The sequence below is a fragment of the Streptomyces sp. NPDC048504 genome (assembly GCF_043200035.1).
Taxonomy (GTDB): domain Bacteria; phylum Actinomycetota; class Actinomycetes; order Streptomycetales; family Streptomycetaceae; genus Streptomyces.
Genome location: NZ_JBICXA010000019.1, coordinates 57,672 through 274,668 on the forward strand (window position 1 = coordinate 57,672; position 216,997 = coordinate 274,668).

At 68.6% G+C, this 216,997-nt stretch carries 205 protein-coding genes, 5 tRNA genes, 1 other RNA gene, 5 pseudogenes and 1 riboswitch (1 of these 217 running past the window's edge); of the genes and pseudogenes, 124 read left to right on the plus strand and 92 right to left on the minus strand.

Annotation, left to right across the window (positions count from 1 at the left end):
- The 3 genes from ACGFY9_RS37955 to ACGFY9_RS37965 form a co-directional block, all read left to right on the plus strand.
- Window positions 1–1,042 carry the 3' portion of a serine/threonine-protein kinase gene (locus ACGFY9_RS37955; RefSeq protein ID WP_393761991.1) on the plus strand. Its footprint begins 197 nt before the window's first position, so the window shows 1,042 of its 1,239 coding nt (coding positions 198–1,239); its start codon lies off the left edge, out of view; the stop codon is at window positions 1,040–1,042.
- 341 nt (window positions 1,043–1,383) lie between these two features.
- Window positions 1,384–2,490 (plus strand): peptide chain release factor 2, encoded by a 1,107-nt coding sequence (prfB, locus tag ACGFY9_RS37960; protein WP_393761993.1) that lies wholly within the window; start codon window positions 1,384–1,386, stop codon window positions 2,488–2,490.
- A gap of 301 nt (window positions 2,491–2,791) precedes the next feature.
- Window positions 2,792–3,412 (plus strand): hypothetical protein, encoded by a 621-nt coding sequence (locus tag ACGFY9_RS37965; RefSeq protein ID WP_393761995.1) that lies wholly within the window; start codon window positions 2,792–2,794, stop codon window positions 3,410–3,412.
- Window positions 3,413–3,528: 116 nt separating this feature from the next.
- On the opposite strand, the gene ACGFY9_RS37970 is transcribed toward ACGFY9_RS37965, so the two are convergent.
- Window positions 3,529–3,720, minus strand: a complete 192-nt coding sequence (locus ACGFY9_RS37970) for a hypothetical protein (protein ID WP_019056429.1) — start codon at window positions 3,718–3,720, stop codon at window positions 3,529–3,531.
- 260 nt (window positions 3,721–3,980) lie between these two features.
- Here ACGFY9_RS37970 and ftsE point away from each other — a divergent pair, with 260 nt between their 5' ends.
- From ftsE to ssrA, 5 genes are all read left to right on the plus strand, one after another.
- The gene (gene ftsE / locus ACGFY9_RS37975) at window positions 3,981–4,670 is read left to right on the plus strand and encodes a cell division ATP-binding protein FtsE (protein ID WP_033286714.1); all 690 of its coding nucleotides are present in this window, start codon (window positions 3,981–3,983) and stop codon (window positions 4,668–4,670) included.
- Between the two features lie 56 nt (window positions 4,671–4,726).
- Window positions 4,727–5,644 carry a permease-like cell division protein FtsX gene (gene ftsX / locus ACGFY9_RS37980; protein ID WP_033286713.1) on the plus strand — a complete coding sequence of 306 codons (918 nt, stop codon included), beginning with the start codon at window positions 4,727–4,729 and terminating at the stop codon, window positions 5,642–5,644.
- A 67-nt stretch (window positions 5,645–5,711) separates the two neighbouring features.
- Window positions 5,712–6,908: a S41 family peptidase gene (locus tag ACGFY9_RS37985; protein ID WP_393761998.1), complete on the plus strand. Its 1,197-nt coding sequence runs from the start codon at window positions 5,712–5,714 to the stop codon at window positions 6,906–6,908.
- An 81-nt stretch (window positions 6,909–6,989) separates the two neighbouring features.
- Window positions 6,990–7,538, plus strand: a complete 549-nt coding sequence (smpB, locus tag ACGFY9_RS37990; RefSeq protein WP_393762327.1) for an SsrA-binding protein SmpB — start codon at window positions 6,990–6,992, stop codon at window positions 7,536–7,538.
- 125 nt (window positions 7,539–7,663) lie between these two features.
- Window positions 7,664–8,051, plus strand: a transfer-messenger RNA (tmRNA) gene (ssrA, locus tag ACGFY9_RS37995).
- 74 nt (window positions 8,052–8,125) lie between these two features.
- Here ssrA and ACGFY9_RS38000 read toward each other — a convergent pair.
- Genes ACGFY9_RS38000 through ACGFY9_RS38025 form a run of 6 tightly spaced genes read right to left on the minus strand, consistent with a single transcriptional unit; the run spans window position 8,126 to window position 17,462 of the window.
- Window positions 8,126–11,056: a glycoside hydrolase family 3 C-terminal domain-containing protein gene (locus ACGFY9_RS38000; RefSeq protein ID WP_393762000.1), complete on the minus strand. Its 2,931-nt coding sequence runs from the start codon at window positions 11,054–11,056 to the stop codon at window positions 8,126–8,128.
- Window positions 11,057–11,114: 58 nt separating this feature from the next.
- A complete protein-coding gene (locus ACGFY9_RS38005) occupies window positions 11,115–12,125 on the minus strand; it encodes a LacI family DNA-binding transcriptional regulator (RefSeq protein WP_393762002.1) in 1,011 nt (336 codons plus the stop codon).
- Window positions 12,125–14,365, minus strand: a complete 2,241-nt coding sequence (gene yicI / locus ACGFY9_RS38010; protein WP_393762004.1) for an alpha-xylosidase — start codon at window positions 14,363–14,365, stop codon at window positions 12,125–12,127. Before yicI ends, ACGFY9_RS38005 begins: the two co-directional genes overlap by 1 nt.
- 15 nt (window positions 14,366–14,380) lie before the next feature.
- Entirely contained in the window at window positions 14,381–15,205 is an 825-nt protein-coding gene (locus tag ACGFY9_RS38015) for a carbohydrate ABC transporter permease (protein WP_393762006.1), read from the minus strand.
- Window positions 15,202–16,170 carry a carbohydrate ABC transporter permease gene (locus tag ACGFY9_RS38020; protein ID WP_393762008.1) on the minus strand — a complete coding sequence of 323 codons (969 nt, stop codon included), beginning with the start codon at window positions 16,168–16,170 and terminating at the stop codon, window positions 15,202–15,204. Before ACGFY9_RS38020 ends, ACGFY9_RS38015 begins: the two co-directional genes overlap by 4 nt.
- Window positions 16,167–17,462: an extracellular solute-binding protein gene (locus ACGFY9_RS38025; RefSeq protein WP_393762010.1), complete on the minus strand. Its 1,296-nt coding sequence runs from the start codon at window positions 17,460–17,462 to the stop codon at window positions 16,167–16,169. The genes ACGFY9_RS38020 and ACGFY9_RS38025 overlap by 4 nt, the downstream gene beginning before the upstream one ends.
- A gap of 1,064 nt (window positions 17,463–18,526) precedes the next feature.
- Between ACGFY9_RS38025 and ACGFY9_RS38030 the strand changes: the two genes are divergently transcribed.
- Window positions 18,527–19,465 (plus strand): ribosome-inactivating family protein, encoded by a 939-nt coding sequence (locus tag ACGFY9_RS38030; protein ID WP_393762012.1) that lies wholly within the window; start codon window positions 18,527–18,529, stop codon window positions 19,463–19,465.
- Between the two features lie 94 nt (window positions 19,466–19,559).
- Here ACGFY9_RS38030 and ACGFY9_RS38035 read toward each other — a convergent pair whose 3' ends face one another.
- Window positions 19,560–20,753, minus strand: a complete 1,194-nt coding sequence (locus ACGFY9_RS38035) for an MFS transporter (RefSeq protein ID WP_393762014.1) — start codon at window positions 20,751–20,753, stop codon at window positions 19,560–19,562.
- Window positions 20,754–20,836: 83 nt separating this feature from the next.
- On the opposite strand from ACGFY9_RS38035, the gene ACGFY9_RS38040 reads away from it, so the two are divergent.
- The 6 genes from ACGFY9_RS38040 (at window position 20,837) to ACGFY9_RS38065 (ending at window position 29,550) form a co-directional block, all read left to right on the plus strand.
- Window positions 20,837–21,832 (plus strand): LysR family transcriptional regulator, encoded by a 996-nt coding sequence (locus tag ACGFY9_RS38040; RefSeq protein ID WP_393762016.1) that lies wholly within the window; start codon window positions 20,837–20,839, stop codon window positions 21,830–21,832.
- Window positions 21,833–21,991: 159 nt separating this feature from the next.
- The gene (locus ACGFY9_RS38045) at window positions 21,992–23,110 is read left to right on the plus strand and encodes a hypothetical protein (protein WP_393762018.1); all 1,119 of its coding nucleotides are present in this window, start codon (window positions 21,992–21,994) and stop codon (window positions 23,108–23,110) included.
- On the plus strand, window positions 23,110–25,371 hold the full coding sequence (locus tag ACGFY9_RS38050; RefSeq protein ID WP_393762020.1) for a bifunctional polysaccharide deacetylase/glycosyltransferase family 2 protein: 2,262 nt from the start codon (window positions 23,110–23,112) through the stop codon (window positions 25,369–25,371). Before ACGFY9_RS38045 ends, ACGFY9_RS38050 begins: the two co-directional genes overlap by 1 nt.
- Window positions 25,368–26,645 carry an acyltransferase gene (locus ACGFY9_RS38055; protein WP_393762022.1) on the plus strand — a complete coding sequence of 426 codons (1,278 nt, stop codon included), beginning with the start codon at window positions 25,368–25,370 and terminating at the stop codon, window positions 26,643–26,645. The genes ACGFY9_RS38050 and ACGFY9_RS38055 overlap by 4 nt, the downstream gene beginning before the upstream one ends.
- A gap of 264 nt (window positions 26,646–26,909) precedes the next feature.
- On the plus strand, window positions 26,910–28,265 hold the full coding sequence (locus ACGFY9_RS38060) for a nitrate/nitrite transporter (RefSeq protein WP_393762024.1): 1,356 nt from the start codon (window positions 26,910–26,912) through the stop codon (window positions 28,263–28,265).
- Between the two features lie 112 nt (window positions 28,266–28,377).
- Entirely contained in the window at window positions 28,378–29,550 is a 1,173-nt protein-coding gene (locus tag ACGFY9_RS38065) for a uroporphyrinogen-III synthase (protein WP_393762026.1), read from the plus strand.
- 425 nt (window positions 29,551–29,975) lie between these two features.
- Here the strand turns inward: ACGFY9_RS38065 and ACGFY9_RS38070 are convergent, their stop codons facing one another.
- Entirely contained in the window at window positions 29,976–30,476 is a 501-nt protein-coding gene (locus tag ACGFY9_RS38070) for a DUF1772 domain-containing protein (RefSeq protein WP_393762028.1), read from the minus strand.
- A gap of 234 nt (window positions 30,477–30,710) precedes the next feature.
- On the opposite strand from ACGFY9_RS38070, the gene ACGFY9_RS38075 reads away from it, so the two are divergent.
- The 6 genes from ACGFY9_RS38075 (at window position 30,711) to ACGFY9_RS38100 (ending at window position 37,896) form a co-directional block, all read left to right on the plus strand.
- Complete coding sequence (locus ACGFY9_RS38075) at window positions 30,711–31,304, plus strand: CGNR zinc finger domain-containing protein (protein ID WP_393762030.1); 594 nt, start codon at window positions 30,711–30,713, stop codon at window positions 31,302–31,304.
- A 329-nt stretch (window positions 31,305–31,633) separates the two neighbouring features.
- Window positions 31,634–32,155 carry a sigma-70 family RNA polymerase sigma factor gene (locus tag ACGFY9_RS38080; RefSeq protein ID WP_019056398.1) on the plus strand — a complete coding sequence of 174 codons (522 nt, stop codon included), beginning with the start codon at window positions 31,634–31,636 and terminating at the stop codon, window positions 32,153–32,155.
- Between the two features lie 38 nt (window positions 32,156–32,193).
- A complete protein-coding gene (locus tag ACGFY9_RS38085) occupies window positions 32,194–32,955 on the plus strand; it encodes a zf-HC2 domain-containing protein (RefSeq protein ID WP_393762032.1) in 762 nt (253 codons plus the stop codon).
- Between the two features lie 161 nt (window positions 32,956–33,116).
- Window positions 33,117–35,429, plus strand: coding sequence for a HelD family protein (locus ACGFY9_RS38090; protein ID WP_393762033.1), 2,313 nt, complete (start codon window positions 33,117–33,119; stop codon window positions 35,427–35,429).
- A gap of 338 nt (window positions 35,430–35,767) precedes the next feature.
- The gene (locus tag ACGFY9_RS38095) at window positions 35,768–37,207 is read left to right on the plus strand and encodes an NAD-dependent malic enzyme (RefSeq protein WP_393762034.1); all 1,440 of its coding nucleotides are present in this window, start codon (window positions 35,768–35,770) and stop codon (window positions 37,205–37,207) included.
- 407 nt (window positions 37,208–37,614) lie between these two features.
- Complete coding sequence (locus tag ACGFY9_RS38100) at window positions 37,615–37,896, plus strand: HU family DNA-binding protein (RefSeq protein ID WP_019056394.1); 282 nt, start codon at window positions 37,615–37,617, stop codon at window positions 37,894–37,896.
- 262 nt (window positions 37,897–38,158) lie between these two features.
- Here ACGFY9_RS38100 and murA read toward each other — a convergent pair whose 3' ends face one another.
- A complete protein-coding gene (gene murA / locus ACGFY9_RS38105) occupies window positions 38,159–39,505 on the minus strand; it encodes a UDP-N-acetylglucosamine 1-carboxyvinyltransferase (RefSeq protein WP_043679363.1) in 1,347 nt (448 codons plus the stop codon).
- Window positions 39,506–39,757: 252 nt separating this feature from the next.
- On the opposite strand from murA, the gene ACGFY9_RS38110 reads away from it, so the two are divergent.
- The 12 genes from ACGFY9_RS38110 to ACGFY9_RS38165 all read left to right on the plus strand — a co-directional run bounded on the left by ACGFY9_RS38110 (window position 39,758) and on the right by ACGFY9_RS38165 (window position 53,442).
- Window positions 39,758–40,330: a YqgE/AlgH family protein gene (locus ACGFY9_RS38110; RefSeq protein ID WP_393762035.1), complete on the plus strand. Its 573-nt coding sequence runs from the start codon at window positions 39,758–39,760 to the stop codon at window positions 40,328–40,330.
- 61 nt (window positions 40,331–40,391) lie between these two features.
- On the plus strand, window positions 40,392–40,679 hold the full coding sequence (locus ACGFY9_RS38115; protein ID WP_026178118.1) for a DUF3039 domain-containing protein: 288 nt from the start codon (window positions 40,392–40,394) through the stop codon (window positions 40,677–40,679).
- Between the two features lie 195 nt (window positions 40,680–40,874).
- The gene (locus tag ACGFY9_RS38120) at window positions 40,875–42,170 is read left to right on the plus strand and encodes an extracellular solute-binding protein (protein WP_393762037.1); all 1,296 of its coding nucleotides are present in this window, start codon (window positions 40,875–40,877) and stop codon (window positions 42,168–42,170) included.
- Window positions 42,171–42,174: 4 nt separating this feature from the next.
- On the plus strand, window positions 42,175–43,131 hold the full coding sequence (locus ACGFY9_RS38125) for a carbohydrate ABC transporter permease (protein ID WP_393762039.1): 957 nt from the start codon (window positions 42,175–42,177) through the stop codon (window positions 43,129–43,131).
- A complete protein-coding gene (locus ACGFY9_RS38130; protein WP_393762041.1) occupies window positions 43,128–43,973 on the plus strand; it encodes a carbohydrate ABC transporter permease in 846 nt (281 codons plus the stop codon). Before ACGFY9_RS38125 ends, ACGFY9_RS38130 begins: the two co-directional genes overlap by 4 nt.
- Before the next feature lies 1 nt (window position 43,974).
- Entirely contained in the window at window positions 43,975–45,600 is a 1,626-nt protein-coding gene (locus ACGFY9_RS38135) for a beta-N-acetylhexosaminidase (protein WP_393762043.1), read from the plus strand.
- 234 nt (window positions 45,601–45,834) lie between these two features.
- The gene (locus ACGFY9_RS38140) at window positions 45,835–46,728 is read left to right on the plus strand and encodes a xanthine dehydrogenase family protein subunit M (protein WP_019056386.1); all 894 of its coding nucleotides are present in this window, start codon (window positions 45,835–45,837) and stop codon (window positions 46,726–46,728) included.
- Complete coding sequence (locus ACGFY9_RS38145; protein WP_393762045.1) at window positions 46,725–48,374, plus strand: 2Fe-2S iron-sulfur cluster-binding protein; 1,650 nt, start codon at window positions 46,725–46,727, stop codon at window positions 48,372–48,374. Before ACGFY9_RS38140 ends, ACGFY9_RS38145 begins: the two co-directional genes overlap by 4 nt.
- A complete protein-coding gene (locus ACGFY9_RS38150) occupies window positions 48,371–50,701 on the plus strand; it encodes a xanthine dehydrogenase family protein molybdopterin-binding subunit (RefSeq protein ID WP_393762047.1) in 2,331 nt (776 codons plus the stop codon). The genes ACGFY9_RS38145 and ACGFY9_RS38150 overlap by 4 nt, the downstream gene beginning before the upstream one ends.
- A 14-nt stretch (window positions 50,702–50,715) precedes the next feature.
- Window positions 50,716–51,249, plus strand: a complete 534-nt coding sequence (locus ACGFY9_RS38155) for an AAA family ATPase (protein ID WP_393762049.1) — start codon at window positions 50,716–50,718, stop codon at window positions 51,247–51,249.
- A gap of 167 nt (window positions 51,250–51,416) precedes the next feature.
- The gene (locus tag ACGFY9_RS38160) at window positions 51,417–52,592 is read left to right on the plus strand and encodes an SUKH-4 family immunity protein (protein ID WP_393762051.1); all 1,176 of its coding nucleotides are present in this window, start codon (window positions 51,417–51,419) and stop codon (window positions 52,590–52,592) included.
- Window positions 52,593–52,722: 130 nt separating this feature from the next.
- Window positions 52,723–53,442, plus strand: coding sequence for a DinB family protein (locus tag ACGFY9_RS38165; protein ID WP_393762053.1), 720 nt, complete (start codon window positions 52,723–52,725; stop codon window positions 53,440–53,442).
- A 65-nt stretch (window positions 53,443–53,507) separates the two neighbouring features.
- Here ACGFY9_RS38165 and ACGFY9_RS38170 read toward each other — a convergent pair whose 3' ends face one another.
- The 4 genes from ACGFY9_RS38170 to ACGFY9_RS38185 all read right to left on the minus strand — a co-directional run bounded on the left by ACGFY9_RS38170 (window position 53,508) and on the right by ACGFY9_RS38185 (window position 56,098).
- Window positions 53,508–54,104 (minus strand): DUF4328 domain-containing protein, encoded by a 597-nt coding sequence (locus tag ACGFY9_RS38170; protein WP_393762054.1) that lies wholly within the window; start codon window positions 54,102–54,104, stop codon window positions 53,508–53,510.
- 121 nt (window positions 54,105–54,225) lie between these two features.
- The gene (locus ACGFY9_RS38175) at window positions 54,226–54,615 is read right to left on the minus strand and encodes an antibiotic biosynthesis monooxygenase family protein (RefSeq protein ID WP_393762056.1); all 390 of its coding nucleotides are present in this window, start codon (window positions 54,613–54,615) and stop codon (window positions 54,226–54,228) included.
- Window positions 54,616–54,680: 65 nt separating this feature from the next.
- Entirely contained in the window at window positions 54,681–55,382 is a 702-nt protein-coding gene (locus tag ACGFY9_RS38180; RefSeq protein WP_393762058.1) for an NAD-dependent epimerase/dehydratase family protein, read from the minus strand.
- A 41-nt stretch (window positions 55,383–55,423) separates the two neighbouring features.
- Entirely contained in the window at window positions 55,424–56,098 is a 675-nt protein-coding gene (locus ACGFY9_RS38185) for a TetR family transcriptional regulator (protein WP_393762060.1), read from the minus strand.
- Window positions 56,099–56,289: 191 nt separating this feature from the next.
- On the opposite strand from ACGFY9_RS38185, the gene ACGFY9_RS38190 reads away from it, so the two are divergent.
- Complete coding sequence (locus ACGFY9_RS38190) at window positions 56,290–57,153, plus strand: SDR family NAD(P)-dependent oxidoreductase (RefSeq protein WP_393762062.1); 864 nt, start codon at window positions 56,290–56,292, stop codon at window positions 57,151–57,153.
- A 12-nt stretch (window positions 57,154–57,165) separates the two neighbouring features.
- On the opposite strand, the pseudogene ACGFY9_RS38195 reads toward ACGFY9_RS38190, so the two are convergent.
- Window positions 57,166–57,496 (minus strand): annotated as a pseudogene (locus ACGFY9_RS38195) (Tn3 family transposase); the annotation flags it as partial.
- A gap of 483 nt (window positions 57,497–57,979) precedes the next feature.
- Window positions 57,980–58,749 (minus strand): annotated as a pseudogene (locus ACGFY9_RS38200) (transposase).
- 276 nt (window positions 58,750–59,025) lie between these two features.
- On the opposite strand from ACGFY9_RS38200, the gene ACGFY9_RS38205 reads away from it, so the two are divergent.
- The 6 genes and pseudogenes from ACGFY9_RS38205 to ACGFY9_RS38230 all read left to right on the plus strand — a co-directional run.
- Window positions 59,026–59,772, plus strand: a complete 747-nt coding sequence (locus ACGFY9_RS38205; protein WP_393762064.1) for a hypothetical protein — start codon at window positions 59,026–59,028, stop codon at window positions 59,770–59,772.
- Window positions 59,769–61,709, plus strand: a complete 1,941-nt coding sequence (locus ACGFY9_RS38210) for an NACHT domain-containing protein (protein WP_393762065.1) — start codon at window positions 59,769–59,771, stop codon at window positions 61,707–61,709. Before ACGFY9_RS38205 ends, ACGFY9_RS38210 begins: the two co-directional genes overlap by 4 nt.
- A complete protein-coding gene (locus ACGFY9_RS38215) occupies window positions 61,709–62,104 on the plus strand; it encodes a cytidine deaminase family protein (RefSeq protein WP_393762067.1) in 396 nt (131 codons plus the stop codon). The genes ACGFY9_RS38210 and ACGFY9_RS38215 overlap by 1 nt, the downstream gene beginning before the upstream one ends.
- A 46-nt stretch (window positions 62,105–62,150) precedes the next feature.
- Complete coding sequence (locus tag ACGFY9_RS38220) at window positions 62,151–62,351, plus strand: hypothetical protein (RefSeq protein WP_393762069.1); 201 nt, start codon at window positions 62,151–62,153, stop codon at window positions 62,349–62,351.
- A gap of 504 nt (window positions 62,352–62,855) precedes the next feature.
- The gene (locus ACGFY9_RS38225) at window positions 62,856–63,155 is read left to right on the plus strand and encodes a hypothetical protein (RefSeq protein ID WP_393762071.1); all 300 of its coding nucleotides are present in this window, start codon (window positions 62,856–62,858) and stop codon (window positions 63,153–63,155) included.
- A pseudogene (locus ACGFY9_RS38230) lies at window positions 63,152–64,141 on the plus strand (tyrosine-type recombinase/integrase); the annotation flags it as partial. The gene ACGFY9_RS38225 and the pseudogene ACGFY9_RS38230, both read left to right, overlap by 4 nt.
- A 715-nt stretch (window positions 64,142–64,856) precedes the next feature.
- Here the strand turns inward: ACGFY9_RS38230 and ACGFY9_RS38235 are convergent.
- Window positions 64,857–64,931: transfer RNA gene (locus ACGFY9_RS38235), tRNA-Cys, on the minus strand.
- 188 nt (window positions 64,932–65,119) lie between these two features.
- Here ACGFY9_RS38235 and ACGFY9_RS38240 point away from each other — a divergent pair.
- From ACGFY9_RS38240 to ACGFY9_RS38265, 6 genes are all read left to right on the plus strand, one after another.
- Window positions 65,120–66,577, plus strand: coding sequence for an MFS transporter (locus ACGFY9_RS38240; protein WP_393762073.1), 1,458 nt, complete (start codon window positions 65,120–65,122; stop codon window positions 66,575–66,577).
- 32 nt (window positions 66,578–66,609) lie between these two features.
- Window positions 66,610–66,807, plus strand: coding sequence for a hypothetical protein (locus tag ACGFY9_RS38245; RefSeq protein ID WP_093627198.1), 198 nt, complete (start codon window positions 66,610–66,612; stop codon window positions 66,805–66,807).
- The gene (locus ACGFY9_RS38250; RefSeq protein WP_393762075.1) at window positions 66,807–67,175 is read left to right on the plus strand and encodes a type II toxin-antitoxin system death-on-curing family toxin; all 369 of its coding nucleotides are present in this window, start codon (window positions 66,807–66,809) and stop codon (window positions 67,173–67,175) included. The genes ACGFY9_RS38245 and ACGFY9_RS38250 overlap by 1 nt, the downstream gene beginning before the upstream one ends.
- A gap of 146 nt (window positions 67,176–67,321) precedes the next feature.
- Window positions 67,322–69,121: a DEAD/DEAH box helicase gene (locus ACGFY9_RS38255; protein ID WP_033286019.1), complete on the plus strand. Its 1,800-nt coding sequence runs from the start codon at window positions 67,322–67,324 to the stop codon at window positions 69,119–69,121.
- A 351-nt stretch (window positions 69,122–69,472) separates the two neighbouring features.
- Window positions 69,473–70,114, plus strand: coding sequence for an IclR family transcriptional regulator (locus tag ACGFY9_RS38260; RefSeq protein WP_033286087.1), 642 nt, complete (start codon window positions 69,473–69,475; stop codon window positions 70,112–70,114).
- Between the two features lie 78 nt (window positions 70,115–70,192).
- Window positions 70,193–70,987, plus strand: coding sequence for a S16 family serine protease (locus ACGFY9_RS38265; protein WP_393762077.1), 795 nt, complete (start codon window positions 70,193–70,195; stop codon window positions 70,985–70,987).
- Here the strand turns inward: ACGFY9_RS38265 and ACGFY9_RS38270 are convergent.
- The 7 genes from ACGFY9_RS38270 to ACGFY9_RS38300 form a co-directional block, all read right to left on the minus strand.
- On the minus strand, window positions 70,984–71,172 hold the full coding sequence (locus ACGFY9_RS38270; RefSeq protein ID WP_393762329.1) for a hypothetical protein: 189 nt from the start codon (window positions 71,170–71,172) through the stop codon (window positions 70,984–70,986). The genes ACGFY9_RS38265 and ACGFY9_RS38270 overlap by 4 nt on opposite strands.
- Window positions 71,172–71,768, minus strand: a complete 597-nt coding sequence (locus ACGFY9_RS38275; RefSeq protein ID WP_393762079.1) for an ArsR/SmtB family transcription factor — start codon at window positions 71,766–71,768, stop codon at window positions 71,172–71,174. Before ACGFY9_RS38275 ends, ACGFY9_RS38270 begins: the two co-directional genes overlap by 1 nt.
- Window positions 71,769–71,849: 81 nt before the next feature.
- The gene (locus tag ACGFY9_RS38280; protein ID WP_393762081.1) at window positions 71,850–72,806 is read right to left on the minus strand and encodes a glycine betaine ABC transporter substrate-binding protein; all 957 of its coding nucleotides are present in this window, start codon (window positions 72,804–72,806) and stop codon (window positions 71,850–71,852) included.
- Window positions 72,803–73,609, minus strand: a complete 807-nt coding sequence (locus ACGFY9_RS38285) for an ABC transporter permease (protein ID WP_393762083.1) — start codon at window positions 73,607–73,609, stop codon at window positions 72,803–72,805. The genes ACGFY9_RS38280 and ACGFY9_RS38285 overlap by 4 nt, the downstream gene beginning before the upstream one ends.
- The gene (locus ACGFY9_RS38290; protein WP_393762331.1) at window positions 73,606–74,880 is read right to left on the minus strand and encodes a betaine/proline/choline family ABC transporter ATP-binding protein; all 1,275 of its coding nucleotides are present in this window, start codon (window positions 74,878–74,880) and stop codon (window positions 73,606–73,608) included. Before ACGFY9_RS38290 ends, ACGFY9_RS38285 begins: the two co-directional genes overlap by 4 nt.
- Window positions 74,881–74,887: 7 nt before the next feature.
- Complete coding sequence (locus ACGFY9_RS38295; protein WP_393762084.1) at window positions 74,888–75,535, minus strand: ABC transporter permease; 648 nt, start codon at window positions 75,533–75,535, stop codon at window positions 74,888–74,890.
- 12 nt (window positions 75,536–75,547) lie between these two features.
- Complete coding sequence (locus tag ACGFY9_RS38300; protein WP_366091220.1) at window positions 75,548–76,039, minus strand: Lrp/AsnC family transcriptional regulator; 492 nt, start codon at window positions 76,037–76,039, stop codon at window positions 75,548–75,550.
- Window positions 76,040–76,164: 125 nt separating this feature from the next.
- Here ACGFY9_RS38300 and hppD point away from each other — a divergent pair, with 125 nt between their 5' ends.
- Both hppD and ACGFY9_RS38310 read left to right on the plus strand, forming a co-directional pair.
- Window positions 76,165–77,310: a 4-hydroxyphenylpyruvate dioxygenase gene (hppD, locus tag ACGFY9_RS38305; RefSeq protein ID WP_393762086.1), complete on the plus strand. Its 1,146-nt coding sequence runs from the start codon at window positions 76,165–76,167 to the stop codon at window positions 77,308–77,310.
- A 32-nt stretch (window positions 77,311–77,342) separates the two neighbouring features.
- Window positions 77,343–78,209 (plus strand): Teichoic acid biosynthesis protein C (Precursor), encoded by an 867-nt coding sequence (locus ACGFY9_RS38310; RefSeq protein ID WP_393762088.1) that lies wholly within the window; start codon window positions 77,343–77,345, stop codon window positions 78,207–78,209.
- 22 nt (window positions 78,210–78,231) lie between these two features.
- On the opposite strand, the gene ACGFY9_RS38315 is transcribed toward ACGFY9_RS38310, so the two are convergent.
- Window positions 78,232–79,698 (minus strand): tetratricopeptide repeat protein, encoded by a 1,467-nt coding sequence (locus ACGFY9_RS38315; protein ID WP_393762090.1) that lies wholly within the window; start codon window positions 79,696–79,698, stop codon window positions 78,232–78,234.
- A gap of 92 nt (window positions 79,699–79,790) precedes the next feature.
- Here ACGFY9_RS38315 and ACGFY9_RS38320 point away from each other — a divergent pair, with 92 nt between their 5' ends.
- Window positions 79,791–81,197 (plus strand): FAD-binding oxidoreductase, encoded by a 1,407-nt coding sequence (locus ACGFY9_RS38320; protein ID WP_393762092.1) that lies wholly within the window; start codon window positions 79,791–79,793, stop codon window positions 81,195–81,197.
- A 22-nt stretch (window positions 81,198–81,219) separates the two neighbouring features.
- On the opposite strand, the gene ACGFY9_RS38325 is transcribed toward ACGFY9_RS38320, so the two are convergent.
- Window positions 81,220–81,693: an SsgA family sporulation/cell division regulator gene (locus ACGFY9_RS38325; RefSeq protein ID WP_363098899.1), complete on the minus strand. Its 474-nt coding sequence runs from the start codon at window positions 81,691–81,693 to the stop codon at window positions 81,220–81,222.
- A gap of 265 nt (window positions 81,694–81,958) precedes the next feature.
- On the opposite strand from ACGFY9_RS38325, the gene ACGFY9_RS38330 reads away from it, so the two are divergent.
- Together ACGFY9_RS38330 and ACGFY9_RS38335 are read left to right on the plus strand one after the other, a co-directional pair.
- On the plus strand, window positions 81,959–83,572 hold the full coding sequence (locus ACGFY9_RS38330) for an RDD family protein (protein ID WP_393762094.1): 1,614 nt from the start codon (window positions 81,959–81,961) through the stop codon (window positions 83,570–83,572).
- Window positions 83,573–83,661: 89 nt separating this feature from the next.
- On the plus strand, window positions 83,662–84,309 hold the full coding sequence (locus ACGFY9_RS38335) for an RDD family protein (RefSeq protein ID WP_393762096.1): 648 nt from the start codon (window positions 83,662–83,664) through the stop codon (window positions 84,307–84,309).
- Between the two features lie 100 nt (window positions 84,310–84,409).
- Here the strand turns inward: ACGFY9_RS38335 and ACGFY9_RS38340 are convergent, their stop codons facing one another.
- Window positions 84,410–84,736, minus strand: a complete 327-nt coding sequence (locus tag ACGFY9_RS38340) for a hypothetical protein (protein ID WP_393762098.1) — start codon at window positions 84,734–84,736, stop codon at window positions 84,410–84,412.
- Window positions 84,737–85,358: 622 nt separating this feature from the next.
- Between ACGFY9_RS38340 and ACGFY9_RS38345 the strand changes: the two genes are divergently transcribed.
- Window positions 85,359–87,704: an immune inhibitor A domain-containing protein gene (locus ACGFY9_RS38345; RefSeq protein WP_393762100.1), complete on the plus strand. Its 2,346-nt coding sequence runs from the start codon at window positions 85,359–85,361 to the stop codon at window positions 87,702–87,704.
- A 135-nt stretch (window positions 87,705–87,839) separates the two neighbouring features.
- Complete coding sequence (locus ACGFY9_RS38350; RefSeq protein WP_393762102.1) at window positions 87,840–88,193, plus strand: hypothetical protein; 354 nt, start codon at window positions 87,840–87,842, stop codon at window positions 88,191–88,193.
- Window positions 88,194–88,444: 251 nt separating this feature from the next.
- Here ACGFY9_RS38350 and ACGFY9_RS38355 read toward each other — a convergent pair whose 3' ends face one another.
- Window positions 88,445–89,029 carry an isochorismatase family protein gene (locus tag ACGFY9_RS38355; protein WP_393762104.1) on the minus strand — a complete coding sequence of 195 codons (585 nt, stop codon included), beginning with the start codon at window positions 89,027–89,029 and terminating at the stop codon, window positions 88,445–88,447.
- An 88-nt stretch (window positions 89,030–89,117) separates the two neighbouring features.
- Complete coding sequence (locus ACGFY9_RS38360; RefSeq protein ID WP_393762106.1) at window positions 89,118–90,500, minus strand: nicotinate phosphoribosyltransferase; 1,383 nt, start codon at window positions 90,498–90,500, stop codon at window positions 89,118–89,120.
- Between the two features lie 80 nt (window positions 90,501–90,580).
- Here ACGFY9_RS38360 and clpS point away from each other — a divergent pair, with 80 nt between their 5' ends.
- The 7 genes from clpS (at window position 90,581) to ACGFY9_RS38395 (ending at window position 95,273) form a co-directional block, all read left to right on the plus strand.
- On the plus strand, window positions 90,581–90,898 hold the full coding sequence (gene clpS, locus ACGFY9_RS38365) for an ATP-dependent Clp protease adapter ClpS (protein WP_019056726.1): 318 nt from the start codon (window positions 90,581–90,583) through the stop codon (window positions 90,896–90,898).
- A 12-nt stretch (window positions 90,899–90,910) separates the two neighbouring features.
- Window positions 90,911–91,516 (plus strand): DUF2017 domain-containing protein, encoded by a 606-nt coding sequence (locus tag ACGFY9_RS38370; protein WP_393762108.1) that lies wholly within the window; start codon window positions 90,911–90,913, stop codon window positions 91,514–91,516.
- Between the two features lie 290 nt (window positions 91,517–91,806).
- A complete protein-coding gene (locus ACGFY9_RS38375) occupies window positions 91,807–93,231 on the plus strand; it encodes an amino acid permease (RefSeq protein ID WP_393762110.1) in 1,425 nt (474 codons plus the stop codon).
- 77 nt (window positions 93,232–93,308) lie between these two features.
- Window positions 93,309–93,737, plus strand: coding sequence for a Mov34/MPN/PAD-1 family protein (locus ACGFY9_RS38380; protein WP_393762112.1), 429 nt, complete (start codon window positions 93,309–93,311; stop codon window positions 93,735–93,737).
- A 90-nt stretch (window positions 93,738–93,827) separates the two neighbouring features.
- The gene (locus ACGFY9_RS38385) at window positions 93,828–93,923 is read left to right on the plus strand and encodes a putative leader peptide (RefSeq protein WP_019056721.1); all 96 of its coding nucleotides are present in this window, start codon (window positions 93,828–93,830) and stop codon (window positions 93,921–93,923) included.
- Between the two features lie 104 nt (window positions 93,924–94,027).
- Complete coding sequence (locus ACGFY9_RS38390; RefSeq protein WP_393762115.1) at window positions 94,028–94,306, plus strand: MoaD/ThiS family protein; 279 nt, start codon at window positions 94,028–94,030, stop codon at window positions 94,304–94,306.
- A 16-nt stretch (window positions 94,307–94,322) separates the two neighbouring features.
- Window positions 94,323–95,273, plus strand: a complete 951-nt coding sequence (locus tag ACGFY9_RS38395; RefSeq protein WP_318016595.1) for a cysteine synthase — start codon at window positions 94,323–94,325, stop codon at window positions 95,271–95,273.
- A 114-nt stretch (window positions 95,274–95,387) separates the two neighbouring features.
- Here the strand turns inward: ACGFY9_RS38395 and ACGFY9_RS38400 are convergent, their stop codons facing one another.
- Window positions 95,388–95,807, minus strand: coding sequence for a type II toxin-antitoxin system PemK/MazF family toxin (locus tag ACGFY9_RS38400; RefSeq protein ID WP_393762117.1), 420 nt, complete (start codon window positions 95,805–95,807; stop codon window positions 95,388–95,390).
- 214 nt (window positions 95,808–96,021) lie between these two features.
- Between ACGFY9_RS38400 and ACGFY9_RS38405 the strand changes: the two genes are divergently transcribed.
- Entirely contained in the window at window positions 96,022–96,774 is a 753-nt protein-coding gene (locus ACGFY9_RS38405) for an MBL fold metallo-hydrolase (RefSeq protein WP_366490528.1), read from the plus strand.
- Window positions 96,775–96,836: 62 nt separating this feature from the next.
- Here the strand turns inward: ACGFY9_RS38405 and ACGFY9_RS38410 are convergent, their stop codons facing one another.
- Window positions 96,837–97,535, minus strand: coding sequence for an SDR family NAD(P)-dependent oxidoreductase (locus ACGFY9_RS38410; protein WP_393762120.1), 699 nt, complete (start codon window positions 97,533–97,535; stop codon window positions 96,837–96,839).
- 161 nt (window positions 97,536–97,696) lie between these two features.
- On the opposite strand from ACGFY9_RS38410, the gene ACGFY9_RS38415 reads away from it, so the two are divergent.
- From ACGFY9_RS38415 to ACGFY9_RS38425, 3 genes are all read left to right on the plus strand, one after another.
- Window positions 97,697–98,143, plus strand: coding sequence for an Rrf2 family transcriptional regulator (locus ACGFY9_RS38415; RefSeq protein ID WP_393762122.1), 447 nt, complete (start codon window positions 97,697–97,699; stop codon window positions 98,141–98,143).
- 132 nt (window positions 98,144–98,275) lie between these two features.
- On the plus strand, window positions 98,276–98,692 hold the full coding sequence (locus ACGFY9_RS38420; RefSeq protein ID WP_393762124.1) for a nuclear transport factor 2 family protein: 417 nt from the start codon (window positions 98,276–98,278) through the stop codon (window positions 98,690–98,692).
- A gap of 119 nt (window positions 98,693–98,811) precedes the next feature.
- Complete coding sequence (locus ACGFY9_RS38425) at window positions 98,812–99,744, plus strand: NADP-dependent oxidoreductase (RefSeq protein WP_393762126.1); 933 nt, start codon at window positions 98,812–98,814, stop codon at window positions 99,742–99,744.
- A gap of 69 nt (window positions 99,745–99,813) precedes the next feature.
- Here the strand turns inward: ACGFY9_RS38425 and ACGFY9_RS38430 are convergent, their stop codons facing one another.
- Both ACGFY9_RS38430 and ACGFY9_RS38435 read right to left on the minus strand, forming a co-directional pair.
- A complete protein-coding gene (locus ACGFY9_RS38430; RefSeq protein ID WP_393762128.1) occupies window positions 99,814–101,064 on the minus strand; it encodes a PTS transporter subunit EIIC in 1,251 nt (416 codons plus the stop codon).
- Window positions 101,065–101,257: 193 nt separating this feature from the next.
- Window positions 101,258–102,550 carry a PTS transporter subunit EIIC gene (locus ACGFY9_RS38435; RefSeq protein WP_393762130.1) on the minus strand — a complete coding sequence of 431 codons (1,293 nt, stop codon included), beginning with the start codon at window positions 102,548–102,550 and terminating at the stop codon, window positions 101,258–101,260.
- A gap of 15 nt (window positions 102,551–102,565) precedes the next feature.
- On the opposite strand from ACGFY9_RS38435, the gene ACGFY9_RS38440 reads away from it, so the two are divergent.
- From ACGFY9_RS38440 to rdgB, 4 genes are all read left to right on the plus strand, one after another.
- Window positions 102,566–102,925 (plus strand): PTS glucose/sucrose transporter subunit IIB, encoded by a 360-nt coding sequence (locus ACGFY9_RS38440; protein WP_281169871.1) that lies wholly within the window; start codon window positions 102,566–102,568, stop codon window positions 102,923–102,925.
- A gap of 126 nt (window positions 102,926–103,051) precedes the next feature.
- Window positions 103,052–103,789: a ribonuclease PH gene (gene rph, locus ACGFY9_RS38445; protein ID WP_393762132.1), complete on the plus strand. Its 738-nt coding sequence runs from the start codon at window positions 103,052–103,054 to the stop codon at window positions 103,787–103,789.
- Between the two features lie 155 nt (window positions 103,790–103,944).
- A complete protein-coding gene (locus tag ACGFY9_RS38450) occupies window positions 103,945–104,355 on the plus strand; it encodes a hypothetical protein (RefSeq protein WP_393762134.1) in 411 nt (136 codons plus the stop codon).
- Window positions 104,356–104,386: 31 nt separating this feature from the next.
- Window positions 104,387–104,989 (plus strand): RdgB/HAM1 family non-canonical purine NTP pyrophosphatase, encoded by a 603-nt coding sequence (gene rdgB, locus ACGFY9_RS38455; protein ID WP_393762136.1) that lies wholly within the window; start codon window positions 104,387–104,389, stop codon window positions 104,987–104,989.
- 50 nt (window positions 104,990–105,039) lie between these two features.
- On the opposite strand, the gene ACGFY9_RS38460 is transcribed toward rdgB, so the two are convergent.
- From ACGFY9_RS38460 to ACGFY9_RS38470, 3 genes are all read right to left on the minus strand, one after another.
- A tRNA-Leu gene (locus ACGFY9_RS38460) sits at window positions 105,040–105,112 on the minus strand.
- Between the two features lie 17 nt (window positions 105,113–105,129).
- Window positions 105,130–105,807: an HNH endonuclease gene (locus ACGFY9_RS38465; RefSeq protein WP_393762138.1), complete on the minus strand. Its 678-nt coding sequence runs from the start codon at window positions 105,805–105,807 to the stop codon at window positions 105,130–105,132.
- Entirely contained in the window at window positions 105,804–106,457 is a 654-nt protein-coding gene (locus ACGFY9_RS38470) for an HNH endonuclease signature motif containing protein (protein WP_393762140.1), read from the minus strand. The genes ACGFY9_RS38465 and ACGFY9_RS38470 overlap by 4 nt, the downstream gene beginning before the upstream one ends.
- Before the next feature lie 156 nt (window positions 106,458–106,613).
- Between ACGFY9_RS38470 and ACGFY9_RS38475 the strand changes: the two genes are divergently transcribed.
- Entirely contained in the window at window positions 106,614–107,165 is a 552-nt protein-coding gene (locus ACGFY9_RS38475) for a GNAT family N-acetyltransferase (RefSeq protein ID WP_393762142.1), read from the plus strand.
- Between the two features lie 4 nt (window positions 107,166–107,169).
- On the opposite strand, the gene bcp is transcribed toward ACGFY9_RS38475, so the two are convergent.
- Window positions 107,170–107,637, minus strand: a complete 468-nt coding sequence (gene bcp, locus ACGFY9_RS38480; RefSeq protein WP_366490538.1) for a thioredoxin-dependent thiol peroxidase — start codon at window positions 107,635–107,637, stop codon at window positions 107,170–107,172.
- Between the two features lie 94 nt (window positions 107,638–107,731).
- Here bcp and ACGFY9_RS38485 point away from each other — a divergent pair, with 94 nt between their 5' ends.
- From ACGFY9_RS38485 to ACGFY9_RS38495, 3 genes are all read left to right on the plus strand, one after another.
- Window positions 107,732–108,079 (plus strand): DUF3618 domain-containing protein, encoded by a 348-nt coding sequence (locus tag ACGFY9_RS38485; RefSeq protein WP_393762144.1) that lies wholly within the window; start codon window positions 107,732–107,734, stop codon window positions 108,077–108,079.
- 56 nt (window positions 108,080–108,135) lie between these two features.
- Window positions 108,136–108,492: a GroES family chaperonin gene (locus ACGFY9_RS38490; protein ID WP_393762146.1), complete on the plus strand. Its 357-nt coding sequence runs from the start codon at window positions 108,136–108,138 to the stop codon at window positions 108,490–108,492.
- Between the two features lie 60 nt (window positions 108,493–108,552).
- Window positions 108,553–108,630: riboswitch (guanidine-III (ykkC-III) riboswitch) on the plus strand.
- 34 nt (window positions 108,631–108,664) lie between these two features.
- Complete coding sequence (locus ACGFY9_RS38495) at window positions 108,665–108,985, plus strand: multidrug efflux SMR transporter (protein ID WP_266769111.1); 321 nt, start codon at window positions 108,665–108,667, stop codon at window positions 108,983–108,985.
- Between the two features lie 16 nt (window positions 108,986–109,001).
- Here ACGFY9_RS38495 and ACGFY9_RS38500 read toward each other — a convergent pair whose 3' ends face one another.
- Window positions 109,002–111,443: a transglycosylase domain-containing protein gene (locus ACGFY9_RS38500; RefSeq protein ID WP_393762148.1), complete on the minus strand. Its 2,442-nt coding sequence runs from the start codon at window positions 111,441–111,443 to the stop codon at window positions 109,002–109,004.
- 221 nt (window positions 111,444–111,664) lie between these two features.
- On the opposite strand from ACGFY9_RS38500, the gene ACGFY9_RS38505 reads away from it, so the two are divergent.
- The 4 genes from ACGFY9_RS38505 (at window position 111,665) to ACGFY9_RS38520 (ending at window position 115,168) form a co-directional block, all read left to right on the plus strand.
- Window positions 111,665–112,465: an ABC transporter permease gene (locus ACGFY9_RS38505; protein WP_393762150.1), complete on the plus strand. Its 801-nt coding sequence runs from the start codon at window positions 111,665–111,667 to the stop codon at window positions 112,463–112,465.
- Between the two features lie 88 nt (window positions 112,466–112,553).
- Window positions 112,554–113,330, plus strand: coding sequence for an ABC transporter permease (locus ACGFY9_RS38510; RefSeq protein WP_393762333.1), 777 nt, complete (start codon window positions 112,554–112,556; stop codon window positions 113,328–113,330).
- A 2-nt stretch (window positions 113,331–113,332) separates the two neighbouring features.
- Complete coding sequence (locus ACGFY9_RS38515) at window positions 113,333–114,310, plus strand: ATP-binding cassette domain-containing protein (RefSeq protein WP_393762152.1); 978 nt, start codon at window positions 113,333–113,335, stop codon at window positions 114,308–114,310.
- A 33-nt stretch (window positions 114,311–114,343) separates the two neighbouring features.
- The gene (locus tag ACGFY9_RS38520) at window positions 114,344–115,168 is read left to right on the plus strand and encodes a DUF1707 domain-containing protein (RefSeq protein WP_393762154.1); all 825 of its coding nucleotides are present in this window, start codon (window positions 114,344–114,346) and stop codon (window positions 115,166–115,168) included.
- A 50-nt stretch (window positions 115,169–115,218) separates the two neighbouring features.
- Here ACGFY9_RS38520 and ACGFY9_RS38525 read toward each other — a convergent pair whose 3' ends face one another.
- Window positions 115,219–116,577: an SGNH/GDSL hydrolase family protein gene (locus tag ACGFY9_RS38525; protein WP_393762156.1), complete on the minus strand. Its 1,359-nt coding sequence runs from the start codon at window positions 116,575–116,577 to the stop codon at window positions 115,219–115,221.
- 136 nt (window positions 116,578–116,713) lie between these two features.
- Here ACGFY9_RS38525 and ACGFY9_RS38530 point away from each other — a divergent pair, with 136 nt between their 5' ends.
- The 5 genes from ACGFY9_RS38530 to ACGFY9_RS38550 all read left to right on the plus strand — a co-directional run bounded on the left by ACGFY9_RS38530 (window position 116,714) and on the right by ACGFY9_RS38550 (window position 123,320).
- The gene (locus ACGFY9_RS38530) at window positions 116,714–118,036 is read left to right on the plus strand and encodes a DUF445 domain-containing protein (protein ID WP_393762158.1); all 1,323 of its coding nucleotides are present in this window, start codon (window positions 116,714–116,716) and stop codon (window positions 118,034–118,036) included.
- Between the two features lie 65 nt (window positions 118,037–118,101).
- Window positions 118,102–119,607 carry an MFS transporter gene (locus ACGFY9_RS38535; protein WP_393762160.1) on the plus strand — a complete coding sequence of 502 codons (1,506 nt, stop codon included), beginning with the start codon at window positions 118,102–118,104 and terminating at the stop codon, window positions 119,605–119,607.
- A gap of 71 nt (window positions 119,608–119,678) precedes the next feature.
- Window positions 119,679–120,158 carry a hypothetical protein gene (locus ACGFY9_RS38540; RefSeq protein WP_393762162.1) on the plus strand — a complete coding sequence of 160 codons (480 nt, stop codon included), beginning with the start codon at window positions 119,679–119,681 and terminating at the stop codon, window positions 120,156–120,158.
- Window positions 120,159–120,687: 529 nt separating this feature from the next.
- Complete coding sequence (locus ACGFY9_RS38545) at window positions 120,688–121,962, plus strand: DUF3500 domain-containing protein (protein ID WP_393762164.1); 1,275 nt, start codon at window positions 120,688–120,690, stop codon at window positions 121,960–121,962.
- Window positions 121,959–123,320, plus strand: a complete 1,362-nt coding sequence (locus tag ACGFY9_RS38550; protein ID WP_393762166.1) for a HupE/UreJ family protein — start codon at window positions 121,959–121,961, stop codon at window positions 123,318–123,320. The genes ACGFY9_RS38545 and ACGFY9_RS38550 overlap by 4 nt, the downstream gene beginning before the upstream one ends.
- A gap of 88 nt (window positions 123,321–123,408) precedes the next feature.
- Here the strand turns inward: ACGFY9_RS38550 and ACGFY9_RS38555 are convergent.
- A pseudogene (locus tag ACGFY9_RS38555) lies at window positions 123,409–124,341 on the minus strand (hydrolase); the annotation flags it as partial.
- A 328-nt stretch (window positions 124,342–124,669) separates the two neighbouring features.
- On the opposite strand from ACGFY9_RS38555, the gene ACGFY9_RS38560 reads away from it, so the two are divergent.
- From ACGFY9_RS38560 to ACGFY9_RS38570, 3 genes are read left to right on the plus strand one after another with little or no spacing between them, the layout of a single operon-like run.
- Window positions 124,670–125,131, plus strand: coding sequence for a hypothetical protein (locus ACGFY9_RS38560; RefSeq protein WP_393762168.1), 462 nt, complete (start codon window positions 124,670–124,672; stop codon window positions 125,129–125,131).
- A 4-nt stretch (window positions 125,132–125,135) separates the two neighbouring features.
- Complete coding sequence (locus ACGFY9_RS38565; protein WP_393762170.1) at window positions 125,136–126,473, plus strand: hypothetical protein; 1,338 nt, start codon at window positions 125,136–125,138, stop codon at window positions 126,471–126,473.
- Complete coding sequence (locus tag ACGFY9_RS38570; RefSeq protein WP_393762172.1) at window positions 126,470–126,823, plus strand: hypothetical protein; 354 nt, start codon at window positions 126,470–126,472, stop codon at window positions 126,821–126,823. Before ACGFY9_RS38565 ends, ACGFY9_RS38570 begins: the two co-directional genes overlap by 4 nt.
- 272 nt (window positions 126,824–127,095) lie before the next feature.
- Here the strand turns inward: ACGFY9_RS38570 and ACGFY9_RS38575 are convergent, their stop codons facing one another.
- Window positions 127,096–127,947 carry a hypothetical protein gene (locus tag ACGFY9_RS38575; protein ID WP_393762174.1) on the minus strand — a complete coding sequence of 284 codons (852 nt, stop codon included), beginning with the start codon at window positions 127,945–127,947 and terminating at the stop codon, window positions 127,096–127,098.
- Between the two features lie 396 nt (window positions 127,948–128,343).
- Between ACGFY9_RS38575 and ACGFY9_RS38580 the strand changes: the two genes are divergently transcribed.
- Window positions 128,344–128,586, plus strand: a complete 243-nt coding sequence (locus ACGFY9_RS38580) for a hypothetical protein (RefSeq protein ID WP_393762176.1) — start codon at window positions 128,344–128,346, stop codon at window positions 128,584–128,586.
- A gap of 45 nt (window positions 128,587–128,631) precedes the next feature.
- Here ACGFY9_RS38580 and ACGFY9_RS38585 read toward each other — a convergent pair whose 3' ends face one another.
- The 9 genes from ACGFY9_RS38585 to ACGFY9_RS38625 form a co-directional block, all read right to left on the minus strand.
- Entirely contained in the window at window positions 128,632–129,015 is a 384-nt protein-coding gene (locus ACGFY9_RS38585) for a hypothetical protein (RefSeq protein ID WP_393762178.1), read from the minus strand.
- 92 nt (window positions 129,016–129,107) lie between these two features.
- The gene (locus ACGFY9_RS38590) at window positions 129,108–129,545 is read right to left on the minus strand and encodes a hypothetical protein (RefSeq protein ID WP_393762180.1); all 438 of its coding nucleotides are present in this window, start codon (window positions 129,543–129,545) and stop codon (window positions 129,108–129,110) included.
- Between the two features lie 270 nt (window positions 129,546–129,815).
- Entirely contained in the window at window positions 129,816–130,262 is a 447-nt protein-coding gene (locus tag ACGFY9_RS38595; protein ID WP_393762182.1) for a hypothetical protein, read from the minus strand.
- A gap of 87 nt (window positions 130,263–130,349) precedes the next feature.
- Entirely contained in the window at window positions 130,350–131,198 is an 849-nt protein-coding gene (locus ACGFY9_RS38600) for a helix-turn-helix domain-containing protein (RefSeq protein ID WP_393762184.1), read from the minus strand.
- Window positions 131,195–131,935 carry a DUF6879 family protein gene (locus tag ACGFY9_RS38605; RefSeq protein WP_393762335.1) on the minus strand — a complete coding sequence of 247 codons (741 nt, stop codon included), beginning with the start codon at window positions 131,933–131,935 and terminating at the stop codon, window positions 131,195–131,197. Before ACGFY9_RS38605 ends, ACGFY9_RS38600 begins: the two co-directional genes overlap by 4 nt.
- Window positions 131,936–132,370: 435 nt before the next feature.
- Window positions 132,371–132,895, minus strand: coding sequence for a HEPN domain-containing protein (locus ACGFY9_RS38610; RefSeq protein ID WP_393762186.1), 525 nt, complete (start codon window positions 132,893–132,895; stop codon window positions 132,371–132,373).
- A gap of 6 nt (window positions 132,896–132,901) precedes the next feature.
- Complete coding sequence (locus tag ACGFY9_RS38615) at window positions 132,902–134,068, minus strand: DUF262 domain-containing protein (protein WP_393762187.1); 1,167 nt, start codon at window positions 134,066–134,068, stop codon at window positions 132,902–132,904.
- Between the two features lie 473 nt (window positions 134,069–134,541).
- Window positions 134,542–134,742, minus strand: coding sequence for a DUF397 domain-containing protein (locus ACGFY9_RS38620; protein WP_393762189.1), 201 nt, complete (start codon window positions 134,740–134,742; stop codon window positions 134,542–134,544).
- A complete protein-coding gene (locus tag ACGFY9_RS38625) occupies window positions 134,743–135,588 on the minus strand; it encodes a helix-turn-helix domain-containing protein (RefSeq protein ID WP_393762191.1) in 846 nt (281 codons plus the stop codon).
- Window positions 135,589–135,806: 218 nt separating this feature from the next.
- Here ACGFY9_RS38625 and ACGFY9_RS38630 point away from each other — a divergent pair, with 218 nt between their 5' ends.
- The gene (locus tag ACGFY9_RS38630) at window positions 135,807–136,439 is read left to right on the plus strand and encodes an ATP-binding protein (protein ID WP_393762193.1); all 633 of its coding nucleotides are present in this window, start codon (window positions 135,807–135,809) and stop codon (window positions 136,437–136,439) included.
- Window positions 136,440–136,695: 256 nt separating this feature from the next.
- Window positions 136,696–137,754, plus strand: a complete 1,059-nt coding sequence (locus ACGFY9_RS38635) for a DNA cytosine methyltransferase (RefSeq protein WP_393762195.1) — start codon at window positions 136,696–136,698, stop codon at window positions 137,752–137,754.
- 12 nt (window positions 137,755–137,766) lie between these two features.
- Here ACGFY9_RS38635 and ACGFY9_RS38640 read toward each other — a convergent pair whose 3' ends face one another.
- The 7 genes from ACGFY9_RS38640 to ACGFY9_RS38670 all read right to left on the minus strand — a co-directional run bounded on the left by ACGFY9_RS38640 (window position 137,767) and on the right by ACGFY9_RS38670 (window position 145,467).
- Window positions 137,767–138,222 carry a very short patch repair endonuclease gene (locus ACGFY9_RS38640; RefSeq protein ID WP_393762197.1) on the minus strand — a complete coding sequence of 152 codons (456 nt, stop codon included), beginning with the start codon at window positions 138,220–138,222 and terminating at the stop codon, window positions 137,767–137,769.
- Window positions 138,215–138,814, minus strand: a complete 600-nt coding sequence (locus ACGFY9_RS38645) for a hypothetical protein (protein ID WP_393762199.1) — start codon at window positions 138,812–138,814, stop codon at window positions 138,215–138,217. The genes ACGFY9_RS38640 and ACGFY9_RS38645 overlap by 8 nt, the downstream gene beginning before the upstream one ends.
- A 38-nt stretch (window positions 138,815–138,852) precedes the next feature.
- Window positions 138,853–140,256 (minus strand): PIN-like domain-containing protein, encoded by a 1,404-nt coding sequence (locus tag ACGFY9_RS38650; protein ID WP_393762201.1) that lies wholly within the window; start codon window positions 140,254–140,256, stop codon window positions 138,853–138,855.
- A 47-nt stretch (window positions 140,257–140,303) separates the two neighbouring features.
- Entirely contained in the window at window positions 140,304–141,275 is a 972-nt protein-coding gene (locus ACGFY9_RS38655; RefSeq protein WP_393762203.1) for a NaeI family type II restriction endonuclease, read from the minus strand.
- A gap of 205 nt (window positions 141,276–141,480) precedes the next feature.
- Window positions 141,481–142,533 (minus strand): SEC-C domain-containing protein, encoded by a 1,053-nt coding sequence (locus tag ACGFY9_RS38660; protein ID WP_393762204.1) that lies wholly within the window; start codon window positions 142,531–142,533, stop codon window positions 141,481–141,483.
- Window positions 142,534–142,732: 199 nt separating this feature from the next.
- Window positions 142,733–143,902 carry an MFS transporter gene (locus tag ACGFY9_RS38665; RefSeq protein WP_393762205.1) on the minus strand — a complete coding sequence of 390 codons (1,170 nt, stop codon included), beginning with the start codon at window positions 143,900–143,902 and terminating at the stop codon, window positions 142,733–142,735.
- Between the two features lie 89 nt (window positions 143,903–143,991).
- Window positions 143,992–145,467 (minus strand): beta-1,6-galactanase, encoded by a 1,476-nt coding sequence (locus ACGFY9_RS38670; protein ID WP_393762206.1) that lies wholly within the window; start codon window positions 145,465–145,467, stop codon window positions 143,992–143,994.
- Window positions 145,468–145,709: 242 nt separating this feature from the next.
- On the opposite strand from ACGFY9_RS38670, the gene ACGFY9_RS38675 reads away from it, so the two are divergent.
- Window positions 145,710–146,486, plus strand: a complete 777-nt coding sequence (locus ACGFY9_RS38675) for a class E sortase (protein WP_393762208.1) — start codon at window positions 145,710–145,712, stop codon at window positions 146,484–146,486.
- 75 nt (window positions 146,487–146,561) lie between these two features.
- Here the strand turns inward: ACGFY9_RS38675 and ACGFY9_RS38680 are convergent, their stop codons facing one another.
- The gene (locus ACGFY9_RS38680; RefSeq protein WP_393762210.1) at window positions 146,562–147,977 is read right to left on the minus strand and encodes an MFS transporter; all 1,416 of its coding nucleotides are present in this window, start codon (window positions 147,975–147,977) and stop codon (window positions 146,562–146,564) included.
- Window positions 147,978–148,045: 68 nt separating this feature from the next.
- Between ACGFY9_RS38680 and ACGFY9_RS38685 the strand changes: the two genes are divergently transcribed.
- The 4 genes from ACGFY9_RS38685 to ACGFY9_RS38700 all read left to right on the plus strand — a co-directional run bounded on the left by ACGFY9_RS38685 (window position 148,046) and on the right by ACGFY9_RS38700 (window position 150,652).
- A complete protein-coding gene (locus ACGFY9_RS38685) occupies window positions 148,046–148,573 on the plus strand; it encodes a winged helix-turn-helix transcriptional regulator (protein ID WP_393762212.1) in 528 nt (175 codons plus the stop codon).
- A gap of 40 nt (window positions 148,574–148,613) precedes the next feature.
- The gene (locus tag ACGFY9_RS38690; RefSeq protein WP_318016554.1) at window positions 148,614–148,904 is read left to right on the plus strand and encodes a DUF6412 domain-containing protein; all 291 of its coding nucleotides are present in this window, start codon (window positions 148,614–148,616) and stop codon (window positions 148,902–148,904) included.
- 87 nt (window positions 148,905–148,991) lie between these two features.
- Entirely contained in the window at window positions 148,992–149,666 is a 675-nt protein-coding gene (locus tag ACGFY9_RS38695) for a YidC/Oxa1 family membrane protein insertase (protein WP_393762214.1), read from the plus strand.
- A gap of 128 nt (window positions 149,667–149,794) precedes the next feature.
- Window positions 149,795–150,652: a fumarylacetoacetate hydrolase family protein gene (locus ACGFY9_RS38700; RefSeq protein WP_393762216.1), complete on the plus strand. Its 858-nt coding sequence runs from the start codon at window positions 149,795–149,797 to the stop codon at window positions 150,650–150,652.
- 84 nt (window positions 150,653–150,736) lie between these two features.
- Here ACGFY9_RS38700 and ACGFY9_RS38705 read toward each other — a convergent pair whose 3' ends face one another.
- The 3 genes from ACGFY9_RS38705 to ACGFY9_RS38715 form a co-directional block, all read right to left on the minus strand.
- Window positions 150,737–151,615: an LLM class F420-dependent oxidoreductase gene (locus ACGFY9_RS38705; protein ID WP_393762218.1), complete on the minus strand. Its 879-nt coding sequence runs from the start codon at window positions 151,613–151,615 to the stop codon at window positions 150,737–150,739.
- A 68-nt stretch (window positions 151,616–151,683) separates the two neighbouring features.
- Window positions 151,684–152,202: a heme-degrading domain-containing protein gene (locus ACGFY9_RS38710; protein WP_393762220.1), complete on the minus strand. Its 519-nt coding sequence runs from the start codon at window positions 152,200–152,202 to the stop codon at window positions 151,684–151,686.
- On the minus strand, window positions 152,199–153,284 hold the full coding sequence (locus tag ACGFY9_RS38715) for a Gfo/Idh/MocA family oxidoreductase (RefSeq protein ID WP_393762222.1): 1,086 nt from the start codon (window positions 153,282–153,284) through the stop codon (window positions 152,199–152,201). The genes ACGFY9_RS38710 and ACGFY9_RS38715 overlap by 4 nt, the downstream gene beginning before the upstream one ends.
- A gap of 170 nt (window positions 153,285–153,454) precedes the next feature.
- On the opposite strand from ACGFY9_RS38715, the pseudogene ACGFY9_RS38720 reads away from it, so the two are divergent.
- The 10 genes and pseudogenes from ACGFY9_RS38720 to ACGFY9_RS38765 form a co-directional block, all read left to right on the plus strand.
- Window positions 153,455–153,592, plus strand: a pseudogene (locus tag ACGFY9_RS38720) (winged helix-turn-helix transcriptional regulator); the annotation flags it as partial.
- Between the two features lie 462 nt (window positions 153,593–154,054).
- Window positions 154,055–155,092, plus strand: a complete 1,038-nt coding sequence (locus ACGFY9_RS38725) for an ROK family protein (protein WP_393762337.1) — start codon at window positions 154,055–154,057, stop codon at window positions 155,090–155,092.
- A gap of 365 nt (window positions 155,093–155,457) precedes the next feature.
- A complete protein-coding gene (locus ACGFY9_RS38730) occupies window positions 155,458–156,318 on the plus strand; it encodes a hypothetical protein (protein WP_393762224.1) in 861 nt (286 codons plus the stop codon).
- 31 nt (window positions 156,319–156,349) lie between these two features.
- Window positions 156,350–157,105: a GntR family transcriptional regulator gene (locus ACGFY9_RS38735; RefSeq protein WP_393762226.1), complete on the plus strand. Its 756-nt coding sequence runs from the start codon at window positions 156,350–156,352 to the stop codon at window positions 157,103–157,105.
- A gap of 155 nt (window positions 157,106–157,260) precedes the next feature.
- Window positions 157,261–158,385, plus strand: a complete 1,125-nt coding sequence (locus ACGFY9_RS38740; protein WP_393762228.1) for a TIGR03364 family FAD-dependent oxidoreductase — start codon at window positions 157,261–157,263, stop codon at window positions 158,383–158,385.
- A gap of 17 nt (window positions 158,386–158,402) precedes the next feature.
- Window positions 158,403–159,077 (plus strand): phosphonatase-like hydrolase, encoded by a 675-nt coding sequence (locus ACGFY9_RS38745; protein ID WP_393762339.1) that lies wholly within the window; start codon window positions 158,403–158,405, stop codon window positions 159,075–159,077.
- The gene (locus tag ACGFY9_RS38750; protein WP_393762230.1) at window positions 159,074–160,120 is read left to right on the plus strand and encodes an ABC transporter ATP-binding protein; all 1,047 of its coding nucleotides are present in this window, start codon (window positions 159,074–159,076) and stop codon (window positions 160,118–160,120) included. The genes ACGFY9_RS38745 and ACGFY9_RS38750 overlap by 4 nt, the downstream gene beginning before the upstream one ends.
- On the plus strand, window positions 160,113–160,946 hold the full coding sequence (locus tag ACGFY9_RS38755; protein ID WP_393762232.1) for a 2-aminoethylphosphonate ABC transporter permease subunit: 834 nt from the start codon (window positions 160,113–160,115) through the stop codon (window positions 160,944–160,946). The genes ACGFY9_RS38750 and ACGFY9_RS38755 overlap by 8 nt, the downstream gene beginning before the upstream one ends.
- A complete protein-coding gene (locus ACGFY9_RS38760) occupies window positions 160,933–161,730 on the plus strand; it encodes an ABC transporter permease (protein WP_393762234.1) in 798 nt (265 codons plus the stop codon). Before ACGFY9_RS38755 ends, ACGFY9_RS38760 begins: the two co-directional genes overlap by 14 nt.
- A 57-nt stretch (window positions 161,731–161,787) precedes the next feature.
- Window positions 161,788–162,843, plus strand: a complete 1,056-nt coding sequence (locus tag ACGFY9_RS38765; RefSeq protein ID WP_393762236.1) for a 2-aminoethylphosphonate ABC transporter substrate-binding protein — start codon at window positions 161,788–161,790, stop codon at window positions 162,841–162,843.
- 30 nt (window positions 162,844–162,873) lie between these two features.
- Here ACGFY9_RS38765 and ACGFY9_RS38770 read toward each other — a convergent pair whose 3' ends face one another.
- Window positions 162,874–163,653 (minus strand): HAD-IIA family hydrolase, encoded by a 780-nt coding sequence (locus ACGFY9_RS38770; protein ID WP_366432490.1) that lies wholly within the window; start codon window positions 163,651–163,653, stop codon window positions 162,874–162,876.
- 146 nt (window positions 163,654–163,799) lie between these two features.
- Here ACGFY9_RS38770 and ACGFY9_RS38775 point away from each other — a divergent pair, with 146 nt between their 5' ends.
- Together ACGFY9_RS38775 and ACGFY9_RS38780 are read left to right on the plus strand one after the other, a co-directional pair.
- The gene (locus ACGFY9_RS38775; protein ID WP_393762238.1) at window positions 163,800–164,342 is read left to right on the plus strand and encodes a hypothetical protein; all 543 of its coding nucleotides are present in this window, start codon (window positions 163,800–163,802) and stop codon (window positions 164,340–164,342) included.
- Window positions 164,343–164,348: 6 nt separating this feature from the next.
- Window positions 164,349–165,032 (plus strand): class F sortase, encoded by a 684-nt coding sequence (locus tag ACGFY9_RS38780; RefSeq protein WP_393762240.1) that lies wholly within the window; start codon window positions 164,349–164,351, stop codon window positions 165,030–165,032.
- Between the two features lie 311 nt (window positions 165,033–165,343).
- Here ACGFY9_RS38780 and ACGFY9_RS38785 read toward each other — a convergent pair whose 3' ends face one another.
- Window positions 165,344–166,102, minus strand: a complete 759-nt coding sequence (locus ACGFY9_RS38785; RefSeq protein WP_393762242.1) for an ANTAR domain-containing protein — start codon at window positions 166,100–166,102, stop codon at window positions 165,344–165,346.
- A 177-nt stretch (window positions 166,103–166,279) separates the two neighbouring features.
- On the opposite strand from ACGFY9_RS38785, the gene ACGFY9_RS38790 reads away from it, so the two are divergent.
- Entirely contained in the window at window positions 166,280–167,311 is a 1,032-nt protein-coding gene (locus ACGFY9_RS38790) for a glycoside hydrolase family 6 protein (RefSeq protein WP_393762244.1), read from the plus strand.
- Window positions 167,312–167,446: 135 nt separating this feature from the next.
- Here ACGFY9_RS38790 and ACGFY9_RS38795 read toward each other — a convergent pair whose 3' ends face one another.
- The 4 genes from ACGFY9_RS38795 to ACGFY9_RS38810 all read right to left on the minus strand — a co-directional run bounded on the left by ACGFY9_RS38795 (window position 167,447) and on the right by ACGFY9_RS38810 (window position 172,565).
- Entirely contained in the window at window positions 167,447–169,381 is a 1,935-nt protein-coding gene (locus ACGFY9_RS38795) for a galactose oxidase-like domain-containing protein (RefSeq protein WP_393762246.1), read from the minus strand.
- A complete protein-coding gene (locus tag ACGFY9_RS38800) occupies window positions 169,378–171,375 on the minus strand; it encodes a glycosyltransferase family 2 protein (RefSeq protein WP_393762248.1) in 1,998 nt (665 codons plus the stop codon). Before ACGFY9_RS38800 ends, ACGFY9_RS38795 begins: the two co-directional genes overlap by 4 nt.
- Before the next feature lie 315 nt (window positions 171,376–171,690).
- Window positions 171,691–172,404: a FadR/GntR family transcriptional regulator gene (locus ACGFY9_RS38805; protein ID WP_393762250.1), complete on the minus strand. Its 714-nt coding sequence runs from the start codon at window positions 172,402–172,404 to the stop codon at window positions 171,691–171,693.
- Between the two features lie 87 nt (window positions 172,405–172,491).
- Window positions 172,492–172,565 (minus strand) — tRNA-Lys (locus ACGFY9_RS38810).
- A gap of 178 nt (window positions 172,566–172,743) precedes the next feature.
- Between ACGFY9_RS38810 and ACGFY9_RS38815 the strand changes: the two genes are divergently transcribed.
- The 5 genes from ACGFY9_RS38815 to ACGFY9_RS38835 all read left to right on the plus strand — a co-directional run bounded on the left by ACGFY9_RS38815 (window position 172,744) and on the right by ACGFY9_RS38835 (window position 178,197).
- Window positions 172,744–174,087, plus strand: a complete 1,344-nt coding sequence (locus ACGFY9_RS38815; protein ID WP_393762252.1) for a peptidoglycan-binding protein — start codon at window positions 172,744–172,746, stop codon at window positions 174,085–174,087.
- A gap of 65 nt (window positions 174,088–174,152) precedes the next feature.
- Window positions 174,153–175,280 (plus strand): SPFH domain-containing protein, encoded by a 1,128-nt coding sequence (locus ACGFY9_RS38820; RefSeq protein ID WP_393762254.1) that lies wholly within the window; start codon window positions 174,153–174,155, stop codon window positions 175,278–175,280.
- 98 nt (window positions 175,281–175,378) lie between these two features.
- Window positions 175,379–175,987, plus strand: a complete 609-nt coding sequence (locus tag ACGFY9_RS38825) for a lytic polysaccharide monooxygenase auxiliary activity family 9 protein (RefSeq protein ID WP_359607708.1) — start codon at window positions 175,379–175,381, stop codon at window positions 175,985–175,987.
- 92 nt (window positions 175,988–176,079) lie between these two features.
- On the plus strand, window positions 176,080–176,535 hold the full coding sequence (locus ACGFY9_RS38830; RefSeq protein ID WP_393762341.1) for a DUF3592 domain-containing protein: 456 nt from the start codon (window positions 176,080–176,082) through the stop codon (window positions 176,533–176,535).
- A gap of 39 nt (window positions 176,536–176,574) precedes the next feature.
- On the plus strand, window positions 176,575–178,197 hold the full coding sequence (locus ACGFY9_RS38835) for a long-chain-fatty-acid--CoA ligase (RefSeq protein ID WP_393762256.1): 1,623 nt from the start codon (window positions 176,575–176,577) through the stop codon (window positions 178,195–178,197).
- A gap of 106 nt (window positions 178,198–178,303) precedes the next feature.
- Here ACGFY9_RS38835 and ACGFY9_RS38840 read toward each other — a convergent pair.
- From ACGFY9_RS38840 to ehuB, 6 genes are all read right to left on the minus strand, one after another.
- Window positions 178,304–178,377, minus strand: a tRNA-Lys gene (locus tag ACGFY9_RS38840).
- Between the two features lie 99 nt (window positions 178,378–178,476).
- Window positions 178,477–179,235: an IclR family transcriptional regulator gene (locus tag ACGFY9_RS38845; protein ID WP_393762258.1), complete on the minus strand. Its 759-nt coding sequence runs from the start codon at window positions 179,233–179,235 to the stop codon at window positions 178,477–178,479.
- 221 nt (window positions 179,236–179,456) lie between these two features.
- Window positions 179,457–180,233 (minus strand): ectoine/hydroxyectoine ABC transporter ATP-binding protein EhuA, encoded by a 777-nt coding sequence (gene ehuA, locus ACGFY9_RS38850; RefSeq protein WP_393762260.1) that lies wholly within the window; start codon window positions 180,231–180,233, stop codon window positions 179,457–179,459.
- Window positions 180,234–180,243: 10 nt separating this feature from the next.
- Entirely contained in the window at window positions 180,244–180,894 is a 651-nt protein-coding gene (gene ehuD, locus ACGFY9_RS38855) for an ectoine/hydroxyectoine ABC transporter permease subunit EhuD (protein WP_393762262.1), read from the minus strand.
- Complete coding sequence (gene ehuC / locus ACGFY9_RS38860; RefSeq protein WP_393762264.1) at window positions 180,891–181,613, minus strand: ectoine/hydroxyectoine ABC transporter permease subunit EhuC; 723 nt, start codon at window positions 181,611–181,613, stop codon at window positions 180,891–180,893. Before ehuC ends, ehuD begins: the two co-directional genes overlap by 4 nt.
- Window positions 181,610–182,527, minus strand: coding sequence for an ectoine/hydroxyectoine ABC transporter substrate-binding protein EhuB (gene ehuB, locus ACGFY9_RS38865; protein ID WP_393762266.1), 918 nt, complete (start codon window positions 182,525–182,527; stop codon window positions 181,610–181,612). The genes ehuC and ehuB overlap by 4 nt, the downstream gene beginning before the upstream one ends.
- A 47-nt stretch (window positions 182,528–182,574) precedes the next feature.
- On the opposite strand from ehuB, the gene ACGFY9_RS38870 reads away from it, so the two are divergent.
- Entirely contained in the window at window positions 182,575–183,069 is a 495-nt protein-coding gene (locus tag ACGFY9_RS38870) for a DUF3830 family protein (protein WP_019056630.1), read from the plus strand.
- Here the strand turns inward: ACGFY9_RS38870 and ACGFY9_RS38875 are convergent.
- On the minus strand, window positions 183,050–184,453 hold the full coding sequence (locus ACGFY9_RS38875) for an amidase (RefSeq protein WP_393762268.1): 1,404 nt from the start codon (window positions 184,451–184,453) through the stop codon (window positions 183,050–183,052). The two genes, ACGFY9_RS38870 and ACGFY9_RS38875, sit on opposite strands and share 20 nt — an antisense overlap.
- 22 nt (window positions 184,454–184,475) lie before the next feature.
- Complete coding sequence (locus ACGFY9_RS38880) at window positions 184,476–185,438, minus strand: D-2-hydroxyacid dehydrogenase (RefSeq protein ID WP_393762270.1); 963 nt, start codon at window positions 185,436–185,438, stop codon at window positions 184,476–184,478.
- Window positions 185,439–185,608: 170 nt separating this feature from the next.
- Here ACGFY9_RS38880 and ACGFY9_RS38885 point away from each other — a divergent pair, with 170 nt between their 5' ends.
- The 3 genes from ACGFY9_RS38885 (at window position 185,609) to ACGFY9_RS38895 (ending at window position 188,360) form a co-directional block, all read left to right on the plus strand.
- Window positions 185,609–186,394 carry an aspartate/glutamate racemase family protein gene (locus ACGFY9_RS38885; protein ID WP_393762272.1) on the plus strand — a complete coding sequence of 262 codons (786 nt, stop codon included), beginning with the start codon at window positions 185,609–185,611 and terminating at the stop codon, window positions 186,392–186,394.
- Window positions 186,391–187,125 (plus strand): aspartate/glutamate racemase family protein, encoded by a 735-nt coding sequence (locus ACGFY9_RS38890; protein ID WP_393762274.1) that lies wholly within the window; start codon window positions 186,391–186,393, stop codon window positions 187,123–187,125. Before ACGFY9_RS38885 ends, ACGFY9_RS38890 begins: the two co-directional genes overlap by 4 nt.
- Window positions 187,126–187,226: 101 nt before the next feature.
- The gene (locus tag ACGFY9_RS38895) at window positions 187,227–188,360 is read left to right on the plus strand and encodes an LLM class flavin-dependent oxidoreductase (RefSeq protein ID WP_393762276.1); all 1,134 of its coding nucleotides are present in this window, start codon (window positions 187,227–187,229) and stop codon (window positions 188,358–188,360) included.
- A 7-nt stretch (window positions 188,361–188,367) separates the two neighbouring features.
- Here ACGFY9_RS38895 and ACGFY9_RS38900 read toward each other — a convergent pair whose 3' ends face one another.
- Window positions 188,368–190,257 carry a putative bifunctional diguanylate cyclase/phosphodiesterase gene (locus tag ACGFY9_RS38900; protein ID WP_393762278.1) on the minus strand — a complete coding sequence of 630 codons (1,890 nt, stop codon included), beginning with the start codon at window positions 190,255–190,257 and terminating at the stop codon, window positions 188,368–188,370.
- A 366-nt stretch (window positions 190,258–190,623) separates the two neighbouring features.
- Here ACGFY9_RS38900 and ACGFY9_RS38905 point away from each other — a divergent pair, with 366 nt between their 5' ends.
- The gene (locus tag ACGFY9_RS38905) at window positions 190,624–191,949 is read left to right on the plus strand and encodes a M6 family metalloprotease domain-containing protein (RefSeq protein ID WP_393762280.1); all 1,326 of its coding nucleotides are present in this window, start codon (window positions 190,624–190,626) and stop codon (window positions 191,947–191,949) included.
- 128 nt (window positions 191,950–192,077) lie between these two features.
- Here ACGFY9_RS38905 and ACGFY9_RS38910 read toward each other — a convergent pair.
- From ACGFY9_RS38910 to ACGFY9_RS38950, 9 genes are all read right to left on the minus strand, one after another.
- Window positions 192,078–192,151 (minus strand) — tRNA-Lys (locus ACGFY9_RS38910).
- On the minus strand, window positions 192,142–192,756 hold the full coding sequence (locus tag ACGFY9_RS38915; RefSeq protein WP_393762282.1) for a bifunctional DNA primase/polymerase: 615 nt from the start codon (window positions 192,754–192,756) through the stop codon (window positions 192,142–192,144). Before ACGFY9_RS38915 ends, ACGFY9_RS38910 begins: the two co-directional genes overlap by 10 nt.
- Before the next feature lie 141 nt (window positions 192,757–192,897).
- Window positions 192,898–193,269, minus strand: a complete 372-nt coding sequence (locus tag ACGFY9_RS38920; RefSeq protein WP_033283808.1) for a hypothetical protein — start codon at window positions 193,267–193,269, stop codon at window positions 192,898–192,900.
- 185 nt (window positions 193,270–193,454) lie between these two features.
- A complete protein-coding gene (locus ACGFY9_RS38925) occupies window positions 193,455–193,667 on the minus strand; it encodes a hypothetical protein (protein ID WP_393762284.1) in 213 nt (70 codons plus the stop codon).
- Entirely contained in the window at window positions 193,625–194,959 is a 1,335-nt protein-coding gene (locus ACGFY9_RS38930; RefSeq protein ID WP_393762286.1) for an AAA domain-containing protein, read from the minus strand. Before ACGFY9_RS38930 ends, ACGFY9_RS38925 begins: the two co-directional genes overlap by 43 nt.
- Window positions 194,956–196,554 carry a hypothetical protein gene (locus ACGFY9_RS38935; RefSeq protein WP_393762288.1) on the minus strand — a complete coding sequence of 533 codons (1,599 nt, stop codon included), beginning with the start codon at window positions 196,552–196,554 and terminating at the stop codon, window positions 194,956–194,958. Before ACGFY9_RS38935 ends, ACGFY9_RS38930 begins: the two co-directional genes overlap by 4 nt.
- Window positions 196,545–196,910 (minus strand): hypothetical protein, encoded by a 366-nt coding sequence (locus tag ACGFY9_RS38940; protein ID WP_393762290.1) that lies wholly within the window; start codon window positions 196,908–196,910, stop codon window positions 196,545–196,547. The genes ACGFY9_RS38935 and ACGFY9_RS38940 overlap by 10 nt, the downstream gene beginning before the upstream one ends.
- Complete coding sequence (locus tag ACGFY9_RS38945) at window positions 196,907–198,103, minus strand: hypothetical protein (protein ID WP_393762343.1); 1,197 nt, start codon at window positions 198,101–198,103, stop codon at window positions 196,907–196,909. Before ACGFY9_RS38945 ends, ACGFY9_RS38940 begins: the two co-directional genes overlap by 4 nt.
- A complete protein-coding gene (locus tag ACGFY9_RS38950) occupies window positions 198,054–199,055 on the minus strand; it encodes a phosphatase PAP2 family protein (protein WP_393762292.1) in 1,002 nt (333 codons plus the stop codon). Before ACGFY9_RS38950 ends, ACGFY9_RS38945 begins: the two co-directional genes overlap by 50 nt.
- A gap of 209 nt (window positions 199,056–199,264) precedes the next feature.
- Here ACGFY9_RS38950 and ACGFY9_RS38955 point away from each other — a divergent pair, with 209 nt between their 5' ends.
- Window positions 199,265–199,861, plus strand: a complete 597-nt coding sequence (locus ACGFY9_RS38955) for a histidine phosphatase family protein (RefSeq protein WP_393762294.1) — start codon at window positions 199,265–199,267, stop codon at window positions 199,859–199,861.
- Between the two features lie 68 nt (window positions 199,862–199,929).
- Here the strand turns inward: ACGFY9_RS38955 and ACGFY9_RS38960 are convergent, their stop codons facing one another.
- On the minus strand, window positions 199,930–201,393 hold the full coding sequence (locus ACGFY9_RS38960) for a hypothetical protein (RefSeq protein ID WP_393762296.1): 1,464 nt from the start codon (window positions 201,391–201,393) through the stop codon (window positions 199,930–199,932).
- Window positions 201,394–201,663: 270 nt separating this feature from the next.
- On the opposite strand from ACGFY9_RS38960, the gene ACGFY9_RS38965 reads away from it, so the two are divergent.
- Window positions 201,664–202,098: a hypothetical protein gene (locus ACGFY9_RS38965; RefSeq protein WP_393762298.1), complete on the plus strand. Its 435-nt coding sequence runs from the start codon at window positions 201,664–201,666 to the stop codon at window positions 202,096–202,098.
- 81 nt (window positions 202,099–202,179) lie between these two features.
- Window positions 202,180–203,049, plus strand: coding sequence for a spermidine synthase (locus tag ACGFY9_RS38970; protein ID WP_393762300.1), 870 nt, complete (start codon window positions 202,180–202,182; stop codon window positions 203,047–203,049).
- A gap of 24 nt (window positions 203,050–203,073) precedes the next feature.
- Here ACGFY9_RS38970 and ACGFY9_RS38975 read toward each other — a convergent pair whose 3' ends face one another.
- On the minus strand, window positions 203,074–203,610 hold the full coding sequence (locus ACGFY9_RS38975) for a hypothetical protein (RefSeq protein ID WP_393762302.1): 537 nt from the start codon (window positions 203,608–203,610) through the stop codon (window positions 203,074–203,076).
- A 111-nt stretch (window positions 203,611–203,721) separates the two neighbouring features.
- Here ACGFY9_RS38975 and ACGFY9_RS38980 point away from each other — a divergent pair, with 111 nt between their 5' ends.
- From ACGFY9_RS38980 to ACGFY9_RS39005, 6 genes are all read left to right on the plus strand, one after another.
- Window positions 203,722–204,426: a response regulator transcription factor gene (locus ACGFY9_RS38980; RefSeq protein WP_390159879.1), complete on the plus strand. Its 705-nt coding sequence runs from the start codon at window positions 203,722–203,724 to the stop codon at window positions 204,424–204,426.
- Window positions 204,423–205,826: an ATP-binding protein gene (locus ACGFY9_RS38985; RefSeq protein ID WP_393762304.1), complete on the plus strand. Its 1,404-nt coding sequence runs from the start codon at window positions 204,423–204,425 to the stop codon at window positions 205,824–205,826. The genes ACGFY9_RS38980 and ACGFY9_RS38985 overlap by 4 nt, the downstream gene beginning before the upstream one ends.
- Before the next feature lie 107 nt (window positions 205,827–205,933).
- Window positions 205,934–207,421: a cellulose binding domain-containing protein gene (locus tag ACGFY9_RS38990; RefSeq protein WP_393762306.1), complete on the plus strand. Its 1,488-nt coding sequence runs from the start codon at window positions 205,934–205,936 to the stop codon at window positions 207,419–207,421.
- A 264-nt stretch (window positions 207,422–207,685) separates the two neighbouring features.
- A complete protein-coding gene (locus tag ACGFY9_RS38995; protein ID WP_393762308.1) occupies window positions 207,686–208,984 on the plus strand; it encodes an ABC transporter substrate-binding protein in 1,299 nt (432 codons plus the stop codon).
- Window positions 208,981–209,961 (plus strand): carbohydrate ABC transporter permease, encoded by a 981-nt coding sequence (locus tag ACGFY9_RS39000; protein ID WP_393762310.1) that lies wholly within the window; start codon window positions 208,981–208,983, stop codon window positions 209,959–209,961. Before ACGFY9_RS38995 ends, ACGFY9_RS39000 begins: the two co-directional genes overlap by 4 nt.
- Window positions 209,958–210,851, plus strand: coding sequence for a carbohydrate ABC transporter permease (locus ACGFY9_RS39005; protein WP_393762312.1), 894 nt, complete (start codon window positions 209,958–209,960; stop codon window positions 210,849–210,851). The genes ACGFY9_RS39000 and ACGFY9_RS39005 overlap by 4 nt, the downstream gene beginning before the upstream one ends.
- Window positions 210,852–210,884: 33 nt before the next feature.
- Here the strand turns inward: ACGFY9_RS39005 and ACGFY9_RS39010 are convergent, their stop codons facing one another.
- From ACGFY9_RS39010 to ACGFY9_RS39030, 5 genes are all read right to left on the minus strand, one after another.
- Window positions 210,885–211,586, minus strand: a complete 702-nt coding sequence (locus tag ACGFY9_RS39010) for a hypothetical protein (RefSeq protein ID WP_393762314.1) — start codon at window positions 211,584–211,586, stop codon at window positions 210,885–210,887.
- Between the two features lie 124 nt (window positions 211,587–211,710).
- Window positions 211,711–213,243 carry a histidine ammonia-lyase gene (gene hutH / locus ACGFY9_RS39015; protein ID WP_393762345.1) on the minus strand — a complete coding sequence of 511 codons (1,533 nt, stop codon included), beginning with the start codon at window positions 213,241–213,243 and terminating at the stop codon, window positions 211,711–211,713.
- 218 nt (window positions 213,244–213,461) lie between these two features.
- Window positions 213,462–214,892: a GH1 family beta-glucosidase gene (locus ACGFY9_RS39020; protein WP_393762316.1), complete on the minus strand. Its 1,431-nt coding sequence runs from the start codon at window positions 214,890–214,892 to the stop codon at window positions 213,462–213,464.
- A 116-nt stretch (window positions 214,893–215,008) separates the two neighbouring features.
- On the minus strand, window positions 215,009–215,914 hold the full coding sequence (locus ACGFY9_RS39025; protein WP_393762318.1) for a carbohydrate ABC transporter permease: 906 nt from the start codon (window positions 215,912–215,914) through the stop codon (window positions 215,009–215,011).
- On the minus strand, window positions 215,911–216,804 hold the full coding sequence (locus ACGFY9_RS39030; protein ID WP_393762347.1) for a carbohydrate ABC transporter permease: 894 nt from the start codon (window positions 216,802–216,804) through the stop codon (window positions 215,911–215,913). Before ACGFY9_RS39030 ends, ACGFY9_RS39025 begins: the two co-directional genes overlap by 4 nt.
- Window positions 216,805–216,997: the final 193 nt, after the last annotated feature.

Consider the following 216,997-nt stretch of genomic DNA (forward strand, 5'->3'; position numbering starts at 1 on the left):
CATCGTGTCCGTACGGGACCTGGTCGTCGACGGCAACGACCTCGCCCTCGTCATGGACCTCGTCAGGGGCACGGATCTGCGCACCCGCCTCGACCGCGAGCGCCGGCTCTCCCCCGAGGCGGCGGTCGCGATCGTCGCCGACATCGCGGACGGACTCGCGGCGGCCCACGCGGCCGGCGTCGTCCACCGCGACGTCAAACCGGAGAACGTCCTCCTCGACATGCAGGGCCCGCTCGGCCCCGGCGGCGCGCACCCCGCCCTGCTGACCGACTTCGGGGTCGCCAAACTCATCGACTCCCCGCGCCGCACCCGCGCCACGAAGATCATCGGCACGCCGGACTACCTCGCCCCCGAGATCGTCGAGGGCCTGCCCCCGCGCGCGGCCGTCGACATCTACGCCCTGGCGACCGTCCTGTACGAACTCCTCGCCGGTTTCACCCCGTTCGGCGGCGGCCACCCCGGCGCGGTCCTGCGGCGGCACGTCACCGAGACCGTCGTACCGCTGCCCGGGATCCCCGACGAGCTGTGGCAGCTGATGGTCCAGTGCCTGGCGAAGGCCCCGGCCTCCCGCCTGCGCGCCTCCGAACTCGCCGCCCGACTCCGCGAACAACTGCCCCTGCTGGCCGGCATGCCCCCGCTGGACGTCGACGAGCCCGACACCGAGGAGGAGGCGGCGGAGCAGGAGGAGGCCCCGGAGGCCACGCCCGCGCGCAGCGAGCGGGTACGCCGCGGCGCCGTACCGCTGGTGCCCGGCGCCAAGCCCGCCGACTCCAACCGGGACACCCATACGTCGATGCGGGTCCCGGCGCCCGACGAACTGGCGGGCGGCCCCCGCGGCACGGCACGGGCCCCGCGCCCTGCGGGCGCCCCGCGTCCCGGCTCGGCCCGGCACCGGGCGGCCACGCGACGCCGGCGGCTGACGCTGGCGGCGGCGGGGGTGGTGCTGGTCGCGGCGGTCGGGGTCGGTACGTGGGCGGCGACGTCGGGCGACTCCGGCGGGGACTCCCCGGACACGAAGAACTCGGCACCGGCTTCGCCGTAGTTTTTCTCGCCCCCGCCGCCCCTACCCGTCCCATCCCAGGGGGCTCCGCCCCCTGGACCCCCGATCGGCCTGAACGGCCTCGTCCTCAAACGCCGGACGGGCTGGGGTGGGGCACCCTCGCGTCCTCACGCGCCGGGCGCGTTGGGGGGTACGCCCGCTTCTTGGCCGACCGAGACGGGTGGTGGGTGGGCATAGGCCCGGGGGTCTGGGGGCGGAGCCCCCAGGGACGCCAGCCCCGGTGCCGGGTGACCAGCGCCCCGTTCCAGCTCCCGTGCCGGGTGGCCTAGCGCCCCGTTCCAGCCACGGCGCACCCCGCTTGGCGGAGCCGTTACGCTGGAGGCGTGGCAGTCGTCGATGTATCCGAAGAGCTCAAGTCCCTCTCCTCGACCATGGAGTCGATCGAGGCCGTCCTGGACCTGGACACGCTGAGGGCAGATGTCGTCGTCCTTGAGGAGCAGGCGGCAGCGCCCTCCCTGTGGGACGACCCGGAGGCGGCGCAGAAGGTCACCAGCAAGCTGAGCCACCTCCAGGCCGAGATCCGCAAGACGGAGGCGCTCCGCGGCCGGATCGACGACCTCTCGGTCCTCTTCGAGATGGCGGAGGAGGAGGACGACCCGGACACCCGCGCCGAGGCGGAGAACGAGCTTGTCGCCGTCAAGAAGGCGCTGGACGAGATGGAGGTCCGTACCCTCCTCTCCGGCGAGTACGACTCCCGCGAGGCCGTCGTCACCATCCGCGCCGAGGCCGGCGGCGTCGACGCCTCCGACTTCGCGGAGAAGCTCCAGCGCATGTACCTGCGCTGGGCCGAGCGCCACGGCTACAAGACGGAGCTCTACGAGACGTCGTACGCCGAAGAGGCCGGCATCAAGTCGACCACCTTCGCCGTGCACGTGCCGTACGCCTACGGCACGCTCTCCGTCGAGCAGGGCACCCACCGACTCGTCCGGATCTCGCCCTTCGACAACCAGGGGCGCCGCCAGACCTCCTTCGCCGGTGTCGAGATCCTCCCGGTCGTCGAGCAGACCGACCACATCGAGATCGACGAGTCCGAGCTGCGCGTCGACGTGTACCGGTCCTCAGGCCCCGGCGGCCAGGGCGTCAACACCACCGACTCCGCGGTGCGCCTGACCCACCTCCCCACCGGCATCGTCGTCTCCTGCCAGAACGAGCGCTCGCAGATCCAGAACAAGGCCAGCGCGATGAACGTGCTCCAGGCCAAGCTGCTGGAGCGCCGCCGCCAGGAGGAGCAGGCCCGGATGGACGCCCTCAAGGGCGACGGCGGCAACTCCTGGGGCAACCAGATGCGTTCGTACGTCCTGCACCCGTACCAGATGGTCAAGGACCTTCGCACGGAGTACGAAGTCGGCAACCCCGAGGCCGTGTTCAACGGCGAGATCGACGGCTTCCTGGAGGCCGGAATTCGCTGGCGCAAGCAGCAGGAGAAGTAAGTTTGTCGACATGGCAACTGCCGCCCATCGGGCGGCAGTTGCCATGTGTGTATCTGGATGTCTGGGTTTTACATCACACTCACAGGTTCCATCCCCCAGCAAAGAACCCGTAGTTGGACATTGCGCTCGCAACGGCCTTGACGTTGCTGTGAAAACTGGGAAGGGTGAAGCTTGGCATGCGTGTCTCCGGGGCGCATGTGAACCGGGGGACGTGAGCTTTCGCCAGCTGCCACCCCCGTCGATCACGGCCCCGGACACCGACGCACCACCCTGACGACGAGCTACTGGGGGTAGCAACCTAATGACCAAGAAGACGCGGATCCGTGTCGCACGCATAGCGGCCACCGCTGTCATCGCCGGCGGCGCCTCGCTGACCGCCGCCGGTGCCGCTTCGGCGGTCGGTATCGGCGTGAGCCTCGGCGGCAACGACGGCCTCAACGTGTCGGTCACCACCGACGACGACCCGTCGATTCCGGCGACGCCGACCGAGACCGGTCTCCCGACGGCCCCGAACTCCCCGACGGAGGAGCCGCCGACCTCGGAGCCGCCCACGCAGGAGCCGCCCACCGCGACGCCTCCCACCGACGAGCCGACCGAGCCCACCGGCAACCCCACCGAGCCGACGGACGAGCCGACGGCCGAGCCCACGGCCACCGCCACCAGCGGTTCCGGCGGCTCCACCGGCGGCAACAGCAACACCGACCCCGACGGCGGCTCCTCCGCCCAGGAGGCGGGCACCTCCGCGCTCACCGACACCGGTTCCGACACGGCGGCCCAGGGCAACGGTGACCAGCTCGCCGAGACCGGTGCCGGCCAGACCGCGTTCCTGCTGATCGGCGCCGCGACGATGATCGCCGGCGGCATCGCCTTCCGCGTGCTCCCGCGCCTCGCGAGCGGCAACCGCAGCGGCACGATCGCCTGACGGTAGCCGTCCCCGTACGGTCCGTACGCACGTCGTACGACGAAGGGCCCGGAGCGTGTCGCTCCGGGCCCTTCTGCATGTCCTTGTGACAGGCCGCCTACGCGGTGACAGGCCGCTTACGCGGTCTGGTGCGCCACCAGCGCCAGCGCCGCGATCAGCACCGCGAGCAGGGCGATCAACGCCATGGGGTTCAGATTGCCCCAGGGGTTCTCCTGCTGCAGCCGCGCGCGGTTCGCACGGCAGACGGGACAGCGGCCCTCGTTCACGGGCGCCGCGCAGTTCGCGCACACCAACCGGTCGTACGTCATGCGCTCGCCCTCCTTGCACCGGCTTTCACAGACACAACGCCGCGGGACACGAGAACGTTCCCGAACGTTCCCCTCCACTGTGCCAGGTTCCGCGGGATTCGGCGCGGCTCGCCTTATCCTGCCCCGACCTTGTGCGTTCCAGCCCTTCAAATCCGCGACAAAACGTGCAAGCCTCGCGCAACCCCGGACGCCGACTGCGCGGGCAACCCCGGGTCGCGTATGGTCACGCACACCTACCCCCGGCTACCCGTGGTGCACCCGTGATCCGATTCGACAATGTCTCCAAGGTCTACCCCAAGCAGACCCGCCCCGCTCTCAGGGACGTCTCCCTGGAAGTGGAGAAGGGCGAGTTCGTGTTCCTCGTGGGGTCCTCCGGCTCCGGAAAGTCCACCTTCCTGAGGCTGGTCCTCCGCGAGGAGCGGTGCAGTCAGGGCCAGGTGCACGTGCTGGGCAAGGACCTCGCCCGCATCTCCAACTGGAAGGTGCCGCAGATGCGCCGCCAGCTGGGGACCGTCTTCCAGGACTTCCGCCTGCTGCCCAACAAGACGGTCGCCGAGAACGTGGCCTTCGCGCAGGAGGTCATCGGCAAGTCCAAGGGCGAGATCCGCAAGTCCGTGCCCCAGGTGCTCGACCTCGTCGGGCTCGGCGGCAAGGAGGACCGGATGCCGGGCGAGCTGTCCGGTGGTGAGCAGCAGCGCGTGGCCATCGCGAGAGCCTTCGTGAACCGCCCCAAGCTCCTCATCGCGGACGAGCCGACCGGCAACCTCGACCCGCAGACCTCCGTCGGCATCATGAAGCTCCTCGACCGGATCAACCGGACGGGCACCACCGTGGTGATGGCGACGCACGACCAGAACATCGTGGACCAGATGCGCAAGCGCGTCATCGAGCTGGAGAAGGGCCGCCTCGTCCGTGACCAGGCACGTGGCGTCTACGGCTACCAGCACTGACCGCCGACCGACCCGCCGTCTGATGTCCGTCCACGGAAAGGCCTGAAGAAGACGCCATGCGCGCCCAGTTCGTACTCTCCGAGATCGGTGTCGGTCTCCGCCGCAACCTGACGATGACCTTCGCGGTCGTCGTCTCCGTAGCCCTGTCCCTGGCCCTCTTCGGAGGCTCGCTCCTGATGAGCGACCAGGTGACCACGATGAAGGGCTACTGGTACGACAAGGTCAACGTCTCGATCTTCCTCTGCAACAAGAGCGACGCCGAGTCCGACCCCAACTGCGCCAAGGGCGCGGTGACCGACGACCAGAAGAAGTCGATCGTCTCCGACCTCGACAAGATGTCGGTCGTCCAGAAGGTCGTCTTCGAGTCGCAGGACGAGGCGTACAAGCACTACAAGGAGCAGTTCGGCGACTCCCCGCTGGCCAGTTCCCTCACGCCGGACCAGATGCAGGAGTCGTACCGCATCAAGCTCAAGGACCCGGAGAAGTACCAGGTCATCGCGACCGCCTTCGACGGCCGTGACGGCGTCCAGTCGGTGCAGGACCAGAAGGGCATCCTGGACAACCTCTTCGGCCTCCTCAACGGCATGAACTGGGCCGCCCGCGCGGTCATGGCGCTCATGCTGGTCGTCGCCCTGATGCTGATCGTCAACACCGTGCGCGTCTCGGCGTTCAGCCGACGCCGCGAGACCGGCATCATGCGCCTGGTCGGCGCCTCGGGCTTCTACATCCAGGCCCCGTTCATCATGGAGGCCGCGGTCGCCGGGCTGATCGGCGGCACGGTCGCCTGCGGATTCCTGGTGGTCGCCCGGTACTTCATCATCGACCACGGCCTCGACCTGTCCCACAAGCTCAACCTGATCAACTTCATCGGGTGGGATGCCGTGTTGACGAAGCTCCCGCTGATCCTCGCGACGAGCCTCCTGATGCCCGCGCTTGCGGCGTTCTTCGCGCTGCGCAAGTACCTGAAGGTGTGACACATGCCAAGAGGGCCGTACGGGCAACCGCCCGTGCGGCCCTTCTCGTTGTCCTAGACTCACCGCCATGTCAGGTCGTGACCTGTTCTGTCAGCCCCGCCGCATCCGCCGCGGGGCCGCCCTGACATTGGTGTTCGCGAGTGTGCTGGTCGCCGGTGCGGCGGCCGGGTCGTTCGACGAACCCGACCGGTCCGACCGGAAATCGGCTTCCGGTACGGCCCGTTCGGCGCCCGTCGCCCGTACCGAAGAGGTCGCGAAGGCCGCCGCCGAGGCCAAGGCCGACGGCAAGTCGCCCATGGAGGCCGCCGAGCGCGCCGTCAGCCGCAGCGGGGACCGGTGGGGTGCCGTGTACTCCCAAGGGGAGTACGAGGAGTTCGAGGAAGCCCTCGACGGCCAGTACACCGGCGTCGGACTCTGGGCCCGCCGGGAGCGGGACGGCCGGATCGAGGTGACCCGTGTCCAGTCCGGGTCGCCCGCCGCCACCGCCGGGGTCCGCAAGGGCGACCGCCTGCGCAGCGTCGACGGGGAGAACGTCGACGGACAGCCCGTCACCGAGGTCGTCTCCTTACTACGGGGCGACGCCCAGGACGCCGCCGCCGGCACCGCCGTCACCCTCGGCCTGGAGCGCGGCACGCACGCGTGGAGCGAGACCGTACGGCGCGCCCGCCTCTCCACCGACTCCGTGACCGTCCGCAAGCTGGCGGGCGGGGTCACCGGTGGGGTCACCGTCATCAAGATCGCCGCGTTCACCAAGGGCGTCGGCGACATAGTGCGTGCGGCGGTACGGCAGGCCCCCGCCGACTCCGCGTTCATCCTCGACCTGCGCGGCAACTCCGGCGGTCTGGTCACCGAGGCCGTCACCACCGCCTCCGCCTTCCTCGACGGCGGGCTCGTCGCGACGTACGACGTCGACGGCCAGGAGCGCGCCCTGCACGCGGCCACCGGCGGCGACACCACCAGACCCCTGGTCGCGCTGGTCGACGGCGGCACGATGAGCGCGGCCGAGATGCTCACCGGCGCCCTCCAGGACCGCGGCCGCGCGGTCGTCGTGGGCTCCAGGACCTTCGGCAAGGGCTCGGTCCAGATGCCGAGCAAGCTGCCCGACGGCGTCGTCGCCGAACTGACCGTCGGCCACTACCGCACCCCCTCCGGCCACACCGTCGACGGCCGGGGCATCACCCCCGACCTCGACGTCACCGCACAGGGACAGGCCGCCGTGGAGCGTGCCGAGACGGTGTTGAGCGGGCTCGGGGACGCGTCGTAGGCGTTTCTCACGCCCGTCTGTAATCGCCTTTCCCTCGGACCCCCCTGTAGTGCGAAAATGGGCAGCACTATGAGCAAGGGAATGTACGTACCCAAGGAGTCCCAGCCCAAGCAAGGCGGTGGGGCCGTCGGCGGCAAGGCCAGGGACGGCGAGAAGGGCGGCAAGCGCAAGATCGTCGCCCAGAACAAGAAGGCCCGGCACGACTACGCGATCATCGACACCTACGAGGCCGGGCTCGTCCTCTCCGGTACCGAGGTCAAGTCGCTGCGTGAGGGCCGGACCTCGCTGACCGACGGCTTCGTCCAGATCGACGGGGGCGAGGCGTGGCTGCACAACGCCCACATCCCCGAGTACCACCAGGGCACCTGGACCAACCACTCGGTGCGCCGCAAGCGCAAGCTGCTGCTGCACCGCGAGGAGATCGACAAGCTGGAGGCCAAGACCCAGGAGACGGGTCACACGATCGTGCCCCTCGCCCTGTACTTCAGCAACGGCCGGGCCAAGGCGGAGATCGCCCTCGCCCGAGGCAAGAAGGAGTACGACAAGCGGCAGACCCTGCGCGAGAAGCAGGACCGCCGTGAGTCGGACCGCGCGATCGCGGCGGCGAAGCGGAAGCAGCGCGGCGAGTAGCCTGCCGTTCCTGCGGCCGGTCACCGGGAATACGGTGGCATCGCCGCGCGTTGTTCACGTACGATGGCTACTGCACCCCACAGCGGGTGTGTATCCCTCTTCGGAGGGGTTTGAAAAAACAACATGGGGATGATCGGTTTCGACAGCGGCTGTCGAAGCAGGTGAAGCGTGTCGAGGAAGCGGCAATGATCTCGTTAACCATATGTCGCAACCAATAATCGCCAATTCCAAGAGCGATTCCCAGTCCTTCGCCCTCGCTGCCTAATAACAGCGACTGAAGGACCCTAAAAGGGTGTCAGCCCGGGGGTGTTCCCGACCCGGATCCTGGCATAATCTAGGGAACTAAACCATCGAGCCCGGTCACGGGGTTCGATGGGAAATCAAACAGTGACTGGGCCCGTCGGCGACTTGTTCGCGTGATCGCCGGGGCCGAGAAAATCACAGCGAACTGCACACGGAGAAGCCCTGATTCTGCACCGTTGGACGCGGGTTCGATTCCCGCCATCTCCACTCATCCCATGTTTGTAATTGAGCACAGTGGCACAGGCCCCGTCGCTTTCGAGCGACGGGGCCTGTGCCATGCGCTTTCAGTGAATGCTGAACGTCGACAGCCGCAGGCCGTCGCTCAGGACCAGATACACGTCCGTACGGCCCTTCGCCGCGCCACCCGACAGGTCGGCGGTCACCGTCTCATAGGCGTACGACGATGCCGTCCCGCCTGCGTGTGCCGTGCCGATGAGCCTGCCGGTCGGAGAGCCCAGCCGGACCTCGACCGTGCCGGCGCTCGTACCCGCCACCCGGGCCGTGAACTTCGTTGCCCCCGCGCCCAATTGCGCGTCCGTGAACTTCAGCCACGCCCCGTTCGCGGCCGCACCCACCGCCGTACCGCTCGTCTTCGACTCGTCCACGAGGTGAATGCCGGAGTAGTCGTCGAAGTTCTCGGCGCGGGTCGTACGGGACAGGTTCCGGGGCGGGATGGTCTCCCCGTGGACGCGCCAGGTCGTACGGGCGCGGATGTCCGCCGAGGACGCTCCGGCCATGACGTCGTACGTGCCGCTTTCCACCACCCATTTCGAGCGGGTGACGTCCCAGTGGGCGAGGTCTTTCTGCTGGATTTTCAGGCGGACTGTTTTGGTCTCGCCCGGTTTCAACGAGACCCGCTGGAATGCCTTCAATTGCTTCAGGGGTTCTTTGTCGCGGGATGTGCGCTGGTGTGTGTAGAGCTGGACGACCTCGTCGCCCGCCCGGGTGCCCGTGTTCGTCACCGGGACCTCGTAGCCGCCGGCGACGGGTTTCAGGGCGCCGTAGCGGAAGGTCGTGTACGAGAGGCCGTAGCCGAAGGGGTAGAGCGGGGTGCCCTGGAAGTACTCGTACGTGCGGTCGGACTTGATGATGTCGTAGTCGAGGATCGACGGGAGGTCCGACTCCGAGCGGTACCAGGTCTGGGTGAGGCGGCCGGACGGGTTGACGTCGCCGTAGAGGACGTCGGCGAGAGCGTTGCCCGTTTCCTGGCCCGCGTGGGAGGTCCAGAGGACGGCCGGGACCTCCTTCTGCAACGCACCCAGCGTGGTGGGGTAGCTGTTCTCGACCACGACCACTGTCTTCGGGTTGGCCGCGTGGACCGCCTTGACCAGGGCCTCCTGAGTCGGGGCCAGGGCCATGTCCGTGCGGTCGTGGGCCTCGCGGCCGTTGATCGACGGCATGGAGCCGATGACCACGACCGCCGTGTCCTTGCCCTTGACCGCCGCCACCGCGTCGGCGACTCCGCTGCGGACCACGTCCTTCGCGTAGTGCGCGGCCTGGTCCTTGGGGACCAGGCCGAGGGTGCCGTTCGCGTCGGTCGGGCCGAGGTAGAGGGGGTTCGACCACCAGGACTCCGACGTCTCGTAGCCCGCGTACTTCAGCAAGTACGTTCCGTCGTCCTGCTGGTCCAGCTTGAACTGCTGCTGGACGTACCAACCGTTGGGCTGCGTCTGGTCGTTGACGAAGTTCGACCAGTTGTAGCCGACGTACTTTCCGTTGGCGGCCGAGCGCAGGGTCACGATGCCCGAGCCCCAGTCGAAGGCGTCGAACTGGGCTGCTGCCGTGGGGGTGTTCGTGGTCTCCTGCAAGGGTGCGCCCGTGTCGCCGGTACCCGCCGTGACGTACTTGCCGGTCGCCGTGTCGCGCAGGGCGATGCGGTCCACGCCCTCACTGGTGGCCACTCCCGTGCCGAGTTTCGAGGCGATGCCCTTCGCGGGGGTGACGGCGTAGGGGAGCGTGCCCGAGTACCAGTCCGTGTAGAGGGTGTCGGCGAGGGGGCCGACCACGGCGACGTCCTTGCCCGAACTCCTCAGTGGCAGCGCCCCGTTGTTCTTCAGCAGCACTGTCCCCTCGGCCGCCGCCTTGCGTGCCAACTGCTGGTGCGCCGGGCTGTTGATGACCGACGCGTCGATCGAGCCGTACTTGCCGCCGCCCGGGTCGAACTCACCGAGGCGGACGCGGACGGACAGGATGTGGGAGACGGCCGTGTCGATGTCCGAAGGCTTCAACAGGCCTTGCTGGAGAGCAGAGTTGATGGCCGTGGTCGTCGGGCCGGGGTCGGCGCTGTTGTCCGTGAAACTGTCGACGCCGGCCTTCAGCGCGGCCGCGTCACCCTCCGTGATGCTGGGGTAGTACTGCTGCGGGGTGACGAGGTTGCCGGGGGCGAAGGCGTCGGTGACGTTCAGCAGGCTCTGGTCCGTCCACTTCCGCACGACGTCGTTCAGGTCCGGATTCACCGTGCTGGGGCGGCCGTTGACCAGGTTGTACGACGTCATCACACCCGTGGCCGCGTCCGCCTCGATCGCCGGTCTGAAGGCGGCCTCGTCGTACTCCTTCTCCACCCGGGGGCGGAGATCCGAGGACGTGGTCGCGCGGTCGACCTCGTTGTTGTAGGCGAGGTAGTGCTTCAGGGTGGGGGCCGTCTTGAGGTGGTCCGGGTCGCCGCCGGTCAGGCCTTCGCCGTATGCCGTCGAGAGGGCGCCGGTGAGTTCCGGGTCCTCGCTGTAGCCCTCCTCGTTGCGGCCCCAGCGCGGGTCGCGGAGGAGGTTCACCACCGGGGCCCAGAGGTTCAACCCCCAGCCGTCCGGGCGCTGTTGCTGGAAGCCGCGGGCCTCGTCGCCGACCGCAGAGCCGACCTGCTCCATCAGCGCCGGGTCCCAGGTCGAGGCGAGCCCGATGGCCTGCGGGAAGACGGTGGCCTTGCCGAGCCAGGCGACGCCGTGCAGGGCCTCGGTGCCGGTACGGAAGGACTGGATGCCGAGGCGAGGGATCGCGGGCTCATACTGGTGGAGGAGGGAGATCTTCTCGTCGAGGGTCAGCCGGCTCAGGAGGTCGTCAACACGCTTGCCCACCGGGAGAGTTGGGCCCCGGAAGGGGTACGGGGCGTCGGCGGTCGCCGGGACCGTCGCTGCCAGACCGGCGATCAGCGCGAACGCCACGACGAGCGTGGTTCTGTGTCTTCTTCTCGTGCTGTGTCTTCTTCTCTTGCCTTCCATGTCGCGGCTCCTTCAAGTAGGGCCTTGCATACGGGCGTTACCGAATCTCGCCAGCGCCTCAGGGCGCGTTACGCGGTGCCGTGCTCGCGCGTTCCGTCAGCCGGGGGGACAGGAGCGTCGCGTCGGGCACGGTCTTGCCGCCCAGCTTCCTCATCAGCAACTCGACTGCCCCGGACCCGAGTTCAGCGGTCGGCAGGGCGACCGACGTGACCGGAACCCGTACGGACTCGGCGAGTTCGTCGGGGCAGATCGCGGTGATCGACAGATCGCCGGGAACGCGCAGCCCGAGCTGCTCGAAGGCGTCGATGAGGGGTTCCAGAAGCGGTTCGTTGTGGACGACGACCCCCGTCAACGCGGGCTGCTCACGCAGCAGTTGTTCCGCTACGGCGGCTGCGGCGCCCGGTGCCGCCTCGCACGGGTGGACGGACGAGGCGAGCCGGTTGCGGTCGGCGGCGGCCGTGAAGCCCTGAACGACCCGCTGGGCGAAGGCGGTTCCGCGGACGTACACCTCGGGCGGTGACCCGACGAGGGAGACGACCCGGTGCCCGAGGCCCGCGAGCCGTTCCACGCACAGCTCGCCGGCCGCCTTGAAGTCGAGGTCGATGCAGGTCAGCCCGTCCGCCTCGGCCGGGAAGCCGATCATCACCGACGGTCGGTCCAGGGAACGGAGCAACGGCAGCCGGGGGTCGTCGAGTTGGACGTCCATCACGATCATCGCGTCGACGAGCGCCGTGTCCGCGACCCGCCGCAGTCCCTCCTCGCCCTCCTCCTGGGTGAGCAGCAGGACGTCGTGGTCGTGGCGGCGGGCGGTGGTCACCACGGAGACCGCGAACTGCATGACGACCGGGACATGGATGCCGGTCCGTAAGGGGATCACCAGCGCCAGGACATTCGACCGGCTGCTGGCCAGGGCGCGGGCGCCGGCGTGCGGGCGGTAGCCCAGCTCGCGGATGGACGCCTCGACGCGCTGCCGGGTCTCCTCGGAGATCGGGCGCTTGCCGCTCAGGGCGTAGGACACGGTGCTGGGGGAGACGCCGGCGTGCCGGGCCACGTCCGTGATCTTCACCATCAGCCCAGCTCCAGGGTCAGGAACCCGCTGCCCGACTTCGACCGCGAACCGGCGGCCAGCGCCCACGAGATGGACGGATCCGTGCAGGACGCCCGGAGCGTGTCCCCCTCCCGGACGACGGTGAAGGACACCTCGCCGACCGACACCGTCACCTGCGCGCCCCGCTCCAGGGCGTACGCCCGCAGAGTTACGCCGTCGGCGTGGTCGTAGTCGGGACGGTCGGCCACCGCGCCGACCGGGATCACCGCGCCCGGCCGGACCAGCAGGGGCACGCTGTCGAAGCCGTGCTTCTCGCGCACCCAGCGCGGTCCGGTGACCGTGCGGCCGGTGAGGTAGTGGGTCCAGGTGCCCTCGGGGACGTAGTACGAGACGTCGCCGTCGTCGCTGAACACCGGCGCGACCAGGAGGTCCGGGCCGAGCATGTACTGCCGTTCCAGGTGCGCGCACCCGGGGTCGTCCGGGAATTCGAGGACCATCGCCCGCATCATCGGCACGCCTTCGGCGCTTGCGGTGCGCGCCGTCTCGTAGAGGTACGGCATGAGGCTCAGCTTCAGGCGGGTGAACTGCCGTAGTACGTCGACGGATTCCTCGTCGAAGAGCCACGGGACGCGGTACGACGAGCTGCCGTGCAGGCGGCTGTGGGAGGACAACAGACCGAAGGCCAGCCAGCGTTTGAAGAGGGCGGGGGTCGGGGTGCCCTCGAAGCCGCCGATGTCGTGGCTCCAGTAGCCGAAGCCGGAGAGGCCCAGTGAGAGGCCGCCGCGCAGCGACTCGGCCATCGACTCGTACGTCGCCTCGCAGTCGCCGCCCCAGTGAACCGGGTACTTCTGGCTGCCAGTTGTGGCCGAGCGGGCGAAGACGACCGCCTCGCCCTCGCCCCGGTGTTTGCGCAGGACGTCGAAGACAGTGCGGTTGTAGAGGTAGGTGTAGTAGTTGTGCATCCTCTCGGGGTCCGCGCCGTCCGCGTAGGCGACGTCCACGGGGACCCGCTCGCCGAAGTCGGTCTTGAAGCAGTCGACGCCCTGCGCGAGCAGCGCCTCCAGCTTTCCGGCGTACCAGTCGCGGGCGGCCGGGCTGGTGAAGTCGACCAGGGCCATGCCGGGTTGCCACAGGTCCCACTGCCAGACGCTGCCGTCCGGCCGGCGGAGGAGATGTCCGAGTGCCTTGCCCTCGGCGAAGAGCGGGGAACGCTGGGCGATGTACGGGTTGATCCAGACGGAGATGTGCAGGCCTTTGGACTTGAGCCTGGTGAGCATGCCCTCCGGGTCGGGGAAGACCCTCGGGTCCCACTGGAAGTCGCACCAGTTGAACTCACGCATCCAGAAACAGTCGAAGTGGAAGACGGAGAGCGGGAGTTCGCGCTCCCGCATGCCCTCGATGAACGACGTCACCGTCTCCTCGTCGTAGGAGGTGGTGAAGGACGTCGACAGCCACAGCCCGAAGGACCAGGCGGGCGGGAGTGCCGGGCGGCCGGTGAGGGCGGAGTACTTGCGGAGGATGTCCTTGGGGGTCGGGCCGTAGATGACGTAGTACGTCAACTGCTGGCTCTCCACGCTGAACTGGACCCGGGAGACCGCCTCCGAGCCGACCTCGAAGGAGACCTTTCCGGGATGGTCGACGAAGACGCCGTAGCCCGCGTCGGTCAGGTAGAACGGGATGTTCTTGTAGGCCTGTTCGGTGGCGGTACCGCCGTCGGCGTTCCACATGTCGACGACCTGGCCGTTCTTGACAAGCGGGCCGAAGCGTTCGCCAAGTCCGTAGACGGATGTGCCCACTTGGAGCCCGAGCTGCTCGCGCAGATAGTGGGCGCCGGTCGCGTCGCGCATGATGCCCATGCCCTTGGGGCCGCTGCCGGTGAGGACGCGGCCGTGGGCGAGGAAGTCGACGTGCCAGGGGCCGGTGCGGGCCACCTTGACCGAGAGCGCGCCGGAGGTGAGGGTCGCGTGTTCGTCGTCGTACGACGTGTGGACCGCGAACTCCTCTGTGTGTACCTCGAATTGGGGGCCGCGCGGCTGTTCTCCCTCGAAGTGGGTGAAGGTGACGCCGATGACGTCGGGCATCGGTGCGTGGGCGCTGATGGTCACGACCGGTCCCTTCAGCAGGTCGCCGCGGTGGCGGATGGGCATGGTCGGGGCGTGGATCTCCAACGAGCCTTCCGGGGCCGTGACATCGAGGACCTCGACCGGGTGGGCGGCGGTGACGCCCTCGCGCAGCAGCCAGTAGCCGTCGGTGAACTTCATGTGGGGGTCCCCTTACTACTTGACGGCGCCCACGGCGATGCCGCGCGTGAGGGTCCGCTGGAAGACGAGGAAGAAGACGATGGCGGGCAACACACCTAGCAGGGCAGCCGCGTTGGTCATCGTGGCGTCCATCAGGCGCTGGCCCTGGAGGACGCCGAGGGCCACCGACACGGTCTGGTTGTCGTTGGAGATCAGCATGACCAGGGGGAGCAGGAACTCGTTCCAGGTCCAGATGAAGAAGAAGACCAGGAGGACTCCGATGGTGGGGCGGCTGACGGGGACCACGATCCGCCACAGCACCTGCCACTTGTTGGCGCCGTCGATCCGGGCCGCTTCGAGGATCTCGCGGGGGAACTGGCCGAGCACGGCGGAGAGGAGATATGTACCGAACGCCGCCTGGATCACCGTGAAGACGATGATGACGCTCAACCTCGTGTCGTAGAGGCCGACTTGCTTGCTCAGGTAGTAGATCGGGTAGACCAGCGCCTCCTGCGGCAGCATGTTGGCGAGGACGAAGAAGGCCAGGACCCACGTGCGGCCCTTGATACGGCCGATGCCGATCGCGTACGCGTTGAGGACGGAGAGGGCGGCGGCGAGGAGGGCCACCGAGCCGCTGATCAGGGCCGAGTTGAAGAGTTTCTGGCCGTAGTCGACGCGCTGCCAGAAGTCCTTGAGGCCGTCCAGGTAGAGGCCCTTGGGGAGGCTGAGGGGGCCGTGTGCGGAGTACTCGGCCGGTGACTTCACGGCGTTGACGACGACGATCAGGAACGGGACGACCATGAAGAGGGCCGCGATGCACAGGGCGATCAGTACGGGGTAGCGGCGCAGGGCGGTCGTCATGCGCGGTCACCTTCCTCCGCGCGGGTCTGGAGTTTCAGGAAGGCGAGGGAGAGCACCAGGATGATCACCGTCAACACCGTTGATATCGCGGCTCCGTAGCCGACCTGGGTCTTCTCGAAGAACGTGGTGAAGGAGAAGTAGGAGGGGACGTCCGTCGCCCCGCCGGGCCCGCCCTTCGTGAGCACGTACACCGCGCCGAACACCTTGAGCGCTGCGATCGTGCACCACGTGAGGACGACGTAGATCTCCGGGCGGATCTGCGGCAGCGTGATGTGCCAGAAGCGGCGCCACCAGCCGGCGCCGTCCAGCTCGGCCGCTTCGTAGAGCTGGGGGTCGACGCGTTGCAGGCCTGCCATGAACACCACCAGCGGGAAGCCGAGTTGGACCCAGACCATGACGCCCATGACGCTGTAGAGCGCGATGTCGGGGTCGCCGAGCCAGTCCTGCTGCCAGGAGCCCAACCCGACTGCTTTCAGCAGGGCGTTGAGCGAGCCGTTGTCGGGGGCGAGGATCCAGCTCCAGACGATGCCGGCGACCGCGATGGGGAGCACCTGGGGGAGGTAGAAGCAGGCGCGGAGGACCGCGGCGATGCGGGTGCCGAAGTGTTTGGCTATGTAGTCGAACAGGGCGGCGGCCAGGACGAGTCCGACGATCGTCGGTACGGCGGCCATCGCCACGACCATGAACAGGCTGTGGCGGAAGGACGCCCAGAACTCCGCATCGTCCAGCAGATCACGGTAGTTGGCGAGACCGGTCCACTTGGGGTTGCCGACGCCCTGCCAACTCGTGAAGCTCACAGCCGTGTTCATCAGGAAGGGGATGACGATCACGGCGAGGGCGGCGAGGGCGCCGGGGAGGAGGAAGAGGGCGTAGGAGTTGCGGGGGTGGGGGCTACGAAGGGTGCGCGGGCCGGGGTGTCGGCTCTTGCGGGTGGCCCGCGCGCCCTTCTCGGTGGTGACCGTCATGTCGACGGAACGCCCTTGTCGTACGCCTTCTGCAGGTTGCTGAGATAGGCGTCGGGTTTCTCGCTGTTCGTGATCAGCTTCTGGGTCTCGGAGACGAGGACGTCGTAGAAGCCGGGGACCGGCCAGTCCGGGTAGAAGGCCAGGCCGTCACGGGCGGAGACGGTGTTGAAGTTGGCGATGAGTTCCTTGGACTTGGGGTCGGTGATCGCGGAGGTGTCGGCCGCGACCGGGATGCCGCCCTTGTTGCCCATCAGGTTCTGGATCTTCTTCGACAGGGTGATGTCGATGAAGTCGTAGGCGAGTTGCTTGTTCTTGGCGCCCTTGGGGACGACCCAGATGTTGCCGCCGGAGCCGAGGGTGAGGTTCGAGCCGGGCCAGAGACTCGTGTCCCAGTCGAACTTGGCCTCCGTCTGGAAGCGGCCGTACCACCAGCTGCCGGAGAACAGGATCGGGGCCTTGCCCTGGATCCAGGAGACACCGGCGTCCTCGGCCTTCGTGCCGCTGGAGGTCTTGGCGATGTAGCCCTTCTTCACCCAGTCGGCGAAGGTCGTCGCCGCGTACGTCCAGGCCGCGTCGTGGAAGTCCGTCTTGCCCTTGTACAGCTCGTACTTGTCGACCCAGGCGCGGTCGGCCTTCGAGAGGGCGAGTTGGTAGAGGTACTGCTGGGCCATGTACTCGGCGCCGGCGTTGGCGAGCGGGGTGATGCCCTTCGCCTTGAACTCGCCCAGTGCGGTGGTCAGTTCGTCGAACGTCTTCGGTTCGGCGATCTTGTACTTCTTGAAGAGGGCCTTGTTGTAGTAGACCATCGTGTACTCGCCGTAGTCCGTGACGCCGTACCACTTGCCGGAGCCCATCACTCCGTTGGTGTCGTAGACGTCCGTCGTGCCCACGCTCGCGGGGATCTTCTTGTCCCAGCCGCGCTTCGTCGCCTCGGCGGTCAGGTCGGTGAGCAGGCCTTGTTTCGAGAGCAGGCCTGCCGTCGCGTTGCCCTTGTTGTACTCCATGATGTCCGGGGCGTCCGAGGAGTTGAGGACCATGGGGGCCGTCTTCTGGATCTGCTCGAAGCCCTTCTCCTCGAACTTCACCTTCACGCCCGGGTGTTGGGCCTCGAACTCCTTGATGGCCTCGTTCCAGGCCACGCCCATCGCGCTGTCCGGGCCCTCGTAGTGCCAGAGCTTGAGGGTTTTGCTGTCCGAGGAGCCGTTGTCCGAGCTGCCGCCGCAGGAGGAGAGGAGCAGCGATCCGGTGAGGATCAGTGCGGCTGTCGTTGCTCGCCGTTGTGCCGTCAGCATCCAGTGCCTCCAGGGGAGTCGGATGGGTGTCGAATCGATTCGACGGGAGGCGTCGAAGCGCTTCGATGGAGGAAGGTATGTAGGGGCTGTGAGGGCGTCAATGGGTGCGGCAGGGATTGGGGCGAAGCGCTTCGCTGTGAATGCCGCGATGGGTTGTGTAGCGGCTGCGGCGGCGTGGGGGCTGGTCGCGCCCACGCGGCGGAGCCGCAAATCGATACAGCCTCGCGCCCCTTAGGGGGCTGCTCTGAGCGGTGCTGTGAAGACCAGGGGTGGTGGCGGACCCGGCTACGAGTGACCGGGCCCTGTAAAGGACAGGCGGCGCAGCAGTGCGTCTCTGAGCTGCGGCCGGGTTCACTCGTCGGTGAGGCCGCTGTCGGAGGGGTGTCCGCCGCAGCCGTAGCCCGTCGTGGTCGCCGCCTCCTGGGGCGGTGGGGTGGTTGCGGGCGAGGGTGCGGGCCGCGTCCCGCGTGGCCGTGCGCAGGGCCTCGGGCCGTCCCCGGCGCTGGGGCTGCCCCGCGCAGGAAGCGGCCGCCGTCGGAGTGATCACGCCGCTCCGGCAAGCTGTGACGCTCCGGGCGTCCGAAGGCACCTCCGGCGGACCAGGAAACAGCTGTTGACCTGTGGCTCGCGCAGGCGCGCAGGGCGGCGGTGCTGAGCTCGGAGCCGTGGGGGGCTGCTGGTCGCATGTCCCGCCGCCGACCGCCGACCGCCGACCGCCGACCGCCGACCGCCGACCGCCGACCGCCGACCGCCGACCGCCGACCGGCGAACGCCATGACCCGTCCGGAGGGTGCGGTCGGTGGCCGCCGACCGGGGCACCTCGGACAGCCGCTCATTCGGCCTCACCCAGGGTGGGGCGGTGAGGCGCGGGCCGGAGCCCTGGTGCCGGGTGACTTTCGGTGTGGGTGAGGGCGAGGAGATGTGGCCCAGCTCTTGTGGGCGCGGGTTTGATTTCCCCTGGTGGGAGGGGGTGTGAATCAACTCCGCCGGTGTGAGTCTCGGTGGGGTCGAGCCGGATATATGGCTCTGTGTCCTCCCTGTCCTCCTATCGATCGGAGCAACCCATGCGTGCCAGCGTCGTCCGACGTGTCAGCCTCTCGGCGGTCCTTCCGTGCGTCCTCGCGGGAGCGGTCGCGGTATCCGGCATGTCCTCACCGGCCGCCACCGCCACCGCGCCCCACAGTGTGAAGATCGACGCGCAGGAGGTGGCGCAGACCAACTTCCCGCAGGTCCACTGGAACATCGACGACGGCGCCGCCGGCTACCGCACCATGCTCAGTGGCCTGGACGCGCTGGCCCGCAGCACGGCCAACGCGCGCCTGACCGGTCCGGTGGTCAACACGCGGGGCAACCGGGTCACCGTCACCGTCCTGGACAACACGAGGACGAACCACTTCGCCGACGTCGTCATCAGCTCCCCGGGACACTTCGCGCCCACCGTGCACGCCGTGGTGCGCCTCAGTGACCTGTACGTGGTGCGGGTCTACGCGGTGGGCACGTCCCACAACCGCGTCCTCAACCTCATCCGGAACGTCCCCAACGAGTCGAGCACCGACGACAACTTCTTCGTCGGCCGGGAGGGCTACGACGCCCTCTCCCGGGTCGCCAACCAGGCCCTGACCAGTGTCACCATCGGCCCCGGCGCCCTCTCGCAGGCCCTGTTCGACCTGGCCAGTACCGGCTCGTCCCGGCTCAACCAGGCCCGCGGTCTGCTCAGCATCATCTTCGGGATCTCGGAGGCGGGCCGCTTCCGTACCCTGGCCGACCGCGTCGCGCCGTCCTTCGACAGCGGGGACTCGGTCTCCTACAGCTCCCAGCAGATCTCCCTGATCCGGAACTGGGCCAACGTCAGCCACGTCTACGTCGGCCACGTCAACGGCACGGACGCCGGCGCCAGCACGAGCGTCGCCGGGGCCGGCATCTCCGACGCCCGCCAGGCAGCCGCCCTGCTGGCCATCGCCCTCAACGACGGCACCAACCCCAACCCCAGGGACGAACACTGACAGACCTCGCGCGCAGGGGGCGCCGACTCCGGAGTCGGCGCCCCCTCCTGCGTGCGCGCTGCCAGGACGGCACGGATCCGGCCCAAACGCCCAGTCAAGGCGTTTCCTTGCTCAGGGTGCCGATCAACAGCGCCGTTGCCGCCGCCGCTGTCGGCACTGCGAAGCCCGCCGCCGGTGATGCGTGATCCGCCACCCAGCCCCCCGTCGCCGAGCCGCACGCGATTCCCAGCAGCAGGCCCGTCACCGCCAGGCTCATGCCCTCGTTCAACCTGCCTTCTGGTGTGCGGTGTTGGAGCAAGGTCATCGCGGTGATCATCGTGGGGGCCGTTGCCATGCCCGCCACCAGCAAGGCAACTGCCAGTGCTGGAAGGGAGTTGAGCATGTGGGTTGCCAGGAGGGGCAAGGGCATCAGGGTCGTCATCGCCAACAGACACCACCGCAGGCGGCGTTCCGGTGCGCCCGTCGGGGTCGACGTGCCGTAGAGCAGGCCCGCCGCGCAGGAGCCCGCCGCCTGGAGGGCCAACACCGCGCCGCCCGCCGTGCGGTGACCCGCCGCGTCCGCGTAGGCGAGCGTCACGACCTCCATCGCGCCGAACACCGCACCGGTCGCGATGAAACCGGCGATCAGGGGCGGGACGCCGGGGGTACGGAGGGGTGAACCGCCCTTCGGGGCCGGGCTCGGGGGTGGTTCCGTCTCGCGCCGGGCCGTGAAGATCAGGATGCCTGTCACGAGCAGGACCGCCCCGACCAGCGTGCCCGCCTCCGGGAAGAACGTGCCGCAGAGGAAGGCCGCCAGTGCCGGGCCCAGCATGAAGCAGAGTTCGTCGGCCGCCTGCTCGAAGGAGTTCGCCGTGTGCAGGGCCTCGGGGTCGGCGGCGAGGAGGTGGGCCCAGCGGGCGCGGGACATGCCGCCGGTGTTGGGGGTGGTCGCGGTGGCCGCGTAGGCGGCGAACAGGGTCCAGTCGGGGGCGCCGTAGCGTACGCAGAGGAGGAGGGTCAGGGAGCCGAGTGCCGCGACTGCCGTTGCCGGTACGGCTGTTCGGGACTGGCCGTGTCTGCCGACGAGCCGGGCGATCCAGGGGGCGGTCACCGCGGTCGCCGCCAACCCCGTTGCCGTCACCGCGCCGGCCAGGGCGTACGAACCCCGTGCTCCGGCGATCATCACGACCGCGCTCACGCTGAACATGCCTGCGGGGAGGCGGGCGATGAGGTTCCCGGCGGTGAAGGCGCGGGTGCCGGGGATGGTGAACAGGCGGCGGTAGGTGGTCTGTTGGGGCGTACGTGGCATGGGGCAAGCGTCGTCCGGAGTGGATCACGGGGTCCAACACCTGGTCAGGGGCAATTCACGCACTCCCGTTGTAAGTTCGCCGGATGTCATGGACGCCCGGGGTGACGCCCCGGATATCGACTCACCTGGACCCCCGTCTCCTCCTCGCCTTCGTCACCGTCGCCGAAGAACTGCACTTCACCCGCGCCGCCGCCCGCCTGTACGTCGCCCAGCAGGCCCTCAGCCGTGATGTACGGCGCCTGGAGCGGGAGTTGGGGGCCGAGCTGTTCCTGCGCACCACTCGGCAGGTGACGCTGACGGCGGACGGTGAGCGGCTGGTGCCGTACGCGCGGCGGGTGCTCGGGGCGCAGGAGGAGCTGCTCGCCGCGTTTCGGCAGGGCCGACCGCTGCTCGTCGATCTGAACTCACCGGGGTTGGGCACGGGGCGCCGCGTGCTGCACCGAGCCCGTGAACTCGCCCCGGAGCAGGAGCTGATGGCCCGCTACGAGAGTGGACTGGCGGGCGCGGCAGGGGAGTTGCTGGCGGGACGGCTCGACGTGTCGTTCGGGCGGTTCGCCGGGCTGGACCCTGTGCTGCGGGCCGGGCTCGACCATCAGCTGGTGCGCTACGAGCCGATGGCGGTCCTGCTGCCCGAGGGGCATCGGCTGGCGTCGCTCGCGGAGGTGCCTGTCGACGCGCTCGCGGGGGAGGCCGTGTACGCCGGGGCCGGGAATCCGCGTACCTCTGAGTGGACGGATCTCGCGCGTCGACTGTTCGAGGGGCGTGACATCGAGGTTGCCGCGCCCGCACCCATGGCCGTAGGCGAAGAGGAGTTCGAACGGGTCATGGCGAAGACAGGGACCCCGATTCTCGCCGTGGTGGATTTTCCGGCCATGCCCCGCGCGGTGCTGCGGCCACTCGTGGACCCGGTGCCGTTGTCCGCCGTGTCGCTCGTGTGGCGAAAGGGGCTGGTGCACCCCGGATTCGATGCGCTTCGACGTGCTGCGGTGGAGATCGGCAACGCCGACGGATGGCTGCGTCGGCCGGTGAACGGATGGATTCCGGCCATCGACGTGGACATGCTAAAAAGGGGAAAATGACGCATCCCGTCACATGGAGTGCTCCCTGTGCGCTACCTTCAGGGCCTGAGCACGGTGTGGTAAGGGGGGCGCGAGGACCGGGTGGGGGCCCGGTTCGGCGGCGTGTGCTCAGGGTCGTTTGCGCACCCGGAACAGTCCCGTGGGGGGATGTGCGTGCGCATGGAAAAGTGGCGAGAAGACGCCCAACCAGAATGGCCCCAAGCTGCATCCGCGACCAGGGAAGTACCGGTCATAGGCGGAGAGGCCGAGGAGGCGTTCTCGGACACCGAAGCGACCGGAACGGCCGCGGATACCAGAGGACCAGAGATCCTGGAGGGCGGCCGGCATGCCGCCAAGGTCGGTCGAAAGATCGGCACGGATGGTCGGCATGGCGGCACGGACGGTCGGCATACGGGCAAGGACAGCCGTCGCACGGCCAAGGACGGTCGTCGTATACAGACCGGGTGGCCCGAGCCGCCCGCCGGCAAGGACGTCTCCGCCGTCGGCGCGGGAATCCTCGCCGATCCCTGGGGCGCGTCGCCGGAGACGGGGACGGGGACTGAAGGGGGAGCGGCCGACCCCGACGAGGTGACCGTCCAGCTCGACGGGCCCTCCCGGCATGCGGAGGCCGGGGGCAAGAGCGGCACCGGTAACGACGCTTCCGACCGGCCCGTCTTCGTCGACGAGTCCGGCCGTCGCAGCCGTAGGTACCGGCGGTTCGGCATGGCCGTCGGCATCGCGTGCGCGGTGTACGCCGTCGTCATCGTCATCACGCTGCTGTCCGGCAGTTCGGACGCGCCGTGGCTGCCGGTGCCGGGGCAGAAGGACGACGCGCCCGCGGGCAAGGTCGACACCTCGCCGCTGCCCGCCGAGTCGGGGCAGCCGTCCGGTGGCAGCGGCAGTGTGGCGCCGGGGAACATCCCGACGGCGAGCGACGGTACGACGCCGTCGCCGGGCGTCAGCGTGACCGGCACGGCCGGCGCGTCGGCGAAGCCCGGCAGCAAGGCGAGCGCGTCCGCGTCGCCCAAGCCGTCCACGAGCAAGAGCGCCACGGCGCCGACGGGCGGCGGCGCGAGCAATCCGGTCGTGCAGCCCTCGCTGCCGGCCTCGTCCCCGCCCGCCTCGACGCCGTCGACGGTCACGAGTGCGCCGTCCGACCCGACACCGACCCCGAGCGCCACGACGGGCACCGGCACGGTGGCCGACGCCCCGAGCACCCCGTCGCCCGTGGCGCAGGGGCCGGCCGCTCCGTCGGACCCGGCGCCGGCCCCGTCCACGACCCCGGAGCACATTCTCTGATGGCATCGCACAACCGCCGCCCCAAGGCCACGAACCAGGCCCCGGGCGGCCGACACGGAGCAACTCCCTTAACAGCAGGCGGAGTTGGGGCCCGCGCGGCGCGTGATCCCCGGCGCCGCCGGCTGTCCATGCGGTTCCTGCTGCCGATGCTGCTCCTCGTCGCACTGCTGGCGATGCTGATGCTGCGCGGCTACGTCCACAGCGAGATCCTCGCCGACCACCGCATCCGTCCCGAGGCGGCGACCGACAAGGTGCCGGACAAGATCCTCGACGGCGGCCCGGTCATCGACACCCGCAGCGGCCGTACGACCAGCCTGGACGTGCCGGACCACGACATCGTGCTGACCTTCGACGACGGCCCCGACCCGACCTGGACGCCCAAGGTCCTGGACGTGCTCAGGAAGCACCACGCGCACGCCGTCTTCTTCGTCACCGGCACGATGACCTCGCGCTACCCGGAACTGGTCAGACGCATCGTGGCGGAGGGCAACGAGGTCGGCGTGCACACGTTCAGCCACCCCGACCTCTCCTTCCAGTCGAAGAAGCGCATCGACTGGGAGCTGTCCCAGACCCAGCTGGCGATCACCGGCGCGGCCGGCATCCGTACATCGCTCTTCCGTCCGCCGTACTCGTCCTCCGCCGACGCGATGGACAACCTGTCCTGGCCGGTGACCCAGTACATCGGCACCCGCGGCTACATCACCGCCGTCAACAACACGGACAGCGAGGACTGGCAGAAGCCCGGTGTCGCGAAGATCATCAGCAACGCGACCCCGCGCGGCGGCAAGGGCGCGATCGTCCTGATGCACGACTCGGGCGGCGACCGCCACCAGACGGTCGAGGCGCTCGACAAGTTCCTGCCGGAGATGCAGGCCAAGGGCTACCGGTTCGACAACCTCACCGAGGCCCTCGGCGCGCCCAGCGCGCTCACCCCGGTGACCGGCGTCAACCTGTGGAAGGCCAAGGCGTGGATCTTCCTGGTCCAGGCCGCGGACGACATCACGGGCGTCCTGGTGGTGGGCCTGGCGATCACCGGCTCCCTCGTCATCGCCCGCTTCGCGCTGATGCTGCTGCTCTCCGTCATCCACGCCCGCCGGGTGCGCCGCAAGAACTTCGCCTGGGGACCGCCGGTCACCGAACCGGTATCGGTCCTCGTCCCGGCGTACAACGAGGCCAAGTGCATTGAGAACACGGTCCGTTCACTCATGGCGAGCGAGCATCCGGTCGAGGTGATCGTCATCGACGACGGCTCGGCCGACGGTACGGCGAGAATCGTGGAGGCGATGTTCCTGCCGAACGTCCGCGTCGTACGCCAGGTCAACGCGGGCAAGCCAGCCGCCCTCAACCGCGGTCTGGCGAACGCCAGTCACGACCTCATCGTCATGATGGACGGCGACACGGTCTTCGAACCGGCCACCGTACGGGAGCTGGTCCAGCCCTTCGGCGACCCGCGCGTGGGCGCGGTGGCGGGCAACGCGAAGGTCGGCAACCGGGATTCGATGATCGGCGCCTGGCAGCACATCGAGTACGTGATGGGCTTCAACCTCGACCGCCGTATGTACGACATGCTCCGCTGCATGCCGACGATCCCGGGCGCCGTCGGGGCGTTCAGGCGCAGCGCGTTGGAACGGGTCGGCGGCATGAGCGACGACACGCTCGCCGAGGACACCGACATCACGATGGCGATGCACCGCGACGGCTGGCGAGTCGTCTACGCCGAGAAGGCGCGGGCCTGGACGGAAGCGCCGGAGACGGTCCAGCAGCTCTGGTCGCAGCGCTACCGCTGGTCGTACGGCACGATGCAGGCGATCTGGAAGCACAGGGGTGCGCTCCTCGACCGTGGCCCGTCCGGCCGCTTCGGCAGGGTAGGCCTCCCCCTGGTCGCCCTCTTCATGGTGATCGCCCCGATCCTGGCCCCGCTGATCGACGTGTTCCTGCTCTACGGCCTGGTGTTCGGCCCGACGGAGAAGACATTCCTGGCCTGGCTGGGCGTGTTGGCGATCCAGGCGTTCTGCGCGGCCTACGCCTTCCGCCTCGACCGCGAACGCATGACCCACCTCGTCTCCCTGCCCCTGCAACAGATCCTCTACCGCCAACTCATGTACGTCGTGCTCCTCCAGTCCTGGATCACCGCGCTCACCGGAGGCCGCCTGCGCTGGCAGAAGCTGCGGCGGACGGGGGTTGTGGAGGCGCCGGGGGGTCCGGTGCCGAGTGCGCGCAGCGGTGGCGGCAGCAGTAGTGACCGGAGGACTGTGGCATGACGCACGGATACACGGCGGGTACGGGCACGAACCCGGATCCGGAATCGACGCCGGCGTACGGGATTCCGCAACAGCGGCAGCAGGAACCGGAGTTGGCACCGGAACCGACGAAGGCCAAGGGGGCCGGGGGTGGCGGCCGGGACCGCTACCTCGACCTCCTCCGCTCGATCGCCCTGGTCCGGGTCGTCATCTACCACCTCTTCGGCTGGGCGTGGCTGTCGGTCCTGTTCCCTTCCATGGGCGTGATGTTCGCGCTGGCGGGTTCGCTGATGGCCCGCTCGCTGAACCGTCCCGCGCTGGGCGTGATCAGGGGTCGGCTACGGCGACTGCTGCCCCCGCTCTGGGCGTTCAGCGCGGTGGTGCTGGCGATGACGTTCGGGATGGGCTGGAACCCCCTCAAGGACCCTGACCTGGGCGGCACTTGGTGGGGCGCGGCGAAGATCTTCGACTACATCGTGCCGTTCGGTGCCCCGCCGTATCCCGAGCATCTGGGTTCGGAGTCGGGCCTGTTGGAGAGCACGTGGGCGGACCAGGCGGCGGGCCCGTTGTGGTACTTGCGGGCGTACCTGTGGTTCGTGATCGCGTCGCCGCTGCTGCTGTGGGCGTTCAGGAGGGTCCCCTGGGCAACTCTGCTGGCACCCTTGGCGCTGACGGCGGTTGTAGGCACAGGCCTGGTCACCATCCCCGGCGAGACGGGCAACGCGGTCTCCGACTTCGCGGTGTACGGCGGCTGTTGGGTCCTGGGCTTCGCCCACCACGAGGGCGTACTGAAGAAGGTCCCGCGCTATCTGGCGGTATCGGGCGCGACCCTGATCATGGGCTTCGGGTTGTGGTGGGCGTCGGGTCATCTGGGCCCGGACGGCTGGGACTTGAACGACATCCCGCTCGCGCAGGCGGCCTGGTCCTTCGGCGTCGTGGTGATCCTGCTCCAGTACGCACCGTCCTGGCAGACGCTGCCGGGACGGTTGGCGAGGTGGGACAAGCTGGTCACGCTGTCCAACAACCGCGCCGTCACGATCTACTTGTGGCACAACCTCCTCATCATGGCCACGGTGCCGATCCTCGACCAGCTGTACAACCTGCCGTTCATGGAGAGCGACGGGGCGACCGCCTTCCTCGACAAGGCGGACACGTTCCTGATGTTCCTGCTGATCTGGCCGCTCATCGCGGTGGCGATCCTCGCGTTCGGGTGGATCGAGGACATTGCCGCCAAGCGGGGGCCCCGGTTGTGGCCGGATGGGGGGAGCCGGGGGAGGGCTCGGCGGAGGGGCTGAGGGTGTCGACAAGCTGTCCGCGAACTAACTCCCTAACCGCTCTTTGACTGGTTAGAAAAGAACACAGCTTCCCGGACCCCGGCGCCCAGCCCTGCACGGCCCGCGCTCACCAGTCGGCGTCAGCCACGACCTCACCGCGCCCACCCTCCGCCAGTGAGAGCAACGTTCCCTTCCGGTCACTCACAGCCACAGCGCGGAAACGCGCCCTCCCTACCTTCGGGATGCATCACCGCTCGTTACCCCGTAGTGCACCGTGGAGGCGTCATGACAGCCACTGGCAAGTGGATCGAGCACTGGGATCCGGAGGACGAGACCTTCTGGCAGGAGACCGGTGAGAAGGTCGCCCGCCGCAATCTCGTCTTCTCCGTGCTCTCCGAGCACATCGGCTTCTCGATCTGGACCCTGTGGTCCGTGCTGGTGCTCTTCATGGGCCCGGAGTACGGGCTGACCCCGGCCGACAAGTTCCTGCTGACGTCGATGGTCACGCTCGTCGGCGCGGTCGTCCGGGTGCCGTACACCTTCGCGGTCGCCGTCTTCGGCGGGCGGAACTGGACGATCATCTCGGCGAGCCTGCTGCTCATCCCCACCATCGCCGCGTTCGTGGTGATGAAGCCGGGGACGTCGTTCGACACCTTCCTCTGGATCGGCCTGCTGGCCGGCATAGGCGGCGGCAACTTCGCCTCCTCCATGACCAACATCAACGCCTTCTTCCCGTTGCGGAAGAAGGGGTGGGCGCTCGGACTGAACGCCGGGGGCGGCAACATCGGCGTCGCCGCGATCCAACTCGTCGCCCTCGCGGTCATCGGCGCGAACGGCGGCCCCCGGGTGCTGCTCGGGATCTACATCCCGCTGATCGTCGTCGCGGCCACCCTCGCCGCGCTGTTCATGGACAACATCGCGAACGTCAAGAACGACACCGGTGCCGCCAAGGACGCCGTGAAGGATGCCCACACCTGGATCATGTCCTTCCTCTACATCGGCACGTTCGGTTCGTTCATCGGCTACAGCTTCGCCTTCGGGCAGGTGCTCACCAACCAGTTCGGCCGTACCCCGCTGCAGGCCACCTACCTCACCTTCATCGGCCCGCTGCTGGGCTCCCTGATTCGCCCGCTGGGCGGCTGGCTCGCCGACAAGTACGGCGGCGCGAAGATCACCCTCTACAACTACGTCGGCATGGCCGTCGCCACCGCCGTACTGGTCGCGGCCAGCATGCAGAAGTCGCTGCCCCTCTTCGTGACCGCCTTCGTCGTCCTCTTCTCGCTGACCGGCCTCGGCAACGGGTCGACGTACAAGATGATCCCCGGCATCTTCCAGACCAAGGCCCTCGCCAAGGGACTCACCGGCGAGGAGGCGGCCGCCTACGGGCGACGGCTCTCCGGTGCCTCCATGGGACTCATCGGGGCGGTCGGCGCGCTCGGAGGCGTCGGCATCAACCTCGCCTTCCGGCAGTCCTTCCTCTCCTACGGCTCCGGGACCGGCGCGTTCGTCGCCTTCCTCGTCTTCTACGCCCTCTGCTTCGGGGTCACCTGGGCCGTATACCTTCGCCGCCCCACCGCCCAGGCTCAGGCCAAAGCTTCCGCATCGGAGGCGAAGCCGCAGCTCAGCTATGCCGAGGTGTGACGTAACACCGGCGACATAAAGCCGAACCGAGCCTGTCACGCGCCGTTGACAGGCTCGTTCGGCATGTAGGCCCTGCACCATTGCGTGTACGACGACATTCGGGACGAGACCCATGCACGAGGAACAGCAGCGACTGGATCGCACGGAGCACCGCGCGGAACACGGCCCCCTCTCGGGGTTCACCGTGGGCGTCACCGCCGCGCGCCGCGCCGACGAGCTGGGGGCACTGCTCCAGCGGCGCGGCGCGGTGGTCGTGCACGCGCCCGCGCTGCGGATCGTGCCGCTGGCCGACGACAGTGAACTGCTCGCCGCGACCAAGGAGTTGATCGACCAGGCGCCGGATGTGGTGGTGGCCACGACCGCCATCGGGTTCCGGGGGTGGATCGAGGCCGCCGACGGGTGGGGGCTCGGGGAGGCGCTCCTCGACCGGTTGCGCGGGGTGGAACTGCTCGCGCGCGGGCCCAAGGTCAAAGGGGCGGTGCGCGCCGCCGGGCTGACCGAGGAGTGGTCGCCGTCCTCCGAGTCCATGGCGGAGGTGCTCGACCGGCTGCTTGAGGAGGGCGTCGAGGGGCGCCGGGTCGCCATCCAGCTGCACGGCGAACCGTTGCCCGGGTTCGTGGAGTCGCTCCGGGCCGGGGGAGCGGACGTCGTCGTCGTTCCCGTGTACCGGTGGATGCCGCCCGAGGACATCGCCCCGCTGGACCGGCTCCTGGACGCCGCGGTCTCCCGCGGCCTGGACGCGCTGACGTTCACCAGCGCACCGGCCGCCGCGTCGCTGCTGTCCCGCGCCGAGACCCGCGGTCTGCTGCCCGAACTCCTCGCCGCCCTGCACCACGACGTCCTCCCGGCCTGCGTCGGCCCCGTCACCGCGCTCCCGCTCCAGAACCACGGCATCGCCACCGTCCAGCCCGAGCGCTTCCGCCTCGGCCCCCTCGTCCAGCTCCTCTGCCAGGAACTCCCCGGCCGCGCCCGCACCCTCCCCATCGCCGGCCACCGCGTGGAGATCCGCGGCCACGCGGTCCTGGTCGACGGCGCGCTACGGCCCGTCCCACCGGCCGGCATGTCCCTCCTCCGTACGTTGTCCCGCCGCCCGGGCTGGGTCGTCGCCCGCGCGGAACTCCTCCGCGCCCTCCCCGGCGCCGGCCGCGACGAACACGCCGTAGAGACAGCAATGGCCCGCCTCCGCACGGCACTTGGTTCTCCGAAGCTGATCCAGACGGTGGTGAAGCGGGGCTATCGGCTGGCGTTGGATCCGGCGGCCGACACGAAGTACTCCGTGGGGTGAGCGGGGGTTGGTGTGGGCGTTGCCAGGGGCTGCCGCCCCCGGACCCCCGCTTCGGCCCCGAAAGGGCCTCGTCCTCAAACGCCGGACGGGCTGAATACCGTCGACCCGTGCCAAGAAGCGAGCCCCGCCGGGCCGGATCGTGCCGGCCTGCACGAAGAGCCCACCCGGCACTGAAGCTACCGACCCGCGTCAAGCGACCGCCCTGCGCCAAGAAGCGAGCCTCCGCAGGCCGAGCCGGACGGCGTCGGCCGGCAATATCCAGCCCGTCCGGCGTTTGAGGACGAGGCCTCTTCAGGGCCAGAGGGGTCCGGGGGCGGCAGCCCCTGGCAACGCCCACACCAACGCCCCGCACCCAAAGCCCGCCCACGCCAAGGCCTCCGCCCCGCACAAGGCAGCTCCCCCACGGCCAAAGCCCCCACCCCGCCCTAAGAAGCACCCCCACGCCGAAACCCCCCGTACAACACCAGCCCCCGCACCAGACACCCCACCCCCACCGTCGACAACCCCGCCCGCACCACGTTCCACCCCGCCCAAGCCCCCTCGAACCGCTCCCGAGCCACCCCCGCATCCGCCGTGCTCGCCAGGCCGTCATTCAGCGGGATGTTGAAGGCGACCGTCACCAGGAACGCCAACGCGTACGCGATCAACCCCGCCCACACCCACCCCCGATACGGCCTCCCGCGTGCCTGCCACGCCGACACGCCCGCCAGCGCCAACGCCCCCATGAAGCTCAGGAAGAACACCGGGTTCTGGATGACGTCGTTGATGTTGCGCATCACCTCGACGAACACCCGGTCGTCGCTGCGCGCCAGCGCCGGCATGATCGCGCAGGCGAACACGTAGAAGACCCCGGCGATCAACCCCATCGCGACCGTGGCCGCACCCAGTACCCAACCCGTGCCGCTCGTGCCCTGTTTCTCCGTCATGCCCTCCAGTCAACGGACAGGGCACCCCACCGGACATCGCCGAGACGCGCGACCGCATACGCGACCGTCCACACCGATGTCCACGCGCGCCCCGCACAAGGGGTTACGGCCGCGCGAGCGGGCAGGCACTGTAGAGAGAACGGTTTCCCGCGCCCCCACCTCACTGGCAGCCCACCGACTCCCGACGACTGACATGACCGACGACCGGGGTAATCCCTAGGCGGTGACAGGCACATGGCACTGGGTTCGACCATGGCCCCGTACGAGCTGCGTTTCGACGCCGGGCGGATCTGTCTGGATCTCCTCGCGACCACGCATCCCGAGGAACGGCTCGACGCGCCGGAGCCGCTCCGCGCGTGGATCGTCCGCTCCGGGCTCGTCCCCGCGGCCACCCCGCTCGCGCACGTCGACTCCTCCTGGCTCGTCGGGTTTCGTGAACTGCGGGGGCAGATCGGGCAGTTGGTGCGCAGCAGGCCATCGAACGACACCCGGCCCTACGACCTCGCCCTCGCCCGCGTCAACGACCTCGCCAGCGCCGCACCCCCGGCACCTCGTGCCGTACGCGATGAAGAGGGCGTGCTGGTGCGGCAGTTGGACGGGACTCCGGGGTGCGGTGCGTTGCTCGCGGTGATCGCGCGGGACGCCGTGGAACTGCTCACCGATCCCGTCGCGCGGGCCTCGCTCAGGGAGTGCGAGGGGGACAACTGCCCGATCGTTTATCTGGATTCGTCCCGGGGGCGGAGGAGGCGCTGGTGCTCCAGTGAGGTCTGCGGGAACCGGGAAAGAGTGGCCCGGCATCGGCGGCGCGCCGCGCTCGCGAGAGCCTGAGAATCCCTTATGCGGCTTCTGTGGAGTGACGGGACGTCAATTGCCGAAGTGATTTCGACAACAGTGCGTTTCACTCCGGCGCCGCCTGGGCAGCTCGCGTGATCTTGCTCGTGTGGTGGAAATGTAAAGATCGTACGGTGGGAATGTGCACTCATGTCCCGCTCGTCACGTCACTCCGAAGAAAACTGTCGCCTCACGTTGAACACTCGCCCACCCGCTCGCGTACCTCTCCATGAGCGACCGACTGGGGGAACCCCCGGACACCGGAGGTGGGCGTGCGCAAGGATTCCGTCGTGGCCAATGAACACGCACCGAGGGCCCGACATCGCATGTCCCAGTCCTCGGAACCTGATGAGGAGCTGATGCGTGCCCTGTACCGAGAGCACGCCGGACCCTTGCTCGCCTATGTGTTGCGGCTCGTCGCCGGGGACCGGCAGCGTGCCGAGGACGTGGTGCAGGAGACGCTCATCCGGGCCTGGAAGAACGCCGGCCAGCTCAACCGGGCGACCGGATCGGTACGACCCTGGCTTGTGACGGTGGCACGGCGCATCGTCATCGACGGTCACCGCAGCCGGCAGGCCCGGCCGCAGGAGGTGGACCCGTCGCCGCTGGAGGTCATCCCCGCGGAGGACGAGATCGACAAGGCGTTGTGGCTGATGACACTGTCGGACGCGCTGGACGACCTGACCCCGGCCCACCGGGAGGTGCTCGTCGAGACGTACTTCAAGGGGCGTACCGTCAATGAGGCGGCCGAGACGCTTGGCATCCCCAGTGGCACGGTGCGCTCAAGGGTGTTCTACGCCCTTCGATCGATGAAGCTTGCTCTGGAGGAGCGGGGGGTGACGGCATGAGCATGTACGGGGGATACGGAACGGGTAGTCCTGGTTCCATGCAGGGATCTCAGGGCTCGAACGAACACGAGACCGTCGGCGCCTACGCCCTCGGGATTCTCGACGACGCCGAAGCAACCGCTTTCGAGGCCCATCTCGCCACCTGCGAATGGTGCGCCCAGCAGCTCGACGAGCTGGCCGGGATGGAACCGATGCTGGCGGCGCTCGCGGATCTGCCGGGCACCGGCACCCCCGCGATCGCCGAGTCCCTGGCCGCGAAACCCAGTCCACGACTGGTGGAGCGGCTGGTCGACGACGTCGGTGACCGTCGGGCCCAGAAGCGCCGGCGCAGTTTCTACATGATCGCCGCCGCGGCGGCCCTGATCATCGCCGGACCGCTGGCCGTCATCGCGGCCAACAACGGCGACAACTCGGGCCAGAACGGCTCGGTGGCCGTGGGCACCGCGAAGACCACCTTCGAAAAGCTGTCCGACAAGGTCACGGCGACGGACGCGAGCACCAAGGTCACCGCGACCGTGGCGATGTCCAAGAAGGACTGGGGCACCCTCGGGGTCGTGGAGCTCAAGAACGTCAAGGGACCCCTGAAGTGCTCCCTGATCGCCGTCGGCAAGAACGGCGAACGCGAGACGATGAGCTCCTGGTCGGTCCCGGCCTGGGGTTACGGCATCGCGAACGCCACCAAGGCGGAGGCCAAGAGCCCGCTCTACGCCCAGGGCGGAGCGGCCTTCACGCCGAACGAGATCGACCACTTCGAGGTCATGACCTTCGACGGCAAGAAGCTCGTGGCAGTGGACGCGTGAGCATGTAGCAACTGATCACTGTGGTGTGTGGGGTCCGGAACGCGGCAGGTGCGCGTGCCGGGCCCCGCGTCTTTGTCAAGATCCACTCGGCAGGCCCCTCGCTCCGGAGGCTTTCTTTCGCGTACGGTTGACGGCTGCCCAGCACGTAAGAAGGGGGCCCGGTGGCCGCACAGGCTCAACAGGAGACCGCGCTCGACACGGTGTCCGACAAATCCGCCCAGGATTCGCTACGGGACCGGGAGATCAGCGTCGAACAGGCACACCTGGACCGGGTGTACCGGCGGCTCGAAGAGAAGATCCACGAGGCCGAGTTCCTCATGAACGACGCGGCCAAGCGCGGCCAGGTCGGCACGCCCGGCGCGCTCGCCGAACGGGACGCACAGGTGTTCCGCGCCGGTATCCACCTCAACCGGCTCAACAACGAGTTCGAGGACTTTCTCTTCGGCAGGATCGACCTCCTGCTCGGCAAGGACGGCAAGAAGGGACCCGACGGCGCCTACACCGCCGTCGAGCCGGCCGAAGGCGCTGTCCGGGACGACAGCACCGCCGACATCGCCGAGACCCTGCACATCGGGCGGATCGGGGTCCTGGACTCCGAGTACGCGCCCCTCGTCATCGACTGGCGGGCGCCCGCCGCAGCGCCGTTCTACCGGTCGACGCCGGTCGATCCGGGGCGTGTCGTACGGCGCCGGGTCATCCGGTCCAAGGGGCGGCGGGTCCTCGGGGTCGAAGACGACCTGATGCGGCCGGAGTTGACCGCCATCCTGGACGGTGAGCAGCTGGCCGTCATCGGCGACGGCGCCCTGATGGCCGCGCTCGGCCAGGCCCGCAGCCACACCATGCGCGACATCGTGGCGTCGATCCAGGCCGAGCAGGACCTGGTGATCCGCGCCCCCGCCGCCTCGGTGACCTACGTCGAGGGCGGCCCGGGCACCGGAAAGACCGCCGTCGCCCTGCACCGCGCCGCCTATCTGCTCTACCAGGACCGGCGCCGGTACGCGGGCGGCATCCTCATCGTCTCGCCGACCCCGCTGCTGGTCGCGTACACCGAGGGCGTCCTGCCGTCCCTCGGCGAGGAGGGCCAGGTCGCCATCCGGGCGATCGGTTCGCTCGTCGACGGCGCCGAGGCCACCCTGTACGACTCCCCGGCGGTGGCCCGCGCGAAGGGCTCGTACCGCATGCTCCGTGTGCTGCGGAAGGCCGCGCGCGGCGCCCTGGAGCTGAACGATTCGCCGACCCGGCTCAGAGTGGTGGCGTTCGGCCGCCGCCTCGAACTGGAGGCCGCCGACCTGGACCGCGTACGGCAGAGCGCGCTCAGCGGTACGGCCCCGGTCAACATGCTGCGGCCGCGCGCCCGCAAGCTCCTCCTGGACGCCCTGTGGGAACGCTCCGGTTCGGCCGGCCGGCACACCGACCCCGAACTCGCCGCCGAACTGCGCTCGTCCTTCGACGAGGACATCGCGAGCGAGGACGACTTCATCGCGTTCCTCGACGCCTGGTGGCCCGAACTCACCCCGCGCGCCGTCCTGGAGTCGATGTCCGACGAGCGCAAGCTCGGCCGCTGGGCCCGGCGCATCCTCAACCCCGGCGAGGTCCGCAGGGTCGCCCGCGCCCTGAAGCGGGACGGCCTCTCGGTCCACGACGTGGCGATCCTCGACGAACTCCAGGCGATCCTCGGCACCCCGGCCCGCCCCCGCAAGCGGCGCGACCTGGACCCGCTGGACCAGCTCACCGGCCTCGAAGAGCTGATGCCGACGCGCGAGGAGTCGCAGCGCGAACGGGCCGAGCGGCTCGCCCAGGAGCGCGTCGAGTACGCGCACGTCATCGTCGACGAGGCCCAGGACCTCACCCCGATGCAGTGGCGCATGGTCGGCCGCCGCGGCCGGCACGCCACCTGGACGGTCGTAGGAGATCCGGCCCAGTCCTCCTGGTCCGACCCCGACGAGGCGGCCGAGGCCCGCGACGAGGCCCTCGGCTCCCGCCCCCGCCGCCGCTTCACCCTCACCGTCAACTACCGCAACCCGGCCGAGATCGCGGAGCTGGCGGCGAAGGTCCTGGCCCTGGCGATGCCCGGCTCCGAGTCTCCGTCCGCGGTTCGCTCGACGGGTGTGAAGCCCCACTTCGCCGTCGTACGGAACTCGTTGTCGGAGTCCGTCCGCGCGGAGGCCGCCCGGCTGCTCGACCAGGTCGACGGCACGGTCGGCGTGGTCGTCGCCATGAACCGCCGTGAGGAGGCCCGCCGTTGGCTCACCGGCCTCGGCGACCGCGTGGTGGCGCTCGGCAGCCTGGAGGCCAAGGGGCTCGAATACGACGCGACCGTCGTCGTATCGCCCGCGGAGATCGCCGACGAGTCGCCCGCCGGACTGCGGGTTCTCTACGTCGCCCTCACCCGCGCGACCCAGCAGCTGACGGTCGTCTCGGCCGAGCGGGACGAGCCGGACGCGAACGGGGTGCCGGATCTGCTCCGCGACTGAAGGGACCGATCGAGGGGTGATCGAGAGGTGCTTTCCATGAACTCTCGGGATGGGAATGGTCTTACGGGATCTGTTTGTTAGCCTGGACGTGACACCGGCCCGATCCAAGCCCCCGGGCCCAACCTTCGTCGCTTAGAGCGACCACTTGCCGCGAGGCGAGCATGGCGGGTCGGTGTCATTGCTTGTCAGAGAGGTCCCCGTCACGGGAAAAGTGACGGGGGCCTCTTTTTCTCGCGAACAAAACGTTCGCAATCGGGGGTGGCTAACGCCTACCCGGCAGTAGGTGCGACCATCGGAGCGCGTACTCAGCTCAACGGTGAAAGCAGAGGAAGTCGGCCATGGCTACGGCGCCCAGCGTCTCCTACTCGATCACGGTCCGTCTGGAGGTGCCCGCGAGCGGAACGGCGGTCTCCCAGATCACCACGGCCGTGGAGTCCCACGGAGGCTCGGTGACCGGCCTCGACGTGACCGCCTCCGGCCACGAGAAGCTCCGGATCGACGTCACCATCGCGGCGTCCTCGACGGCCCACGCCGACGAGATCGTCCAGCAGCTGCGCGGCATCGAGGGTGTCACCCTCGGCAAGGTCTCCGACCGTACGTTCCTCATGCACCTCGGCGGCAAGATCGAGATGCAGTCCAAGCACCCGATCCGCAACCGTGACGACCTCTCCATGATCTACACCCCGGGTGTCGCCCGCGTGTGCATGGCGATCGCGGAGAACCCCGAGGACGCGCGCCGCCTCACCATCAAGCGGAACTCCGTCGCGGTCGTCACCGACGGCTCGGCCGTCCTCGGCCTCGGCAACATCGGCCCCAAGGCCGCGCTGCCGGTCATGGAGGGCAAGGCGGCCCTGTTCAAGCGGTTCGCCGGCATCGACGCCTGGCCGCTGTGCCTGGACACCCAGGACACCGACGAGATCGTCGCGATCGTCAAGGCCATCGCCCCGGGCTTCGCCGGCATCAACCTGGAGGACATCTCCGCGCCGCGCTGCTTCGAGATCGAGGCCCGGCTGCGCGAGGCCCTCGACATCCCCGTCTTCCACGACGACCAGCACGGCACCGCGATCGTCGTCCTCGCCGCGCTGACGAACGCGCTGCGGGTCGCCGGCAAGGGCATCGGTGACATCCGGGTCGTCATGTCCGGTGCGGGCGCGGCCGGTACGGCCATCCTCAAGCTGCTGCTCGCCGCGGGCGTCAAGAACGCGGTCGTCGCCGACATCCACGGTGTCGTGCACGCCGGCCGCGAGGACCTGGTCGACGCCAAGCCCGACTCGCCGCTGCGCTGGATCGCCGACAACACCAACCCGGACGGCCTCACGGGCACGCTGAAGGAGGCCGTGCGCGGCGCCGACGTTTTCGTGGGCGTCTCCGCCCCGAACGTCCTCGACGGCGACGACGTGGCCGCGATGGCCGAGGGCGCGATCGTGTTCGCGCTCGCGAACCCCGACCCCGAGGTCGACCCCACGATCGCCCGCCAGACGGCGGCGGTTGTCGCCACGGGCCGCTCGGACTTCCCGAACCAGATCAACAACGTGCTGGTCTTCCCGGGTGTCTTCCGCGGTCTGCTGGACGCGCAGTCCCGCACCGTCAACACCGAGATGATGCTGGCCGCGGCGAGCGCACTCGCGAACGTCGTGACCGAGGACGAGCTGAACGCGAACTACATCATCCCCAGCGTCTTCAACGACAAGGTCGCCGGCGCGGTCGCGGGCGCGGTGCGTGAGGCGGCGAAGGCGGCGGGAGTGGCGGCGGCCTCGGCGGCGACCTCCGCGTCGTAGAACGCCTGGATCGGCGTGTGTGCGGTGGCTGTGAGGATCGCCACGGCCGCCGACACACCGGCGCGTCGCGGAACCCGGGGCCTTCGGCGGCCGTTTATCGTGGCGGCCAGGCTTCGGGCCTTCCAGGCCCGGCCCTCGCCGCCGGGAGCGGACGAAGCGTCACCACGCTGATGCAGTGGCGCTCTTCGTGTGACTCCCACGGGTGTTCTCGCGACTCCTACGGGTGCCGGATTGGCTTTCCCGCCGCAGGTAGGGGCAGGATGCGTCTTCGGGCGCGAGGGTCTGGACGACGGACCCGGGTCCGGGGACTCACCGAGGACCCTGGCAGCATCGGCTTCACCGTGCCCGATATGCGGCTCCGCCGCGTGGCACGCCTCAAACGGCAAGAAGAACACGGGAGTAACAACATGAACCGCAGTGAGCTGGTGGCCGCGCTGGCCGACCGTGCCGAGGTGACCCGCAAGGACGCCGACGCCGTTCTGGCCGCGTTCGCCGAGACCGTCGGCGAGATCGTCTCCAAGGGCGACGAGAAGGTCACCATCCCCGGCTTCCTGACCTTCGAGCGCACCCACCGTGCCGCTCGCACCGCGCGCAACCCGCAGACCGGCGACCCGATCAACATCCCCGCCGGTTACAGCGTCAAGGTTTCCGCGGGCAGCAAGCTCAAGGAAGCCGCCAAGGGCAAGTAGTCCCTCGCGTACGCGACGGGCTTGCGTACGAGGCTGAAGTAACGCGAATGGGGCGGCCACCCGGTCAGGGTGGCCGCCCCATCGTCGTACAACCGACCGCTAGCCGAGCGCCTTGCCCGGCAACTCCACCTTCGCGCCCAGCTCCACGAGCTTCTCCATGCTGTGCCTATCCGGGGGCTGTGACATCAGCGGCTCCGCCGCGGGCCCCCGGACCCTCAGCAGACAGACCGGGCGCGGCCCGGGCCGAGGGGCGGAGCGGCGATCAGCCGAGTGCCTTGCCCGGCAACTCGACCTTCGCGCCCAGCTCGACCAACTTCTCCATGAAGTTCTCGTAGCCGCGGTTGATGAGGTCGATGCCGTGGACGCGGGACGTGCCCTGGGCCGCCAGCGCCGCGATGAGGTACGAGAAGCCGCCGCGGAGGTCGGGGATGACCAGGTCGGCGCCCTGGAGGCGGGTCGGGCCCGAGACGACCGCCGAGTGGAGGAAGTTGCGCTGGCCGAAGCGGCAGTGGGAGCCGCCGAGGCACTCGCGGTAGAGCTGGATGTGCGCGCCCATCTGGTTGAGCGCGGAGGTGAAGCCGAGGCGGGACTCGTAGACCGTCTCATGCACGATGGAGAGGCCCGTCGCCTGCGTGAGGGCGACGACCAGCGGCTGCTGCCAGTCCGTCTGGAAGCCGGGGTGCACGTCCGTTTCGAGCGCGATGGACTTCAACTGGCCGCCGGGGTGCCAGAAGCGGATGCCCTCGTCGTCGATCGCGAAGGCACCGCCCACCTTCCGGTAGGTGTTGAGGAACGTCATCATCGAGCGCTGCTGCGCGCCGCGGACGTAGATGTTGCCCTCGGTCGCCAGTGCCGCCGACGCCCAGGACGCGGCCTCCAGACGGTCCGGGAGGGCCGCATGGGTGTAGCCGCCGAGCGAGTCCACACCGGTGATGCGGATCGTGCGGTCGGTGTCCATGGCGATGATCGCGCCCATCTTCTGCAGTACGCAGATGAGGTCCTCGATCTCCGGTTCCACGGCCGCGTTGGCGAGTTCGGTGACGCCCTCCGCCAGCACCGCGGTCAGCAGCACCTGCTCGGTGGCGCCCACGGACGGGTACGGCAGCTGGATCTTCGTGCCGCGCAGCCGCTGCGGGGCCTCCAGGTACTGGCCGTCCGCGCGCTTCTCGATCTTCGCGCCGAACTGCCGCAGCACCTCGAAGTGGAAGTCGATCGGCCGGCCGCCGATGTCGCAGCCGCCCAGACCAGGGATGAACGCGTGCCCGAGCCGGTGAAGGAGCGGACCGCAGAACAGGATCGGGATGCGCGACGAGCCCGCGTGGGCATCGATGTCGGCGACGTTGGCGCTCTCGACGTGCGACGGATCGAGCACCAGCTCGCCCGGCTCCTCCCCCGGACGGACCGTCACCCCGTGCAGTTGCAGGAGTCCGCGTACGACACGAACGTCACGGATGTCCGGAACGTTGCGCAGTCGACTTGGCTCACTGCCCAGCAGGGCGGCGACCATGGCCTTGGGTACGAGGTTCTTCGCACCGCGGACACGGATCTCGCCCTCCAGCGGGGTTCCGCCGTGGACAAGCAGTACGTCGTCTGAGCCGTTGACGGTCATGAATCTCGCGTTCCGTGGAGTTGGGCAGGGGCCGAAGTGACAGAGTAATCGCCGCCCACCCCCCTCCTGTAAGCCCAAGGAGTACCCAGCTACGTCATAGCTGTGTCACAACACGAACCGTTCCCTATCGGGCACATGGGGTCACGGGGTGCGTCCGTGCGCCGGGGGCGCCTCTTTCCGCCCTGAGCTGCATTCCCTCCCGAACCCGCATTGCCTCCCCCATCACGGGGAAGATGCGGGATCATGTCAGGCATGACCGAGGTGTCCTCGCTCACAGGGCGGTTGCTCGTGGCAACACCCGCCCTGGCGGACCCGAACTTCGACCGCGCGGTGGTGCTCCTTCTCGACCACGACGAGGAGGGCTCCCTCGGTGTCGTCCTCAACCGCCCGACGCCCGTGGACGTCGGCGACATCCTGGAGGGCTGGGCGGATCTCGCCGGCGAGCCGGGAGTCGTCTTCCAGGGCGGCCCGGTCCAGTTGGACTCGGCCCTCGGCGTCGCCGTCATCCCGGGCGGCGCGGCCGGCGAGCGCGCCCCGCTCGGCTGGCGGCGCGTGCACGGCGCGATCGGACTCGTCGACCTGGAGGCCCCGCCGGAGCTGCTCGCCTCGGCGCTGGGCTCGCTGCGGATCTTCGCCGGGTACGCGGGCTGGGGGCCCGGGCAGCTGGAGGACGAACTGGTGGAGGGCGCCTGGTACGTCGTCGAGTCGGAGCCCGGTGACGTGTCCTCGCCGTCCCCGGAGAGACTCTGGCGCGAGGTGCTGCGCCGCCAGCGCAGCGAGCTGGCGATGGTGGCGACGTATCCGGACGACGCTTCCCTGAACTGATCCCCGAACTGAACGACCCTTCGCGGAACTGATGCCGGTGGGCTTCAGTACCCTTGGCACTATGAGCACTCTTGAGCCCGAGCGCGGGACTGGTACGGGGACCCTCGTAGAGCCGACGCCCCAGGTGTCGCACGGCGACGGGGACCATGAGCGCTTCGCCCATTACGTCCAGAAGGACAAGATCATGGCGAGCGCCCTCGACGGCACTCCCGTGGTGGCGTTGTGCGGGAAGGTCTGGGTACCGGGCCGCGACCCGAAGAAGTATCCGGTGTGTCCCATGTGCAAGGAGATCTACGAGTCCATGGGCTCGGGCGGGGACGGCGACAAGGGCAAGGGCGGCGACAAGTAGCCGTTCGGCTGGTCTGACTTTCTGAGGCCCTCGGGGCGCGCTTTTGCGCGCCCCGAGGGCCTTTCGCGTGTCACGAAGTGGTTGAGACCTCTTGTGGCCGCGTTCATCTACTCCTTAATCTCCGTGGTGTTGTGCAGAGCGAAACGCCCATTGCATATGTTGCAACGCACGCCCGGATTCCCGGAGGAACGCTCCATGAAGCTCGCCCCCCGATTCGCCGTACTCCTGGCGGCCGCCGCTGTCGTCGCCGGCTGCGCGCCCCAGACCTCCGACAACTCGTCCTCCGACAAGGACGACCAGAGCGGCACCCTGCGGGTGTGGCTCTTCCAGGAGGTCGGCAACGATCCGAAGGCCAAGGTCGTCGACTCCGTGGTCACCGCCTTCGAGAAGGCCCACAAGGGCACCAAGGTCGACGTGGAGTACATCCCGATCGACACCCGCGCCCAGCGCGTGAAGGCCGCCTTCAACGACCCGAAGTCCGCGCCGGACGTCATGGAGTACGGCAACACCGACACGGCCGGCTACGTCCACGACGGCGGACTCCTCGACGTCACCGAGGACTTCGGCGCCTGGAGCGAGGCCAAGGACACCGACCCGACCGCGAAGCAGTCCGTCACGGTCGACGGCAAGATGTACGGCTCCCCGTTCTACGTCGGCGTCCGCGCCCTGTACTACCGCACCGACGTCTTCAAGGACCTGGGCCTGCAACCCCCCAAGACCATGGCCGAGTTGGCCGCCACCGCCCGGAAGATCCACAAGGCGAAGTCCGACCTCTACGGCCTTGTCGTCGGCGGCGCCTACACGTACGGCGCGATGCCGTTCGTGTGGGCCAACGGCGGCGAACTCGCCACGGCCAAGGGGGGTTCGTACACCTCCGCGATCGACAGCGCCGCCGCCCAGAAGGGCATCAAGGCGTACACCTCCCTCTTCACGAGGGACAACTGTCCCGCCGCCAAGTGCGCGGTGATGGGCGGCAACGACACGATCACCGCGTTCGCTGCGGGCAAGGCCGGGATGGCCATCGGGGGCGACTTCAGCCACACGGCTGTCGAGGCGGGCAAGGTCAAGGGCAAGTACGCGGTGGTTCCGCTGCCGGGTGTCGCGTCCGGGTCGGTCGCTCCCGCGTTCGCCGGGGGCAACAACATCGGTGTCCTGAAGAGCACGTCGCACCGCACGCTGGCGGTGGACCTGATGGAGCAGCTCACCTCGAAGAAGACGCAGGCGTCCATGTTCGACGCGATGGGGTTCCTGCCCACGTTCACCGACGTGCGGGATGCGGCTGCGGCGAAGGTGCCGTTCGAGAAGCCGTTCGTTCAGACGTTGGCGGCGGGGACGAAGTTCGTGCCTGCGTCGCCTGGTTGGTCGGAGATCGACTCTTCGCTGGTGCTGCCGACGATGCTGCAGGAGGTCATCAGCGGGAAGAAGGGTGTGGCCGCGGCTTCTAAGGATGCGGCTAAGAAGATGAACGACGCGTTCAGCTCCGCGGGTTGACCGGATGGCGCCTAATAGCTCGTTGACTGCGGACCGTTCGCGAGTGCGGGTTCGCCGTGGCCGATCGCGCAGTTCCCCGCGCCCCCAAGGGGGTTGGGGTGTGCCCTGGTTGTATCTTGCCCCGGCTCTCGTCGTCCTTGGTGGGCTGCTCGTCTACCCCATCTATCAGCTTGGGTTGATCTCCTTCTTCCAGTACACGCAAGCCCAGGTCAGTGGTGGGGAGCCGACGACCTTTGAGGGGTTCGGGAACTACTCCGCGCTCTTTTCGGACAGTCAGTTCTGGCAAGTGCTGGTGGCTACCGTGTTGTTCGCGGGGGCCTGTGTCGTCTCGACGCTTGCCGTTGGGTGTGCGCTTGCAGTGCTGCTCACGCGGGTGCGGGCCTTGCCCCGACTCGTCTTGATGTTGGCCGCGTTGGGGGCCTGGGCTACGCCCGCGGTCACCGGGTCGACGGTGTGGTTGCTGCTCTTCGACCCTGACTTCGGGCCGGTGAATCGCGTCCTCGGGCTCGGGGACCACTCCTGGACGTACGGGCGGCTGAGTGCGTTCTTTCTCGTGCTGCTCGAAGTGGTGTGGTGCTCCTTCCCGTTCGTGATGGTGACGGTCTACGCCGGGATTCGTGCCGTGCCCTCCGAGGTGCTGGAGGCCGCCGCTCTGGACGGGGCCTCGCAGTGGCGGATCTGGCGGTCCGTGCTGACGCCGATGCTGCGGCCGATCCTGACCGTCGTGACCATTCAGTCCGTCATCTGGGACTTCAAGGTCTTCACCCAGATCTACGTCATGACCAACGGCGGCGGCATCGCGGGCCAGAACCTCGTGCTGAACGTGTACGCCTACCAGCAGGCGTTCGCGTCCTCGAAGTACAGCCTCGGCTCGGCGATCGGTGTCGTCATGCTGTTGATGCTGCTCGCCGTCACGCTGGTCTATCTGCGCCTGCTGCGCAGGCAGGGGGAGGAGCTGTGAGTCTGCTTCGCGGTCTTGTACGGCGGCCCTGGCGGCTCGCTGCCGAGGCCTCGGCGCTGCTGATCGCGGTCGTCGTCGCCTTCCCCCTCTATTGGATGGTGCTCAGCGCCTTCAAACCGGCCGGTGAGATCGAGTCGAGCGAGCCCCGGCCGTGGACGCTCGCGCCCTCTCTGGACTCGTTCCGGCGCGTGTTCGGGCAGCAGGAATTCGGCCGTTACTTCGTCAACAGCCTTGTCGTGGCATGCTCGGTGGTCATCGTCTCGGCGCTGATCGCCTTTCTCGCCGCGACCGCGGTGACACGATTCCGGTTCCGCTTCCGGACCACCCTCCTGATCATGTTCCTGGTGGCCCAGATGGTGCCCGTGGAAGCGCTGACGATCCCCCTGTTCTTCATCATGCGGGGGCTCGGGCTGCTGAACACCCTGGGGTCGCTGATCCTGCCTCAGATCGCGTTCTCGCTGCCGTTCGCGATCTGGATGCTACGGGGGTTCGTGAAAGCCGTACCGGACGCGCTGGAGGAGGCCGCGTACATCGACGGGGCGAGCCGGACGCGATTCCTGTGGCAGATCCTTTTCCCGCTCGTCTTCCCGGGGCTGGTGGCCACGAGCGTGTTTTCCTTCATCTCGGCCTGGAACGACTTCCTCTTCGCCAAGTCCTTCATCATCAGCGACACTTCGCAGTCGACCCTGCCGATGGCCCTGTTGGTCTTCTACAAGCCCGACGATCCTGACTGGGGCGGGGTCATGGCGGCCTCCACGGTGATGACGATTCCGGTGCTGGTGTTCTTCGTACTCGTACAGCGACGTCTGGTCTCGGGGCTGGGCGGAGCGGTTAAGGACTGACGTGACCGAACTGATTCCTCAGCCCGGCAGTGTTGCCGCCGGTTCCGGCGAGGTGCGGCTGACGAAGCGCTCCAAGCTCTACGCCGGCGACGCGACGGAGGGCGTCGGCAATTGGCTGCGCACCGTGCTCCAGCAGGCCACCGGTCTGCCGCTTCGTGAGGGGCGGGAACTCGACGACGCCTGCGACGACGGCATCGGGCTCCAGCTCGACCCCGCGCTCGGCCCCGAGGAGTATCGCCTCGTCAGCGACTCGAACGGGGTCTTCATCGAGGGCGGCAGCGCGGCCGGTGTGTTCTGGGGCGCCCAGACGCTGCGTCAACTCCTCGGCCCCGACGCGTATCGCAAGGCTCCGCTCGACCGCGACCGCACCTGGTCCGTTCCGTACCTCACGGTCCAGGACACTCCCCGTTTCCACTGGCGCGGCCTCATGCTCGACGTCGCCCGGCACTTCATGCCCAAGGAAGGCGTCCTGCGCTACCTGGATCTCATGGCGGCGCACAAACTCAACGTCTTCCACTTCCACTTGACGGACGACCAGGGGTGGCGCGTACAGATCAAGCGGTACCCGAAGCTGACCGAGATCGGCTCCTGGCGGGCGCGCACGAAATTCGGCCACCGTGCCTCACCGCTGTGGGACGACAAGCCCCACGGCGGCTACTACACGCAGGACGACATCCGGGAGATCGTCGCCTACGCCGCCGAGCGGCATATCGCCGTCGTCCCCGAAATCGACGTGCCGGGACACTCGCAGGCCGCCGTCGCCGCGTATCCGGAACTCGGCAACACCGATGTCATCGACACCACATCCCTCTCCGTCTGGGACACCTGGGGGATCAACCCGAACGTACTCGCCCCCACTGACAACACCCTGCGCTTCTACGAGGGGGTGTTCGAGGAACTCCTGGAGCTGTTCCCCTCGGAGTTCATTCACGTCGGCGGTGACGAATGCCTCAAGGACCAGTGGAAGCAGTCGCCGGCCGCGCAGGCGCGCATCGCGGAACTCGGGCTCGCGGACGAGGACGAGTTGCAGTCGTGGTTCATCGGACACTTCGACAAGTGGCTCTCCGCGCGCGGGAGAAGGCTCGTCGGCTGGGACGAGATCCTGGAGGGCGGGCTCGCGGACGGGGCGGTCGTGTCGTCCTGGCGTGGGTACGAGGGCGGGATCACCGCCGCCCGCGCGGGGCACGACGTCGTCATGTGCCCCGAGCAGTATGTGTACTTGGACTGGCGGCAGGCCCCGGGCGAGGACGAGCCGGTGCCGATCGCCCATGTGCGCACCCTGGAGGACGTCTACCGTTTCGAGCCGGTTCCCGAGCAGCTCAGCGAGGCCGAGGCCCGTCATGTGCTGGGCACACAGGCCAACGTGTGGACCGAGGTGATGGAGGACCACGCACGCGTGGACTACCAGACGTTCCCCCGGCTCGCGGCCTTCGCCGAGGTCGCCTGGAGCGCTCTTCCGGCGCCCGCGGAACGGGACTTCGCCGACTTCGAGCGCCGGATGGCCGCCCACTACCCGCGCCTCGACGCCCTGGGTGTCGCCTACCGTCCGCCCACCGGACCACTGTCGTGGCAGCGACGCCCGGGAGTGCTCGGACGACCCAAGGACGGCCCGCCCCCGAACGCGTAGGACCCGTAAGGGAGAAAGCCCCCAGGAGTCACCGTTGAGTGGCAATCCGCGCGTACCGGTGATGCCGTACGAAAACGGACCATCTCCCGGATGAGACGGGCGAATGCCTCCTAGCGGACCCCCGCGCTCGGGTCTTGCGAAGATGTGCCAGAGTTGCCACGTCCGCCCTGTCAGCACGTACCGTACGGCAGCAACAGGTGGGACCAGGTGGGGCAGCGGGAAGGGGCAGCCGGTTTGACCACGCACGCACCGCAGGCGGGGCAGTCCGTCACGCTGCCCACAACGCTGGACGAGGCCGTGGCGGCGCTCACGGCCCTGCCCACGGCCGTTCCCGTGGCCGGCGGCACCGACCTCATGGCGGCCGTCAACTCGGGCCAGCTCAGGCCCAGCGCACTGGTCGGTCTGGGCCGGATCAGCGAGATCCGCGGCTGGCAGTACCAGGACGGGCACGCGCTGCTCGGCGCGGGCCTCACGCACGCCCGTATGGGCCGCCCCGACTTCGCCGCGCTCATCCCGGCGCTCGCCGCCTCCGCGCGTGCCGCGGGCCCGCCGCAGATCCGCAACGCGGGCACCCTGGGCGGCAACATCGCCTCGGCCGCGCCCACCGGGGACGCGCTGCCCGTACTGGCCGCCCTGGAGGCGACGCTGATCATCGCGGGCCAGGACGGAGCCCGCCGGGAGATCCCGGTGTCGCACCTCCTGGCCGGCGTGGAGATGCTGCGCGGCGGCGAACTCATCGGCTTCGTGCGCGTGCCGCTGCTGCACGCCCCGCAGGTCTTCCTGAAGGCCACCGGCAGGACCGGTCCCGGGCGCTCGGTCGCGTCCGTCGCGGTCGTCCTCGACCCCGCCCGGCGCGGAGTCAGGTGCGCCGTCGGAGCCATAGCGCCGATGCCGCTCAGACCGCTGGACGCCGAACAGTGGGTGGCCCGGCTGATCGACTGGGACAACAGCCGCACGATCGTCCCCGAGGCGCTGAGCGCCTTCGGGGAGTACGTCGCCGCGGCCTGCATCCCCGACCCGGTACCGGCCGAGGACGGCTCCGTGGAACAGCTTCCGCCCGCGGTACTGCACCTGCGGCGCACCGTCGCCGCACTGGCCCGACGAGCACTCGGGAGGGCGCTGTCGTGACCGACGACCAGCACGGAGAGGGCACCCCTCAGGGCGGCGGACGCTGGGACCCGCTGCCCCAGGGCGACTACGACGACGGCGCCACGGCCTTCGTGAAACTCCCCGAAGGGGGCATCGACGCCCTCCTGGCCGCCCCCGGGCACGGCTATGTGCCGCCGCCCATAACGGCCACCCCCGCCCCGGACGCCGACCCGTCCTCGACGGGGTCCTGGGCGGTGCCCGCCGAGGGCGTCCAGTGGCCCGACCCGAACGCCGTACCGCAGCAGGGGACGGCCGGAGGCGACCAGTTCTCGTACCGCCCCGGGTCCACCGGCCAGTGGACCTTCCAGGACACCAACGCGCCGGACGCGGGCGCCGCTCCCGGCCGCGACGTGACCGGGGAGTGGTCGATCCCCGTCGCTGGCGGTGATCTCCCGGACGAATCGGGCGAGTTCACCACGTCGGCCCTGGTCGAGCAGTGGGGCGGCACTCCACCGGCCACCCTGCCCGGCGGCGCCCCCGCGCCCTGGGCGACGGACGGCGCGGGCCAGAACTGGGCGCAGCAGGCGTCCGGCGCGGATGTCGTGGAGCGGCCCGGCGAGCACACCGACGGACGCGGCCTGGAGCATCCTGCCGACCGGTCCGGGGCGCACCCGACCGGCGAGGTGTCGGCGCGGGCAGCCACCCGGCCGCCCGACGAGGCGACCCGGCAGCCGTACGGCGAGCCCGGCGACCCGTACGCGCACACCCGTTCCGAGGCCCCCGGCGACCCCTACGGCGACGCGCGCGCCGACCGCCACGACGACACCCCCGCCGAACTCGCCGTGGACGACGCACAGTCGGCTCATGGGAGCGGTGGGGCCGGCGCTGGCGGCGAAGGGGCCGCAGAGGGCGCTGAGGGGCCCGCTGGGGCGTCCGCGGCGGTCGATGCGGCCGAGGGTGCCGACGACGCTCCGGAGGCCGCTGAGGCGCCCGTGACGGCCGTCGAGTCCGACGCGCCGGACGAGGCCGCCGAGCCGGACCCGAAGATCCCCGGCGAGGAACACCCGCTGGCCTCCTACGTGTTGCGCGTCAACGGCGCCGACCGGCCCGTCACCGACGCCTGGATCGGCGAGTCGCTGCTCTACGTGCTGCGCGAACGCCTCGGCCTCGCGGGCGCCAAGGACGGCTGCTCGCAGGGCGAGTGCGGCGCCTGCAACGTCCAGGTCGACGGACGGCTCGTCGCCTCCTGCCTGGTGCCCGCCGTCACCGCGGCCGGCTCCGAGGTCCGTACGGTCGAGGGTCTCGCCGTCGAGGGACAGCCCTCCGACGTGCAGCGGGCGCTCGCCAAGTGCGGTGCCGTGCAGTGCGGTTTCTGCGTGCCCGGCATGGCGATGACCGTGCACGACCTCCTGGAGGGCAACCCCGCGCCCACCGAACTGGAGGCACGCCAGGCCCTGTGCGGCAACCTGTGCCGCTGCTCCGGCTACCGGGGTGTCCTGGACGCCGTGCAGGAAGTCGTCGCCGAACGCGAGGCGCACGCCGCTGCCGCCGAACCTGAGTCGGACGGCGACGAGGCGCGTATTCCCCACCAGGCGGGTCCCGGGGGCGGTGGCGTCCACCAGTCGGCGTTCGAGTCCCCGCGCACGCAGGACCAGGTGTACGGCCAGGACGGAGGTCAGGCGTGAGCAACGAAGCCGCCACCGCGACCACGGAGGCCGCGCCCGCCCCGGAGCTGCCGGGCCACGGCCTGGGCGCCTCGCTCCCGGCCGCCGACGCCCGCGCGAAGACCGAGGGCACCTTCCCGTACGCGGCCGACCTGTGGGCCGAGGGCCTGCTCTGGGCGGCCGTCCTGCGCTCACCGCACCCGCACGCGCGCATCGTGTCCGTCGACACGTCCCACGCGCGGGACATGCCCGGCGTACGGGCCGTCATCACCCACGAGGACGTGCCGGGCCGGGACCGCTACGGCCGGGGCACCGCCGACCGCCCGGTGTTCGCCTCCGAGGTCGTGCGCCACCACGGGGAGCCCATCGCCGCGGTCGCCGCCGACCACCCCGACACGGCGCGGATGGCCGCCGCGGCCATCATGGTCGAGTACGAAGTACTCGACCCGGTGACCGACCCCGAGCAGGCCTTCGAGGCCGAACCGCTGCACCCCGACGGCAACCTGATCCGGCACATCCCGCTGCGCCACGGAGACCCGGACGCGACCGCCGACATCGTCGTCGAGGGCCTGTACCGCATCGGCCGCCAGGACCCCGCCCCGATCGGCGCCGAGGCCGGTCTCGCCGTGCCCCGCCCCGACGGCGGCGTCGAGCTGTACATCGCCTCCACGGACCCGCACAACGACCGCGACACGGCCGCCGCCTGCTTCGGCCTGGAGTCCGACCGCGTGAAGGTCGTCGTCACCGGCGTCCCCGGGGCCACCGCCGACCGCGAGGACCAGGGCTTCCAACTCCCGCTCGGACTACTGGCGTTGAAGACCGGCTGCCCGGTCAAACTCACCGCCACGCGCGAGGAGTCCTTCCTCGGCCACACCCACCGCCACCCCACGCTCCTGCGCTACCGGCACCACGCCGACGAGGACGGCCGCCTGGTCAAGGTCGAGGCCCAGGTGCTGCTCGACGCGGGCGCCTACGCCGACACATCCTCGGAGGCCCTGGCCGCCGCCGTCTCCTTCGCCTGCGGCCCGTACGTCGTCCCGAACGCCTTCATCGAGGGCTGGGCCGTGCGCACCAACAACCCGCCCTCAGGACACGTCCGGGGCGAGGGCGCCATGCAGGTCTGCGCCGCCTACGAGGCGCAGATGGACAAGCTCGCCAAGAAGCTCGCCATGGACCCGGCCGAACTGCGCCTGCGCAACGCCATGGCCACCGGTGACGTCCTCCCGACCGGCCAGACGGTGACCTGCCCGGCGCCGGTCGCCGAACTCCTGCAGGCCGTACGGGACTTCCCGCTGCCGCAGCTCCCCAAGGACACCCCCGAGGACGAGTGGCTGCTGCCCGGCGGCCCCGAGGGCGCGGGCGAACCGGGCGCGGTGCGCCGGGGCGTCGGCTACGGCCTCGGCATGGTCCACATGCTCGGCGCCGAGGGCGCCGACGAGGTCTCCACGGCCACCGTGAAGGTCCACGACGGCATCGCGACCGTGCTGTGCGCGGCCGTCGAGACCGGCCAGGGCTTCACCACGCTGGCCCGGCAGATCGTCCAGGAGACCCTCGGCATCGACGAGGTGCACGTCGCCCCCGTGGACACCGATCAGCCGCCCGCGGGTCCTGGTTGCCGAGGACGTCATACCTGGGTATCGGGCGGCGCGGTCGAACGCGCCGCGAAAATGGTCCGCACCCAGCTACTGCAGCCCCTGGCGCACAAGTTCGGGATGTCGACCGAGCTGCTCCAGATCATCGACGGCAAGATCACCTCGTACGACGGAGTCCTCTCGACGACCGTCACCGAGGCCCTGGACGGCAAGGAACTCTGGGCCACCGCCCAGTGCCGCCCGCACCCGACCGAGCCCCTGGACGAGGCGGGCCAGGGCGACGCCTTCGTAGGGCTCGCGTTCTGCGCGATCCGCGCGGTGGTCGACGTCGACATCGAACTCGGCTCCGTACGGGTCGTCGAGTTGGCCCTCGCCCAGGACGTCGGCCGCATCCTCAACCCGACCCAGCTGGTCGCCCGTATCGAGGGCGGTGTCACCCAGGGCGTCGGCATCGCGCTGACGGAGAACCTGCGCACCGCGCGCGGGTTGATCCGCCACCCCGACCTCACCGGCTACGCGCTGCCCACCGCCCTGGACACCCCCGACATCCGGATCGTGAAACTCGTCGAGGAACGCGACGTGGTCGCCCCCTTCGGGGCGAAGGCGGTCAGCGCGGTACCGGTGGTCACGTCCCCGGCGGCGATCGCGTCCGCGGTGCGTGCGGCGACGGGCCGTCCAGTGAACCGGCTGCCGATCCGCCCGCAGGCGGCGGTGGTGACGGCGACGACCGATCAGTACGGCCAGTACGGGCACTGAGCGGCGGGTGCGTGATGGTGTTCGACGGGGTCGTCCTCATCACCGGAGTGATGGCCTCCGGCAAGTCGACGGTCGCGCAGGCGCTGGCGGAGAGGCTGCCGAGGGCGGCGCACGTCCGGGGTGACGTCTTCCGGCGGATGGTCGTCTCGGGACGCGAGGAGTACGTCCCCGGTGCCAGCGGCGAGGGGGAGTCCCAACTCCGCTTGCGGTACCGGCTGTCGGCGGCGACGGCGGACGCGTACGCGGAGGCCGGGTTCACGGCGGTCGTCCAGGACGTGGTGCTGGGCGCGGAGTTGCCGGCGTATGTCGCCCTGATCCGCACCCGCCCGCTGCACGTGATCGTCCTCGCACCGAACCCGGCGACCGTGACGGCACGGGAGGCGGGGCGGGCGAAGACCGGATACGGCGCGTGGACGGTCGAGGAGCTGGACCGCGGGCTGCGGGCGGAGACCCCGCGCATCGGCCTGTGGCTGGACACCTCCGGGCTGACGGTGGGGGAGACGGTGGACGCGATCGTCGAGGGACGGGAACGTTCGCGGGTGGTTTGAGCGTCTGATGAGGTGAGGACGTCTCGGACGACTCGCGTCCTCCCGGCTCCGCCAGGCGTTTTCGCTGGTCAGGGCCGTTGTCAGTGGTGCCGCGTAGTGTTCTGGGCAGTGGGGACGACAGCGGAACAGCCGGTGCCACACGGGGAAGATTCATGCACGGGGGAACAATGAGCAGGACCGACGCCGGCTCTACGGCGACCATGATCACATTGACCGAGGACGACCTCGATCCGTACATCACGCACGAGTCGACGCGCCGCTGGCTGACGGGTCCCGGACTGCCGGGCGACAGCGGCCTGTTGACGTTCGAGGAGCTGCGCAGGGAGGGCCTGCGGACGGTGGCGGACTCCTTGGGCGACCCCGCGCCGCTGGCGGAGGAGCTCCGGGACCAGCTGGTGATAGGCGCGCTCTGGGGACCCGACGGCGGGGAGGCGGAGTCGATCCTGCTGGACGGCGAGACGGGCGAGATCGCGACGACGTACTTCTTCCACGACCGCCCGGATCTGATGGAGACCGGCCCGCTGGCCCCGTCGATCGAAACGCTGGCCCGCTTCACGACGACCACGGACGAACTGACGGACCTGCGCGGCCAGTTCGCGTCCTACGAGGGTCGGCACGGCACCAAGACGGCGGCGGAGGCATCACGCCAGCTGCTCGCGGTGTTCGAGTCGGAGACGGACGGCGAGGTGCCCCCGTTCTGGAAGGCGGCGGCCCTGATCCGCCCGCTCGCCCTGGTCGCGGGCCCGGGCACGACATCGGGGCTGACCCTCGACATCCCGGCCCGTCTGCTGGACCAGGAGTTCGGCCAGGGCACGGTCGCCCGCTTCGAGGAGGTCGACTTCCCCGCCACCCTCACCCACGGACCGACCCGCCGCTTCCTGCGCGAGACCGGCCTGCCCGAGGACGCGTTCCTCTTCCACCTCGACACGGACGTCCCGCTCCCCACCCTCACCGAGTTCTACGAGGACGAGCCCGCCGGGGAACTCCCGCCCCACGCCGACCAGTTGATCCGCCTCGGCTACCTCATGGAGGACAACAGCCTGGTGGTGGACGGCGCGACGGGCGAGATCCTGACGTGGAGCGAGCAGGAGGCGACACTGGCTCCCCTCAACACGGACGTCTCGACCCTGGCCTTCACCCTCTGGCTGCTCCACCGCGAGAAGGCGATCGACGCGGACCTGTCCGGTGAGCTGACGGCCGAGGCGTACGACCAGTTGGCGACGACGATGCTCCAGACCCTGTCCACGGTGGACCCGACGGTGGCGGGGCGCCGGGGGGCCGACCGCGATCACCCGCACTACTGGACGGAGGCGTTCCAGGACGAGGCGGGCGGGGTGCTGTGACGCGCGCGCAGGCGGCCGAGGAAGCCGAGGAATTCGTTCGCGCCGGGTGCGTCGAGCCGTTACGGTCCGCCTGACCGCACCGCGGTGGGTGGGGGCGGGGTACGAGACGGCACGGGCGAGGGGACCAAGCATGGAGACCGAGCGCACACGGACCGACCGACTGGGCTTGCTGCTGGACCAGTTCGACAAGGCCCGCGAGATGGCCCAGGTCCGGCTGAAGGGGCTCGGCGACGAGGAGTACCTGTGGGAGCCGGCGCCCGGCTGCTGGTCACTCCGACGCCGGAGCGAGGCGGTGACACCGAGGGCGTTCGGACCGGGGGAGTGGGTCCTCGACCTGGGCGCGGCGGACATCCCGGCGAGCGAGTACGCGGAGGTCGCCCGCCAGGCCGCCGACGGCATGACGGTCGCCAAGATCGCCGACGACTGGAGCGTGACCGTCGAACGCGTGGAGGAGGTCCTCGCCCACGAGGGCGAGCCGGAGCCCGACACGACACCGATCACGACGATCGCGTGGCGCCTGGGACACCTGCACTTCCAGTTCGCGGGGGCGTGGGAGTGGACGTTCGGTGAGCGGCGCCAGGACCCCAAGCGGATGGTCGACTTCAGCCCCTCCGCAGCCCTGACCCTGGACCGCTTCTGGCCGGTGATCGACCGCTGGCGAGCGGCCGTAGCCACGGTCACGGAGGACCAGCTGGACGTGGTCGGCTTCTCCCAGTATCCGTACGGCTCCGACCCGGACGACCCGTACGTCGCCGTGCTGGCGGGAGCGAACCTGGAGTTCATTCACCACATGGCGGAGATCGCGCTGCTGCGGGATCTGTGGCGGGCGCGGGTTGTGAGCGAGGGCTGAGCCCGAGTCGGCTACTGGGTGTTCAGAGGTGCCTTGGGGGTGTTCAACCGAGGGAAGGGGACACCTCAGGTCTGGGCGAGGGGCTCGGCGGGAACGGCGGCACCGAGTGCGGCGCTCTGCAACGCCGTGATGCGCTCGATCAGGAGCCCCGCCAGTACGGCCGCCGCGATCATGAGCGCCTCCTCCACCACCAGGAAGGCCATCGAGCCCGGGGCCACCCGGCTCGCGACCGTGAGCACCAGCGCGTGCCCGACCCAGGCGGCCCACCACGCGTTCACCAGGAGCGTGTCCCGCTTCTCCTCCCAGGACGCGGAGCTCGCGCGCCCGATGGCGAGGACGATCCCGCGAGGGACAACGAGGTTGGCCAACGGAACGAACCACATGCCGATCGTCCGGCCCCGGCTCGGAACCGGGGCCTCGGGCGCCAGCTCCTGGGCGTTGCCCCGGGATTGGGCGAGCCACACGAGGAACAGCACGATCGCGAGAGTCATCAGATAGACGAAGACCATGGAGACGAAGCCGGACTCGGATGCGCCCGTGCGGTGCAGGTGGTCATCCCGGACCGCCGCCGCGCGGAACACGTCCGCCACGGCGGCCACGCCTATCGCCGCCTGCGCGGAGCGGGCAAGGACCCGGGGAGCTTTACGGGCGGTACTCGTCATCGACCTCGGCCTGTCTCGGAGGCGTGCGCGGCCGCGGCGGACGCCGGGGCGGAGTGATCATAGGGTCTGATCGCCGCACGCGCGTACGATTTCCGGGTCCTCGGTCCAGGACTTCGGCCGGTCAGCCCGCCGCACGGCTCTGCGGGGCCTGCGGCACCTGCGCCCGCACGAACCCGTGGCTCCGCTCCACCTTCGCCACATGCAGCGTGTAGCTCTCGTACCACTGGTCCTGCCCGCGTTTCTGTGCCGTGCGGTGCTCGGCGTTGGTCCGCCACTCCGTGAGGGCGTCGGCGTCGCGGAAGTACCCGACGGTGATGCCCAGCCCACCCGGAGTCTGAGCGTGGTCCATCCCGAGGTACCCGGGGATGTCCTTCACCAGCTCTTCCATACGCGCGTTGGTCTCGGTGTAGCCGCTCTGCTCCTGGGTTCGCACGGTGGTGAACACGGCCACGTAGTACGGGGGTTCATAGGCCTCGACGGGCGTGACAGGCGCTTCGGAGTGATCGCTCATGGCGCCACGGTAGGGCAGCGAGCGTCCCCAGGTCTTCAGGGTGCCGGGAGCGGCCTCCAGGACGATCAGGAGTGCGGAGGCTTGGGCGCTTGCCCGGGTTCGACTGCGACAAGGCGGTTGATGTCGGGGTTGTGCAGCACCGTGGGGCCGGCGCCGTTCAGCCGGGTGACGGCGAGCATGGCCTGTCCGACGGCGTCGGTGGTGGTGACATGGCGGGGGAAGGCTCGCCGCAGGAGGGGGTACAGGCCCGCGGTGATGCGGTACACGACGCGGTAGACCGGGGTGCGGGAGGTGGCGCCGCCGACGGGCTGGATGTAGCCGGGGCGGAACATGTACGCGTGCATCGGCATGGCGAGCAGGGCGTTCTCGGTGCGGCCCTTGACGCGGGCCCACATCTGGCGGCTCCTGCCGGTGCTGTCCGTGCCCTCGCCGGAGACGTAGACGAAGGTCAGCGAGGGGTTCGCGGCGTGCAGGGCGCGGGCGGCGGTGAGGGTGTAGTCGTAGGTGACGCGGGTGTACTCTTCCTCACCGCGCCCGACGGCGGAGACGCCGAGGCAGAAGAAACAGGCTTCCAGGTCCTTCAACTGGTCCTGGACGGCGGTGTAGTCGGTGAAGTCGGTGTGGATGATCTGCCGCAGCTTTGGATGGTCCAGCGGAAGAGGGCTGCGGACGACGACGAGGACCTCGGTGACGGCCTCGTCGAGAAGACAGGCGCGCACTGCGCCGTGTCCGACCATTCCGGACGCTCCGAAGACGATGACGCGCACGGCTGCTCCTAGGCATGAGAGGGGTGGCTTTGGGGTGGGATTCAGGGAGAAGTGCGGGCGAGCGTGCCGACGGTGAGGGTGGCCAGCGCTTCTTGCAGGGCTACGGCGAAGTCCATCTTCAGAACAGCGAGCGAGGGGTCGGCCTCGTAGGCGGCGAGCATCGCCTGCGACGGGCGGGCGTGGGTCCACACCGCACCGATCACCATGATCATGGACGCGGTCAGCTGTTGAGCGCGATCGCCCAGCTCGGGCAGGTGAACGCGGGCGAGGGCCGCGAGCGCGTCGACGTTGGCGACGGCGGCTCTCTTGTAGCGGGCGGCGACCTCTGGGGAGACGTTGTGTTCCAGTACGCCGGCCTGTGCGCTGAGCAGGTCGCACAGCATGCGGCGCCCGACGAGGGAGTCGCCGACCACCGCGGCGAACTGCTCGCCGCGCTCTTCCACCGCGGCCTCCGCGTCGATGCCGGTGGTCAGCAGGTCGGGCAGGTCGGCCATCCACTGCTTCCAGGCGTGGTCCAGCAGCTCTAGGAGGACCGCCTCGCGGGACTCGAAATAGCGCAGCACGTTCGACTTGGCGAGCCCGACGCGTCGGCTCAGCTCGTTGAGGCTGACCGCGCTCACCGGCATCTCGTCGAGCATGGCGGTGGCGGTGTCGAGGATCGCCCGCCGCCTGATCTCTCGCTGCTCCTCGCTGCGCGCACGCTGGAAAGTATTCATGCCCACATATTACAGACTCCCGGTCTTTTGACATCAGACCGCCGGTGTCTTAAGTTGGGGCCTCACAACAGACCGACGGTCTGAAATTGCGGGATCTGTGATCGCGTAAGAGACCGCTACCGCCGACCGGGCAATCCGGTGGCGTGTTCCCCGGCTGATCGACGCCGCCAAGATCACAAAGGAGACCCCTCATGAACCGCACCGTTGTCATCACCGGCACCACCTCCGGCTTCGGCCGCGACAGCGTCCGCCTGTTCGCGTCCCAGGGCTGGAACGTCGTGGCGACCGTCCGCAAGGAGACGGACCTCGCCATCCACAGCGAGCTGCCGAACGTGAGGACCCTCTTGCTCGACGTCGACGACGAGGGCGCCGACACCGCCTTCGCCGAACAGGCTGCCGCCCAGTTCGGAGGCATCGACGCGCTGGTGAACAACGCCGGCTACTACCACATGGGCCCCGTCGAGGCCGCGTCGATGGAGCAGATCCACGACCAGTTCCAGACCAACGTCTTCGGCCTGATGGCCATGACCAAGGCCTTCCTGCCGCACTTCCGCGAGCAGCGTTCCGGCGTGATCGTCAACATTTCCTCGATCAGCGCCGACCAGGGCTACCCCTACACCGCCGTCTACGCCGCCTCCAAGGCCGCGGTCGCGGCCTTCTCCGAAGGTCTCAACGTCGAGATGGCGGACTTCGGCGTCTCGGTCAAGGCGGTCTTCCCGGGCGCCCACGCCACACGCATCTTCACCAAGATCGACCAGGCGGGCGACATCCCCGAGGACTACCAGTCCGGAATGCGGCGCTTCTTCGGCATGCAGGGCACCGGCTCCAGTCCGGCCGTGACCGCGAAGGCCATCTATGAGGCGGTCACGGACGGCAAGATCGAGAAGGTCCGCTACTACACCGGACCCGACGGAGTCGCCGTACCCCGCGTGAAGCAGCTCCTGGGTGCCGACTGGTACTGGGAGGAGTTCCGCAACGCCTCCACCGGCAACCCCAGCGACCTGTGGAAGAGCCTCGTCACGCAGGGCAAGGAACCGGTCGAGTTCGCTCTCTGACCCGCCGCCCCATCAGTCCTGCCCACCGTCCTGGTCGTCGTCGAGCCCGGCCGCTCGCGGATCGCAACGGCCGCAGGCTCCCGTCGGCAGGGCTGGAGGCATTGAAGCTGTAGCGGCCCAGGGCATTGAGGTTGCGGTGCTTGAGCGGGGGACAGACGGGCCACGTCCTCGCCGCGGATCTCGTGACCCTCGGCGCGGAGCCGGGCGACGGCGGCGTCGATGTACCGCGTCGTCCAGAGCGCCACGGCGTTCAGAACCGGGCCGAGTGATCCGAGCCGATCCTCCATTCCGTCCGGTACGCCTGGTGGACGGTGCCCTTCTTGCCGTGGCGGATGTCGCGGGCGGGAGCGCGCTCCGGAGAGCTGTACGTGCTGGCACAGTGGCTCCCTCTGAGCCGTATGGCGCTCTGGAGCTAGGCCGGTCGGTAGAGGACCAAGCGACTGACGTAGCCCTGTCCGGTGTGGGAGTCCCAGACGTCGGAAGCGCTCCGCAACGTGTAAACGTGCAGGTCATCCAAAGAGCTGGAGGCCGTGGCGGGAATCGAACCCGCGTAACTCGCTTTGCAGGTTTGTCTGTGCTGGTCAGGAGCTGGTCCTGAAGGGTTCGGAGGAGTCCAATACCGTACAAACGCTGTGATCACCACGACTGAATGAACGGGGTCGGATGGCTGCGTACCGAGATGAACGAGACGGGAACTGAGACGGCCACCTGCTGCGTAGCGACCAGGGCTGAGACTGAAGATCGCGTTGCACCGTGTGGTGTGACCGACGCTAAGCGTTGTCCCGTAAATGATCTTTGACGTGGTGGATGACCTGCTGTTTCTGCGTCACCCGGCGAGTGTGAGGTTGTGCAGGCGGGCGATGCTGAGCATGGCGTGATGGACACCGTCCCCTTTGAGGCGGCAGTCGCGGAGGATCTTCCAGGTCTTCATGCGGGCGAAGGCGTGCTCGACGCGGGCACGGACTTTGCGGTGGGAGGTGTTGTGTTCCTCTTTCCACGCCGGGAGTTCGGCCTGGGCGGGTTCGCGGCGGTGTGGGATGACCAGGCCGGTGCCGCGGTAGCCGCCGTCCGCGATGACCGTGGTCTTGCCGACGGCGTCCTTCGCGCCGGACAGTTCCCATGCCTTGCAGTCGTTGCGGTTGCCGGGCAGCGGGCGGCCGACGGCGACGACGAGGCGGGTGTCGGCGTCGATGACGACCTGGTGGTTGGTCGAGTAGCGGTAGTTCTTCGACTGCTCGGCGACCTGGTGATCGCGGGTGGGAACCAGGGTGCCGTCCACGATCAGCACGGCGTCCTTGCGGAACCGCCTGCGTTGCTGGAGGGCAAGCGCGGGTCCGAGGTGGCCGATGATGCGGTCGGCTGCGGACTTGGACACCCCGAAAAGCGGCGCCAGTTGGCGCAGCGTCAGGTTCGTCCGCCAGTACGCGGCGACCAGCAGCACCCGGTCCTCAAGCGGCAGGCTCCACGGCCGGCCCTTGCGCACCGGATCACCCCCTCGCGCCGCAACGCGGTGATCAGCTTCACGAACTGACGCGGGCTCAGCCCAGTGAACGGGGCTATCCAGGACGGCTCCGACGCCGTGATCACACCAGCCACGACAAGATCATCTCACCCGTGACCAGCAGTTACGGGACAAGTCTTAGCCAGCACAAGGGCTGGGAGAAACTGAATCAGGAGAGTTCGTGACCGCATCTCCCTGTCAGCACGTGGGTACCAGTACCATCTGGATCACCTCTCGTTGAGGGAATCGAATAAGTGACCGACGTGCAGGGGGGCTGAATGCCGGTTACAAGGGGGCGTCTTGGACACGCTCGTGTAGCAATTTTAACTGCCGTCCAAGGTGAGACAGAGGCGCTGCGTGAAATCGCAGGGTTGAGCAGCCGACTTCAAGGGTGGGACTACCATCTTGCGCCTGATGCAGATCCAGAGTTTCCCAATGTGATCCACCGCGAGATTTATCGAAGTAATCTTCAATCCGGCGAGAGTGTACGCGAGGTCATTGAGCACTGGCGGCCCGAGTTGCTAGTGCTCTGCGGGATAGCGGGCGGGATTAATAACCGTGAGAATATTTCAGTAGGTGACATTGTTATCCCACGTTATATTCATTACTGCTCGTTCGCGAAGCTGAGTGCTAGAGGCCAACAGCGGCGGTACATCCCGTTTGATTACCCATCGATCGGCCTTCACGCTCGATTTGCCGCACCTTTCCGATATGACTCTTCGTGGATAACTGATTCGCTGCGTAGTAGTTTACCGGAAGGCTGCGTTCCCAAGGTGCTGATCGAGAGCCTAGTGGCGGGCGACAAGATTTATGGAGATCCCGAGTCCGGAGAACAGAAACTCGTAATCGAGCAATACGATGAAGCTGTGGCAGTCGACATGGAATCGGTGGGACTGTGTCGGGGAGTCGCAGCCATGAGAGATGACCCCCTGTACAATCCTAGATTGCTCATCATTCGAAGTGTTTCAGACATGATCGGCGACGTTAAGAATGATGAGATGCGAGCAATTTGGCGCCCGCACGCCTGTGCAATTGCCAGCACCTTCACATGGCGGGTTGTGACAGATATCCTGAAGTCGGAGACCGATCCCCGACGTCAAGCCGAGGACGCCGCATGAGTGCCACGAGAGAGGTAGACGCATCCTGGAGTGAGATGCGGGAGGCTGCAGAGGCGTGGCTGGAAACGATCACCGCAAGTGAGCGGCCGTTCGATATCGGCATTGCCTGGGCAGCGTCTTATGATGATCTACTCAGTGGTCACTGGTCTTTCACTACTCCCCACACGGGACTCACCGACTATGCGTTGAAGCGCGGCCGTGTTCTGGTGTCGGCTGAAGCTGGAAGCGGTAAGACTCATCTTCTTGCACGTGCAGGTGCTTATGCCGCTCGTTCCGGAACGGCGCTACCTGTGTGGGTTCCACTCCGCGATATTCCCGCACTTGCCCCCAAGGCAAGTACTGAGTCTTATATCCGGGCGATCATCTCGCTCAGCAAGCCGGCCCTGAACACAGTGTTGTCGAGAACTCGCCGTGTCCCCTCGGTATTGATTCTGGCTGACGGCCTCAACGAGATCCCTAAGGACTTGTCCCAGCTAGCGATCGACGCACTGGACGAGTTGGCGCGACGGTATCCGTTTCTCAGCGTCATCGTGACAGAGAGACTGGCCCGTAGGGCCCTTCCTCTCAATAGGTGGAGTCTGGCAACTGTCCTCCCTCTTTCACCTGCTCAAATTCGGGCCGTTTGGGAGTCGACACATCGGGAGAATCCTTCTGAGGACGCACTGAAACTTCTGCAGAATCCGTTCTTCCTGGATAAGGCCACCCTCTTTAAGCCGAGCGATAGCAGCAACCGCGCTAGGATCATTGCGAGCTACTTCTCCGGGCTGGCTGGAGTTACTGCGGACGTAATTGACCAGCTGAGTGAGGTGAGTTTTAAATCATACGCCCATGATCGCGGCATGCTCGTACCGCAAAAGATGTTTAAAGCGGGCGTGGATTCGAGTGCCATCGAAGCATTAGCGGCAAGTGAAATGATCCGACAGAGTGAGAATTTTGTATGGTTCTCGCATCATCTATTCCATGACTACTTGGCTTCCCGATACCTAGTTCAACGCAAGGCTATTTGGAATCGAGACTCGTTCGACACTGTCACAACCGGGGCAGCCAGCTTTGACGCCCTCCGCCTGGCTGTGGAACAGATCGGCGATCCTGTACTTGCAGACGAGTTCGTTCGGGAAATTTACGACTGGAATTACTTCGGTGCTGCGTACGCTCTCGTTCCGAAACGTGTGACCAGCGAAATGCGTGTCGAGCTTCTCGCTATGCTCGCAGACAAACGCTGGGATTCTGTTTCTGCCACAGCTCAGCAAGTGACTGACGCATTGCGGTTGGATGGAACGGAAACCTCACAAAAGATGCTCGCTGCCGAATCGAGAGCAGATCTTTTCCGGATAGTAAACGAGGTTTCGTCAAATAATGAAAGTTTCTCCCGATGGAAGACAGTCTTTACCATTCCGGACGGAGAGTTGGTTGATGAAAATATAGTAGCTAATCTTCGCTCTGGTGATCCTATGGAGGCGTGGACACTCGCGAACGTTCTTCGCAGGTGTCGTCTGCATAAGAGTGGCCTAGCCGAACTTCTGAAGATTGCGCAGAGTGACTCTGCTGTCGAGCGATGGCGTGCTGTTCACGTTTTGGGTTTCCATCCAAAAATAGAAACAGAAGCTGTGGTGGAACGGCTTTTGGATGATGAAGACCGATGGGTTCGATATGGAGCTGTCCGCGCACTGGTAGAAATTGCAGCGAAGACCACAGATTTACGGATGAGGGAACGAATCGTCGCAAGACTCATCGATCGCCTTAATGAAGGGAGTCTGGATGATAAGACGCTGTCTGAACTCTACCGAGCTCTCGACGTCTCGCAGCAGCCGGCGGGTTGGCCTGACGCGGTCGCGCCTCTGATGCAGCAGCTTTCCAGTACCTCTGCCAACTCGATGGAATATGAGCGGTGGAGTGCGCTAATGGCGCGTATCGCGACTCGTGGTGAGGAAAGATAGTGTCCAATATTTCTGCCGAAATTCTCCAAGCCCTGTCGAGGGAAGCCTGGGCGGCTCGGAACAACGCCAGAGTTCATGGTCCCACACGGGTCGGTTGCGCTGCGCTGTCTGAAGATGGCCAGATCTTCTCAGGTTGTAACATTGAGCATAGATTTCGCTCGCACGATATCCACGCCGAAGTAAACGCAATTTCTACACTCGTGGCAACCGGTCGTCTCGGGTTGGTCGCAGTTCTAATTGCTGCCGAGAGGGATCGCTTCACGCCGTGTGGAAGTTGCATGGACTGGATTTTTGAGATTGGAGGAGATGACTGTTTGGTGCTGAGTGAACGTCGACCAGGGATCGTTGGCCACGAGTTGACAGCCAGAGAATTGATGCCCTTCTATCCTCGCTAGAATATAGAAACATCTGGCTCTTTTTAGAGTTCGACAGGAGCGGCCTGTGAGCAGTTTCTCTGACGATATCGTGCGCGTTGAGTACGAACGATTGAAGGAAGAGCAAATACGACGGATCGGCTTCCGGGATAACCTAATCTATGTTTCGCTTGCCGTGTCGGGCGCAATCTTCGCTTATTATTTCGGCGGACAGGGCCGTTCTTATTCATTACTGATGGTCCCTTTTGCGGTTTCGGTGCTCGGCTAGACATATTTAGTGAATGACGAGAAAATTTCATCACTTGGTAAATACTTTCGGGACTGCTTGCGTCCTGAACTGGTGGCACGAGGTTGCCCTGAGCCCGTAACGCTGGCTTGGGAGAATTATCATCGCAGTGATGTAGACCGTGTTTGGCGGAAGCGGACTCAGACTGGTGTCGACCTCCTTACTTTCTGTGCACCGTCCATTGCGGCAGTAGTCATTTTTCTCACACGTAACCATCGCGGTTTTCTTCCATGGGTGTGCAGTTCGGCCGTGATGCTGCTTACTTTCCTTCTGGTTATCGCTTTCCTTCGATTTGCCGATCATGGCCGTGAGTAGCGTTCTTTCGTCTGAGGAAGTGCCGCGCCTGATCGCACTGAAGACGGCGGCTCGGATCAAGCTCGTACTAGGTACTGAGGAAGGCGGATGCCAGCCCTCTGTTCAGTCGCGAGTTGAATAGTGCGACACTTACCCCGTTGTAATGCAATGCTCAGGGGTGGAGGAGAGCGAGTGTCGCAGGCAGCAAGCCCGCGTGGAACCTTCCAGCAGATCGCAGATGCGTTGAAGACGCGGATCGACGAGGAACGGGACATGGTCGAACTGCCGCCAGTCTCGGTACTCATGGACAGGTACGACGTCTCACGGGGGGTCGTGCTCCGCGCGTTTCGGGTGCTCCGCACGAGCGGTGACGCAGAGCCAGTACCCGGTGGGCGCTGGCGCGTCGTCAGGTCGGGGGACGTGGTAGATAGCCGACCGCTTGAGGAGCGGATCGCGGCCGTCATCGCGGATGATCGGCTGAAGGACGGCTGACGCACTGGGTTGAGAACGTTGCGCCCCTCGCCGTCAACGACAACACGATGGTTGGGTACCGCGTGGCCGTTCGGAAGCACCTCATTCCCGGTTTGGGGGCCCACCGTCTCGACAGGCTCAAGCCCGAGCACATTGAGGTGTTCTACGCCAAGATGCAGGCCAACGGCAGCAAGCCCGCGACCGCTCACCAGGTGCACCGCACCTTCCGGACCGCGCTCAACGAAGCCGTGCGGCGCGGTCATCTCGGTAAGAATCCGGTTCAGTTGGCCAAGGCGCCAAAGACAGGTGAGTACGAGGTGGAGCCCTACAGCGTCCACGAGGTACAGCGGTTGCTCAAGGCTGCTGAAGAACACCGCAACTCCGCGCGTTGGGCTGTTGCCCTGGCCCTGGGTCTGCGCCAAGGGGAAGCGCTCGGTCTGAGGTGGGAGGACGTAGACCTTGACGGTGGATTCCATGTGGTCCGCCGTAGTCGTCACCGGCCCCAGTACGCCCACGGGTGCGTGGACCCATGTGGACGCAAGGTCGCCGGGTACTGCCCGCAGAAGCGGCGCACGAACCCGGAGTTGTCCACTACCAAGTCGCGTGCAGGCCGCCGCGCGGTCGGCCTCCCTGAACAGCTCGTTGACCTACTCCGTGGCCACCTCAAGGCACAGAAAGGGGAGCAGGCGGCGGCCGGCAAGCGCTGGGAAGAGAACAGGTTGGTCTTTCCGGACGAACACGGTCGTAGCCCGTCCCACCGCCGAGACTGGGCTGAGCGGAAGGTTCTTCTGCAAGAGGCGAAGGTCCGTGACGGGCGTTTGCACGACGCGCGTCACACAGCCGCGAAGGTGCTCCTTATCCTCGGCGTGCCCGAGCGCGCCGTCATGGGGCTTATGGGGTGGTCAACCACTGCAATGGCCGCCCGCTATCAGCACATGGTTGATGCGGTACGAGCCGATATCGCGAGGCAGGTCGACGGACTCATCTGGCAGTCAGACGCTGAGTGACTGCGAGAGCGAAACCGGCTGACCCGTAAAACCGCAGGTGAGCTGATCGGGATTCCGATATCAGATTCACTCAAACGGCCTAAGGATTCTTACTTCTTTAGGGTGACGGATATAGGCGTACGTGCACGCGTGCACGTTAATCAGTCCAGCTGAGAGGCGCAACGCACCCTGTGGCGCCCCCTGACGTGCACGCGTGCACATTGGCAATTGGCGAAGGTGTTGTTAAATCGTCGCAGCTGAGCGGGGGGCTACGAAAACGCCCAGGCCTCGCAAACCAACGGGAGTGCACCCCCCGCTCAGCCATCCCCTTCACGGCGATGCGAGGAGGACATATCCGTTGTCACACATCAGGCAGCCAATCGCAAACCTTGTGCCACGCGTTCGAGCCGTCTGTGGTCGTGTGCTTCACGGCTACCGGAGGCTCAAGGTTTCAAGGGCGCGGCTGAAGCTACCTCTGGGCCGGCGTAGGCGGCTGCTCTCCGAGGAGCTACTGAGGGGCGCCGCCCGTCAGATGGGCTCAGTCTGCGTTGCCATCGTTTGGTGGTGGTGGACGCATAAGTGAGAACGTGTCGAAGCACATGCACGACTGAGTGACCGTCTGCCAGCTGGTCGCCCACGCGCCTGCAGAGCGACTGAGACGGAAACTGAGACGGACGGCCAAAAGGGCGGCACCCCTCCCGGGGTGCCGCCCTTTCCTTTTGCCTGGTCAAGGCACTGGAGGCCGTGGCGGGAATCGAACCCGCGTAACTCGCTTTGCAGGCGAGTCCCTGAACCACTCGGGCACACGGCCGTGTTTGGTGAGTTGACCGTAGGGCCGGGGGAGGGGCCCGGACAAGGGAGCCCGGGGTGGTGCAACGGGACTGCCATACGCCGTTCATGAAGGGGAGCGGGGCCGCTGTGGTCGTACGACAAAGGTCTCAGCCCCCGACCATCCTCCGACAGGGGTCAACCCGGTCTGTGGACCTTACGCTGGCGGGCATGACCGTCCTTGAACCTCGTGACGCCGGTGTCACGAACACCGCCTCCGACCTGGCCGACGAGTGTCGTGACTCCGTGTTGGGGCGGTCGCATCGGGCGCTCAGTGTCGGGATCGTGTCCGTTGTTCTGCTGATCGCCTTTGAGGCGACGGCGGTTGGGACGGCGATGCCGGTTGCCGCTCGGGAGCTGGGCGGGGTGTCGTTGTACGCGTTCGCGTTCTCCGGGTACTTCACGACCAGTCTCTTCGGGATGGTGTTCGCCGGGCAGTGGTCGGATCGGCGGGGGCCGCTCGGGGCGTTGACCGGCGGGATCGGGGCTTTCGCTGCCGGGCTGGTGGTGGCGGGGACCGCTCAGGTCATGTGGGTGTTCATTCTCGGGCGGGCCGTGCAGGGGCTGGGGGGCGGGCTGGTCATCGTCGCTCTGTACGTCGTCGTCGGGCGGGCCTATCCGGAGCGGTTGCGGCCCGCCATCATGGCCGCGTTCGCCGCGAGTTGGGTGGTGCCGTCCGTTGCCGGGCCGCTAGCCTCCGGGGCCGTGACCGAGCATCTCGGGTGGCGGTGGGTGTTCCTCGGGATTCCCGTGCTTGTGGTGTTTCCGCTTGCCCTCGCCCTTCCTCAGATACGGCGGCGGGCGGCCGGGCCCGTGAGCAATGCCGATGAGCCGTCCGCCTCCTTCGACCGGCGTCGCATTCGGCTTGCCCTCGGGATCTCGATCGGCGCCGGGCTCTTCCAGTACGCCGCTCAGGATGTGCGGTGGCTCTCCCTTCTCCCCGCTGTCGCCGGCGTCGCGCTGCTCGTGCCCGCCGTGCTCGGGTTGTTGCCGCGCGGGACGTATCGGGCGGCGCGTGGGCTGCCCTCGGTCGTGTTGTTGCGCGGGGTGGCCGCCGGGTCGTTCATCTCGGCGGAGTCCTTCGTGCCGTTGATGCTCGTCACGCAACGGGGGCTGTCGCCGACCCTGGCCGGGTTCTCGCTCGCGGCGGGCGGCGGGACGTGGGCGCTCGGGTCGTGGGTGCAGTCCCGGGCGCGGGTCGAGCCGTACCGGGAACGGCTGATGACGGCCGGGATGGTGCTGGTGGCCGCCGCCATCGCCGGGGCGCCGAGCGTCCTCATCCATGCCGTGCCCGTGTGGATCGTCGCCGTCGCGTGGGCGTTCGGGTGTTTCGGGATGGGGCTGGTGATCTCCTCCACCAGCGTGCTGCTGCTTCAGCTGTCCGCTCCGGCGGAGGCCGGCTCCAACTCCGCCGCGCTGCAGATCTCTGATGGGTTGTCGAATGTTGTGCTGCTCTCCGTCGGCGGGGCCGCGTTCGGGGCGTTGGGCGGTGGCACGGTGGGGCATGTCGTCGGGTCGGCGGGTGGCGCGGGTCATCCGGGGGCCTTCGCCGCGGTGTTCCTGCCGATGGCGGGGGTGGCGTTGGTGGGCGCGTGGGTGACCACGCGGGTGCGGACGGAAACGCGGTGACACCAAGCGGTACCGCGCGGTACCGTTGAGACATGGCTGGACTGAACCTGCGGTTTACGGACGAAGAGCTCGACGCCCTGCGCGATCGCGCGGCAGCGGAGGGACGCAGCATGCAGGCCTTCGCGCACGACGCGGTGATCGCGGCCATAAACGAGCACTCGCGTCTGTTCAACGAGGCGGCCGACCATGTGCTGAAGGCCAGCGCGGAGCTGAATCGGAGGCTCGCCTGATGCATTTCCTCACGCTTCCCGAGTTGCTGAACCTCGCGAAGCGGCTCGGGGCGGACGAGGTGCGTGACTACGGGCTTCTCGACTCGGCGCTCGCCCGCCCCCAGGCGAGTGTGTTCGGGCAGGACGCCTATCCGGACGTATGGCAGAAAGCCGCCGCGCTCATGGAGTCCCTCGCCCGAAACCACGCCCTCGTGGACGGGAACAAACGCATCGCCTGGTACGCGACCTGGGTCTTCCTGCACATGAACGGACACCCCCTGGACGCGGACTTCGACGTGGACGAGGCGGAGCAGTTCGTCCTGGACGTCTGCCAAGGCGCTCTGGACGTACCCAAGATCGCTGCCCAGCTGCCGCGCTTCGCGCGCTGACCGCTCGCGCGATCTGTGACCTCAGTCCCATCCCCACCCGCCCCGGCGTCGTCCGCACGTTGACACCACCACCCCGCCGGTAGGGTGGCTCGGTTGTCATACGTAGCCGACGTAACCGAGCCGCCCTACTTCCGAACCCGGAGACCGTGACTACCACCGCCGCCTCCTCCGCCAGCTCCCACCACCTCTCTCCCGCCTTTCCCGGCCGCGCCCCCTGGGGCACCGCCGGCAAGCTGCGTGCCTGGCAGCAGGGGGCGATGGAGAGGTACGTCCAGGAGCAGCCGCGGGACTTCCTCGCGGTCGCGACCCCCGGTGCCGGCAAGACGACCTTCGCGCTCACCCTCGCCTCCTGGCTGCTGCACCACCATGTCGTGCAGCAGGTGACCGTGGTCGCGCCGACCGAGCACCTGAAGAAGCAGTGGGCGGAAGCGGCCGCGCGGATAGGGATCAAGCTGGACCCCGAGTACAGCGCGGGGCCGCTCGGCAAGGACTACCAGGGCGTCGCCGTCACCTATGCCGGCGTCGGCGTACGGCCGATGCTGCACCGCAACCGTGTCGAGCAGCGCAAGACCCTCGTCATCCTCGACGAGATCCACCACGCCGGTGACTCGAAGTCCTGGGGCGAGGCGTGCCTGGAGGCCTTCGAGCCCGCCACCCGGCGGCTCGCTCTCACCGGTACGCCCTTCCGGTCCGACACCAATCCCATTCCCTTCGTCACGTATGAGGAAGGGAACGACGGGATTCGGCGGTCGTCCGCCGACTACACCTACGGGTACGGGTCCGCGCTCTCCGACGGAGTCGTCCGGCCCGTCATCTTCCTCTCCTACAGCGGCAACATGCGCTGGCGGACCAAGGCCGGTGACGAGATCGCCGCGCGGCTCGGCGAGCCGATGACGAAGGACGCGATCAGTCAGGCCTGGCGTACGGCGCTGGACGCGCGCGGTGAGTGGATGCCGAGTGTGCTGCGCGCCGCCGACCAGCGGCTGACCGAGGTCAGGAAGGGCATCCCGGACGCCGGCGCCCTCGTCATCGCCACCGACCAGGACTCCGCGCGCGCCTACGCCAAGCTGATCCGCGAGATCACCGGCAGCAAGGCGACCGTCGTGCTGTCGGACGACACCGGTGCCTCCAAGCGCATCGACGACTTCGCGGCGAGCAACGACCGGTGGATGGTCGCGGTGCGGATGGTGTCGGAGGGCGTCGACGTGCCGCGGCTCGCCGTCGGGGTGTACGCCACCACCATCTCCACCCCTCTCTTCTTCGCCCAGGCTGTCGGCCGCTTCGTGCGGTCCCGGCGGCGCGGCGAGACCGCCTCCGTCTTCCTGCCGACCGTCCCCGACCTCCTCACCTTCGCCAACGAGATGGAGGTCGAGCGCGACCACGCCCTCGACAAGCCGAAGAAGGAGGGCGAGGAGGACCCGTACGCCGAGTCCGAGAAGGAGATGGAGGAGGCGAACAAGGAGCAGGACGAGGACACCGGCGAGCAGGAGCAGTTCTCCTTCGAGGCCCTGGAGTCCGAGGCCGTCTTCGACCGCGTGCTCTACGACGGCGCCGAGTTCGGCATGCAGGCGCACCCGGGGAGCGAGGAGGAGCAGGACTACCTCGGCATCCCCGGACTCCTCGAACCCGACCAGGTGCAGATGCTGCTCCAGAAGCGGCAGGCCCGGCAGATCGCGCACAGCCGCAAGAAGCCGGACGAGGAAGCCGACCTGCTGGAGCTGCCTGCCGAACGGCGGCCCGTCGTCTCCCACAAGGAGATGATGGAGCTGCGGAAGTCGCTCAACACCATGGTCTCCGCGTACGTCCACCAGACCGGCAAACCGCACGGCGTCATCCACACCGAGCTGCGCCGCACCTGCGGCGGCCCGCCGAGCGCCGAGGCCACGGCCGGGCAGCTGCGGCAGCGCATCGCGAAGGTCCAGGAGTGGGCCACGCGCATGAAGTGATCGTCTCAGCAGATCCGTACCGACTCCGTCGGCTGATCCGCACATCTGTGCGGAATCTGCGCAGAGATGATCCGCAGGTCAGGACATATCGACATGAAGGGAACCGGTCCGTACCAGTCGGTGCCCGGATTCTGGACGGAGACTTCCGCTCAGCGAACCGCCTTCGCTAGTGTCCCGCTACGCACACGCCCCGTGGCAGCGCCGCCGCGGAGCGCAGCCGTGAAGCGACTGGGCCCGGACACGCCGGGCCGCCTCGCCGATCGGCGGCCTCTGAAGCGCGTCACTGACGGGACTCGGTGACGCATCCGTCGCCAGGGGGCCGCCGACCTCACCACTTAAGGAGTGGGCGTCGTGACCGCGGAGACCTCCCAGACGCTCGACCGGGGACTGCGCGTCCTCAAACTGCTGGCCGATACGGACCACGGGCTGACCGTCACCGAACTGTCCAACAAACTGGGCGTCAACCGGACCGTCGTGTACCGGTTGCTGGCCACCCTCGAACAGCACGCACTCGTACGCCGTGATCTCGGCGGCCGGGCCCGCGTCGGGCTCGGGGTGCTGCGGCTCGGCCGTCAGGTGCATCCCCTCGTACGGGAGGCAGCGCTCCCCGCGCTGCGCTCGCTGGCCGAGGACATCGGGGCGACCGCTCACCTCACCCTGGTCGACGGGGCGGACGCCCTCGCCGTCGCGGTGGTCGAGCCGACCTGGACCGACTACCACGTTGCCTACCGCGCCGGCTTCCGCCATCCCCTGGACCGGGGCGCCGCGGGCCGCGCGATCCTCGCCGCCCGGCACCAGGCCGCGGACGAACCCGGATACACCTTGACGCACGGCGAGTTGGAGGCCGGGGCGAGTGGTGCCGCGGCTCCGCTGCTGGGTGTCACGGGGGTCGAGGGCAGCGTCGGCGTCGTGATGCTGGCCGACGCGGTGCCCGAGCGGGTCGGACCGCGGGTCGTCGACGCGGCGCGCGAGGTCGCCGAAGCACTGCGCTGAGGCCTGAGGCCTGAGGCCGTTTACAGGCAGGGGTGACCGGCGCCTGGCCGGAAGTGGCCGTCGCGTTAGATTGATCCCGTGCTCCTCTCTCGCCTCACGCGCCCCCAGGCCGTAGCCGTCTGCGCTCTGCCCGTCGTGGCGCTGCTCGCCACGGCGGGCTTCGCGCCGTTGCCGTTCTCACTGGCGCAGCCCGGCCTGACCGCGAACGTCCTCGGCGAGAACAAGGGCACCCCGGTGATCACGATCTCCGGGGCGCCGGTGCGCACGACGAGCGGTCAGTTGCGCATGACGACGATCGAAGCGACCGGACCCGATCAGCATGTCTCGTTGAGCGATGTGATCGACAGCTGGTTCCGTACCGATCGGGCGGTCATGCCGCGTGACTCGGTCTACCCCAGCGGCAACAGCGTCAAGGAGATCGAGCAGCACAACACGGAACAGATGCAGGAGTCGCAGGACGACGCGGCCACCGCCGCGCTCGACTACCTGAAACTCAGCGACAAGAAGGTCAAGGTCACCCTCAGGCTGGCGGACGTCGGCGGCCCCAGCGCGGGCCTGCTGTTCACCCTGGGCATCATCGACAAACTGAACGGCGACGGCAGCGGCGGTGACCTCACGGGCGGCCGCACCATCGCCGGTACGGGGACGATCGGCACCGACGGCACGGTCGGCGCGGTCGGGGGAGTGGCCCTCAAGACCCAGGCCGCGCGCCGTGACGGCGCGACGGTCTTCCTGGTCCCGAAGGCCGAGTGCTCGGACGCCAAGTCGGAACTGCCCAAGGGGCTACGACTGGTCGCCGTGACCACGCTGAAGGGCGCGGTGAGCGCGCTGGAGGCGCTGGAGACGGGGAAGGGGTCCGTGCCGGGTTGTTAGGCGACGGCAGGCTTCGGGGCGGTTGCGGCGAGACGCAGGCCCAGTTCTACGAGGGTCCAGCCGAGGCGGGTGCGGAGTTCACGCCGGGGCGGCTTGGCCTCGGCGGCGAGGCGGTGAGTGTGGGCCTGGGCGCGGAGTTCGGCTGCGCGGGTGTGGTGCAGGGCGAGGTGGGTCTCGGGGTCGATCACTGGGGCCTCTCTCGGTCTGTGGCGATGGGGAAGACGTGCGAGTGGAGGCGGACCTGCTCCGCGTCCGTGTTGTCCTCGGCGGCCTCGACGGCCTTGTAGCTTCTGAGCAACTCGTGGATCTTGCCGATGAGTTCGCGGGAGAGTGCGGGTGTCAGGCGTAGTTCCCAGGTACTCAGGTCCATGGCGTGGTCCGACCACGAGGGGAACCACTGGTCGCGGGTGGCCAGCCATGTGGAGAGCTCGCGGCCGTGCTGGGTGGCTAGCTCCTGGAGGAACATCTCTGCCGCTCCGCGCACCGACGGATCCGAACTCTGGTACAGGTTCTCCTCCATGGAGATCCCCTCGTCCACCACCTGCCACCAGCGCTCCCGGCCCTTGCCGCGCTCCGGGGCGTCCTCGACGAACCCGTGTGTGGCCAGTTGGCGCAGGTGGTAGCTGGTGGCTCCGCTGGACTCGCCCAGCCGCTCGGCGAGCATGGACGCCGTGGCGGGGCCGTGTCGCTGCAGCGCGCTGAGCAGTTCCATCCGCAGGGGATGGGCGAGCCCGCGCAGCGAACGGGCGTCCAGCTTCCGCAAGTTGTGCTCTTCCGGCATGTGTACAAAGCTAGCGTTGCAAAGAAGTAGTTGCAAGGGTTTCTTTGCAACTGGTCCTTTGTAACTCGCCGCCCACCACCCCTACTTGACCAACCCCTCCGCCTTCATCCAGTCCAACGCCACCTGATGCGGGTCCTCCCCGTCGACATCCACCTTCGCGTTCAGCGTCCGCGCCACCGTGTTGTTCAGCTTCTTCGTGACCGGGTCCAGGACCTTCGCGATCGCCGGCCACTTCTTCAGGGCCTTCGTGTTGATCTCGGGCGCCGCGTTGTAGTTGGGGAAGAACTTCTTGTCGTCGGCCATCACCGCGAGGTTCATGGACTTGATGCGGCCGTCGGTGGTGAAGACCTCGCCGTACGTGCAACTCCCCTTCTTCACCTGGGTGTAGATGATCCCGGTGTCCATCTGCGTGGTGTTCTTCGCGGGGAGGTTCATGCCGTACGCCTTCTCCATGCCCGGCAGCCCGTCCGCGCGGTTGGCGAACTCGCTCTCCACGCACAGCGTCACCGCGCCCGGGTTCTTCTTGGCCAGCGCGGCCACGTCCGAGAGCGTCTTCGTGCCGTACTTCTTGAAGTTGGCCTGGTTCATCGCGAGCGCGTAGGTGTTGTTGAGGGCGGAGGGGGGCAGCCAGGTCAGGCCGTTCTTGAGGTCGGCGTCCCGTACCGCCTGCCACTGCTTCAGCGGGTCGGTGATCGGCTTGCTGTTGCCGAGGTAGGTGATCCACGCGGTGCCGGTGTACTCGTACATCCCGTCCGCGTCACCGGACTTGACGGCCTCCCGCGCTCCGATGGAGCCCTGGATGCCGGTCCGGTCGAGGACGTCCGCGCCGGCCGCCTCGAAGGCGATGCCCATCATCGCGCCGAGGATCAACTGCTCGGTGAACTCCTTCGACGTGACGGTGAGATGCGCGCCCTTGAGGGGCTCGCCCTTGCCGATGGTGCCGGGGCTGACGTCGTCGACCATCGGGGAGCCGCTGGTCAGTCCGCAGCCGGCGACGACGACCAGGGTCCCGGCCAGCAGGAGGCAGGTGCGTTTCATGAGCCCGCCTCCAATCCCCTTGGCCGCAACAGCAGTTCGACCAGGGAGGCCAGCCAGTCCACAAGGAGGGCGAGGCTGATCGTGAGGATCGAGCCGAGCACCAGGACGGGCATCCGCTGGGTGGTGATGCCGGTGGTGATCAGGACGCCCAGGCCGCCGCCTCCGCCGAAGGTCGCCAGGGTGGCCGTACCGACGTTGAGGACGAGGGCGGTTCGGACCCCGGCCAGGATCAGCGGGACGGCGAGGGGGAGCTCCACCTTTGACAGGACGCCGAGTTGGGACATGCCGATGCCCCGGGCCGCCTCCAACAAGGTCGGGTCGTTGGCCTTCAGGCCCGCGATCGTGTTGGACAGGACCGGCAGGACTGCGTAGATGATGATGCCGATCAGGGCCGCCTTCTCGCCGGTGCCGAGCCAGATCACCAGCAGGGCCAACAGGCCGATCGCCGGGGTCGCTTGGCCCATGTTGGCGAACGTCATCGCCACCGGGGCGGCCTTGCGGAACGCCCTGCGGGTCAGCAGGATGCCCAGCGGGATCGCGATGATCAGCACGAAGAACGTGGAGATCACGGTCAGTTGGATGTGCTGCCAAAGCGCCTTGGACACCTGGCCGTTGGAGAGGGCGTTCTCTGAAATGGCGTCCAGGTGGGCCTGGTTGAACCACAGCCAGGTCGCCAGCAGGATCGCCACCAGGGCGGCGGGCAGGAAGGTCAGCCTCTGCCAGGTGATCCGGCGTCTCGGGGGAGTCGCGGGCGGCGGGGCCTCGACCTCCGTCTCTTCTTCTTCCAGCTCGGGAGTGGTCACGCCTTCTCCTCCCCGCCGACGCCTTCCTGCTCGGCGTGCGTCTGGAGGGCCCGGGCCTCCTCCAACTCGTGCTGGGCCTCCATCGCCTCCAGCCGGTCGGCCTCCAGGAGTTCGTGCACGGAGTTCATCAGCGTCTCCATGTCGACGACCCCCGTGTACTCGCCGCGCCGCCCGGTGACCGCGACCCGCCCCGCGTTGTCCGTGAGCACCGCCTCCAGCGCGTCCCGGAGTGTCGCGTCCCGGGTCACCGTGTCGCTGACCAGCGTGCCCGCGCGGGCCAGTGACCCCTTGGCGCGCATCATGTCGCCGCGCCGCAGCCACTTGTACGGTCGGCCGCGCTTGTCGAGCAGCAGGATCTCGTTGGTGCCGCTGTCCCGGAGCCGGTTGAAGATGTCCTGCAGCGGATCGTCCACGGTCACCGTCGGATAGTCGGTGATCTCCACGTCCCGTACGCGGGTCAGGTTCAGCCGCTTCAGGGCCGCCCCGGCGCCCACGAACCCGGACACGAAGTCGTCCGCCGGGTTGGTGAGGATCGCCTCCGGGGTGTCGAACTGCGCGATGTGCGAGCGTTCGCGCAACACCGCGATCCGGTCGCCCAGTTTGATCGCCTCGTCGAAGTCGTGCGTGACGAAGACGATCGTCTTGTGCAGTTCGTGCTGGAGCCTGATCAACTCGTCCTGGAGGTGATCGCGGGTGATCGGGTCGACCGCGCCGAACGGCTCGTCCATCAGCAGCACCGGCGGATCCGCCGCCAACGCCCGTGCCACGCCCACGCGTTGCTGCTGTCCGCCGGAGAGCTGCCGCGGATAGCGGCCCTGGAACTCGCCGGCGTCAAGACCGACCAGGTCGAGCATCTCCTCCACCCGGTTCCTGATCCGGGACTTGGACCAGCCGATCATCTTCGGGACCAGCGCGATGTTCTGGGCGACGGTCATGTGCGGGAAGAGACCGCTCGACTGGATCGCGTAGCCGACCTTGCGGCGCAGCTTCACCGGGTCGATGTCGGTGACGTCCTCGCCGTCGATGCGGATCCGGCCGCCGGTCGGCTCGATCAGCCGGTTGATCATCTTGAGCGTGGTGGACTTTCCGCAGCCGGACGGCCCGACGAAGACGACGAGTTCGCCCGCCTTGATCTCCATGTTGACGCTCTCGACGGCCGGGTCGGCGCTGCCCGGATACCGCTTGGTCAGGTTCTCCAGCTCGATGGAGGCACCGGAGGTCGCGGTCGCCGGCTCGGAGACGGACTGCTCGGAGTCGGACCGCTCGGACACGGATCGCTCAGGCACGGATCCCCCTGGGAATGGTCAGCCGTCCGAGAAGGACGTACGCGGCGTCGAACAGCAGCGCCAGGACGATGATCCCGAGCGTGCCCGCGAGCACCTGGTTGAGGGCGTTCTTGCTGCCCAGCGACCCGATCCCGCGGAAGATCTCGTTGCCGAGGCCGGGCCCGGAGGCGTACGCCGCGATGGCCGCGATGCCCATCAGCATCTGCGTGGAGACCCGGATACCGGTGAGGATCGGCGGCCAGGCCAGCGGCAGTTCGACCCGCAGGAGCCGCGCCACGCGGGACATCCCGATGCCCTTCGCCGCGTCCACCAGCGACGGGTCGACCCCGCGCAGGCCCACGATCGCGTTACGGACGATCGGCAGCAGGCCGTACAGGGTCAGAGCGATCACCGTGGGCGGAACGCCAAGACCGACGATCGGAATGAGCAGACCGATCATGGCGAGCGACGGAATGGTCAAAATGGTCGACGTGGCCGTGGTGGCGAGGTTGCCCGCCCACTCGCTCCGATACGTGACGACCCCGATCACCACACCGATCAGCGTGGCCACGACCATGCACTGGAAGACCGCGCTGGCGTGCTGGTAGGCGTCGGTGAGCAGCTGCTGGTGCCGGTTGCCCAAGTACTCCCAGAAGCTCACATGCCCACACCCCTACGTCGGCCAGGTCGTCCTCTCCTCGTCCAGGGCCGCCTGCTCCACCAAGGGGATGATCCGCAGCGGAACGGGGTTCTCCATCACGATCGCGGTGGCGGCCCGGACAATGCCATCAAAACCGACAACCCGGTCGATGACCCGCTGGAGATCCGCGTTCGAGCGGGCCACGAGCCGGCACAGCATGTCGCCGCTGCCGGTGGTGGTGTGCAGTTCGAGGACCTCGGGGACGGTCGCCAAGTGCGCCCGTACGTCCGGGCCTTGGCCCTGTCGGATCTCCAGCGTCGCGAACGCCGTGACCGGGTAGCCGAGCGCCGCCGGATCGACCTGCGGGCCGAATCCCCGGATGACTCCATTCGACTGAAGCCGGTCCAGCCGCGCCTGCACGGTCCCGCGTGCCACCCCCAGCCGCCGGGACATCTCCAGCACCCCGATCCGCGGCTCCTCGGCCAGCAGCACGATGATCCGGCCGTCGAGCTGATCGATCCCCATGCCGCCGCCTCCAACGATGGTCATCCTGTACAGAAAGCCCGCCGAAACGGTCGTATCACTGAACAGACTGCCCAGCAGATACGCAAACTATTGCGCACCTTGCTGAGGAGGGGGAGCCTGCCGACATGACGCAGACCACTCACCACACTCCCGACACCGCCCGGCAGGCCGACCCCTTCCCGGTCAAGGGAATGGACGCGGTCGTCTTCGCCGTGGGCAACGCCAAGCAGGCGGCGCACTACTACTCCACGGCCTTCGGCATGACGCTGGTCGCCTACTCCGGACCGGAGAACGGCAGCCGCGAGACCGCCTCGTACGTGCTCACCAATGGCTCCGCCCGCTTCGTCTTCACCTCCGTCATCAAGCCCGCCACCCCCTGGGGCGAGTTCCTCACCCGGCACGTGGCCGAGCACGGCGACGGCGTCGTCGACCTCGCCATCGAGGTGCCGGACGCGCGCGCCGCGTACGCGTACGCCGTCGAGCACGGCGCCCGCTCGCTCGCCGAGCCGTACGAGCTGAAGGACGAGCACGGCTCGGTCGTCCTCGCCGCGATCGCGACCTACGGCGAGACCCGCCACACACTCGTCGAGCGCACGGGCTACGACGGCCCGTACCTCCCCGGCTTCGCCCCCGCCGAACCGCTCGTCGAGGCGCCCGCCCACCGCACCTTCCAGGCGATCGACCACTGCGTCGGCAACGTCGAACTCGGCCACATGAACGAGTGGGTCGGCTTCTACAACAAGGTCATGGGCTTCACGAACATGAAGGAGTTCGTGGGCGACGACATCGCGACCGAGTACAGCGCCCTGATGTCGAAGGTCGTCGCCGACGGCACACTCAAGGTCAAGTTCCCGATCAACGAGCCGGCCGTGGCCAAGAAGAAGTCGCAGATCGACGAGTACCTGGAGTTCTACGGCGGCGCGGGCGTCCAGCACATCGCGCTCAACACCAACGACATCGTGCAGACGGTACGGACGATGCGCGCGGCCGGGGTGAAGTTCCTGGACACCCCCGACTCCTACTACGACACCCTCGGCGAGTGGGTCGGCGACACCCGTGTCCCCGTCGACACCCTGCGTGAGCTGAAGATCCTCGCCGACCGCGACGAGGACGGATACCTTCTCCAGATCTTCACCAAGCCGGTCCAGGACCGTCCTACGGTGTTCTTCGAACTCATCGAGCGACACGGCTCGATGGGCTTCGGCAAGGGCAACTTCAAGGCGCTGTTCGAGGCGATCGAGCGGGAGCAGGAGAAGCGGGGCAACCTGTAACGCACGGGTCCCGCAAGGGACTTGGGAGGACCGTGGCCGTCGCGCCGATCGACCTGACCGCACCGGCGGCACGCTGGCTGTGGCAGAAGGGCACCCTGCACGAGTCCACGGTCCTCCAGTCGTTCGCCCTGGACGAGGTCCACCAGCGCCTGTACGTCCTCCAGTTGAGAACGGGTGGCGCCGACGCCGGCAACCTCTGCCTCAACCAGCTCGACTACACGGGCAAGTCGCTCGGCCACATGCACCTCCAGGGCTTCGGCCACGGCGTCAGCATGGGCGTGCAGAACACCTCCGACGGCGATGTGTGGATCTGGACCGAGGCGGCCGCGAAGGCAGGTTCCGGCGGTGCCTACGGCCAGGCCGTCACCCGCTTCCACTTCGCCGACGGCGCCACCCGCACGTCCGCCGACGTGGCCGTCCGCAAGCCGATCGCGAACTCCACCAACAACCAGCCCACGGTCTGCATGACCTCGAAGCGCATAGCGATCCGCTACCGCCTGGCCAACCAACCCCGTTACCGGATCTGGGACTTGGACGCCTTCGTCGCCCGCGACTACTCCACCCCCGTCGCCGACATCGCCCAGACCGGCGCCCACCCGGACCCGTCGATCCCGTTCCAGGGCTACGCCCTCGACGGCGACTACCTCTACCAACTCGCGGGCTCCGCCTACGACTCCACCACCAACCCGCCCGCGAAACACGGCAACACCTACGTCTCCTGCCTCGACATCCGCACCGGCGAACTCGTCCAGCGCTCCCGCACGGAGGCCGCCTACACCCTCACCTACCGCGAACCGGAGGGCCTCGCCGTCCGCACCAAGCCCAGCACCCGCCTGTGCGTCGGGTTCGCGTCCGGGGAGGCGGGCGCACGGAAGTTCTCCCTCTGCCACAAGCCGTAGCCGTAGTTGTCCGCGAGAGCACTCAACTCGTCTTCTCCTGCGGCTCCTTGTCCGTCGGCAGTGGATCGTTGGGCGGCTCGCCCAGCGCCGCCAGCGCCGCCTGCGCCAGCGGCACCCGCAGTGGTGAGAAGTACGGGTTGATCTGCAGCGCCTCCTGGAGATGGCGACGGGCGGACGCGTACTTCTCCAACTCCTTCTCGATCATGCCCCGGTGGAACGTGTACAGCGCGTCCCGCACCCCGCCCCCGTGCACCTTGTCCGTCGCCGCCGACGCGAACTTCAGCGCCTCCTCGTCCTGCCCGGCCCGGTGCAGCGCCCACCCGAGCGCGTCGGCCACCGGGATGCCCGGCTGCCGCGTCCACTCGGCCCGCAGCCGCCGTACGGCGTCCTGGGCGTCACCGTGGTCCGCCTCGAACACGCCGAGGACCAACTCGTCGTCGACCCCGGCCGCCGCGTCCTTGGCGGCGAGGGCGCGCAGCGTGTCGTACTGCACGCGGGCCGCCTGCGCGAGCCCCAGCGACTCGTACAACTCACCCAGTTCCAGGGCGTATTGCGGGGTCGGCTGCTTGGCGAGGGCGACCTGGTAGGCGTTCAGGGCCTCCGAGGTGCGGCCCAGCGCAGCGAGCGCGCGGCCCTCACCGGCGAGTGCCTCCCGCTGGTCGGGGTCGAGCCGTACGGCCGCCTCGAAGTGCCGTAGCGCGACCTCGCGGTCCCCGCGTTCCCAGGCCAGCTCACCGGCGCGCTGCAGCCAGGCGGCCTGCTCCGCCGGGGCGGTGGCCTTCGCGGCCGCGTCGGCGAGCTGGGCGGCGGCGTCCTCGCGCCAGCCGCGGTCGCGGTAGACGGCGGCGACCCGGGCCATCACGGCGGGTCCGGTGTGCAGCTCCAGCAGCTTTTCGAGGGTGCGCCGGGTCGCCTTGTAGTCGCCGAGCCCGGTGTACGCGTCGATCAGCAGCGGATACGTCGTCCACCGCCTCGGCGCCGCCTTCACCGCGGCCTCGCCCCAGGTGCGCGCCGCGCGGAAGTCCCGCCGTTCGTTCGCCAGGGCCGCCAGGCCGTCCATCGCGACGGCGTTCGCGTCGTTGCCCCTCGCGCGCACCTTCAGCGCGGTACGGAGGGCCTCCTCGGCCTTCGGGTAGTACAGGGTGTCCCCGGTCCGCCGCCCCTGCTCCACATAGGCCGAGCCGAGCACCGCCCAGGACCGCGCGTCCCGCGGATGGACCCGCACCCGCGTCTCACGGTCGCCGATCAGCGCGGCCAGGTCCGGCAGCGCGGCCGGCACCCCCGCGGTGACCGCGCTCAGCGCCTGCGCCTTGGGCCCCGGAGCGGGCGGCGGCGCGGGGCGCGGCTCCTCGGGCAGCAGCCACAGCAGCCCGCCGACCACGGCGCACCCGGCGACCGAGGCGATCAGCACCCGGCGCGGAACGGGGGAGCGCCGCCGGGGCGCCTCCGCCACCAGGGACGTACCGGGGCTCCGCTGTTCGTTCTCCATGGCGCTCACTGTGCGTCAGTACGACGACCACATCCCGGCACCCAAAGCCACGCGCGGACGGGGTTCACACCGATGGCCGCGAGTGCGACGCTGTGATCATGAGCCGTATCGAAGCGCCTCGCGACCAGGACACCGGGACCCTCGTCGACCGGCTGCTGGCCGGGCTGCCCGCCGAGGCCGTCCTCACCGACCCGGACGTCACGGACTCGTACGCCAACGACATGGCGAGCTTCTGCCCGTCCGGCACGCCCGCCGTCGTCGTGCTGCCGCGCACGGTCGAGCAGGTCCAGCACGTCATGCGGGTCGCCACCGAACTGCGTCTCCCGGTCGTCCCGCAGGGCGCCCGCACCGGCCTGTCCGGCGCGGCCAACGCCTCCGAGGGCTGCATCGTGCTGTCCCTCGTCAAGATGGACCGCATCCTGGAGATCAGCCCGGTGGACCGCATCGCGGTCGTCGAGCCGGGTGTCATCAACGCGACCCTCTCCCGCGCGGTCAACGAACACGGCCTCTACTACCCGCCGGATCCCTCCAGTTGGGAGATGTGCACGATCGGCGGCAACATCGGCACCGCGTCCGGCGGGCTCTGCTGTGTGAAGTACGGGGTGACGGCGGAGTACGTCCTCGGCCTGGACGTCGTCCTCGCCGACGGGCGGCTGATGAGCACCGGCCGGCGTACGGCCAAAGGGGTCGCCGGGTACGACCTGACCCGGCTGTTCGTCGGCTCGGAGGGCTCGCTCGGGATCGTCGTGAAGGCGATCCTGGCGCTGAAGCCGCGGCCGCCCCAACAGCTCGTCCTGGCCGCCGAGTTCGGGTCCGCGGCGGCCGCGTGCGACGCCGTGTGCCGGATCATGGCGGGCGGGCACGTGCCGTCCCTCCTCGAACTGATGGACCGTACGACCGTCAAGGCCGTCAACGACCTGGCGCACATGGGACTGCCCGAGAGCACCGAGGCGTTGCTGCTGGCGGCCTTCGACACGCTGGACCCGGCCGCCGACCTGGCCGCCGTAGGAGCCCTGTGCGAAGCGGCCGGAGCCACGCAGGTCGTCCCCGCCGAGGACGCGGCCGAGTCCGAACTGCTGCTCCAGGCGCGGCGGTTGTCGCTCACGGCGCTGGAGGCGGTCAAGGGCACGACGATGATCGACGACGTGTGCGTGCCCCGGTCCCGGCTCGGCGAGATGCTCGAAGGGGTGGAACGGATCGGCGAGAAGTACCGGCTGACGATCGGCGTCTGCGCGCACGCCGGCGACGGCAACACGCACCCCACCGTCTGCTTCGACGCCCAGGACGCCGACGAGTCCCGGCGCGCCCGCGAGTCCTTCGACGAGATCATGGCCCTCGGCCTGGAACTCGGCGGCACCATCACCGGCGAACACGGCGTCGGCGTCCTGAAGAAGGAGTGGCTGGCCCGCGAGATCGGCCCGGTGGGCGTCGAGATGCAGCGGGCGGTCAAGGCGACCTTCGACCCGCTGGGGATCCTCAACCCGGGCAAGCTGTTCTGACTCCCCTTCCTCTTCCTACGGCTCACTCCCCGTCCCGCGACTCGTCCGACGGCCACGGGTCGCGCAGCCACAGATCGTCGGCCGGGGTCGGTGCGAGCAGCTCGGCCAGGCCGTCGTCGATGCCGAGCTGCTCAGCCTCAGAGCCCGGAGGGACCACCCGCAGAGTGCGCTCCAGCCAAGCCGACACCTGCGCCGCCGGAGCCTCCAGCAGGGCGTCCCCATCGGGTGAACTCAGCGCCATCAGGACGACACTGCGCCGCTCCACCTTCGTCGGCCACACCCGCACGTCCCCGTGCCCGCACGGCCGGAACACCCCCTCGACGAGCAGTTCGCGGGCGAACGTCCAGTGCACGGGGTGCTCGGAGTTGATGTGGAAGGAGATGTGGACGGCGTACGGGTCGTCGGTGCGATAGCTCAACCGCGCCGGGACCGGAATGCTCCGCTCCGGCGACAGGATGAGTTTGAGCTCCAACTCCCGCTCCACGACTGTGTGCATGACGTGTGTCTCCTCTCGCTGACCGGGCCCTGCGGTGGGCCCGTACGAGTGGAGAGGGCGTGCGGGCTGAAGCATTACGCGAGTTCGGGAATCTTTTTTTCCGCGAGGCGTCATCAAGGCTTCGCGGGGCTTCGGGGCGTGTGGACTCCGTGCACGAGGTTGCCCGGAAAGGGGTGGGTCCGACGGGACGGGCAGTGGCGGTCGCACGGGTCTGATAGATGTGGACACCCCCATTTGACCTCCGAGCAGATACGGGACGACGGACATGAGCGCCCCAACCCCGGCACCCGGTGACGACAGGCCCCGCGAGGGGTACTACCCGGACCCGTCCATTCCTGGCTATGTCCGGTACTGGAACGGCGCGGCCTGGGTGCCCGGCACCAGCCGCCCGGCGCCCTCGGACGGCCTGCCGCCAGGCGCGCCGGGTGCGTCCGTCGAGGAGACCGGGCCGCACTTCTTCGACGAGGACCCGGCGCCGGACAACCAGGTGAGCCCGGCGCGGGCCCAGCACGGCAGCCGCCCCGAACCGGCGGCGGCATGGGGCGCGGACCGCGCCCACCAGAGCGGCTTCGGCGGCGACCAGGACCGCCGCGTCTCCTGGGGCTCCCCGGACCCGAGAACGGGCGCGGACCCGAGAGTGCCTGCGGACACCCCGGCGCCGGTCACCCCGGAGGAACCGCCCAACCCCGGCACCTTCGTCTTCCGCCGCCCGACCCCGGGCGCGGACATCCCGTCCCCGTCGGCCCCGGCCCCCGACGAGGGCACGACCACTTTCCGCCGCCCGACCCCGCGCACGCCCCAACAGGGCGGGGCGCCGGAGGCGCAGGGCGGGGGCACGGGGGGCTTCGGTCCGCAGGGCCCGGCCGGGGCAGGTGCGGTCGGGTCCGGCGCGGACGCCGGTGGCTACGGCCCGCAGGGCTCGGCCCGGTCCGACTCCGCGGCCGGGGCCAACCCCGGTGGTCCCGGGGTGCAGGGTCCCGTGGGAACCGGCTCCGCCGCCGGCGGCGGCTTCGGCCCCGACAGCCCCGCCGGGAACGCCCCCTCCAGCGACCCCTCCGGTCCCGGCTTCGGCGCCGGAAAGGCGGCCGCCGCCCGTGCCGCACAGGCTCAGGCGGGCCAGGCGGGCACCGGCACCGGGGCACCCTCCGCCGCGCCCGCCTCCGCCTCTACGGCTCTCTCCGGGCCCCAGCAGTCCGCCCCCGGCGTCCCCCAGCAGCCCGGCCCGGCGCAGCCCCAGGGGGCCGCCGTAGGCACGCCCATGGCTGCCGGGCCCGGTGGCGGGCAGCCGTCCTGGGCGCAGCAGGTGCACCGGCTGGCCGGGGACGAGGAAGCGCCCGTGGCGCCCTGGAAGCCGCCCGTCGAGGACGTGTTCCAGGCGGCGGCCAGGCGGCAGTCGGCGGCGCGGCCCGCCGGGCTCGGCAAGCGGCTGATCGCGCGGCTGATCGACACCGTCGTGCTCGGCGCGGTCACCGCAGCGGCCGCCGTACCGCTGGGCACCAAGGCCGTCGACCACCTCAACGAGAAGATCGACGCGGCCAAGCTCTCCGGCCGTACCGAGACGGTCTGGCTGCTGGACGGCACCACGTCCGCCTACCTGGGCATCGTCCTCGCCGTCCTCCTCCTCTTCGGAGTCCTCTACGAGGCGCTGCCCACCGGCAAGTGGGGCCGCACCCTCGGCAAGAAGCTCTGCGGGATCGAGGTCCGCGGCATCGAGAGCCACGAGCCGCCCGGTTTCGGCGGGGCGCTGCGCCGCTGGCTGGTCTACAGCGTCCCGGGGCTGCTGGGCATCGGGATCGTCGGCGTCGCCTGGTGTCTGTTCGACCGGCCCTGGCATCAGTGCTGGCACGACAAGGCAGCACATACGTTCGTAGCGGCATAGGCGCGTACGGCATCCGGGGTACCTGATTCCGTACCCCGGACGGCCGCTCGCCGGATGCGGAGGCGGGCGGTTCGCGGTCGACTCGGCCCATGAGCACCGAACCGCCTCCGGGCTCCGGCCAGCAGCCGCCGGAAGACGACCCGTTCAGGAAGCAGCCCCCTCCTGGCCAGGGATCGGGCTCACCGTACGACCAGTCCTACGGGAACCAGCCTCCGCAGCCTCCTCCGTACGGCGGCGGTGGCGGTGACCCCTACGGCGGCGGCTCCTACCCCAGCGACCCGCTCGCCGGCATGCCTCCGCTCGCCGACAGCGGCCGCCGCACGCTGGCCCGGATCATCGACCTGATCCTCGTCGGCATCATCGTCTGGCTGGTCACCTGGGCCTTCGGCGTCCACGAGTACGACGTCGGCTCCAACGGCGCGTCGTACGCCAAGTCGCTCGGCCAGTCGCTCATCGCGGGCGTGCTCTACATCGGCTACGACACCGTGATGATGGCCAAGTCGGGGCAGACGCTGGGCAAGAAGTGGCTGGGCCTGCGGGTGGCGAACCTCGACAACGGGTCGACGCCGTCCGTGCAGACCAACCTGATCCGCGCGGCGGTGCTGTGGATCCCGTTCGCGTTCTGCTGCGCCTGCATCTGGACGGCGATCTGCGGTGGCTGGAGCTTCTTCGACAAGCCGTACAAGCAGGGTCTGCACGACAAGGCCGCCAAGACCGTGGTGGTCAGCACGCGTTGACGTGACCGGGGGTCGACGCCCGGGGTGCACACAGCGATCGGCGGGTCCGTGGTCAACGGACCCGCCGATTCGCGTAGGTGAGCCGGGGCTTGTGCTTGGTCTAGGGAGTGCTCCGCTCCCGTACCGGCTCCGCGGACGCGGACGACGCGGCGGCGGACACGGTCTCCCGCCGTACCGGCACCGGCACCCGCTGCTGCTGCGGAACGGCCGGAGCGGCGGTCTGGGGGGCGGCCTGGGCAGCTGTGGCGGTGCGGGTCCTGGGCTGCGGCACCGTCAGGGAGACGAGCAGCCCGAGGGCGAGTGCGGCGCACGCGATGACCGCGATGCCCAGACCCGAGTTCGTCTGTGACAGCAGCAGCATGGCGAGCGTCGAGAAGATCACGGTGAACGAACCGTAGGCGAGCTGTGCGGCGGTCGGACGAGGCATGGCAATCGAGTCCTCGTTAGGCGATGGAGGGGAGCCCGTGAAACGGGGGTGCGACAAGGATGTCGGCCTGGCTTTCCGCCGGTTCCGGGCGTTCCGCCAATCGACTCTATTCGCCTGCATGCCCGAGTGGAACGTGCAGTAAGCATGACCTAACACACAGCTCCGGAGCATGGGGGGCGCACGGAGTCATACCGTCCGCCAAGTGGACGGATGTACGCGCCCGTTGGGGGAGGCGCGAGTCGGCCGCGCGTGTCCGTAAAGCGGACCCCCGCTTCGCCTAGGGCCTGCCCGGCGGATCATGCCGCAGACGCGGGGCGTGGCACGCACATCTGCCGCGTTGTCGTCACTCGCCGACGCTCCGCGTCGGACTCCCTCCTCCGCCTTGCAGCTGCACGCACCACGCCCCGCTCACCCGGGTTGGTCAGGCACCGCCGATTTCCTCCGACCTGATCCGCCGGGCAGGCCTTAATGCACTTGTCCTGTTCAAGTCAAGGTCTGTCTTTTCCCGTAAACCTCTAGTCAAATAACGTCACTTGACTATCACGCGGACACCGCGCGCGGACCTTCCATGACTTCCAGGACCCCCCTTCCGCGCGGTCGGGTGCGCAGGGGAGGACCTCAAGTGACCAGCAGACCCTGGACGTTCAGAGCGGCCGCGGTGGGCGTGGCCCTCGCGGCGGCCACCGCCACGTTCTCGACGTTCGCCGTGGCGCAGGCCGACACCTCGGCCAAGGCCGCCACTGTCGACCGGCACGACCCGGCACCGGTCGCACAGAAGGAGCACGACCTCGACGGCCCGCTGAGCAAGACGCGGGACGCGCAGCACCAAGAGGCCCTGAACCAGGTCATATCCGGCAAGGCGTCGGTCAAGGACCGCAACGGCTCGCAGGTCGTGCAGCTCAAGAGCAAGGGCGGCGGCAAGAGCAAGTACGTCGAGCTGGGCCGCGAGAAGACCGACAAGATCTTCACGATCCTGGTCGAGTTCGGCGACCAGGTCGACAGCCGCTACGGCGGCACCGTCGGCCCGCTGCACAACCAGATAGCCGCGCCCGACCGGGCGAAGGACAACTCGACGGCCTGGCAGGCGGATTACAACCAGGCGCACTTCCAGGACCTGTACTTCGGCACCGGCAAGAACACCGAGTCGCTCAAGAAGTACTACGAGAAGCAGTCCTCGGGCCGCTACTCGGTCGACGGCGAGGTCACCGACTGGGTCAAGGTCCCCTACAACGAGGCCCGTTACGGCTCCAACAAGGCCTCCACCGGCGCCTGGTACGCGGTGCAGGACGGCGTCAACGCCTGGGTCGCCCAGCGTGAGGCCGCGGGTGACACGGCCGCCGAGATCAAGACGGAGCTGGCCCAGTTCGACCAGTGGGACCGCTACGACTACGACGGCGACGGCAACTTCAACGAGCCCGACGGCTACATCGACCACTTCCAGATCGTGCACGCCGGTGAGGACGAGTCCGCCGGCGGCGGCGCGCAGGGCGAGGACGCGATCTGGGCCCACCGCTGGTACGCCTTCGGCACCGACGCCGGCTCCACCGGCCCCGGCACCAACAAGCTCGGCGGCACCCAGGTCGGCGACACCGGCATCTGGGTCGGCGACTACACCATCCAGCCGGAGAACGGCGGACTCGGCGTCTACGCCCACGAGTACGGCCACGACCTCGGCCTGCCCGACGAGTACGACACCGCGGGCGGCGAGAACTCCACCGGCTTCTGGACGCTGATGTCGTCCGGCTCCTGGCTCGGCACCGGCAAGGAGGCCATCGGCGACCTGCCCGGCGACATGAACGCCTGGGACAAGCTCCAACTGGGCTGGCTGGACTACGACGTCGCCAAGGCCGGCACCAAGTCGAAGCACACGCTGGGCGTCGCGGAGTACAACACCAAGAACCCCCAGGCTCTCGTGGTGCAGTTGCCCGAGAAGGAGGTCACCACCGACGTCGTCGCCCCGGCGCAGGGTGCCACCCAGTGGTGGAGCGGCAGCGGCAACGACCTGAGCAACACCCTTTCCCGCACAGTGGACTTGACGGGCAAGACGTCCGCAGCGCTCACGCTGGACGGCTGGTACGACGCCGAGCAGGACTACGACTACCTCTACACCGAGGTGTCGAAGGACGGCGGCGCGACCTGGACCCCGATCGACGGCACCCTGGCCGACGGCTCCGCCATCCCGCGTGACGGCAGCGGCAACCCGGCCCTCACCGGCACGGCGGCCGCGTACCAGAAGCTGACGTACCCGCTGGACGCCTACGCGGGCCAGAAGATCGACGTCCGTTTCCGCTACCAGACGGACAGCGGTGTGGCGCAGAAGGGCTTCACGGCCGACGAGATCGCCGTGACCGCCGACGGCACCGCCCTCTTCTCCGACAACGCCGAGACGGCCGACCCCGCGTGGACGGCCAAGGGCTTCACCCGCATCGGCTCGTCCTTCACGGATGACTACGCGCAGTACTACATCGCCGAGAACCGTCAATACGTGTCGTACGACAAGGTGTTGAAGGTCGGCCCGTACAACTTCGGCTTCTCGACGACGCGTCCGGACTGGGTGGAGCACTACGCCTACCAGAACGGCCTGTTGATCTGGAAGTGGGACACCTCGCAGGCGGACGACAACACCAGCGAGCACGCCGGTGAGGGTCTGATCCTGCCGGTCGACTCCCACCCGACGCAGCTGAAGTGGTCCGACGGCACGCTGATGCGCAACCGCATCCAGGCCTACGACTCACCGTTCGGCCTGGACCGGACGGACTCGATGACGCTGCACAGCGCGGACGTCGCGACCAAGATCAAGTCGCAGCCGGGCGTGCCGGTCTTCGACGACGGCACGTCGACCTACTACGACACGTCGAACCCGACAGCCGGTGTCAAGATCACTGACACCAACACCCGGATCAAGATCGTCAAGGGGTCGCACAATGGCTCGACGGTGAGCCTCCAGGTCGGCCCTTCGGCGAAGTAGTCGGTAAAAGCGCAGGTCAGAAACGTATCGGCGGTGACCCCCTGGCGGGTCGCCGCCGATCCGTGTTTAGGTGCGTCCTGTGCTTGGCTTATTGACACCGACCTCGACCTCGACCCGCCAGGGGGTGTGACCGCATTGTCCGCAGGAGGTTTCTGCAGGCTGCCGACAGGCAGCGTGGTGGTGGCGCTGAACCTGCCCAGACCCAGCGCCCAGGGTGACGGCTGCGTCCGCGTTCTCGTCCACGCACGCAACCGCGCCCGGGCCCTGACCCGGCTCCGCAACCTCGGAATGCGGGCCGTCTACCTGCGCGGCAACGCGGAGCCGCCGACCCCGGACGAGATCACGGCCGTCCTGCACCACCCCGACGGCCTGATATGGCGCACGGCACCTGCGCCTGACAACGCTGTCGTGATCCCCGGCCCGGAGCTGCCGCAGGAGCTGTGGCATCCGATCCGGGCGCTGCTGCGGAGGCCTCCGGCGGCTGCGTGAGGGGTTGTGCGTTGTCCGCGGCCCGGTGGGGGCTGGTCGCGCAGTTCCCCGCGCCCCTTAAAGGCAGCCCCTGCGAGGCGTGCCGCCGCGGGGGCGCCGCAGACCCGACCGACGGCGCTCAGTGCGGTAGCTACGCGCCGAAACAGCCGCGCCCCTGAAGGGGCGCGGGGCTGTATCGATCTGCGGCTCCGCCGCGTGGGCGCGACCAGCCCCCACCGGCCGGCAGACAAAAAACCACAGACAACGGCCCGCTAGACGACCGGCTTCCCGGTCAACTCCACCCCGGCTGAACGCAGTTCCTCCAGCGCACGGTCCGTGGACTCCTTGGCCACCCCAGCCGTGAGATCAAGCAACACCTGCGTACGGAACCCCTCCCGCACGGCATCCAGCGCGGTCGCCTTCACGCAGTGGTCGGTCGCGATCCCGACGACATCCACCTCGTCGATCTCCCGCGCCCGCAGCCAGTCCCCGAGCGACACCCCGTTCTCGTCGTGCCCCTCGAACCCGCTGTAGGCCGCCGCATACGCCCCCTTGTCGAACACCGCGTCGATCGCCCCGGAGGCGACCGCGGGGGCGAAGTTCGGGTGGAACCCGACCCCCTCCGTGCCCGCGACACAGTGCGCGGGCCAGGAGCGGACATAGTCCGGGTTGTCGGCGAAGTGCCCGCCGGGCGCGATGTGGTGGTCGCGGGTGGCCACGACATGCCGGTACCCGGCGGGAGCCTGCCCGATCAGCTCGGTGACGGCGGCGGCCACATCCGCACCCCCGGCCACCGCGAGACTGCCTCCCTCGCAGAAGTCGTTCTGCACGTCAACGACGATCAAGGCGCGGCGCATGGTGGTGTCCTTCGACGAAGAGTGAGATTCGAGCCTAGAGACTCCGGCGGTACAACGGGAGGGCGCACCCGGATTTTTCGGGCCTGTCTTACCTGTCGGTCCTGTCTCGGTCAGCGGACCTGTCTTGGCTACCCGACCGCAGATGCACGTACTCCGTGGGAATCACGGCCTCCCCGCGCGACAACTGGGTCGCCGACAACGGCAGGTTGCCCCGAGCGACCGCATGCCGGTCCCGTACGACGTCCAGCGGCTCGCGGGCGACGACCTCGCCGCCCTTGACCAGCTCGACGAGCAGCTGCCGGTCGGCCAGCTCGGCCGGGACCGCCCCGGTGCCGATGACCTCCGCCTCCGCGATCCCGTCGCCGTCCAGCCGCCGTGCCGCCCACTTGCGCCCGCCGATCGACGTCTTGCCGCCGCTGGACTTCTTCGCGACCGGCACCAGCGGCGCCTTCGGATCGGCGGACTCGGCCCGGGCGACCAGCTTGTAGACCATCGAGCAGGTCGGGTGCCCGGAGCCGGTCACCAGCTGGGTGCCGACGCCGTACGCGTCCACGGGCGCCGCCGCCAGCGAGGCGATGGCGTACTCGTCCAGGTCGGAGGTCACGATGATCTTCGTGTTGACGGCGCCCAGCTCGTCCAGCTGCTGCCGCACCCGGTGCGCGACGAGCAGCAGGTCGCCGGAGTCGATGCGGACGGCGCCGAGTTCGGGCCCGGCGACCTCGACCGCCGTACGGACCGCCTCGGTGACGTCGTACGTGTCGACGAGCAGGGTGGTGTTGCGGCCCAGCGAGTCCACCTGGGCCTGGAACGCGTCGCGTTCGTTGTCGTGGAGCAGGGTGAAGGCGTGCGCGGAGGTGCCGACGGTCGGGATGCCGTAGCGGAAACCGGCCGCGAGGTCGGAGGTGGTGGCGAAGCCGCCGACGTAGGCGGCGCGGGAGGCGGCGACGGCGGCCAGCTCGTGGGTGCGGCGGGCGCCCATCTCGATCAGCGGGCGGTCCCCGGCGGCGGAGGCCATGCGGGAGGCGGCGGCCGCGATCGCGGAGTCGTGGTTGAGGATGGAGAGGATCACGGTCTCCAGCAGCACGCACTCGGCGAACGAGCCCTCGACCCGCATGATCGGCGAACCCGGGAAGTACACCTCGCCCTCCGGGTAGCCCCAGACGTCACCGCTGAAGCGGTAGGCGGCGAGCCACTCCAGGGTCTCCTCGTTGACGACGTTCCGCTCGCGCAGGAAGTCGAGGACGCCCGCGTCGAACCGGAAGTTCTCCACCGCGTCCAGGACGCGTCCGGTGCCCGCGACGACGCCGTAGCGGCGGCCCTCGGGCAGCCGGCGGGTGAAGCACTCGAAGACCGAACGCCGGTCGGCCGTACCCGCTTTGAGGGCGGCCTGCAGCATCGTCAGCTCGTAGTGGTCGGTGAAGAGCGCCGTCGAGGGAACGTCCACCGGCAGCCCAAGGTCCGCTGTGTTCATGACGAGTGATGGTACTCCCATCTCGTCACTCTGACGATTTGTGGGGCCCATTTGTGCGGGGGCCCCCTTGTGGTGGCAGCATGGGCCGTGTGACGTCACCCGCACCCCTGGAGATCGAACGGACCGAGTCGGCGGAGGAGGTCTTCGCCGTACCCGAGCCGGACGTCCCCTGGGTCACGATCGTGCACAACGACCCGGTCAACCTCATGAGCTACGTCGCGTACGTCTTCCAGACGTACTTCGGCTACTCCAAGGACAAGGCCCACAAGCTCATGCTCGACGTCCACCACAAGGGCCGCGCGGTCGTCTCCAGCGGAAGCCGCGAGGAGATGGAACGCGACGTGCAGGCGATGCACGGCTACGGTCTGTGGGCCACCCTCCAGCAGGACCGGAAGTAGCGACCCATCCCGATGCCAGGACACTTCGAACCGCTCCCCGGCGGCGGCGCGGCCGTCGCGCTCGACGACGTCGAGATCTCCATCATCCGGTCGCTGGCCGTCCAGCTCCTTGAGCTGATCGGCCCCGGCCCGGGCGAGGAGGCCTCGGACGACCCGCTCGCCGAACTCTTCGCCGAGGGCCCGAGCGAACCGCCCGCCGACCCGGTGCTCCGGCGCCTGTTCCCGGACGCGTACACCGACCCGGAGCAGGCCCCCGACTCCCCGCAGGACGCGGAGGAACGGATGGCGCACTCCGCCGAGTTCCGCCGCTTCACCGAGAACGACCTCAGGGCGGGCAAGCGCGAGAACGCCCTCGCGGTGGTCCGCACCCTGGACTCGCTGACCCCCGGCGGCGACGGCGGCGCGATCCTCAAGCTCACCGCCGAGGAGTCCCGGCAGTGGCTCGGCTCGCTCAACGACCTGCGCCTGGCGATCGGTTCACGCCTCGACATCGCCGACGAGGACGACACCGACGACCTCTACCGGCTCCCGGACGAGGACCCGCGCAAGCCGATGGTGATGGCGTACCTCTGGCTGGGCGGCCTCCAGGAGACGCTGGTCAGCACCCTGATGCGCTGACCGCGACGGCCGCCGTCCCGGCCCCTCGGAGTTCGCTCAGAGGACGCTCAAATCCGAATAACGATCACGTCACCGCGACGGCCAGGAATGCTGGCCGTCGCTCCTTTTTGTCCGCTTCTTCCTGTGGTGTGCGCCACAGACGCCCCCTTCGATCAAGATTGCGACCGTGATAAATCTTCACGACCGCCCGGCGGACGCCACCCATGTCCCGCCGGGTTCGCCATGCGGCCGACGGACCTCGGCCGGGCAGCTCCAGTCCATGGGGGGATTCGGAGAAAGGCGCACCACACATGACCTCCGCTCAGGTCGAGACGGACAAGACCCCCGAGGAGGGGTACGAGCGCGGGCTCGGCAGCCGTCAGGTCCAGATGATCGCGATCGGCGGCGCCGTCGGCGTCGGCCTGTTCCTGGGGGCCGGGGCGAACATCGCCAAGGCCGGACCCAGCCTCATCTTCATGTACGCCCTCGCGGGCGTGATCATCTTCTTCATCATGCGGGCGCTGGGCGAACTGCTCCTGTACCGCCCGGTGTCGGGCTCCTTCGCGGAGTACTCACGCGAGTTCCTCGGCCCGTTCTTCGGCTACTTCACCGCCTGGACGTACTGGCTGATGTGGGTGGTGACCGGCATGGCCGAACTCACGGCCGCCGCCATCTACGTCAACTACTGGTTCCCCGCCGTCTCCCAGTGGGTGACCGCACTCGCCTTCCTGGTCGTCCTCTTCGTGGCCAACCTGATCTCGGTGAAGCTGTTCGGTGAGATCGAGTTCTGGTTCTCGATGGTCAAGGTCACCGCGCTCATCGGCATGATCGTGATCGGCCTGGGCGTCCTCACCTTCGGCTTCAGCAGCGCCGGTGACACCGCATCCGTCGCCAACCTCTGGCAGTTCGACGGCTTCTTCCCCAAGGGCATCGGCTCGTCCCTGATGACCCTCCAGGGCGTCATGTTCGCCTACCTGGCGGTCGAGCTGGTCGGCGTCACCGCGGGCGAGTCCGAGAACCCCGAGAAGACCCTCCCCAAGGCGATCAACACCCTCCCGTGGCGCATCGCCCTCTTCTACGTCGGCGCCCTCACGGTCATCCTCTGCGTCGTCAAGTGGACCGAATTCGCCCCGGGCGTCAGCCCGTTCGTCGAGGCGTTCGCGAAGATCGGCATCCCGGCAGGCGCCGGAATCGTCAACTTCGTGGTCCTCACGGCGGCCCTCTCCTCCTGCAACTCGGGCATGTACTCCACGGGCCGCATGCTCCGCACCCTCGCGGACAACGGCGAGGCCCCGAAGGTCTTCAGCAAGCTCTCCGCCTCCAAGACCCCGGCGACCGGCATCACGATCTCCGTCGCCTTCATGGGCATCGGCGTGGTCCTCAACTACGTCGTCCCGGAGAAGGCGTTCGGCTACGTCACCTCGGTCGCCACCGCCGCCGGCATCTGGACCTGGCTGATGATCCTGATCAGCCACGTCCTCTACCGCCGCGCGGTCGACGCGGGCCGCCTCCCGGCCTCGCCCTTCCCGGCCCCGGGCGGCGCGAAGTTCTCCTACGTGGCCATCGCGTTCCTGCTCTTCGTCACCGGCCTCATCGCCTACGACCCCGACTCCCGGGTCTGTCTCTACGTGATGGCGGGCTGGACCATCGCCCTGGCCGCCGGCTGGTTCGCCCTCAAGTCCCGCAACCCGCAGATCACCGAGCGCCGCGCCCCGCAGTTCGAAAAGGTCGGCTGACCCGTCGGATCCCGGCATATGGGCCCCGTCGTACCACCACTCGGTACGACGGGGCCCTTCTGCTTATCCTGACGACCATGCCGACCCTGACCATCACCCAGGCCCTCTTCGACCAGATCGTCGCCCACGCGCGCGCGGACCACCCCGACGAGGCGTGCGGAGTCGTCGCGGGCCCGGTGGGCGAGGGCCGCCCCGAGCGCTTCGTCCCGATGCTGAACGCGGCCCGGTCGCCCACGTTCTACGAGTTCGACTCGCAGGACCTGCTGAAGCTCTACCGCGACATGGACGACCGCGACGAGGAGCCGGTGATCATCTACCACTCCCACACGGCGACCGAGGCCTACCCCTCGCGCACCGACATCGCCTACGCCAACGAACCCGGCGCCCACTACGTCCTCGTCTCCACCGCCGACTCCGACGAGGCGGGCCCCTTCCAGTTCCGCTCGTACCAGATCCTGGAGGGCGAGGTCACGGAGGAGGACGTCAAGGTGGTGGAGTCGTACTGATCCGGTCCTGATCTCGTACTCCGGATGAAATCCGTCCGAAGTGTGAGATCCCCTACCGAGGACCGGACAGGGAATCGATACGATGAGCCCATGGTTCTTCTCGACGTGAGCGACAAGGCGCCGGGCACGCTGCTCGTGGCGCGGCTGCACGTCGACCTGTGCAGGCTCAGCAGCGCCATCTGTTGACCCGCGCGCAGTCGCCGTACGGCCGTGCGCCGAGGCGCGCCCCTGCTCGTGCCGCGCGCCCACCGAGACCAGACCCCTTCCGCTTCCGACAGGAGCCCCTTGCCATGGCCATCGAGGTCCGCATCCCCACCATCCTCCGCACCTACACCGGCGGCGAGAAGGCCGTCGAGGGTGCCGGTGAGAACCTCGCCGCGCTCTTCGCCGACCTCGAAACCCGGCACGCGGGCATCCAGGCCCGCATCGTGGACGGCGGCGAACTGCGCCGCTTCGTCAACGTGTACCTGAACGACGAGGACGTCCGCTTCCTCGACGGCATCAACACGAAGCTGTCGGACGGCGACAACGTCACGATCCTGCCGGCCGTCGCCGGCGGCATGCACTAAGGCCCGCTGACCGCTGATGCGTTACGACTCCCCGCTGGCCGCGGTGGGCAACACCCCTCTGGTGCGCCTGCCGCGGCTCTCGCCGTCCACCGACGTCCGCATCTGGGCCAAGCTGGAGGACCGCAATCCGACCGGCTCGGTCAAGGACCGCCCGGCCCTGCACATGATCGAACAGGCGGAGAAGGACGGCCGCCTCACCCCCGGCTGCACGATCCTGGAGCCGACCTCGGGCAACACCGGCATCTCATTGGCCATGGCGGCAAAGCTCAAGGGCTACCGCATGGTCTGCGTGATGCCCGAGAACACCTCCCAGGAACGCCGTGACCTGCTCAACATGTGGGGCGCCGAAATCATCCCCAGCCCCGCGGCGGGCGGCTCCAACACGGCAGTCCGCGTGGCCAAGGAACTCTCCGCCGAACACCCGGACTGGGTGATGCTCTACCAGTACGGCAACCCGGACAACGCGGGCGCCCACTACGCGACGACGGGCCCGGAGATCCTCACCGACCTCCCGTCGATCACCCACTTCGTGGCAGGCCTGGGCACCACGGGCACGCTCATGGGCGTAGGCCGCTACCTGCGCGAGCACAAGCCGGACGTAAAGATCGTCGCCGCCGAGCCGCGCTACGACGACCTGGTCTACGGCCTCCGCAACCTCGACGAGGGCTTCGTCCCCGAGCTCTACGACGCCTCCGTCCTCACCACCCGCTTCTCAGTCGGCTCAGCCGACGCGGTCACCCGAACCCGAGAACTCCTCCAACAGGAGGGCATCTTCGCCGGCGTCTCCACCGGCGCTGCCCTCCACGCGGCAATCGGCGTCGGCAAGAAGGCCGTAGCAGCGGGGGAGACCGCGGACATCGCCTTCGTGGTGGCAGACGGCGGCTGGAAATACCTGTCGACAGGCGTCTACACGGCGGCAACGACAGAAGAGGCGATCGCAACGCTTCAGGGCCAACTCTGGGCCTGATTCCAGGGGGCCGAGGGGCACGCCTTGTTTTTAGGGGCGCGGGGCTGTATCGATTTGCGGCTCCGCCGCGTGGGCGCGACCAGCCCCCACGCACCCGCACTCAAAGAACAACCTTCAGCCGGTGAGGTGACGGACCTGATCCCATAGGACCGGGTCCACCACCCCAACCCTCCGCCGGAAGTTGGACACAGCTACCTTCCGCAACTCGCCGGTCTCCAGATAGCTGGCCCGCCCCCGCGCATCCCCAACAGCCCCCGGTGGCAAGGGAATCACCCCACCCCGCCCATCGTGATACTTACTGGTGATCTTCGCGACGGTGACCTTCCGCCCCCGCACCGCGAGCACCAGACAAGGCCGATCCTTCGCACCCCCGGGCTGATCCTCGTAGGGCACATTCGCCCACCAGATCTCAGCGGGCCGAGGCCGGTCCCCCCGAACCCGTCGGGACGACCCCCGCCCCCACCCGTCGACCAGCGTGGCGACGAGCGCCAGCAACACCACGGCCGCAAGCGCGAGCCACCAGTACGTGTTCATACGAACGACCGTACCGGCGCGCAAACAACGCCGCGCGCCCTCTCGCAGACCCCACGCGCCCCGGTTCCAGCCGAACCGGTGACACCACAGGTGAGTTCCCCCACAACAGCCCTTGGCGGAGGAGCGACCGGCCCTTTTGCGCCTTACGCTCGACGGACCGCACGACCCCCGTCACCCAACTCCAGAAGTTCCCGCCAGCGGAGGTTTCTGCTTTATGAAGCTCACCGTCGTCGGCTGCTCGGGGTCGTTCCCGTCCGCGGAATCGGCCTGTTCGAGCTACCTCGTAGAGGCCGACGGCTTCCGGCTGCTCCTCGACATGGGCAACGGCGCCCTTGGCGAGCTGCAGCGCCACTGCGGTCTCTACGACCTCGATGCGATCTTCCTCAGCCATCTGCACGCCGACCACTGCATCGACATGTGCGCGTACTTCGTCGCGCGCTACTACCGCCACGACGGCGGCCGCTGCGACCCCATCCCGGTCTACGGCCCCGAAGGCACCGAACACCGGCTGACCACGGCCTACGCCGACACCCCCACCGCCTCCTCCATGAGCGAGGTCTTCGACTTCCACACGGTGAAGCCGTCCACGTTCGACGTCGGCCCCTTCACCGTGCACACCGAGCGGGTCCGCCACCCCGTCGAGGCGTACGGCATCCGCGTCGAGCACGGCGGGCGGTCCCTGACGTACTCCGGCGACACGGGCGTCAGCGAGTCCCTCGACGAACTCGCCCGGGACACCGACCTGTTCCTGTGCGAGGCCGCGTTCACGCACGGCAAGGAGAACATCCCGGACCTCCACCTCAACGGCCGCGAGGCGGGCGAGACGGCGACCAGGGCCGGGGTCAGGCGGCTGGTGCTGACCCACATCCCGCCGTGGACCGACCCCCAGGCCAACCTGGCCGACGCGCGCGAGGTCTTCGACGGCCCGGTGGAACTGGCGGCGCCGAGAGCGTCGTACGAGATCTAGTTCTGCGGACGCGAAGGCCCCCGGTACCGAAAAGTGCCGGGGGCCTCGCCGTGCCCGGGGGCTCACCGCAGCAGGCTGCCGCCGTCCACCGTCAGGACCTGGCCGGTCAGTGCCTCCGCGGCGTCGCCGGCCAGGAAGCCCACGGTCGCCGCGACGTCCTCGGGGACGAGGGGGCGGGGGAGTGCCTGGGTGGCCAGGGCCGCGTCGAACGCCTCGTCGGGCTGGTACGCGGTCGACGGGGTGCGGGTGAGCCCGGGTGCCACGGACGTCACGGCGATTCCGTCCCTGCCCAGCGCGGCGGCCAGCGTGCGGGCGAACGCGGTGAGCGCCCCCTTGCTGGTGATGTAGCCGAGCAGGTCGGGACTCGGCGGCTTCCAGACGGTGTCCGAGGTGATCAGTACGATCCGGCCGAACCCGCGCTCCCGCATCCCGGGCGTGAAGGCCTGGGCGAGCAGCAGGACCGACTCGACGTTGACGGACTGGATCCGCCGCCAGGTGGCGAGGTCGACGGTCTCCAGCTCCTGCGGGTCGACGGCGGCGGCCGAGTGGACGAGCACGTCGACCCGGCCGTACCGCTCCAGGATCTCGGCGGCGGCCCGCCGTACGTCCGCCTCCGAGGCGAGATCGCACGCGACGTCACCGGCCCGGTCCAGGACGACGACCTGGTGTCCGAGGCGGGCGAGTTCACGGGCGATCGCACCGCCGATCGCGCCGGCTCCGCCGGTCACCACCGCGACCCGTGCCATCGGGACATCAGTCATGGTTCTCATCTCCTGCGTCGCACCATCGAGGGCAGTCATCGCATCCTGAGCACTCATTGCTCAAGCAAGCAAATTGTGCGTCAATCCACGATCGCACGGCAAGCCCTCGCTGCGGCATAGTGGGGCGTGTAACCGTCACCCTTACACGCCCCGGGACCGCCATGCCCACCAGCAGCCGCTTCGTCGTCGCCGTCCACGCCCTGGTCGCCCTCGCGGTCAGCGGCGGCAAACCCCTGCGCTCCGAGGACCTCGCACACTCGGCCAGTACGAGCCCCGTGGTGATCCGCGGCCTGCTGTCCCGGCTGAGCGCCGCCGGGCTCACCAGGTCCCAACTCGGCGCGGGCGGCGGCGCGTTGCTGGCCAGGCCGGCCGAGGAGATCGGGCTGCTGGAGGTGTACCGGGCGGTGGAGGACACCCGGCTGTTCACCCTGCACCGCAGCCCGCCGCCGCCGGACTGCGCGGTCGGCAGCAACATCGTGGGCGGTCTCCAGCCCGCGCTGACCCGTGCGCGCGAGGCGTTCGAGGCGGAGCTTGACCACACCACGATCGCGGAGATCGCCGACGAGGTCGCCCGCCTCGGGAAGTTCACGATGCCGCTCGAATGGTGACCTGACCGCCCGACGGGGTGGTTCGCGGCACCATTCGAAGATAAGTGTCGCTGTGTCGCTTACACAGTGCTAGTGTCGGGCTGTCCGGCAATCGCCCTCCCGGGCGGACGCCACCCATGACAGGAGCACGAGATGAGCAGCACCCCCTCGGCCGTCGACCTGCTGCGGCGCACCCTCGACACCTTCCTCGCCAAGGACATGAAGGCCTGGACGGACCTGTGCGCCGAGGACGTCGTCGCCGAATTCCCGTTCGCCCCCGAAGGATCGCCGGCCCGGATCGAGGGGCGCGAGGCGCTCTACGACTACCTGCGCGGCTACCCCGACCTCATCGACATCCGCGAGATCCCCTCAGTGCGCGTCTACCCGACCGCCGACGAGAACGTGGCGATCGCGGAGTGGAGCGTGATCGGCAGCGTGGTGTCCAACGGCAATCCCTACAACATGAGTTACGCGACCTTCGTGACCTTCCGCGACGGACTCGTCGTCACCTACCGCGAGTACTGGAACCCGAAGGTCTTCCTTGAGGCGCTCAGTGGCGACAGCTTCTGAGTGAGCGCCCCTTTTCGTCGTACCGCTTGCGGGGGCAAGTTGACAGTCATAAGCTTGCTTCCGCAAGCAACTCTTAGTAGATCGTGCGAGGACCCTGATCTCGCAGGGAAGAGGCTGTGATGAAGGCGATTCAGCAGTACGACTTCGGCGGGCCCGAGGTGCTCACCGTCACCGAGATCCCCGAACCCGCGCCGCGCGCCGGACGGGTCCGGGTCCGGGTGGCGGCGACCTCCGTGAACCCGGCGGACCTCGCGGCCCGCGCGGGATGGCTGCGCCAGGTGCTGCCCGACCTGGCACCGCCGTTCATCCTCGGCGCGGACCTCGCGGGCACGGTCGTCGACGGCGACGGACCCTTCGCCCCCGGTACCCGGGTCGCCGGGCTCGCGCCCTGGTTCGTCGACCAGGAGGGCACGTACGCGGAGGTCGTCTCCATCGACTCCGCCCATCTGGCGGAGATCCCGGCCGGGGTCGACGACGTCACGGCGGCGTCCGTGCCGATCACCGCCGAGACCGCCTGGCAGGCCCTCGACCTGGGCGGACTCGAAGCCGGGCAGACCGTGCTGGTCACCGGGGCGAGCGGCGCCATCGGCGGATGGGCGGTCCAGCACGCGGCGGGCCGCGGCGCCAAGGTCGTCGCCGTGGCGTCGGACGGCGACGAGAAGTACGTCGAAGGTCTCGGCGCCGGCATCGTCCTCGGGCGCTCGCACGATGCCGGGGAACTCGCCGCCGCCGTACGGAAGTCGGTGCCCGGCGGGGTCGATGTCGTCGTGGACCCCGCCGGTATCGGCGGTGACCTGATCCACGCCGTGCGCGACGGCGGTGTCTTCGTCGTCATCGCGGTCGTGCCGGATCCCGTACCGGAGCGCGGTGTCGACGTACGCCGGGTCAGCGCGCAGTCCGACGGCGCGCTGCTGGGCCGGATCCTCGCCGATGTCGCCGACGGGAAGAAGAGGACCCGCGTCGGCCTGACCCTGCCGCTGGCCGAGGCGGCGGAGGCACATCGCAGGAGTGAGGACAGGTCGGTGCGCGGGAAGATCGTGCTCACGGTCTGAACGGGCGGAGCTACGACGATGCCCGGGCCGGAAGCGAACTCCGGGCCGGGCATCAGGCGTTGGACGGGCTCACGCCTTGGTGAGGTCCTCGATCTCCTCCTCGGGCTCGCGGCCCGGGGTGGGGAGGTTCCACTTGGTGATCGCGAAGCGGAAGACGAAGTAGTAGATCGCGCCGAAGACCAGACCGATCGGGATGATCAGCCAGGGCTTGGTGGCGAGGTTCCAGTTGAGGGCGTAGTCGATGAAGCCCGCGGAGAAGGTGAAGCCCGCGTGGACGCCGAGCGCCCAGGTGATCGCCATGGACAGGGCGGTCAGCACCGCGTGGATCGCGTAGAGCACCGGGGCGATGAACATGAACGAGAACTCGATCGGCTCGGTCACACCGGTCACGAAGGACGTCAGCGCGAGCGAGATCATCATGCCGGTCACGGCCTTGCGGCGCTCGGGGCGGGCGGTGTGCGCGATGGCGAGCGCGGCGGCCGGCAGGCCGAACATCATGATGGGGAAGAAGCCCGACATGAACTGTCCGGCGGTCGGGTCACCGGCGAAGAAGCGGGTGAGGTCACCGTGGACGACGGCGCCGGTGGAGTCCTTGTAGTCGCCGATCTGGAACCAGGCCACCGAGTTGACGAACTGGTGCATGCCGACCGGGATCAGCCCGCGGTTGATCAGACCGAACAGACCGGCACCGAACGCGCCGAGACCGGTGATCCACTCACCGAAGTTCGAGATGCCCTCGCCGATCGGCTTCCAGATCAGGCCGAAGAAGACACCCATGATCGTGCCGACGAACGCCATGATGATCGGGACGAGACGGCGGCCGTTGAAGAAGCCGAGCCAGTCGACCAGCTTGGTCCGGTGGAACTTCTGCCACAGCACCGCGGAGAGCAGACCCATGATGATGCCGCCGAGGACACCGGGGTTGTTGTAGGTCGCGGGTACGTCCGCGCCCTTGAGGATCTGCGCGTCGGTGACCGGGAAGGCCTTGAGCACATTGCTGTAGACGAGGAAGCCGACAAGCGCCGCCAGCGCGGTGGAGCCGTCGGACTTCTTGGCGAAGCCGATCGCGACACCTATACAGAACAGGAGCGGCAGGTTGTCGAAGATCGCGCCACCGGCGGTGGCGAAGACGGCCGTCACCTTGTCCGGCAGATGCAGCTTGTCGTGGATGTCGGCCTGACCGAACCGGAGCAGGATGCCCGCCGCCGGAAGCACAGCGATCGGGAGCTGTAGGCTGCGGCCGATCTTCTGCAGGCCCTGGAACAGGCCGGATCCCCACTTCTTCGTGGGGGCCGCCGTTGGCGCGGTGGCGGTGCTCATAGACTTCCTCCATCGGGTGGTGGTCTACACCACTCAGTGGTGTAGACCTGTTGTAGCAGATGAAGTCCGCATAAAGGAACCCGCTGATTCTGCGACCGAATCGCTACGCGACGTACACGACGGCGTACATGGAGAAGGGCCCCCGGACCGATGGTCCGGGGGCCCAACTCGCTTGCCCTGCCTGCCTGTTCCCTCAGGCTTTGGTGACGTCCTCGTGCTCGTCCTCCGGCTCGCGCCCCGGAGTCTTCAGGTCGAACTTCGTGATCGCGAAACGGAAGACGACGTAGTACACCGCCGCGAAGCACAGCCCGATCGGAATGATCGCCCACGGTTTCGTCGCCAGGTTCCAGTTGATCGCGTAGTCGATCAGCCCCGCCGAGAAGCTGAACCCGTCGTGCACCCCGAGCCCCCAGGTCACCGCCATCGACACACCGGTCAACACCGCGTGAACGGCGTAGAGGAGGGGCGCGATGAACAGGAACGAATACTCGATGGGCTCGGTGATGCCGGTGACGAAGGAGGTCAGCGCGACCGAGAGCATCAGGCCGCTCACCTCCTTGCGGCGGCTCGGCTTCGCGCAGTGTGCGATCGCGAGCGCCGCCGCCGGCAGCGCGAACATCATGATCGGGAAGAACCCCGAGGTGAACTGCCCCGCGTTCGGGTCACCCGCCAGGAACATGTTGATGTCACCGTGCACCACCGTCCCGTCCGGCTTCGTATAGCTGCCGAACTGGAACCAGATGGGCACGTTCAGGAACTGATGCAGCCCCACGACCAGCAGCGCCCGGTTGGCGAGACCGAACACCCCCGCGCCCACCGCACCCCGCGCGCTCAGCCAGTCGCTGAAGTGCTCAAGGCCGGTGCCGATCGGCGGCCAGATCCACAGCGCCACCGCCGCGACCGCGATCGCCACGAACGACATGATGATCGGGACCAGCCGCCGACCGTTGAAGAAGCCGAGCCAGTCCACCAGCTTCGTACGGTGGAACCGCACCCAGAAGAACGCGGTCAGCAGCCCCAGCACGATCCCGCCGAACACCCCGGGATTCTGGTACGTGAATGCCGAGACCGTGTGATCGGCGGCCTGGCACCCGATGCCGGGCACCACGTTCGTGCCGCCCGTGCAGTCCTTCGGGAACTGGCGCAGCACGTTGTAGTAGACGAGGAAGCCGACGAGTCCGGCCAGCGCCGTCGACCCGTCCGACTTCTTCGCCATGCCGATCGCGACGCCCACGCAGAACAGCAGCGGCAGCCCGAGCTGCCCGTCGAGCAGCGCCCCGCCCGCGCCCGCCATCACCTTCGAGACATTGGTCCACCCCAGCCCGTCGTCCCCGAACACGTCCGGCTGCCCGAGCCGGTTGAGGATGCCGGCCGCCGGCAGTACGGCGATGGGGAGTTGGAGACTGCGGCCCATCTTCTGCAGCCCCTGGAACAGGTTGCCCCAAAGGGTCCGCCCAGGACGGGCGGCGGCACTGTCGGCACTCATGGACGCCCCTCGGTAATGTGGTGTAGACCAGTTGGCGACGTGATCGTCACCATCATTCGGCACGCACGACATGACCGCTCGCGAAGCTGGGCCAACTGTGGGTTACTGCGACAAAGCGGTTCGGATCAGGGAGAGAACAACATGGCCACCAAGGCTGAGAAGATCGTCGCCGGGCTGGGCGGCATCGACAACATCGAAGAGGTCGAGGGCTGCATCACCCGCCTGCGCACCGAGGTGAAGGACCCCGCCCTGGTCGACGAGGCCGCCCTGAAGGCCGCCGGCGCCCACGGCGTCGTCAAGATGGGCACGGCGATCCAGGTCGTCATCGGCACCGACGCGGACCCGATCGCGGCGGACATCGAAGACCTGATGTGAAGCGCGGGGATCATTCCCGGCTTTGACCCGAGCGTCGACCCCGACTTCACCTACGGCGTCACGCGCTGAGGGGCTCTTCCCACCGCGGGAGGAGCCCCTTCCTCATGTACCACTAGGCTCTTCGCCATGTCTCGAATCGACGGCCGCACCCCCGAACAGCTCCGCCCCGTCACCATCGAACGCGGCTGGAGCAAGCACGCCGAGGGCTCCGTCCTCGTCTCCTTCGGCGACACGAAGGTCTTCTGCACCGCCTCCGTCACCGAAGGCGTCCCCCGCTGGCGCAAGGGCAGCGGCGAGGGCTGGGTCACCGCGGAGTACTCCATGCTGCCCCGCGCCACCAACACCCGCGGCGACCGCGAGTCCGTCCGCGGCAAGATCGGCGGCCGCACCCACGAGATCAGCCGCCTCATCGGCCGCTCGCTCCGCGCGGTCATCGACTACAAAGCCCTCGGCGAGAACACCATCGTCCTCGACTGCGACGTCCTCCAGGCCGACGGCGGCACCCGTACGGCCGCCATCACCGGCGCGTACGTCGCGCTCGCGGACGCGGTGACCTGGGCCCAGGGCAAGAAGCTCATCAAGGCCGGCCGCCAGCCCCTCACCGGCACGGTCTCCGCGGTCTCCGTCGGCATCGTCGGCGGAGTCCCGCTGTTGGACCTCTGCTACGAGGAGGACGTCCGCGCCGAGACCGACATGAACGTCGTCTGCACCGGCGACGGCCGCTTCGTCGAGGTCCAGGGCACCGCCGAGGCCGAGCCCTTCGCACGCGACGAACTCAACGCCCTCCTCGACCTCGCCGTCACCGGCTGCGAGGAGCTGACCGCCGTACAGCGAAAGGCACTTGAGGCCGCGCTGGAGAAGTAAGAGGCTGGGACGGTCAGGTAAAGGGCGCACCAAGGTCATACCAAGAGAGGCGGGCTGCGGGATCAACCCGGCGGCCCGCCCCCGCGTCCCTACGCATACGGAACGGAAACGGGGAGTGGCCGCCGAGGCACGCCCCACGGGGAGGAAACCGAACCATGGCCGCCAGCCGACGAAGCCGAAGCAGCCGACGCCGTATCGCCATTGCCGCCACCGTGGCGTCGATCGGCCTCACCGCCGGACTCGCCACCGGCTGCGACGCCGTCGACAAGGCCATCGACTGCGTCCAGACCGCCGACACCATCGCCGACAGCGTCACCGGCCTCCAACAGGCGGTGGAGAACGCGGCCAACGACCCCACCCAGACCGACGAGTCCCTCAACTCCATCGAGAAGGACCTCGACAAGATCGGCGACAAGACCGACAACGCGGACGTCAACAAGGCGGTGGACGACTTGCGGACGGCTGTCGACAACGTCCGCACGGCGGTCAAGAACGGCGACAACACGCCCGACATCAGCCCGGTCACGGACGCGGCGGGCGAACTGACGAAGGTCTGCACGTCGTAGTCGTACGGCGGAGGTTGGAATACTGAACGCCATGACACGCCTGATCCTCGCCACCCGCAACGCCGGCAAAATCACCGAACTGAGGTCGATCCTCACCGCCGCGGACCTGCCCCACGACCTCGTCGGCGCGGAGTCCTACCCCGACATCCCCGACGTCAAGGAAACGGGCGTGACGTTCGCGGAGAACGCCCTCCTGAAGGCCCACGCCCTGGCCCAGGCAACGGGCCTCCCGGCGGTGGCGGACGACTCAGGCCTCTGCGTGGACGTCCTGAACGGCGTCCCCGGCATCTTCTCGGCCCGCTGGTCCGGCCAACACGGCGACGACCAGGCCAACTTGAACCTCCTCCTGGCCCAGCTCTCGGACATCGCGGACGAACACAGGGGCGCCCACTTCGCCTGCGCGGCGGCCCTTGCCCTGCCGGACGGCACGGAACGGGTGGTCGAGGGTCAGCTGATGGGTGTGCTGAGGCATGTGCCGGTGGGCACGAACGGCTTCGGCTACGACCCGATCCTCCAGCCGGAGGGCGAGACACGGACCTGCGCGGAACTCACGGCCGAGGAGAAGAACGCGATCAGCCATCGGGGGAAGGCGTTCCGGGCGTTGGTGCCGGTGGTTCGGGAGTTGTTGGGCTGACTTCACGAAAATGCCCCGCACCTACGAAGCGAAGATGCGGGGCATCCTTGTGCGCCCGGTCGGATTCGAACCGACAAACACGACCACCTAAAGATCGCCGCTCAGCCCTTGGCGTACGGGCGCCAGTGCTGAGACCCACTTTACTGGGCGCCGCAACTGCGTTGTCGACCTCCTCTGCACCATGTGCTCGTGATCGCGTGACAGTTGGGGCACAGCAACCGCAGGTTCTCGCGCCGGTCGTCGCTCCAGTCCCCGTTGACGTGATCGACCTCCAGCGTCATCGGCTTGCCGAGCCACTCGGGGCCGATCCCGCATTCGGCGCATACCTCTGGTGCACCCACCTCCCGGAGCGCCCGACGCAGCAGGTGGGTTCTCGTTCGGCGACTGCCGTCGTGCCGGACGAGGATGTCCTCGGCACGCCGAAGAAGCACGCCACCCGACCGTCCTCGCTGGTGCGCCTGTCCCAGAAAGTGGGAGGTGTCGAGGCCGTCTTCCGTCAGCCATTGGCGGAGCAGGGTGCGCAGTCTGCTGTTGTACGGCTCCATACCCAGTACGCGGAGCGCGTCCGCGATGGATGTGGCTCCAGCGATGGTGCGACGCAGTTCATCGGTGGCCGGTTTGGATGGCGCCGTGTTCGATCGTCTCTGGCGTGGCATGTGGGAGACGTCGATTCCGAAGTGGTCGAAACGCCCAAAGAGGTGGCGGCGAAGCTTGCCGTAGGGCTGCGTACCGAAGAAGGCGATGACCTCGTCGATGTCGGAGCAGCGCGCGGCGGCTTCGGTCAGTCGCTCGCGGGTGTACTGCGCGCCGTTGCTCATGGGGCGCCACCTTTGCCCCGCCTCTTTCCACGTCCTCGATAACTGTCCGTCGTCGAGTGGCAGTTGGGGCAGAGGAACCGGAGGTTCTCGATGCGGTTGTCGCGCCAGTTGCCGTCGAGGTGATCGACCTCCAGCGGGAGCGGATGTCCTCGCCAGACCGCTTCCGCCCCACACAGAGCGCACCGCTCCTGCATTCCCAACGCCTTCATCGCCCCCTTGAGCCGATCGCTCGGGATGCGCCGAGCCTGACCGGTCGGCTGCTCGACGAGCAGTCCCTCAGGTGTCCGGGGGCGCCGGGTTTCACCCCGCCGGCTCGGCATCCGAAAATGCGAGGTGTCGATGTCGTACGCCTTGATACGACGGCTGATGTGCGTGTGGTGTCCGCCCACGACCTCCAGCCCGAGACACCGCAATACCTCGCACATGTTCGTCGACGCCGAAACGGCCGCCTGGAGGATCTCCTTCGTCCACTTCACCCCCTCCCGCTCGAAGTGGGAGACGTCCACCCCCAGCTTCTTCATCCGCGCAAGGACGTAGCGCCGAGTCGAGCTCCCCGGATCCACCCCCAACCTCTCCAACGCCTCGGACAACGTCCGAGCCCCCTGAGCCGCCTCCTCCAGCCGCTCCCGCGAATACGCGCTGACTCCCACCGTTTCCCCTCCGATCTCGACCACACGTTCGTGGCCTCGAACGGAGTAACGAGCCGCTTATCGGACAGTCACGCCCGTAACGTAAAGCGGTTGGTAGGCTGTGGGTCGCTGGAGCCTTTCGGGAGCGGACCCTTGTCCGGCCGGGAGGCTTTTTTCATGACCTCTTTTGTGGGAGCAGGAGAAGTAGACGTAGACGTACGACTGGCCACCCCCGCCGACCGCCCCATCGTCGAGCGGCTCTGGCTGATGTTTCGGCATGATCTGTCTGAGTTCGCGGTCGGAGGGCGACCTCAACTGCCCAACCCCGACGGCACGTTCCGCAGTGAGCGGGTGGACGCGGCGTTCGACGGCAGGGATGGGGACTGGGCGCCGTATCTCTTCTGGAGGGGGGAGCGGCCCGTCGGGTTCGCCTTCGTGCGGGCGGTCGGAGCGCCCACCCGGGTGCTCAACAGCTTCTTCGTCGTGCGCGGTGCCCGGCGGGCCGGGGTCGGGATGCGGGCCGTGCGGGATGTTGTCGCGCGGTATCCGGGGGAGTGGGAGGTCGCGTTTCAGGACGTCAATCCGGGGGCCGTGGCGTTCTGGCGGCGGGTCGGTGAGGAGCTCGCGCCGGGGGAGTGGGGCGGGGAGCGCAGGTCGGTGCCCGGGCGGCCCGACCTGGCTCCTGATGTGTGGGTGTCGTTCAGGTACGGAGAGGCGGTGGAGGCCTAGCGCCTCAGACGCCCAGGTCCTTGATGATCTTCGCCACGTGGCCCGTCGCCCGTACGTTGTACAGCGCGTGTTCGACCTTGCCGGACTCGTCCACGATGATCGTGGAGCGGATCACGCCCATGTAGGTCTTGCCGTAGTTCTTCTTCTCGCCGAAGGCCGCGTAGGCGTCGAGGACCTTCTTGTCGGGGTCCGCGAGGAGGGTGACCTTGAGGTTCTCCTTCTCGCGGAACTTGGCTAGCTTCTCCGGCTTGTCGGGGGAGATGCCGATGACGTCGTAGCCGGCGCCCGTCAGCAGGTCCAGGTTGTCCGTGAAGTCGCAGGCCTGCTTGGTGCAGCCCGGGGTCAGGGCCGCCGGGTAGAAGTAGACGATGACCTTGCGGCCCTTGTGGTCGGCGAGGGACACCTCGGTGCCGTCGGCGTCGGGGAGCGTGAAGGCGGGGGCAACGTCCCCGGGCTGGAGTCGTTCACTCATCGCGCTAGCGTAACCGGGGGTGCTGACAGTGCACTCCGCGCGAGAGCTGACAGACTGTCCGGCACAAGTACCAGCAGACTTCGGAGGCCGTACGGTGACGGACACGTCGAACACGCCGGACACCAGAACCCCGGCGCAGATCGAGGCGGACATCAGGCGTCGCCGCGATGTCCTCGCCGACACGCTCGACGAGATCGGGGTGCGGGTGCACCCGAAGACCATCGTGGGCGACGCGAAGGCCAAGGTCGCGTCGAGCATCGATCACACCCTCGGCAGGGCGTACGTCGGCGTCAACCGGGTCGTCGGTGACGTCAAGGGTCAGTTCGTGGACGAGGAGGGTGCGCCGCGCGTCGAGCGGATCGTTCCCGTCGCTCTCGTGGCCGTCGGGGTCGTGGGGCTGTTCGTCCTCGGGTCCCGGCGTCGTAGCGGTCGTAAGGGCTGAAACCGTGGGTGACCCGCCCGCGTACGGACGGGTCCTGGGCAGGTAGGTTCGTGGGCGTGAGCGCCAAGAGAGACGAGCAGAGCACCCAGCACGACAAGCTGCCCATCCGGATGCTGCACGACCGTGTGCTCGTGCGGCAGGACAAGAGCGAGGGCGAGCGGCGTTCGGGTGGCGGGATCCTGATCCCCGCGACGGCGGCCGTGGGGCGCCGACTTGCCTGGGCCGACGTCGTCGCCGTAGGACAGAACGTGCGGACCGTGGAGCCCGGCGACCGGGTCCTCTACGACCCCGAGGACCGTGCCGAGGTCGAGGTGCGCGGGGTCCCCTACGTCCTCATGCGCGAGCGGGACCTGCACGCCGTGGCCGCCGACCGGTTCGAGGGGTCCGAGGACTCGACCGGCCTGTATCTGTAGACGCGTACCTGTAGCAGCAAGCCTCGAAGGGGCTGGTGACCATCGTCACCAGCCCCTTTTGCCGTCCCTTTGCTACGTTGGAAGGGAACCCGACGAGACGCGCCGTACCGGGACAGCGACACGGAAAGACGACGCACCCCCGTTCAGTACGTACGTCTCGGAGGTGCCTGTCATGGCCTGGGTTCTGCTCGTCGTCGCCGGTCTGCTCGAAGTCGGCTGGTCGATCGGGATGAAGTACACCGACGGCTTCACCCGCCTCGTCCCCAGCGTGTTCACCGGCGCCGGCATCGTCGCCAGCATGCTGCTGCTCTCGTACGCCGCGAAGTCGCTGCCCATCGGTACCGCCTACGGCGTGTGGGTCGGGATCGGCGCGGCCGGGGCGGCGGTGCTCGGCATGGTGGTGCTGGGGGAGCCCGTCACCGCCGCCCGGATCTTCTTCGTGTGTCTGCTGCTGGTCGCGGTCGTGGGGCTGAAGGCGACCTCCGGGCACTAGCCGCCCGGAGAGCCGGTCACTCCTTCTTGCGACCCGTGCTCTGCGGTCCCGCCGTCGTTCCCCCGGTCGTCGTGCCGCCGGTGGTGCCGTCCGTCGTCGTCCCCGTCGTGCCGCCCGTCGTCGTGGTCCCGCCGTCCGTGGTCGTGCCCGTGGTGCCGCCGGTGGTCGTGGTTCCGCCGTCGGTCGTGGTGCCGCCCGTGGTCGTGGTGCCGTCCGTCGTGGTGCCCGTGGTGCCGCCGGTCGTCGTGGTGTCGCCGCCGGTGGTCGTCGTGCCGCCGTTCGTCTGGCCCTGCGTCTGGCCCTGGTCGCCCTGGCCGCCGGTGGTGGTCGTACCGCCGTTGTCCTGGTTGCCCGTCGTCGCCGGCTGGCTGGGCTGCAGGCTCGGGGGTGCGACCGTCTCGGCGCCGTCCTGGAGCTGGAGGTCGAAGTCGCTCGCCTCGGTGCCCTTGAGGGCGGACTTGGTGAACTGGGCCCAGATCTCGGCGGGCGCCCCGCCGCCGTTGACACGTTCGAGGCCCATCGCGCCGTAGAGCGACTTGTGGGCGGCGGTGGTCGGGTCCTGGCCCATGACCGAGACGACCGTCGCCAGGTCGGGGGTGTAGCCCGCGAACCAGGCCGCCGTGTCCTCCTCCGCCGTGCCGGTCTTGCCGGCCGCGGGGCGGTCGGCGCCCTGGGCCGCGGTGGCCGTGCCGTTGTCGACGACGCTCTGCAGGACCGAGGTCGTGGTGTCGGCGGACTCGCGGCTCACCGCGCGGGTCGTCTTGTTCTCCGGCAGCTTGATGTCGCTCGTGCCGTCCTTGGTGATCTTCGAGATCATCGTGTACGTGTGCCGCTCACCGTGGTTGGCGATCGTGGCGTACGCCTCCGCCATGTCGAGGACGCTCGCGGTGGACGGGCCGAGCGCGATGGACGGGGTCGCGGTCAGGTCGGGGGTGTCGGACGGGATGCCGAGGGCGATCGCCGTCTGCTTCACCTTGTCCGGGCCCACGTCGACTGCCATCTGCGCGTACACCGAGTTGACGGACTTGTCCGTCGCCGTGCGGACGGTGATGTCGCCGTAGGAGGCCTCGTCCTCGTTCTCGGGGGCGTACGAGCCGCCGTTCCAGCCTTCCACGGGGCGCTTGTTGGTGCCGTCGTAGTAGGTGTTGGGCGTGATGGTCTGGCCGTCCTGGGTCTGCGAGTCGTTCTGGATCGCCGAGGCGAGGACGAACGGCTTGAAGGTGGAGCCGACTTGGAAGTCGCCGCGGGTCGCGCCGTTCGTGTACTGCTTCACGTAGTCGATGCCGCCGTACATCGCGACGATGTGGCCGGTCTTGGGATCGACCGAAGCGCCGCCCGCGCGCACGTAGTTGTCGACCTTGCGGCTCTTCTTGTCGAGCTTGGACATGACTTGGTCGTTGACGGCCTTCACGAAGGCGTCCTGCTTGCTCTTCTGGAGGGTGGTGGTGATGCGGTAGCCGCCGGCTTCGAGGGTGTCCGCGTCGATGATCTTGTTGGTGGTGAGGTAGTCCTTGATCGCGCCGACGATGTAACCCCGCTGTCCCGACATGCTCGTCGATGCCGTCGCCTCCTTCGGCATGGGGAACTTCATGCCGGTGCGCGCGGCCTGGGTGAGCCAGCCCTTCTTGACCATGCCGTCGAGGACGTAGTTCCAACGGGCCACCGCGGCGGCCTTGTTCTCCGGATGCGCCACGACGTCGTACTCGCTCGGCGCGTTCAGCAGTGCGGCGAGGTAGGCGCCGCGGCCCGCGTCGAGGTCGGTGGCGTCCTTGCCGTAGTAGGCCTGGGCGGCCGCCTGGATGCCGTAGGCGTTGCGGCCGAAGTAGCTGGTGTTGAGGTAGCCCTCCAGGATCTCGTCCTTGGACTCCGTGCGGTCCAGCTTGATCGAGATGAAGAACTCCTTCACCTTGCGGGTGACGGTCTGTTCCTGGCCCAGGTAGTAGTTCTTGACGTACTGCTGGGTGATCGTGGAGCCCGACTGGGTTCCCTTGCCGGTCGCGGTGTTCCAGGCGGCGCGGACCATGGCCTTGGGGTCGACGGCGGACTCGGAGTAGAAGTCCCGGTCCTCGGCGGCCAGTACGGCGTGCTGGGCGTTCGCGGAGATCTGGGCGAGGCCCACGTTCTCCCGGTTGACCTCGCCGTCGCGGGCGAGTTGGGAGCCGTCCGCGTAGAGGTACACGTTCGACTGCTTCATCGCGAGGGCGTTGGCGGGCGGGATCTTGACCAGCGAGTAGCCGAGGAAGAACGCGCCGATCAGCAGCGCCACGAGCGCGATGAACCCCGCGAGCGTCATGCGCCAGGTCGGGATCGCCCGCCGCCATCCGGTGCGCTTGGGCCGCTTCGGCTTCTTGGGCTTCTCGCCGCCGGGCGCGCCGGGCGCCTCGGGTGCGGCGGCCGCTTCCGGCTCTCTCGGTGCCCAGCCCTGGTTCGGCTGCTGCGGCTGCGGCTGGTCGCTCATGTCGTGCACGGACTCCTGTTTCGCGTCGTACGGTCCCGCACTGCCTCGTACGTTCCTGTACGGCCTTGTGCGCTTCTGCGCCCCCAGACGAAGACTCTCGCACCATGCGTTCCGTTCCCGCCGATCGGCACGCACTTGCCCGGAAAATGCGTGGCGTGCGTCACCACCTGCGGACTAGGCTCCTGCGCTTCGGTGTCAAGACAGGGTGGAGGTTGGTTTCTGTGGGCGCTGGGCGGTTGTACGCGGCCGTCGCGGCGGGGGGTTTCAGGCGGTACGCGACGTACCGGGCGGCGACGCTCGCCGGGGTCTTCACCAACACCGTCTTCGGTGTCGTCCTCGTCTACACCTATCTGGCGCTGTGGGACCAGCGCCCGCATCTCGGGGGGTACGACCAGGCGCAGGCGGTGACGTACGTGTGGCTGGGGCAGTGTCTGTACGCGACGCTGGCGATCCAGGGCGGCGGGTTCGAGAAGGACCTGATGGAACGGATCCGCACGGGCGACATCGCCGTCGACCTGTACCGGCCCGCCGACCTCCAACTCTGGTGGCTGGCGAGCGACTTCGGACGGGCCCTGTTCCAACTGCTGGGCCGGGGCGTGGTCCCGTTCGTGTTCGGCGCGCTGTTCTTCCCGATGGCGCTGCCCACGGACGTCATGTCCTGGGCGGCTCTTCTGGTGGCGCTGCTGCTGGCGATCCTCGTCAGCTTCGGCATCCGCTACCTCGCGGCGCTGAGCGTGTTCTGGCTGATGGACGGCACGGGCATCAACCAGGCCATGATGATCCTGGGGATCTTCTGCTCGGGCATGGTGCTCCCGCTGAACGCGTTCCCGGGCGCGCTCGGCGATGTCGTCCGCGCGCTGCCGTGGGCGGCGCAGATCCAGATGCCCGCGGATGTGCTGATGGGGAAGACCGACCCGCTCCACGCGTACGCCTTCCAGGCGGCCTGGGCGGTGGCGCTGCTCGCGGCGGGGCGGCTGATGCAGTCGGCGGCTACGCGGAGAGTGGTGGTGCAGGGTGGCTGAGACGACCCGAACGAGTGAGGGGGTGCCCCTTCGGCACGCGGGTGACGGTGAACTCCCGCGCTGGCGCGAGGGGTTGCGTGCCTACGGGATGATCGCCGGGATGTGGATCCGGTCGAGCATGGCCTACCGGACGTCCTTCGTCATCACCGTGATCGGCAACCTCCTGGTGACCGGCCTCGACTTCGCCACGATCCTGCTGATGTTCTCCCAGGTCCACTCGCTGGGCGGCTGGTCACTGCCCGAAGTCGCCTTCCTCTACGGCCTGTCGGCGACCGCGTTCGGCATCTCCGACCTCGTCCTCGGCTCGATGGACGTGCTCGGCGCCCGCATCCGTGACGGCTCCTTCGACACCCTGCTCGTGCGCCCGGCACCGGTGCTGGCCCAGATCGGCGCCGACCGGTTCGCGCTGCGCCGCCTGGGCCGGATCACCCAGGGCGGCCTGGTGCTCGGGTACGCGCTGCTCCACATCGACGTCGACTGGACTGTCGGGAAGCTGCTGTTGGTGCCGATGATGCTGCTCTGCGGCGCGGCGATCTTCGGGGCGCTGTTCGTGGCGGGCGCGGCCTTCCAGATCCTGGCGCAGGACGCGGCCGAGGTGCAGAACGCGTTCACGTACGGCGGCACCACGCTGCTGCAGTATCCGCCGGCCGTGTTCGGCAAGGACTTCGTGCGGGGCGTCACCTTCATGCTGCCGCTCGCCTTCGTCAACTGGGTGCCCGCCTCCTATGTGTTGGGGCGGCCGTACCCGCTGGATCTGCCGCCGGGCGCGCAGTTCGCGTCGCCGCTGGTGGCACTCGCCTTCTGCGCGCTGGCCGGGCTGGCCTGGCGCGCCGGGCTCAAGTCGTACCGAAGTACTGGGAGTTGACGGTGACAGAGCAGGCGTTCATCGAACTGGACCGCGTCGAGAAGGTCTTCGACGTGCGCAAGAAGACCGGGTTCATGAAACGGGAACGGCGGCAGGTGCGGGCCGTCGACTCGATCTCCTTCACGGTGGCGCGCGGCGAGATGGTCGGCTACATCGGTCCGAACGGCGCCGGGAAGTCGACCACCATCAAGATGCTGACCGGCATCCTCACCCCGTCCGGGGGCCGGCTGCGGGTCGCCGGCATCGACCCGGCCCGCGAACGCACCCGGCTCGCGCACCGCATCGGCGTGGTCTTCGGCCAGCGGACCACACTCTGGTGGGACCTCCCGCTGATCGACTCGTACAAGCTGATGCACCGCATGTACCGCATCCCCGACGCCCGTTACGCCGCGAACCTCGACCGCTGTGTCGAACTCCTCGAACTGGGCGCCCTGTTGGACGTCCCCGTACGACAGCTCTCCCTCGGCCAGCGGATGCGCGGCGACATCGCGGCGGCCCTGCTGCACGACCCCGAGGTGCTCTACCTCGACGAACCGACCATCGGCCTGGACGTCATCTCCAAGGCCAAAGTCCGGGAGTTCCTGCGGGACTTGAACGCCGAACAGGGCACCACGGTCCTGCTCACCACCCATGACCTCCAGGACATCGAGCAGCTGTGCTCCCGCGTGATGGTCATCGACCACGGGCGCCTGATGTACGACGGCCCGCTCACCGGTCTGCACGAGGCGGGGGAGAGCGAACGGACCCTGGTGGTGGACCTGGAACGGGAGTTGCCCCCGATCGAGGTGCCCGACGCGCGGGTCGTGAAGGTGGAGGGCCCCCGGCAGTGGCTGGCCTTTCCTGCGTCGGAGTCGGCGGCCCCGCTGGTCGCGCGGATCGCGGCGGAGTACCCGATGGTGGACCTGTCGGTGCGCGAGCCGGACATCGAGGCGGTGATCGCGAAAATGTACGCCGAGCAGGCGGAGAAAGCGGTGTCGTAGCCCTTCGGGAAGCGAACTCGTAGGCTGCTCCGTATGACCGACGACGCAGTCCCGGAACTCCGCGCATCCGACGCCGACCGTGAGCGGGTCGCCGAGGTTCTGCGCGACGCCGTCGCGGAGGGCCGCCTCGACATGGAGGAGTTCGAGGAGCGTCTGGAGGCGACCTACAAGGCGCGGACGTACGGCGAACTGACGCCCATCACCCAGGACCTGCCGGTCGCCGGGGTCACCCCGCCGCGGGTGAACATGGTCAAGGAGCCGGTGGACAGCGGGAGTTGGGCCGGGCGGATCGTCGGCGGCGAGGGGTCCTCGACCGCCGCGGTGGCCATCATGTCCGGGTTCCAGCGCAAGGGACGCTGGACGGTCCCGAAGCGGTTCACCGCCTTCGCCTTCTGGGGCGGCGGCGAGATCGACCTGCGCGAGGCGAACTTCGCGGACCGCGAGGTCGAGATCAACTGCGTCGCGATCATGGGCGGCGCGCAGGTCATCGTGCCGCCGGGCGTCGAGGTCGTCGTCCGCGGCATCGGCATCATGGGCGGCTTCGACCACAGCCAGGAGGGCGTGCCGGGCGACCCGGGCGCCCCGCGCGTGATCATCACCGGCTTCGCCTTCTGGGGCGGCGTAGGCGTGGAACGCAAGGTGACCCGCGCGGAACGCCAGCGCCTCAAGGAGGAGCGCCGGCAGGAGAAGCTGGAGCGCGGCTCGTCCGCCAAGCAGCTCTACGGCTCCCACCGCGAGGCCATGGACGAGCACCGCGAGGCGATGCGACGCCGGCACGAGGAGCGCAGGGAACGGCACGAGGAGCGGCGCGAGCGGCACCGGGACCGGCGGGAGCGCAGGCACCGGGACTGGGACTGAGTTCCTGAGGTTTTTGGAAGGGCTCTGAGCCTCTGCCTCACCACCGGGGCCTACAACTGGGCGGGTACCGCGCCCTTGAGATCCGCCAGGTCGATCGTCGCGGCCATCTTCCGGTAGCCCCGGTCGCTGGGGTGGAGATGGTCGCCCGAGTCGTACTCGGAGGCGAACCGGCGCGGGTCGTACGGGTCGCGGAGCGCCTTGTCGAAGTCGACGACGGCGTCGTAGACCGTGCCGCTCCTGATCGCCGCGTTGACCTGTTGGCGCACCGCGTTCCGGCCCGCCGAGTAGCGGGGGTGGCCGCCGAAGGGCATCAGGGTCGCGCCGATGACCTTGATGCCGCGGGCGTGGGCCTGGCGGACCAGGGTGCGCAGGCCGGTGAGGACCCGGTCGGCGCCGGCGCCGTGCAGGACGTCGTTGACGCCGAGGTCGATGACGACGACCTTGACGTTCGGACGGCCCAGCACGTCACGGCCGAAGCGGACGAGGCCGCTCTGGTTCTCGGCGGGCCGGCCGGCGAGGCTCGCGAGTATCTGGTTGCCGCTGATGCCCTCGTTGACGACGCTGTAGCGCGGCACGTCCTGCCCGGCCGCGACGGCCGCGTGCAGCCGCTGCGAAAAGGCGTCCGGCCAGCGGCGGTTGGCGCTCTCCGTCGAGGTGGACCCGTCGGTGATCGAGTCGCCGAACGCGACGACCGTGCCGTTCGCCTGGTGGCTCAGCACGTCCACCGCGGTCAAGTAGCGCCAGATCGCGGTGCGTTCGCGGTACGGCGTGCCGGTCGCGTCCTCGGCGTGGTCGCCGTCGGCGAGATAGGAGATCTGCCGCGCGTACGGGTGGTAGGTGGCCGGTCCCGACGCGGTGGGGGAGTAGGTGGTGACCAACAGGTCGGCGCCCGCCGGGACTTGGAGACGAACGGCGTCGCTGAGGGTCTGCTGCCCGGCCGGGACGGTGACCGAGGTCGCGCCGCCGAAGGTCAGCCGGCGCATGGTGCCCGCGGCCGCGGCGGAGCTGTTGCTGGTGGCGGCGACGGCGATCGAGGCGTGGGTGACGCTGAGCGGGGCCTGGCCGTAGAGGTTCGAGAGGGTGATCCGGGCGCCCGCGCCGCCGGCGCTCGTGTGGACGATGTTGCGCACCGAGCGACCCGCCATGCCGGTCTCCTCCGTGCCGACTTCGGCGCGCACCGGGGCGGCGGCCCAGGTACCCACCCAGGTGCCTGCGGAGGCGGGGGCGGCGGAGTTGCCGCCGGAGCGGGAACCGGCGGAGTTCCTGCCGTCGTCGACGCCACCGTCACCGGCGGACGCCCCGACGTATATGCAGGCGGAAAGGACCAGGATCAAGGTGATGATCGCGGCCAACAGGGCACGCTGCTTGGTGGGGGGCACCCCCCCACCCCCAGCACGTCGCTTGGTCACGCGGTACGGATCTCCTCGGGTGAGCGGCAGGGTCCTGCCATTTTGCCCGATCGGGTGAGTGCGGGAACTCCTGTTCCGTTCCGGGAGTCGGTCAGGAAGGGACAATGTGCACGGTACCGGCGAACGGGTGGAGCGGATGGACCAGACAGAAGTGGGGTTGGGGGCGGCGACCGAGCGTGACGGGTCCCGCCGCACGATGACCAACTTCAGTGCGGCCGACCAGGAGCGGCAGCGCGGCGTCCGCCGGATGAAACTGACGGCGCTCGCCCTGTTGCTCTTCGTGGCCGTCGTCTACGTGCTCGCGAAGTGGGCGTCGCACGCGGGCGCCGGTCCCTGGGCGGGCTATGTCGCCGCGGCGGCCGAGGCGGGCATGGTCGGCGCGATGGCCGACTGGTTCGCGGTCACCGCCCTCTTCCGCCACCCGCTGGGCCTGCCCATCCCGCACACCGCGATCATCCCCACCAAGAAGGACCAACTGGGCGTCTCCCTGGGCGAGTTCGTCGGCGAGAACTTCCTCTCCGAGGAGGTCGTACGGCAACGCCTGCGCGCGGTCGGCATCGGCAGCCGCCTCGGCGCCTGGCTCGCCGTACCGGAACACGCGGACCGCGTGACGGCCGAGCTGTCGGCAGCGCTCCGGGGTGCCCTCACGGTGCTGCGGGACTCCGACGTCCAGGCGATCGTCGGCGAGGCGATCACCCGCCGTGCCGACGCCCAGGAGATCGCGCCCGGGATAGGGAAGACGCTGGAGAAGATCGTCGCCGACGGCGGTCACAAACGGGTCGTGGACCTGGTCGTCTCCCGTGCGCACGACTGGCTGGTCCTGCACGACGAGCAGGTCATGGACGCGGTCGAGGGCGGCGCGCCCGGCTGGACCCCGAGGTTCGTCGACAAGCGCATCGGCGAGCGCGTCTACAAGGAGCTGCTCCGCTTCGTCACCGAGATGCGGGACATGCCCTCCCACCCGGCCCGCGGTGCCCTGGACCGCTTCCTCGGCGACTTCGCCGCCGACCTCCAGTCCGACACGCAGACCCGCGCGCGCGTGGAGCGCCTCAAGGGCGAGGTCCTCGGCCGCGGCGAGGTCCAGGACCTGATCGCCAGCGCGTGGACGTCCGTCCGCTCGATGATCGTGTCGGCCGCCGAGGACGAGCGCAGTGAGCTACGGCTGCGGGTGCGGGCCTCGCTGCTGTCGCTGGGCGCGCGGATGGCCGTAGAACCGAAACTGCGGGAGAAGGCCGACGGCTGGGTCGAGGGCGCGGCGGTGTACGTCGTGACGACGTACCGCAAGGAGATCACCTCGCTGATCACGGACACGGTGGCCGGCTGGGACGCCGAGCACACGACCCGGAAGATCGAGGCGAACATCGGGCGTGACCTGCAGTTCATCCGGATCAATGGCACGGTGGTGGGGTCGTTGGTGGGCTTGTTGATCTATACGGTGACGCGGCTGGTCGGGGTGTAGGCGGGGTGTAGGGGCCGATTCCCGGGGGCACCCGGAGGGGGTTCGCTCGACGAGGAGGAACCCCGATGACCAGTGCGAGTGTGAGTGCCGACAGCCCTGCCGGGAGCGGTGGCCGGACGATCACGTCGTCCATCCCCGCCCGGCTCGACCGCCTCCCGTGGTCCCGCTGGCACTGGACGATCGTCGTCGGCCTCGGCACCGTGTGGATCCTCGACGGCCTGGAGGTCACGGTCGTCGGCAACATCGCGAGCCGCCTCTCCGAGCCCGGCAGCGGGCTGCCGATCAGCTCCGGCCAGGTCACCGGTATCGCGGCGGCGCTGTATGTGGCGGGCGCGTGCTCGGGCGCCCTGTTCTGGGGCCACCTCACCGACCTCTACGGCCGTAAGAAACTCTTCATGATCACGCTGGTGGTGTATTTGGCGGCGACGGCCCTCACCGCGGCCTCCTTCTCCACCTGGTGGTTCTTCGCGTTCCGCTTCCTCACCGGCTTCGGGATCGGCGGCGAGTACGCGGCGATCAACTCCGCGATCGACGAACTGATCCCGGCGTACTGCCGGGGCCGCGTGGATCTGGTCATCAACGGCAGCTTCTGGGTGGGTGCGGTGGGAGGTTCGTTGTTGTCGATCGTCGCGCTGAACACCAACATCTTCGCGGCGGACGTGGGCTGGCGGCTGACCTTCGCGCTGGGCGCCGTGCTCGCTCTGGTCATTCTTCTCGTACGACGGCACGTCCCGGAGAGCCCGCGCTGGCTGCTGATCCACGGGCGGGACCGGGAGGCGGACGAGGTGGTGACGTCGATCGAGCGCCGGATCGAGGCCGAGCAGGGCCGTGAACTGCCGTCCGCCGAGGGCGAGATCACCATCCATCAGCGCAGGAGCGTCTCGTTCGTGGAGATCGCCCGCACGATCTTCCGTGACTATCCGAAGCGCGCGACGCTCGGCTTCTCGCTTTTCATCGGCCAGGCGTTCCTCTACAACGCGATCACCTTCGGCTTCGGCGCGATCCTGACGAAGTTCTTCAACGTGCCGACGGGCAACACCGGTTACTACTTCGCGGTCATCGCGGTCGGCAACTTCCTGGGCCCGCTGCTGCTGGGCAAGCTGTTCGACACGGTCGGCCGCCGGGTGATGATCTCGTCGACGTATCTGCTCTCGGGGCTGCTGTTGTTCGGCACGGCCTGGCTGTTCGACCGGGGTTCGCTGAGCGCGACCACGATGACGGCGTGCTGGTGCGCGGTCCTGTTCTTCGCGTCGGCCGGCGCGTCCAGCGCGTATCTGACGGTCTCGGAGATCTTCCCGATGGAGACCCGGGCGATGTCGATCGCCTTCTTCTACGCCCTCGGTACGGCCGCGGGTGGCATCAGCGGGCCGCTGCTGTTCGCGGACCTCACGGGCACGGGCAAGGTCGGCGACACGGTGCTCGCGTTCCAGATCGGGGCGGCGCTGATGTGCGCGGCGGGGCTGGTGGCGGCGGTGCTGGCGGTACGGGCGGAGCGGCGGTCGCTGGAGGACGTGGCCACGCCGTTGACGGCGGTGGACGGGCCTGTCGCTACGGCGCCCTCGACACCGTGAGGGAATCCTCGGCCGGCATCTGAGTACGCGTACTCTGTCGCGGCCCCGGCGGCGGGGGAACCCTCGTACGTATGACCGAGAAGTTGCTGAGCCCCCTGCGGACGCGCCCCTGGCCGGAACGCTGGCTGACCCGCGTGCTCGGTGCCGGGGTCGCGACGGCGGCGTACGTCGTCTGCGTTCCGTCGGGGTCGGTACCGGTGCCTGTGCCGACGGCGGACGAGGCGTTCGGTGGCGGCGGGTTGGTGCTCGCGGTGATCCTGGTGTTGTTGGCGGGCTATTTCGGCCGTAGGGACGATCTGGCCTGGCCGTTGCTGTTGGTGGCGGTGCCGCCGGCGGTGCAGATGTACGTGTCGTTCGAGTCGGAACAGCCGCTGGCTTGGGCGTTCGCGACGCTGGTGATCGCGGCGGGGGCGCTGGTCGCGGCGACGGTGGGGCGCTGCTTCAGGCCGCGTGGCGTGGAGGATTCGATCGACGGTGTGCTGTGCGCTGCGGCGTCGTCGGGTGCGGGCTCGGTGGGGGCTGGTCGCGCAGTTCCCCGCGCCCCTGGGTGAGTCGGGGTGCGGCTCCGTGTGTGGGTGCGGGTCCGCTTCGGCGCGGGGTGCGTTGTGGGGCGGCGCCGCGCCGGGGGGTGTCCGTCCTCGGATCGGCGCGGGGGCCGTTGCTCACCGGCCTGCCCGTGCTTGACGCGCCGACCGCTGCGGGCGGACACCCCCCGACACGTCGCCTCGCCGCCGTACGCGGCCGACGGAGTCACGCGGGCCGGTGCTTTCCGCACCTCCTGGTAGCAGGTAAATCCATTCAGGCAATAAGAATAGCCTGGCAATTGCCTAAGTGAATTCTGTGAATTCACGCCGCGTTGCTGTGCAACCTGAAACTTATTTTACCTACGTGACCATCCATTGAGATTCAGGTGAGAACGTCGATAATCTTGTCAACGATCGCGCGAGCGGCCGGCCGGTGCCGCCCCCTGCGTGTCTGACCCCTGCCTGCGTGTCTGACCCCTGCCTGCGACCGCTGACGAGCGGCGATGGGTGCTGCCCATGCGGCTGGGACATCTTTCTGGAATTGAAGGAGTGGTCCGTGAGTAAAGAAAGAACCCGTCTCGTGCGTACGAGACGGACCTGGCGTGGAATAGCCGGAGCCGTCACGGCAGTTGTGCTGGTCGGTGGCGGTTTCGCCGTGGCTAATGCCTCGACGGACACCGGAACCGGTAAATCGGCGGCGGGCGTCAAGCGCCCGGTCGACAAGAAGGCCACCGGCGTCGGTGCCGTGGTCAGCGCGGCCAACGCGTTCCTGAACACGCTGGACGCCGACCAGCAGGCGGAGGTGCTGCTGGACTTCTCGCAGGCGAACGCGACCGCGTGGTCGAACCTCCCGTGTGGCTCGTCCTGCCGTCCCGGCATCCAGCTGGGCTCCCTGACGGACACTCAACTCGCCGCCGCCATGAAGGTGGTGAAGCTCGCCACGGGCACCGGCAAGGGCACCGGGTACGACCAGATCACGCAGATCATCAAAGCCGACGACGTGCTCAACGCCGCACAGAGCACCAGCTCCGCGGGTCCGGCGCCGTCGGACACCGCGTCGAGCACGGCCTCCGCGGACCCGTCGGCAACGGCTGACCCGTCCGCGAGCTCGACGGCCACCGACATCCCGACCGGCACCCCGCCGTCCGGCGGCGCCGGAGGCGGCGGCATGGGCGGTTACGGCAGCGGCGTCTACTTCCTGGCGTTCCTCGGCACCCCCTCGGTGGACGGCACCTGGCAGCTGCACTTCGGCGGTCACCACCTCGCCGTCAACGAGACCTACAAGAAGGGGAAGGTGGCAGGCGCCAGCCCGTTCTTCGTCGGCGTCGAGCCCAGCACCTGGACAGCCGACGACGGCACCACGTATTCGCCCCTGGCGACCATGCGCAACGGCCTGCTCGCGCTCACCGGCAGCCTGAGCACGGAGCAGCTGGCCACCGCCAAGCTCTCCGAGTCGTTCAGTGACGTGCTCCTCGGCCCGGGCCAGGACGGCCAGTTCCCGGCGACGAAGGAGGGCATCAAGGTCAGCACGCTCTCCCCGAAGCAGAAGCAGCTGGTTCTGAAGGCCATCCATCCCTGGATCGCCAGCGTGGACGACGCCACCGCGAAGAAGCTCATGAAGACGTACGAGCATGAGCTGAACCAGACCTACGTCGCGTACTCCGGAGGTACCGCCCTCGACACCCAGGGCGACTACGTGCGCATCGACGGCCCCGGCGTCTGGGTCGAGTTCGTCTGCCAGAACGGTGTCGTGTACCGGGACCAGATCCACTACCACACCGTGTACCGCGACCACACCCGCGACTACGGCAGCGAGTTCACCTTCTCATGACCCGACCGCGAACTTGGCTGACCACAGCGCTACTTCGCCTGGTGGCCGGGATCGCGATCGCGGTACCGGCGGCGCTCCTGCTCGGAGCGTCGCCGGCCGCCGCGCACCCGATGCCGCACTCGGTGGTCCAACTCGACGTGTACCAGGCCTCGGTGACCGCGCGGCTGGCGCTGCCGGTCGACGACTTCTCCCGGGCGAGCGGCATCGACCTCAACACGATCGCCTCAACCGCCCTCCCCGCCAAGGCCGTTGCGATCCGTACCTACCTCGCCCGGCACATCCACCCCACCACCCTCAAGGGCAAGACCTGGCAGGTCACCATCGGCGCGCTGAGCCTCAGCCGCACCGAACAGACCTCCACCGGCCCGTACCGCGAGCTGATCGCGAAGGCCGTCCTCACCCCGCCGGCGGGAGCGGACGTACGGCACTTCACTCTCGGCTACGACGTGATCGTGCACCAAGTGGTCACACACGTGACGCTGGTGTCGGTTCGTCAGGACTGGGCCGCGGGTCAGGTCGAGGGTGACGGCGCCACGCAGGTGGGCACCATCCGCCTGGACGTCCGGCACATGAAGGTGCCGCCGCTGACCGTCGACCTCGGCGAGGGCAGCGCCTGGCGCGGTTTCGTCGCCATGCTCGAACTGGGCGGCAACCACATCCTCACCGGCACCGACCACCTGCTGTTCCTGCTCATCCTGCTGCTCCCCGCACCGCTGTTGGCGGCCGGCGGACGCTGGAGGGGCCTGGCCGGCCCGCGCGCGGCGCTCAGGCGCATCGGCGGCATCACCCTCGCCTTCACGGTCGGCCACTCCGTCGCCCTTGCGGCAACTGCCCTCACCCGCTTCGAGATCCCCGGCCGACCGGTCGAGGCGTTCATCGCGGCCAGCATCCTTGTCGGCGCGGTCCACGCGATCCGCCCGCTGTTCCCCGGCAAGGAAGCGCTCGTGGCGGGCGTGTTCGGCCTGGGCCACGGCATGGCCTTCTCGTTCGTCCTCGCCGAAATGCACCTGTCCACAGGCCAGTTGGCGACCAGCCTCCTGGCCTTCAACCTGGGCATCGAGCTGGTCCAACTCCTGCTGGTCTGCCTCGCGTTGCCGTCACTGCTGGTCCTCGCGCGGGCGCGGGTGCAGCCCGCGCTGCGGGTGGGCGGCGCGCTGATCACGGCGACGGCGGCTGTCGGCTGGCTGGCGGATCGGTTGGGGCTGCCGAATCCGGTGGCCAGGGCGGCCGACAGCGCGGGGTCCCATACGACGGGAATGCTGACGGTGCTGGGGGTGGCGGCGGTCGCGGCGGGTGTGTGGACGCTGATCGTCCGCCAACGGGGTCGCGCGTTGGGGGAGTTGGGAACAGCGACGTAGAAGGCGCAGAAGACGTGCAAGGCAGGGAAACGGGTGCGGGTCGGGGTGTGTGATTCCGCGGCCCGCACCCGTGATCAGTGGCTCATGAGGAGAGCCACTCCGTGGCGTTGAGGGCGAGGGCGGCGTTGGTGGCGCCGGTGTCGTTCCAGCCGTCGTAGAGCGTGTTGCCGGACTGGCCGGTGCCGTCGTCGACCGGCGAACTGTCGCCCCAGAACGCGACCTTGCCGCTGCCGAAGGTGCTGGTGGCGAAGAAGGCGCCGGTGTTGCCGGAGTAACCGGAGCGGTACAGAAGACCCTTGGCGGCGGAGTTGTCGGCGGGCTTGATCGTGGCCGTGGTGCCGTTGGCGATGAGGCTCTTGGTGACGGTGCCGAAGGAGCCGTGCAGCACCGGGTTACTGCTGTCGCCGATGGCGGCCGGGTAGCCGGAGCTGATGTTCAGCGAGTCGATGGAGAGGCCGAACGGGTCGGTCGAGTCGACGCTGTTGTTGGTCATCAGGTCGTTGAGGATCTGGACCGCGTCGTAGCCGTCGTTGTTGCGGTCGGACCCGGTGTGGTCGGAGATCATGAACAGCCCGCCGCCGGCCTTCACGAAGTTCATGATGGCGGTCTTCTCGGCGGTCGTGAACTTGATGTTCGGCTCGGGCAGCACGAGCGTGTCGAAGTTCGACAGGTCGGTGGCCGAGGAGCCCCCGTAAGTCAGCGCGCTGGTCGCGGTCTTGAGGCTGTAGTCACCGGTCTTCTGCAGGGCGATGCCCCACGACGAGAGCGCCCCGGTCCAGTCCTTGTCGGAGGACGGCGAGGAGTCCTGGGACAGCGGGTCGGGCTTGCTCGTGGAGATGATCCAGTCGGCGTTGCCCGCCTCCTCGGCGTGCCCGTCGTCGAACAGCACGCGGTGCGTGGTGGCCGCGTGCGCGGGCGTGACGGTGGCCGCCTGCACGGCGGCGCCTGTGGCGAGCATGCCGAGGACGGTGAGGGCGGTGGTGAAACTGTGACGTGACGTGAACTTGCCAAGATTGAGCATCCGGTGAACCTCCGTGAGTGGGGGGATTCCATCGGTGGGGGGTGGAATGAACAGGGGTGCGGGTGCTGCGGATGTCACTGACTGCGGTGAATCTTCGCGCGTAGAACGGTAGTTGAGTGATCACCGATCGACACACGGGAGGACGGTACACAGAGGGGCGGGGGTGTCGGGAGGGGGCCTCGGCGGTTCACGTAGATCTCTTACTTCACGACCTGGCGCCGACCTCTTTTGGTCAACTCTTGATCGTCCTTGACCTGTTCGTGGCAGACTTGGCGGGGCGAGGTGTGTGTGCTCGCGCGATGTCACGGCTGAACGGGGGACGGGAAGCGTGTCGTGGGACGAGGAATGGGCCCAGCTCAAGGCGGACGCGCTGGCGCGGCAACAGCCGTCGGCGCGAATGCGGTTGAACCAGTTGCCGGCCGACCCGGGTGGCTCGTCCACTGGTCCGGTCGACGGTGGCGCGGACGGGTTCGCCGTCAACGCGGCCTCGGTCGACGGGAGTTCGCATCTGCTCATCGAGATCGCGGGAGTTCTGTACGAGGGACGCATGGACGGCGAGAACGCCACGATGGCCCGGGTGCCCCGGTCCCATCCGGACGTGGCCTCGAACGTAGAGGCGTTCGCGCGGTTCGCCCAGGACCAGTACACGGACGCGGTCGTCCTGTTGGCGGCGCTGGCGGGCAGGCTGAAGTCCGCGAACAACGCGTACACGCAGTACGACGGTGACGTAAGCGGGCAGCTGGACTCCGTTCTGGTGGCGGGCCGTTACACCGAACCAGGGAACCGGTGACCCCGTGGCCCACCGCGAGGACATCGAGTTCCTGGAGGACTCGAACCCGGCGCTCATCGGCCGCAGCGCCGCCGAGTTCACGCGTTTGCACAAGCTGATCGACACCACCGACGACGCCTTTCGCAAGGCGGTGAAGGTGGACTGGCAGAGCGACGCCCGTGAGCTGTACGCGAAGCGGCTGAGCGAGGCCAAGGATCTCACCGACGCCCTGTCGGAAGCCTTCCGCAGAGTGGGGAACGCCCTCACGACGTATGCGGACGCGGTTGCCACGGCCAAGAGCCACTACAAGAGCGGCAAAGCCAGCGAAGGCAAACTGTCCGAGGTGATGTCCCGGGAGGCCGCCGCCGTCACCCCGACCGCCCGCGCCGCGGAGCCCATGAGGCAGTGGGAGGACCTCCGGGCCACCACGGGCGTCATGGACTGGTTCGCGGAACTGACGGTCGACGTCGACGCGATCCGCGAGGACGCCGAGCGCTACTACGACCAGGCCGGCGGCCACTACGGCGACGCCCTGCGCGTGGAGTCCGAGGCGCGCGAGACGTGCGTCGCGGACATCAAGGCCGCCAACCGCTCCCTTCCCGACTTCCAGAGCCCCGTCGCGGACCCGGGCCAGTTCCTCAAGAACCTCGGTCCGTTGCAGGCCGAGGCCCGCCGGGCGAGCGACAACCCGTACGCCCAACTCCCGGGCGCCGGGCCGAAGGTGGACTCGATCCCCACCATGGGCGGGAACGTCGTGGTCAACGAGACGCTGTCCCGCATCCAGACCCGCATCGACGGACTGCCGGGCGCCGAGGGCAACAACTACTGGCTGCCGTCGAACTCCGACGAGAGCCGACGCCAGTACATCTCGGCCAACAGCGCCGTCATCAAGGCCGCCGCCCAGGACGCGGGCCTGCCGCCCGAGATGGTCGCCGGCATCGCCTGGCAGGAGGTCGAGGGCGATCCGGGCGTCCTCGACGACCTGGCCTACGAGGGCCGCAAGGTCCTCCCCTTCAGTGAGGACCCCGACCGCACCTCGATGGGCCCCATGTCCATCCAGGTCCGCCGCGCCGCCGAGGTCCTCGGGTACGACCCGAACCACCTCACCGACATGCAGCGGGACGTCGTGGTGGACTCGATCAAGGACCCGGCCAAGAACATCTTCATCTCCTCGGAGTACCTGGCCCAGCTCAAGGCGGAGAGCGGCTTCGCGGATGTCCCGCCGGACCAGATGACCCGAGCACAGCTACAGGAGCTGGCCGCTCGCTACAACGGCGGTCCCTACTATGAGGACCCCGCCGCCCAGGCTTACGGTCGCGGCTTCGACCGCAAACTGGACGACGCCAAGGAGGCCCTGAAGTGACCAGCCCTGTCCGCCCCCCGACCCCGCACGCGGACGTACGGACACCCCGCCCCCCGCGCACCCGCATCGCGTCCGCGCTCTGCGCCCTCGTCCTCACCCTGGGCCACTTGGTGACGGCCTACCTGACGCTCCTGGCCTACGCGGCCGACCCCGCGGGCCCCTGGGACAGCGAAACGGTCGCCCACTCGAACTTCGCGGCGGGCTTCGCCCTGGCACTCACGGCGGTGACAGCGGGGCTGAGTTGGGTGTTCGCCAAGGCGGGATGGGTGCGCGGGTGGTGGTACGCGGTCCCGGCGGTGCTGGCGGTCGCGGCGGTGCTTCGGCTGACGTTGCTGGCTCCGGAACTCTGACCGGTCGGTTCGCACCTTGCGGCGTTGTCGGTAAGCCGGCGGATGCGTGCCGTCCAGGTCATGCGCGGCGGGAATGTGATCAGGCGTCAGGGCCCTTCGCGTATTCCTTAATTGCCCTAATGGGCTCGTGGTGCAAGTCGGCCTGTTCGGAAGGTCGGAAGGTCGGAAGGTCGGTGGTGCCGGGCGCCGTGATGCATGGCGACCCGGCACCGAAGTGCTGACGTACTGATGTCGAGGTGCTGCCGACTGATGTCGAGGTGCTGCCGAACCGCTTACCGGACGTCGACGAAGTCGCCGGGCGCTGTCGCCGCGGCGGTGGTGGCGGTGCCGGCGAAGACGTAGCGGTAGTAACCGTCGACCGTGGCCTTGGTGGTGGTCTTCAGGACGCCGGTGCTGTTGGTCTTGACCGTCTTGAGGGTGGTGTAGGTGCTGCTGCTCTTCTTCCGGAACTGCAGCTTCACGGGCTGGGACACATAGCCCGCGTACTTGCCCGTCGACCAGTTCGCGCGGGCGAGCTTGCCCGTGACCGTGATGGTCTTGCCCTTCTTGACCGGCTCGGGCGTGGCGTTGGCGGTCAGCGTGGCGGACTTCTTGATCGAGGCGGTGGCGACGTCGTCGTTGTAACTGGCGTTCGCGTACAGGTCCCAGGCCCCCAGGAACAGCTTCCAGGTCCCGGCCACGCCGTTGTCCTTCATGTCGGTGGCGGGGTGGATGTTGAAGACGGCCTTGCAGGTGTACGTGCCCTGGGTCGCCGTCTCCGTGCAGTCGGGGTCGTCGTCCGTCCCCAGGCCACCGGTGATGCCGTCCGTGGTCGAACTGTCCGTGCCCTGCCACAGGAAGGCCTCGGTGAGGGCGACACCGCTCGCGTCCGTGGCGGTGTACGTGACGGTGACGGACTTCGTGCCGGTGGTGCCGAGGACGATGTCCTTGCCGCCGTTGATGACGGCGTGCGAGAACTTGGTGTTGCCCAGGGAGTCTCTGGGCTGAACGGCGGCCGAGGCGAAGGATCTCAGCTCCGCCGAGGCCCCCCTGCGCTCCGCCGCCTGAGCGGCAACCGGAAGAGCGAGCGCGGACAGAACGACGGCCCCGGAAACAACGGCGGCGGCCGCAACGCGTATACGCATGAATCCCCCACAGGAACCTGAGAGGCCCGCCCAAGTGTCCGCTTGGCCGGGCCTGTTGATCTCCGCATGATATGGACTCAGGTCGGAAATGGTGAAGATCTCTTGTGCAATAAGTGCGTAACGGACCAGTGGGGCTTGGGAGTTGGTATCGACCAGGGTTGGGCGATGCCTCGCCGGGCCACTCGCTACAACGGGGTTCCTACGATGAGGATCCCGCCGCCCGGGCATACGGTCGCGGCTTCGGCCGCAAACCGGACGACGCCAAGGAGACCCCGCGCAGTGACCAGCCCTGTCCGACGCCCGACTCCCCACGCAGGCAGGCAAGTTGCCCGGGCCCCGCGCATCTGTATCCGCATCGCATCAGCGCTCTGCGCCCTCGTCCTCACTCTGGGCCGCATGGTGACGGCATACCTGGCGCTCCTGGCCTACGCGGCCGACCCTTCGGGCCCGTGGGACAGCGAAACGGTCGCCCACTCGAACTTCGCGGCCGGCTTCGCCCTGGTGCTCACGGCCGTGACGGCGGGGCTGAGTTGGGTGTTCGTCAAGGCGGGATGGGTTCGCGGGTGGTGGTACGCGGTACCGGCGGGGTTGGCGGTCGTGGCGCTGCTGCGACTGACGCTGCTGACTCCCGAGCTTTGACTGTCGGTTCGGAACGGGCGACGTTGTCTGCGACTGGCTCGTAAGTCACGTACCACCGAAACACTTGGGCAACGAGATTCGCCCCGTGAGCAGGATGTCGTGGTTGGCGAAGAGCGCGTCGAGGTCGATACGTCGGCGGATGTATGCCGTCCAGGTTGTGCGCGACAGGTCTGTGTAGGCGGCGACCACGCGGGCGCGGATTGCCTGGGTGAGGATCCAACGGGCTTGGTCTGCCTCGCTGTTACGGCCGCCAAGACTGCGCGCGAGTCGCCACAGCTCCTCACCGTCGCTGGCTATGTCGACTACGGCGACGAGGCCGATGTCGCCCAGGCCGCGTTCGTCGCTGGACTGGGTGGTGTAGGCGAGGGTGAGGGTTTCGAGGGGGAAGACGGTGACGCGGCTGGTTGCGGTCAGCTCGGTCAGGGACACGAGATGGTGGTCCGTTTCTGGCGGCGAGGGGGTTGGGGCGGCCCCGGGAGAGACCGGACCAACCCCCTCTGAGGGGCGGCTGGTTGTGCCGGTCAGCAGCAGGGACCGTCGCCGCAGCAGGCGGGTGCGTTGCATTCGGCGGCTGTGCCCCACAGCTGGTCGTCGACCTCGAAGCCGGCCGCTCGGATCTTGCTGACGACCGAGGTCATCAAGCCCCCTGTCCGCGTCTTGCTGTTCGGCTGGTGATGCAGGAAGTAACCGAACTGCTCCTGACACCAGTTGGCGTACCAGTCGGTGTGAAGGACGAGCGTGTGCCAGCCGGGGTCGACCTGTTGGGACGGGGCCATGGAGGCGCCTTCGCCCGTGGAGCCCATGACGAAGACCAGGGCGAGTGCCTGGTCGACGACGCGGTCCGCAACAGCACGTTCGAGGCTGTACTCGTCGGCGCAGAACGCGGCGAGCATGGCGAAGTCAGCGACGGCTACGAGGGAGCGGCCGGTGCGGGTTGTGGTGGCTACGGCAGCGGTCATCGCATGCCTTCTTTCGCGCTCGTGCCCAGGCTGGGCGGGGTCGGCCCCGGCGGCCTTTCAGGCGCTGGTGGAGTTGTGTGGAGCACTGCTTCACCTCGTGGTTGAGGGGTTTTCGCGTAGCCCACTCCGGGAGCGACGCACGGGCGTCACGCATTCAGGAGAGGGATCTTCCAGCCCGCCGAATGAAGCGAAGACGCGTACACGGCGGAAGGCAGCGGGAGTTGCTTCAAGCTCGGGGCGCCTCGGTGGGCGCATGCCGGTTTTGTGTGTTCACATTCGTGCGCCGATGGCGATCCGGTCGTTGTCGGCGGCCAGCCGGATCATCGCCCGGAGCACGATTTCCAGGCGACGCTCATCGAGGTATTCCACCGCGGCGAGGTAGCTCTGCTGCACGCCCACGATCGACAGCACCAGCCCGAGGAACGCACGCTCGCCTTCGTCGAGTTCCAGCGTGTAGAGGCGTCCGGACATGCCTTCCCACCGGCAGGTCGTGACGCCGTCCTGCTGTGTCACGAGCGCTTTGCGGACGCGGTCCCGAGCGAGGAGCAACTCCTCTTCGACGAGGGCCTGTACCGCAGTGCGATCGCGCAGGCTGACCGCAGACCGTACGAGAAGCTCGCCGAGCGGCGGGATATCGAGCTCGTCGTTCGTTGTGTGTGGGGAGGGTGTGCTGGTCACCATCCAGGGGCCGTCGCAAGAGGCGGGCTTTGTGGTCATGACCAGGACGTTAGGCGGTGCAATTGCGCATGGAGGCAGCGATTGCGCGTGATTGCGCATGCAGCGGCGGGGCTTGCGGTGGATTGCCTACGAGGGGTTCAAGGACGCTCTCGCTCGCCCGATCAGACGGCGTGCGGACGCTCCGTACTCGGCGGATTCGGCGAGCCAGTCCCAAGCCCGCTCATACAGTTGGATGTCTTCTTCGCCGGTGAGCCACAGCTCTTCGCTGATCGTCTCGACGATGACCAACCGACGGTCGTAGATCCAGAAGGCATGCGGAGCTGTACGGCGCAACTGCGCTCCGAAGGGCAGGATGCCGAGCTCGATTCGGCGCTGGCCCACCAGGTTGTACAGCCGGTCCAACTGCTCGGCCATCACGTCCGCGGGACATGAGCGGTGGTAGAGGGCTGCCTCGCAGACGAGAAACCGGAAGGATTTCGCCGGGTCGTACAGCGACTCCTGGCGGCGCATGCGGGCTTCGACGGCAGCCTCGGTGGTTGGCGGGATCCCCCGGAACTCCGCGTTGGAGTCGAAGATGACGCGGGCGTACTCCGGAGTCTGGAACAACCCTGGCACGCGCGACACTTCAAGACCCCGGATCGCTTTCGTGGCATCGGTCTGGCGGACAGCGATCTCCTGGCGGCCGCGGTGTCCGCCGGCCAACTGGCGTCGCCAGGAGCGGTGCCGCTGCTTCATCTCCAGCCCGGCTCGCAGCCCTTGGAGCTCAGCTTCGACTTCCGGCCGACCGCACGCCTCCGCCCACGCGGTGAGATCGGCCGCGGTTGGGGTCTGCTTGCCGTTCTGGAGCCGAGAGACCTTCGAAGGCTGGCAACAGAGCTTGGCCGCAAGGTTTTTGCCCTCCAGACCAGCCTCAGTGCGCAGTTCGCGCAGCCGCGCACCAAGGGCCTCTCTGGCGGTCTGGTAATCCGTGCTCACACGGTGGAACGTACCCGCCTGGCGAAATCTTCGGTACGTACGGCGTGGTGCCAGGCGGCGTCGCGGGCCTGGCAGGCGGCGAGGACTTCGGCAGGGTCCTCGGTGACGTACACGCCCAGCGTGGTGTCCTCGTCGTCGAACGCGAAACGGGCCAGAACCTTGGAGTCGAAGAGCCAGAAGTCGTAGTCCGGCAGCCGCAGTTGCTGTTCCTGGGCGCGGGGCAGGTGGCGAATGTCCTCTCCTGCGGCGACGTTGCTGGGCGCGCTCGCGAGGAGGAACTCCTGTCCCTGGGTGAGTGGTTGGTCGACTACCCGGACGCGCTCGAACCGCTTGCCCAGTGCGGTCTGCGCGCGCACGTTCTCCCGCCAGGCGTTGTCCGGCTCGCTGGCGATGTCCTCGCCCGCGAGGAACCGCGCCCACTTGGGGCTGGTGCGGTCCGAGGCATAGCTGCGGCGAGTTTCCAGGCGCCAGGCGGTGTGCTTGAAGTCGTGAAAGAGACTGGAGATCGAGGCGAACGGCTGTAGTTCGGGCGCATCACTCCTCGGTGCGTACCGACTGAGCAGGCTGCGCGGTACGCGGACGAAGGTCTCGGACTCCTTGACGTCCCGCAGTTGGGCGAGGTGCTCCGGGTCGGTTTCCCGCTCGCCCTGCACGAGGATCTCGTCCGTGCCCTCGATCTCGTACAGGGTGGGGCAGTCGCCATCGTCGCTGGTCGTACCGAGGAACCTGAGCGTCATGTCACCCTCCGGATGCGGTTGTTGGAGATCCAGGATGGGTGTGCAGGCCTTGGACGTGCTGAAGGATTGCAGCAGATTGCGCATACCGCGCGCCAGGCTGAGATTGCGCGCAAGCACGCGAGACATGATTGGGGCAGGCGAACAGCTCGTGATCGAAGCCAAATTGGACGCCTGCATTCCACTCGCTTGAGACGGTGATACGCCAGGGCGACGAGTAAGGATGCCGCTCCTCCATCGTAATGACAGGAAAGCACAGTGTATTCAACTTGCGAGAGTCGCAGCAGGCGTATCCATTTGAGGAGACCGACCAGTTCGGTTGTTAGCGAGCGGGGTCACCCATAAAACTCCCTCTTCTCTGGAGAGGGGCATCGCACGGTGCGTAATCAAGATTGTCTTCCGAACGGCATGAGGTGTCATCTGCCGCGACATAATGGGTTAAATATCAGGAATTTTCGTGGCAAGTATGCCGGGCAGCTCTTCTATGAAAGCAACGGCCTTTTCATACAGTCTGTATATCTCTTTTGACGTCTTCAGTAGGACGTAGTTTGCGTAATCTTGGTGTACAAGTTCGTTTCTTAGGCGTCCAATTTCCAGGAAGGCGTCAAGGTGCTCTTTGAGCTCCAGATCTTCCTTCAGTTTGACTTTCATATGCCGCTTGAAATCTTCGCCCAGTGCGGACCAGAGAGGGCCAGCGCTCTTGTTATCCCAATCGAAGAGTTTGTGGTACTGGCGCGTGAGCACCCATCTGTCGATCATGGTGGCTAGCTTTTTGTCATTCGAGGAGGCTGATGCGTATTCTCGAATATGTCGGCAGACTTGCACCTCGAATTCGCTGGCCGCAGCCAGCAGGAGTACCTTGGGGAGAGTGCGCTCAAGGCTGGCTTGATAGGACGGATTGTCGTCACCGAAGAATGCTATGAGATCTTCATGCTCCTGGTACATGTTCGTCACGGCTGACATGCAGGGCTACTCCTCGTCTCCGCGCAGGATTTTGAGAGTTGCCTCATAGCGTCCTTGAACATGTCGAGTCTTGGTTACACCTTCCTGAGCGTGCGTTGAAATGCTTGCTGCGGCCTGCGATAGCTTATCCAGGGTAAGCTTAACTTGAATATCATGCTCGCTGTCCAGACGGACGGCTGCGGCAAACACGCTCTCGAAGAGAAGGGGGCTGAACCTGTCGGAGGTTGCTGAGTAGAACAAGGTATCTGGCTTACCTTCGGTCAGTCCCAGGAACCAATCCCAAGTCATCGCGGTAGATGCAATTTGCTCTTCGGTCATTCCCTGGGCCTTCTTGCAGAAACTATTCAGAAATCCAGTCATGGATCCTGAGTAAGAGTCGACACCGTGGGCAAGAGCGAAAGCGCGAAGGATCACCTCGATATCCTTCATCCGTGGGTCGGAACTGGTCGATCCTGTCAGTGCTCGCCAGCGGGGCCTGTCGTTCATCTCATAGAGGGATTCCATGAACGCAGAGTGATAGAGGCTCATTCGAATCTCTTGCGCCTGCAAGTTGCTGCCGCCAGTATTGAGGCGGTTGAACATTTCGAATACCGAATCATCACCGGCTGGCTTTATCTGTTTGACAATGATGTTACGCAAAGGGCGAAGCTCGAATCGTTCCTTGTGCTCGTCAAGATCCTCGTAGGTCAGTCCGCTGAACTTGTTCTTCCGGCCGTCTGGAAATTTAGCGAAGGAGAGTTTGAAGGGCTGGAAATATTCATCATTGTCCAGAAATTCGTCAACATCGGCCGGCGGGCCGGAGAAGATCTTGCGGAATTCGGCGCGTCCGTCCTTTCTGGGAAACCTGCCCTTGATGAAGAAGTACAACGTCAGGAGTCGCTGCTGTCCATCAATTACTAGAAACCTGTTCGTCCCTTCCTCGTATAGGAAGACTTGCGGAACTGGGAGTCCCAGGATTATCGACTCAATAAGCTTCGAGGCTCGTCGAATATCCCAAACGTAATTTCGCTGAAAGATGGGAATCTTGACTGAACCGCGATTAATAAAATTGAAGATCGTGGTTACGTTAAAGTCGTTGGGAGTGCTGATTAGATCATATTCTTCAATCTGATACTCTTCGTCTTCTTCTAGCTGGGTTTCATCAAGCCAGGCATTTTTTGTAGGAGAACTCATTGATACACCTTTGTGTTGGAGTGAGGCTGTCGTGGATGCCGCGCACTCTGAACTGTACGGGTGCTACTGCATCATGGCATGACCGGGATCTCCCGCGCAGGCATACCTGGTTCTCGCGCCATGCCCGGCTCATTATCCGTCAGCTTCGAACGGAGTCGGCTCCTGTGGAGCTCAGGGATCGCGTGGTTGCGCCCCTCGGAAGGTCCTGCTAGAGCACTGAGGGAAGACCGCAACCACTACGTCTCAACTGTTGTGGAGGCAGTGCAGGTCATACTCGGAGGGCGGCCTTCTGGCGCGCGACGTTTCCCGAAGCCTGGCGCGACGTGATTCTCCGGGCGTGGGCCGAAGGTGCAGGGTCTGGCTAGCGAGCCGCGCAGCTAGAATCATGTTTGGTCCCGCTCGCTCGATGCCCTTGCTCGTTGACCTTTCCGTGCACAACTCAATCGGATATGTATAGGTACTGGAACGGCCCTTCACTGGTACTGCATACCTGCCATAAAATTCACCCATGCTCTCTCCGAGACGGCGAGATGCGGGCCCTCTGGGTGCTTGGAATCCCGAACGAGCACACAGGTCGGGTCGAGTGCAGCTTCCACGCACTCGGTTGCATTACCTCCGCTGTACGACGACTTGAACCAGGTGTGGTCAGGTATGGCCTGAGTATCGGCGGACATTTACATCTCCTTGCGGGCGCGATGGATCATGGCAGAGGAAGCCTCCATGTCCAACGCTTGCGCGCGGAGGTACTCGAACGCAAGTCTGTATCGCTCCAACTCCTCATCCTTCTCCAGGAAGAGGGAGCCCGTGTGGAAGTCGACGTAGACCACGTCAAGGGCTGGCTCGGTGCCGCCGATGATGACGAAGCTTCCGAGGGCAGCCGCGTGGGCGCCCTGAGAGAAGGGGAGCACCTGAAGCGTGATGTGAGGAGATTCGTTCGCTTCGAGCAGCCGGTCGAGCTGCTCCTTCATGGTCTGCGGCGATCCAACAACTCGACGGATCACGGACTCGTCGAGGATCGCCCAGAGCCGCGGCGGTTTCGGGCGGGTGAGAATCTCCTGCCGCTTCATGCGGATGTCGACCAGCTGCTCGATCTCCGCTGACTCCAGGGGCACTTCGTTGGCCTTCTGAAGTGCTGTGCTGTAGGCGCGCGTCTGCAGGAGACCGGGAACGTACACGCAGGCGAAGTGGCTCTCGTGCACGGCTTCGTCTTCGAGCGTGAGCAGCAGGTTCATGCTCTCCGGGATGGAATCGGCGAACGAACTCCACCAGCCCTGCTGCTTGGCGTCCTTCGCCAGCCCGACAACGGCCTTGCGCTCGGCCTCAGTTGCTCCGTACTCGCGGCACAGCGCATCAACGACAAGCCACTTCACGGGCCCGGCTTGGGTCTCGTACCTGCTGACCGTTGCCTTGGATACGCCAACGAGTGCACCCGCCTCTTCCAGGGTCATCCCCTTGCGGGCGCGCAACTTGCGCATCATCGCGCCCAGTTGGCGGCGGCGGGTTGTGGTCCGTTCGGGCATTCGGCTCCTTCGCCATGTACCGGGCGGTGGGCCCGGAGATCTCCATCAGGCTAGGCATCTGGGGAGCGGACCCACCATCAGATTCACTCGATGGATTCTCGTGAGAAGTTACACAGCGAGAGTTCTCTGTGTCATGCTCGATCGCAGACCGCTACGCAGTGCAGCCGTACGGACACGGCAGGCGCAGCACGAGCGTGGCTTGGGAGGGAGGAGTGGCCATGTCCGGCTACGAAGTCACCGAATCTCGACTCCGGTGTGTGCTGCCTTTTGAGGCGGCGCCGGCGGAAGTGCGACTGCTGCGGAGAGCCGCTGTCACGCAGCTGGCCAGGTGGGGAACGCCGGTGGCGGAGGACGAAGCAGAGCTGCTGGTCACCGAATTGGCGACGAACGTCGTCAAGCATGTTGGCGAAGGTGCGGCAGCGACTCTGATTCTCGAATGGCGGGGTGAGCGGCTCCGGCTCGAAGTGCACGATACGAGCCGAGCATTGCCGACGCAGAACACACCAGACTGTGACTCCGAGTGCGGTCGCGGTCTACATCTCCTCGCGGCCCTTGCTGTGGACTGGGGTGCGGTGCTGACCGCCGTGGGCAAGGCGGTCTGGTGCGAGATTCCCATCACTGCGGGGCGCACCTGCCGACGCATTGAGCGAGCCGCCGAAGCGCTTGAGGGCTATCAGGGGACCAGCGCTGGTGCCGTGCTGCGGGCGAGCAGTCGAGCGGCGGGCCTTGAGGAGTCGGCGGTGGAGTTGATCGCCGACTTGCTTCACTGGACGGCAGCTCGTGGCCATGATCCGGATGACATCCTGGACCGGGCTCAGATGCACTACGAAGCCGAGGCGGACGCGGCCTAATGGGTGGCAACCTGAGCGGACCTCCGTATCTGCTTCCGAGGGGCGGTCTGCGTGCGTCAGGATTCTCCAGGGCGGCTTCTGAGACACATGCGGGTGCAGCTGGCGCGCAAGTGCGTGATGTCTCTAACGGAGGGCGCGTTCAGCGAACCTCCGGCGTGTTGCACACTTGGGGGTCTCGTTGTCAGTGGGGTCTGTCACCCTCAGTGATGGTGGATTGCACGATGTGTCTGCCGCTGCACGAATGTAAGGAGGGGGCATGACCCGCACGAACAAACTCAAGTACACCTCGGTGGAGATCTGCGCTGGGGCGGGAGGGCAAGCCGTTGGCCTACATAACGCCGGCTTCCGGCATGCTGCCCTGATCGAGATCGACAAGGACGCCTGCCAAACGCTCAGGGATAACACTGAGCAGAATCAGGAGTGGGCAGGCTGCAAAGTTGTCGAGGCTGACCTGCGAGGGTTCGATCCAGCAGAGCTGGGCTTGGACCCCGGAGAGCTCGATCTCCTCGCGGGCGGGGTTCCCTGCCCTCCGTTCTCAGCAGCGGGTAAGCAGCTTGGGCGCGATGACGAGCGTGACCTCTTCCCGACGATGCTTGACCTCATCGATCACCTTGAGCCCAAGGCCGTGATGATCGAGAACGTACGAGGTCTGCTCGACCCGAAGTTTACTGAGTACAGGCAGGAGATCATCAAACGCCTGGAGTCGATGGGCTACGAAGAGTGCTACTGGGACATCCTGGAGGCTAAGGACTACAGGGTGCCCCAACTGCGCCCGCGGGCCATCCTCGTGGCCATGAAGCCTGAATACGCCAGGTACTTCGAGCACTCGAAGCCGGAACCGGTTGAGCCAGTCAGCGTAGGCGTGGCACTTCATGACTCGATGCGTGCACGCTACGACCAGGTCTCGGATGATCCCAGGGCAGAGAGGGCTTTCAAGCGCTGGTATGGCAAGGCGCTTGAGGGAGTCGCGCCGACTGTTGTCGGGGGGTCCAAGAAGCATGGTGGGGCGGATCTCGGCCCGACGCGGGCGAAGCGGGCGTGGGCCGATCTCGGAGTGTGTGGTCTCGGCGTCGCAAACGAACCGGATGAGATGAAGGACGCGGAGCGTGACCTGTTCGCTTCCGCTGGCCCGAAGCTCACCGTAACGCAGGCCGCCTTGGTCCAGGGCTTCCCCGAACACTGGAAGTTCTCTGGCCGTAAGACGGCCGCCTACCGGCAGGTCGGCAATGCGTTCCCGCCGCCAGTGGCGAGGGCTGTTGGAGAGCAGATCTACGCTGCGTTCGAGGCTGCCGAAAAAGCTCGCCGGAAGAGCTGAAGGCGGCGCGCTTTAACCGCTAGGGGCCCGGAGACGGCTCACTGTGGCCGCGATCCTGGCCGCGCACTCCTCGGCTGGATCGTGCTCCCAGAACCGGAGTACGGTCCAGCCAGCAGCTCGGAGCTGTGCATCCGTGTCACGGTCGCGAGTTATGTTCCGGGCGACCTTGTCTGACCAGTAACCCGGATTCGTCTTCGGCGGTACGTAGTGCTCAGGACAGCCGTGCCAGTAGCAGCCGTCAATGAACACGGCTAGCTTTGCCGGACGGAAGACGATGTCAGCAGTCCGGCGAAGATCGGGTAGTGGCTTTGCGGCCACCCTGTACCGCAGACCCTGAGCGTGGAGCAGACTCCGTACCAGGCGCTCCGGTTTCGTGTCGCGACTGCGGATGGCTTGCATGTTCCGGCGTCGGGCGGCCGAGGAAGCCCAAGAACCTTGTGGCGGTTCCCAATCGGTCTTGTCAGTCATTCGTTGGAATGCCTGCTTCTTCGAGGAGCCGCCTCTGTTCTGCCTTGGATTTAACCTTCCGCCTCACGACGGTTCTTACGAGGGAGGGAAGCACATCGAAGGTCAGATCGAAGGACCGCAGTACGTAGACGTCAATGCCACCCTCTTTGTACCAGTCGACGTCCATTCCGAGTTCTCGTAGTTCTCGCGTACGTCGTTCCGTATGGACTCCGTCGGCTGTGACGATCCGCAGCTTTGCTGCTTCTATCGGCTCTGACAAGTTCTCTTGAAGCAGGGAGAAGAGATGCTCATGGAGTTGATCTCCATAGGGCGCCTTAAGGAATCCGTCCGGGAAGAACTGGCCGTATCGCGCGTCAAGTTCGTTTTGGACTCTTGAGTAAAGCTCCCGGAACTTTGGATTTTCGGCCGGCAGGTGCATTAGCATGCGAACTTTCAAGGCGTCAGCCGTTACGCGTTTAGCATATGTGTATGCTTCGAACAATTCTTGCGCATTTGCATTCTTGTCGATCTGATGGAACAGCGTCTGCAGGGCGTGTTCGGCATCTGTTTTGAGATTTTTCCACTCACCTTCAAGTGGATCTTGTTCCGGCATTGTGATCCTCCTTTTGTCAGGCGTGTATGGAACTTTGGTCAGCCCTCTTCGGGGGTAGTGCTATCCAATTGTTGCGCAGCGAGCCTCTGGATAACCCGTCTGTCGGTTGGTGACGTACTGTTGACGATCTGGGCGAACCATGGGGCAATCCAAGATGAGCTCTGGTATGGCCATTCGCCGAGGCGAAGGCAATTCCCTGGGAGCCATGCTGGGTCAGGTGGCATTGCGGAGCGTGTGGCGGCGGCTAGTGACACTATCGGCTCGTTGTCAAAAAGAGATCGACGACCCAACTGGGCTGTTACTCCGATCAGCCACCAGTTTAGAGTATTTAGCAGATCTGGGAGGTCGTTGGAGAGGATCGAAACATGCAATCCAGCAGCTTCGTATGCGGATAGTGTCAATTCGACTGGTGGTGTGGTGTGGCCGGCCTCCTGTTCGGTGATGGTGATCTCCTTGGAGGCTTCGGCGGCACGATCAATTTCCTCGTATGTCTCATCTGCGATCTCCGCGTTGAGAAAGCGATTCACGCCTCGATAGAACTGCCCCGGAGTTTCGATACGCAGTTCGGCGTTCGCGCGCGTTCTTAGTTCGCTTGCCAGTGAAGGCCACGGGCGTCGGCCTCTACCGAGTTCTTCCGGCTCGTACCAGTCTTCCTTCGTGTCGTGCGAAACAAAGAGCAGCCGATTACGTTCTGACGAGGCTGCGACAAACAGAACTACTTCTTCCCAAAGCAGAAAGTCCCCCGCAGCAGATAGCGGAGTTCCTTTTCCTGTGTCAGAGAACCCGGGTGGAATCTTATTTGGGAATCTGTAGGAAGAGGCCTCATTTACGCGGCGTCGCACCTCCGTGGGGTCCGGGGGGTCCGCGATGTTACTACCGAACAACTCTGCTACTTGTGGTAGAACGGGATCGTTTGCGTTCATTGAGGCTGGCGCGAGATCGTGAGCCTTGAGGCCTTTGACGAGCTCGATGAGTTCCTTTTTCCATTCGCTTAGCAGGGCGTCGATTGCTTGGCTTGAAATCTTGGACGCCAGGTTGTCGCTCGTTTGGGTATCACGTGCATACTTAATTAGAAGTCCTTGAACAAATTCCCTGGCTCCTATGATCGCCTTGTTTGCCTCTCCTAGCTGCCGGTTTAGGGAGTTGGGGGCATCCTTCAGGGCTTTTGCTCTTTCGGCGATCACGCGATGGCGCCCCCGCACGAACTCCAGCGCTACCTGGTGAGGTAGCCAGAGCTGCTTCTGGACGCTCTTCAGTGCATTGAGAACCTGTTCGCGAGCGGCAGGCGTGTACTCGTACAGGCTAAGTAGAATATTGGTGTCGAGCACGATGACCGCCTGTGTGAAAAAGTCCGAGCGGTCCGGGCTGTCTTCAGGCGGGCTGCCTTGCAGCCAGTCTCTGTATTGCTTGATCAGTGGCAGTTCGCCCCCTGGGTCTTGCACCGCTCACCTCCTTTGTTCGGACGGGAAGAGGGATAATGGCGTTTTAATCAGCGCGAGGCTGTGTGCTGAGGTAGGAGCGGCCCTAGCTCGTGTGGGTCGTCTGGCCCCGCAGTTTTCCACGTCTCGCCGTCGAGTTCGACTCGTGGTTGCGAGCCGTCATCGGGGTCGACCTTTACTACACGTACGCTGACGAACTCCCCTTCTGCGGGGACGGGGATACGCAGTTTCGCTGCGATCTCCTGATGGCTGGCATAATCGCCCATGATGAGGATGCCTTCCTTCCGCAGTGCAGACCGTGCGCCGCCGTTGCCCCGAACGCGTTTCATGTAGTCCTTCTGCTGGGCAACAGTGCGTACGACATTGCGGCCAATGCGGCGGCGCTGAACTAGTCGAAAAAGTTCATTGAGCCGTGCTTGGCCGGACTGATGAGAGAAGATCAGATCTCGGTCTCCTGGGTTCATGTGAAGGAGGACGTTCTCGGGTAGCTCCGCATCGCGCCAAAGCCAAAGGATCCTGTTGCGGTGCTCGGCTTTGACGGTGAGTTTCAAATCTCGGTTGTTGCCGCCGTTTAGCCACTCTCGCCGTATGCGGAGCAGACCGGCACTCCAGAGACTCTTCGAGTCATCCGCCCAGATGAGCAAACATAGGTGCCCAATAGCTTCCGGAGGAATCATCCAGCCGCCGAACTGCTGGGAGTACTTGCAATCAACATCGATATTTTCTATCCGGTAGTCCATATTGATGCCGTCGCCGAACTTGAACTCGCGTTGCAAATTGATCTCGACAAGAGTTCCGGCGTGAGTCTTCTCGGTCTTGAAAAGCGCCTTCCAGTCATATCGTCCTGTGTTTTCGCCGTTGAGCAACTGGTCGATAGTGTCGCGTAGTACTGTCGCGAAACGTCGGCCGCTTGGATCGAGGCGATGGATGTGAGCGTGGACGGCGGCCAGTTCGCGGTCGTCCTGGAGAGCTGACTTAGCGCCGATGCTGATTGCGGCTGAGATGTCTTCCAGGGGGAACACAGGCCTGTTCCTGTTCTATGTGTTGATGGCTTGGATCAGATAACGCTACGTAGAGGACCCGACAGTGACGGCCTGTTGGGGGCAGGCTTTTTGTGATCTTGGATCTAGCCTAGAAGTTCCCCAGTCAGGCCGACGGCTACGGTGTGCGCTCAGGATTTGCTGACGACCGGAGTATGCGAAGCCGCGTCGAGTGGTGGCCAAGTTGTTAGGGAGTCTGGCCATGACATTCCCCATAGGCCATCCCCGACCCGCACCAACAACTAGCCCCCCGCTGCGGCGGCCAAACCACAGCCCGCCCCCGCGCCGCCAGCGTCGTCGCATACTGCGGCAACAAATCGGCATCCCCAGGCGAAGCCCCCTCCGACGCAGCGAACGCCTCGTAAGAAGGCACCGTCCCCGTGACGATCCCAAGGTTCGGCGTCCCACTCGCCGCCAGCTCCCGCAGCGACCCCTCTATCGTCGCGAGGTGCTCCTCGTGCGAGGGGTACTCCTCCGCCAGCGAGGCATACGCCCCCACCAACTCGGCCAACTCGCCCTCGGGCCAGTGCAGTACGGCCACCGGGAAGGGCCGGGACAACGCCTCCCGGAACGCGCCCAGTTCCGCCCGCAGCCGGGAGATCTCGGCCTCCAGCTCCGCCGGGTTGTCCGACCCGAGCGACCACACCCTCTTCGGATCGTGCAGCTCGTCCAGGGACACCGGCGACGAGGCGGACGACGAGGGCGAGGGCGATGAGTGGGACGAATGCAGCGTGTCCGCCAGCGTGTCCCACTCGTCGTGGGACACGCCCAGCATCCGCCGTACCCGGTGCCGGCCGTACAGCAACGGGTGGGTGGAGTACGGCGGTTCGGGTACGTCGGTCAGGAGCAGGCTCACGCCCTCCGTGAACGTCTCCTGCGCCGCCTCCAACTCGTCGTGGGACTCCAGGGACTCCGCGACGATCACCCAGGGGGCGGCATCGCGGGGGGACGCGGTCCGTACCCCGTCGATGATGGCCCTGGCCTCGGCCTCGTGGCCGTACTCCCAGAGGTTCGAGGCCTTGAGGGCCCGTACCAGATGCGGGGTCTCCAGGGCGTCCGCCGATGACAGCAGGCGGTCGTAGAGCGCGGTGGCGGCGGGGCGGTCGCCGGCCAGTTCCAGGTGGGCCGCGGCCTGGAGGAGCAGGGCTTCGGCGTCCTCGGGGTAGCGGGCGGCGGTCCGTTCGAGGCGGGCCGCTTCGGCGGAGTGGTCGACGTTCTCGGCGGGCGTGTCGGGGCGCATGAACGACACGGTACTGCCGATGCCGACACAGATGGAGGCAAGGGCAGAGATATGCCCAGGTCGGCCGGTGAGAGCGGCGTGGGGGAGCGGTGAGGGGGAGCAGTGAGGGGGGCAGCGGTGAGGGCGCCGGCGGGGAGCCGCCCCCCGGGGAACACCGGGCGGCTTCCCGGTTTCCGCCGGTTTTACGGCCGCCTCGCCTCTACGGCCGCCTCGCCTCTACGGCCCCTTCCGATCGCTCCGCTCCGCTCTCGCCACCCACAGCCCCCCACACCGCGACCCCCCACACCGCGACCCCCATGACCCCCAACCCCGCCCCCACGATCCCCGCGCCCACATACAGCGGAGCCGCGTACCCCCACCCCGCACTGATCACCAGGCCACCCGCCCACGCCCCCACCGCGTTCCCCACATTCGAAGCCGACACATTCGCGCTCGCCGCCAACGGCACACCCCCCGCCGCATCGGTAACCCGCGTGATCATCCCCGGCACCGTCGCGAACCCGAACACACCCAGCAGGAACACCAGGATCACCGACGCCCCCCGGCTGCTCGCCAGCAACCCGAATACCGTCAATGTGGTCGCCAGGCCCGCCAGGGACAGGACCAGCGTGGCGTCGCGATTGTGGTCCGCACCCCGCCCGCCCGCGATGTTGCCGACGACCAGCCCCGTGCCGTAGACCACCAGCAGCCAGGCCACGTCCGTCGTCGAGAAGCCCGTGACGCGGGTGAAGGTGTACGCGAGGTAGCTGAACGCGCCGAACATGCCGCCGTAGCCGAGGGCCGTGGCCGTCAGGGTCAGCCATACCTGGGTGGAGCGGAAGGCGTGCAGTTGTGATCGGAGGTCGGCCCTTCCTCCCGCCCTTCCTGCCCCTCCTGCTCCTCCCGCCCACGCCGGTACCAGTACGGCGATGGCGGCCAGCGCCACCGCCCCGATCGCCGTGATCGCCCAGAACGTCGCCCGCCAGCCCCACCGTTCGCCGACGAGCGCGCCGAACGGGACCCCCAGCACGTTCGCCACCGTCAGGCCGGCGAACATCGTCGCGACCGCGCGCGAGGCGCGTTCGGGAGGGACCAGGCGGCGGGCGACGAGGGAGCCGATGCCGAAGAACGAGCCGTGGCAGAGGGCCGCGACGATTCGGCCCAGCAGCATCACCCCATACGTCGGGGCCAGCGCCGACAGCAGGTTGCCTACGACGAACAGCGCCACCAAGCCCACCAGGACCGGCTTTTGGGGCAGCCCCGCCGTCGCCGCCGTCAACGCGATCGCGCCCACCGCGACCGTCAGCGCGTAGCCGGAGATCAGCCAGCCCGCGGCAGCCGTGGACACGTTCAGGCTGCCGCTCACCTGCGGGAGCAGCCCGGCGATCACGAACTCGGTCAGGCCGATTCCGAAACCGCCGAGCGCCAGGGCGAGCAGGCCGAACCGCCCGCCGCCGTAACCGACTTCCGTCCCCGGGGTCAGATCACCACCCCGTCGATCTGCAGCGTCTGCACCGCCCCCGCCGCGAACGTCGCGCTCACCGTCTTGCCGCTCACGTACGTGTCCGAGTGGGAGGCGTACAAGTCGCCTCCACCACCCGTCACCGTGTTCCAGCGCGGGACCAGCCCGCCCGAACCGCCCGCCACCGTCGTGAACTTGGACAGGTCGAAGGTCAACTTCGTCGACGACGAGCCTGTGTTGGCGGCGACGATCACCAACCGCTTCGCCGACGCGTCGTAGCCCGCCGCCGCGTAGCTCACGCCCGTGTCCAGGATGGTCATGCCGGGGCGGATGTGGCGGCTGAACTGGGCCATCACGTAGTACTTCGTCTGCACCGCGCCGGCCGTGAGCGTGCTCTGGTCGTACGCGATCATCGCCCAGCCGGACGACGGGTCCATGACCTGCCAGTACGTCCATGCCGTGGGGTGCAGCCAGCGGAAGTCGTAGAGCAGGTTGCTGGCCATCGTCAGGCCGGTGGAGTCGCTGTCGCCCGTCTCCGAGTTCCAGAGCGCCTTGCCCGCCGTGGTGACAACGTCCGTGTACAGCAGGTCTCTACGGCCGCCCGAGCCCTGGTAGCCGTGGACGTTGACGCGGTTCACGTAGCCCTTCGTCGTGGACGAGAAGGCGCTCCAGGTCGTGCGCGCGAGGTCGTAACTCGTCTCGTCCGAGGCCGAGATCTTCGTGCTCGTCAGGCCGCGGCTGTCCAACTCGCTGCGGACGTACGGGAGTACGGCCGCCTGGACGGTCGAGTCCATGTGGCAGCCCTCCTGCGTACCCGTCGCCGTCCACCAGCTCGACGAGGGCTCGTTGAAGGCCTCGACCGTCGCGAAGTTCACTCCCCAGTTGTTCTTCGCGTAGAGGGCGACGGACGCGAGGTGGGAGGCGTGCTGGCGGTAGTTCCAGGTCTGGAGGTTGTTGCCGCCGCCCGAGGCGCCCGACGGGTTGTGGTTCGAACACATCCACCACATGGGGGAGTTGGCGAAGAGTTCGGTGGTGGCCCCGCGTGACGTCGCCTTCACCAGCATCGCCCGCTGGGTCGCGTCCGCGGTCCAGTCCCAGGCCGAGGACGTGGGGTCCTCGTTGTTCCAGTCCTGCCAGTAGCCCTCGATCTGCTTGAACGCGGGGATGTTGGCGGAGGCCACCATCGACTCGCCGTTCACCGAGTTCCAGCTGCACGCGCCGAGGTTGTAACGGGCGATGTTCAGACCCAGGCCCGGCAGCGAAGTGCCGTTGTACGTCGTCGACTTGGTGGTGAAGAAGATGTCGGCGAAGTCGTCCCGGGCGCCGAAGACGTTCGCCCACCAGGCGAGCGAGGTGCCCCAGCCCTCCCACGTGCCGTACTTCGTCGCCGGGTTGACCGCGATCGTCGCGTCGGCCCGTGCGGTGCCGGTCGCCAGGGCGGTGCCGAGGAGCCCACCGCCCGCTGCGGCCAGCAGGGTTCTGCGTCGGATCATCTCTACTCCCGATTCGCTCAACCGCCGGTCGTCCCACCGGCGTCGGCCATCCCCCCGGCTCGTGCCATCAGGAAGCATCGGGTGTGGTGTGTGGGGTTGTCGAGGGTTTTGACACCCCTTTCTAAAACCCGTGTACGAAGGATCGAACGGAAACCCTTTCCGGTAAATCGAACGGGCACCCTTTCCGGTAATCGGAGCCATGAGTCTGGTGAGTTCGCGAACCGGCCCTTATCGTGCGGCCCATGCGGGTTCCCGTCGTGCAGCACCGCAGCCGTCGACGCCGTGCGCTGGGCCGACGCGCCCTGTGGACCGGCGGGGAGTTCCTCGTCACCGCCGGGGTCGTCCTGCTCCTCCTCGTCGTCCACGAGCTGTGGTGGACCAACCGGGAGGCCCGTCAGGGCGCCGAACACCAAGTGCGGGCCCTGGAACGGCAATGGGCGACACCGGGTGCGGTGAGCGGCGGCACCCCGTCGGCCAACACCGGTCCGGCGGGCGGCAGTTCACCGCGCCGGAGCACCTCCGCCGACGGCTCGACCACGGTCACCGGTTCCGCCACCACCCCCCGCCGCTCCCAGGCCTACGCCATCCTCACCATCCCCCGCCTCCACCTCCGCGTCCCCGTCGCGGAAGGCGTCAGCAAGCAGAACGTGCTCAACAAGGGGTACGTCGGCCACTACCCCGGCACCCAACAGCCGGGCCAGGCGGGGAACTTCGCGCTCGCCGGGCACCGCAACACGCACGGCGAGCCGTTCCGGTATCTTCCGCGACTGCGCCTCAAGGACATCGTCCAGGTCGAGACGAGCGCGGCCACCTACACGTACACGGTCGACAAGATCCTGCCGCAGACCTCCGCCACCGACTCCGGCGTGATCCGGCCGATCCCGCGCTCGATCGTCAAGCCGGCCTACGGCTTCAGCCGGCCCGGGTACTACGTCACCCTCACCACCTGCACCCCGGAGTTCACGTCCAGGTACCGCATGGTGGTGTGGGGCACGCTCACCTCCACGCGACCCCGGTGAGGCGCGCGACCCCGGTGAGACGCGTGCCCGCGGCGGGGCACGGAACCCCATAAGTCCCGTGCCCCCAAAGGGAGTTCACGCCCGCTCCCGCAACACCGCCACACTCACCGCCGCCACCACGGCGAGCCCCGCCGACACCGCCATCGCGATGTCCGCACCGCGGGCTAGACCGCCGCCCGCCGACGTCGCGATCGCGATCGTCAGCGCGACGCCCGCGCAGGAACCGATGTACCGGAAGGTCTGCTGCGCGCCGGAGCCCATCGCGGCCCGGGCCGCCGGTACGGACTCGACGGACAGCAGCGGCAGCGCGGCGTTCAGCAGGCCGCTGCCGACGCCCGCGATCACCAGTCCCGGCAGCAGCCGTAGCCAGGAACCGGAGTCCAGCGCGCCCAGCATCGTCAGGACGCCGGCCGCGTGGAGCAGGAAACCCAGGGCGAGTTGGTGCCGGGGCGAGACGCGGCCGGCGAGGCGGCGGGCCTGGAGGGCGACCGTGAAGGACAGGCCCGACCAGAGGAGGAACAGCCAGGCCGTGTCCATCGCGGACAGGCCCAGCGTCTGCTGCAGCAGCGCCGGCAGGAAGCTGAACAGGCCGATCACCGCGAAGCCCGTGAACAGGCCGCCCGCCGAGGAGGCCAGGAAGAGGCGGTGGCGCAGCAGGCTCAGGTCGATCATCGGGGTCGCGACCCGGCGCTCCACCAGCGCGAAGACGCCGACGAGCACCACGGCCGCCAGCGCCAGCAGGCCCACCGGCGCCCGCAGCCAGCCGTCGCGGCCCAGTGTGAGGGCGGCGACGAGGGCGACCAGGGCCAGCCCGAAGGCGACCGCTCCGGCGAGGTCGGGGCGTCCGCCGCGCGGCGCGCGGGACTCGGACAGCGTACGGACACCGAGGGCCGCCACGACGATCGCCGCCGCGCCGAGCACGACGTAGATCATCCGCCAGTCCGGCATCGCGCCCGCGACCAGCGGGCCGACCGCTATGCCGCCGCTGACGAACGCGCCCCACACGCCGGTCGCGTGCAGGCGGCCGCGCGGGGTCGGGAAGGCGTGCACGATCAGGCCCAGGCTGCTGGCGAGCAGCGCCGCGCTGGACGCGCCCTGCGCGATACGGGTCAGCGTGAACAGCCAGGTCGAGGAGGTGAGCGCGGCCAGGGCCGTGGTGATGCCGAGCGCGAGGGTGCCGGCGAGGAAGATCCGGCGGCGGCCGTAGTCGTCGGCGAGGCTGCCGGCGACCAGGAGCAGCGCGGCCAGGCCGAGCGGGGTGCCGTTCAGGAGCCAGGCCTGGGCGGAGAGCGGGGTGTGCAGGGCGGCGGCGATGTCGGGGAGCGTGACCATCGGCGCGGTGTACGTCATCAGCGCCACGGCGGTGGCCGCGCTGGTCAGGGCGAGGGTGGCGCGGGGATGCGGCACGCTCGGCCCGGAGACCGGGGATGTCTCCGAGGCCTTGGACGTCTCGGGAGCCTTGGCGAGGGTTCGTTCACTGAACCTAGTCATGTGGAGCACCGTAGCACCCAAGGTTCGTTCATTGAACTCACTGTCGGAAAGTGGCTACAGTGGACGGCATGTCACTAGGCAAGGACTACGCGGGGCAGGACTGCTCGATGGCCGGGGCGCTGGAGGTGGTCGGGGAGCGCTGGACGCTGCTCATCGTCCGGGACGCCCTCTACGGCGTACGGCGCTACAACGACTTCCTCGCCCACCTCGGCATCCCGCGCGCGGTCCTCGCCGCCCGCCTCCAGGCGCTCACCGCCGATGGCATTCTCGAAAAGCGCCGGTACCAGGAGTCACCGCCGCGCGACGAGTACGTCATCACCGAGCGCGGGATCGCCCTGTGGCCGGTGCTGCGCTCGCTCGGCCTGTGGAAGCGCGTGCAGTACGGCGAGACGCAGCTGCGCTACTTCCGGCACGCGGACTGCGGCACCGAACTCGGCTCCTACGGCGAGTGCCCCACCTGCGCCGTCGTCGTCCCCGTCGGGGATGTCATCATGGACCCGGGTCCCGGTCTCGATCAGGACCCGGCGGATCCGGTCGGCCGGGCGCTCCTCAAACCGAGGCGACTGCTCCAGCCGATCGAGACGGATCCGGTATAACGAACGGTACGAGAACGGCAGTTGAGGGAGGGGGCGGACCATGAACCAGCGTCGGGCGAGCGCCCTGCTGCTCCTCTTCCTGCTCCCGATCGTGCTGGTGGACACGGCGAGCCTCCCGGCCGCCGTCGCGCTCGCCGCGACGGGTACCGCCCTCGCCGTCTGCGCCCTCCTCACCGCGCGCAGCGCGCCCGCCGTACCGCCCACCCGGGTCCGTACGGCCATCCGCGACCGCGCCCGCCGCACGGCGTTCCTGCCCCAGCGCGACCCCGACGCCTCGGGCCGCCCACGCCCCCGAGCCCCCGGACACCCCCTCCGGACGACCACCGCGTAAGGCACTTTTTCTGCTGCTCCCGCGCTGAGGGCCGTCCCGTCGCCATGCCCAACTCCCGGCACGACGAGACCCACGGAGGGCTCACCCATGTCCGTTTTCGCTGCCCTGGTCGACCAACTCGCCGACATGCTCCACCCGTTGTTCGGCACGGCCGCGGCCGCCGCCGCGATCGTCCTGTTCACCGCTCTCGTACGACTCCTCGTGCATCCCCTGTCGCGGGCCGCGGCGCGCGGGCAGAAAGCCCGGGCCCAACTCCAGCCGCGCGTGGCCGACTTGCGGAAGCGGTACGCGAAGCAGCCGGAGAAGCTGCAGAAGGCCGTACTCGAACTGCACGCCGAGGAAAAGGTGTCCCCGCTCTCCGGAATCCTGCCGAGCCTGCTCCAACTCCCGGCGTTCTTCCTCCTCTACCGCCTGTTCTCCGGCGGCGGCGACGGCCTGCTCTCCCACCAGCTGTTCGCCGCACCGCTCGGCGGCCGCTGGGCCGACGCGCTCGCCGGGGACGGGATGTTCGGACCGGCCGGACTCGTCTACGTCGGACTGTTCCTCGTCGTCGTCGCGATCGCGACCTTCACCTACGTCCGCACCCGGCGCGCGGCCGTCGCCACCCCCACTCCTGCCGGCACCGGCGCCCTCGGCAAGGTGCTGCCCCTCCTCTCCTACGGCACGCTGATCACCGTCGCCGTCGTGCCGCTCGCCGTTGCGCTGTACGTGGTGACCAGCGCGGCCTGGAGCGCCGTGGAGCGGGCCGTCCTGTACACCTGACCGCTCGCGGTTACGGTCCAGTCCGTGAACCAGGTATTGCGGACTGGACCGTGAGCTTGGAGGATCGACCAGTCCTCCGATGGCTGCACCCATCGGTCGACCGTCCGCGATCGATGGAGATGGTGAACATGAAGCTGCTGCGAGTCGGTACGGCGGGGGCGGAGCGGCCCGCGCTGCTCGACGCCGAGGGGACCCTGCGGGACCTGTCCGGCATCGTCCCGGACATCGACGGGCCGCTGCTCGCCGACACCGCCGCGCTCGGCCGGATCCGGGCCGCCGCCGAGGCCGGGGAGCTGCCGGCGCTGGACGCCGACGGGCTGCGGGTCGGGCCGCCGCTCGCGCGGATCGGCAAGGTCGTGTGCATCGGGCTGAACTACCACGACCACGCCCGCGAGACCGGCGCCGAGCCGCCCGCCGAGCCGGTCATCTTCTTCAAGGCGGCGGACACGGTCGTCGGGCCGTACGACACGGTGCTGGTCCCTCGCGGGTCGGTGAAGACGGACTGGGAGGTCGAACTCGCCGTCGTCATCGGGCGTACGGCCCGTTATCTGGAGTCCCACGCGGAGGCGCTCGCGCATGTCGCGGGGTATGCGGTCGCGCACGACGTGTCCGAGCGGGAGTTCCAGATCGAGCGGGGCGGGACGTGGGACAAGGGGAAGAACTGCGAGACGTTCAATCCGCTGGGGCCGTGGTTGGTGACGGCGGACGAGGTTCCGGATCCGCAGGCTTTGTCGCTACGGCTGTGGGTGAACGGGGAGTTGAAGCAGGACGGGACGACCGCCGAGCAGATCTTTTCGGTGGCTGAAGTGGTGCGGTATGTCAGCCAGTTCATGACGCTCTATCCCGGGGACGTCATTAACACCGGTACGCCTGCGGGGGTTGCTCTTGGGCAGCCTGAGCCCAAGCCGTTCTTGCGGGCTGGGGATGTTGTGGAGCTGGAGATCGCGGGGTTGGGCAAGCAGCGTCAGGAGTTCAAGGACGCCTAAGGGGTGGGGGACTGTGCATTGTTTGCGGGTGCGCGTGCGCTGTGGCTGGTCGCGCAGTTCCCCGCGCCCCTTAGGGCGTCACCCCTACGCCAGTAGAGAGGCCAGCTTGCGCCAGGCCTCTCGGGGGAGGTCTTCCCGCGCGTTGCCGTCCACGATCTGTAGGGCCACGTGGTCCGCACCCGCCGTCAGGAAGGCGTCGATCCTGGAGCGGATTGAGGAGTCGTCGCCCCAGGCGAAGACCGCGTCCACCAAGCGGTCGCTGCCGCCGTCCGCGAGGTCGGACTCGGTGAAGCCGTTGCGGAGGAAGTTGTTGGTGTAGTTGGGGAGGGTCAGGTACATGGCCAGGTAGTCGCGGGCCAGGGTGCGGGCTCGGGTCGGGTCCGTTTCCAGGACCACCTTCAACTCCGGGGCCAGCAGCGGGGTTTCGCCGAGGATGGCGCGGGCCTTGGCCGTGTGGTCGGGGGTGACCAGGTACGGGATCGAGCCGGCCGAGCGGTCGCGGGCCAGCTCCAGGGTCTTCGGGCCGAGGGCGGCCAGGAGGCGGCGGTCGGCGGGGACTCCGGCGGCGTCCAGAGCGTCCAGGTAGGTCACGAGTGCCGAGTACGGGCGGCGGTACTGGTCCGCCAGCTTGGCGTGGCTCACCCCCAGGCCGAGCAGGAAGCGGCCGGGGTGGGCCGCTTCCAACTCCGCGAAGCCCGCGGCGCTTTCGGCCGCGTCGTACTGCCAGATGCTCTGGATGCTGGTGCCCACGGTGAGCGTCGAGGTCGCCTCGACGAGCGGTACGGCGTGCCGGGCGGCGCTGCTGCCGCCCAACCAGACGGCGCCGTAACCGAGTTGCTCCAACTCGGCTGCCGCGTCGGCGAGTTCACCGCGCCGGGACGGATCCTCGGTGCGCAGGCCCACGCTCCAGATGCCGTACCGCCCGACCGTTTCCCTCAGCTTCTTCGGCGTATCGCTGCTCATCGCTGCTGTTCCCTCCGTGGTCCGGCCGTCTGTACCTGTGGACAGTGCCAACCGGAGTCGGGTCCCGCTTAATCCCGTCGTTCGTCGTCCAGGAACTGCTCCAGCGCCGCCACCACGAATCGGTGGTCCTGCAGCTGCGGCAGACCGCTCACCGTCACCGTTCCGATCACGCCGACGCCCTCGACCCTGATCGGGAAGGAGCCGCCGTGTGCCGCGTACTCGTCCGGGTCGAGGCGGGAGGAATCCTCGAAGGTGCTGCCCTTGGCGCGGAAGCGGGTGCCGACCAGGTAGGAGGCGGCGCCGAAGCGCTCGACCACCTTGCGCTTGCGGTCGATCCACGCGTCGTTGTCGGGGGAGGAGCCCGGCAGTGCCGCGTGGAAGAGCTGCTGGCCGCCGCGCCGGATGTCGATGGCGACCGGGGCCTGGCTCTCGCGGGCGAGTTCCACGAGGAGCGAGCCCAGCGCCCACGCGTCGTCGTAGGTGAAGCGCTGGAACACCAAGTGCCGTTCCTGCGCTTCGAGTTCCTCCACCGTCGGAGTGATCTCGGGGGCGATCCGCTGGGTGATCGCGGGCTTGTTCTGGGTCACAGGGTCACCGTCACTCCGTCGCGGGTGCTGCGGCGCGCGGCTTCCAGTACGTCGAGGGTGGCGGCCGCCTCCAGGGCGGTCACCGGATTGGGGGCTCCGTCACGGAGGGCGGCGGCGACGGCCGCGTAGTACGCGGGGTAGTCGCCGGGGACGGTCGGCTCGGGGCGGCCACCGCCGGTGAGGGGGGACTCGCCGGCGCCGACACGGCCGTAGAGGGACTCGGGTTCCTGGCCCCAGCTCTTCTCGGTGCCCGGGCGCCTGCCGTCGCGCAGGTCGGCCTCCTGGGGGTCGAGACCGTACTTGACGTAGCCTGCCTTGGAGCCCAACACGCGGAAACGCGGGCCGAGTTGGGCGGTGGTCGCGGAGACGTACAGGTGTGAGCGGACGCCGTTCGTGTGGGTCAGGGCGAAGAACGTGTCGTCGTCCGTCTCCGCGCCCGGGCGGCGGATGTCCGACTCGGCGTACACGGAGGCGACGGGGCCGAAGAGGGCCAGCGCCTGGTCCACGACGTGGCTGCCGAGGTCGTAGAGGAGACCTCCGATCTCTGCCGGGTCGCCGGACTCGCGCCAGCCGCCCTTGGGCTGCGGGCGCCAGCGCTCGAAACGCGACTCGAAGCGCCAGACGTCACCCAGCTCGCCCTCGGCCAGCAGCTTGCGGAGGGTCAGGAAGTCGTTGTCCCAGCGGCGGTTCTGGAAGACCGAGAGGAGCAGGCTGTGCTGCTCGGCGAGGGCCGCCAGCTCGCGGGCCTCGGCTGCCGTGCCGGCGATCGGCTTGTCCACGACGACCGGGAGGCCGGCCTTGAGGGCCGTGGTCGCGAGCGCCACGTGCGTCTTGTTCGGGGACGCGATGACGATCAGGTCCAGGTCGTCGGCGCGAGCGAACAGTTCCTCGGGGGTCGCGGCCGTGCGGACGTCCGGGAACTCCGCGCGGGCCTGTTCCTGCCGCTCCGGGTTCGAGGTGACGACCGTGTCGAGGGTCAGGCCCTCGGTGGCGGCGATCAGCGGGGCGTGGAAGACGGAGCCGGCGAGGCCGTAGCCGACGAGGCCGACGCGGAGGGGTGCGCGAGTCGTGCGTCCAGTCATGCCCTCCACTTTCGCAACGCTGTTGCCAAAGTGCAAGTGGTGGGGACAATGGGGGTGTGGACAACAGTGCGCGGGGCGGGGCGAGGGCAGGGACGGCCGAAGGAGCGGGGGGCCGTTCGGTGAGTACGGGGGGCCGCTCGGTGAGTGTGGTGGGCGCGAATCTGCTCGCCGTGCGCAGCCACAACGCCGCGCTGGTCCTGGACCTGCTCCGGACGGCCGGCACGGACGGGATCAGCCGGCTCGAACTCGCCGACCGCACCGGGCTCACCCCGCAGGCCGTCAGCAAGATCACCGCCCGGCTGCGGGAGTCCGGCCTGGTCGCGGAGGCGGGCCGGCGCGCGTCCACGGGCGGGAAGCCGCGCACGGTTCTGCGGTTGGTGCCGGAGGCCGGGCACGCGGTGGGGGTGCATCTGGACCGGGACGAGCTGCGGGTGGTGCTTGTGGATCTCACCGGGGCGGTGGTGGGGGAGCGGGGCGCTTCGCTGGATCTGGGGGCGGGGGCCGGGGTTGTCGTGGAGGCGGTGGCTCGGGAGGTTGAGGGGTTGGTGGGGGGAGGGGGTGGGTGGGGTGGTGTTGGCGTGGGTGCGGGTGCGGGTGCGGGTGTTGGCGCCGGTGCTGGTGCTGGTGCTGGTTCGGAGGCTGCCGGTACGGAGGTTGCTGATACGGACGATGTCGGTGCGGCGGGCGCGGGTGTCGAGCGTCGCCTCGCCGACTCCGGGCGCCTCGCCGACGCTGCGCGGCTCGCTGATGCCGGGCGTCCCGCTGACCCGGTGAGTGTCGCGGACTCGGCATCCGGGCGTCCTGCCGGTTCCGGGCGCTTCGCCGGTTCTGCGCGCCTTGCTGATGCCGGGCGTCCCGCTGACCCGGTGAGTGTCGCGGACCCGGCATCCGCGCGGCCGGCCGGTTCCGGGCGCTTCGCCGATCCTGCGCGCCTTGCTGATGCCGCGCGTCCCGCTGACCCGGTGAGTCTCGCGGACCCGGCATCCGCGCGGCCGGCCGGTTCCGGGCGCCTTGCCGACCCTGCGCGCCTCGCGGACGCCCCGCGTCCCGCTGACCCCGCGCATCCCGCTGACCCCACGCGTCCCGCTGACCCCACGCGTCCCGCGACCCCGGCATCCGCAGCGCAGCGCAGCCCCGGCGCCGCTCACCTCCTCGGCGTCGGCGTGGCCCTCCCCGGACCCCTCGATCACGCCCACGGCGTCCTGCATCGCGTCACCGGGTTCCCCGAGTGGGACGGGTTTCCGTTGCGGGACGCGCTTGCTCGGCGGCTCGGGGTGCCTGTGGTCGTGGACAAGGACACGAATGCCGCCGCGCTCGGGCTGGCCGTCGGCGGGGAGGGCGGGGCGTTCGCCTATCTGCACCTCGGGACCGGGCTAGGTGCCGGGCTGGTGATCGGCGGCGGTGTGCACCGGGGTGCGCGGACCGGGGCCGGGGAGTTCGGGCATCAGGTGATCCAGCTGGACGGGCCGCCCTGCGACTGCGGGAACCGGGGCTGTATCGAGGCCCTGTGCCTGGCCGCCGTAGCGCGTGGCGACCTGGATGAAGCGGCGCGGGTGCTCGGTGCGGGCGCCGCGAATCTCGTGGGCCTGCTCGACATCGACCTCGTGCTGCTGGGTGGCCGAACCGTCGCCGCAGACCCGGAACCCTTCGTGCGCGGAGTCGCCGCCGTCCTCGACGAACGCGCCCGGCGTGAGGGCGCACGCGAGGCCGCCGTACCCGTACGGGTCGCCCCCGGCGGGGCGCGGGGTGTCGCGGAGGGGGCGGCGCAGTTGCTGCTGGGGCCGCTGTTCGGACGGGCGGACGGGTAGGCGGGCGGTGGTGGGCCGGGGAAGCGTCGCGCTTCCGTCGGGCAGGGGTCCTGTCGTGGCCGGGTGAGGCATTCGCGCGGCGGACTGGCAGGCGCGGGGGCGGTGGGTGGCCCGGGGAAGTGTGACACTTTCGCAGGATCTGTAACACTCCGCGGAACAGGGGGCCTGTCGCGGCCCTGTGAGGCCTTCGCGCGGCGGACCGGCAGGCGGAGGCGGTGGGTGGCCCGGGGAAGTGTGACACCTTCGCCGGATCTGTAACACTTCCGCCGAACAGAGGTCCCGCCGCGCCCGTTCGAGGCATTCGCCGCCCGTGCTCGGCACGGCACCCCTGATCGGCAGCGCCCGTCCGGCACGCTCATGTGTTTATGCGACTGCCCCTGAGTCCGCGCACCCCACTGCGCACACCCCTGTCCCGGTTCCTGTCCCTCTGCCTAGCCGCAGCCGCCCCCCTCCTCCTCGTCACCGCCGCCCCACCGGCCCACGCGGCAGCCGCCGATACTGCCCACGCAACGGCGGTCACCACCCCCGCCCACGCAACGGCGGCCGCCGTCCCTGCCTGCGCCGCCCCCGACGCCCACGCCTTCCCTCTCACCACCCGCATCCATGACGGTCCCGACACCTACACGGCGGGCGGCGGCTACGGCACCTGGTATCTCGACCTCACCAACACCACCGCCCGCCGCTGCACCGCGATCCACCCGGTCGTCGTTCTCGTCGACCAACAGCGCGCCCTGAAACCGTCCCAGCCCAAGCTGGAGTTCTACGACGGCACCCGCCCGCGCCCCCACCCGGTCCGCTTCGAGAAGACCGACGAGGCCGAACTCGTCGGCGCCTTCGACGACGGCTTCCCGGGCTTCACCGTCGACCCCGGCAAGACCCTCACGGTGAAGGTGCGCCTCGCGCTGGCCCCGGACGCCGTCGCGAACGAGATCACCGCCGACGCGGCCGTCGTGCAACGCCATGCCGACGACGGGGACTGGATCGGTCAGTCGAACGACTACCGCTTCGACGTCGAGCCCGCCGACCCGGAAGCCGCTACCGCCGCGCCTCCCACCTCCCCGGGCACTCCCGCCCCCTCCGCCGCGACCTCGCCCCCCGCCGAGGACCTCTCGTTCACCGACGAACTCGCCAGCACCGGAATCGGCCCCGAACACCTCGTCCTCGTCGCCGCGTCCGTCCTCCTCGTCACCGGCGGTGCTCTGCTGCTGGCCCGGAGGCGCCGATAACGCGGGCCGCCGCCTCTGCGACGATCTACGCGTGGACTACCCGAACGACCAGGCCCCCGGCGCCCCCGTCCGCTCCGGCATCCCGGAGCACGGCCGCATCCCCAAGTACTACGCGGTCAAGGCTCAAATCGCCGTGCTCGTCGACGAGTTGGGGGAGGGCAGCCTGATCCCCACCGAGCGCGACCTCTCCGAGCGGTACGAGGTCGCCCGCGAGACCGTGCGGCAGGCGCTGCGCGAACTCGTACTGGAGGGCAGGCTGCGCCGGCAGGGCCGCGGCACGGTCGTCGCGGGTCCCAAGCTGGAGCAGCCGCTGTCCCTGGCCAGCTACACCGAGGGCGTACGGCGGCAGGGGCGCACCCCGGGCCGCAGCCTCGTCACGCTCGACCGCTTCCCCTGCACCGACGCGCTCGCCGCCGAGACCGGGCTGACCCGCGGCGAACCCGTCTGGCACCTGGAGCGCGTCCTGCTCGCCGACGACGAGCGCGTCGGGCTCGAAAGCACCTACGTCTCCGTCGCCCGGGTCCCGCACCTGGACACCGACTTCGAGCCCGACTCCTCCTTCTACGGCTACCTGGGCGCCCGCGGCATCCACTTCGGCGACGCCGACGAACGCATCGAGACCGTGCTCGCCACCCCGCGCGAGGCCCTCCTCATCGGCACCCCGCCCGCCCTCCCGATGCTGCTGATCCACCGCGTGTCACGGGACACGGAGGGCCGCCCGCTGGAACGGGTGCGGGGCCTGTACCGGGGCGACCGCTTCTCCTTCACGACGCACCACGGAGGCTGAGAAACCCGGGGGCCGAGAGCCCCGAGGAGCACCCGCCGTACGGCCTGTGATTGTCACGGATAGGTAACGGGTCTAGCCCAAATGTGATGGGTCGTTCACGCTCTCGTTGGGAGCCGGACCTTTCCGGTTCCCGGATCCCGAGGAGCGTGGCCGTCGTGAGAGTGACAGTCGTCGGAGGCGGCGTGGTGGGCACCATGCACGCCTGGCAAGCAGTGGAACGCGGCCATGAGGTCGTACAGATCGAGCGCGAGGCGGAGGCTCGCGGCGCTTCGTCGCGCAACTTCGGGCAGATCTGGGTGAGTGGCCGCGCGGGCGGCGAGGAACTCGAAACCGCCCTGCGGGCAAGGGAGTTGTGGGAGGAGATCGGCGCCCGCGTCCCCGGACTCGGCTTCCGGGCCAACGGTTCGCTGACCCCCGTCCGGGGCGACCGCGAACTCGCCGTCGCCGAGGCCGCGGTGGCCCGCGAGGACTCGGCCGCCCGCGGCTACAAGCTCCTCACCGCCGCCGAGGCCCGCGCCGTGAACCCCGCCCTGCGTGGCGACTTCACCGCCGCCCTGTACTGCGAACGCGACGCGGCCGTCGAACCCCGTACCGCCCAACTCGCCCTGCGTGCCGAGCTGTCGAAGTCCCCGAACTACACCTTCCTGCCGGGCCGTGAGGTCCGCGAGGTGGTCGGCGGGCACGCGGTGCGCGACGACCACGGGGACGTGCACGCCTCGGACGCGGTCGTGCTGTGCACGGGTGCCTGGCTCGGCGGACTCGTCCGCGAACTCGCCGGACCCGGACTCCCCGTCCGCCGCGTCCGGTTGCAGATGATGCAGACCGACCCGCTCGGCGAACCCCTCACCACGTCGATCGCCGACGCGGACAGTTTCCGCTACTACCCGGCCTACCGCGGCCAGGCCCTGGACCAACTCAACGCCGAGCAACCGCAGTTGCCGACGGCCGCCGCGCACGCCATGCAACTCCTCATGGTGCAGCGCGCCGACGGCGGGCTGACCATCGGCGACACCCACGAGTACGAGCACCCCTTCGCCTTCGACACGACCGAGGACCCCTACGACCACCTCACCGAGGTCGTCGAGTCGTTCCTCGGCCGTCCCCTCCCGAAGATCCGCCGCCGCTGGGCCGGCGTGTACGCGCAGTGCACCGACCCCACCCGCGTCGTCCACCGCCAACAGGTGCGCGACGGCGTGTGGTTGGTCACCGGACCGGGCGGTCGCGGCATGACCTGCTCCCCGGCGATCGCCGAAACCACCGCGAACGAACTGGACTGGTGACCCCCGTGACCTCCCTCATGAACCGCACGACACCCGACATCCGTCTCGTCGTCCTCGACATGGCCGGCACCACCGTCGCCGACGGCGGTCTCGTCGAGGAGGCGTTCGCCGCTGCCGCCCGGCACATGGGCGCGGAACCCGACTCGATGGTCGACTACGTCCGCGCCACCATGGGCGAGTCCAAGATCTCCGTCTTCCGCCACCTGTTCGGCGAGGAGTCGAAGGCCCAGGACGCCAACAAGGCATTCGAGGCGGCGTACGCCGAACTCGTCGACGGCGGCCGGGTCGCAGCCCTGCCCGGCGCCCGCGAGACCATCGAAACGCTCAAGTCCCAGGGCCGTACGGTCGTGTTGACGACCGGCTTCGCCCGCACCACGCAGGACGCGATCCTGGCCGCGCTCGGCTGGCAGGACCTCGCCGACCTCACGCTGTGCCCCGCCGACGCAGGCGGCCGGGGACGCCCGTACCCGGACATGGTGCTGACCGCCTTTCTGCGTACGGCGGTTGCCGACGACGTACGGCAGACGGCCGTCGTCGGCGACACCTCGTACGACATGCTCAGCGGGGTCCGCGCGGGCGCGGGTCTGGTCGCCGGTGTTCTGACCGGCGCCCACGACGCGGACGCGTTGCGGGGGGCCGGGGCGGGCCAAGTCCTGGACGGCGTAGGGCAGTTGCCCGGAGTCCTCGCATGACGAACGGCATCCGCTTCGACTCCGTCACCGTCGCCTACGACGGCACGGTCGTCCTGGACGCCCTCGACCTCACCGTCGAACCCGGCGAGGTCATGGCCCTGCTCGGCCCGTCCGGCTCCGGCAAGACCACCGCGCTGCGGGCGGTCGCCGGGTTCGTACGGCCGGTGTCCGGGCGGGTGTTCCTCGGCGGCCGCGACGTCACCGACCTGCCGCCGTACCGGCGGGGCGTCGGGATGGTCGTCCAGCAGTACGCGCTCTTCCCTCACTTGCGCGTCGAGGACAACGTGGCGTTCGGGCTCAAGGCGCGAAAGGTGGCGCGAGGGGAGATCCGAACCCGGGTTGCCGAGGCGCTGGAGATGGTGGGCATGGGGGAGTATGCCCGGCGCCATCCACGGGAGTTGTCCGGTGGGCAGCAGCAACGGGTCGCTATCGCGCGGGCGTTGGCGATACGGCCCGGGGTTCTGCTTCTGGACGAGCCACTCTCCGCGCTCGACGCGCAGCTGAGGTCCGGGATGTTGGGTGAACTTGCCCGGCTGCACCTGGAGTTGCCCGAGGTGTCGATCCTCTACGTCACCCATGACCAGGTCGAGGCGCTCACTCTGGCCGACCGGATTGCCGTCATGGACCGGGCTCGGCTCCAGGAATGCGGTACGCCGCGGGAGTTGTACCGGGCGCCCAAGAGTGAGTTCACGGCGGGGTTTGTCGGGAGCGCGAATTTGTTGCCGGTGACTGTGGGGGAGCGGGGGGTGTTCTTTGGGGAGCAGCGGGTTGAGGTGCGGGGGGTTGTTTCCGGCAGCGAGGCCACATTGTGCGTACGGCCGCATCTGGTTGGGCTTGGCGCTGGGCCCAATCAACTGTCAGGGACGGTGAGCGAGGTGCAGTGGCGGGGGGCTACTCATCGGCTGTACGTGGGGATTGGTGGGCATCGGGTTATGGCTGATGTGCCGGAGTTGAAGAAGCCGCCTGTGCATGGGGATGCGGTGACTCTTCATTTCGCTCCCGATGATGCGGTGTTGCTGGGTGCTGGAGTTGGCGATGAGTGAGGTTGTTCGTCGGGTGCGGCTGGGTGGGGGCTGGTCGCGCAGTTCCCCGCGCCCCTTGGGTATCGCCCTGCTGCCCGTTGCAATCCTCAGCCTGTTCTTTCTCTACCCTCTCGCCCTCGTCGTCCAGCAGTCCATCCACCCTGACTCCGGTGGAACCTCCCTCCAGCCCTACTCCGACGTCTTCGCCTCGGAGTTGTTTCGTACCGCCCTCTGGACCACCGTCTGGATCGCTGTCGTTTCGACCATCGGGTGTCTGGTCCTCGGGTTTGTGCTGGCGCTGATCATCGCGTTCGTGCCGTTTCCCGGGGCCCGGGCCGTCGCGCGGTTCATCGACGTCTACCTCTCCTTCCCCTCCTTCCTGATCACGCTCGCCCTGCTCTTCATCTACGGCACCACCGGGATCGTCGGGTCGTTCCAGTTCCTCGCGACGCCCTGGGGTGTGCTGCTTGCGGAGGTCACCTACTTCACGCCGTTCGTGATGCGGCCGTTGCTCGCCGCGTTCTCGCAGCTGGACACCGCGCAGTTGGAGGCGGCCAGTTCGCTCGGGGCGCGGGCTCCCCGGATCATCCGGCAGGTGATTCTGCCGGAGGCGCTGCCCGCGCTCGCCGCCGGCGGGAGTCTGGTGCTCGTCCTCTGTCTGAACGAGTTCGGGATCGTGTTGTTCACGGGCGCCAAAGGGGTCACGACGCTCCCCATGCTCGTCTACAGCAAGGCGATCCTGGAGTCGGACTACCCGGGCGCGTGTGTGGTCGCCGTCGTCAACGTCCTTATATCCGTGGGGCTTTACGGCCTCTACCGGGTGGTGAGCCGTCGTGTTGGTGCATAGCCGCAAGGCGAAGTGGGCTGTGTGGCTGGTCTTCGCCGTCCTCTTCCTGCCCCTCTTCGCGCTGCCCCTCCTCGTCGTCCTTGGGGCGTCCTTCGCCACCAACTGGTCCGGCGTGCTGCCCTCCGGATTCACCGCCTCCCACTACTTGGCCGCGACCCGGGGTGAGGCCCTCCAGGCGCTCACCACCAGCCTGGTCACCGCGCTGACCGCGAGCCTGTTCGCGCTCGGCATCGGGACCTGGGCCGCGCTCGCCGCCGCCGGGCTCAAGAAGCGTCAACGCAGGGTGCTGGACGCCCTGTTCGTGCTGCCGGTGGCCGTGCCGTCCGTCGTGGTCGGGCTGGCGATCCTGGTCGCGTTCTCCAAGCCGCCGATGCTGCTCAACGGCACCCGGTGGATCGTGATCCTCGCCCACACCGTGCTCGTGACCGCCTTCGCCCACCAGTCCGTGTCCGCGGCGATCGTCCGCCTCGACCCGGCCTACGAGCAGGCCGCCGCTTCCCTGGGTGCCCGGCCGCTGTACGTCCTGTGGCGCATCCGGCTGCCGTTGCTGCTGCCCTCGCTCACCGCCGCCGCAGGACTCTGCTTCGCCCTGTCCATGGGCGAGTTGAGCGCCACGATGATGCTCTATCCGCCCGACTGGACCACGCTTCCGGTCCTCATCTACTCGGCCACCGACCGCGGCGCCCTCTTCGCCGGGTCCGCGCTCGCGGTGGTCCTGATGACGGCGACCCTGCTCGTCCTGCTCGTCGTCTCCCGGGTCCGCAACCGAGCCTCGTACCGCTGATCCTCAAGCATCTCCTCCACCTCAAAAACCCTTGATACGCCAGGAGTTGGCCTCGCCATGCCCAGAAACACGCTCAAGATCGCCGTAGCCGTATCGCTCTGCGCCACCCCGCTCCTCACTGCCTGCGGCGGCACCTCCGCCGCCTCCGACGCCAAGGTCGTCACCGTCTACAGCGCCGACGGGCTCAAGGGCGAGAACGGCGACGGCTGGTACGACCGGATCTTCAAGGACTTCGAGAAGCAGACCGGCATCAAGGTCAAGTACGTCGAGGGCGGCTCCGGCGAGATGGTGCAGCGCGCCGTCCGCGAGAAGAGCAACCCGCAGGCCGATGTCCTGGTCACCCTGCCGCCGTTCATCCAACAGGCCGACAGCAAGGGGCTGTTGCAGAAGTACACCCCGGCCGGTGCCGACCAGGTGAGCGGCGCCGACAAGGCCACCGACGGCACCTGGACCTCCGTCGTCAACAACTACTTCGGGTTCGTCTACAACAAGAAGCAGCTCAGCCAAGCGCCCACGACCTGGGACGAGTTGCTCGACGGCAAGTACAAGAACAAGCTCCAGTACTCCACGCCCGGAGTCGCCGGCGACGGAACCGCCGTACTGATCAAGGCGATTCACGACTTCGGCGGGAAGGACGCGGCCCTCGCCTATCTGAAGAAGCTGCAGTCCAACAACGTCGGCCCTTCCGCCTCCACCGGCAAGCTCGCGCCCAAGGTCGACAAGGGTGAACTGCTCGTCGCCAACGGCGATGTGCAGATGAACTACGCCCAGTCCAAGACCATGCCGAACCTCGGCATCTGGTTCCCGGCGAAGCAGGGCGGCAAGCCCACCACCTTCGCTCTCCCGTACGCGGCCGGTCTCGTCACCAAGGCCCCGCACAGCGCCAACGGCAGGAAGCTCCTCGACTTCATGCTCGGCCTCAAGGCCCAGCAGCAGGTCAGTTCGGTCGGCGGTGGTTTCAGCGCCCGCCAGGACGTCAAGGGCACCGACGCCAACGCGACCGCCCTGACCAAGCTCATGACCGGCGTCGAGATCTTCGAGCCGGACTGGACCGACATCGACAAGAACCTGACGTCGTACGTCGAGGACTGGCAGTCGGCGACGAACAGTTGATCACCTCTGATCCAATCCAATCCGATCCGATCAGATCAGGTCGACCAGGTCCGCGATGGATTCCACCACCGTCGTGGGGCGGTAGGGGTAGCGCTCCACATCGCCCCTGGTCGTCAGCCCGGTGAGCACGAGGAAGGTCTCCATACCGGCCTCCAGCCCGGCGAGGACGTCTGTGTCCATGCGGTCGCCGATCATGGCGCTGGTCTCCGAGTGGGCGCCGATGGTGTTCAGCGCCGACCGCATCATCAGCGGGTTCGGCTTGCCGACGAAGTAGGGCTCCTTGCCGGTCGCCTTGGTGATCAGCGCGGCCACCGATCCGGTGGCCGGCAGGGCGCCCTCGGGCGAGGGCCCGGTGTTGTCGGGGTTGGTCGCGATGAACCGGGCGCCGTCGTTGATCAGCCGGATCGCCTTGGTCAGGGCCTCGAAGGAGTAGGTCCGGGTCTCACCGAGGATCACGAAGTCGGGGTCCGAGTCGGTCAGCACGTAACCGGCATCGTGCAGCGCCGTCGTCAGCCCGGCCTCGCCGATGACGTAGGCGGTGCCGCCGGGGTGCTGGTTGTCCAGGAAGGCGGCGGTGGCCAGCGCCGAGGTCCAGATGTTCTCCACCGGGACGTCGAGACCGATCCGGTTGAGGCGGGCGTGCAGGTCGCGTGCGGTGTAGATCGAGTTGTTGGTGAGGACCAGGAACGGACGCCCCTTCTCGCGCAGCGTCTTGATGAACGCCTCCGCGCCGGGCACCGGGACGCCCTCGTGCATCAGCACCCCGTCCATGTCGGTGAGCCACGATTCGATGGGCTTGCGCTCTGTCATGGGTGGGCACTCCTGCGGTACGCGGGCATGTGAGGTGACCATGCTATGCACCTTCCGGCGCCGTCCCCCATACGGAGCAGCGGGGCGTGGCTGAGGATGCGGCCGTCCGCTGTGAGGAGGAGTCTCCAGATATCTGGAGGTTCACGATGGGTTCACTGAAAGTCACACTCTGTGCGGGTGCCGCGGTGGTCCTCGCGGCGCTCACCCCGACGGCGTACGCGGCGGACGGAGGCGGTGTCACGGTGACCCCCGCCTCCCCGGCCCCCGGCGCCGATGTCGCGCTGAAGATCAGCGGCTGTGCCGGTACGACGGGCTCGGCGGCGTCCGCCGCGTTCGTCGCCGACGCCAAGCTGGTCGGCGCGGCCGGCACCCTCGCCGGCGAGACCCGGGTCCGCACCTCGCTGGAACCGGGCAGCTACGACGTGAAGATCACCTGCGGGAGCGTGACGGTGAAGGGCGCGATCAAGGTCGTGGCGGACGCGTCCCAGCCGCCCTCGGCGCCCACCACCCCCGCCTCGCCGGTCGCCCCCGTCCACGCGGGCGGCGGTGGTACGGCACACCTCGCGGCCGTGGACGCGCGGGCGGCCGGTCCCAGTACCGCGCACACGGTGGTGGGCCTGCTGCTGGCCGGTGTCGCCGCGACGGCCGTGGCGCTGCGCCGCGCCCGCCGGAGCCGCAGGACGGGCTGACCGGCCATGTTCGATCACGACAGGCCCGCCGAGCACCAGCGTTCCTCCGGCACCGGACGGCTGCTGACCGGGGTCGCCTGGGCCGTGCTGCTGCTCGGGCTCTGGCTGTGGGGGCAGGACCTGACCGACATCCGGCTGGGAATATCCGCGCCGACGACCGGTGACGTGGCGGCGGTCGGACGCCCCCCGGAGGCCGAACTCCCGCCCGCCGCAAAGCCGTTGGGGAACGCGCTGCCCCAGCGCATCGACATCCCCCAACTCGCCGTCCAGGCACCGGTGGTGGCCCGCGGCCTGGACACCCAGGGCGCGATCGACCCCCCGCCGTTCGACCAGGCGGGCGTGGTCGGCTGGTACGGGAACGGAGTGCGCCCCGGGGCCCCCGGGACCGCCCTGATGGTCGGGCACGTCGACACCGAGACCCGGCCCGCCGTCTTCTACAAGCTCAGCACCCTCCGCCCGGGCGGAACGATCCGGGTGATCCGCGACGACGGCAAGGTCGCCGAGTTCACCGTCGACGACGTCCGCGTCCTGACCCGCGCCCACTTCGACGCCCAACAGGCCTACGGCGCACGGCAGTCGGGCCGCGCCGAACTCCGCCTCATCACCTGCGGCGGCACCTTCGACCGAGCCAGCCGCAGCTACACGGCCAACGTCGTCGTGTCCGCCTACCTCACCGGCACCGGACTCTGACAACCGGGCCCGGCCGACGACCTGCTCCCCCCTGAAGCCGCCGACCGGGCTGGTCCTCAACCGCACGCGCACGGGCTGCGGGAGTAACCCGGCGAACGGCGCGGGAGGTCTGGAAAACCAGTGGTGGAAGGTGTGCGCTTGGCCGGGGGCCGGGGCCGTTGGGAATGACTCTAGAGCGAATGAGCGTCCGGGCCTAGAGGGCGAATAACGCCATGTCCCACAGCGGTCGCTCGCTGTCATATGCGCTGGTCACTATTGATCCGCCAAGTCCCGCACGGAACCACGGACAAGTCCCTTACAGGTCTACGGATCTACGGGCTCGGGCGCAGTTCGGTGTCGTCCACGGCCCCCTCGATCACCGCCCGCGCGACCCGGTCCAGCGGCGTCCGACGCCGCCGCGCATGCCCGCGCAGCGCGATGAACGCCTCGTCGGTACCGACCTGCCAGCGCTCGGCGAGCATCCCCTTGGCCTGCTCGATCCGCACCCGGCTCGACAACGCCTCCTGCAACTGCCCCGCCAGGCAACGGGATTGGGCGTACGCGCGGTGATTCGCCAGCCCCAGACCGGCGGCGTCGGCGAGCGCCTGCGCCATCACCAGCTCCGAACGCCAGCTGTCCGAGGCGCAGTCGGGCAGCGCCGGCGCGAACACGTTGAGCGCGCCGAACAGGGTGCCCCGCCACCGCACCGGCACCGCGAAGGTCGCCGCGACGCCGTGCCGCAGGGCCCGTTCGGTGAACTCCGGCCAGCGGGCGGCCGCGTGAGCCGCACTGATCGACACCGGTGGCACGGGCCGCCCGGAGCCGTAGCTCTCCAGACAGGGCCCGCCGTTGCGCTGGGCGGCCAGCAGTTCGAGGGCGACCTCCTCCCGGCCACCGCACGTGCTCCCGCCCAGCGCCACCGCCTCACCACCGTCGATCAACACAATCCCGGCAGCCCAGGGGGACAACAGCTCCACACAATGATCGGCCAGCCGCCGCAGATGGTCCTCGGTGTCGAAGGTCTCCGTCAGGGTGTCGGCGGCCTCCAGCAGCGCCGCGGCGAACCGGCCCTCCCGGGGCGTGTGGTGCATGACGGCCACCTTCTCCCTGCCCCGGAACCGAGCGCGCCGGGCAGACCCTAGGCCGCGCACCTACCCACAGGGGCGGAGGTGTAACAGCCCGCCGACAACACCCCTGGCGTTCTCGTGGGCGGCACGCCACGTATGTCACGATTGACCCTTGGATCGGTACAGCCAAGGGGGAGTTGGATGTACGGCAGCCAGGGGACCCCGGTCTCCTTCGGCACACGGACGTCGGCGCTGGTCCTGGGGGCGGCGCTGCTGATGGCGGGGTGCTCCTCCTCGGGGGACGGAGACAAGAAACCCGACGTGAACGCGAAGATCACCCAACAGCCCGAGGGAGCCGACCCGATCTGGGTCAACCCGGACACCAACGCGGCCCGCCAGCTGGCCACTTACGTCAAGGCGGGCAAGACGGCGGAAGCCGAGCAGATCAGAAAGATCGCCGGACAACCCACCGGCGAGTGGATCGGCGCGGAGAACCCGAAGGCGGAGGCCCAGGGCTTCACCGAGGCCGCCGACCAGGCCGGCCGCACCGCGCTCCTGGTCCTCTACAACATCCCGCACCGCGACTGCGGCCAGTACTCCCAGGGCGGAGCGGGCGACGGCGACTCCTACCGCGCCTGGATCGACGCGGTGGCCGAGGGCATCGCGACCCGCTCGGCGACGGTGATCCTGGAACCGGACGCGGTCCTCCACCTGGTGGACGGCTGCACCCCCGCCCAATTCCAGGCGGAACGCTACGACCTGCTCGCCTACGCGATCACCAAGCTCAAGTCCTTGAAGAACACGAAGGTCTACCTGGACGCCGGAAACGCGGGCTGGGGCCACCCCGACGAGATCTACCAGCCCCTCCAACGAGCAGGCATCACCAAAGCCGACGGCTTCGCTGTCAACGTCTCCAACTTCTACTCCACCCAGGACTCCATCGCCTACGGCAAACAACTCTCGGCAAAGACCGCCGACAAACACTTCGTCATCGACACCAGCCGCAACGGCAAGGGACCGTATACGGACGGCGACACAGACGAGAACTGGTGCAACCCCCCAGGCCGGGCCTTGGGTGAAACCCCGACAACGAAAACCGCAGATCCGCTGGTGGACGCCTACCTGTGGATCAAACGCCCCGGAGAGTCGGACGGCACCTGCAAGGGCGGCCCCAAGGCGGGCGATTGGTGGCCAACCTACGCTCTGAAGCTGGCCAAGGCCTCAACCCCCTAGGGGCGCGGGGCTGTATCGATTTGCGGCTCCGCCGCGTGGGCGCGACCAGCCACAGCGCCCCTGTTTTTAGGGGCGCGGGGAACTGCGCGACCAGCCACAGCGCTCCCGCACCCACAACACATACCTGCGGGAGCGCTACGGCACTTTCACCCACACCGCCTTACTCGGCGTCCCCTGATCGTCATCCACAAACAGCATGTACCACCCCGACTGCACCAAGTTCCGATCCTTCGGCACAGTCACCGTGACCTTGTCCCCCGCCGTCTTGAAGTCCAGCGCGACAGACCGCTGATCAACATCCGTGACATGCGTGGACGCACTGGGCCGAATCAACCGCACCTTCTTGATCGAAGAAGCATGCTCCGAGGTGAACGTCCCCGAAGCCCCCCGAGCAATGGACTCCGGCCCCCCGGAAAGATCCGGCCGAGAATCCCGGTAAAGATACGGCGGCGTGTACATCTCGATCCGCTGCTCAAAAACCCCCGGCTTCGTGTCCGCCTTGTCCGCATACAACGGATTGGACCCGAAGAACATCACCCGCCCGTCCGGCAACAGAATCGACCCGGAGTGATAGTTCCGCCCCACCAGCGGATCGGCGACCTCCTCGAAACTGTTCGTGTCCGGGTGGTAGAGCCGAGCCTGCAGAATGTCCGACTCGCCGCGCCCCCGGTAATCCTCGGACCCACCCGACACGAGCACCGTGTCATCGGGCAGGATCGAGGTCTGCGGATACCGGGTCCCCTTCTCCAGGGAGGGCCCGTCCACGAACTTGGGATCGGGGTCCTTCAGATCAACGAGCCGGGTCTTGTTGGTGGACAACTTCGACTCACCAACACCCCCACCCCCGATCACCATGTACTTCTCGTCCTGAGCCGGCGCCAACAACACAGTCGCCGAGGTCTCCAACATGTTCGGATCACTGAGCCCCGGCACCTTGGTGAACGTGTTGGTGTCGACGTCCCAAATACCCGGATCCCGCCCCACGTTGTCCGGCCCGTACCCCGCGTTGGACCCCGAGTAGAACAACTTCCCGTTCTCCATCAGGAACAGCGCCGGATACGTGGGGAACTGCCGCTTGGTCGACGTGTACGTCCACTTCTTCGTCGCCGGATCGAAGATCTCGTTCTTCCCCGGCACCAACTGCCCGATGTCATCGAGCCCGGAGACACTGAGCACCTTCCCATCGCTCAACGTCGTCAGCGTCGGATACCACCGAGCCTCGTTCATCGGATCGACCTTGATGTACTTCTCGGCGACCGGATCGAACTCGTACGCGTTCTTGATCCCCTCGAAGTCCCGCTTGTCCAGCCCGAACTTGTTCCCGATGCCATACGTGTTGCGCTCATCGGCACCGGTCAACCCCTGGATGCGGTAGTTGTCCTGGGTCCCGGTCTCGTACTGGGTGCCCTCCTTCGGCGCCTCGACGACGACCCGGGCGTAACCGGGGTTGTTCCGCAAGAACTTGCCGGTGCTCTTGTCGAACACCTTGGTCGCGCGCGGGATCAGCACCGAATCCGTCGACACGAACGACTTGCCGTTCGCCTTGCCCGTGAACTTCGTGCCCTGGGGCAGCGTCATCGGCTTGTCGGGATTCTCGTTGTAGAGAATCATGACCCCGCCGGCCTTCTTGACGTCACCCTTCAGCTTCTCGTACTTCTTGGTGCCGCCCGCGATGAGGATGTTCCCGTTGGCGAGCTGGGTGTGTCCGGTGCAGAACAGATCGGCGGGAGTCGGGATCTTCTTGACGGTCCCCTTCACCGGGTCCCAGATCCGCGACTCGAACTTCTTCGCGTTGAAGTTGTCCTGGTTGTTCCCCGAGCCCGCGACGAGCAGCACCTTCCCGGTGTGCAGCAGCACCGCGTGAATGGTGTCCTGCCGGTACTCCTTGGGGAACTGGATGATGTCCCAATGCCCGTTCTCCGCTTTGTACTCGGGCTTGTTGATGACGTACTGGTGGTATCTCTCGGTCCCGAATCTGTACAGCCAGGGCCCGTTCATCCCGGCCAGGGCGAGTACGACCACCGTGCTGATCGCGAGTCGACGGGCACGGCGCCGGCCGGCTTCCTTCATTCCTCACGACCCCCCAGCCCACCGAGCGCGATCTGCATGGTCTGCTCGCCACCACCGCTGTCCGTGCCCGTTCCCGTGCCCGACGCCACCCAACTGGGCTTCTGCCGCGGCCCATGCGACGCGTGAGGGGCATGCGCGGCCGGCACCGGCTGTGGCGGCGGCACGGCGTCCTGCGGCTCGACGGCCGGGAGGACAACCGGCCGCTTCTTCTCCTGCCGCAGCATGTACCGCCACGCCAGGATCGGCGACGCGGTGATCAGCAGGGCGACCGTGGCCCAGGTGATCATCGCCGGATGGGAGTGCCCGTTCTCGAACCCGGCCATCAGCGACCCGGCGAAGACCAGGATGAAGAACCAGTGCACCCGGAACGTCCCGAACAGCGTGTCGGGGCTGGCCGAATCGCCCTTGGGCGTGACCACGAACCTGCTCTTGCGGCGCAGTACGGCGTCCAGCAGCGAGCGGGCGTATATCGGCGCCGACAGTGCCGACATCACCATGCCCGCGACCCCGCCCGACCCCTCCGGCTCGTGCGGGGAGACGTTGTGCCGCCGGTTCCAGATGTACAGCCCGATCTGCAGTGCGGACGCGTTGCCGTACAGCATCAGCCACACCGTCGGGTCGATGTTGACACCCGAGGCGCCCATACCCAGGAACAGCGCACAACTCAGCGCCGCCAGTATCCAGTTGAGCGCCGACATCGGGTAGAAGATGATCATCATCGTGTAGTTGAAGAACTTCCCCGGAGGCATCGAGAAGAAGCCCTTCCAGTACTGCTTGAGAATCGTCTCGTACGTCCCCCGCGACCACCGGAGCTGCTGCGTGAAGAAGTCGGTCCAGGCGCTGGGCCCTTCGCCGACCGCGAGCACGTCCGGCGTGTAGACCGACTTCCACTTCTTCCCGGTGACCGGGTTCTTGGCCCGGTGCATCTCGAAGCCGGTGGCCATGTCCTCGGTGATCGAGTCGTACAGGCCGCCGATCTGCTGAAGTGCCTTGATCCGTACGGCGTTTGACGTGCCGACGAACATCGGCGAGCCGTAGCGGTTGCCGGCGCGCTGGATCAGGGCGTGGAAGAGGAACTGCTGCGACTCGGCGGCCTTGGTGACCGGGCCCTCGTAATTGCCGTACACCTGGGGGCCGATGACGAATCCGACGTCGGGGTCGCGGAAGAAGCCGAGCATCCGCTCCAGGTAGTTGGGCAGTGGCACGTGGTCGGTGTCGACGGAGGCGAAGTAGTCGTACTCGTCGCCGTGCGCCTCCAGCCAGGCGTTGTAGTTGCCGTGCTTGGTCTTCGCCCGGTGCGCGCCCTTGGGCTGGTTCCAGCGCTCAACTCCCTTGCGGGTGAAGTGGTGTACGCCGAGCCGCCCGCAGACGGCCTTGACCTCGGGGTCGTCGCCCTCGTCGAGGAGCCACACGTGAAGAAGCCCCCGGTGGCGCAGCCGTACGGCCGCCTCCAAGGTCTTGGTGACCATCTCCAGGGGTTCCTTGCCGGGCACGAACGTCGTGATGAACGCGACTCTCGTGCCGGTCTGCGGCACCACCGGGACCGGGTCGCGGGCGACCAGCGTGGCGTGCGCGTTGGACAGCACGTTCATGCAGCGGAAGAACTCGATCAGGCCGATCGCGACCAGCATCACGATGTCCAGCGCGGGCAGGAAGTCGTAGGCGGGATAGTCGCGTTGGGTCCAGTGCTCGGGCTGCATCAGCCAGCCGAGCAGGACCAGGGACAGCAGCGGCGCCGCGCTCAGCATGAGGGCGGCGCGCAGGCGGTGCGTCTCCTGGGACAGCAGCGACCGGTACTGGACCCTGTACGGCTTGCCCGGATCGGGCTGTGTGAGGGGTCCCGCCAGGCGGCTGTAGTGCTCGTAGTCGTATCTCGGAAGTGTGCTCTTGATCCGGCGGAAGCTGCCGGTCCGGTGTCCCGGGACTCTGAGTTCGGTGGTCTGTGTCTGTGACGGGTCGAGGTCGTGCCGGGCGCCCGTCGGCGTCGACGTCATGAGTCATCCCCCCACACGCGAAAACGCGCGTGTCTGTTTGTCTCGGCCGCCCGCCGGCGTCCCCCTCGACCCTCGACGGGCGTGTCAGTGATGGCCGCGGTGACCACACAGTCCACTGGCAGAGATGTGCGACTGCGACCGTCCGGTTGCGCGATGCCCCCTCCGACATCTGTTCCAGGGCGGGGCCCCTCCTCCCCGCGAAACCGCGCAACCGGTTCCTTACCCCCTCAACTGCCGTGTACCGACAGCATCTTCAAAACCAGGGTTCTACGGTGCTCATCTTGATCGCAAGACACGAAACGCGGTGTTTACCGGTCATACGCGTTCATTGGGGCGCGTGTGGGGATCATGTGGAGCCGTTGTGGACAGTCTTGTGCGCACATTGTCGAAGTGCTCTCTTATGGCGTTCTCGGCACGTTTCGCATCCCCGGACCGGACCGCGTCGAGGATCGCCCGGTGCTGGCGGCAGGTGACCCCGGGGTCCTGCGGGCCGGCCGCGAGATCGGTGTGGACGCGGTGGAAGGCGTCCCAGAACGCCTCCAGGACCTCGCTCAGCAGCGCGTTGTCCAGCCCCCGGTAGAGCGTGGCGTGAAAGGCGCGATCGGTGGCCGCGAGCCCCACGCCCTCGGCGGCCTCCCGCTCCATCTGCCGTACCAGCGCGTCGAGTTCGACGAGATCCCGCTCCGGCAGCCGCCCCGCGAGCCGGGCGACGAGCCCCGACTCCACCGCCTCCCGCAGTTCGAGCAGCTGCAGCAGGCTGTCCTCGCCGCGGTAGTGCCCGACGACGGTACGGAACGCGAGCCCCTCGACCATCGGCGCGAGCGACATCGGGCCGACGTACGTCCCGAACCCGTGCCGGATCTCGACGATCCCCATCGCCTGCAGCGCCTTGAGCGCCTCGCGCACCGAGTTCCGGCTCGCCCCCAGAAACACCATCAGCTCGGGCTCGGTCGGCAGCGGAGCCCCGGAGGACAGCCGACGGTCGAGGATGAGCTTCTTGATCCGCTCCTGCAGGTCACGGGCTGTCATGGCCAGAGGGTATCCGGCCAAACGGGGGGCGAGCTGTGTTCCGCCCATGCAAAAAGCCCCCCGCAGAGCGGAGGGCCTTGCTGTCTGTGCGCCGCCAGGGACTCGAACCCCGGACCCGCTGATTAAGAGTCAGCTGCTCTAACCAACTGAGCTAGCGGCGCGTGTTGACCTGCACAACTCTACCGGATGCTGCGGGGTGCTCCCGACCACCCCCGGGCGGGTCCCAGTGGGCCCGTGTACATCATTCGGACCGTCAACATGCGAGTCCGGAAGACAGTTGAGAAACTGGCTGATGTGCACGAGCGCGGATATTTCCACCTGGAGTGTGAGGGGCATCGCATGGAGACTCCGGTATTCGAGGAATTCGATCCCGCGAGCGATTGCGACTGCCCCGGATGTGCTGACCGGCGGCGCCGCCGGCCGAATTCCCCGACCGGCCGCACCGGCGGCCACCCCGCAGCCCAGCGGGTCCTCTTCGTGGCGGCCGCGGCGTCCACCGCCCTCGCCGCCGGGCACGCCGTACCGGCCGCGGCCGCTCCCCACACTTCGGCTCGCCCCGGCGTTCCCGCAGGTGACACGGGTGACGAGCCCGCGACCCCGCAGGGGAGCAAGGCCCCGCTGCACGGCCCGAGCGGGAAACCGGCGAAGCCGGCCGGTGCGGTCAAGGCGCCCACGACCACCCGCGCGGAGATCATCAACCGGGCCAAGACCTGGATCGCGGCCCAGGTGCCGTACAGCATGAACGCGTACTGGTCGGACGGTTACCGGCAGGACTGCTCGGGGTTCGTCTCGATGGCCTGGGGCCTGCCGGGGAACGAATGGACCGGCAGTCTCGACCAGTACGGGGTGCGGATTTCCAAGGACGAACTTGAGCCCGGCGACATTCTCCTGTTCCACAATCTCGCGAACCCCGAGAAAGGCTCGCACGTCGTCATTTTCGGCGGCTGGACCGACTACACGCACACCTACTACATCGCCCTGGAGGAGACCCCCTCGCACGCCCGCCGCCAGTCCACGCCGTACGCGTACTGGAGCCACTCGGACAGCTATGTCCCCTACCGCTACAAGGGCGTGACGGGCGGTACGGAAGGGGTGACACCCGTGGTTCCGGTGACCCCGGTGGACGCGGGCAAGGCGAACACGCCGTACCCGGGAGCGTCGTCTTTCGGCCCCGGCGCCAACAACAAGTACGTCACCCAGCTCGGCACGATGCTCGTCGCCCGGGGCGCCGGCTCGTACTACACCTCGGGTCCGGGCCCGCGCTGGTCGGACGCGGACCGGCGGGCCACCCAGGCGTTCCAGCTCGCTCAGGGCTGGACCGGCGCGGACGCGGACGGCCTGCCCGGCCCGCAGACCTGGCAGCTGCTCGTCACCGGCAAGGGCAAGAACGTGGGCGGCGCGGCGGTGGGAGCGGCGGGCCCGCCGGCACCCTCTTCCCACGGCGTCCCCGGCTATCCGGGCAAGGCCGTGTTCCGCCTCGGCGCGAACAACAAGTACGTCACCCAGCTCGGAAAGCAGCTGGTCAAGAAAGGTTTCGGCAAGTACTACACGACCGGCCCGGGACCGCGCTGGGGCGAGCCGGACCGGCGCAACGTCGAGGCCTTCCAGCGCGCCCAGGGCTGGCGCGGCGGCGCGGCCGACGGCTACCCGGGCCCGGAGACCTGGCGCCGCCTCTTCTCGTAACCGACGCACAACCACGCTCATCCCCACCCGTTGTGACGCATCTGGCGCGGAGGCTGGAGGCACCTATGAGTACGACGACCACTTCACAGACGCCCGAGAACGAGGGGCCGCCCGAGGGACAGACCCGTCCCGCGCGGCTCATCCAGAACGAGGCGACCACCGAGATCCCCGTCCACCTGCTGTTCCGCGACGACCCCGACCCGGTCTCGGTGCCGCTCAGGCCCGCCGTCGTGGCGCGCCGGCAGGGCACCGGCGAGCAGCCCCGCTTCCGCCGCCCGGTCCCGGCCAAGCCGCGCCCGGCACCGGAGGTCGACCCCGACCTGGTGGAGCGCCCCGCCCGGGTCCTGCCCGGCTCGGCGGGCGTGCTCGCCGGTTCCTGCGGCCTGGCCGGCTGCCTCGCCACCTCGTGGTGGGCGGGCGTCCTGCCCCCACTCGCGACGGAGGCGCTACGACTGCCGTTCTACGCCGGTGCCGGACTCGGTCCCGCGCAGTGGGCCGCGTACGCCGGGGCCGGTGCGCTGGGTCTGTTCGGCTTCGGAGGTCTGGCCCGGGGCCGTACCGGACGGGCCTGGGTGCTCGGCCTGTTCGGCCGCTACCGGGGGACCGTCCGGCGCACCGGGCTGATGTGGGTCAACCCGTTGCTGCTGCGCCGCCGCGTCGACGTACGGCTGCGGCACTGGCGCAGCGCGCCGATGCCGGGGGCCGACGCGAACGGGGTCGCGCTGCGGGTCGTGACGCTCGTGGTGTGGCGGGTGCGGGACACCGCGCGGGCCACACTCGGGGTGGAGGACCACGAGACGTATCTGCGCGAGTGCGTGGAGGCGGCGCTGGCCCGGGTGCCGGTGGAGCCGCCGGGCGGGGGCGCGAAGGGCGCGGCCGACCTCGCCGTCGACGCGCTGACCCGGCTGGTCGCGGCGGACTCGGCGCCGGTCGGCATCGAGGTGTTCTCGGTGCGGCCGGTCCGCGTGGAGTACGCCCCGGAGGTCGCCGCGGCGATGACCCGCCGCCGTATCGCCGCGCTGGACGCGCAGCAGCGGGCGACGATGCTCACGTCGGTGGTCGACTCCGTGGAGGACACGGTGACGCGGCTGACCATGCGGGGTCTGGTGGAGCTGGACGACTACGAACGCAGGGCGCTGGTGAAGGACTTGACGGTCGCGTTCTGCTCCGGGCGGGGGGAATCGGCGCCGTGAGCGGTATGGACACGGTCAAGTAAGGGCAATAATCTGGGACTTGGTCTAGACCTGCACGGCTCACGGAACTTCCCCACACGTTCTCCAGGAGCGGCAGCATGCGCAAAAAGACCAAGTGGTACGCGGGCGTGCTCGGGCTCACCACGGCCGGGGCCATCGTGCTCTCGTCCGGGGCCGCGAGCAGCCACGGCTACACCGACCTCCCCATCAGCAGGCAGAAGCTCTGTGCCAACGGCACGGTGACGAACTGCGGTGACATCCAGTACGAGCCGCAGAGCGTCGAGGGCCCCAAGGGCTTCCCGGCGGCCGGCCCCGCCGACGGCCAGATCTGCAACGGCGGAATCAGCCGCTTCGCCCAACTCAGCGCACCGAAGACCCCGTCGGGCGCCGCGTGGCCGACGACCAAGGTGACGGGTGGTCAGTCGTACACGTTCCGCTGGCAGTTCACGGCGATACACGCGACGACGGACTTCAAGTACTACGTCACCAAGGCGGGTTGGAACCAGAACCACAACCTGGCCCGCTCGGACCTCAACACCACCCCGTTCCTCACCGTCCCCTACAACGGTCAGCGCCCCTCGTCGTCCACCATCTCCCACACCGGCACGCTCCCGTCCGGTCTCTCCGGCCACCATGTGATCGTCGCGGTGTGGACGATCGCGGACACGACCAACGCGTTCTACTCCTGCGATGACGTCACGTTCTGAGGGCGTGAGGTTCTGAGCATTGCTTGAGACAGTCCGGCATCCCCCGGGGGTAGGTTCCCTCCACCAAGCGGTACTTGACCTCGGGGGACACCATGGAAGCGCTGTTCTACATCGCGCCACTGCTCATCATCGGCATCGTCGTCTTCGCCGCCACCGGCGTGATCCGCCGCTCGCGCCAGGTCAACAGCGCCTGGAGCAGCGGGCTCACGGCCGAGGCCCGCTGTCTGCGGACGTACACGACGACCAGCGGCGGCGCCGGGGACACCATGGTGTCGACGACGCTGCACCACGTCTACGAGTTCACGACCCGCGAGGGCCGCACGGTCAGGTTCGAGGAGCGGAACGGGCCGGGGACGACCCTGGAGGGCGACATCGTCACCGTGCACTACACGGCCGATCACCCCGAGCGGGCCACCGCCCACGCCCCGTCCCGCGGGAAGCTCGCGGCGGGTGCGGGTTGCGCGCTGGTGTTCTTCGGCGTGGTCGTCGCCTTCTGTGTCGTCTTCATCCTCGTGGCCCACAAGATGTTCGACTTCATGGGCTCGTAGTCTCCATATCTGACGGCACGTCAACTACCCTGCGCCCCCATGGAGTCCAGGAGGCGTACCGTCGCGGAACTCGTGCAGGCACGGTGGGGCGACCACCGCCCCGGGCTGTGGTGCGGGCAACAGGTGCTCACCCACCACGAGATGGCGGCCGGCGCGGCGGCCAGAGCGGCGCTGCTGGCCGACCTGTTGCCGCGGGCCGCCGCACCCCATGTCGGCGTGCTGCTCGACAACACCCCCGAATATCCCCTGTGGTTGAGCGCGGCGGCTCTCGCGGGCGCGGCCGTCGCCGGTATCAACCCCACCCGCCGCGGCCCCGAACTGGCCCGCGACATCCTGCACACCGAGTGCCGTTTCCTGGTAACCGAGCACGCCCACCTGCCGCTCCTCGACGGCCTCCAACTCCCCGGCGTACGGCTCTTGGTGACGGACACTCAGGCCTACGACGACCTTCTCGCCCCGTACGCGGACGCACGCCCTTCCGCCTTCTCCCGCGCCACCCCCGACGACCGCGTCCTGCTCTACTTCACCTCCGGTTCCACCGGTGCCCCGAAGGCCGCGATCTGCACCCAGGGCCGACTGGCCGCCGCCGGACAGTCACTGGTCGACAACTTCAAGGTCCTCCCGGACGACGTGCACTACATCTGCATGCCGATGTTCCACGGCAACGCGGTGATCGCCGACTGGGCACCGGCGTTGGCGGCCGGAGCGGGCGTGGCGCTGCGTCGGCGGTTCTCGGCGTCGCGGTTCCTGGACGACGTACGGGCGTACGGGGCGACGTACTTCACCTATGTCGGCCGTGCCGTTCAGTACATCCTGGCCACCGACGAACGGGCCGACGACCGGGACAACCCGCTGCGGATGGGCTTCGGCACGGAGGCGGGGGCGGTGGACGCGGCGGCGTTCGAGCGGCGGTTCGGGGTGCGGCTGGTGGAGGGGTACGGGTCATCGGAGGGCGGGGCGGCGGTGCAGTGGTCGCCGGGGACACCGGCCGGGGCGGTCGGGCGGGCGGCGCCCGGGCTCGCCGTACTCGATCCGCAGACGCGCGCCGAATGCCCGCCCGCGGCCTTCGACTCGGCCGGTCGGCTGCTCAACGGGGAAGATGCGATAGGGGAGTTGGTGAACCGCGCCCCCAACCCCTTCGAGGGCTACTGGCGCAACCCGGAGGCGGACGCGGAACGTCGCCGGGAGGGCTGGTACTGGACCGGCGACCTCTTCTACCGCGACACCGACGGCTACCTCTACTTCGCCGGCCGCACCGACGACCGCCTCCGCGTCGACAGCGAGAACCTCGCCGCCGCGATGATCGAGAACATCCTCGCCCGCTACGAGGGCGCCGACGCCGTGGCGGTCTACGCGGTACCGGACCCGGTGACCGGCGACCAGGTCATGGCGACGATCGCCGGGCACTTCGACCCGCTCGACTTCGCGGAGTTCCTGCTGGCCCAGCCCGATCTGGGGACGAAGATGGCACCCCGGTTCGTGCGGGTGGTGGAGCGGATGCCGGTGACCGCGACCAACAAGATCCATCGGGCGGGGCTCAGGAGGGAGGGGATCCGGTGCTCCGATCCGGTGTGGTGGCGGCCGCCGGGGGAGGCGGCCTACCGACGACTCACCCCCGAGGACGCCGAAGGGCCTCTCGTCGGAACGAGGGGCCCGGCTTGAGGGGGTGTGGGTGGCGAAGCCCCCACTGCGCGCGGCGAAGCCGTGCAAAACAGCGATGGCGAGGCTGGTTCGCGTTTTCTGCGAACATGCCTCGCCATCGCTAGCGTGCGCCGCCAGGGACTCGAACCCCGGACCCGCTGATTAAGAGTCAGCTGCTCTAACCAACTGAGCTAGCGGCGCATGACTCACGCCTTCCGCTGGATCGGTGTCTCGCGGAGGGCGACGAGAAAAATACTACCTGGTCCGGAGGGGTGCTTCGGACCAGGGTCGGAGCGGCCGCTAGATGGCCAGGGAGAGCAGCACCGGCCCCGCTTCACGGTTCAGCGTGTCCGCCGCCTGGCGCAGGCGGTGGGCGTGCTCGACCGGGAGGGAGAGGGCCAGGCAGCCGACCGAGGCGCCGGCCGTGATCGGGACGGCCGCGCAGACCGTGCCCACCGCGTACTCCTGGAGGTCGAGGTGGGGGACGGTCGGCGGCTGGGTCTCCAGGCGGGAGAGCAGCAGCCGGTCGCTGGTGATGGTGCGCGAGGTGAGGCGGGCCATCCTGTGCCGGGCGAGATGGTCGCGCCGGCCGTTGTGGTCGAGCTGGCCCAGCAGGCTCTTGCCGAGCGCGGTCGCGTGCGCGGAGACCCGGAAGTCGACCCACTCGTTGACCGCCGGGGTGGCGGGCCCGGCCGCGTACTGGGTGATCGTGACCTCGCCGTCGACGTACCGGCTGACGTAGACCGCCGCGCCCAGGGAGTCGCGCAGCCGGTCCAGGGTCCGCTGGATCTGTTCGCGCACCGCCTGCTCCCGGCCGGCCGCGGAGCCGAGCCGGCTCAGGGACTCGCCGGTGATGTAGGCGCCGTCGGTGAGCTGCTCGACGTAGCCCTCGCGGCGCAGGGTCCGCAGCAGTGTCGTCAGGCGCTCGGTGCCGAGGCCGGTGCGACGGGCGAGTTCGGTGTCCGTGACGCCGGTGGAGTGTCCGGCGACTGTCTCCAGGATGCGCAGTGCGTCCTGTACCGAGTGGTAGGGAGCGGTCGGCTCGTGCATCAGCGCCACGGTGTTTCTCCCTGCGCTCGCTTTTTTGGGCCGTGATACCGGACAGCGAATCCCCTCCACGATAGCTGTCAAACGGCCGATGTGGAGCGGCTGTTGGCGAGAATGTGGCTCTCCTTACGGCCTCCGAACTGCGGCGCGAATCCTTTGGCATATGCCTTTGTCATGCCACGTGACGTGGACCTTGGGTGTTCGATTGCTCACGTGTCGTAATTGAATAAATGTCAAAGAATGGCGCCGAGGAATTCCCGGGTCCGCTGTTGTTCCGGATCGCCGAAGATCCGCTCCGGCGGGCCCGATTCGATGACCTTGCCCGCGTCGAACATCAGGACTTGATCTGAAATATCCCGGGCGAAATTCATCTCGTGGGTCACACAGAGCATGGTGATCTCGGTGGTGCGGGCGATGTCCCGCAGGACGTCGAGCACGCCCGCGACGAGTTCCGGGTCGAGCGCGGAGGTCACCTCGTCGAGGAGCAGCACCTGCGGCCGCATCGCCAGCGCCCGTGCGATCGCGACGCGCTGCTGCTGGCCGCCGGAGAGCTGGGTCGGGCGGGCGCCGGCCTTGTCGGCCAGGCCGACCAGGTCGAGCAGCTCCAGGGCGCGTGCCTCCGCCTCCTCCTTGGGCAGGCCCAGGACGGTGACCGGCGCCTCGGTGACATTGCGCAGCACGGTCATGTTCGGGAACAGGTTGAACTGCTGGAACACCATCCCGATCTTCTTGCGGATCTCCCGGATCTGCTTCTCGGGCGCGGGGAAGAGCTGTTCCCCGTCGACGGTGATCGTGCCCTCGTCCGGCTTGGTCAGGGTCATCAACAGCCGCAGGATCGTGGTCTTGCCCGACCCGGACGGACCGATCAGGGTGACGTGCTTTCCGGACTCCACGGAGAAGTCGAGGCTGTCGAGCACGGTGTTGGACCCGAAGCGCTTGGTGACGTGGTCGAGCCGGATCAGCTCGCTGCCGTCCACCGGCGGGTTGGCGTTGGCGTCGGGATCTTTCATCAGGGGCGTGTCAGCGGACAAGGCGTCGCTCCAGGGCTCGGATCAGCAGGGAGGCGGGATAGGAGATGAGGACGAAGGCCACACCGATCACCGTGATGGGCTCGGTGAACTGGTAGTGATCCTGGGAGAACAGCCGGGCCTGGCCCATCAGTTCGAGCACGGTGATCACCATCAGGATCGGGGTGTCCTTGAGCATCGCGATCACGTAGTTGCCGAGCGCCGGGATCACCCGGCGGATCGCCTGCGGCAGGATCACGGCCGTCCAGGTCCGGCGCACCGGAAGGTTCAGCGCGGTCGCCGCCTCCCACTGGCCGACGGGCACCGCCTCGATGCCCGCGCGGTAGACCTGCATCGTGTACGTCGAGTAGTGCAGCCCGATCGCGAAGACACCGGTGGTCAGCGCGGAGAAGGTCAGACCCCACTCGGGCAGCACGTAGAACAGGAAGAACAGCTGCACCAGCAGCGGGGTGTCCCGCACGAACTCGGTGACGACCCCAACCGGCCAGCGCACCCAGCGAGTTGGCGTCCGCATCAGCAGCGCCCACACCAGTCCCAGCGCGAAGGACATCAGCGACCCCAGGAGCAGGATCTGCAGGGTGACCTTCAGGCCGTCCCAGAAGTACGGCATGAAGTCGCTCACGGCGTTCCAGTCCCACTTCACGCGACCCCACCTCCTCCGACGCCGGTGGTCTCGGGACGCCTCAACTCACGCGCGGCGAAACCGCCCCCGGTGTCCTTGCCGATCCCCGCCTTGAGCTTCTTCTCCAGCCCGCGCATCAGCCGGGTGAGCGTGAAGGCGATCACGAAGTAGATGAGCAGGATGTACGTGTAGATCTCCGCGCTCTGCTGCAGCGCGAGCCGCACCAGGTTGGCGCTGAAGGTGAGATCGCCCATGCCCATGACCGAGACCAGGGCGGTGCCCTTGAGCAGTTCGATCAGCAGGTTGCAGAAGGACGGGATCATCTCGGGTACGGCCTGCGGCAGCAGGATCAGCCGCATCCGCTGCCAGGGCGTGAAGCTGAGCGCGACCCCGCCCTCCTGCTGGGCCGGGTCGACCGCGTTGAGCGCGCCGCGCACGATCTCCGTGCCGTACGCGCCGTAGGTCAGGCCCAGCGCGAGGGTGCCCGCCCACAACGGGACCAGCTGCCAGCCGAAGGCGACCGGCAGGACGAAGAACACCCAGAAGATCATGACGAGGGCGGAGGTGCCGCGGAACACCTCGGTGTAGAAACCGGCGAGGAAGCGCACGATCCACAGCCGGTGGGTACGGGCGATGCCGACGGCGAAGGCCACGGCGGTCGCCAACAGCGCGCTGAGGACGAGGAGTTGGACGGTGGTCCAGACTCCTTTGAGGACGAGTTCCCAGAGGCCTGAGGTCATCCGCTGCAGAGCTCCTTCGCGGTGAGGTTCGTCATCTCGGCCTGGGTGAACCCGAAGGGCCGCAGGATGCGGAACAGCTCCCCGCTCTTCTTGAGCTTGTGCAGCTCGACGTTGAAGGCGTCGCGCAGCTTCGTCTCGGTCGGCCGGAACGCGAAGGCGCCGCCGTCGATGCGCGGTTTCCCGTCGACGAGCGGTGCGAAGGGCGTGGTCGACTCCGCCTTCGCGGAGTTCTTCACGACCGCGCGGGTGGTGAGCGCCGTACCGGCGAAGACGTCGACACGCCCTGCCTCTACGGCGTTCAGCCCCGCGACCTGGTCCGGGACGATCAGGATGTCGCTCTGCTTGTATCCGGAGTCGACTGCGTGCTGGATCTGCGCGTAGCCGGTGCCGGTGGCGAACTTCGCCTTCTTCGCGACGACGTCCTTGTAGGTGTGCAGCCCCTTCGGGTTGCCCTTGCGGACGACGAACGCGTCGAGCACCTGGTAGTCCGGGTCGGCGAAGATGACCTGCGCACAGCGTTCCGGGGTCACGTACATCCCGGCGGCCACGACGTCGAACTGCTGCGAGTTCAGGCCGGGTATGAGCGAGCCGAACTCCGTGGGCACGGGCTGCACCTTGTCGACGCCGAGCCGCTTGAAGATCGCTTCCGCCAACTTCGGTGCCTCACCGGTCAGTTGACCGTCCTTGTCGATGTACCCGAACGGGATCTCACCCGCGATCCCCAGCCGTACGACGCCCTGCGCCTTCAGCCGGTCGAGCAGCTCACCGCCGCTCGTGGTCGAAGCGGTGGCCACACGACTGCAGCCGGCCGCGCCCAGCGCACCTGCCGCCGCCACCCCGGCGAGCAGTGCCCGGCGGGTGTGACCCGGCGTGTGACCGGATGTGTGTCTGTCGTTCCCAATTGGTGGAGCCATGGGCGCGCAGCTACCCGACCGCTCCCGGGTTATGCACCCTGGAAGACATGACGGATCACTTCATCGAGGTCTCACTCGCAAAGCGGAACGTCCACTGCCGGGCAAAACTGCTGGTAGAACGCGCCCCGCTGACCTGCGCGGCCATCTGGGACGCACTCCCGCTAATCGGCGACGTCTACCACGCCAAGTACGCCCGCAACGAGATCTACGCCCTTTTCCCGCCATTCGCAGAGACGGAACCCCCGCTGGAAAACCCCACAGTCACCCCCATACCGGGCGATCTCTGCTATTTCGCCTTCGCGGGCACGGAACTCGGCACGAAGGCCTACGGCTACGACCGCGAGGTCCGCGCCGGCACGACGGTCGTCGACCTGGCCCTGTTCTACGAACGCAACAACCTCCTCCTCAACGGCGACGTGGGCTGGGTGCCCGGCATCGTCTGGGGCCAGGTGGTCGAGGGCCTGGAGGAGATGGCGGAGGCCTGCAACGACCTGTGGCGGTCGGGGGCGGCGGGGGAGAGCCTCAGCTTCCGGCGGGCCTGACCCCACAGACCCCGGCGCCGAACAGCGCGTGCGCCGCCCGCAGCACCAGATCGTCCCGGTGTCGGGCGCCCACGATCTGCAGCCCGACCGGCAACCCGTCGCCGTCGTTCCCCACGGGGACGGTGGCGGCGGGCTGCTGGGTCAGGTTGAAGGGGTAGGTGAACGGGGTCCAGCCGGTCCAGCGGCGGTGCCCCGAACCCTTCGGGACCTCGACTCCCGCCTCGAACGCGGTAATGGGCAGGGTCGGCGTGACGAGGAGGTCGTAGCGCTCGTGGAACAGGCCCATCCTGCGGCCGAGTTCCATGCGGGCGTCCACCGCCGCCAGATAGTCCAGCGCCGAGAAACCCGCTCCCGTCGCGCAGATCTCCCGCAGCCCCGGGTCGAGCAACTCCCGTTGCTGCGGCGCGAGTTTCTGCGTCACCCGGGCCGCGCCGCTGAACCACAGGGTGTGGAAGGCGTCCACCGGGTCGCTGAAGTCGGGGTCGGTCTCCTCGACGTACGCGCCGAGCGAGGCCAGCCGCTCCACGCCCCGCCGTACCGCCGCCGCGACCGCCGGACGCACCGCGACCTGGCCGCCGAGGGACGGGGAGTACGCGATCCGCAGGCCCTGTATGCCGTCCGCGAGCGCCTCCGTGAAGGAGCCCGGCGCGCGGTCGAGGCCCGACCAGTCGCGGGCGTCCGGTACGCCGATCACGTCCAGCAGCAGCGCCGCGTCCGCCGCGTCCCGCGTCATCGGGCCGACGTGCGACAGCGTGCCGAACGCGCTCGCCGGGTACAGCGGCACCCTGCCGTACGTGGGCTTCAGACCGAAGATCCCGCAGAAGGACGCGGGGATACGGACACTGCCGCCGCCGTCCGTGCCGAGCGACAGCGGGCCCGCGCCGAGGGCAACGGCCGCCGCGCTCCCGCCACTTGACCCACCCGCCGTGCGCGAGGGGTCGTGCGGGTTGCGGGTGATCCCGGACAGCGGGGAGTCGGTCACGCCCTTCCAGCCGAACTCCGGGGTCGTCGTCTTGCCGACGAACACTGCGCCGTGCTCCCGGAGCCGGGCCACCGAGGGCGCGTCCTCATCCCAACTGCCCTGCTCGGCAATGGTCTTGGAGCCACGCAGGGTCGGGGTGCCGCGCTGCAGCAGGATGTCCTTCACGGTGACCGGCACGCCGTCCAGGAGTCCGGTCGGCTCCCCGCGCCGCCAGCGTTCGGCCGATTCGGCCGCCGACGCCAGCGCGCCCTCCGCGTCGAGCCGTACGAACGCGTTCACGGCGGGCTGGATCTCCTCGGCCCGTTCCAGGGCCGCCCGGGTCGCCTCCACGGGACTGAACTCCCCTCTGCGGTAGCCGTCCAGGAGTTCCACGGCGGTCAGCTCGGTGAGTTCGGTCGTCATCCGGCCCTCCAGAGTGGGGAGTTCAGTGCCCCGGTACGTACCCACGCTTCTTGTCGACCACGTTCGGCAGCGGCTTGCCCGCCTCCCATCTCTCGTACGCCGCCACGAACTGCGTGCCGAGTTCGTCCCGCCAGCCGACCGTGTCGCCGCTCATGTGCGGGGAGACGATCAGCCCCGGGACCTGCCACAACGGGCTGTCCGGGGTGAGGGGTTCGGCCTCGAAGACATCGAGGGCGGCACCCGCGATCCAGTGCTTCGTCAGCGCCTCGGCAAGCGCGCTTTCCACGACGAGCTGGCCCCGGCCCACGTTGATGAAGCGCGCCGAGGGCTGCATGCAGCCGAAGCGGCGGGCGTCGAACATGCCCAGCGTGTCGTCGGTGAGCGGCGCGGCCGAGATCACCCAGTCGGCGCGCGCCATCAGCCGGTCGAGTTCGCCGGGGCCGTGGATACCGGTGCGCGGAGTGCGGCCGACGAGCGCCGTCGTCACTCCAAGTGCCTTGAGGGTGCGGACGATCGCCCGCCCGATCGGCCCGGAGCCGACCACACACGCACGCGTTCCGGCCACCCGCTGCGCCTCGCGGTGCCGCCAGGTCCGCTCCCGCTGGAGCTCCAGTGTCCTGGGCAGATCCTTGGCCATCGCGAGGACGAGGGCGGCGACGTACTCGGCGATCGGCTGGTCGAAGACGCCCCGCGCGTTCGTCACCACCGTGTCGGAGTCCGCGAGTTCGGGGCACATCAGGTGGTCCACACCCGCGCTGGCCGTGTGCACCCAGCGCGGCCGGGGGCCCTCGCCGGGCCAGGCGGCGCGTACCGCGTGCGAGGCGAAGTCCCACACCAACAGGACGTCGGCGGACGGCAGTCGATCAGCGAGCGTCGACGCGTCGGCGTGCTCGACGCGCACCCGGCCGGTGAGCTTGCCGAGGCGGGGCAGCGGTTCGGCGTCCAGGACGAGAAGGGTGGGCAGGGCAAGGGGAGTTGCGGTCATGCGAAGCCGTTTCTCGCGGGAGGTACAGCGTGAGGCACGGCGGGAGGCACCGGGCGCGGCCGTCTGACATGCACGGATTGACCACGCTCGCACTCGAACCTACCTTCGTCAACACGGACGCCCGCACGGACCGTTGTCACCCCGTTTCTCTTGGTGAGGCCGGTGTAGCCATGCATGTTTCCTTCCTGGGCGGACCCCGCCCGCAGCGCGGCGTCGGTGTGGTCGCCCCCTTCGACTTCGCGCTGGACCGCGAGTTGTGGCGCTGGGTCCCCGACGACATCTCACTGCATCTCACGCGGACGCCGTTCGTGCCCGTCGAGGTGAGCCTCGACCTGGCCCGGCTCGTCAGCGAGCACGAGACGCTCCACGACGCGGTCCGCACGCTGAACGCGGTCGCCCCCGAGGTCGTCGCGTACGCCTGCACCTCCGGGAGCTTCGTCGGCGGGGTCGCCGGGGAGCGCGCGATGTGCGAGGCGATGACCCGGGCCGGCGAGGTCCCGTCCCTGACCACCTCGGGCGCCCTGCTGGCCGCCCTCACCGAACTGGGCGCCCGCAGGATCGCCCTGGTCACCCCCTACACCGTGTCCGTCACCCAGTCCCTGGAGGAGTACCTCGCCGAGGCCGGCGTCGAGGTCACCGGCCGCGCCTTCATGGGCCTGACCCGGCACATCTGGAAGGTGCCGTACCGCGACGTCGTCGACATGGCCCGCCAGGCCGTCAAGGGCGCCGCCGACGCGCTCTTCATCAGCTGCACCAACCTCCCGACGTACGACGTGATCCCCCAGCTGGAGGCGGAACTGCGGATACCGGTCGTATCGGCCAACCAGGTCACGATGTGGGCAGCCCTCCGCCGACTGGGTACCCGTGCCGTGGGCCCCTATCAGGCGCTGCTGGACGAGTCCGCCCGCCGCCAGGGGCCGGTACTGCCGGAAGAACACCAGGAAGGCTTGTCATGACGGCACTCGGATTCCTCTACCCGGGCCACTCCGCCGAGGACGACTACCCGCGCATCGAACAGCTCCTCGGCAGCGATGTCCGCCTCGACGTGGTCCACACGGACATCGGCGAGGACGCCCACCGCGTGGACGCGCTCCTGCGGATGGGCTCCCCCGAGCGCCTCACGGCGGGCGTCGAACAACTCCGCATGTCCGGCGCCGAGGCCGTCGTCTGGGCCTGCACGAGCGGCAGCTTCGTCTACGGCTGGGAGGGCGCCCACGACCAGATCCGCGGCCTGGCCCGGGCGGCGGGCCTGCCGGCGTCGTCGACGTCCTTCGCCTTCGTGCACGCGGCGAAGGAGCTGGGGGTGCGCCGGGTGGCCGTAGGGGCGACCTACCCGGACGACGTGGCGAACCTGTTCGCGGACTTCCTGCGCGCCGGGGGAGTGGAACCGGCCGTGGTGCGCGCCTCCGGCATCATCACCGCCGCCGAGGTCGGCACCTGGGGCTACGACGAGGTGCTCACCCTGGCCCGGGCGGTGGACGGCCCGGACATCGAGGCGGTCCTCCTCCCGGACACGGCCCTGCACACGGCCGCCCACATCCCGGACCTGGAGAAGGAACTCGGCAAGCCGGTCCTCACGGCCAACCAGGTCACGGTCTGGGAGGCCCTGCGGCTGGCGGACCGCAAGGTCAACGCGCCGGACCTTGGGGCGCTCTTCACGAAGGAACCGCTGGTGCAGGCGGGCTGAGCCGCCAGCCGACTTCCGGGAATAAAGCGGAGACAGCCTCCTGTTACGCGGAGAAGGAGCGGGGAAGGACACCGCACAGCTCACAACAGGAGGCACCCACCGTGGCGGCAGACGACGAGGTCCGGGGCGCGACCGACGAGATCAGGGGTGACGAGATCCGGGGCACGGCACAGGGCACCGCCCCCGTCCCCCTCTCCGTACTGGACCTGGTGACCGTGGGCGCCGGCCGCACCGCCACCGACGCGCTGCGTACCAGCGTGAAGATCGCCGCTCTCGCCGAGTCGCGCGGCTTCCACCGCTACTGGGTCGCCGAGCACCACTCGATGCCGGGCGTCGCCTCCTCCTCGCCCGCCGTGATCCTGGCCCACCTCGCCGCCCACACGGACCGCATCCGCCTCGGTTCGGGCGGCGTCATGCTCCCGAACCACGCGCCGCTCGTCATCGCGGAGCAGTTCGGCACCCTGGAGGCGCTCGCCCCGGGCCGCGTCGACCTGGGCCTCGGCCGCGCCCCCGGCACCGACGGCGCCACCGCCGCAGCACTGCGCCGCACCGACCGGCTGAACGAGGGCGCCGACGACTTCCCCGAGCAACTCGCCGAACTCACCCGCTTCTTGGACGACGACTTCCCCTCCGGCCACCCCTACGCCCGCATCCACGCGGTCCCCGGCCCGATCCAGTCGACCTCGCCCGGCGGTGTCCAGTCCCCGCACCGCCCGCCGGTCTGGCTCCTCGGCTCCTCCGGCTTCAGCGCCCGCCTGGCCGGCATGCTCGGCCTGCCGTTCGCCTTCGCGCACCACTTCTCCGCGCAGAACACGATCCCGGCGCTCGACCTCTACCGCGAGTCCTTCCGCCCGAGCGCGGTGCTCGACGCGCCGTACGCCCTGATCGGTGTCTCCGCCCTCGCCACCGACGACGAGAAGGAGGCGCGCCGCCAGGTGCTGGCCGCCGCCCTCAACATGGTCCGGCTGCGCACCGGCCGCCCCGGACTCGTGCCCACCCCGGAAGAGGCCGAGGCGTACGAATTCAGCCCCATGGAGCGGGAGTTCATCACCTCCTGGAACGCCAACGTCATCCACGGCACCGCCGACGAGGTCCGCGCCGGACTCGACGACCTCCAGAAGCGCACGGGCGCCGACGAGTTGATGCTCACGTCCCACGCCCACAACGGCGACCTGCGCCTGCGCTCGTACGAACTGATCGCGGACGCCTACGGGTTGACGGTCTCTCAGAACTGAAGGTTTATCAGGTCTGCTGGCAGGCCTTTGTTCCCAATAGTTCGGAGATACGATCCGGCGCCACCGGACGGGAGTACAGCCACCCCTGTCCGGTGTCGCAGCCGATCCGGCGCAGCCGGGACGCCTGCGACGAGGTCTCCACGCACTCGGCGGTCACCGACAGGCCCAGCCGGTGGGCGAGTTGGATCATCGCCTCGACGATGACCTCGTCCGCCGGGTTCGGCGGGACGCCCTCGCCCTCGTACTGGAAGCCCCGCACGAAGGACCCGTCCAACTTCAGGACGGAGACCGGGAGCCGGCTCAGATACGCCAGGTTCGAGTAACCGGTGCCGAAGTCGTCGATGGCGATGTGCACACCCATGTCGCTCAGCGCCTGGAGCGTCTGCAGCGGCCGCCCCGCCGACCCCATCACCGCGGACTCGGTCAGCTCCAACTGCAGCAGCCGCGGGTCCAGTCCGGTCTCGGCGAGGGTCTCCGCCACATCCGCGACCAGGTCCGAGTCCCACACCTGGCGTACGGCCACGTTGACGCTCACGAAGATCGGCGGCTCGTCCGGGTGGTCCAGCTGCCAACGCCGGGCCTGGCGGCAGGCGGTGACCAGGACCCAGCGGCCGAGCTGCACGATCGAGCCGTCCTCCTCCGCCAGTCCGATGAACCGATTCGGCGTCAGCATGCCGAACTGCGGGTGATTCCAGCGCACCAACGCCTCGACCCCGCGCAGCCGTCCGTTCTCCATCCCCACCAACGGCTGGTACTCCAGGGTGAATTCACCCCGCTCGATGGCCGGACGGAGCGTGGAGGCCAGCGCCTGGCGGGTCATGCGGTGCGCGTTGCGCTCCGGATCGAACAGCGTCCAGCGGGACTTGCCGTCCGCCTTCGCCCAGTACAGCGTCGTGTCGGCGGCCTGCATCAGACCGGTGGCCGTCGTACCGGACGCGTGCCGCTCGACCACACCGATCGACGCCGACAGCGACAGCCGCTGCCCGGAGAGGTCGAACGGCGCCTGCAGGGCCTTGAGCACCGACTCGGCGAGTTCGGCCAGTTGGTCGGTCCCGGTCGAGTCCTCGACAAGCAGCGCGAACTCGTCTCCGCCCAGCCGCGCCACCAGCGGTGAACTCGCCCGCGCGTAACCGGCTTCGTCCGCACACCGCGTCAGCCTTTCGGCCACGGCGGCAAGGAGCCGGTCGCCGACCCGGTGGCCGAGCGTGTCGTTGACCGCCTTGAAGCCGTCCAGATCCAGATAGCACAGGCCGATCCGCCCGGTACCCCCTTGCTCGTACGACTCCGCCTCCAGCGCGGCCGAGAGCCGCTCGAAGAACAGGGTGCGGTTGGGCAGCCGGGTCACCGGGTCGTGCATCTCCAAGTGCCGCAGCCGCGCCTGGAGTTCACGGCGGGCGCTGATGTCGGTGAGGGACAGCAGCACACCGTGTTCCTCGGCGGGCAGCGGTGCCACGGTCACCTGCGCCCACAGCACGTGTCCGTCGGGGTGCTTGACCCGGCGGGTGCAGCTCAGCTTGGCCTGCCGGCCGCGCAGCACCTCGCGGTAGGCGTGCCAGGTCCGCGCGTCCGACTTCAGGTCCATCAGATCGGCCGCGACCCGCCCGGTCAGCGCGGTGCCCGCCTTGCCGAGCAGCGCGCCGAACGAGTCGTTCGCGCTGACGACCAGACCGTCGCGGTCCACGACGGCCATCGCGAGGGGAGCCGCGGAGAAGGCTGACCCGAGACGGCCGCCTTCGAGGGACTCAAGGGATGCGAGGGACCCGGGGGACTCGTGGGAGTCCGGGACCTCGGTGGAACAGGGGACATCGGTACGAGGCGATGCCTCGCCCTTACTCTCTGTGACGGCTGGCCGGATGAGGTCTGCCGCGGGCGCCGGCCCTTCGGACGTTCCGCTCACCGCTCGCTCCCGCAGTGCACTCGATCTTCGGATGGGTCTCGTCGGGATGGCCGACCGGGTGGGGGGCCGCCGTGCCGTGTCCGTGCAGGAAAGTGTGCCGATCATAGAGGTTGGCCCCCGGCCCTTCCAGCCACTGTCCAGTGTCCCGGAACAACGGCCGGTTCCGGCAGATCGTTTCCGCCCGCACCTGGGCGGGTTCTTCAAATGGCCGACCACATGTGACGTTCCGTGAGTGTTTCCGGATGTCGGCCCGGGCGTGTCCCGGCCGCCCCCTCACTCGTCTGGTGCAGATAAACAGGGCGTACCCCAACAAACCATCACAGGCTGGGTGTCGGTGTCCCGTGAACCCGCTCCCGGAGGTCCAACGTGCCGTGTCAGCTCCCCCTCAAGGGGCTCTCCCGTACGGCGCTCAAGGGGCTCGCCCAGTGGCGTACCCGACCCGGACTGCGCGGCACCGCCGCCGTGTTCACCACGATGTCCGCGCTCGCCGCGACCTCGATCATGTCCAGCCAGTCGGTCGCCGAGCCGTTCTCGACCACACCCTGTGCCCTCAAGCGCACCGACGCCCACCACTCCGAGGGTCTCGACACCTGGAACACCGCCTACCCGCGCCCCACCCGCCCGCTCGACGCGGTGATGATCTTCCTCTCCTTCCCCGACGCGACCCCGCGGACCACCCCCGCCGAACTCGCCGCCGACCACTTCCCGGCCACCACCCGCTTCTACGAACGCGCCTCCTACGGCAGATTCACGCTCCGCCCGCACCCGCTGCGGAACTGGATCCGCATGCCGCACGCCTCGACGTCGTACGCCATACAGCGCGACTGGAACCCGGTGAACCGCGCCGCGTACCTCCGCGACGCGCTCGCCGCCTCCGACCCGCAGGTCGACTTCTCGCGCTACGACATCGTGTACTTCGTGGCGGATCCGGACGCGCCCGGAGTGGACTCGGACGCGACGAAGGTCGTCAACCTGGACACCCCGCTGCGGGCCGACGGCACGGACGTCCGACGGGTCGTCACGGTCTTCGAGAAGCACCCGCCGGACCGGCTCGTCCTCGCCCACGAGACCGGCCACGTCTTCGACCTGCCCGACCTCTACCACCGGCCGGTGGACGGCAAGGGCGACTGGGACACCTACGTCGGCGACTGGGATCTGATGGGCAGTCAGTTCGGGCTCTCCCCGGACCTGTTCGCCTGGCACAAGTGGAAGCTGGGCTGGCTGGATCCGCGCCAGGTGGTGTGCGTACGGGGCACCGCGCCGAAACGGCTGACCCTGGAACCCGTGGCCGCCGGGCCCGGCACCTCCTCGGCCGGGGCCGCGGCGGGATCACCGGTGTTCGGCCTCGGCCTCGGCGCCAAGCTGGCCGTCGTGCGCACCGGGACCGACAGCGCGCTGGCCTTCGAGGCGCGCAGCCCCGTCGGCAACGACAGCACGGCCTGCAAACAGGGCATCCTCGTGTACCGGGTGCGCGACGGCGCGGCCTCCGGCAACGGCCCGATCGAGGTCGTCGACGCCCACCCGCGCACCGAGGCCTGCTGGGAGACCTCGGTCTACCCGCCCCTCGCCGACGCCCCGGTCTCCCTCGGCGAGAGCTTCACCGTGCCCGGCGACAACGTGAAGGTGGAGGTGGAGGGGCGGACGCCTTCGGGGGCGTGGACGGTGACCATCACGCCGGGGGAGCCGGGCTGAGAACCCCGGACCGGTGGCGGTGGGGGTGTGGGTGGCGAAGCCCCCGCAACGCGCGGCGAAGCCGCGCAAAAACAACGATGGCGAGGCTGGTTCGCGTTGTCCGCGAACATGCCTCGCCATCGCTAGCGTGCGCCGCCAGGGACTCGAACCCCGGACCCGCTGATTAAGAGTCAGCTGCTCTAACCAACTGAGCTAGCGGCGCCTGCTGACGTCGTAGACCTTAGCATCCTGATCCGGGGGAGGAAAAATCGATATCCGCACGGTCTCGCGGGCCGCCCGCACGGCCGCCCAGAGCAGGATTTCGGCGCCGGGAAGCCAAGGCCGACGGGTGTCCGGAGCGACCAGCCAGCGCGAGTCGAACGGGGCCGGCGATGCCCCGCGCACCAGCGCCGGGACGGTCACCGCGTCGCCCTTGCCGTGACACAGCAACGGCGGGACGGACCCCGTACGGCTGTGCTCCCCGGGGTGTGCGCCCCACTCCTCCCAGCCCATCAGCGACGGCAACCGCTGAGCGGTGCCGGGACTGGCGAACAGGAGCATCCGTCCCCGGTGCGTCGCGACGGGTCCGGAGCCCGCGCCCTCTTCCCATAAGCGGTCGACCATACGGCGCCCGAAGACCACCGGGGCGCTCACCACGTCGAAGGCGGAGCCGCAGGGCAGGACGACCGGGGCGTCCGGCCGTTCCTTCCAGAGGGCGAGGGTGCTGCGCGGATACGTTCCTGCCGAGGCGAGCCAGGCGGCACCGTCCCGGGTGACGCCCGAGATGTCGAAGCGGTCGGCGAAGGGCTCATCCTGTGTGCGGCTCATGTCCCATAGATCTACCGCCCGTGAGCACCCGCTCTCTGAGAGTTGTCAGAAATCGGGACAGGAGGGGGCGGGAAGGAGTATCTTGCCCGACCGGCATATGCCAGAAGTTCTTTCTCGTCCTCCGGGCCCCCGCTCCCGAGGTCACACGGGGTCGGCACCCCCGCTGTCCCGGCCTTCCGTGCCGCGCAGCAGGTCCCGGCCGAACTCGACCATCTTCTTGGCGTAGTCCTCGGTCCACTCGGCGCGCTCGGCGATGTCCGCCGGGGTCAGCCGGTCGAAGCGGCGTGGGTCGGCGAGCTGGGCCGCCGCGATCGCCTGGAACTCCACCGCGCGGTCGGTCGCGGCGCGGAACGCGTGGGTCAGCTCCGTCGCGCGGGCCAGCAGCGCGCGGGGGTCGTCCATCGACTCCAGGTCGAAGAAGTGCTCCGGGTCCTCGGCCGCCTGGGCGGGCTCGAAGAGCAGGGGCGCGGGGCGTAGCCGCGATTCGTTGCGACGCGGCGTGTGCTCCGCCATGTCTTCTCCTCCTCGTACGTCATGGATGACCCGCCTCACGAGCGGACCACCGTCCATTGTCCCCCGGGCGCGCAAGGGGCCCCCGGCATACTCCCGAGGCACCGATCCCGCACCGCATGATTGGCTGCCCAGCCGCCCGGCCCGGTATTCATCACCCCGCGGACCGGACCACGGGGAGCCGCAGGTCACGGTCTCCAGACCACCCGGTGTTCCGCGAGATGCGCCAGCACCGCGTGATTCGCCTCCCAGCCGTCCGGACTGTTTCCATTGGCCGCCTCCGGCGGCGTGCCGGACTCCGCCCGGCGGATCGGCGGCGCCATGCCGATCGCCTGACGGGCAGGTGCCGTAAGGACGGTCAGGGACGCCAGGCCACCCGGTGCTCGGACCAGTGGTCCCATGTGGACATCATCGCCTCCCACCCGTCGGGAAACTTCACCGTCACCCCCAGCTGCACCGGCTCCGTCGACGGATGGTCGTCCAGCAACTCACTGACCCCCGCCCGGCAGACCACGATGCACGCGTGCCGGTGCCGGGAGGCCAGGACGCACAGCCGGCCCGTCTCCAGGTGGAAGGCGGTGGCGTCGGGGCGGCCGGAGAGGGGGTGGAGGACCACCGTGACGTCGAACTCCCGCCCCTGGAGCCGGTTCGCCGTGTCCACCGTCACGTCCGTGACGCCCAACTCACCCAGCGCCGCGCGGACCGCCGCCGCCTGGTCCCGGTGCGCGGTACCGACCGCGATGCGGTCGGCGGTCAGGGGAGTGGGGTCGGGCGAGCGCTCCGACGTGGCCGCGCCGCCCCGGTCCAGCAGGCGTCGTACGACCGTCGCCACCGCCCGCACCGCCTCCGGGTCCGTGCGAGGGGTGTGGCGGGCGGGCAGTTCCAGCAGGCCCCAGCCCGCCTCGGCGGCCTCGTCGATCACCCGGTCCGGGCCCGAACCGTCCGACGGGACACCGAAGGTGAGCCGCCGGTCGCCGGGGCCCGTGCCGCTGCGGAAGCGCGTGTACGGGTAGAACGCGTCCGACACGAGGGGCGCCGCCGACGCCGGGAGTCGCCACGACACCGGCAGGCGGTGCTGCGGCAGTTCGGGGTTGTGGGCCAGAAGGGTCGTCACCGCGGAGGCCGAGGGGTCGTAGGAAAGGCCTGCCCACTGCTCCGCGCCGACGATCGCGAACGGGTCCAACTGGCCCGGATCGCCCACGAACAGCGCCCGCTCGAACAGCCCGGCCACGGCCAGCAGCGAGTCCGAGCGCATCTGGTACGCCTCGTCGACGATCGCGTGCCGCCACGGCTCGTCGACCTTGACGTGCGCCCACTTGGCCGCGGTTGAGATGACGACCGGGAGGCCTGCGAGTTCGCCCGCCTTCGCCGACTTCCGTACGTTCGGCAGGTCGTCCAGCGTCTTGTCGTACGGGTCGGCGTCACTGCTGTGGAGGCGGCCGACCGGCAGCTCGCCGTTCTTCTCGGCGAGCCGTACGACCAGGTCGTCGACCTGCGCGTTGGTCTGCGCGACCACCATCAACGGGCGCCCCGCGTCGGCCAGTTCGAGCGCCGCGCGGACGACGAGGGTGGACTTGCCGGCGCCCGGCGGGGAGTCGACGACGACTCCGCGAGCCGTGCCGTGCAGGGTGTCGCGGAGGATCGCGTCGGTGGCGCGGCCGGCCTCGGCGCCGGGGTCGAACACGGTGGTCACAGGACGTCCTCCTCGGTCAGCGGGTCGGCGGCCTCCTGTACGGCGCTCTCCTCGCCCGGCGGACCCCCGTGCGTCCACGGCGTCTCCTCCTGGTCGGGCAGTTTCGCGCCGCCCCGCTGCTCGTGCTCGAACAGCGTGAAGCAGATCCGGTCGCCCTTCTCCGGCAGCGAACCGGTCTCCGGCTCCTTGCCACGCCCCATCTTGTCGACGACCCGGAGCACGACGACGGCACCGTCCTCCTCGTGGCCCACGAACTCCGCCGACTGCGGCTTCCCGCCGAGCGACCGGAACACCTTCACCCGCTCCCCGAGATGCGGCCGGTCGTCCGTGCGCACGGTCACCAGCGGGCGCGGGCGGGGGCTCTTGCCCTCGCTGTACGCCATGACGACATCGATGACCTCGCCCGCGAACGCCTCCCCGGCGAGCCGCCGCCCGGCCATCACCAGCGGGTCGTCCAGGGCCTCCTGGGCGTCCAGCCGGGCCTGTTCGCGCTCGCGCGTGGCGAGTTTGTTGGCCGCGGTCACCGCGTCGTCGCGGCGCGGCTGCGGGGGCTCACCGGCGACGATCCGGTCCCGGTGACCGGTGAACGACCAGCGGTCCCGGGTCCACCGGTCGACGGCGTGCGCACCCTCCGGCAACGCCCGCAACAGGTCGAGCCCGTGCCACACCGCGTCCCAGGTGGGGCGGGTGACGCTCTCGACGAGGGACCTGATCTCCCGCTCGACGGCGGTGAGTTCACCGAGCCGGTCGTCCGCCTCCAGACCGTCCTCGGCGGCGGCGAGGGCGGTACGGGCGCGGTCGTAGCGCTCGATGGCGGGGGCGAGCAGCTTGTTGTCGAACGCCGGGTCCGTGGCCGGGCCGGCCGGCGGGCACACCAACTGGCCCCGCCCGTCCCGCCGCAGCTCCGCGTCGAGCGCGGCCTCGGCGCCGGAGACACCGTCCGGTGGGTCGATCCAGGCGAGCAGCGCGGCCAAGTGCTGGTCCTCCAGGCTGGATTGACCCGTGGACCAGTGCCGCCCGAGCACCTCGGTGAGCGCGAGCAGCAGCGCGGAACCGGGCACCCGGGCCCGCTCCCCGTAGTGCGTCAGCCACCGCCCGAGCAACGGCACGCGCGGGGGCGCCGGGTGCGGGGTCTCCGGGTCCTGCTCGGCCGTACGCCGAAAGCGCATCGAACGCCCCAGCAGCCGCACCAACTCGATGCCCGCGCGGCTCGGCACGATCAACTGCGGTGCGTCCGCGCACAGTTCGACCTCGACCTTGACCCGCTTCCCGGTCTCCGGATCGGTCTCGTTCCGCTCGGCGGCCTCGACGTCGTCCGCGAACGTGTCGATGTACGGCAGGACCACGTCGGCCAGTTCGGCGAGAAACGTGAACCTGAGGTCCCGGTCCCGCGGCTGTGGTACGACGAACAGCCGCGGCGCGTCCCGGTCCGTACCGACGAGCGCACCGAGCGGCGCCCCGGCCTCACCGGCGGTGGTCAGCGGCACGAGGACGAGGGGGCGCGCGGACAGGTGCCGGTGCAGGACGGTGGCGGCGCGCTGGGCACGGCCGGTCTGAACTGCCTCCAGCCGAGCGAGAGTTGAGATCAGCGACACGGGGTCCCCTCGGGGTGGGTGACCGGGGTTGGGGTGTGGTGGTGCGGGCTGTGCGGGGCGCGAGATGCCGGCTGGCGGTACGGCGCCGGTGCGTCGGGGGCATGCGGGATCGGGCTCGTCGCGGGTCGCGCCGGGTCGGCGATGGCGGCGTCCGGGTTCGCGGTCATCGGGTGTCGTGTCGCGGTGGCGACGGTGCGCGGGCTCGCGGCCGTCAAGCGTTGCGCCGTGGCGGCGAGGGTGCCGCGCGGGATTGTGGTCGTCGCATGTCGTGCCGGGGCAGCGGCTACGGCGCACGGGTCTGCCGTCATCGCGGGTCGCGCCGGGCCGGCGACCGTGCCGAACAGGATCACAGTCACCGCGCCCCACCGCCCGTCGCACTTCCCAGCGCCTCCATCGGCAACTCGGCCGCACTCCCCGGCGCTTGCCCTCGTAGCGCGGCCGCGTTCTCCAGCGCCTCGGCCCGCAGCTCCGCCGCCCTCCGTAGCGCCGCCACCGCCGGGTCGTCCGGGTCTCCGGACTCGCCGTGGGCCGCCGCCAGGACCTCGTCGACCGTGGTCAGGTCGCCGAGGTCGGCGCGGAGGGAGCGGCCGAGGGCGGTGACCGCGCCGGAGGTACGGGAGTGGTCGCGGCAGTGGAAGGCGAGTTCGCAGGCGGCCAGGCATTCGGGGGCGTAGGCCGCGGGGACCGACTCGACGGCGGCGGTCAGCTCGGCGGCCGGGCGGTCGGGGGCGAAGCAGGTGCCCTCGGGGAGGGTGTCGGCGATGTCCTCGATACGGGTGAGGCGGGCCAACTGGCGGCCGGTGACCGCACGTTGCTTGCGGACGTCGACGGCGGACGCGGTGGGCAGGTTCGAGAAGTCCTTCGGGCAGACCAGGAGGATGCGGTGGCGGACCCGGGGAACGGGATCCAGCTTGGCCGCGACCTCCTCCAACGCCAGCACGTACACCGCCGACTGGCGGGCCGCCGCGCCGACCTTCGCCGGGTCCGCCGAACCGTCCAGCATCGGGAAGGACTTGATCTCCACGACCGTCCAACTGCCGTCCGGGTGCACGACGACCGCGTCCGGCTCCAGGAACGCGGGCGACCCCGCCACATCGAGGGCGAGCATCGGGTGGTCGAGCAGGGTCCAGGCGGCGGCCTCGGTGGCCTCGCGCAGCGCGAGCGCCGTACGGGCCGCGCGCCCCTCGGGGCCGATCGCGTCCAGCTTGGGCACCCGCGCGCGGGTCGGCGGCTCGGCGCCCGGGTCCAGCTTCTCGTGCACCAGCCGCAGCAGCTCCGCGCCGCCGTCCGCCTTGACCCGCGCCTCGAAGGCGTTGCCCCGCATGAAGGCGAACTGGGACTGCCCGAAGGACGAGGGTGCGCCGAGCGCGTCGGCCAGCACCGCCTTGTTCACCCCCGCGCCGTCCAGGATCGCCCGCCGCTTGCAGCCCGGGTTCGCCGCCAGGGCCGCGAGGGCGCGCGCGTCCAGCGCCTTGGCCGGGACGTCCGGGCCGCGCAGCTCAGCGAGCCGTTGCCGGAGCGCCGTCCCCCGCGTCCGTGGGGGAGGCACCCGGCTCGGCTCCGGTACCGAGCTGTGACTCGCGCTGCCGTGGAATTCGCTCACCCGCCGAAGTCTGGCATCCGCCACTGACAATTGAGGTTTCTGAGCCACGGGAGGCGTCACGGGAGGCCTTGCGGGAGGTGCCGGCGGCGGCGTCACGCGAGCGCGCCGCAACCAGCGATCCGCGTCCCTCGAATTGCGTCCTGATCCGATCCGCCGCCTTCATCACCTGCGGCGCCAGCAGGAATCCGAGGCCCATCACGACCACGCCCGCGACCGCGTCGAGGAGGTAGTGGTTCGCGGTGCCCATGACCACGATCGCCGTCAGCAGCGGATAGGCGACCCCGACGACCTTGGTCAGCCGGGTCCCGCCGTAGCGCCAGAGCATCACACCGCACCACAGCGCCCAGCCGCAGTGCAGGCTCGGCATCGCCGCGTACTGGTTCGTCATGCCGCCGAGGCCGCGCGGCGCGCTCGCGTCGCCGCCCCACCAGCCGTACGAGCTGTACTTGGCCATCGTGTCGACGAAGCCGTAGTCCGGGGAGAGCAGCCGGGGCGGGCAGGTCGGGAGGAGGGTGAAGCCGATCAGGCCGATGAACGTGGAGGTCATCAGCCAGGTGCGGGCCGCGCGGTAGACCTGGGAGCGCGACCTGAACAGCCAGATCAGGATCGCGGGCGTGATCAGGTAGTGCAGCGACGCGTACCAGAAGTCCGCCGGGACGCCGAGCCAGGACTCGCGCGTGAAGAGGCGGTTGAGCGGGTGCTCGGCGTTGATGTGCAGGACCTTCTCGATGCGCAGGATCGCCAGTCCGTGGTCCACGGCGCTCGCCGTGTCACCCCGGGCCAGCAGCCGGCCCGCCGAGTACGAGGCGTACACCATGAGGATCAGCGGCAGCTCGGTCCACCAGCGCAGCCGGGTTCGGCGGTCCGCCTCGATGCCTGGTGTCTCGGTCTGCGGCATCCGATCGCCCTCCCCCTTCTGTTCTGGTGCGCTGCCCCGTGGTCCGGCTTCCCGATGGCCCGGTCGGAACACTTTACGGCGTATGTGCGCGCCCTGTTTCCGGCGCCCCCGGACCTCAAAGACGCAGAGATCGCCCCCCGGGTTGCCCTTCGCAAGGGTGCGCGATGATGGAGTGACCCGCCTCTCGTTTTCTCCCGGAAGGGTCCCTCATGGCACCGCGCATCCTGCTGGCCCGGCACGGACAGACCGAATGGTCGCTGTCCGGGAAGCACACCGGCAGGACCGACGTCCCGCTCCTCGAAGAGGGCCGACGCGGCGCCAAGGTGCTGGGCGAGCGACTGCATCGGGCCCCGTTCGACGGCCTCCCCGGGGTGGAGGTCCGCACCAGCCCGCTGGCACGCGCGCGTGAGACCTGCGAACTGGCCGGCTTCGGCGACCGCGCGACCCCGTGGGACACCCTCATGGAGTGGGACTACGGCGCCTACGAGGGCATGACCCCGGAGGAGATCCGTTCCGCACGCCCCGACTGGCTCATCTGGCGCGACGGCGTCCCCGAAGGGGAGACCCTCGCCGAGGTCACCGCCCGCGCGGACGAGGTCGTCACCTGGGCCCGCGCCGAGGACCGCGACGTCCTGGTCTTCGCCCACGGCCACATCCTGCGCTCGATCGGCGCCCGCTGGCTCGGCCTGCCGATCGACTTCGCGGCGCGGATACGGCTCAATCCGACGTCGTTGTCGGTGCTTGGGTGGGCCTACGGGGAGCCGGCGATCGAGAGCTGGAACGACGTGGGGCACCTGGTCTTGTAGTGCGACTGTCGGCCGGTGGGGGCTGGTCGCGCAGTTCCCCGCGCCCCTAAAAACCAAAGGCCCTGCAGCTAGGCCGCTGTTCTGGGCAGGCCTGAGTGCCTCTCCAGGAAGGTCGATACACCCGACGCCCTCTTGTGAGGCAACAGCACCCGAGCCGTCCCCGCCAACATCGTCTGAATCCGCGACGACTGCACCAGGTCCAAAAGATCAAGCACCCGCATCCCCGCAGTGGCCGCCTCATCCGGACGGCCACCCCGCGCGAGGTCATCCGCCAGCTCGGCCATGTACAGCGCGATGTTCCGAGTGAAATGCGGATCCTGAAGATGCGCCGCACGCCGTGCGTGACGTGCGGCCCGAGGCCAGTCGCCCAGGGTGGACCAGCACTGCGCCTCAAGCCCCTCCAACTCGGCCTCTCCGTAGAAGCTCATCCACTCGGGGTCGGCGTCCGAGTGGCCCCGCTCGAAGAGGGCCTGCGCACGGGCCAGCGCCTGCTCGCAGCCGGTGCGATCGGCGAGCCCCGCCCAGCCGCCCGCCTCGCGCAGCGCGAGCAGCGACATCAGGCGCGCGGAGCCCAGGGGCCCTCCGACGCGCTGCGCGGCCTGCGCGGCGCGCACCGCCTCGCGCGGGCGTCCGGCGTCCCGCGCGAGGAACGCCGTATTGCAGAAGGCGTGTGCCTCAAGGCCGGCGTCGCCGGTCATCCGGGCTGTGGCGAGCGCCTCCGCGTAGTGCGAGCGGGCGTCGTCGAAGCGGCCGGAGTCATGGGCCAACCAGCCCACCGAGATGGCGAGTTCACCCGCTCCGGAGTGCAGTCTCTCGGCGACCGACTGCCGGGTGGTGCCCGCGTCGAGCAGGGCGTAGGCGGCGCGCAGCGGGGCCGCCGCGCGCCGGTAGAGGCCGTCGGCGCCGTGCCGGTCGTCGAGCAGCCGGATTCTGCGGACGGCCTCTTCCAGGGCGCCCGCCTCGCTCGTACCGGGGCGGCGGACGGAACGTTCCGTTGCCACGGCGTCCAGGGTGAGCCCCAGGGGGCCCAGCGTGCCGGCGGCCACCGTGACGGTGCCGCCCCTCATGAATGCGCGACGCAGCACGTCGCTCTCCTCGTGGTTCTGGTGCGTGTCGTACGGGTCCTGCGTGTCATACGGCTCGTACACGTCCTGCGTCTCACCCGCCCTGGCCGACTCATCCGTGATGCAGGCCGGGCTTGTGAGGTGTGCGGGGGGCGTGTCCTCGGCGGTGCGCGCCCCGCGTCCGCGTACGGACGAGCGGGGCGCGAAGCCGAGGTCGGCGAGCGTGCGGCCGGGGAACATGTGCAGGAACACCCGTTCGTACGCGTAGTTGGGACAACGGATCTCACCGGCCTCGACGCGGCCTACGTAGCGCGCGTCGCAGCTGACCCGCTCGCCGATCTCCCGCGCGGACCGGCGTACGGCTGCGGCGAACTCCGCCGGTGAGCGCTGTCCGCGCAGCCGCCGGAAGGCGAGATTGGGTCTCGGTGGTCGGGGGAACGGGGACGGGGTCACCATTGACGACGCCATGGCCGGGTCCTCTCGTGCGAACCGTCGAACCATGCCGGATTCAGGGTGACTTGTTGAGTGACGCCCTGTTTCCAGCGGGCAAGAACGTACCTGCTGTGCACGACCCGCCACGCAGGGTTTGGCTACAAACCGGATATCTCATCCGCGATCTGCCATGAACTGCCATCCTTTGCGGCTGACTTGTGCCGTAGCCGTTGACGCTTCAACGCGTTGAACTCCGTGGACCGGGAGCCACCCGACTCCCGTCCCGCTCGTCCAAGGAGGGGTTCCGTGGTGGAGACCGGGATGGAGACCAGGCAGAGCGTCGATCCTCGAATGCCGAGCGCGGAGTGCAGTGCGCCACCGTTCGCGGACTCGGCCTGCGACCTGGTGACGGTGCCGACGCGGCAGGGTCTTGAGGCGGTCGACATTCTGCGGCGCGGCGCGTGCGACGGGGTCGGCCCCGTCCTGCACGACGACGGCGACGACACACTCGGCTTCCTGGTACCGCCGGGCACGGCGGCGGCGTGGGACATGCCGGGCAGCACGTGTACGGAGACCAACGGCAGGGGGTTGCGCCTCGCCCCGGACCCCGAGCCCCCCGTAGAGGGCTCCGACTGGCTGCTGCCTCCCGGTGACGCCGACCTCGCGACCGACCCGGAGGTCCTGCGTGCCGCGCTGGGAGAGGCGGCTCGGTTGATCGAGGCGGCGGACGGCTGTACCTGACCGCCCCTCGCCCCTGCCCGCCCGCACACCCCCGTCGATGCCGGGCGCGCCGTACCGCCCAGGGCCCCCGATAATGGGCCAATGGGAAAGTCCAGGACCCCCCGGCGCGGTGCCGGCGCCCCCGAAGCCGTCGTCGTACCCGTCGACGGTGGGCTCGCCGAGCTCATACCCGATCGGGAACGCGCGCGTGCCTGGACGCTGCTGATCGACGGGGCGCCGCAGTCGTACGTCGATCTCGACGACCCGGCGTATCTGTCCTTCGAGTACCAGCGCCGCCTCGGGCACGTCATCGACCTCGTCGCGCCGGCCGGGAAGCCCATCCACGTCGTGCACCTCGGCGGGGGCGCCCTCACGCTCGCCCGGTATGTCGCCGCCACCCGGCCCCGATCCACCCAGCAGGTCGTCGAGTTCGACGCGGCGCTGGTCCAACTGGTCCGCCGGGAACTGCCGTTGGACCCGAACGCGCGGATCCGGGTGCGGTCGACCGACGCCCGCGCGGGGCTCGCGAAGGTGCCCGAGGGGTGGGCCGATCTCGTCGTGGCGGATGTGTTCAGCGGGGCCCGTACGCCCGCCCACCTCACCTCCAGCGAGTTCCTCGACGAGGTGCGCCGGGCGCTCAAACCCGGTGGGTGCTATGCCGCGAACCTCGCCGACGGGCCCCCGCTCGCCCACCTCCGCGGCCAGATCGCCACCGTGGCCGCCCGGTTCGCGGAACGCGCGCTGATCGCCGACCCGACCGTCCTGCGCGGCAAGCGGTTCGGCAACGCGGTGCTCGTCGCCTCCGACCACCCGCTGCCGCTCGCCGAGTTGACCCGGCGCGCCGCCTCCGACCCGCACCCCGGCCGGCTCGAACACGGCAAGGAACTCACCGACTTCACCGGCGGAGCCGTACCCGTGACGGACGCCGCGGCGGTCGCCTCACCGGCACCGCCCCCGTCCGTGTTCCGCTAGCCGAAGCAACACACCATGAAAAACTCAGTAGTTGCCCACATCGACCCGCGGCGCCCCGTCGTGCCATGTGCAGATCACCGACACCTTGTCCGTGCCCTTGGTGAACTCCACCCGGAGCCACGAATCCGTCTTCCACACCTGCATCGACCAGCCCGTACCCGGCGTCGCCGACACGAGCGTCACATAGGCCGGCGAGGTGTCGAGTTCGAGTACCACCCGCCCTCCGTCCGTGGCGTAACTCTTGACCTGGCCGGAGGTGGAAGGCGAGGGGGGCGGGCTCGTGGTCGCCGTCTTCGTGGGGCTGGGGCTGCGGGTCGGTGTCGGGGTGCTCGACGGGCTCGGTGACGACTCGGCCCGGATCGTCGGATCGGCCGGCGGCTGAGCAGCCTGCGCGGTGGCACCGGCCACCGTGATGGGCAGGGCGCGCGGCGGGTCGTAGGCCGTGCCCGTCATGACCGTGTGGACGCCCCACCAGGACAGCGTGACGGCCGCGCCGGTGGCGAGCGACCAGGCCAGCACGTGCACGAATCCGTTGACGAGTCCTCTGGGCATCGCGGCCATACTGCCTCACGCGCCCCACAGGTGTCCCGTCGATGTCCCACCGGTTGTCCACAGGCGGGAGTTGTCCACAGGCCCGGATACGGGTCGCCCGCATGGCGTACGGTGCGGCGCATGGCAAGTGTGCTCGTGGTCGAGGACGACCAGTTCGTGCGCTCGGCCCTCATCCGGCATCTGACCGATGCCGCGCACACGGTGCGCAGTGTCGGTACGGCCCTTGAGGCCCTGCGCGAGGTCGCCCATTTCCGTTTCGACGTGGTCATCCTGGACCTCGGACTGCCCGACCTGGACGGGTCCGAGGCGCTGAAGATGCTGCGCGGGATCACGGATGTCCCCGTGATCATCGCCACCGCTCGGGACGACGAGAGCGAGATCGTCCGGTTGCTCAACGCGGGCGCGGACGACTACCTCACCAAGCCCTTCTCGGTCGACCATCTGTCCGCCCGCATGTCAGCGGTTCTACGACGCTCCCGTGCCACCACCGGCGAGGCACCCCCGTCGACCGTCATCCGCGTCGGCGGCCTCACCGTCGACCCGCTGCGCCGCCAGGCAGAGTTGGACGGCGTCCGACTGGACCTCACCCGCCGCGAGTTCGACCTCCTCGCCTTCCTCGCCGGGCGCCCCGGTGTGGTCGTACCGCGCAAGGAACTCCTCGCCGAGGTGTGGCAGCAGTCGTACGGCGACGACCAGACCATCGACGTCCATCTGTCCTGGCTGCGAAGGAAGTTGGGGGAGACGGCGGCTCAGCCGCGCTATCTGCACACCCTGCGGGGTGTCGGCGTGAAGCTGGAGCCACCGGGAGCGGAGTCGCCGCGATGAGGTGGGCGCTGGTCAGGGTCTGTCTGGCGATCGCGGCGATGGTCGTCGTCGCCTTCGCGGTGCCGCTGGGCCTGGTCATCAAGGAGATGGCCCGCGACCGCGCCTTCTCGAACGCCGAGCGGGAGGCCGCCGCCGTCGCCCCCGCGCTGTCCATCACCACGGACCGGGACCAGCTGGAGAAGGTCGTCGCCTCCGCGGGCGCGGACTCCGGGATGGCCGTCCACATACCGGCGGGGGAGGGGAAAGCCGCCCTCGACATCGGGCTGCAACGCGCCGCAGGCAAGGACATCGCGACCATACGGAAGCTGGGCCGCGCCTCCACCACCGAGGTGCCCGGCGGTTCCGTCCTGCTCCAGCCGGTCGCGCTCAGCTCCGGCGAGATATCCGTCGTCGAGGTGTTCGTCCCGGAGTCGGAGGTGAGCAACGGCGTCGGTACGGCCTGGGCGGTGCTCGCCGGGGTCGGCATCGCGCTGATCGTCGGTTCCGTCGCGGTCGCCGACCGGCTGGGCGTACGGATGGTGCAGCCCGCGCAGCGTCTGGTCGAGGGCGCGCACGAACTGGGGGAGGGGAAGCTGGGGGCGCGGGTGCCCGAGGAAGGGCCGACCGAACTGCGGCTCGCGGCGGTCGCGTTCAACTCCATGGCCGACCAGGTCGTACAACTGCTCGCGAATGAAAGGGAATTGGCGGCCGACTTGTCGCACCGCCTCCGCACACCGCTCACCGTGCTGCGGCTCAACGCGGCCTCGCTCGGGGACGGGCCCGCCGCCGAGCAGACGCGGACCGCCGTGGCGCAGTTGGAGCGGGAGGTCGACACGATCATCCGGACCGCGCGCGAGGCCAAGCCGCAGACCGTGGCGGCCGGGCCCGGTGCCGGGTGCGACGCGGCCGAGGTGGTGCGTGAGCGGATGCGGTTCTGGTCCGCGCTCGCCGAGGACGAGGGGCGGAAGGTGCGGGTCGCCGGGGTGGAGCGACCGGTGCGCATACCAGTGGCCCGCGCCGATCTGGTCGCCGCGCTGGACGCCCTGCTCGGCAACGTGTTCCGGCACACGCCCGAGGGCACGGCCTTCGCGGTCGACGTGCACAACAGCGAGGACGCGGTGATCGTGCTCGTCTCGGACGCGGGCTCGGGCATACGCGACCCCGAGGCGGCGATGGCCCGCGGGCGCGGTTCCGGCAGCGCGGGGTCGACCGGGCTCGGCCTGGACATCGTGCGCCGGCTCGCGGAGTCGACCGGCGGGGACGTACGGATCGGGTCCTCGATGCTCGGCGGCACCGAGGTGCGGATCTGGATCCAGCTGGACGGGCGCGAGCCGGAGCGCAAGGGGCACCGCGGAGCCGTACGACGGCGTCGGCGCGGGAAATTGGTCTCTACCTTTAACCGTTCCCGATCCCTCCCTTAAGCGCACCCTAAGATCGCCAACCCCCGCCCGGATCAGGCGTTTTGCCCGGTTCCGGATCGCTAGCGTGCTGCCGCACCCCACCCCCGTACGGCGAAAGCAGGCACGCGATGAGCACGCACCGGCGCAGGATCAGCAAGAGGAACAAGGTGATCGGCGGAGCGGTCGCCGCCGCGGTCGTCGGTGGCGGCGCGATCATGCTGACCGGCATCGCCCAGGCGGCGAGCGTCGGCGCGGCCTACACGAGAACCAGCGAGTGGTCGACGGGGTACACCGCGCAGTACGTCGTCACGAACACGACCGGTGCCACGAAGAAGGACTGGACGCTGCAGTTCGACCTGCCGTCCGGATCGAAGCTCAGCTCGCTGTGGAACGCCGAGTCGAGCGTGAGCGGGCAGCGCGTCACCGTGAAGCCGCCGAAGTGGGACACGGACGGTCTCGCGGCCGGCGAGTCGGTCACCGTCGGCTTCGTGGTCAACGGCACGGGCCAGCCGACCAGTTGTCTCATCGACAACGCCAAGTGCTCGGCGGACGGCACCGCGACCCCCGAGCCGACCGGCCGTCCGACGACCTCGTCGCCGACGCCCACGCCAACCGCCTCCCCGACCTCCACGCCGACGGCCACCGCCAAGCCCACGGCCACTCCCACTCCCACTCCCACCCCCACCGCCTCCCCGACCCAGAGCACCGGCACCGGCACGACGGCAGGCGCGGGCTTCGCCCCCTACGTCGACACCTCCCTCTACCCGGCCTTCGACCTGCTCGCCAACGTCACCGCGACCGGCGTGAAGAACTACAACCTCGCCTTCATCACCGACGGCGGCGGCTGCACCCCGAAGTGGGGCGGGGTCTCGGACCTCGGCAGCGACGGCGTGGCCTCGCAGATCGGCGCGCTGCGCGCCAAGGGCGGTGACGTCCGGGTCTCCTTCGGCGGCGCGTCCGGCTCCGAGCTGGCGACGACGTGCGGTTCGGCGAGCGCGCTGGCGACGGCGTACGGGAAGGTCGTGGACGCGTACAACCTCACCAAGGTCGACTTCGACGTCGAGGGCGGCGCGCTGCCCAACACGGCGGCGAACACGATCCGCGCCCAGGCGATAGCGAAGCTCCAGCAGCAGCACCCGAACCTGGACGTCTCCTACACGCTCCCCGTGATGCCCGAGGGGCTGACCCAGGACGGGGTGAACTTGTTGTCCAATGCCAAGTCCAACGGCGTCAAGATCAATACGGTCAACATCATGGCGATGGATTACGGACCGGCGTACTCCGGAAATATGGGAACGTACTCACAGCAAGCGGCTACTGCCACACAAGCCCAAGTCAAGAGTGTTCTCGGGCTCTCAGATGCCGCCGCATGGAAAGCGGTTGCAGTGACACCCATGATCGGTGTCAACGACGTGTCATCGGAGGTTTTCACGGTCGAGGACGCGAACGGGTTGGCGGCCTTCGCGAAGGCGAAGGGTCTGGGCGGGCTTTCGATGTGGTCCGCGACGCGTGACAAGCAGTGCCCCGGCGGCGCCAAGCCCAGCGCGGACGCGACCTGCAGCTCGGTCGTCCAGGCCCCGTCCGCCTTCACCAAGGCATTCTCGGCCTTCCAGTAGATGCCTCATGGGCCCCAGGGACCCCTCGCGGACCTCGTGACCCAGCCTCCCCGGAGCGGACGTGTGGCCACTCGGCTGCACGTTCGCTCCTTTTGCTGGCGAGTGTCGATTACGTTTCGACAAATGAAGGCGGCGGGTGTTGACGCATGACCAGACATAGGACTGTTATTACGCCACCGTGTTTGGTCGCGTTGGTTTCTGGTCGGTTACGACGACCTGGGGCGTGGCGCATTCCGGCCGAACCTCGTCCGTCAGGAGCCGTTCATGCCCGACTTCTCCCTCCCCGCCGCCAGTCGCCGCTCCGTCCTGCGCGGCATAGGCGGCGCTGCCGTGCTCGGCGCCGGCATACCCCTGCTGAGCGCGTGCGGCAGCAGCGGCAGCTCGTCCGACCCGAAGACCGTCACCGTCGGCTCCAACGCGTCCGACGCGGTGCCGAAGAAGGCGTTCGCGAGCGTCTACGCGGACTTCAAGAAGACGTCCGGCATCACCGTGAAGGTCAACACGAAGGACCACAACACCTTCCAGGAGCAGATCAACTCCTACCTCCAGGGCACGCCGGACGACGTGTTCAACTGGTTCGCCGGGTACCGCATGCAGTTCTTCGCGGCCAAGAAGCTCGCCACGTCCATCGACGACGTCTGGGCGAAGATCGGTGACAACTTCCCCGACGCGATGAAGCAGCTCAGCAAGGGCGAGGACGGCAAGTACTACTTCGTGCCGATGACCACGTACCCGTGGGCGATCTTCTACCGCAAGAGCGTCTTCACGGCGAAGGGCTACACCGTCCCCACCACGTGGGACGAGCTGGTCGCCCTCTGCAAGAAGATGAAGAGCGACGGCCTGGTCCCGATCGCCTTCGGCGACAAGGACGCCTGGCCGGCGATGGGCACCTTCGACCAGATCAACTTCCGCCTCAACGGCTACGACTTCCACAAGTCCCTGATGGCGGGCAAGGAGGCGTGGACCGACCCGAAGGTCAAGGCGGTCTTCGACCACTGGGCCGAGCTCCTCCCGTACCACCAGGACGGCTTCATGGGCCGCACCTGGCAGGACGCGGCGCAGGGCATCGTGTCGAAGAAGTCCGGCATGTACCTGCTGGGCTCCTTCGTGGCCCAGCAGTTCACCGTCAAGGCCGACCTCGACGACCTCGACTTCTTCGCCTTCCCGGAGATCAACTCCGCGTACGGCCAGGACACCGTCGAGGCGCCCACCGACGGCTACATGGTCAGCAAGGCCCCGAAGAACCACGCCGGTGTCGTCAAGCTCCTGGAGTACCTGGGCACCCCGGCGGCCGAGCAGCTGTACCTCAAGACCGACCCGAGCGTGGTGGCCGCCTCCAGCAAGGCCGACACCTCCGCGTACTCGCCGCTGCAGAAGAAGGCGTTCGACATGATCGGCGCCGCCAAGAGCCTCACCCAGTTCATGGACCGCGACTCACGGCCGGACTTCACCTCGACGGTGATGCAGCCCGGGCTGCAGAAGTTCCTGCAGAACCCCAAGGGCGTCGACAGTCTGCTGACCTCGATCGAGCGCCAGAAGAAGACGATCTTCGCCTCCTCATGATCTCCGAGACGACTACGACGAGCCCGGAGGCGGACGCCGTTCCGCCTCCGGGCCCCGCGCCTGAGAAGAAGCGGGTCCCGCAGGGCGCCAAGCGCCTGCTGACCCGCCGTGACCGCATCACGCTCGCCTTCATGGCGGGCGGCCCGACGGTCCTGCACGTGGCCCTTGTCTGGGTCACCGCCCTCGCCTCGATCGCCCTGGCCTTCACGTCCTGGGACGGCATCGGCTTCAGCTCCATCAAGTGGGTGGGGCTGGCCAACTTCAAGGAGCTGTTCAACGACAACCCGCAGTTCTGGCCCGCACTTGAGCACAACATCATCTGGTTCGTCGTGCTCATCCTGCTGCCGACGCCCTTCGGCCTGTTCCTGGCCGTCCAGCTGGACAAGAAGATCCGCTTCAGCCGCGTCTACCAGACCGCGTTCTTCCTGCCGGTCGTGATGTCGCTGGCGGTCACCGGCTTCGTCTGGCAGCTCATCTACAACCCCGACACCGGCCTGATCAACAGCCTCATCGGGGCCAACAAGCCCGGCCACTACATCGACTGGATCGGCGACCCCAAACTCAACCTGTGGGCCGTCCTGATCGCCGCGTCCTGGCGGCACGCGGGCTACATGATGATCCTGTACCTGGCCGGTCTGAAGGGCGTGGACCCGTCCCTGCGGGAGGCCTCCGCGCTGGACGGCGCGAACGAGTGGCAGACGTTCAAGAACGTCATCTTCCCGACGCTGCGGCCCACCAACACGGTCGTCCTGGTCGTCACGATCATCGAGTCGCTGCGCGCCTTCGACCTGGTCTTCGTCTTCAACAAGGGCGCCCAGGGCACCGAGCTGCTGTCGATCCTGATCACCAACAACATCATCGGCGAGTCCAGCCGGATCGGTTACGGCTCCGCGATCGCCGTCGTCCTGCTGGTCATCTCCCTCGCGGTCATCATCCCGTACCTGATCGCGACCTTCCGGAAGGAGCGGCGCGCATGACCACCCCCACCGCCGCACTCGGCGTGAAGCAGCGCACCCCGCTCCGCCCGGCCCGGGTCCTGCTGCACACGTTCCTCGTGGTCACCTCGCTGGCCTGGCTCGCCCCCCTGCTGTGGGCGGTCTACGCGGCCCTGCGCCCGTACTCCGAGACCAGCAACAAGGGGTACGTCTCCTGGCCGGACACGCTGAACCTCGACAACTTCAAGAACGCGTTCGAGCAGTCCGACATGACGCACTACTTCGCCAACACACTGATCATCGCGGTCCCGGCCGTGCTGCTCACGCTGCTGCTGTCGTCGATGGTCGCGTTCTACGTCAGCCGGTTCGACTTCCGGCTCAACATCTTCCTGCTGCTGGTCTTCACGGCCGGCAACCTGCTGCCGCAGCAGGTCATCATCACCCCGCTGTACCGCATGTACCTGCTCATCGACCTCCCCGGCATCACGATGAGCGGCAAGCTCTACGACTCCGCGCTCGGCCTGGTCCTCATCCACGTGGCGTTCCAGTCGGGCTTCTGCGCCTTCGTGCTGAGCAACTACATGCGGATGCTGCCGCACGAGCTGACCGAGGCGGCGCTGGTCGACGGGGCGTCGGTGTGGCGGATGTACTGGCAGATAGTGCTGCCGCTGTGCAAGCCGGCGATGGCAGCTCTGGCGACCCTGCTCTCCATCTGGATCTACAACGACTTCTTCTGGGCGATCGTGCTGATCTCGACCGGCGAGAACATGCCGATCACCTCCGCCCTGAACAACCTCTCCGGCCAGTACTTCACCGACCCCAACCTGGTCGCCGCGGGCGCCCTGCTCACCGCGATCCCCACGCTGATCGTGTACTTCGCACTCCAGCGCCAGTTCGTCAGCGGCCTCACCCTGGGCGCCAACAAGGGCTGACGCACCGCCTGGCAGGAGAACGGCCCGGGTGACTCAGAACGGCCCGGGCCCGCCGAAGCCCCCGAACCCACCCGGTCCGCCCGGCCCACCACCGAACAACCCACCGTGCGGCCCGTGATGGTGGAAGCCGTCGAACAGCGCGTCCGCGAGCAACATGCCCCCGACCCCGGCGGCACCCGCGACGAGCGCGGTCTTCCACCAGGGCGTGCTGTACCAACCCCCGGCCATGGAACGGCCGTTGACGACCCCGCCGGGGTAGTAGTACGGCGTGCCGGCACCGGGCTGCGCGGAGGCGGTGTACGTCTGCCCGCCCACGGTGACCTGTCCACCAGTCCCCTGCGCGGGCAACTCGGGTCCCGGGTCGAGTCCCAGCGCGCCGCGGGCGGTTCGGATGTGGTGCAGCCCCTCGATGGCGGTCTGCGTCACGAGCCCGTACTGCGTCGGCGAGTAGGCGACGGCGAGTTGACCCTCGGCGGCCCGGAGCCGCTCGGTGGCGTCGGCGAGCGCCTGCCGGGCGGCGGTATTGCCACCGGCGTCCAGCGTGGACAGACTCCCGCCCAGCCGCTCCACCCAGCGGGTGGCCTCGGCACCGGCGTCGGCGTCGTAGGTCTGCTGCGCCGCCCCGGACCCGGCACGGTATCCGTACCGCGAACTCCCGCCCCCCGCCTGCCTCTTGCCGAAGGCGACCGCACCGCCGACGATCAGGGCCAGCAGCACCAACACGATGAAAAACATGACGTCCTCCCGTCTGCGCCGGGATCGGATCACCCCGTACGGGAGATGAGACGCCTTGGGGCTGAGAGGCCGCTGCGGGGGCTCTGAGGGGCGGCTGTGAATGGCGGCGTGGAATTGCCCGGCCTCAGCGGCGCAGCGCCCCCACGACGCCCTCCACGACCCTCAACACCTCGCCGCCGCGCACGAGTTCGGCGATGTGCTCGATGTCGGTGTGGAAGACGCGGTCCTCGTCGACGGTCGGTACGGTCTCCCGGATCCGGGCGCGCAGCGCCTCCGCGGCCGGTGAGGGCGCGAGCGGGGCGAGGAGGTCGAGGGCCTGGGCGGCGCACATCAGCTCGACGGCTATGACGTAGCCGAGCTTGCGGGCCGCGCGGTAGGCCTTCAGGGCCGCCAAGTAGGCGTTGCTGACGGTGTCTTCCTGGTTGGCCGAGGTGGTGACGCTGTCGGCGGAGGCGGGGACGGCCAGGCCGCGCAGTTCCATGGTCAGGGCGGCGGCCGTGTACTGGGCGATCATGTAGCCGCTGTTGAGGCCCGGTTGCTGCCCGACCAGGAAGGCGGGCAGCTCGCTGAGGCCGCTGTTGACCATGCGGTCGGTGCGGCGTTCGGAGACCTTGGCCAGCACGGTCATCGCGTTGACCATGGTGTCGGCCTGGATGCCGACGTACGTGCTGTCGCAGTTCGCCCCGCTCAGCGCGACCCCGTCCTCGCCCTCGGGGTGGATGACCGGGTTGTCGCCCACGGAGTGGAGTTCCTCGACGATGACCTCCCGGGCCTGCGCGAGCGCCCGCTTCGCACCGCCGTGCATCTGCGGAACGGCACGCAGGGACAGCCCGTCCTGAAGCCGGTGGTCGAGGAACTCGGCGCTGATGGCGCTGGACTCGGTCAGCCGCCGCAGGTTCTCGGCCACGGCGGCCTGCTCCGGGTGCCGTTTCCGTTCCTGGATCCGGGCGTCGTAGGCGCGGACGGTGCCCTTGAGCGCCTGCACCGACAGGCTCGCGGCGACGTCGGCGGTCGTCGCCGCGACCTCGGCGTCATGGGCGGCGAGGACGGCGATCGCGGTGACCGAGTGCGTCCCGTTGGTGAGCGACAGCCCTTCCTTGCAGGCGAGTCGGGCCGGCCGCTCGCCGATCCGGGCCAACGCCTCGGCGCCGGGCAGGAGTTCGCCGCCGTACCAGGCCCGGCCCTCGCCGAGCAGGACGAGCGCCATGTGCGCCTCGGGGGCCAGATAGCCGACGGACCCCTCGCCGGGGACGTGCGGCGTGACCCCGGCGTTGAGCATCCGCCGGATCAGCTCCAGCGTCTCGAACCGGATACCGGAGAACCCTTCACCGAGCCCGACCAGCTCCATCAGCGCGATGGCACGGACCACCTCGACGGGCAACGGCTCCCCGACCGACACGGCGTGCGAACGCACGATGTTCCGCTGCAGCCGCTCCGCGTCCGCCGGGTCGATGACCTCCGTGACGTTGTCGCCGAAGCCGGTGGTGACGCCGTAGACCAGTCGGTTCTCGGCGAGGAAGCGCTCCACCAGCGCACGGGACTTGCGTACGCGGTCGACGTAGGCCGCGTCGAACTCGACCCGGGCGCCGTGCCGGGCGACCGCGACGAACTGGTCGATGGTGATCGGCTCCGGGCCCAAGGTGACCGTCACGGACATCTCCCCGCGCTTGACGTGCATCCATTCACTAGCATGGCGAATGAATCACTTTATTTAGAGCTTGGCAAGGGCGGCAGGTGATGGCGGGCGCATCCCGGACTCTGCCGCATGCAGGCTGGGGTTCTGTCTAACCCCCTTGATCCTTCCAGCCGGTTAGTCCGCCGGGGCGCGGCACGCCCCTGGCATGCCGCGCCCCGTCCCCCGGGTACCCCCGTCGGTCAGACCCCCTGCACCGCAGGCAGCGCCCCCGTGCGCGCCGCCTCCCCGTACCACCGCGCGCTCGACTTCGGGGTGCGGGCCAGCGTCGCGTAGTCCACGTACACCGCGCCGAACCGCTTTCCGTAGCCGTACGCCCACTCGAAGTTGTCCATCAGAGACCACAGGTAGTAGCCGCGCACGTCCGCGCCGTCCGTGATCGCCCGGCGTACGGCCGACAGGTGGCCGTGGAGGTAGGCGATCCGCTCCGGGTCGTGGACGTTGCCCTCGGGGTCGGGCTTGTCGTCGTAGGCCGCGCCGTTCTCCGTGACGTAGAGCGGGAGGCCCGGCGCCTCCCTCGTGTAGCGCGTGATCAGGTCGTACAGGCCCGTCGGGTCGATCGTCCAGCCCATCTCCGTGCGCTCGCCCGGGGTCTGGAGGAACGCCACGTCGTCCGCGCCCGGCCAGGGGGAGTACGCGCTCAGGCCGTGGCCGTCGGCGCGCGGGCTGCCGGCCGGGGCCGCCTCCGTCGCCTCGACCAGGGTGGGGGTGTAGTAGTTCAACCCCAGTGCGTCCAAGGGCTGGTGAATGAGCGTCAGGTCACCGTCCTGGACGTACGACCAGTCCGTGACCGACCTCGTCGCCTCGAACAGCGACTGCGGGTACGAACCGTGCAGCATCGGCCCGTGGAACACCCCGTTGGCCAGGTCGTCGATCTTGCGGGCCGCCGCCATGTCCTCCGGGGACTGCGAAGCGGGCCTGACGACCGAGGAGTTGAGGCTCACCGCCACGGAGTTCCTGGCCGGCATCGACGCCCGCAGCGCCGAAGTCGCCAGCCCGTGCGCCAAGTTGAGGTGATGCGCGGCCTTGAGCGAAGCCGCCGCGTCCGTACGGCCCGGCGCGTGCACCCCCGAGCCGTAGCCCAGGAACGCGCTGCACCAGGGCTCGTTGAGCGTGATCCACTGCTCCACGCGGTCGCCCAGCGCCTCGCCCATGATCTGCGCGTACTCGGCGAAGCGGTACGCCGTGTCGCGCTCCGGCCAGCCGCCCGCGTCCTCCAGCTCCTGCGGCAGATCCCAGTGGTAGAGGGTCAGCGCCGGCTTGATGCCGACGGCCAGCAGCTCGTCCACCAGGCGGCGGTAGAAGTCCAGGCCCACCTGGACCGCCGGGCCCCGGCCGGTCGGCTGCACCCGCGGCCAGGAGGCCGAGAAGCGGTACGCCGTCAGGCCCAGGTCCGCCATCAGCGCCACGTCGTCGCGGTAGCGGTGGTAGTGGTCGACAGCGATGTCACCGTGCTCACCACCGGCCGTACGGCCCGGCGTATGACTGAACGTGTCCCAGATCGAGGGCGTACGGCCGCCCTCCCGCACCGCCCCCTCGATCTGGTAGGCGGAGGTCGCGGCGCCCCAGAGGAAGGCGGGAGGGAAGGTGACAGGTGTAATGGGCTCAGGCATGGAAGCGCTCCCATAGTGGAGGAGAGGGGCCGGAGAGGCCGGGGCGACGGCGCCCCGGCTCCCCGGCTGACGTAGGAGACAAGCGGGATGAGCGAGGTGAGGAAGTGGGCGAACCCTCAGCCCTTGACCGCGCCCTGCATGATCCCGCCCACGATCTGCTTGCCGAACAGGAGGAAGGCGATCAGCAGCGGCAGCGTGCCCAGCAGCGCACCCGCCATGATCACCGACTGGTCGGGGATGTAGCCGGTGCCCAGGGAGTTCAGGGCGACCTGGACGGTCGGGTTCTGCTGGTTGAGGGCGATGATCGGCCACAGGAAGTCGTTCCAGGCCATGACGAAGGTCAACAGCCCCAGCACCGCCATCGCGGGGCGCGCCGCCGGGAAGACCACGTGCCACACCACCCGCAGACTGCTCGCGCCGTCCACTCTCGCCGCCTCGATCAGCTCGGTCGGCAGTGCCTGCACGAGGTACTGGCGCATGAAGAACGTACCGAAGGCGCTGACCAGGGTCGGCAGGATGACCGTCTGCAGATGGTTCGACCAGTGCAGGTCCGCCATCCACAAGTACAGCGGTACGACGGCCAGTTGGGGCGGGATCATCATCGTGCCGATGGTCAGCAGGAGCAGCGTGCTGGAGAACCTGAACTTCAGCTTGGCGAAGGCGAAGCCCGCGAGGGTGGAGAACAGGACCGTGCCGATGGTGATCGAGCCCGCGACGATCGTGGAGTTGAACATCGCGGTGCCCATGCCGGCCTGGTCCCAGGCCGTCTGGAGGTTCTTGAACAGGTTCGCCCCGAACCACAGCGGCGGCGGGGTCTGAGCGAGCCGCGTGTTGGTCCGCGAGGCGGCGATCGCCGTCCACACCAGCGGGGCCAGCGAGACCAGCGCGAAGACCACCAGGACGACGTAGGTCAGCGGGCCCGCGTGCATCTGCTTGCCCGCGCCCATCACCCGGCGGCGCGGGGCGCGTGCCGCCGGTACGGGCACCTGATCCTGAGGGAGCGTCAATTCACTTGTCGTCATTGGGACTTCCTCAGCCGTCGGGTGAACAGCAGGTTGATCGCGGCGACGATCAGCAGGATCAGGAACATCGACCAGGCGATCGCGGACGCCTTGCCGAGGTTGCCGATGATCCAGCCCTGGTCGTACATGTACAGACCGAGCGTCTGGTACTGGTGCTCGGAGCCGCCCTTCGAACCGCTGACCCCGCCGAACAGCAGCGGCTCGCCGAAGAGCTGGGTCGCGCCGATGGTGGAGACCACCACCGTGAAGAGGATGGTCGGGCGCAGCTGCGGGATCGTCACGTGGCGGAACTGCTGCCAGCGGTTGGCACCGTCGATCGCCGCCGACTCGTACAGGTCGCCCGGGATCGCCTGCATCGCCGCCAGATAGATCAGCGCGTTGTAACCCGTCCACCGCCAGATCACGATCGACGACACCGCGAACTGCGAACCCCACGTGGATTCGCGCCAGTTGATGGCATCGACCCCGACGAAGTGCAGCAGCCAGTTGACCATCCCGCCGTCCCACGAGTACAGCAGCGTGAAGACGAGGGTCGCCGCCGCCACCGAGGTGGCGTACGGCGTGAGCATCACGACCCGCCACACGGTCGAGCCGCGGAGCCGGTAGTTGAGCAGATGCGCGATCCCGATCGCCATCAACAGCTGCGGCACGGTGGAGATCAGCCCGATGGTGAACGTGTTCTTCAGGGCGTTCCAGAAGAAGTCCGACGACAGCAGGTTCCGGTAATTGTCCAGCCCCGCCCACGTCTTGTGGTCCAGCGACGACAACTGCACGTTGTGCAGCGAGTACCAGGCCGTGTAGAGCAGCGGGATGAGGCCGAAGGCCCCGAAGATGATGAAGAACGGGGAGATGAACGCGTACGGCGCCGCCTTCATGTCCCAGCGGTACAGCCGGCTCCGCCACGAACTCGGGCCGGGAGCCGGCGTACCGCGACCGCCGGCGCCGCGGGCCGGGGGGGGGGGGGGGGGGGGGGGGGGGGGGGGGGGGGCGGCGCGGGGGGGGGGGGGGGGGGGGCGCCGCGCGCCCCGGGGCGGGGCGGCCGGGGCGGGGGCCCCCCCCCCCCGACCCGCGCCCGCCGGGGGC

What these genes read in the sequence shown, in the direction of transcription:
- ACGFY9_RS37965 (WP_393761995.1), top strand. Translation starts at nt 2,792, where the DNA reads ATGACCAAGAAGACGCGGATCCGTGTCGCACGCATAGCGGCCACCGCT.
- ACGFY9_RS37970 (WP_019056429.1), bottom strand. Translation starts at nt 3,720, where the DNA reads ATGACGTACGACCGGTTGGTGTGCGCGAACTGCGCGGCGCCCGTGAAC.
- ftsX (WP_033286713.1), top strand. Translation starts at nt 4,727, where the DNA reads ATGCGCGCCCAGTTCGTACTCTCCGAGATCGGTGTCGGTCTCCGCCGC.
- ACGFY9_RS37985 (WP_393761998.1), top strand. Translation starts at nt 5,712, where the DNA reads ATGTCAGGTCGTGACCTGTTCTGTCAGCCCCGCCGCATCCGCCGCGGG.
- smpB (WP_393762327.1), top strand. Translation starts at nt 6,990, where the DNA reads ATGTACGTACCCAAGGAGTCCCAGCCCAAGCAAGGCGGTGGGGCCGTC.
- ACGFY9_RS38000 (WP_393762000.1), bottom strand. Translation starts at nt 11,056, where the DNA reads ATGGAAGGCAAGAGAAGAAGACACAGCACGAGAAGAAGACACAGAACC.
- ACGFY9_RS38005 (WP_393762002.1), bottom strand. Translation starts at nt 12,125, where the DNA reads ATGGTGAAGATCACGGACGTGGCCCGGCACGCCGGCGTCTCCCCCAGC.
- yicI (WP_393762004.1), bottom strand. Translation starts at nt 14,365, where the DNA reads ATGAAGTTCACCGACGGCTACTGGCTGCTGCGCGAGGGCGTCACCGCC.
- ACGFY9_RS38015 (WP_393762006.1), bottom strand. Translation starts at nt 15,205, where the DNA reads ATGACGACCGCCCTGCGCCGCTACCCCGTACTGATCGCCCTGTGCATC.
- ACGFY9_RS38020 (WP_393762008.1), bottom strand. Translation starts at nt 16,170, where the DNA reads ATGACGGTCACCACCGAGAAGGGCGCGCGGGCCACCCGCAAGAGCCGA.
- ACGFY9_RS38025 (WP_393762010.1), bottom strand. Translation starts at nt 17,462, where the DNA reads ATGCTGACGGCACAACGGCGAGCAACGACAGCCGCACTGATCCTCACC.
- ACGFY9_RS38030 (WP_393762012.1), top strand. Translation starts at nt 18,527, where the DNA reads ATGCGTGCCAGCGTCGTCCGACGTGTCAGCCTCTCGGCGGTCCTTCCG.
- ACGFY9_RS38035 (WP_393762014.1), bottom strand. Translation starts at nt 20,753, where the DNA reads ATGCCACGTACGCCCCAACAGACCACCTACCGCCGCCTGTTCACCATC.
- ACGFY9_RS38040 (WP_393762016.1), top strand. Translation starts at nt 20,837, where the DNA reads ATGTCATGGACGCCCGGGGTGACGCCCCGGATATCGACTCACCTGGAC.
- ACGFY9_RS38045 (WP_393762018.1), top strand. Translation starts at nt 21,992, where the DNA reads ATGGAAAAGTGGCGAGAAGACGCCCAACCAGAATGGCCCCAAGCTGCA.
- ACGFY9_RS38050 (WP_393762020.1), top strand. Translation starts at nt 23,110, where the DNA reads ATGGCATCGCACAACCGCCGCCCCAAGGCCACGAACCAGGCCCCGGGC.
- ACGFY9_RS38055 (WP_393762022.1), top strand. Translation starts at nt 25,368, where the DNA reads ATGACGCACGGATACACGGCGGGTACGGGCACGAACCCGGATCCGGAA.
- ACGFY9_RS38060 (WP_393762024.1), top strand. Translation starts at nt 26,910, where the DNA reads ATGACAGCCACTGGCAAGTGGATCGAGCACTGGGATCCGGAGGACGAG.
- ACGFY9_RS38065 (WP_393762026.1), top strand. Translation starts at nt 28,378, where the DNA reads ATGCACGAGGAACAGCAGCGACTGGATCGCACGGAGCACCGCGCGGAA.
- ACGFY9_RS38070 (WP_393762028.1), bottom strand. Translation starts at nt 30,476, where the DNA reads ATGACGGAGAAACAGGGCACGAGCGGCACGGGTTGGGTACTGGGTGCG.
- ACGFY9_RS38075 (WP_393762030.1), top strand. Translation starts at nt 30,711, where the DNA reads ATGGCACTGGGTTCGACCATGGCCCCGTACGAGCTGCGTTTCGACGCC.
- ACGFY9_RS38080 (WP_019056398.1), top strand. Translation starts at nt 31,634, where the DNA reads ATGTCCCAGTCCTCGGAACCTGATGAGGAGCTGATGCGTGCCCTGTAC.
- ACGFY9_RS38085 (WP_393762032.1), top strand. Translation starts at nt 32,194, where the DNA reads ATGCAGGGATCTCAGGGCTCGAACGAACACGAGACCGTCGGCGCCTAC.
- ACGFY9_RS38095 (WP_393762034.1), top strand. Translation starts at nt 35,768, where the DNA reads ATGGCTACGGCGCCCAGCGTCTCCTACTCGATCACGGTCCGTCTGGAG.
- ACGFY9_RS38100 (WP_019056394.1), top strand. Translation starts at nt 37,615, where the DNA reads ATGAACCGCAGTGAGCTGGTGGCCGCGCTGGCCGACCGTGCCGAGGTG.
- murA (WP_043679363.1), bottom strand. Translation starts at nt 39,505, where the DNA reads ATGACCGTCAACGGCTCAGACGACGTACTGCTTGTCCACGGCGGAACC.
- ACGFY9_RS38110 (WP_393762035.1), top strand. Translation starts at nt 39,758, where the DNA reads ATGACCGAGGTGTCCTCGCTCACAGGGCGGTTGCTCGTGGCAACACCC.
- ACGFY9_RS38115 (WP_026178118.1), top strand. Translation starts at nt 40,392, where the DNA reads ATGAGCACTCTTGAGCCCGAGCGCGGGACTGGTACGGGGACCCTCGTA.
- ACGFY9_RS38120 (WP_393762037.1), top strand. Translation starts at nt 40,875, where the DNA reads ATGAAGCTCGCCCCCCGATTCGCCGTACTCCTGGCGGCCGCCGCTGTC.
- ACGFY9_RS38125 (WP_393762039.1), top strand. Translation starts at nt 42,175, where the DNA reads ATGGCGCCTAATAGCTCGTTGACTGCGGACCGTTCGCGAGTGCGGGTT.
- ACGFY9_RS38155 (WP_393762049.1), top strand. Translation starts at nt 50,716, where the DNA reads ATGGTGTTCGACGGGGTCGTCCTCATCACCGGAGTGATGGCCTCCGGC.
- ACGFY9_RS38160 (WP_393762051.1), top strand. Translation starts at nt 51,417, where the DNA reads ATGAGCAGGACCGACGCCGGCTCTACGGCGACCATGATCACATTGACC.
- ACGFY9_RS38165 (WP_393762053.1), top strand. Translation starts at nt 52,723, where the DNA reads ATGGAGACCGAGCGCACACGGACCGACCGACTGGGCTTGCTGCTGGAC.
- ACGFY9_RS38170 (WP_393762054.1), bottom strand. Translation starts at nt 54,104, where the DNA reads ATGACGAGTACCGCCCGTAAAGCTCCCCGGGTCCTTGCCCGCTCCGCG.
- ACGFY9_RS38175 (WP_393762056.1), bottom strand. Translation starts at nt 54,615, where the DNA reads ATGAGCGATCACTCCGAAGCGCCTGTCACGCCCGTCGAGGCCTATGAA.
- ACGFY9_RS38185 (WP_393762060.1), bottom strand. Translation starts at nt 56,098, where the DNA reads ATGAATACTTTCCAGCGTGCGCGCAGCGAGGAGCAGCGAGAGATCAGG.
- ACGFY9_RS38190 (WP_393762062.1), top strand. Translation starts at nt 56,290, where the DNA reads ATGAACCGCACCGTTGTCATCACCGGCACCACCTCCGGCTTCGGCCGC.
- ACGFY9_RS38210 (WP_393762065.1), top strand. Translation starts at nt 59,769, where the DNA reads ATGAGTGCCACGAGAGAGGTAGACGCATCCTGGAGTGAGATGCGGGAG.
- ACGFY9_RS38240 (WP_393762073.1), top strand. Translation starts at nt 65,120, where the DNA reads ATGACCGTCCTTGAACCTCGTGACGCCGGTGTCACGAACACCGCCTCC.
- ACGFY9_RS38245 (WP_093627198.1), top strand. Translation starts at nt 66,610, where the DNA reads ATGGCTGGACTGAACCTGCGGTTTACGGACGAAGAGCTCGACGCCCTG.
- ACGFY9_RS38250 (WP_393762075.1), top strand. Translation starts at nt 66,807, where the DNA reads ATGCATTTCCTCACGCTTCCCGAGTTGCTGAACCTCGCGAAGCGGCTC.
- ACGFY9_RS38275 (WP_393762079.1), bottom strand. Translation starts at nt 71,768, where the DNA reads ATGCCGGAAGAGCACAACTTGCGGAAGCTGGACGCCCGTTCGCTGCGC.
- ACGFY9_RS38280 (WP_393762081.1), bottom strand. Translation starts at nt 72,806, where the DNA reads ATGAAACGCACCTGCCTCCTGCTGGCCGGGACCCTGGTCGTCGTCGCC.
- ACGFY9_RS38300 (WP_366091220.1), bottom strand. Translation starts at nt 76,039, where the DNA reads ATGGGGATCGATCAGCTCGACGGCCGGATCATCGTGCTGCTGGCCGAG.
- hppD (WP_393762086.1), top strand. Translation starts at nt 76,165, where the DNA reads ATGACGCAGACCACTCACCACACTCCCGACACCGCCCGGCAGGCCGAC.
- ACGFY9_RS38315 (WP_393762090.1), bottom strand. Translation starts at nt 79,698, where the DNA reads ATGGAGAACGAACAGCGGAGCCCCGGTACGTCCCTGGTGGCGGAGGCG.
- ACGFY9_RS38325 (WP_363098899.1), bottom strand. Translation starts at nt 81,693, where the DNA reads ATGCACACAGTCGTGGAGCGGGAGTTGGAGCTCAAACTCATCCTGTCG.
- ACGFY9_RS38330 (WP_393762094.1), top strand. Translation starts at nt 81,959, where the DNA reads ATGAGCGCCCCAACCCCGGCACCCGGTGACGACAGGCCCCGCGAGGGG.
- ACGFY9_RS38335 (WP_393762096.1), top strand. Translation starts at nt 83,662, where the DNA reads ATGAGCACCGAACCGCCTCCGGGCTCCGGCCAGCAGCCGCCGGAAGAC.
- ACGFY9_RS38340 (WP_393762098.1), bottom strand. Translation starts at nt 84,736, where the DNA reads ATGCCTCGTCCGACCGCCGCACAGCTCGCCTACGGTTCGTTCACCGTG.
- ACGFY9_RS38355 (WP_393762104.1), bottom strand. Translation starts at nt 89,029, where the DNA reads ATGCGCCGCGCCTTGATCGTCGTTGACGTGCAGAACGACTTCTGCGAG.
- ACGFY9_RS38360 (WP_393762106.1), bottom strand. Translation starts at nt 90,500, where the DNA reads ATGAACACAGCGGACCTTGGGCTGCCGGTGGACGTTCCCTCGACGGCG.
- clpS (WP_019056726.1), top strand. Translation starts at nt 90,581, where the DNA reads ATGGGCCGTGTGACGTCACCCGCACCCCTGGAGATCGAACGGACCGAG.
- ACGFY9_RS38370 (WP_393762108.1), top strand. Translation starts at nt 90,911, where the DNA reads ATGCCAGGACACTTCGAACCGCTCCCCGGCGGCGGCGCGGCCGTCGCG.
- ACGFY9_RS38375 (WP_393762110.1), top strand. Translation starts at nt 91,807, where the DNA reads ATGACCTCCGCTCAGGTCGAGACGGACAAGACCCCCGAGGAGGGGTAC.
- ACGFY9_RS38380 (WP_393762112.1), top strand. Translation starts at nt 93,309, where the DNA reads ATGCCGACCCTGACCATCACCCAGGCCCTCTTCGACCAGATCGTCGCC.
- ACGFY9_RS38385 (WP_019056721.1), top strand. Translation starts at nt 93,828, where the DNA reads ATGGTTCTTCTCGACGTGAGCGACAAGGCGCCGGGCACGCTGCTCGTG.
- ACGFY9_RS38390 (WP_393762115.1), top strand. Translation starts at nt 94,028, where the DNA reads ATGGCCATCGAGGTCCGCATCCCCACCATCCTCCGCACCTACACCGGC.
- ACGFY9_RS38395 (WP_318016595.1), top strand. Translation starts at nt 94,323, where the DNA reads ATGCGTTACGACTCCCCGCTGGCCGCGGTGGGCAACACCCCTCTGGTG.
- ACGFY9_RS38400 (WP_393762117.1), bottom strand. Translation starts at nt 95,807, where the DNA reads ATGAACACGTACTGGTGGCTCGCGCTTGCGGCCGTGGTGTTGCTGGCG.
- ACGFY9_RS38405 (WP_366490528.1), top strand. Translation starts at nt 96,022, where the DNA reads ATGAAGCTCACCGTCGTCGGCTGCTCGGGGTCGTTCCCGTCCGCGGAA.
- ACGFY9_RS38410 (WP_393762120.1), bottom strand. Translation starts at nt 97,535, where the DNA reads ATGACTGATGTCCCGATGGCACGGGTCGCGGTGGTGACCGGCGGAGCC.
- ACGFY9_RS38415 (WP_393762122.1), top strand. Translation starts at nt 97,697, where the DNA reads ATGCCCACCAGCAGCCGCTTCGTCGTCGCCGTCCACGCCCTGGTCGCC.
- ACGFY9_RS38420 (WP_393762124.1), top strand. Translation starts at nt 98,276, where the DNA reads ATGAGCAGCACCCCCTCGGCCGTCGACCTGCTGCGGCGCACCCTCGAC.
- ACGFY9_RS38425 (WP_393762126.1), top strand. Translation starts at nt 98,812, where the DNA reads ATGAAGGCGATTCAGCAGTACGACTTCGGCGGGCCCGAGGTGCTCACC.
- ACGFY9_RS38430 (WP_393762128.1), bottom strand. Translation starts at nt 101,064, where the DNA reads ATGAGCACCGCCACCGCGCCAACGGCGGCCCCCACGAAGAAGTGGGGA.
- ACGFY9_RS38435 (WP_393762130.1), bottom strand. Translation starts at nt 102,550, where the DNA reads ATGAGTGCCGACAGTGCCGCCGCCCGTCCTGGGCGGACCCTTTGGGGC.
- ACGFY9_RS38440 (WP_281169871.1), top strand. Translation starts at nt 102,566, where the DNA reads ATGTGGTGTAGACCAGTTGGCGACGTGATCGTCACCATCATTCGGCAC.
- rph (WP_393762132.1), top strand. Translation starts at nt 103,052, where the DNA reads ATGTCTCGAATCGACGGCCGCACCCCCGAACAGCTCCGCCCCGTCACC.
- ACGFY9_RS38450 (WP_393762134.1), top strand. Translation starts at nt 103,945, where the DNA reads ATGGCCGCCAGCCGACGAAGCCGAAGCAGCCGACGCCGTATCGCCATT.
- rdgB (WP_393762136.1), top strand. Translation starts at nt 104,387, where the DNA reads ATGACACGCCTGATCCTCGCCACCCGCAACGCCGGCAAAATCACCGAA.
- ACGFY9_RS38465 (WP_393762138.1), bottom strand. Translation starts at nt 105,807, where the DNA reads ATGAGCAACGGCGCGCAGTACACCCGCGAGCGACTGACCGAAGCCGCC.
- ACGFY9_RS38475 (WP_393762142.1), top strand. Translation starts at nt 106,614, where the DNA reads ATGACCTCTTTTGTGGGAGCAGGAGAAGTAGACGTAGACGTACGACTG.
- bcp (WP_366490538.1), bottom strand. Translation starts at nt 107,637, where the DNA reads ATGAGTGAACGACTCCAGCCCGGGGACGTTGCCCCCGCCTTCACGCTC.
- ACGFY9_RS38495 (WP_266769111.1), top strand. Translation starts at nt 108,665, where the DNA reads ATGGCCTGGGTTCTGCTCGTCGTCGCCGGTCTGCTCGAAGTCGGCTGG.
- ACGFY9_RS38500 (WP_393762148.1), bottom strand. Translation starts at nt 111,443, where the DNA reads ATGAGCGACCAGCCGCAGCCGCAGCAGCCGAACCAGGGCTGGGCACCG.
- ACGFY9_RS38510 (WP_393762333.1), top strand. Translation starts at nt 112,554, where the DNA reads ATGATCGCCGGGATGTGGATCCGGTCGAGCATGGCCTACCGGACGTCC.
- ACGFY9_RS38520 (WP_393762154.1), top strand. Translation starts at nt 114,344, where the DNA reads ATGACCGACGACGCAGTCCCGGAACTCCGCGCATCCGACGCCGACCGT.
- ACGFY9_RS38530 (WP_393762158.1), top strand. Translation starts at nt 116,714, where the DNA reads ATGGACCAGACAGAAGTGGGGTTGGGGGCGGCGACCGAGCGTGACGGG.
- ACGFY9_RS38535 (WP_393762160.1), top strand. Translation starts at nt 118,102, where the DNA reads ATGACCAGTGCGAGTGTGAGTGCCGACAGCCCTGCCGGGAGCGGTGGC.
- ACGFY9_RS38540 (WP_393762162.1), top strand. Translation starts at nt 119,679, where the DNA reads ATGACCGAGAAGTTGCTGAGCCCCCTGCGGACGCGCCCCTGGCCGGAA.
- ACGFY9_RS38550 (WP_393762166.1), top strand. Translation starts at nt 121,959, where the DNA reads ATGACCCGACCGCGAACTTGGCTGACCACAGCGCTACTTCGCCTGGTG.
- ACGFY9_RS38575 (WP_393762174.1), bottom strand. Translation starts at nt 127,947, where the DNA reads ATGCGTATACGCGTTGCGGCCGCCGCCGTTGTTTCCGGGGCCGTCGTT.
- ACGFY9_RS38580 (WP_393762176.1), top strand. Translation starts at nt 128,344, where the DNA reads ATGGTGACGGCATACCTGGCGCTCCTGGCCTACGCGGCCGACCCTTCG.
- ACGFY9_RS38590 (WP_393762180.1), bottom strand. Translation starts at nt 129,545, where the DNA reads ATGACCGCTGCCGTAGCCACCACAACCCGCACCGGCCGCTCCCTCGTA.
- ACGFY9_RS38595 (WP_393762182.1), bottom strand. Translation starts at nt 130,262, where the DNA reads ATGACCACAAAGCCCGCCTCTTGCGACGGCCCCTGGATGGTGACCAGC.
- ACGFY9_RS38605 (WP_393762335.1), bottom strand. Translation starts at nt 131,935, where the DNA reads ATGACGCTCAGGTTCCTCGGTACGACCAGCGACGATGGCGACTGCCCC.
- ACGFY9_RS38610 (WP_393762186.1), bottom strand. Translation starts at nt 132,895, where the DNA reads ATGTCAGCCGTGACGAACATGTACCAGGAGCATGAAGATCTCATAGCA.
- ACGFY9_RS38615 (WP_393762187.1), bottom strand. Translation starts at nt 134,068, where the DNA reads ATGAGTTCTCCTACAAAAAATGCCTGGCTTGATGAAACCCAGCTAGAA.
- ACGFY9_RS38620 (WP_393762189.1), bottom strand. Translation starts at nt 134,742, where the DNA reads ATGTCCGCCGATACTCAGGCCATACCTGACCACACCTGGTTCAAGTCG.
- ACGFY9_RS38625 (WP_393762191.1), bottom strand. Translation starts at nt 135,588, where the DNA reads ATGCCCGAACGGACCACAACCCGCCGCCGCCAACTGGGCGCGATGATG.
- ACGFY9_RS38630 (WP_393762193.1), top strand. Translation starts at nt 135,807, where the DNA reads ATGTCCGGCTACGAAGTCACCGAATCTCGACTCCGGTGTGTGCTGCCT.
- ACGFY9_RS38635 (WP_393762195.1), top strand. Translation starts at nt 136,696, where the DNA reads ATGACCCGCACGAACAAACTCAAGTACACCTCGGTGGAGATCTGCGCT.
- ACGFY9_RS38640 (WP_393762197.1), bottom strand. Translation starts at nt 138,222, where the DNA reads ATGACTGACAAGACCGATTGGGAACCGCCACAAGGTTCTTGGGCTTCC.
- ACGFY9_RS38645 (WP_393762199.1), bottom strand. Translation starts at nt 138,814, where the DNA reads ATGCCGGAACAAGATCCACTTGAAGGTGAGTGGAAAAATCTCAAAACA.
- ACGFY9_RS38660 (WP_393762204.1), bottom strand. Translation starts at nt 142,533, where the DNA reads ATGCGCCCCGACACGCCCGCCGAGAACGTCGACCACTCCGCCGAAGCG.
- ACGFY9_RS38670 (WP_393762206.1), bottom strand. Translation starts at nt 145,467, where the DNA reads ATGATCCGACGCAGAACCCTGCTGGCCGCAGCGGGCGGTGGGCTCCTC.
- ACGFY9_RS38675 (WP_393762208.1), top strand. Translation starts at nt 145,710, where the DNA reads ATGCGGGTTCCCGTCGTGCAGCACCGCAGCCGTCGACGCCGTGCGCTG.
- ACGFY9_RS38680 (WP_393762210.1), bottom strand. Translation starts at nt 147,977, where the DNA reads ATGACTAGGTTCAGTGAACGAACCCTCGCCAAGGCTCCCGAGACGTCC.
- ACGFY9_RS38685 (WP_393762212.1), top strand. Translation starts at nt 148,046, where the DNA reads ATGTCACTAGGCAAGGACTACGCGGGGCAGGACTGCTCGATGGCCGGG.
- ACGFY9_RS38690 (WP_318016554.1), top strand. Translation starts at nt 148,614, where the DNA reads ATGAACCAGCGTCGGGCGAGCGCCCTGCTGCTCCTCTTCCTGCTCCCG.
- ACGFY9_RS38695 (WP_393762214.1), top strand. Translation starts at nt 148,992, where the DNA reads ATGTCCGTTTTCGCTGCCCTGGTCGACCAACTCGCCGACATGCTCCAC.
- ACGFY9_RS38700 (WP_393762216.1), top strand. Translation starts at nt 149,795, where the DNA reads ATGAAGCTGCTGCGAGTCGGTACGGCGGGGGCGGAGCGGCCCGCGCTG.
- ACGFY9_RS38705 (WP_393762218.1), bottom strand. Translation starts at nt 151,615, where the DNA reads ATGAGCAGCGATACGCCGAAGAAGCTGAGGGAAACGGTCGGGCGGTAC.
- ACGFY9_RS38715 (WP_393762222.1), bottom strand. Translation starts at nt 153,284, where the DNA reads ATGACTGGACGCACGACTCGCGCACCCCTCCGCGTCGGCCTCGTCGGC.
- ACGFY9_RS38730 (WP_393762224.1), top strand. Translation starts at nt 155,458, where the DNA reads ATGCGACTGCCCCTGAGTCCGCGCACCCCACTGCGCACACCCCTGTCC.
- ACGFY9_RS38745 (WP_393762339.1), top strand. Translation starts at nt 158,403, where the DNA reads ATGAACCGCACGACACCCGACATCCGTCTCGTCGTCCTCGACATGGCC.
- ACGFY9_RS38750 (WP_393762230.1), top strand. Translation starts at nt 159,074, where the DNA reads ATGACGAACGGCATCCGCTTCGACTCCGTCACCGTCGCCTACGACGGC.
- ACGFY9_RS38755 (WP_393762232.1), top strand. Translation starts at nt 160,113, where the DNA reads ATGAGTGAGGTTGTTCGTCGGGTGCGGCTGGGTGGGGGCTGGTCGCGC.
- ACGFY9_RS38765 (WP_393762236.1), top strand. Translation starts at nt 161,788, where the DNA reads ATGCCCAGAAACACGCTCAAGATCGCCGTAGCCGTATCGCTCTGCGCC.
- ACGFY9_RS38770 (WP_366432490.1), bottom strand. Translation starts at nt 163,653, where the DNA reads ATGACAGAGCGCAAGCCCATCGAATCGTGGCTCACCGACATGGACGGG.
- ACGFY9_RS38775 (WP_393762238.1), top strand. Translation starts at nt 163,800, where the DNA reads ATGGGTTCACTGAAAGTCACACTCTGTGCGGGTGCCGCGGTGGTCCTC.
- ACGFY9_RS38780 (WP_393762240.1), top strand. Translation starts at nt 164,349, where the DNA reads ATGTTCGATCACGACAGGCCCGCCGAGCACCAGCGTTCCTCCGGCACC.
- ACGFY9_RS38785 (WP_393762242.1), bottom strand. Translation starts at nt 166,102, where the DNA reads ATGCACCACACGCCCCGGGAGGGCCGGTTCGCCGCGGCGCTGCTGGAG.
- ACGFY9_RS38790 (WP_393762244.1), top strand. Translation starts at nt 166,280, where the DNA reads ATGTACGGCAGCCAGGGGACCCCGGTCTCCTTCGGCACACGGACGTCG.
- ACGFY9_RS38795 (WP_393762246.1), bottom strand. Translation starts at nt 169,381, where the DNA reads ATGAAGGAAGCCGGCCGGCGCCGTGCCCGTCGACTCGCGATCAGCACG.
- ACGFY9_RS38800 (WP_393762248.1), bottom strand. Translation starts at nt 171,375, where the DNA reads ATGACGTCGACGCCGACGGGCGCCCGGCACGACCTCGACCCGTCACAG.
- ACGFY9_RS38805 (WP_393762250.1), bottom strand. Translation starts at nt 172,404, where the DNA reads ATGACAGCCCGTGACCTGCAGGAGCGGATCAAGAAGCTCATCCTCGAC.
- ACGFY9_RS38815 (WP_393762252.1), top strand. Translation starts at nt 172,744, where the DNA reads ATGGAGACTCCGGTATTCGAGGAATTCGATCCCGCGAGCGATTGCGAC.
- ACGFY9_RS38820 (WP_393762254.1), top strand. Translation starts at nt 174,153, where the DNA reads ATGAGTACGACGACCACTTCACAGACGCCCGAGAACGAGGGGCCGCCC.
- ACGFY9_RS38825 (WP_359607708.1), top strand. Translation starts at nt 175,379, where the DNA reads ATGCGCAAAAAGACCAAGTGGTACGCGGGCGTGCTCGGGCTCACCACG.
- ACGFY9_RS38830 (WP_393762341.1), top strand. Translation starts at nt 176,080, where the DNA reads ATGGAAGCGCTGTTCTACATCGCGCCACTGCTCATCATCGGCATCGTC.
- ACGFY9_RS38835 (WP_393762256.1), top strand. Translation starts at nt 176,575, where the DNA reads ATGGAGTCCAGGAGGCGTACCGTCGCGGAACTCGTGCAGGCACGGTGG.
- ehuA (WP_393762260.1), bottom strand. Translation starts at nt 180,233, where the DNA reads ATGAAAGATCCCGACGCCAACGCCAACCCGCCGGTGGACGGCAGCGAG.
- ehuC (WP_393762264.1), bottom strand. Translation starts at nt 181,613, where the DNA reads ATGACCTCAGGCCTCTGGGAACTCGTCCTCAAAGGAGTCTGGACCACC.
- ehuB (WP_393762266.1), bottom strand. Translation starts at nt 182,527, where the DNA reads ATGGCTCCACCAATTGGGAACGACAGACACACATCCGGTCACACGCCG.
- ACGFY9_RS38870 (WP_019056630.1), top strand. Translation starts at nt 182,575, where the DNA reads ATGACGGATCACTTCATCGAGGTCTCACTCGCAAAGCGGAACGTCCAC.
- ACGFY9_RS38875 (WP_393762268.1), bottom strand. Translation starts at nt 184,453, where the DNA reads ATGACGACCGAACTCACCGAGCTGACCGCCGTGGAACTCCTGGACGGC.
- ACGFY9_RS38880 (WP_393762270.1), bottom strand. Translation starts at nt 185,438, where the DNA reads ATGACCGCAACTCCCCTTGCCCTGCCCACCCTTCTCGTCCTGGACGCC.
- ACGFY9_RS38885 (WP_393762272.1), top strand. Translation starts at nt 185,609, where the DNA reads ATGCATGTTTCCTTCCTGGGCGGACCCCGCCCGCAGCGCGGCGTCGGT.
- ACGFY9_RS38890 (WP_393762274.1), top strand. Translation starts at nt 186,391, where the DNA reads ATGACGGCACTCGGATTCCTCTACCCGGGCCACTCCGCCGAGGACGAC.
- ACGFY9_RS38915 (WP_393762282.1), bottom strand. Translation starts at nt 192,756, where the DNA reads ATGAGCCGCACACAGGATGAGCCCTTCGCCGACCGCTTCGACATCTCG.
- ACGFY9_RS38920 (WP_033283808.1), bottom strand. Translation starts at nt 193,269, where the DNA reads ATGGCGGAGCACACGCCGCGTCGCAACGAATCGCGGCTACGCCCCGCG.
- ACGFY9_RS38925 (WP_393762284.1), bottom strand. Translation starts at nt 193,667, where the DNA reads ATGGGACCACTGGTCCGAGCACCGGGTGGCCTGGCGTCCCTGACCGTC.
- ACGFY9_RS38950 (WP_393762292.1), bottom strand. Translation starts at nt 199,055, where the DNA reads ATGCCGCAGACCGAGACACCAGGCATCGAGGCGGACCGCCGAACCCGG.
- ACGFY9_RS38955 (WP_393762294.1), top strand. Translation starts at nt 199,265, where the DNA reads ATGGCACCGCGCATCCTGCTGGCCCGGCACGGACAGACCGAATGGTCG.
- ACGFY9_RS38960 (WP_393762296.1), bottom strand. Translation starts at nt 201,393, where the DNA reads ATGGCGTCGTCAATGGTGACCCCGTCCCCGTTCCCCCGACCACCGAGA.
- ACGFY9_RS38970 (WP_393762300.1), top strand. Translation starts at nt 202,180, where the DNA reads ATGGGAAAGTCCAGGACCCCCCGGCGCGGTGCCGGCGCCCCCGAAGCC.
- ACGFY9_RS38975 (WP_393762302.1), bottom strand. Translation starts at nt 203,610, where the DNA reads ATGGCCGCGATGCCCAGAGGACTCGTCAACGGATTCGTGCACGTGCTG.
- ACGFY9_RS38980 (WP_390159879.1), top strand. Translation starts at nt 203,722, where the DNA reads ATGGCAAGTGTGCTCGTGGTCGAGGACGACCAGTTCGTGCGCTCGGCC.
- ACGFY9_RS38985 (WP_393762304.1), top strand. Translation starts at nt 204,423, where the DNA reads ATGAGGTGGGCGCTGGTCAGGGTCTGTCTGGCGATCGCGGCGATGGTC.
- ACGFY9_RS38990 (WP_393762306.1), top strand. Translation starts at nt 205,934, where the DNA reads ATGAGCACGCACCGGCGCAGGATCAGCAAGAGGAACAAGGTGATCGGC.
- ACGFY9_RS38995 (WP_393762308.1), top strand. Translation starts at nt 207,686, where the DNA reads ATGCCCGACTTCTCCCTCCCCGCCGCCAGTCGCCGCTCCGTCCTGCGC.
- ACGFY9_RS39000 (WP_393762310.1), top strand. Translation starts at nt 208,981, where the DNA reads ATGATCTCCGAGACGACTACGACGAGCCCGGAGGCGGACGCCGTTCCG.
- ACGFY9_RS39005 (WP_393762312.1), top strand. Translation starts at nt 209,958, where the DNA reads ATGACCACCCCCACCGCCGCACTCGGCGTGAAGCAGCGCACCCCGCTC.
- ACGFY9_RS39010 (WP_393762314.1), bottom strand. Translation starts at nt 211,586, where the DNA reads ATGTTTTTCATCGTGTTGGTGCTGCTGGCCCTGATCGTCGGCGGTGCG.
- hutH (WP_393762345.1), bottom strand. Translation starts at nt 213,243, where the DNA reads ATGTCCGTGACGGTCACCTTGGGCCCGGAGCCGATCACCATCGACCAG.
- ACGFY9_RS39020 (WP_393762316.1), bottom strand. Translation starts at nt 214,892, where the DNA reads ATGCCTGAGCCCATTACACCTGTCACCTTCCCTCCCGCCTTCCTCTGG.
- ACGFY9_RS39025 (WP_393762318.1), bottom strand. Translation starts at nt 215,914, where the DNA reads ATGACGACAAGTGAATTGACGCTCCCTCAGGATCAGGTGCCCGTACCG.